Origin of the sequence: Cognatishimia sp. MH4019 (assembly GCF_020177595.1) — a bacterium.
GTDB lineage: Bacteria > Pseudomonadota > Alphaproteobacteria > Rhodobacterales > Rhodobacteraceae > JAHTBL01.
The window spans coordinates 108,889-333,618 of record NZ_JAHTBL010000002.1; the positions used below are offsets into that span (position 1 = coordinate 108,889).

233 protein-coding genes, 2 tRNA genes and 1 riboswitch (2 of these 236 cut by a window edge) are annotated in these 224,730 nt (G+C 60.1%); of the genes, 104 read left to right on the plus strand and 131 right to left on the minus strand.

The window, feature by feature from the left end:
* The 4 genes from rplN to KUW67_RS03715 all read right to left on the minus strand — a co-directional run.
* A protein-coding gene (rplN, locus tag KUW67_RS03700) for a 50S ribosomal protein L14 (protein ID WP_224823933.1) crosses the window boundary here: on the minus strand, positions 1-158 show its start. Its footprint begins 211 nt before the window's first position; 158 of the gene's 369 nt are visible here — the first part of the coding sequence; the start codon lies at positions 156-158; its stop codon lies off the left edge, out of view.
* Between the two features lie 71 nt (positions 159-229).
* Complete coding sequence (gene rpsQ / locus KUW67_RS03705; protein ID WP_224823934.1) at positions 230-460, minus strand: 30S ribosomal protein S17; 231 nt, start codon at positions 458-460, stop codon at positions 230-232.
* Between the two features lie 4 nt (positions 461-464).
* Positions 465-671, minus strand: a complete 207-nt coding sequence (rpmC, locus tag KUW67_RS03710; protein WP_224823935.1) for a 50S ribosomal protein L29 — start codon at positions 669-671, stop codon at positions 465-467.
* A gap of 119 nt (positions 672-790) precedes the next feature.
* On the minus strand, positions 791-1,558 hold the full coding sequence (locus KUW67_RS03715) for a TIR domain-containing protein (RefSeq protein WP_224823936.1): 768 nt from the start codon (positions 1,556-1,558) through the stop codon (positions 791-793).
* Between the two features lie 100 nt (positions 1,559-1,658).
* Between KUW67_RS03715 and KUW67_RS03720 the strand changes: the two genes are divergently transcribed.
* Positions 1,659-2,279: a TIGR02466 family protein gene (locus tag KUW67_RS03720; RefSeq protein ID WP_224823937.1), complete on the plus strand. Its 621-nt coding sequence runs from the start codon at positions 1,659-1,661 to the stop codon at positions 2,277-2,279.
* 624 nt (positions 2,280-2,903) lie between these two features.
* On the opposite strand, the gene rplP is transcribed toward KUW67_RS03720, so the two are convergent.
* From rplP to rplB, 5 genes are read right to left on the minus strand one after another with little or no spacing between them, the layout of a single operon-like run.
* A complete protein-coding gene (gene rplP, locus KUW67_RS03725) occupies positions 2,904-3,317 on the minus strand; it encodes a 50S ribosomal protein L16 (protein ID WP_224823938.1) in 414 nt (137 codons plus the stop codon).
* Positions 3,318-3,329: 12 nt separating this feature from the next.
* Entirely contained in the window at positions 3,330-4,037 is a 708-nt protein-coding gene (gene rpsC, locus KUW67_RS03730) for a 30S ribosomal protein S3 (protein ID WP_224823939.1), read from the minus strand.
* On the minus strand, positions 4,037-4,417 hold the full coding sequence (rplV, locus tag KUW67_RS03735) for a 50S ribosomal protein L22 (RefSeq protein ID WP_224823940.1): 381 nt from the start codon (positions 4,415-4,417) through the stop codon (positions 4,037-4,039). The genes rpsC and rplV overlap by 1 nt, the downstream gene beginning before the upstream one ends.
* Positions 4,418-4,420: 3 nt before the next feature.
* Positions 4,421-4,699, minus strand: coding sequence for a 30S ribosomal protein S19 (gene rpsS, locus KUW67_RS03740; RefSeq protein WP_224823941.1), 279 nt, complete (start codon positions 4,697-4,699; stop codon positions 4,421-4,423).
* A 3-nt stretch (positions 4,700-4,702) separates the two neighbouring features.
* The gene (gene rplB, locus KUW67_RS03745) at positions 4,703-5,545 is read right to left on the minus strand and encodes a 50S ribosomal protein L2 (protein ID WP_224823942.1); all 843 of its coding nucleotides are present in this window, start codon (positions 5,543-5,545) and stop codon (positions 4,703-4,705) included.
* Positions 5,546-5,951: 406 nt separating this feature from the next.
* Between rplB and KUW67_RS03750 the strand changes: the two genes are divergently transcribed.
* Positions 5,952-6,296 (plus strand): phasin family protein, encoded by a 345-nt coding sequence (locus KUW67_RS03750; RefSeq protein ID WP_224823943.1) that lies wholly within the window; start codon positions 5,952-5,954, stop codon positions 6,294-6,296.
* 356 nt (positions 6,297-6,652) lie between these two features.
* Here the strand turns inward: KUW67_RS03750 and KUW67_RS03755 are convergent, their stop codons facing one another.
* The 8 genes from KUW67_RS03755 to rpsL all read right to left on the minus strand — a co-directional run bounded on the left by KUW67_RS03755 (position 6,653) and on the right by rpsL (position 13,127).
* The gene (locus KUW67_RS03755; RefSeq protein ID WP_224823944.1) at positions 6,653-6,949 is read right to left on the minus strand and encodes a 50S ribosomal protein L23; all 297 of its coding nucleotides are present in this window, start codon (positions 6,947-6,949) and stop codon (positions 6,653-6,655) included.
* Positions 6,946-7,566 (minus strand): 50S ribosomal protein L4, encoded by a 621-nt coding sequence (gene rplD / locus KUW67_RS03760; RefSeq protein WP_224823945.1) that lies wholly within the window; start codon positions 7,564-7,566, stop codon positions 6,946-6,948. The genes KUW67_RS03755 and rplD overlap by 4 nt, the downstream gene beginning before the upstream one ends.
* Positions 7,563-8,438 (minus strand): 50S ribosomal protein L3, encoded by an 876-nt coding sequence (rplC, locus tag KUW67_RS03765; protein ID WP_224823946.1) that lies wholly within the window; start codon positions 8,436-8,438, stop codon positions 7,563-7,565. Before rplC ends, rplD begins: the two co-directional genes overlap by 4 nt.
* A gap of 11 nt (positions 8,439-8,449) precedes the next feature.
* On the minus strand, positions 8,450-8,758 hold the full coding sequence (gene rpsJ / locus KUW67_RS03770) for a 30S ribosomal protein S10 (RefSeq protein WP_224823947.1): 309 nt from the start codon (positions 8,756-8,758) through the stop codon (positions 8,450-8,452).
* A gap of 82 nt (positions 8,759-8,840) precedes the next feature.
* Positions 8,841-10,016 carry an elongation factor Tu gene (tuf, locus tag KUW67_RS03775; RefSeq protein ID WP_224823948.1) on the minus strand — a complete coding sequence of 392 codons (1,176 nt, stop codon included), beginning with the start codon at positions 10,014-10,016 and terminating at the stop codon, positions 8,841-8,843.
* A gap of 108 nt (positions 10,017-10,124) precedes the next feature.
* The gene (gene fusA, locus KUW67_RS03780) at positions 10,125-12,242 is read right to left on the minus strand and encodes an elongation factor G (protein WP_224823949.1); all 2,118 of its coding nucleotides are present in this window, start codon (positions 12,240-12,242) and stop codon (positions 10,125-10,127) included.
* A 30-nt stretch (positions 12,243-12,272) separates the two neighbouring features.
* The gene (gene rpsG, locus KUW67_RS03785) at positions 12,273-12,743 is read right to left on the minus strand and encodes a 30S ribosomal protein S7 (protein WP_224823950.1); all 471 of its coding nucleotides are present in this window, start codon (positions 12,741-12,743) and stop codon (positions 12,273-12,275) included.
* Between the two features lie 12 nt (positions 12,744-12,755).
* Positions 12,756-13,127 (minus strand): 30S ribosomal protein S12, encoded by a 372-nt coding sequence (gene rpsL / locus KUW67_RS03790; RefSeq protein WP_007118826.1) that lies wholly within the window; start codon positions 13,125-13,127, stop codon positions 12,756-12,758.
* 330 nt (positions 13,128-13,457) lie between these two features.
* On the opposite strand from rpsL, the gene KUW67_RS03795 reads away from it, so the two are divergent.
* Positions 13,458-14,261: a glycosyltransferase gene (locus KUW67_RS03795; protein WP_224823951.1), complete on the plus strand. Its 804-nt coding sequence runs from the start codon at positions 13,458-13,460 to the stop codon at positions 14,259-14,261.
* Here KUW67_RS03795 and KUW67_RS03800 read toward each other — a convergent pair.
* Together KUW67_RS03800 and KUW67_RS03805 are read right to left on the minus strand one after the other, a co-directional pair.
* A complete protein-coding gene (locus tag KUW67_RS03800) occupies positions 14,225-15,121 on the minus strand; it encodes a DMT family transporter (protein WP_224823952.1) in 897 nt (298 codons plus the stop codon). The two genes, KUW67_RS03795 and KUW67_RS03800, sit on opposite strands and share 37 nt — an antisense overlap.
* Entirely contained in the window at positions 15,118-15,912 is a 795-nt protein-coding gene (locus KUW67_RS03805; RefSeq protein WP_224823953.1) for a glycosyltransferase, read from the minus strand. The genes KUW67_RS03800 and KUW67_RS03805 overlap by 4 nt, the downstream gene beginning before the upstream one ends.
* 114 nt (positions 15,913-16,026) lie before the next feature.
* On the opposite strand from KUW67_RS03805, the gene KUW67_RS03810 reads away from it, so the two are divergent.
* On the plus strand, positions 16,027-16,854 hold the full coding sequence (locus KUW67_RS03810) for a phytanoyl-CoA dioxygenase family protein (protein ID WP_224823954.1): 828 nt from the start codon (positions 16,027-16,029) through the stop codon (positions 16,852-16,854).
* 108 nt (positions 16,855-16,962) lie between these two features.
* Here KUW67_RS03810 and KUW67_RS03815 read toward each other — a convergent pair whose 3' ends face one another.
* From KUW67_RS03815 to rplJ, 5 genes are all read right to left on the minus strand, one after another.
* On the minus strand, positions 16,963-17,244 hold the full coding sequence (locus tag KUW67_RS03815; RefSeq protein WP_224823955.1) for a hypothetical protein: 282 nt from the start codon (positions 17,242-17,244) through the stop codon (positions 16,963-16,965).
* Positions 17,245-17,464: 220 nt separating this feature from the next.
* Complete coding sequence (rpoC, locus tag KUW67_RS03820; RefSeq protein WP_224823956.1) at positions 17,465-21,697, minus strand: DNA-directed RNA polymerase subunit beta'; 4,233 nt, start codon at positions 21,695-21,697, stop codon at positions 17,465-17,467.
* Between the two features lie 51 nt (positions 21,698-21,748).
* Positions 21,749-25,885 carry a DNA-directed RNA polymerase subunit beta gene (rpoB, locus tag KUW67_RS03825; RefSeq protein ID WP_224823957.1) on the minus strand — a complete coding sequence of 1,379 codons (4,137 nt, stop codon included), beginning with the start codon at positions 25,883-25,885 and terminating at the stop codon, positions 21,749-21,751.
* A 227-nt stretch (positions 25,886-26,112) separates the two neighbouring features.
* The gene (gene rplL, locus KUW67_RS03830; protein ID WP_224823958.1) at positions 26,113-26,493 is read right to left on the minus strand and encodes a 50S ribosomal protein L7/L12; all 381 of its coding nucleotides are present in this window, start codon (positions 26,491-26,493) and stop codon (positions 26,113-26,115) included.
* A gap of 69 nt (positions 26,494-26,562) precedes the next feature.
* Complete coding sequence (gene rplJ, locus KUW67_RS03835) at positions 26,563-27,078, minus strand: 50S ribosomal protein L10 (protein ID WP_224823959.1); 516 nt, start codon at positions 27,076-27,078, stop codon at positions 26,563-26,565.
* Between the two features lie 394 nt (positions 27,079-27,472).
* Here rplJ and KUW67_RS03840 point away from each other — a divergent pair, with 394 nt between their 5' ends.
* On the plus strand, positions 27,473-28,144 hold the full coding sequence (locus KUW67_RS03840) for a L,D-transpeptidase (protein WP_224823960.1): 672 nt from the start codon (positions 27,473-27,475) through the stop codon (positions 28,142-28,144).
* On the opposite strand, the gene KUW67_RS03845 is transcribed toward KUW67_RS03840, so the two are convergent.
* From KUW67_RS03845 to nusG, 6 genes are all read right to left on the minus strand, one after another.
* Positions 28,141-28,437, minus strand: coding sequence for a hypothetical protein (locus KUW67_RS03845; RefSeq protein WP_224823961.1), 297 nt, complete (start codon positions 28,435-28,437; stop codon positions 28,141-28,143). The two genes, KUW67_RS03840 and KUW67_RS03845, sit on opposite strands and share 4 nt — an antisense overlap.
* A gap of 144 nt (positions 28,438-28,581) precedes the next feature.
* Complete coding sequence (locus KUW67_RS03850; protein ID WP_224823962.1) at positions 28,582-28,782, minus strand: hypothetical protein; 201 nt, start codon at positions 28,780-28,782, stop codon at positions 28,582-28,584.
* Positions 28,783-28,893: 111 nt separating this feature from the next.
* On the minus strand, positions 28,894-29,982 hold the full coding sequence (locus tag KUW67_RS03855) for a Hint domain-containing protein (RefSeq protein WP_224823963.1): 1,089 nt from the start codon (positions 29,980-29,982) through the stop codon (positions 28,894-28,896).
* Positions 29,983-30,203: 221 nt separating this feature from the next.
* A complete protein-coding gene (gene rplA, locus KUW67_RS03860) occupies positions 30,204-30,902 on the minus strand; it encodes a 50S ribosomal protein L1 (RefSeq protein WP_224823964.1) in 699 nt (232 codons plus the stop codon).
* A gap of 2 nt (positions 30,903-30,904) precedes the next feature.
* Positions 30,905-31,330, minus strand: a complete 426-nt coding sequence (rplK, locus tag KUW67_RS03865) for a 50S ribosomal protein L11 (protein ID WP_224823965.1) — start codon at positions 31,328-31,330, stop codon at positions 30,905-30,907.
* Between the two features lie 104 nt (positions 31,331-31,434).
* Positions 31,435-31,968: a transcription termination/antitermination protein NusG gene (gene nusG / locus KUW67_RS03870; protein ID WP_224823966.1), complete on the minus strand. Its 534-nt coding sequence runs from the start codon at positions 31,966-31,968 to the stop codon at positions 31,435-31,437.
* A gap of 312 nt (positions 31,969-32,280) precedes the next feature.
* Here nusG and KUW67_RS03875 point away from each other — a divergent pair, with 312 nt between their 5' ends.
* Complete coding sequence (locus KUW67_RS03875; protein ID WP_224823967.1) at positions 32,281-33,096, plus strand: aminoglycoside N(3)-acetyltransferase; 816 nt, start codon at positions 32,281-32,283, stop codon at positions 33,094-33,096.
* A gap of 42 nt (positions 33,097-33,138) precedes the next feature.
* Here the strand turns inward: KUW67_RS03875 and secE are convergent, their stop codons facing one another.
* Complete coding sequence (secE, locus tag KUW67_RS03880; RefSeq protein ID WP_224823968.1) at positions 33,139-33,336, minus strand: preprotein translocase subunit SecE; 198 nt, start codon at positions 33,334-33,336, stop codon at positions 33,139-33,141.
* A gap of 227 nt (positions 33,337-33,563) precedes the next feature.
* Between secE and KUW67_RS03885 the strand changes: the two genes are divergently transcribed.
* Complete coding sequence (locus tag KUW67_RS03885; protein WP_224823969.1) at positions 33,564-33,989, plus strand: cytochrome c; 426 nt, start codon at positions 33,564-33,566, stop codon at positions 33,987-33,989.
* 12 nt (positions 33,990-34,001) lie between these two features.
* Here the strand turns inward: KUW67_RS03885 and KUW67_RS03890 are convergent, their stop codons facing one another.
* The 5 genes from KUW67_RS03890 to KUW67_RS03910 form a co-directional block, all read right to left on the minus strand.
* A complete protein-coding gene (locus tag KUW67_RS03890) occupies positions 34,002-34,886 on the minus strand; it encodes a glycosyltransferase (RefSeq protein WP_224823970.1) in 885 nt (294 codons plus the stop codon).
* A 113-nt stretch (positions 34,887-34,999) separates the two neighbouring features.
* A tRNA-Trp gene (locus KUW67_RS03895) sits at positions 35,000-35,075 on the minus strand.
* 104 nt (positions 35,076-35,179) lie between these two features.
* The gene (locus KUW67_RS03900; RefSeq protein ID WP_224823971.1) at positions 35,180-36,316 is read right to left on the minus strand and encodes a hypothetical protein; all 1,137 of its coding nucleotides are present in this window, start codon (positions 36,314-36,316) and stop codon (positions 35,180-35,182) included.
* A 150-nt stretch (positions 36,317-36,466) separates the two neighbouring features.
* Entirely contained in the window at positions 36,467-37,642 is a 1,176-nt protein-coding gene (gene tuf, locus KUW67_RS03905; RefSeq protein ID WP_224823948.1) for an elongation factor Tu, read from the minus strand.
* Positions 37,643-37,771: 129 nt separating this feature from the next.
* Positions 37,772-38,506 (minus strand): hypothetical protein, encoded by a 735-nt coding sequence (locus tag KUW67_RS03910; RefSeq protein WP_224823972.1) that lies wholly within the window; start codon positions 38,504-38,506, stop codon positions 37,772-37,774.
* Positions 38,507-38,607: 101 nt separating this feature from the next.
* Between KUW67_RS03910 and KUW67_RS03915 the strand changes: the two genes are divergently transcribed.
* A complete protein-coding gene (locus KUW67_RS03915) occupies positions 38,608-39,969 on the plus strand; it encodes a cytochrome P450 (protein WP_224823973.1) in 1,362 nt (453 codons plus the stop codon).
* Here KUW67_RS03915 and KUW67_RS03920 read toward each other — a convergent pair.
* Genes KUW67_RS03920 through parC form a run of 3 tightly spaced genes read right to left on the minus strand, consistent with a single transcriptional unit; the run spans position 39,966 to position 44,520 of the window.
* Positions 39,966-41,090 (minus strand): M48 family metallopeptidase, encoded by a 1,125-nt coding sequence (locus KUW67_RS03920; protein WP_224823974.1) that lies wholly within the window; start codon positions 41,088-41,090, stop codon positions 39,966-39,968. The genes KUW67_RS03915 and KUW67_RS03920 overlap by 4 nt on opposite strands.
* Positions 41,087-42,286: a DUF898 domain-containing protein gene (locus KUW67_RS03925; RefSeq protein ID WP_224823975.1), complete on the minus strand. Its 1,200-nt coding sequence runs from the start codon at positions 42,284-42,286 to the stop codon at positions 41,087-41,089. The genes KUW67_RS03920 and KUW67_RS03925 overlap by 4 nt, the downstream gene beginning before the upstream one ends.
* Entirely contained in the window at positions 42,283-44,520 is a 2,238-nt protein-coding gene (gene parC, locus KUW67_RS03930) for a DNA topoisomerase IV subunit A (RefSeq protein WP_224824376.1), read from the minus strand. Before parC ends, KUW67_RS03925 begins: the two co-directional genes overlap by 4 nt.
* A 237-nt stretch (positions 44,521-44,757) precedes the next feature.
* Here parC and KUW67_RS03935 point away from each other — a divergent pair, with 237 nt between their 5' ends.
* The 6 genes from KUW67_RS03935 (at position 44,758) to KUW67_RS03960 (ending at position 48,845) form a co-directional block, all read left to right on the plus strand.
* Positions 44,758-45,288 carry an SH3 domain-containing protein gene (locus KUW67_RS03935; protein ID WP_224823976.1) on the plus strand — a complete coding sequence of 177 codons (531 nt, stop codon included), beginning with the start codon at positions 44,758-44,760 and terminating at the stop codon, positions 45,286-45,288.
* Between the two features lie 57 nt (positions 45,289-45,345).
* Positions 45,346-46,173: an SDR family NAD(P)-dependent oxidoreductase gene (locus tag KUW67_RS03940; RefSeq protein WP_224823977.1), complete on the plus strand. Its 828-nt coding sequence runs from the start codon at positions 45,346-45,348 to the stop codon at positions 46,171-46,173.
* Between the two features lie 71 nt (positions 46,174-46,244).
* A complete protein-coding gene (locus tag KUW67_RS03945; RefSeq protein ID WP_224823978.1) occupies positions 46,245-46,454 on the plus strand; it encodes a twin transmembrane helix small protein in 210 nt (69 codons plus the stop codon).
* Positions 46,455-47,027 (plus strand): cob(I)yrinic acid a,c-diamide adenosyltransferase, encoded by a 573-nt coding sequence (locus KUW67_RS03950; protein ID WP_224823979.1) that lies wholly within the window; start codon positions 46,455-46,457, stop codon positions 47,025-47,027.
* 133 nt (positions 47,028-47,160) lie between these two features.
* Positions 47,161-47,919 carry an electron transfer flavoprotein subunit beta/FixA family protein gene (locus KUW67_RS03955; RefSeq protein WP_224823980.1) on the plus strand — a complete coding sequence of 253 codons (759 nt, stop codon included), beginning with the start codon at positions 47,161-47,163 and terminating at the stop codon, positions 47,917-47,919.
* Positions 47,919-48,845 carry an electron transfer flavoprotein subunit alpha/FixB family protein gene (locus KUW67_RS03960; protein WP_224823981.1) on the plus strand — a complete coding sequence of 309 codons (927 nt, stop codon included), beginning with the start codon at positions 47,919-47,921 and terminating at the stop codon, positions 48,843-48,845. The genes KUW67_RS03955 and KUW67_RS03960 overlap by 1 nt, the downstream gene beginning before the upstream one ends.
* A gap of 51 nt (positions 48,846-48,896) precedes the next feature.
* Here KUW67_RS03960 and KUW67_RS03965 read toward each other — a convergent pair whose 3' ends face one another.
* A complete protein-coding gene (locus KUW67_RS03965; protein ID WP_224823982.1) occupies positions 48,897-49,718 on the minus strand; it encodes a DUF6473 family protein in 822 nt (273 codons plus the stop codon).
* Positions 49,719-49,879: 161 nt separating this feature from the next.
* On the opposite strand from KUW67_RS03965, the gene KUW67_RS03970 reads away from it, so the two are divergent.
* Positions 49,880-50,755, plus strand: coding sequence for a 3-hydroxybutyryl-CoA dehydrogenase (locus KUW67_RS03970; protein WP_224823983.1), 876 nt, complete (start codon positions 49,880-49,882; stop codon positions 50,753-50,755).
* Here the strand turns inward: KUW67_RS03970 and KUW67_RS03975 are convergent.
* Genes KUW67_RS03975 through KUW67_RS04005 form a run of 7 tightly spaced genes read right to left on the minus strand, consistent with a single transcriptional unit; the run spans position 50,752 to position 56,180 of the window.
* The gene (locus KUW67_RS03975) at positions 50,752-51,636 is read right to left on the minus strand and encodes a lysophospholipid acyltransferase family protein (RefSeq protein ID WP_370634882.1); all 885 of its coding nucleotides are present in this window, start codon (positions 51,634-51,636) and stop codon (positions 50,752-50,754) included. The genes KUW67_RS03970 and KUW67_RS03975 overlap by 4 nt on opposite strands.
* Positions 51,637-51,666: 30 nt before the next feature.
* Positions 51,667-51,945 (minus strand): HPr family phosphocarrier protein, encoded by a 279-nt coding sequence (locus KUW67_RS03980; RefSeq protein ID WP_224823984.1) that lies wholly within the window; start codon positions 51,943-51,945, stop codon positions 51,667-51,669.
* Between the two features lie 9 nt (positions 51,946-51,954).
* Complete coding sequence (locus KUW67_RS03985; RefSeq protein WP_224823985.1) at positions 51,955-52,347, minus strand: PTS fructose transporter subunit IIA; 393 nt, start codon at positions 52,345-52,347, stop codon at positions 51,955-51,957.
* Positions 52,344-53,252, minus strand: a complete 909-nt coding sequence (gene rapZ / locus KUW67_RS03990) for an RNase adapter RapZ (RefSeq protein WP_224823986.1) — start codon at positions 53,250-53,252, stop codon at positions 52,344-52,346. The genes KUW67_RS03985 and rapZ overlap by 4 nt, the downstream gene beginning before the upstream one ends.
* A gap of 12 nt (positions 53,253-53,264) precedes the next feature.
* Positions 53,265-53,720, minus strand: coding sequence for an HPr kinase/phosphorylase (locus tag KUW67_RS03995; RefSeq protein WP_224823987.1), 456 nt, complete (start codon positions 53,718-53,720; stop codon positions 53,265-53,267).
* A 22-nt stretch (positions 53,721-53,742) separates the two neighbouring features.
* Complete coding sequence (locus KUW67_RS04000; protein ID WP_224823988.1) at positions 53,743-55,479, minus strand: sensor histidine kinase; 1,737 nt, start codon at positions 55,477-55,479, stop codon at positions 53,743-53,745.
* Positions 55,476-56,180, minus strand: coding sequence for a response regulator transcription factor (locus tag KUW67_RS04005; protein WP_224823989.1), 705 nt, complete (start codon positions 56,178-56,180; stop codon positions 55,476-55,478). The genes KUW67_RS04000 and KUW67_RS04005 overlap by 4 nt, the downstream gene beginning before the upstream one ends.
* A gap of 339 nt (positions 56,181-56,519) precedes the next feature.
* Here KUW67_RS04005 and KUW67_RS04010 point away from each other — a divergent pair, with 339 nt between their 5' ends.
* On the plus strand, positions 56,520-58,118 hold the full coding sequence (locus KUW67_RS04010) for a phosphoenolpyruvate carboxykinase (protein ID WP_224823990.1): 1,599 nt from the start codon (positions 56,520-56,522) through the stop codon (positions 58,116-58,118).
* Here KUW67_RS04010 and KUW67_RS04015 read toward each other — a convergent pair.
* Positions 58,115-58,882 carry a sulfite exporter TauE/SafE family protein gene (locus KUW67_RS04015; protein ID WP_224823991.1) on the minus strand — a complete coding sequence of 256 codons (768 nt, stop codon included), beginning with the start codon at positions 58,880-58,882 and terminating at the stop codon, positions 58,115-58,117. The two genes, KUW67_RS04010 and KUW67_RS04015, sit on opposite strands and share 4 nt — an antisense overlap.
* A 148-nt stretch (positions 58,883-59,030) precedes the next feature.
* Here KUW67_RS04015 and KUW67_RS04020 point away from each other — a divergent pair, with 148 nt between their 5' ends.
* From KUW67_RS04020 to KUW67_RS04035, 4 genes are all read left to right on the plus strand, one after another.
* The gene (locus KUW67_RS04020) at positions 59,031-60,716 is read left to right on the plus strand and encodes an acyl-CoA dehydrogenase family protein (protein WP_224823992.1); all 1,686 of its coding nucleotides are present in this window, start codon (positions 59,031-59,033) and stop codon (positions 60,714-60,716) included.
* A 202-nt stretch (positions 60,717-60,918) separates the two neighbouring features.
* Positions 60,919-61,431: an SRPBCC family protein gene (locus KUW67_RS04025; protein WP_224823993.1), complete on the plus strand. Its 513-nt coding sequence runs from the start codon at positions 60,919-60,921 to the stop codon at positions 61,429-61,431.
* A 13-nt stretch (positions 61,432-61,444) separates the two neighbouring features.
* A complete protein-coding gene (locus KUW67_RS04030; RefSeq protein WP_224823994.1) occupies positions 61,445-61,798 on the plus strand; it encodes a YciI family protein in 354 nt (117 codons plus the stop codon).
* Positions 61,795-62,985 (plus strand): DUF6596 domain-containing protein, encoded by a 1,191-nt coding sequence (locus tag KUW67_RS04035; RefSeq protein ID WP_224823995.1) that lies wholly within the window; start codon positions 61,795-61,797, stop codon positions 62,983-62,985. The genes KUW67_RS04030 and KUW67_RS04035 overlap by 4 nt, the downstream gene beginning before the upstream one ends.
* A gap of 10 nt (positions 62,986-62,995) precedes the next feature.
* Here the strand turns inward: KUW67_RS04035 and KUW67_RS04040 are convergent, their stop codons facing one another.
* The gene (locus KUW67_RS04040; RefSeq protein ID WP_224823996.1) at positions 62,996-63,418 is read right to left on the minus strand and encodes a hypothetical protein; all 423 of its coding nucleotides are present in this window, start codon (positions 63,416-63,418) and stop codon (positions 62,996-62,998) included.
* Positions 63,419-63,591: 173 nt separating this feature from the next.
* Here KUW67_RS04040 and KUW67_RS04045 point away from each other — a divergent pair, with 173 nt between their 5' ends.
* Positions 63,592-63,981, plus strand: coding sequence for an META domain-containing protein (locus tag KUW67_RS04045; RefSeq protein ID WP_224823997.1), 390 nt, complete (start codon positions 63,592-63,594; stop codon positions 63,979-63,981).
* Here KUW67_RS04045 and recO read toward each other — a convergent pair.
* From recO to folK, 12 genes are all read right to left on the minus strand, one after another.
* Positions 63,978-64,700, minus strand: coding sequence for a DNA repair protein RecO (gene recO / locus KUW67_RS04050; protein ID WP_224823998.1), 723 nt, complete (start codon positions 64,698-64,700; stop codon positions 63,978-63,980). The two genes, KUW67_RS04045 and recO, sit on opposite strands and share 4 nt — an antisense overlap.
* A gap of 12 nt (positions 64,701-64,712) precedes the next feature.
* Positions 64,713-65,042 carry a DUF1491 family protein gene (locus tag KUW67_RS04055; protein WP_224823999.1) on the minus strand — a complete coding sequence of 110 codons (330 nt, stop codon included), beginning with the start codon at positions 65,040-65,042 and terminating at the stop codon, positions 64,713-64,715.
* Positions 65,039-65,950: a GTPase Era gene (gene era / locus KUW67_RS04060; RefSeq protein ID WP_224824000.1), complete on the minus strand. Its 912-nt coding sequence runs from the start codon at positions 65,948-65,950 to the stop codon at positions 65,039-65,041. The genes KUW67_RS04055 and era overlap by 4 nt, the downstream gene beginning before the upstream one ends.
* Positions 65,947-66,633: a ribonuclease III gene (gene rnc / locus KUW67_RS04065; protein WP_224824001.1), complete on the minus strand. Its 687-nt coding sequence runs from the start codon at positions 66,631-66,633 to the stop codon at positions 65,947-65,949. Before rnc ends, era begins: the two co-directional genes overlap by 4 nt.
* Positions 66,630-67,469, minus strand: a complete 840-nt coding sequence (gene lepB, locus KUW67_RS04070) for a signal peptidase I (RefSeq protein WP_224824002.1) — start codon at positions 67,467-67,469, stop codon at positions 66,630-66,632. Before lepB ends, rnc begins: the two co-directional genes overlap by 4 nt.
* 54 nt (positions 67,470-67,523) lie before the next feature.
* The gene (acpS, locus tag KUW67_RS04075; protein WP_224824003.1) at positions 67,524-67,922 is read right to left on the minus strand and encodes a holo-ACP synthase; all 399 of its coding nucleotides are present in this window, start codon (positions 67,920-67,922) and stop codon (positions 67,524-67,526) included.
* Between the two features lie 9 nt (positions 67,923-67,931).
* On the minus strand, positions 67,932-69,446 hold the full coding sequence (locus KUW67_RS04080) for an alpha/beta hydrolase (RefSeq protein ID WP_224824004.1): 1,515 nt from the start codon (positions 69,444-69,446) through the stop codon (positions 67,932-67,934).
* Positions 69,447-69,449: 3 nt separating this feature from the next.
* Positions 69,450-70,205 (minus strand): pyridoxine 5'-phosphate synthase, encoded by a 756-nt coding sequence (locus tag KUW67_RS04085; RefSeq protein WP_224824005.1) that lies wholly within the window; start codon positions 70,203-70,205, stop codon positions 69,450-69,452.
* 27 nt (positions 70,206-70,232) lie between these two features.
* Entirely contained in the window at positions 70,233-70,892 is a 660-nt protein-coding gene (locus KUW67_RS04090) for a DUF2062 domain-containing protein (RefSeq protein ID WP_224824006.1), read from the minus strand.
* 11 nt (positions 70,893-70,903) lie between these two features.
* Positions 70,904-73,042: a bifunctional (p)ppGpp synthetase/guanosine-3',5'-bis(diphosphate) 3'-pyrophosphohydrolase gene (locus KUW67_RS04095; protein WP_224824007.1), complete on the minus strand. Its 2,139-nt coding sequence runs from the start codon at positions 73,040-73,042 to the stop codon at positions 70,904-70,906.
* Between the two features lie 33 nt (positions 73,043-73,075).
* Complete coding sequence (gene rpoZ, locus KUW67_RS04100) at positions 73,076-73,429, minus strand: DNA-directed RNA polymerase subunit omega (protein ID WP_224824008.1); 354 nt, start codon at positions 73,427-73,429, stop codon at positions 73,076-73,078.
* Positions 73,430-73,496: 67 nt separating this feature from the next.
* Entirely contained in the window at positions 73,497-74,096 is a 600-nt protein-coding gene (gene folK / locus KUW67_RS04105; protein ID WP_224824009.1) for a 2-amino-4-hydroxy-6-hydroxymethyldihydropteridine diphosphokinase, read from the minus strand.
* Between the two features lie 96 nt (positions 74,097-74,192).
* Here folK and KUW67_RS04110 point away from each other — a divergent pair, with 96 nt between their 5' ends.
* Together KUW67_RS04110 and KUW67_RS04115 are read left to right on the plus strand one after the other, a co-directional pair.
* Entirely contained in the window at positions 74,193-74,765 is a 573-nt protein-coding gene (locus tag KUW67_RS04110) for an NYN domain-containing protein (RefSeq protein ID WP_224824010.1), read from the plus strand.
* A gap of 106 nt (positions 74,766-74,871) precedes the next feature.
* Positions 74,872-75,438 carry a hypothetical protein gene (locus tag KUW67_RS04115; protein WP_224824011.1) on the plus strand — a complete coding sequence of 189 codons (567 nt, stop codon included), beginning with the start codon at positions 74,872-74,874 and terminating at the stop codon, positions 75,436-75,438.
* On the opposite strand, the gene KUW67_RS04120 is transcribed toward KUW67_RS04115, so the two are convergent.
* The 3 genes from KUW67_RS04120 to KUW67_RS04130 are packed head-to-tail and all read right to left on the minus strand — an operon-like array spanning position 75,393 to position 76,298.
* Positions 75,393-75,794 carry a dihydroneopterin aldolase gene (locus KUW67_RS04120; RefSeq protein WP_224824012.1) on the minus strand — a complete coding sequence of 134 codons (402 nt, stop codon included), beginning with the start codon at positions 75,792-75,794 and terminating at the stop codon, positions 75,393-75,395. The two genes, KUW67_RS04115 and KUW67_RS04120, sit on opposite strands and share 46 nt — an antisense overlap.
* 4 nt (positions 75,795-75,798) lie before the next feature.
* Positions 75,799-75,996, minus strand: coding sequence for a hypothetical protein (locus tag KUW67_RS04125; protein ID WP_224824013.1), 198 nt, complete (start codon positions 75,994-75,996; stop codon positions 75,799-75,801).
* On the minus strand, positions 75,993-76,298 hold the full coding sequence (locus KUW67_RS04130) for a hypothetical protein (protein ID WP_224824014.1): 306 nt from the start codon (positions 76,296-76,298) through the stop codon (positions 75,993-75,995). The genes KUW67_RS04125 and KUW67_RS04130 overlap by 4 nt, the downstream gene beginning before the upstream one ends.
* 94 nt (positions 76,299-76,392) lie before the next feature.
* Between KUW67_RS04130 and ispH the strand changes: the two genes are divergently transcribed.
* Genes ispH through rnhA form a run of 5 tightly spaced genes read left to right on the plus strand, consistent with a single transcriptional unit; the run spans position 76,393 to position 79,432 of the window.
* Positions 76,393-77,343: a 4-hydroxy-3-methylbut-2-enyl diphosphate reductase gene (gene ispH / locus KUW67_RS04135; protein WP_224824015.1), complete on the plus strand. Its 951-nt coding sequence runs from the start codon at positions 76,393-76,395 to the stop codon at positions 77,341-77,343.
* The gene (locus KUW67_RS04140) at positions 77,340-77,954 is read left to right on the plus strand and encodes a LysE family translocator (RefSeq protein WP_224824016.1); all 615 of its coding nucleotides are present in this window, start codon (positions 77,340-77,342) and stop codon (positions 77,952-77,954) included. The genes ispH and KUW67_RS04140 overlap by 4 nt, the downstream gene beginning before the upstream one ends.
* Entirely contained in the window at positions 77,951-78,400 is a 450-nt protein-coding gene (locus tag KUW67_RS04145; protein WP_224824017.1) for a DUF3429 domain-containing protein, read from the plus strand. Before KUW67_RS04140 ends, KUW67_RS04145 begins: the two co-directional genes overlap by 4 nt.
* Positions 78,397-78,984 carry a class I SAM-dependent methyltransferase gene (locus KUW67_RS04150; RefSeq protein WP_224824018.1) on the plus strand — a complete coding sequence of 196 codons (588 nt, stop codon included), beginning with the start codon at positions 78,397-78,399 and terminating at the stop codon, positions 78,982-78,984. Before KUW67_RS04145 ends, KUW67_RS04150 begins: the two co-directional genes overlap by 4 nt.
* The gene (rnhA, locus tag KUW67_RS04155; RefSeq protein WP_224824019.1) at positions 78,977-79,432 is read left to right on the plus strand and encodes a ribonuclease HI; all 456 of its coding nucleotides are present in this window, start codon (positions 78,977-78,979) and stop codon (positions 79,430-79,432) included. The genes KUW67_RS04150 and rnhA overlap by 8 nt, the downstream gene beginning before the upstream one ends.
* Before the next feature lie 508 nt (positions 79,433-79,940).
* Here rnhA and fmt read toward each other — a convergent pair.
* The 3 genes from fmt to def (KUW67_RS04170) are packed head-to-tail and all read right to left on the minus strand — an operon-like array spanning position 79,941 to position 81,857.
* Complete coding sequence (fmt, locus tag KUW67_RS04160; RefSeq protein WP_224824020.1) at positions 79,941-80,840, minus strand: methionyl-tRNA formyltransferase; 900 nt, start codon at positions 80,838-80,840, stop codon at positions 79,941-79,943.
* On the minus strand, positions 80,837-81,331 hold the full coding sequence (gene def / locus KUW67_RS04165; protein ID WP_224824021.1) for a peptide deformylase: 495 nt from the start codon (positions 81,329-81,331) through the stop codon (positions 80,837-80,839). Before def (KUW67_RS04165) ends, fmt begins: the two co-directional genes overlap by 4 nt.
* Before the next feature lie 4 nt (positions 81,332-81,335).
* Positions 81,336-81,857 carry a peptide deformylase gene (gene def / locus KUW67_RS04170; protein ID WP_224824378.1) on the minus strand — a complete coding sequence of 174 codons (522 nt, stop codon included), beginning with the start codon at positions 81,855-81,857 and terminating at the stop codon, positions 81,336-81,338.
* Between the two features lie 93 nt (positions 81,858-81,950).
* Between def (KUW67_RS04170) and KUW67_RS04175 the strand changes: the two genes are divergently transcribed.
* Complete coding sequence (locus KUW67_RS04175; protein WP_224824022.1) at positions 81,951-83,120, plus strand: MalY/PatB family protein; 1,170 nt, start codon at positions 81,951-81,953, stop codon at positions 83,118-83,120.
* 21 nt (positions 83,121-83,141) lie between these two features.
* Here KUW67_RS04175 and KUW67_RS04180 read toward each other — a convergent pair whose 3' ends face one another.
* The 8 genes from KUW67_RS04180 to KUW67_RS04215 form a co-directional block, all read right to left on the minus strand.
* A complete protein-coding gene (locus tag KUW67_RS04180) occupies positions 83,142-83,489 on the minus strand; it encodes a hypothetical protein (RefSeq protein ID WP_224824023.1) in 348 nt (115 codons plus the stop codon).
* Between the two features lie 93 nt (positions 83,490-83,582).
* Complete coding sequence (gene cobM / locus KUW67_RS04185; protein WP_224824024.1) at positions 83,583-84,350, minus strand: precorrin-4 C(11)-methyltransferase; 768 nt, start codon at positions 84,348-84,350, stop codon at positions 83,583-83,585.
* A gap of 10 nt (positions 84,351-84,360) precedes the next feature.
* Entirely contained in the window at positions 84,361-86,166 is a 1,806-nt protein-coding gene (gene cobJ, locus KUW67_RS04190; protein WP_224824025.1) for a precorrin-3B C(17)-methyltransferase, read from the minus strand.
* Positions 86,157-86,858, minus strand: coding sequence for a precorrin-2 C(20)-methyltransferase (gene cobI / locus KUW67_RS04195; protein WP_224824026.1), 702 nt, complete (start codon positions 86,856-86,858; stop codon positions 86,157-86,159). The genes cobJ and cobI overlap by 10 nt, the downstream gene beginning before the upstream one ends.
* Positions 86,855-88,057, minus strand: coding sequence for a precorrin-6y C5,15-methyltransferase (decarboxylating) subunit CbiE (gene cbiE / locus KUW67_RS04200; protein WP_224824027.1), 1,203 nt, complete (start codon positions 88,055-88,057; stop codon positions 86,855-86,857). The genes cobI and cbiE overlap by 4 nt, the downstream gene beginning before the upstream one ends.
* Positions 88,054-88,692: a precorrin-8X methylmutase gene (locus KUW67_RS04205; protein WP_224824028.1), complete on the minus strand. Its 639-nt coding sequence runs from the start codon at positions 88,690-88,692 to the stop codon at positions 88,054-88,056. Before KUW67_RS04205 ends, cbiE begins: the two co-directional genes overlap by 4 nt.
* Before the next feature lie 17 nt (positions 88,693-88,709).
* Positions 88,710-89,975 carry a sirohydrochlorin chelatase gene (locus KUW67_RS04210; protein ID WP_224824029.1) on the minus strand — a complete coding sequence of 422 codons (1,266 nt, stop codon included), beginning with the start codon at positions 89,973-89,975 and terminating at the stop codon, positions 88,710-88,712.
* A gap of 255 nt (positions 89,976-90,230) precedes the next feature.
* Entirely contained in the window at positions 90,231-90,590 is a 360-nt protein-coding gene (locus KUW67_RS04215) for a response regulator (protein WP_224824030.1), read from the minus strand.
* Between the two features lie 168 nt (positions 90,591-90,758).
* Between KUW67_RS04215 and KUW67_RS04220 the strand changes: the two genes are divergently transcribed.
* The 4 genes from KUW67_RS04220 (at position 90,759) to KUW67_RS04235 (ending at position 94,179) form a co-directional block, all read left to right on the plus strand.
* Positions 90,759-91,127 carry a DUF1636 domain-containing protein gene (locus KUW67_RS04220; RefSeq protein ID WP_224824031.1) on the plus strand — a complete coding sequence of 123 codons (369 nt, stop codon included), beginning with the start codon at positions 90,759-90,761 and terminating at the stop codon, positions 91,125-91,127.
* Positions 91,124-92,053, plus strand: a complete 930-nt coding sequence (locus KUW67_RS04225) for a threonine-phosphate decarboxylase (RefSeq protein ID WP_224824032.1) — start codon at positions 91,124-91,126, stop codon at positions 92,051-92,053. The genes KUW67_RS04220 and KUW67_RS04225 overlap by 4 nt, the downstream gene beginning before the upstream one ends.
* Positions 92,050-92,949, plus strand: a complete 900-nt coding sequence (cbiB, locus tag KUW67_RS04230; RefSeq protein ID WP_224824033.1) for an adenosylcobinamide-phosphate synthase CbiB — start codon at positions 92,050-92,052, stop codon at positions 92,947-92,949. Before KUW67_RS04225 ends, cbiB begins: the two co-directional genes overlap by 4 nt.
* Before the next feature lie 90 nt (positions 92,950-93,039).
* On the plus strand, positions 93,040-94,179 hold the full coding sequence (locus tag KUW67_RS04235) for a lytic murein transglycosylase (RefSeq protein WP_224824034.1): 1,140 nt from the start codon (positions 93,040-93,042) through the stop codon (positions 94,177-94,179).
* 116 nt (positions 94,180-94,295) lie between these two features.
* Here the strand turns inward: KUW67_RS04235 and smc are convergent, their stop codons facing one another.
* Positions 94,296-97,751, minus strand: a complete 3,456-nt coding sequence (gene smc, locus KUW67_RS04240) for a chromosome segregation protein SMC (protein ID WP_224824035.1) — start codon at positions 97,749-97,751, stop codon at positions 94,296-94,298.
* Between the two features lie 188 nt (positions 97,752-97,939).
* Positions 97,940-98,152, plus strand: a riboswitch (cobalamin riboswitch).
* Between the two features lie 34 nt (positions 98,153-98,186).
* Here smc and KUW67_RS04245 point away from each other — a divergent pair.
* The 5 genes from KUW67_RS04245 (at position 98,187) to cobO (ending at position 104,789) form a co-directional block, all read left to right on the plus strand.
* The gene (locus KUW67_RS04245; protein ID WP_224824036.1) at positions 98,187-98,864 is read left to right on the plus strand and encodes an energy-coupling factor ABC transporter permease; all 678 of its coding nucleotides are present in this window, start codon (positions 98,187-98,189) and stop codon (positions 98,862-98,864) included.
* A gap of 77 nt (positions 98,865-98,941) precedes the next feature.
* Positions 98,942-100,018 carry a cobalamin biosynthesis protein CobW gene (gene cobW, locus KUW67_RS04250; protein WP_224824037.1) on the plus strand — a complete coding sequence of 359 codons (1,077 nt, stop codon included), beginning with the start codon at positions 98,942-98,944 and terminating at the stop codon, positions 100,016-100,018.
* Positions 100,015-100,464 (plus strand): GNAT family N-acetyltransferase, encoded by a 450-nt coding sequence (locus KUW67_RS04255; protein WP_224824038.1) that lies wholly within the window; start codon positions 100,015-100,017, stop codon positions 100,462-100,464. The genes cobW and KUW67_RS04255 overlap by 4 nt, the downstream gene beginning before the upstream one ends.
* Positions 100,465-104,178 (plus strand): cobaltochelatase subunit CobN, encoded by a 3,714-nt coding sequence (gene cobN / locus KUW67_RS04260; RefSeq protein ID WP_224824039.1) that lies wholly within the window; start codon positions 100,465-100,467, stop codon positions 104,176-104,178.
* Positions 104,175-104,789, plus strand: coding sequence for a cob(I)yrinic acid a,c-diamide adenosyltransferase (gene cobO, locus KUW67_RS04265; protein WP_224824040.1), 615 nt, complete (start codon positions 104,175-104,177; stop codon positions 104,787-104,789). Before cobN ends, cobO begins: the two co-directional genes overlap by 4 nt.
* Positions 104,790-105,024: 235 nt before the next feature.
* On the opposite strand, the gene KUW67_RS04270 is transcribed toward cobO, so the two are convergent.
* Positions 105,025-106,671, minus strand: coding sequence for a thiamine pyrophosphate-binding protein (locus tag KUW67_RS04270; protein ID WP_224824041.1), 1,647 nt, complete (start codon positions 106,669-106,671; stop codon positions 105,025-105,027).
* A gap of 102 nt (positions 106,672-106,773) precedes the next feature.
* On the opposite strand from KUW67_RS04270, the gene KUW67_RS04275 reads away from it, so the two are divergent.
* Together KUW67_RS04275 and KUW67_RS04280 are read left to right on the plus strand one after the other, a co-directional pair.
* Positions 106,774-107,307 (plus strand): NADPH-dependent FMN reductase, encoded by a 534-nt coding sequence (locus KUW67_RS04275; protein WP_224824042.1) that lies wholly within the window; start codon positions 106,774-106,776, stop codon positions 107,305-107,307.
* A 9-nt stretch (positions 107,308-107,316) separates the two neighbouring features.
* On the plus strand, positions 107,317-108,087 hold the full coding sequence (locus KUW67_RS04280) for an acyl dehydratase (protein WP_224824379.1): 771 nt from the start codon (positions 107,317-107,319) through the stop codon (positions 108,085-108,087).
* On the opposite strand, the gene KUW67_RS04285 is transcribed toward KUW67_RS04280, so the two are convergent.
* Positions 108,084-109,121: an FAD-binding oxidoreductase gene (locus KUW67_RS04285; RefSeq protein ID WP_224824043.1), complete on the minus strand. Its 1,038-nt coding sequence runs from the start codon at positions 109,119-109,121 to the stop codon at positions 108,084-108,086. The two genes, KUW67_RS04280 and KUW67_RS04285, sit on opposite strands and share 4 nt — an antisense overlap.
* A gap of 65 nt (positions 109,122-109,186) precedes the next feature.
* Here KUW67_RS04285 and mnmD point away from each other — a divergent pair, with 65 nt between their 5' ends.
* Both mnmD and KUW67_RS04295 read left to right on the plus strand, forming a co-directional pair.
* The gene (gene mnmD, locus KUW67_RS04290; RefSeq protein WP_224824044.1) at positions 109,187-109,861 is read left to right on the plus strand and encodes a tRNA (5-methylaminomethyl-2-thiouridine)(34)-methyltransferase MnmD; all 675 of its coding nucleotides are present in this window, start codon (positions 109,187-109,189) and stop codon (positions 109,859-109,861) included.
* The gene (locus KUW67_RS04295) at positions 109,858-110,724 is read left to right on the plus strand and encodes a DMT family transporter (protein WP_224824045.1); all 867 of its coding nucleotides are present in this window, start codon (positions 109,858-109,860) and stop codon (positions 110,722-110,724) included. The genes mnmD and KUW67_RS04295 overlap by 4 nt, the downstream gene beginning before the upstream one ends.
* Here KUW67_RS04295 and KUW67_RS04300 read toward each other — a convergent pair.
* On the minus strand, positions 110,693-112,687 hold the full coding sequence (locus tag KUW67_RS04300; protein ID WP_224824046.1) for a lytic transglycosylase domain-containing protein: 1,995 nt from the start codon (positions 112,685-112,687) through the stop codon (positions 110,693-110,695). The two genes, KUW67_RS04295 and KUW67_RS04300, sit on opposite strands and share 32 nt — an antisense overlap.
* A 152-nt stretch (positions 112,688-112,839) precedes the next feature.
* Here KUW67_RS04300 and dapA point away from each other — a divergent pair, with 152 nt between their 5' ends.
* The 4 genes from dapA to KUW67_RS04320 all read left to right on the plus strand — a co-directional run bounded on the left by dapA (position 112,840) and on the right by KUW67_RS04320 (position 116,407).
* Positions 112,840-113,712 (plus strand): 4-hydroxy-tetrahydrodipicolinate synthase, encoded by an 873-nt coding sequence (dapA, locus tag KUW67_RS04305; protein ID WP_224824047.1) that lies wholly within the window; start codon positions 112,840-112,842, stop codon positions 113,710-113,712.
* Positions 113,713-113,819: 107 nt separating this feature from the next.
* Positions 113,820-114,299: an SsrA-binding protein SmpB gene (gene smpB / locus KUW67_RS04310; RefSeq protein WP_224824048.1), complete on the plus strand. Its 480-nt coding sequence runs from the start codon at positions 113,820-113,822 to the stop codon at positions 114,297-114,299.
* 66 nt (positions 114,300-114,365) lie between these two features.
* Positions 114,366-115,223 carry a 3-mercaptopyruvate sulfurtransferase gene (gene sseA, locus KUW67_RS04315; protein WP_224824049.1) on the plus strand — a complete coding sequence of 286 codons (858 nt, stop codon included), beginning with the start codon at positions 114,366-114,368 and terminating at the stop codon, positions 115,221-115,223.
* On the plus strand, positions 115,223-116,407 hold the full coding sequence (locus KUW67_RS04320; protein ID WP_224824050.1) for an amino acid aminotransferase: 1,185 nt from the start codon (positions 115,223-115,225) through the stop codon (positions 116,405-116,407). The genes sseA and KUW67_RS04320 overlap by 1 nt, the downstream gene beginning before the upstream one ends.
* Before the next feature lie 169 nt (positions 116,408-116,576).
* Here the strand turns inward: KUW67_RS04320 and KUW67_RS04325 are convergent, their stop codons facing one another.
* Both KUW67_RS04325 and KUW67_RS04330 read right to left on the minus strand, forming a co-directional pair.
* Positions 116,577-117,890: an ammonium transporter gene (locus KUW67_RS04325; protein ID WP_224824051.1), complete on the minus strand. Its 1,314-nt coding sequence runs from the start codon at positions 117,888-117,890 to the stop codon at positions 116,577-116,579.
* 26 nt (positions 117,891-117,916) lie between these two features.
* Positions 117,917-118,255: a P-II family nitrogen regulator gene (locus KUW67_RS04330; protein WP_224824052.1), complete on the minus strand. Its 339-nt coding sequence runs from the start codon at positions 118,253-118,255 to the stop codon at positions 117,917-117,919.
* A gap of 290 nt (positions 118,256-118,545) precedes the next feature.
* Between KUW67_RS04330 and KUW67_RS04335 the strand changes: the two genes are divergently transcribed.
* A complete protein-coding gene (locus KUW67_RS04335) occupies positions 118,546-120,702 on the plus strand; it encodes a transglycosylase domain-containing protein (RefSeq protein WP_224824053.1) in 2,157 nt (718 codons plus the stop codon).
* Here KUW67_RS04335 and KUW67_RS04340 read toward each other — a convergent pair.
* On the minus strand, positions 120,699-121,304 hold the full coding sequence (locus KUW67_RS04340; RefSeq protein ID WP_224824054.1) for a phospholipid-binding protein MlaC: 606 nt from the start codon (positions 121,302-121,304) through the stop codon (positions 120,699-120,701). The two genes, KUW67_RS04335 and KUW67_RS04340, sit on opposite strands and share 4 nt — an antisense overlap.
* Positions 121,282-122,043, minus strand: a complete 762-nt coding sequence (locus tag KUW67_RS04345) for a VacJ family lipoprotein (protein WP_224824055.1) — start codon at positions 122,041-122,043, stop codon at positions 121,282-121,284. The genes KUW67_RS04340 and KUW67_RS04345 overlap by 23 nt, the downstream gene beginning before the upstream one ends.
* 193 nt (positions 122,044-122,236) lie before the next feature.
* Here KUW67_RS04345 and KUW67_RS04350 point away from each other — a divergent pair, with 193 nt between their 5' ends.
* The 4 genes from KUW67_RS04350 to KUW67_RS04365 are packed head-to-tail and all read left to right on the plus strand — an operon-like array spanning position 122,237 to position 124,988.
* Positions 122,237-122,701: a RidA family protein gene (locus KUW67_RS04350; RefSeq protein ID WP_224824056.1), complete on the plus strand. Its 465-nt coding sequence runs from the start codon at positions 122,237-122,239 to the stop codon at positions 122,699-122,701.
* Positions 122,701-123,450 (plus strand): glycerophosphodiester phosphodiesterase family protein, encoded by a 750-nt coding sequence (locus KUW67_RS04355; protein WP_224824057.1) that lies wholly within the window; start codon positions 122,701-122,703, stop codon positions 123,448-123,450. The genes KUW67_RS04350 and KUW67_RS04355 overlap by 1 nt, the downstream gene beginning before the upstream one ends.
* A 48-nt stretch (positions 123,451-123,498) precedes the next feature.
* Positions 123,499-124,698: a GNAT family N-acetyltransferase gene (locus tag KUW67_RS04360; RefSeq protein ID WP_224824058.1), complete on the plus strand. Its 1,200-nt coding sequence runs from the start codon at positions 123,499-123,501 to the stop codon at positions 124,696-124,698.
* Positions 124,695-124,988 carry a 4a-hydroxytetrahydrobiopterin dehydratase gene (locus KUW67_RS04365; RefSeq protein WP_224824059.1) on the plus strand — a complete coding sequence of 98 codons (294 nt, stop codon included), beginning with the start codon at positions 124,695-124,697 and terminating at the stop codon, positions 124,986-124,988. The genes KUW67_RS04360 and KUW67_RS04365 overlap by 4 nt, the downstream gene beginning before the upstream one ends.
* A gap of 92 nt (positions 124,989-125,080) precedes the next feature.
* Here the strand turns inward: KUW67_RS04365 and KUW67_RS04370 are convergent, their stop codons facing one another.
* A complete protein-coding gene (locus KUW67_RS04370) occupies positions 125,081-125,569 on the minus strand; it encodes a peroxiredoxin (RefSeq protein WP_224824060.1) in 489 nt (162 codons plus the stop codon).
* Between the two features lie 87 nt (positions 125,570-125,656).
* Between KUW67_RS04370 and KUW67_RS04375 the strand changes: the two genes are divergently transcribed.
* From KUW67_RS04375 to KUW67_RS04385, 3 genes are read left to right on the plus strand one after another with little or no spacing between them, the layout of a single operon-like run.
* On the plus strand, positions 125,657-126,862 hold the full coding sequence (locus KUW67_RS04375; RefSeq protein WP_224824061.1) for an NAD(P)/FAD-dependent oxidoreductase: 1,206 nt from the start codon (positions 125,657-125,659) through the stop codon (positions 126,860-126,862).
* The gene (gene rsmD / locus KUW67_RS04380) at positions 126,859-127,419 is read left to right on the plus strand and encodes a 16S rRNA (guanine(966)-N(2))-methyltransferase RsmD (RefSeq protein WP_224824062.1); all 561 of its coding nucleotides are present in this window, start codon (positions 126,859-126,861) and stop codon (positions 127,417-127,419) included. Before KUW67_RS04375 ends, rsmD begins: the two co-directional genes overlap by 4 nt.
* Complete coding sequence (locus KUW67_RS04385) at positions 127,416-127,592, plus strand: hypothetical protein (protein ID WP_224824063.1); 177 nt, start codon at positions 127,416-127,418, stop codon at positions 127,590-127,592. The genes rsmD and KUW67_RS04385 overlap by 4 nt, the downstream gene beginning before the upstream one ends.
* An 81-nt stretch (positions 127,593-127,673) precedes the next feature.
* Here KUW67_RS04385 and KUW67_RS04390 read toward each other — a convergent pair whose 3' ends face one another.
* From KUW67_RS04390 to sfsA, 3 genes are all read right to left on the minus strand, one after another.
* Entirely contained in the window at positions 127,674-128,714 is a 1,041-nt protein-coding gene (locus KUW67_RS04390; protein ID WP_224824064.1) for a TRAP transporter substrate-binding protein, read from the minus strand.
* A gap of 184 nt (positions 128,715-128,898) precedes the next feature.
* Positions 128,899-129,711, minus strand: coding sequence for a type I methionyl aminopeptidase (gene map, locus KUW67_RS04395; protein ID WP_224824065.1), 813 nt, complete (start codon positions 129,709-129,711; stop codon positions 128,899-128,901).
* 69 nt (positions 129,712-129,780) lie between these two features.
* The gene (gene sfsA / locus KUW67_RS04400) at positions 129,781-130,491 is read right to left on the minus strand and encodes a DNA/RNA nuclease SfsA (RefSeq protein WP_224824066.1); all 711 of its coding nucleotides are present in this window, start codon (positions 130,489-130,491) and stop codon (positions 129,781-129,783) included.
* Positions 130,492-130,536: 45 nt separating this feature from the next.
* Here sfsA and KUW67_RS04405 point away from each other — a divergent pair, with 45 nt between their 5' ends.
* The 4 genes from KUW67_RS04405 to KUW67_RS04420 are packed head-to-tail and all read left to right on the plus strand — an operon-like array spanning position 130,537 to position 133,443.
* Complete coding sequence (locus tag KUW67_RS04405; protein WP_224824067.1) at positions 130,537-131,259, plus strand: molybdopterin-binding protein; 723 nt, start codon at positions 130,537-130,539, stop codon at positions 131,257-131,259.
* The gene (locus tag KUW67_RS04410; protein WP_224824068.1) at positions 131,256-131,960 is read left to right on the plus strand and encodes a GNAT family N-acetyltransferase; all 705 of its coding nucleotides are present in this window, start codon (positions 131,256-131,258) and stop codon (positions 131,958-131,960) included. The genes KUW67_RS04405 and KUW67_RS04410 overlap by 4 nt, the downstream gene beginning before the upstream one ends.
* Entirely contained in the window at positions 131,957-132,526 is a 570-nt protein-coding gene (locus KUW67_RS04415) for a peroxidase-related enzyme (RefSeq protein ID WP_224824069.1), read from the plus strand. The genes KUW67_RS04410 and KUW67_RS04415 overlap by 4 nt, the downstream gene beginning before the upstream one ends.
* Positions 132,523-133,443: an OmpA family protein gene (locus tag KUW67_RS04420; protein ID WP_224824070.1), complete on the plus strand. Its 921-nt coding sequence runs from the start codon at positions 132,523-132,525 to the stop codon at positions 133,441-133,443. Before KUW67_RS04415 ends, KUW67_RS04420 begins: the two co-directional genes overlap by 4 nt.
* Before the next feature lie 75 nt (positions 133,444-133,518).
* On the opposite strand, the gene KUW67_RS04425 is transcribed toward KUW67_RS04420, so the two are convergent.
* The 6 genes from KUW67_RS04425 to ilvD all read right to left on the minus strand — a co-directional run bounded on the left by KUW67_RS04425 (position 133,519) and on the right by ilvD (position 138,236).
* Complete coding sequence (locus tag KUW67_RS04425; RefSeq protein WP_224824071.1) at positions 133,519-134,424, minus strand: LysR family transcriptional regulator; 906 nt, start codon at positions 134,422-134,424, stop codon at positions 133,519-133,521.
* 166 nt (positions 134,425-134,590) lie between these two features.
* Positions 134,591-134,971: a hypothetical protein gene (locus tag KUW67_RS04430; RefSeq protein WP_224824072.1), complete on the minus strand. Its 381-nt coding sequence runs from the start codon at positions 134,969-134,971 to the stop codon at positions 134,591-134,593.
* A 12-nt stretch (positions 134,972-134,983) separates the two neighbouring features.
* Positions 134,984-135,742 (minus strand): DUF6478 family protein, encoded by a 759-nt coding sequence (locus KUW67_RS04435; protein WP_224824073.1) that lies wholly within the window; start codon positions 135,740-135,742, stop codon positions 134,984-134,986.
* 59 nt (positions 135,743-135,801) lie between these two features.
* Positions 135,802-136,110, minus strand: coding sequence for a hypothetical protein (locus KUW67_RS04440; RefSeq protein WP_224824074.1), 309 nt, complete (start codon positions 136,108-136,110; stop codon positions 135,802-135,804).
* Positions 136,091-136,522, minus strand: a complete 432-nt coding sequence (locus KUW67_RS04445; RefSeq protein WP_224824075.1) for a hypothetical protein — start codon at positions 136,520-136,522, stop codon at positions 136,091-136,093. The genes KUW67_RS04440 and KUW67_RS04445 overlap by 20 nt, the downstream gene beginning before the upstream one ends.
* A complete protein-coding gene (gene ilvD, locus KUW67_RS04450; protein ID WP_224824076.1) occupies positions 136,509-138,236 on the minus strand; it encodes a dihydroxy-acid dehydratase in 1,728 nt (575 codons plus the stop codon). Before ilvD ends, KUW67_RS04445 begins: the two co-directional genes overlap by 14 nt.
* 229 nt (positions 138,237-138,465) lie before the next feature.
* Between ilvD and KUW67_RS04455 the strand changes: the two genes are divergently transcribed.
* The 4 genes from KUW67_RS04455 to KUW67_RS04470 all read left to right on the plus strand — a co-directional run bounded on the left by KUW67_RS04455 (position 138,466) and on the right by KUW67_RS04470 (position 142,550).
* Entirely contained in the window at positions 138,466-139,344 is an 879-nt protein-coding gene (locus tag KUW67_RS04455; RefSeq protein WP_224824077.1) for a CPBP family intramembrane glutamic endopeptidase, read from the plus strand.
* A 59-nt stretch (positions 139,345-139,403) separates the two neighbouring features.
* Positions 139,404-140,342: an acetyl-CoA carboxylase, carboxyltransferase subunit beta gene (gene accD / locus KUW67_RS04460; RefSeq protein ID WP_224824078.1), complete on the plus strand. Its 939-nt coding sequence runs from the start codon at positions 139,404-139,406 to the stop codon at positions 140,340-140,342.
* Complete coding sequence (locus KUW67_RS04465) at positions 140,339-141,607, plus strand: folylpolyglutamate synthase/dihydrofolate synthase family protein (RefSeq protein ID WP_224824079.1); 1,269 nt, start codon at positions 140,339-140,341, stop codon at positions 141,605-141,607. Before accD ends, KUW67_RS04465 begins: the two co-directional genes overlap by 4 nt.
* Before the next feature lie 199 nt (positions 141,608-141,806).
* Complete coding sequence (locus KUW67_RS04470) at positions 141,807-142,550, plus strand: LysM peptidoglycan-binding domain-containing protein (RefSeq protein ID WP_224824080.1); 744 nt, start codon at positions 141,807-141,809, stop codon at positions 142,548-142,550.
* Here KUW67_RS04470 and zapE read toward each other — a convergent pair.
* Entirely contained in the window at positions 142,529-143,599 is a 1,071-nt protein-coding gene (zapE, locus tag KUW67_RS04475; RefSeq protein WP_224824081.1) for a cell division protein ZapE, read from the minus strand. The genes KUW67_RS04470 and zapE overlap by 22 nt on opposite strands.
* Before the next feature lie 103 nt (positions 143,600-143,702).
* On the opposite strand from zapE, the gene KUW67_RS04480 reads away from it, so the two are divergent.
* Together KUW67_RS04480 and KUW67_RS04485 are read left to right on the plus strand one after the other, a co-directional pair.
* Positions 143,703-144,947, plus strand: coding sequence for an MFS transporter (locus tag KUW67_RS04480; RefSeq protein ID WP_224824082.1), 1,245 nt, complete (start codon positions 143,703-143,705; stop codon positions 144,945-144,947).
* Positions 144,947-145,201 (plus strand): hypothetical protein, encoded by a 255-nt coding sequence (locus KUW67_RS04485; RefSeq protein ID WP_224824083.1) that lies wholly within the window; start codon positions 144,947-144,949, stop codon positions 145,199-145,201. Before KUW67_RS04480 ends, KUW67_RS04485 begins: the two co-directional genes overlap by 1 nt.
* On the opposite strand, the gene KUW67_RS04490 is transcribed toward KUW67_RS04485, so the two are convergent.
* From KUW67_RS04490 to KUW67_RS04515, 6 genes are all read right to left on the minus strand, one after another.
* Positions 145,176-146,021, minus strand: a complete 846-nt coding sequence (locus KUW67_RS04490) for an alpha/beta fold hydrolase (protein ID WP_224824084.1) — start codon at positions 146,019-146,021, stop codon at positions 145,176-145,178. The two genes, KUW67_RS04485 and KUW67_RS04490, sit on opposite strands and share 26 nt — an antisense overlap.
* Before the next feature lie 68 nt (positions 146,022-146,089).
* Positions 146,090-146,962 carry an ornithine cyclodeaminase family protein gene (locus tag KUW67_RS04495; RefSeq protein ID WP_255596726.1) on the minus strand — a complete coding sequence of 291 codons (873 nt, stop codon included), beginning with the start codon at positions 146,960-146,962 and terminating at the stop codon, positions 146,090-146,092.
* Positions 146,963-147,000: 38 nt separating this feature from the next.
* Positions 147,001-147,621, minus strand: coding sequence for an HAD family phosphatase (locus KUW67_RS04500; protein WP_224824086.1), 621 nt, complete (start codon positions 147,619-147,621; stop codon positions 147,001-147,003).
* A gap of 3 nt (positions 147,622-147,624) precedes the next feature.
* A complete protein-coding gene (locus KUW67_RS04505) occupies positions 147,625-148,077 on the minus strand; it encodes a YaiI/YqxD family protein (RefSeq protein WP_224824087.1) in 453 nt (150 codons plus the stop codon).
* Positions 148,074-148,904 carry an S-formylglutathione hydrolase gene (gene fghA / locus KUW67_RS04510; protein ID WP_224824088.1) on the minus strand — a complete coding sequence of 277 codons (831 nt, stop codon included), beginning with the start codon at positions 148,902-148,904 and terminating at the stop codon, positions 148,074-148,076. The genes KUW67_RS04505 and fghA overlap by 4 nt, the downstream gene beginning before the upstream one ends.
* 38 nt (positions 148,905-148,942) lie before the next feature.
* A complete protein-coding gene (locus KUW67_RS04515) occupies positions 148,943-149,872 on the minus strand; it encodes an AEC family transporter (protein ID WP_224824089.1) in 930 nt (309 codons plus the stop codon).
* 127 nt (positions 149,873-149,999) lie between these two features.
* On the opposite strand from KUW67_RS04515, the gene KUW67_RS04520 reads away from it, so the two are divergent.
* Together KUW67_RS04520 and KUW67_RS04525 are read left to right on the plus strand one after the other, a co-directional pair.
* Positions 150,000-150,182, plus strand: a complete 183-nt coding sequence (locus tag KUW67_RS04520) for a hypothetical protein (protein ID WP_224824090.1) — start codon at positions 150,000-150,002, stop codon at positions 150,180-150,182.
* A 114-nt stretch (positions 150,183-150,296) separates the two neighbouring features.
* On the plus strand, positions 150,297-150,914 hold the full coding sequence (locus KUW67_RS04525; RefSeq protein WP_224824091.1) for a TetR/AcrR family transcriptional regulator: 618 nt from the start codon (positions 150,297-150,299) through the stop codon (positions 150,912-150,914).
* Between the two features lie 20 nt (positions 150,915-150,934).
* Here KUW67_RS04525 and KUW67_RS04530 read toward each other — a convergent pair whose 3' ends face one another.
* The gene (locus KUW67_RS04530) at positions 150,935-151,645 is read right to left on the minus strand and encodes an NYN domain-containing protein (RefSeq protein WP_224824092.1); all 711 of its coding nucleotides are present in this window, start codon (positions 151,643-151,645) and stop codon (positions 150,935-150,937) included.
* Between the two features lie 3 nt (positions 151,646-151,648).
* Positions 151,649-152,761, minus strand: a complete 1,113-nt coding sequence (locus KUW67_RS04535; RefSeq protein WP_224824093.1) for an S-(hydroxymethyl)glutathione dehydrogenase/class III alcohol dehydrogenase — start codon at positions 152,759-152,761, stop codon at positions 151,649-151,651.
* A 97-nt stretch (positions 152,762-152,858) separates the two neighbouring features.
* Between KUW67_RS04535 and KUW67_RS04540 the strand changes: the two genes are divergently transcribed.
* Both KUW67_RS04540 and KUW67_RS04545 read left to right on the plus strand, forming a co-directional pair.
* Positions 152,859-153,140, plus strand: a complete 282-nt coding sequence (locus KUW67_RS04540) for an I78 family peptidase inhibitor (protein ID WP_224824094.1) — start codon at positions 152,859-152,861, stop codon at positions 153,138-153,140.
* A 193-nt stretch (positions 153,141-153,333) separates the two neighbouring features.
* Entirely contained in the window at positions 153,334-153,675 is a 342-nt protein-coding gene (locus tag KUW67_RS04545; protein ID WP_224824095.1) for a DUF2794 domain-containing protein, read from the plus strand.
* A gap of 6 nt (positions 153,676-153,681) precedes the next feature.
* Here the strand turns inward: KUW67_RS04545 and KUW67_RS04550 are convergent, their stop codons facing one another.
* The 3 genes from KUW67_RS04550 to KUW67_RS04560 all read right to left on the minus strand — a co-directional run bounded on the left by KUW67_RS04550 (position 153,682) and on the right by KUW67_RS04560 (position 156,368).
* Positions 153,682-154,509 (minus strand): NlpC/P60 family protein, encoded by an 828-nt coding sequence (locus tag KUW67_RS04550; RefSeq protein ID WP_224824096.1) that lies wholly within the window; start codon positions 154,507-154,509, stop codon positions 153,682-153,684.
* Complete coding sequence (locus KUW67_RS04555; RefSeq protein ID WP_224824097.1) at positions 154,506-155,891, minus strand: M17 family metallopeptidase; 1,386 nt, start codon at positions 155,889-155,891, stop codon at positions 154,506-154,508. The genes KUW67_RS04550 and KUW67_RS04555 overlap by 4 nt, the downstream gene beginning before the upstream one ends.
* A gap of 66 nt (positions 155,892-155,957) precedes the next feature.
* Positions 155,958-156,368 (minus strand): hypothetical protein, encoded by a 411-nt coding sequence (locus KUW67_RS04560; RefSeq protein WP_224824098.1) that lies wholly within the window; start codon positions 156,366-156,368, stop codon positions 155,958-155,960.
* 119 nt (positions 156,369-156,487) lie between these two features.
* Here KUW67_RS04560 and KUW67_RS04565 point away from each other — a divergent pair, with 119 nt between their 5' ends.
* Positions 156,488-157,138 carry a carbonic anhydrase gene (locus KUW67_RS04565; protein ID WP_224824099.1) on the plus strand — a complete coding sequence of 217 codons (651 nt, stop codon included), beginning with the start codon at positions 156,488-156,490 and terminating at the stop codon, positions 157,136-157,138.
* An 89-nt stretch (positions 157,139-157,227) separates the two neighbouring features.
* Here the strand turns inward: KUW67_RS04565 and KUW67_RS04570 are convergent, their stop codons facing one another.
* Entirely contained in the window at positions 157,228-158,250 is a 1,023-nt protein-coding gene (locus tag KUW67_RS04570; protein WP_224824100.1) for an aspartate-semialdehyde dehydrogenase, read from the minus strand.
* A gap of 374 nt (positions 158,251-158,624) precedes the next feature.
* On the opposite strand from KUW67_RS04570, the gene KUW67_RS04575 reads away from it, so the two are divergent.
* Positions 158,625-159,947 carry a DEAD/DEAH box helicase gene (locus KUW67_RS04575; RefSeq protein WP_370634915.1) on the plus strand — a complete coding sequence of 441 codons (1,323 nt, stop codon included), beginning with the start codon at positions 158,625-158,627 and terminating at the stop codon, positions 159,945-159,947.
* Positions 159,948-160,070: 123 nt separating this feature from the next.
* Here the strand turns inward: KUW67_RS04575 and KUW67_RS04580 are convergent, their stop codons facing one another.
* Both KUW67_RS04580 and KUW67_RS04585 read right to left on the minus strand, forming a co-directional pair.
* Entirely contained in the window at positions 160,071-160,916 is an 846-nt protein-coding gene (locus tag KUW67_RS04580; RefSeq protein ID WP_224824101.1) for a universal stress protein, read from the minus strand.
* 12 nt (positions 160,917-160,928) lie between these two features.
* On the minus strand, positions 160,929-162,419 hold the full coding sequence (locus KUW67_RS04585) for a SulP family inorganic anion transporter (RefSeq protein ID WP_224824102.1): 1,491 nt from the start codon (positions 162,417-162,419) through the stop codon (positions 160,929-160,931).
* A 146-nt stretch (positions 162,420-162,565) separates the two neighbouring features.
* Between KUW67_RS04585 and KUW67_RS04590 the strand changes: the two genes are divergently transcribed.
* A complete protein-coding gene (locus tag KUW67_RS04590) occupies positions 162,566-163,786 on the plus strand; it encodes a Coenzyme F420 hydrogenase/dehydrogenase, beta subunit C-terminal domain (RefSeq protein WP_224824103.1) in 1,221 nt (406 codons plus the stop codon).
* 66 nt (positions 163,787-163,852) lie between these two features.
* Here the strand turns inward: KUW67_RS04590 and KUW67_RS04595 are convergent, their stop codons facing one another.
* From KUW67_RS04595 to KUW67_RS04605, 3 genes are read right to left on the minus strand one after another with little or no spacing between them, the layout of a single operon-like run.
* A complete protein-coding gene (locus KUW67_RS04595) occupies positions 163,853-164,779 on the minus strand; it encodes a carbohydrate kinase (RefSeq protein WP_224824104.1) in 927 nt (308 codons plus the stop codon).
* Positions 164,780-164,829: 50 nt separating this feature from the next.
* A complete protein-coding gene (locus KUW67_RS04600; RefSeq protein ID WP_370634901.1) occupies positions 164,830-167,214 on the minus strand; it encodes a YbcC family protein in 2,385 nt (794 codons plus the stop codon).
* A 15-nt stretch (positions 167,215-167,229) separates the two neighbouring features.
* Positions 167,230-168,789, minus strand: coding sequence for a proton-conducting transporter membrane subunit (locus tag KUW67_RS04605; protein WP_224824105.1), 1,560 nt, complete (start codon positions 168,787-168,789; stop codon positions 167,230-167,232).
* A gap of 104 nt (positions 168,790-168,893) precedes the next feature.
* On the opposite strand from KUW67_RS04605, the gene KUW67_RS04610 reads away from it, so the two are divergent.
* Positions 168,894-169,766, plus strand: a complete 873-nt coding sequence (locus KUW67_RS04610; protein ID WP_224824106.1) for a LysR family transcriptional regulator — start codon at positions 168,894-168,896, stop codon at positions 169,764-169,766.
* On the opposite strand, the gene KUW67_RS04615 is transcribed toward KUW67_RS04610, so the two are convergent.
* Genes KUW67_RS04615 through KUW67_RS04630 form a run of 4 tightly spaced genes read right to left on the minus strand, consistent with a single transcriptional unit; the run spans position 169,763 to position 173,687 of the window.
* Complete coding sequence (locus KUW67_RS04615) at positions 169,763-170,476, minus strand: peptidase (protein ID WP_255596698.1); 714 nt, start codon at positions 170,474-170,476, stop codon at positions 169,763-169,765. The two genes, KUW67_RS04610 and KUW67_RS04615, sit on opposite strands and share 4 nt — an antisense overlap.
* 43 nt (positions 170,477-170,519) lie before the next feature.
* Positions 170,520-171,320, minus strand: a complete 801-nt coding sequence (locus tag KUW67_RS04620; protein ID WP_224824108.1) for a transglutaminase family protein — start codon at positions 171,318-171,320, stop codon at positions 170,520-170,522.
* Between the two features lie 2 nt (positions 171,321-171,322).
* Complete coding sequence (locus KUW67_RS04625; RefSeq protein WP_224824109.1) at positions 171,323-172,264, minus strand: alpha-E domain-containing protein; 942 nt, start codon at positions 172,262-172,264, stop codon at positions 171,323-171,325.
* A 4-nt stretch (positions 172,265-172,268) separates the two neighbouring features.
* Positions 172,269-173,687 (minus strand): circularly permuted type 2 ATP-grasp protein, encoded by a 1,419-nt coding sequence (locus tag KUW67_RS04630; protein WP_224824110.1) that lies wholly within the window; start codon positions 173,685-173,687, stop codon positions 172,269-172,271.
* A gap of 219 nt (positions 173,688-173,906) precedes the next feature.
* Here KUW67_RS04630 and KUW67_RS04635 point away from each other — a divergent pair, with 219 nt between their 5' ends.
* The 3 genes from KUW67_RS04635 (at position 173,907) to KUW67_RS04645 (ending at position 179,219) form a co-directional block, all read left to right on the plus strand.
* Positions 173,907-174,938, plus strand: coding sequence for an extracellular solute-binding protein (locus KUW67_RS04635; protein ID WP_224824111.1), 1,032 nt, complete (start codon positions 173,907-173,909; stop codon positions 174,936-174,938).
* A gap of 184 nt (positions 174,939-175,122) precedes the next feature.
* Positions 175,123-176,160, plus strand: coding sequence for an efflux RND transporter periplasmic adaptor subunit (locus KUW67_RS04640; protein ID WP_224824112.1), 1,038 nt, complete (start codon positions 175,123-175,125; stop codon positions 176,158-176,160).
* Between the two features lie 8 nt (positions 176,161-176,168).
* Positions 176,169-179,219 (plus strand): efflux RND transporter permease subunit, encoded by a 3,051-nt coding sequence (locus KUW67_RS04645; RefSeq protein ID WP_224824113.1) that lies wholly within the window; start codon positions 176,169-176,171, stop codon positions 179,217-179,219.
* Positions 179,220-179,224: 5 nt separating this feature from the next.
* Here the strand turns inward: KUW67_RS04645 and KUW67_RS04650 are convergent, their stop codons facing one another.
* On the minus strand, positions 179,225-179,497 hold the full coding sequence (locus KUW67_RS04650) for a substrate-binding domain-containing protein (protein WP_224824114.1): 273 nt from the start codon (positions 179,495-179,497) through the stop codon (positions 179,225-179,227).
* Between KUW67_RS04650 and dctP the strand changes: the two genes are divergently transcribed.
* The 6 genes from dctP (at position 179,469) to KUW67_RS04680 (ending at position 184,346) form a co-directional block, all read left to right on the plus strand.
* Complete coding sequence (gene dctP / locus KUW67_RS04655) at positions 179,469-180,458, plus strand: TRAP transporter substrate-binding protein DctP (protein ID WP_224824115.1); 990 nt, start codon at positions 179,469-179,471, stop codon at positions 180,456-180,458. The genes KUW67_RS04650 and dctP overlap by 29 nt on opposite strands.
* A gap of 97 nt (positions 180,459-180,555) precedes the next feature.
* Positions 180,556-181,104, plus strand: a complete 549-nt coding sequence (locus KUW67_RS04660) for a TRAP transporter small permease (protein WP_224824116.1) — start codon at positions 180,556-180,558, stop codon at positions 181,102-181,104.
* A 10-nt stretch (positions 181,105-181,114) separates the two neighbouring features.
* Entirely contained in the window at positions 181,115-182,425 is a 1,311-nt protein-coding gene (locus tag KUW67_RS04665) for a TRAP transporter large permease (RefSeq protein WP_224824117.1), read from the plus strand.
* Positions 182,426-182,449: 24 nt separating this feature from the next.
* A complete protein-coding gene (locus KUW67_RS04670) occupies positions 182,450-183,361 on the plus strand; it encodes an SMP-30/gluconolactonase/LRE family protein (protein ID WP_224824118.1) in 912 nt (303 codons plus the stop codon).
* The gene (locus KUW67_RS04675; RefSeq protein ID WP_224824119.1) at positions 183,358-183,867 is read left to right on the plus strand and encodes an OsmC family protein; all 510 of its coding nucleotides are present in this window, start codon (positions 183,358-183,360) and stop codon (positions 183,865-183,867) included. The genes KUW67_RS04670 and KUW67_RS04675 overlap by 4 nt, the downstream gene beginning before the upstream one ends.
* Entirely contained in the window at positions 183,864-184,346 is a 483-nt protein-coding gene (locus KUW67_RS04680; protein WP_224824120.1) for a carboxymuconolactone decarboxylase family protein, read from the plus strand. The genes KUW67_RS04675 and KUW67_RS04680 overlap by 4 nt, the downstream gene beginning before the upstream one ends.
* 39 nt (positions 184,347-184,385) lie before the next feature.
* Here the strand turns inward: KUW67_RS04680 and KUW67_RS04685 are convergent.
* The 7 genes from KUW67_RS04685 to KUW67_RS04715 form a co-directional block, all read right to left on the minus strand.
* Positions 184,386-184,462, minus strand: a tRNA-Pro gene (locus KUW67_RS04685).
* A gap of 55 nt (positions 184,463-184,517) precedes the next feature.
* The gene (locus tag KUW67_RS04690) at positions 184,518-185,471 is read right to left on the minus strand and encodes a DMT family transporter (RefSeq protein ID WP_224824121.1); all 954 of its coding nucleotides are present in this window, start codon (positions 185,469-185,471) and stop codon (positions 184,518-184,520) included.
* A 33-nt stretch (positions 185,472-185,504) separates the two neighbouring features.
* Positions 185,505-186,611, minus strand: coding sequence for a 3-isopropylmalate dehydrogenase (gene leuB, locus KUW67_RS04695; protein ID WP_224824122.1), 1,107 nt, complete (start codon positions 186,609-186,611; stop codon positions 185,505-185,507).
* Positions 186,612-186,668: 57 nt separating this feature from the next.
* Positions 186,669-187,595: an endonuclease/exonuclease/phosphatase family protein gene (locus tag KUW67_RS04700; protein WP_224824123.1), complete on the minus strand. Its 927-nt coding sequence runs from the start codon at positions 187,593-187,595 to the stop codon at positions 186,669-186,671.
* Positions 187,596-187,606: 11 nt separating this feature from the next.
* Entirely contained in the window at positions 187,607-188,446 is an 840-nt protein-coding gene (locus KUW67_RS04705; protein WP_224824124.1) for a hypothetical protein, read from the minus strand.
* Positions 188,447-188,693: 247 nt separating this feature from the next.
* A complete protein-coding gene (leuD, locus tag KUW67_RS04710; RefSeq protein WP_224824125.1) occupies positions 188,694-189,299 on the minus strand; it encodes a 3-isopropylmalate dehydratase small subunit in 606 nt (201 codons plus the stop codon).
* Between the two features lie 61 nt (positions 189,300-189,360).
* Positions 189,361-190,161, minus strand: a complete 801-nt coding sequence (locus tag KUW67_RS04715; RefSeq protein WP_224824126.1) for a DUF4198 domain-containing protein — start codon at positions 190,159-190,161, stop codon at positions 189,361-189,363.
* 51 nt (positions 190,162-190,212) lie between these two features.
* On the opposite strand from KUW67_RS04715, the gene KUW67_RS04720 reads away from it, so the two are divergent.
* Positions 190,213-191,304, plus strand: a complete 1,092-nt coding sequence (locus KUW67_RS04720) for a HupE/UreJ family protein (protein ID WP_224824127.1) — start codon at positions 190,213-190,215, stop codon at positions 191,302-191,304.
* A gap of 375 nt (positions 191,305-191,679) precedes the next feature.
* Here KUW67_RS04720 and leuC read toward each other — a convergent pair whose 3' ends face one another.
* Entirely contained in the window at positions 191,680-193,086 is a 1,407-nt protein-coding gene (gene leuC, locus KUW67_RS04725; RefSeq protein WP_224824128.1) for a 3-isopropylmalate dehydratase large subunit, read from the minus strand.
* A 100-nt stretch (positions 193,087-193,186) separates the two neighbouring features.
* Between leuC and KUW67_RS04730 the strand changes: the two genes are divergently transcribed.
* The 19 genes from KUW67_RS04730 (at position 193,187) to KUW67_RS04820 (ending at position 214,325) form a co-directional block, all read left to right on the plus strand.
* Complete coding sequence (locus KUW67_RS04730; protein ID WP_224824129.1) at positions 193,187-193,807, plus strand: heme-binding protein; 621 nt, start codon at positions 193,187-193,189, stop codon at positions 193,805-193,807.
* Between the two features lie 60 nt (positions 193,808-193,867).
* On the plus strand, positions 193,868-195,214 hold the full coding sequence (locus KUW67_RS04735) for a mechanosensitive ion channel family protein (protein WP_224824130.1): 1,347 nt from the start codon (positions 193,868-193,870) through the stop codon (positions 195,212-195,214).
* Between the two features lie 120 nt (positions 195,215-195,334).
* Positions 195,335-196,288: a metal ABC transporter solute-binding protein, Zn/Mn family gene (locus KUW67_RS04740; protein ID WP_224824131.1), complete on the plus strand. Its 954-nt coding sequence runs from the start codon at positions 195,335-195,337 to the stop codon at positions 196,286-196,288.
* Positions 196,288-197,109: a metal ABC transporter ATP-binding protein gene (locus KUW67_RS04745; protein WP_304522388.1), complete on the plus strand. Its 822-nt coding sequence runs from the start codon at positions 196,288-196,290 to the stop codon at positions 197,107-197,109. Before KUW67_RS04740 ends, KUW67_RS04745 begins: the two co-directional genes overlap by 1 nt.
* Positions 197,109-198,323, plus strand: a complete 1,215-nt coding sequence (locus KUW67_RS04750; protein WP_224824132.1) for a metal ABC transporter permease — start codon at positions 197,109-197,111, stop codon at positions 198,321-198,323. The genes KUW67_RS04745 and KUW67_RS04750 overlap by 1 nt, the downstream gene beginning before the upstream one ends.
* Positions 198,324-199,256: a metal ABC transporter permease gene (locus tag KUW67_RS04755; protein ID WP_224824133.1), complete on the plus strand. Its 933-nt coding sequence runs from the start codon at positions 198,324-198,326 to the stop codon at positions 199,254-199,256.
* Positions 199,257-199,305: 49 nt separating this feature from the next.
* Positions 199,306-200,973, plus strand: a complete 1,668-nt coding sequence (locus KUW67_RS04760) for an iron ABC transporter permease (RefSeq protein ID WP_224824134.1) — start codon at positions 199,306-199,308, stop codon at positions 200,971-200,973.
* 59 nt (positions 200,974-201,032) lie between these two features.
* Entirely contained in the window at positions 201,033-201,920 is an 888-nt protein-coding gene (locus KUW67_RS04765; protein WP_224824135.1) for a LysR family transcriptional regulator, read from the plus strand.
* 92 nt (positions 201,921-202,012) lie between these two features.
* Entirely contained in the window at positions 202,013-204,091 is a 2,079-nt protein-coding gene (locus KUW67_RS04770; protein WP_224824136.1) for a hydantoinase/oxoprolinase family protein, read from the plus strand.
* On the plus strand, positions 204,091-205,791 hold the full coding sequence (locus tag KUW67_RS04775) for a hydantoinase B/oxoprolinase family protein (RefSeq protein ID WP_224824137.1): 1,701 nt from the start codon (positions 204,091-204,093) through the stop codon (positions 205,789-205,791). Before KUW67_RS04770 ends, KUW67_RS04775 begins: the two co-directional genes overlap by 1 nt.
* Positions 205,788-206,993 (plus strand): FAD-binding oxidoreductase, encoded by a 1,206-nt coding sequence (locus KUW67_RS04780; protein ID WP_224824138.1) that lies wholly within the window; start codon positions 205,788-205,790, stop codon positions 206,991-206,993. The genes KUW67_RS04775 and KUW67_RS04780 overlap by 4 nt, the downstream gene beginning before the upstream one ends.
* Entirely contained in the window at positions 206,990-207,820 is an 831-nt protein-coding gene (locus KUW67_RS04785; RefSeq protein ID WP_224824139.1) for an NAD(P)-dependent oxidoreductase, read from the plus strand. Before KUW67_RS04780 ends, KUW67_RS04785 begins: the two co-directional genes overlap by 4 nt.
* A 29-nt stretch (positions 207,821-207,849) precedes the next feature.
* The gene (rsfS, locus tag KUW67_RS04790; protein ID WP_370634905.1) at positions 207,850-208,380 is read left to right on the plus strand and encodes a ribosome silencing factor; all 531 of its coding nucleotides are present in this window, start codon (positions 207,850-207,852) and stop codon (positions 208,378-208,380) included.
* 2 nt (positions 208,381-208,382) lie between these two features.
* The gene (rlmH, locus tag KUW67_RS04795; RefSeq protein WP_224824140.1) at positions 208,383-208,853 is read left to right on the plus strand and encodes a 23S rRNA (pseudouridine(1915)-N(3))-methyltransferase RlmH; all 471 of its coding nucleotides are present in this window, start codon (positions 208,383-208,385) and stop codon (positions 208,851-208,853) included.
* A gap of 40 nt (positions 208,854-208,893) precedes the next feature.
* Entirely contained in the window at positions 208,894-210,402 is a 1,509-nt protein-coding gene (gpmI, locus tag KUW67_RS04800; RefSeq protein ID WP_224824141.1) for a 2,3-bisphosphoglycerate-independent phosphoglycerate mutase, read from the plus strand.
* Positions 210,399-211,511: a murein hydrolase activator EnvC gene (locus tag KUW67_RS04805; protein WP_224824142.1), complete on the plus strand. Its 1,113-nt coding sequence runs from the start codon at positions 210,399-210,401 to the stop codon at positions 211,509-211,511. The genes gpmI and KUW67_RS04805 overlap by 4 nt, the downstream gene beginning before the upstream one ends.
* 2 nt (positions 211,512-211,513) lie before the next feature.
* Complete coding sequence (locus KUW67_RS04810; protein ID WP_224824143.1) at positions 211,514-212,845, plus strand: S41 family peptidase; 1,332 nt, start codon at positions 211,514-211,516, stop codon at positions 212,843-212,845.
* 37 nt (positions 212,846-212,882) lie between these two features.
* The gene (locus KUW67_RS04815; protein ID WP_224824144.1) at positions 212,883-213,365 is read left to right on the plus strand and encodes an RNA pyrophosphohydrolase; all 483 of its coding nucleotides are present in this window, start codon (positions 212,883-212,885) and stop codon (positions 213,363-213,365) included.
* 105 nt (positions 213,366-213,470) lie between these two features.
* Entirely contained in the window at positions 213,471-214,325 is an 855-nt protein-coding gene (locus KUW67_RS04820; RefSeq protein ID WP_224824145.1) for a bifunctional 2-polyprenyl-6-hydroxyphenol methylase/3-demethylubiquinol 3-O-methyltransferase UbiG, read from the plus strand.
* A gap of 4 nt (positions 214,326-214,329) precedes the next feature.
* Here KUW67_RS04820 and KUW67_RS04825 read toward each other — a convergent pair whose 3' ends face one another.
* The 5 genes from KUW67_RS04825 to dapE form a co-directional block, all read right to left on the minus strand.
* The gene (locus tag KUW67_RS04825; RefSeq protein ID WP_224824146.1) at positions 214,330-215,688 is read right to left on the minus strand and encodes a lytic murein transglycosylase; all 1,359 of its coding nucleotides are present in this window, start codon (positions 215,686-215,688) and stop codon (positions 214,330-214,332) included.
* Between the two features lie 94 nt (positions 215,689-215,782).
* Entirely contained in the window at positions 215,783-218,038 is a 2,256-nt protein-coding gene (gene rnr, locus KUW67_RS04830) for a ribonuclease R (RefSeq protein WP_224824147.1), read from the minus strand.
* Between the two features lie 31 nt (positions 218,039-218,069).
* Positions 218,070-218,645 (minus strand): TIGR04282 family arsenosugar biosynthesis glycosyltransferase, encoded by a 576-nt coding sequence (locus tag KUW67_RS04835; RefSeq protein ID WP_224824148.1) that lies wholly within the window; start codon positions 218,643-218,645, stop codon positions 218,070-218,072.
* Entirely contained in the window at positions 218,642-219,067 is a 426-nt protein-coding gene (locus KUW67_RS04840; RefSeq protein ID WP_255596701.1) for a GNAT family N-acetyltransferase, read from the minus strand. The genes KUW67_RS04835 and KUW67_RS04840 overlap by 4 nt, the downstream gene beginning before the upstream one ends.
* The gene (gene dapE / locus KUW67_RS04845) at positions 219,064-220,206 is read right to left on the minus strand and encodes a succinyl-diaminopimelate desuccinylase (RefSeq protein ID WP_224824149.1); all 1,143 of its coding nucleotides are present in this window, start codon (positions 220,204-220,206) and stop codon (positions 219,064-219,066) included. Before dapE ends, KUW67_RS04840 begins: the two co-directional genes overlap by 4 nt.
* 264 nt (positions 220,207-220,470) lie before the next feature.
* Between dapE and KUW67_RS04850 the strand changes: the two genes are divergently transcribed.
* Together KUW67_RS04850 and KUW67_RS04855 are read left to right on the plus strand one after the other, a co-directional pair.
* Positions 220,471-222,039, plus strand: coding sequence for a Hint domain-containing protein (locus KUW67_RS04850; protein WP_224824150.1), 1,569 nt, complete (start codon positions 220,471-220,473; stop codon positions 222,037-222,039).
* Between the two features lie 21 nt (positions 222,040-222,060).
* The gene (locus KUW67_RS04855) at positions 222,061-223,140 is read left to right on the plus strand and encodes a Hint domain-containing protein (RefSeq protein WP_224824151.1); all 1,080 of its coding nucleotides are present in this window, start codon (positions 222,061-222,063) and stop codon (positions 223,138-223,140) included.
* 9 nt (positions 223,141-223,149) lie between these two features.
* Here the strand turns inward: KUW67_RS04855 and KUW67_RS04860 are convergent, their stop codons facing one another.
* The gene (locus KUW67_RS04860; RefSeq protein WP_224824152.1) at positions 223,150-223,488 is read right to left on the minus strand and encodes a hypothetical protein; all 339 of its coding nucleotides are present in this window, start codon (positions 223,486-223,488) and stop codon (positions 223,150-223,152) included.
* Positions 223,489-223,500: 12 nt separating this feature from the next.
* A complete protein-coding gene (gene dapD, locus KUW67_RS04865; protein WP_224824153.1) occupies positions 223,501-224,328 on the minus strand; it encodes a 2,3,4,5-tetrahydropyridine-2,6-dicarboxylate N-succinyltransferase in 828 nt (275 codons plus the stop codon).
* Positions 224,329-224,412: 84 nt separating this feature from the next.
* Between dapD and KUW67_RS04870 the strand changes: the two genes are divergently transcribed.
* Positions 224,413-224,730: the 5' portion of a TIGR00730 family Rossman fold protein gene (locus KUW67_RS04870; protein WP_224824154.1), read on the plus strand. The gene runs 522 nt beyond the window's last position; 318 of the gene's 840 nt are visible here — the first part of the coding sequence; it begins with the start codon at positions 224,413-224,415; its stop codon lies beyond the right edge, outside the window.

The following is a 224,730-nucleotide window of genomic DNA, read 5'->3' on the forward strand; positions in this document are numbered from 1 at the left end:
TTCACGCGACCGCGCGGGATGGCTTCCTTGACCGACACGACAATGATGTCGCCGACGGATGCGTATTTACGCTTGGAACCACCCAGGACCTTGATGCACTGAACACGGCGAGCGCCGCTATTGTCAGCAACATCCAGATTGGTCTGCATCTGGATCATTGGTTTCTCCCGACCTTTGGGGGCCTCTCGGCTCTCTCCCCAGGGTTTCGATTAAACCGGGTTGTTACCGCCTAGTTGGCAATAACCTCCCAGCGTTTCGTTTTCGATTTCGGCGCACATTCCTGAATGCGGACCATGTCGCCGACGTTGAAAGCGTTCTTCTCATCGTGCGCCCGGTATTTCTTGGACTTACGGATGGTCTTTTTGAGAACGGGGTGCGTGAAGCGACGTTCGACCGACACGGTGACGGTCTGTTCGTTCTGGTTGCTGGTCACAACACCTTGGAGGATGCGTTTGGGCATAGGATTAAGCCTCCGAAGCCGCAGCAGCGGCCTTTTCGTTCAAAATTGTCTTAACGCGCGCAGCATCACGGCGAACCGTCTTCATGCGTGCGGTGTTTTCCATTTGGCCAGTCGCCTGCTGAAAACGCAGGTTGAAGGCTTCTTTCTTGAGGTTGGCAAGATCATCGCGGAGCTGGTCCGGCGTCTTGTCGCGCAATTCCTGGGCGTTCATCGCCTGTTTCCTTTTCTCAACATCACTGGAGGGCCCAAAGATGGGTCACCCTGATTCCAGTGGAGTTCATGGTGAAGTGGGCCGTATAGGGGGGTTGGGGGAAGTTGGCAAGGGCCTTGTTAGCTTGATGCTTTAGTAATGTTTTCTGGGTTCAATACGAAACCTGCAGCACGCAATCTATCTGCCAGTTTTGGGACAGCTTCCTTTACATGATCATTGAATGGCACATACAGAATTCCTTGAGCATCCGACGGAACCTCAAGGTGCCCCTTCTTGAGTATTGCGACGTTTCCCCGACCTACCGCAGAGATCAGCATACCCATTTCTAAAACAACGTTTTGCCGGGCCCTCGGCTCGATCGCTTTTTCGCCATCAGCTTTCGAGTAACCCATATCATCGGGCGTCATCAGTACAATACCAAAGCGTGCCGCGTTGTTGTCCGGACCAATCTCACTTTCAAGCGCCTCAATGATAGTCAAGCCGCCGCCACCTGTGTTGGCCAAAACAAACGGGTCAAGTCCAAGCTTATGTAATACCAATTCCAACTGTTCCCTGGCGGCACTGTCATGGCCATGAACAAGAAATACTTTCTTGTTGGCGGTCTTTGGATTTTTGGGGCTTTCCGGTGTCGGCGCAGCCGCATAAACTTCGACAGTGCAGTCTATGTCGGCCTCACCGCCATAATCATTCCATGCTTGCTCGAACTGTGAACGCGCCTCAGGTTTGCCCTGCACTTGGACTTTGCCAGTGGTCGGATACCAGTTTAAAATAGCTCCCTGACCAGTTCTCAACTGATGTCCGTTTTGCTGATCTTTCTGTTCCGTCACCGTAAAACCGCAGCCGTTTACTATACTGATCAGATCGTCCAAAGAACCTTCGTGTTTCATGCAATACCCCAGATAATTCTTAGCAGACTGTATCTATGGATCATTTCTTGCCATTAAAGTCCCAAAATAAAATCTGAGCATTTTAAAGGACACCCCCACGTTGCCCCGCATTTCCTCTCTCTTCGTGACCCGCCTTTACCGTGCCGCTTTATCCGAGCATGGCCCGATTGATCCTTCCGAATTGGAGGCGTCCTGCTTTGCCATCGCCGAGGATGACGAGGCCGGGCAGGACTGGTGCGAAGAGAACGGCTATGCGGGCTACACCAGCTATGCGTCCTTGAGCGATCTGCCTTGGCGGTTTCCGATCTTCAAGGATTTGGTCGAGGTGCTGGACAAGCACGTCGCCGCCTTTGCCGAGGATCTGGAGTTCGATCTGGGCGACAAGACGCTGGTGCTGGAGGATATCTGGATCAACATCCTGCCCGAGGGCGGCATTCACACCTCGCATATCCATCCCCATTCGGTGATTTCCGGCACGACCTATGTGTCGATGCCCGAAGGGACGTCAGCTCTGAAATTGGAGGACCCGCGCTCGCAGATGATGATGGCAGCACCCGTGCGCAAAGCGGAGGCGCGGGAGGAGATGCGGACGTTTGTCTATGCGGAGCCTGCGGTGGGGGATGTGCTGCTGTGGGAAAGCTGGCTCAGGCATGAGGTGCCCATGAACATGGCAGAGGATGATCGGGTGTCGGTGAGTTTTAATTATAAATGGGCGCCTTAGTAGAGCGCCAATCAATATGTCCGGCTGGTGCAATTCACCGAATTACCAAAACTTGAGCAGTTGGTTGTGGTTGTCTGGGGCTGCGTGACAACTACCGGCGGTGGCGTGTATCTCTGCCCACGGAAAGGAAACGTCGGCTGACGCCCATCGCTTTCACCGCATTTGACAGTCATCGTGAACCAAGTTACCGGACCGGGAAGAATATCTGCCGCAATTCCACCCGCATTGCTGTAACTATCAGTGACTGAGTAGGGGCCCCTGCAGATCGCAGAGGCTTTTTTGTAGCATTCGGTCGTTGTTTGATTGCATCGGACTTCAGATACCGTTTCTCCATCAGGTCCGGTGAAAGTTTCCGGTTCTGGAGAAACACAACTGGCTAGCAAAAATGCGCTGATGATTAGTGCTGCCTGAGAACTGTAATACATGATTAGTCGCTTATCTGTTGTTCAACTTATTGATGAAAAGTAGCAGCAATCACACCAAGCAGTTTGTCACATGAAAAAGCCCCCCACCGATCTCGCGGCGGGGGCTTTCATTATTCTGCGACCGGGTGACGCTCTCATTGCTTTTGCACGCAAAAGCAACTGCCGCGCACGCGTCGTTGTCAGCTACGCTGAAACGACGCTACCAGTCCTCTCTCACAACAACCCGGGTCTTCACCGGCAGCTTCATCGCGGCAAGGCGCAGGGCCTCGCGGGCGATGGGCTCGGGCACGCCGTCGATCTCGAACATGACGCGGCCGGGTTTGACCTTGGCGGCCCAGAAATCCACGGAGCCTTTACCTTTACCCATACGCACTTCGACGGGCTTGGAGGTAACCGGCAGATCGGGGAAAATCCGGATCCAGACGCGGCCCTGACGTTTCATGTGGCGGGTCATCGCGCGGCGGGCTGCCTCGATCTGACGCGCGGTGATACGCTCAGGCTGGGTTGCTTTCAGGCCGAAGGAGCCGAAGTTCAGGGTGGAGCCACCCTTGGCTTCGCCGTGGATCCGGCCTTTGTGCATTTTGCGGAATTTTGTACGCTTTGGTTGAAGCATTGCTCTGTCTCCTTAGCGGCGGCCGCCGGCGCCACGGGGCGCGGGACCATCCTGGAGTTCTTGCTGGCGACGGTCACGAGCTGCGGGGTCGTGATCCATGATCTCGCCTTTGAAGATCCAGACTTTGATGCCGATGATACCGTAAGCCGTGAGGCCTTCGGCGTGGGCGTAGTCGATATCCGCGCGCAGGGTGTGCAGCGGCACACGGCCTTCGCGATACCATTCGGTCCGTGCAATCTCGGCACCGCCAAGACGGCCCGCCACGTTCACACGAATGCCCAGGGCACCCATGCGCATGGCGTTCTGCACGGCGCGCTTCATCGCACGACGGAAGGACACACGACGCTCAAGCTGCTGCGCGATGCTTTCAGCGACCAGAGGCGCGTCCAGCTCGGGCTTACGAACCTCAACGATGTTGAGGTGCAGCTCGCTGTCGGTCATCGCAGCCAGCTTCTTGCGGAGCGTCTCAATGTCCGCGCCTTTCTTGCCGATGATGACGCCGGGACGGGCGGTGTGGATCGTGACGCGGCACTTTTTGTGCGGACGCTCGATGATCACACGGCTGACGCCGGCTTGCTTGCACTCTTCCTCGATGAACTCGCGGATCTTAATGTCTTCCAGCAGCAGGTCACCGTAGTCTTTGGTGTCTGCATACCAGCGGCTGTCCCAAGTGCGGTTCACTTGCAGGCGCATGCCGATCGGATTGGTCTTGTTACCCATTAGGCTTGCTCCTCAACTTGACGCACCTTGATGGTGAGTTCCGAGAACGGCTTGATGATCTTGCCGAAACGACCACGGGCCCGCGGGCGACCGCGTTTCATGGTCAGGTTCTTGCCCACATAAGCCTCGGCGACGACAAGCTCGTCGACGTCAAGGTTGTGGTTGTTCTCGGCATTGGCGATGGCGGACTGAAGGCATTTCTTCACGTCGCCTGCGATCCGCTTTTTGGAGAAGGTGAGATCGCTGAGCGCTTTCTCGACCGACTTGCCGCGGATCATCTGCGCCACGAGGTTCAGCTTTTGCGGAGACGTGCGAAGCATGCGCGTTTTCGCCATTGCCTCGTTCTCGGCCACGCGGCGGGGGTTTTTATCCTTGCCCATGACTTACTTCCGTTTCGCTTTTTTGTCGGCGGCATGACCGTAATAGGTCCGTGTCGGTGCATATTCACCGAACTTCTGACCAATCATTTCTTCGCTGACGTTGACAGGAATGTGCTTCCGGCCGTTGTAGACGCCAAACGTCAAGCCCACGAACTGGGGCAGGATCGTCGAGCGGCGCGACCAGATCTTGATGACTTCATTGCGCCCGGATTCCCGTGACTTCTCAGCTTTCTTGAGAACGTAGGAATCAACAAAAGGGCCTTTCCATACAGAACGCGACATAGCTTAGCGCCCCTTCTTCTTGGCATGACGCGAACGAAGGATAAGCTTCGACGACGCCTTGTTCTTGTTACGGGTGCGCGCACCTTTTGTCGGCTTGCCCCAGGGGCTGACCGGGTGACGACCACCAGAGGTCCGGCCTTCACCACCACCGTGGGGGTGATCGACGGGGTTCATCACAACACCACGCACAGAGGGGCGGATGCCCTTGTGACGGTTGCGACCCGCTTTACCGAAGTTCTGGTTGGAGTTGTCGGGGTTCGACACAGCACCGACCGTCGCCATGCATTCCTGACGGACGAGGCGAAGCTCGCCCGACGACAGGCGGATCTGTGCGTAGCCACCGTCACGACCCACGAACTGAGCATAGGTGCCAGCTGCACGGGCGATCTGGCCGCCTTTGCCTGGCTTCATCTCGATGTTGTGGACGATTGTGCCGATGGGCATGCCAGCGAACGGCATTGCGTTGCCCGGCTTGATGTCTGCTTTGGTGGACGCGATGACCTTGTCACCGACAGCGAGACGCTGGGGCGCGAGGATGTAGGCTTGCTCGCCATCCTCATACTTGATCAGCGCAATAAATGCGGTCCGGTTCGGGTCATATTCGATCCGCTCGATCGTTGCGGGAACGTCAAATTTGTTCCGCTTGAAATCGACGATACGGTAAAGACGCTTTGCGCCCCCACCGCGGCGACGCATCGTGATCCGTCCGGTGTTGTTACGGCCACCCGATTTGGTGAGGCCTTCGGTCAGCGCCTTGACGGGGCGACCTTTATACAGCTCCGAACGGTCGATCAGAACCAGCCCACGCTGGCCTGGCGTCGTCGGTTTATACGACTTGAGTGCCATGCTTTCTGTCTTCCGTTGGTTGCACCGGGTACGTGTCCCGGCTTTTCAGTTTGAAGGGCCCCGAAGGTCCCCGGTTCGTGATGTCCCCTGCCCTTTCGTGCATCGCGCCCCGGACCTGATCCGGGGCCTTTGACCACGAGGCCCCGGATCAAGTCCGGGACGGGTTAGCGAACAACAGCAAAGCCCCGGACGAATCCGGGGCCTTGCGGATGGCGTCTGATAGGGGAGCCGCGCAAAGAGGTCAAGGCTTGCAAGCGCCTGATACCGCAGGTGCGGCCACCTAGACCTATATCAAGGCCGCGCTGCCGGGATCATGGTAGATATCACGTCGCGCAGAGCTGCGACGGAACGTGTCGAAGATCCCAAACGTTGAGCGTGAGAAGACAAATTCATAAGGGAGGATAAAATGCCGAAAGCCAAGAAAACACCCAAGGCAGAACCAGTCGGGGCCACCGGGGCCATAGCTGCCGTGAGCCCCATTGCGACGACTGCGTGGCTCAAGATTATGAACGAGAGCACGGGTTTCGTGATGGAGCGCTTGCAGCGTGATCTGGAGATGCAGCAGGCGATGTTGCGATGCACCAGCCCCGCCGAGTTGCTGAAACTTCAGACGGAGTTTTATCAGACCGCCATGCAGGATTACTCGGCCGAGGCCGCGCGCGTTTTCGAGCGGATGTCGGCAATGACGAAAAGCTCACTGGATGAGGCGACGTCAAACCGCGCGCGGAAGTTCAATGACGTGCCGCTTTAGGTGGTCTCTCGTTTGGAACAATGTCGGCTTGTCTCATAGTCCTCGAAAAGACATACAATTCCTTGTGTTTATCGTAAGCTGAATTTTTCGAGGCGGACCGTCTGATCTGGTCGAACCGGGGACAGTATGAGATTTACATTTCGGGCCATCAACGCGCAGCGATGCGATGTTCACCGACAAGCTGTTCTTCAAGCACGGCGTCTATTCGCGCAATCTGTTCCCTTACGAATTGCAGTCCGAAGGGATGCGTGTGCGAAAGGTCAGGCTGAAAGAATAGACCAATCCGCTTGCCTCAAACGAAAACCCCCGGTGTCACAGGACACCGGGGGTTTTTTCTTAGCTCTGGCAACCCGTCCTTACAGACCGGTGCTCACGTCAATCGTATTGCCCTCTTCCAAGGTCACATAGGCTTTCTTGACGTCCTTGCGGCGACCGAGTTGGCCCCGGAACCGCTTGGCCTTGCCTTTGGTGATCGTCGTGTTGACCGCTTTGACCTTCACACCAAAGAGCGTCTCAACGGCCTCTTTGATCTGGGGTTTGTTCGCGTCGATCGCCACTTCGAAAACCACTGCGCCGTTCTCGGACGCCATTGTGGCTTTCTCGGTGATGACCGGCTTGCGGATCACGTCATAATGTTCAGCCTTCGCGCTCATTTCAATCGAGCCTCCAGTGCTTCGACACCTGCTTTGGTGAGCACGAGCGTGTCACGCTTGAGGATGTCATAGACGTTTGCGCCCATCGACGGCAGAACATCGAGACCTTCGATGTTGCGGGCGGCCTGAGCGAAGTTTTCGTTCACTTCGGCCCCGTCGATGATGAGGGCGCGCTTCCAGCCAAGCTCTTTGATCTGCTTGGCCAATGCGCCCGTTTTTGCGTCCTTCATGTCGACCGTGTCGATCACGACCAGCTCGCCTGCGGTCGCTTTCGCGGACAGAGCGTGCTTGAGACCGAGCTTGCGGAATTTCTTCGTCAGCTCGTGGCCGTGGCTGCGCGGGGTCGGGCCTTTGTAGACACCACCACCGCGGAAGATCGGCGCGTTGCGGGAACCGTGGCGTGCGCCGCCGGTGCCCTTCTGGCGATAGATCTTCTTGGTCGAGTAGCTGGTTTCCGAACGCGTCTTGACCTTGTGGGTGCCAGCTTGCGCGTTGTTGCGCTGCCAGCGGACCACACGGTGCAGAATGTCTGCGCGCGGCTCCAGACCGAAGATGGCGTCGTCGAGATCGACGGAGCCTGCCTTCTTGGCGTCGAGCTTAATCACATCGAGTTTCATTCGTCGCCTTCCTTCTTCTCAGCTGCATTGTCTGGCGTATCGTCAGACTTCTCAGCTGCAATTTCGGCTTCAGCAGCCTTGAGTGCTGCTTCTTCCTGGGCTGCGGCCTCTGCGGCTGCGGCCTCTGCGGCGGCGGCTTCTTCAGCAGCGGCAGCGGCGGCAGCTTCTTCGGCAGCTTTCGCAGCGGCTTCGGCGTCCGACTTCAGCGCAGCGGGCAGAATGGCGTTCTCGGGGAACGGCTTCTTGACCGCATCCTTGATCGTCACCCAACCGCCTTTGGAACCGGGAACAGCGCCTTTAACCATGATAAGACCACGGTCGGCATCGGTGCGGATCACTTGCAGGTTCTGCGTCGTGACCTTGGCGGCCCCCATGTGACCAGCCATTTTCTTGCCTTTGAAGACCTTGCCCGGATCCTGACACTGACCCGTGGAGCCGTGCGAGCGGTGGCTGATGGAGACACCGTGCGTGGCGCGCAGGCCGCCGAAGTTGTGACGCTTCATGGCACCGGCAAAGCCTTTACCAATAGACGTGCCACAGACGTCAACGAACTGACCCTCGAAGTAGTGGTTCGCGGTGATCTCTTCACCAACGGCGATCACGTTCTCAGGGGCCACGCGGAACTCAGCGATCTTGCGCTTGGGTTCCACCTTGGCCGCTGCGAAATGACCACGCATGGCTTGGGATGTGCGTTTTGCCTTGGCCGACCCGGCGCCCAGCTGAACAGCGCTATAGCCGTCCTTCTCAGGCGTGCGGTTTGCGACCACTTGCAGTTTGTCGAGCTGGAGAACGGTGACAGGAACCTGCTTTCCGTCTTCCAGGAAGAGCCGGGTCATGCCGACCTTCTTTGCGATTACACCAGAGCGCATCATGGATACTCTCCTTAAACCTTGATCTCGACGTCAACACCGGCAGCCAGGTCGAGCTTCATCAGCGCGTCCACTGTCTGGGGTGTCGGGTCGACAATGTCGAGCAGGCGCTTGTGCGTCCGGATTTCCCACTGGTCGCGGGATTTCTTGTCAACGTGGGGACCACGCAGGACGGTGAAGCGTTCGATCTTGTTGGGCATCGGGATCGGGCCACGCACTTGGGCGCCCGTCCGTTTGGCTGTGTTGACGATTTCCTGCGTGCTGGCATCCAGAACGCGGTAATCGAAAGCCTTCAGCCGAATGCGAATAGTTTGGCTTTGCATTTGATGAGCCTCTCGCGGCGTTAGAGTTGATAGGTGGAGCGGCGATCAGCCGCCGCCCCACTTCGAACCCGTAGGTCTTTGTTTACTCGTGGATTTTCGAGACGACACCAGCGCCGACGGTGCGGCCGCCTTCGCGGATGGCGAAGCGGAGGCCTTGCTCCATCGCGATGGGCGCGATCAGTTCCACGTTGAACTTCAGGTTGTCGCCCGGCATCACCATCTCGGTGCCCGAGGGCAGCTCAACCGTGCCCGTCACGTCCGTCGTACGGAAGTAGAACTGCGGGCGGTAGTTCGCGAAGAACGGCGTGTGACGGCCACCCTCATCCTTGGTCAGGATGTAGGCTTCGGCCTCGAACTTCGTGTGCGGGTTCACCGAACCCGGCTTGCACAGAACCTGACCACGCTCGACGCCTTCACGGTCCACACCGCGCAGCAGGGCACCGATATTGTCGCCAGCTTCACCACGATCCAGCAGCTTGCGGAACATTTCCACGCCCGTGCAGGTCGTCTTCGAGGTGTCCTTGATGCCGACGATTTCGATCTCGTCGCCCACGTTGATCACGCCGCGCTCGACACGACCGGTCACAACCGTACCACGACCCGAGATCGAGAACACGTCCTCGATCGGCATCAGGAACGGCTGGTCCACAGCGCGCTCGGGCGTCGGGATGTATTCGTCAACGGCAGCCATCAGCTTCTTGATCGACTCTTCGCCGATCTCCGGGTCGCGGCCTTCCAGAGCGGCCAGCGCCGAGCCGGGGATGACGGGGATGTCGTCGCCGGGATACTCGTAGGAGGACAGCAGTTCGCGGATCTCCATCTCGACGAGCTCAAGCAGCTCTTCGTCATCGACCTGGTCAACTTTGTTCATGTAGACGACCATCTTCGGGATGCCGACCTGACGGCCGAGCAGGATGTGCTCGCGCGTCTGGGGCATCGGGCCGTCAGCAGCGTTCACAACCAGGATCGCGCCGTCCATCTGAGCGGCACCGGTGATCATGTTCTTGACGTAGTCGGCGTGGCCGGGGCAGTCGACATGGGCGTAGTGACGCGCGTCGGTCTCATACTCCACATGCGCGGTCGAGATCGTGATCCCGCGCGCTTTCTCTTCCGGCGCACCGTCAATCTGGTCATAGGCCTGGAAATCACCGAAATACTTCGTGATCGCTGCCGTCAGTGTCGTCTTGCCGTGGTCAACATGGCCAATCGTGCCAATGTTAACGTGCGGTTTGTTACGCTCAAACTTTCCCTTTGCCATGGTAGGCTCCTTCTTCGTTCTCAGGCGAGGCCGTCCCGGACCTGACCCGGGACCTCGCGATCCATTTCAATTTCGAGGCCCCGGATCTGGTCCGGGGCGTCTGTTAAATCACGCGAATTTCGCCTGAATTTCTTCCGAGATGTTCTGCGGAACAGGCTCGTAATGGCCGAACTGCATGGTGAAGTTCGCACGACCCGACGACATCGACCGCAAGGTGTTGATGTAGCCGAACATGTTGGCCAGCGGCACCTGCGCGTCGATTGCAATCGCGTTACCGCGAGTGTCCTGACCCAGAACCTGACCGCGACGGGACGTCAGATCGCCGATGATGCCGCCGGTATATTCTTCCGGAGTGACAACTTCGACTTTCATGATCGGCTCAAGCAGCTTGGCGCCGGCTTTCTTCATGCCTTCGCGCATACCCATGCGGGCTGCGATCTCAAAAGCCAGAACCGATGAGTCCACATCGTGGAACTTACCGTCGATCAGGGCCACCTTGAAGTCGATCACGGGGAAGCCAGCCAGCGGGCCGCTATCCATAACCGACAGGATGCCTTTTTCGACGCCGGGGATGTATTCCTTGGGAACAGCACCACCCACGATGCGGCTTTCGAAGGAATAACCTTCGCCCGGCTCGGTTGGCGTGATGACCATCTTGACCTCGGCGAACTGACCCGAACCACCCGACTGTTTCTTGTGGGTGTAGGTATGCTCGACCTCGTGAGAGATCGTCTCGCGGTAGGCCACTTGCGGTGCACCGATGTTGGCTTCAACCTTGAACTCGCGACGCAGACGGTCGACGAGGATGTCGAGGTGAAGTTCGCCCATGCCCTTCATGATGGTCTGACCGGACTCGATGTCGGTCTCGACGCGGAAGGAGGGGTCTTCGGCGGCCAGACGGGCCAGACCGGTCGACATTTTCTCTTGGTCACCCTTGGTCTTGGGTTCGACAGCAATCTCGATCACGGGATCGGGGAAGGTCATCGTTTCCAGAACAACGGGGTCGTTGATCGAGCAAAGCGTGTCACCGGTTGTGGTGTCCTTCAGGCCACCCAGCGCGATGATGTCGCCCGAAAACGCTTCTGCGATTTCGTCACGGTCGTTGGAGTGCATGATCATCATGCGGCCCACACGCTCTTTCTTGCCTTTGGTCGAGTTCAGGAAGCTGTCGCCCTTTTCGATCTTACCCGAGTAGATGCGGGTAAAGGTCAGGGAGCCCACAAAGGGGTCGTTCCAGATTTTGAACGCCAGAGCAGAGAACGGCATGTCATCGTCCGCGCGGCGCGCGATGTCACGGGTTTCTGTCTCGTCACCGGGTTTGAAGCCCATGTAATCGACCACGTCCAGCGGGCTGGGCAGGAAGTCGACAACAGCGTTGAGCAGAGGCTGAACGCCTTTGTTCTTGAAGGCCGAGCCACACAGAACCGGGATGAAGTCGATGGCCAGTGTACCCTTACGGATCAGACGGCGGAGCGTCGGAACGTCGGGCTCTTCGCCTTCCAGATACTGCTCCATCACGTCGTCGTCTTGCTCGACGGCGATCTCGATCATGGTGCCGCGCCATTCTTCGGCCAGCTCTTTCAAGCTGTCACGGATCGGGCGTTTTTCCCAGGATGCGCCAAGGTCTTCACCAGCCCAAACCCACTCTTCCATGGTGATCAGGTCGATCATGCCTTCCAGCTCGTTCTCGGCCCCGATCGGGATCTGGATCGGGCAAGGCGTCGCGCCGGTGCGGTCTTTGATCATCTTCACACAGTTGAAGAAGTCAGCGCCGATCTTGTCCATCTTGTTGACGAACACGATGCGCGGAACCTTGTAGCGGTCAGCCTGACGCCAAACGGTTTCAGTCTGAGGCTCAACACCCGCGTTGGCGTCCAGAACAGCAACAGCACCGTCGAGAACGGCCAGCGAACGCTCGACTTCGATGGTGAAGTCGACGTGGCCGGGCGTGTCGATGATGTTCATGCGGTGCTTGGGCGTGTCGGGCGTCTGGCCGTCTTCGGTGCGCTCCCAGAACGTGGTCGTCGCAGCGGAGGTGATGGTGATGCCGCGCTCTTGCTCTTGCTCCATGTGGTCCATGGTCGCCGCGCCATCGTGCACTTCGCCGATGTTGTGGGACTTACCGGTATAGAACAGGATCCGCTCGGAACAGGTGGTCTTTCCTGCGTCGATATGGGCCATGATCCCGAAGTTACGGTAGCGTTCGAGGGGATATTCGCGTGCCATTGGGCTGCTTCCTCAAGAATTAGGGTTAAATTACCAGCGGTAGTGGCTGAACGCTTTGTTGGCGTCGGCCATCTTGTGGGTGTCTTCGCGCTTTTTCACAGCGGTGCCGCGAGACTGGACTGCGTCGATCAGCTCACCGGCCAGACGCTCTTCCATCGTGTTCTCGTTGCGGCCGCGTGCGGCAGTGATCAGCCAGCGGATCGCGAGGGCTTCGCGACGCTCGGGGCGCACTTCGACGGGCACCTGATAAGTGGCACCACCCACACGGCGCGAACGCACCTCAACAGCGGGTTTGATGTTGTCGAGTGCTTCGTGGAAGACCTCAAGCGGCGCGCGCTTGATCTTGCCTTCGACGCGGTCCATCGCGTTGTAGACGATTTTCTCGGCGGCGGATTTCTTGCCGTCGATCATCAGGTTGTTCATGAATTTGGTCAGAACCTTATCGCCAAATTTGGCATCAGGCAGGACTTCGCGCTTCTCGGCGGCGTGACGGCGGGACATCTGAGCCTCTCCTTACTTGGGACGCTTGGCGCCGTATTTCGAACGGCGTTGTTTACGATCTTTGACGCCCTGGGTATCCAGAACACCGCGCAGGATGTGATAACGCACACCGGGAAGGTCTTTGACACGACCGCCGCGGATCAGAACCACAGAGTGCTCCTGAAGGTTGTGGCTTTCACCGGGGATATAGCTGATGACCTCGAAACCGTTGGTCAGGCGCACCTTGGCAACCTTCCGCATAGCGGAGTTCGGCTTCTTCGGTGTGGTCGTGTAGACGCGTGTGCAGACGCCGCGCTTTTGCGGGCACTCTTGCAGGTGCATGGATTTCGACCGTTTTACTTTAGGCTGACGCGGTTTGCGGATCAGCTGCTGGATCGTTGGCATTGGGCTCTTTTCCCCGTTCTCAACACATGTGTTCGCGGGACAATCCCGCAGGTTCATCTTCAAAAGCGCTTCGCGCGTCCGCAAAACGCAAAAACCGCAAGCGCTCCCATCAGCGGGAGCGGTGCGGTGGGTATCCAGAGGATCGGGGCGGTTAGGCCCGGATCGTGACCACTTCGGTTCTGATTTAAGAGACCCATGCACGTCACACAGATCACTCAAGTGGGCGCCGTATAGGGGGAGTCGGAGGGGCTGTCAACAGCATGCGCACCACTGGACGCGGCCCATTCCCGATGTCATGCTCGCGCCCATTGAAACTGCGGATCGTGGGTTATGCAAGTCGTTGGATTATGTCGTTTCTCCTATCCGGGGTTTGGAGGCTATCGGCGCAGCCATGACAGCATCGAAGAGCGCTGCGCATTTCTGTATCAGGAGGACCGCATCGAAGAGCGGTTTCGCTTTTTCGAGGCGATCACCCTGCCCGGCATCCGCGCGCAGACCGATCCGGACTTTACGTTTGTCGTTCTGACCGGCAAGAGCCTGCCCGATCATCATTACCTGCGGCTCAAGATGCTGCTGGATGATATTCCGCAGGCCAAATTGCTGCAGCTCGACCCGATGCATCACCGCGCCGCCATGGCCGAAGCGATCCTGCCCGAGGTGGATTTGAAACGTGGACCGTCGATCCAGTTTCGGCTGGATGATGATGACGGCGTCAATATCCGTTTCGTCGAGAAGCTGCGCGCCGCGCGCAAGGATGCCCAAGCGATTTTTGAACGGACCAACAAGGTCGCAATTGATTTCACTCAAGGCTACACCGCGACGCTCGATAAGAACGGCATCAAGGTCACGCGCGTCTCTACAACACTTTGGACCCCGGCCCTTGCAATCATCCAGCGCGGATATTCAAAGGACACGGTGATGCACTTCCCGCACCATGTTCTGAACCGTCAGATGACGGTGATCAGCTATTCAGGCGAGCCGATGTTTATCCGCGGGGTGAACGATTACAACGGCGACCCGCTGGTCAACAAGTTCCACGAGCCCAGTAAGATGGACACGGAAACCAAGGAGATCCTTGCCAGCAAGTTCAACATCCGTCAGGCGGATGTGCGGCGGATCTTCAAGGCCAGCTGACGCTCGCGCCAATAGGTGAAGATACCGGTCGCCACGATGATGGCGGCCCCCAGCAATGTCAGCCAATCTGGCCATTCGCCAAAGACGATCAACCCAAGGATCAGTGCCCAGATCAGCCCGGTATAGCGGAAAGGCGCGATGAACCCGATATCGCCCACGCGCATGACCATGACGCTGGCCAGATAGCCCACTATGATGCAGAGCGCGGCGGCGAAAAGCTGTGCATAGGCCAGCGTGCTCATCGGAGCCCAGGGCTGGGTCAATGTGCCGACCAAGCCTAGCAACCCGATGGCCGCGGCGCCCACAAGCGCCACGGTCAGCGATGGCACATCACGGGTCAGTTTGCGCGTGAACACATCGCGCATTGTGACCGCAGCAACGGCGAGTAGCGCATAAAGCGCATAGGTATTGAAGCCATCCGGGCCAGGGCGCACGATCAGCATCACGCCGACAAAGCCAATCAGAATGGCCGCCATCCTGCGCCAGCCGACGGCTTCCCCCAACAGCAAGGCACCTGCAAGCGTCACCGTTAACGGCAAGGCTTGCAGGATCGCGGTGACATTGGCGATGGGCATGTTGAAAAGCGCGGTCAGGAAGAAATACGCAGCCACGACCTCGGACACGGTGCGCAGCGCGATCAGCCCCCAATCCCTGCGCGGCAGGTCAAAGCGGAGTTGGCGCAAGGCCACAGCCATTGCGAAAATCAGCAACGTGGTCACGACCCCGCGCAAAAAAAGCGCCTGCATCAGTGGCACCTCGTCTGAGGCGGCTTTCATGAAGACATCGTTGAACGTGAACCCCGCCATGCTGGCCGTCATCAGCAACGCGCCGCGCGTGTTGTCAGAAAGAGAGGTGCTCATGGGCGGCGCAGCTCGTCCGGGGTCAAACCGAATTGTGCGTCCAGTACGGCGGCGATTTCGTCCTCGGACATCTCTCGGGTGCGACCGGTGAAGGCAGGTTCCGATCCGTTGTCCTGATGCACGGTGCGGATGTAGCACGGCGTCTCGGCTTCCGAGAACGTGTTGTAGAACTGCGCCAGAATGCGGTGATTTCGGCGGTAGATGTTTTCCGGGTGATCCATCGGGACGGTCAGCGCGGTGCCCACGGCGAGCGGTGTCTTTTCGGTTGCATCGAAAATTTCGGGCGGGGATTGGGTGTAGTCGACGTAGAGCCCTTTGTTAAAGGCGATCGCGGTGGGCACATCGTCGGCCAGCTTGTCAGCCCAATGGCGCAGCCGCTTGATGAAATCACGGTCCACGGCGTCGTCGTCATCCAGCCGAAACGTCGTACGGTGGGTCGCGTCCGAGCGCGCGACCTCGTCATAGGCCCGGCGCATGGCGCGGTAATGGGGCAGCGACGGATAAGCCAGAATGCGGACCTGCGGGATGTCTGCGACAAGTGCTGCCAGACGGGTCTGTGTGGGCTCCGGCATGGTCTCACCCACCAGAATCAGCATGGTGAAATCCGGGTCTGTCTGGGCGGTGAGGCAAGGCAGCGTGAACCGCTCGAACAGCGCGATCCGGCGATCAAGGCGCGCGGCGTCATACAAGAAGGCCTCCGCCTCTTCGGCCGTGTCGTGCTTTTTGCGGAACCCGCCGAGAGAGGGGTAGGAAAAGCGCAGAAGGCCGATGATCTGATTTGTGGCGGTCATGGCGGCACCTTATCGGGGCGACGATACGGGGCAACCCCAAAGGCAGATCACCACGCTTGGCAGGTGCGCAATTGGCGGCATAGCATGACCCATGCAGCAGGAAAGGCGCGGACCATGGCAGAGTTGTTGACGCAAGCGGAGAAGGCAGCGTTTCGCCGGGACGGGGCGGTGCATCTCAAAGCGCAATTCGGGGCGGAGTGGATCGAAAAGTTGCGCACGGGCATCGACAAGGACATCGCCGCGCCTACTGATCATTTCGCGCGACACACAAAAGACCCGGATGCGCCCGCATATCTTGAGGATTTCTGGGCTTGGGACAAAATCCCGGAGTTCGAGGATTTCGTGCGCCATTCGCCCTGCGCCCCTTTGGCAGCGGAATTGCTGGGCGCGCCATCGGTCAATTTGGTGATGGACAACTGGTTTATGCGGGAGGCCGGATCAAACTCGCGACCGCCGTTTCATCAAGACCTCGCCTATTTCGATTTCGAAGGCACGATGTGCGTGCTTTGGTTGCCGCTGGAACCCGTGACCAAAGAGAACGGGATCGCTTTCGTCAAAGGCTCGCATCTATGGGACAAGCTGTTCATGCGGGTGCGGTTTGCGGATGGGCATGCCAGCCCGGATCCGCAGGTGGTTGCCGGGCAGACCTATCATCCGCCCCCAGATGTAAACGCGGATCCGGAGGCTTATGAGCTGTTGCAATGGGATCTGGATCTGGGCGATTGCATCTTTTTCGATATGCGAACGCTCCATGGTGGCCTGTCTTCAGTGACGCCCACACAAACCGTGCGGCGCTTTACCCTGCGCATGACTGCGCCGGATGGGATGATCCGCTATCGCGGGGATTGGGCGAAAGACGAACGCGCGATCTTTGAGGCGGCGGGTTATGGAGACGGCGATCGCATCGCTGGTCCAATGTTCCCGCAGCTTTGGCCACGCTAGACCCGCACATGTAAAAACCGGCCCCACCCTTTCGGGTGAGACCGGTCCCACAACGCACCTGTGTAGCCCGGAGGCAATTCTGGTGAGGCGCGTTAACCGCTAAGCGGCTTAGTCAGCGAGCTCTGCCGGCGATGTGACGCCGAGGTCTTCCAGCTGCTTGCGCTCTTCGGCGCTCATGGTCGACATGATGTCACCGTCTTCTTCATCGATGACTGCGGGGGACGTTGCGCCCAGATCTTCTTCAGCCATGAAATCGGTGCTGTCGTTGTGGTCATCCGCAATTGCTGCGGGGGAGGTTTTGCCCAGATTAACCAGATCGGAATCGTCGGCGGCAAATGCCGGTGCGGCGAAGGTCAGGGCGATTGCGGAAATCATTGCAGTGCGTGTCATAGTTAAAGTCCTTTCTTACTACGTTGTGTGGTCGACGCTGTTGCGCCATCCGATGCAGACACAACGGACGCGGGGCAGAAAAGTTCGCTTTTGGCTGCGCAGGGCGCCTGTGCAGATATGCACATCACAATCAGTAATTTGGATGGAACCTTTATGAGAAAACGAAAAAGGCTCGCGCTGTGAGCGCGAGCCTTTTCCAGTCTCTCAAAAGCGAGATCGCTTAGTCTTCGCGGCTCTCCGGTGCGTCCGGCGCCTCGGAGGTGAAGACATCCGCATTCTCGGCAGGTGCTGCCAGCGCTGCCGCTGCTTCGGCCTCTTCGCGGCGCGCCTCGATGACGACGTTATCGCGCTCGGAGGCGATGCGGCGCACGCGCTGGGTGGCCCCGCCGGTACCGGCCGGGATCAGACGACCCACGATGACGTTCTCTTTCAGGCCGACCAGCTTGTCGCGCTTACCCTGAACCGAAGCCTCGGTCAGAACGCGCGTGGTCTCCTGGAAGGACGCCGCCGAGATGAACGAGCGTGTCTGCAAGGATGCCTTGGTGATGCCCAGCAAGATCGGCTCACCAGAGGCGGGGCGGCGGCCTTCGGCCTCTGCCTTCGCGTTCGCGGTGTCGAACTCGATCTTGTCGACATGCTCACCCTTCAGAAGCGTGGTTTCCCCACTGTCGAGGATCTCCCACTTCTGGAGCATCTGGCGCACGATCACTTCGATATGCTTATCGTTGATCTTGACGCCTTGCAGACGATACACGTCCTGAACTTCGTCGATCATGTAATCGGCCAGCGCTTCAACACCCATGATGGACAGGATGTCATGCGGCGCGGGGTTGCCATCCATGATGTAGTCGCCCTTCTGGACAAAATCACCTTCCTGAACCGGAATGTGCTTGCCCTTGGGCACCATGTATTCGACGGGCTCCATGCTTTCGTCCGACGGGTCGATGGCGATGCGACGCTTGTTCTTGTAGTCGCGGCCAAAGCGAACATAGCCGTCGATTTCCGCGATAATGGCGTGATCTTTGGGGCGACGTGCCTCAAAGAGTTCGGCCACACGCGGCAGACCACCGGTGATGTCCTTGGTCTTGGCACCTTCACGCGGGATACGCGCGACGACGTCACCGGCTTTGATCTCTTGGCCGTCTTCGACCGAGAGGATCGCATCCACAGACATCGGATAGGTGACAGGATTGCCCGCCTCGTTGCGCACAGGCTCCCCATCGGCACCGACGATCAGAACCTCGGGCTTCAGCTCGTTGCCCTTGGGCGCTGCGCGCCAGTCGGACACGATCCGCTGGGTCATGCCTGTGGCGTCATCGGTCTCCTCACGGATGGCGATGCCGGACACAAGGTCGACCCATTTCACGGTACCGGCCTTTTCCGCGATGATCGGCAGAGTGTAGGGATCCCATTCGAACAGCTTGTCGCCACGGGCCACATCGGCACCGTCTTCGACATGCAGCTTGGAGCCGTAACCCAGCTTGTGGCTGGCGCGTTCCTGACCATTCTCGTCGATGATGACCATCGACATCGAACGGGCCATTACGATCCGCTCACCAGACGCGTTTTCAAGTACGTTGGCGTTGCGGAATTCGACCTTGCCGGGCTGGCTGGCCTCAAGGAAGGACTGCTGACCACCCTGCGCAATACCGCCGATGTGGAAGGTCCGCATCGTCAGCTGTGTGCCAGGCTCACCGATGGACTGTGCGGCGATGATGCCGACAGCTTCACCTTGGTTCACCATGGTGCCGCGGGCGAGGTCACGACCATAGCACATGGCGCAGACACCGTCTTCGGCCTCACAGGTTAGCGGCGAACGGATGCGCATGGACGCAACACCAGCCGCCTCGATCGCATCGGCTTTACGCTCGTCGATCAGCTCACCCTTCGTGACAAGAACTTCGTCGCCGCCCGGCACCAGCACGTCATCCGCCGACACGCGGCCAAGGATACGCTCGGCCAAGGACGAGACGACCTCACCATCGTTGACAGCCGCTTCGGCGGTGATCGCCTTGTCGGTGCCGCAGTCTTTTTCACGCACGATGCAATCCTGCGCGACATCGACCAGACGACGGGTGAGATACCCGGAGTTCGCCGTTTTCAAAGCGGTATCTGCCAGACCCTTACGGGCACCGTGGGTCGAGTTGAAATACTCGGACACGGTCAGACCTTCTTTGAAGTTCGAGATGATCGGCGTTTCGATGATCGACCCATCCGGACGCGCCATCAGACCGCGCATACCACCAAGCTGTTTCATCTGTGCGGGCGAACCACGGGCCTTGGAGTGGGCCATCATGTAAACCGAGTTCGGTTCCTGTTCGACGCCGTCCTCGACACGCATGGCAGAAATATCATCCATCATCGCGTCGGCCACAGTGTCGGAACACTTGGACCATGCGTCGATGACTTTGTTGTATTTCTCGCCCTGAGTGATCAGACCGTCCATATACTGCTGTTCGAACTCTTTGACCTGCTCGCGCACGCCATCGACGATCTCCCACTTGGTATCGGGAATAACCATGTCGTCCTTGCCGAAGCTGATGCCAGCGCGGAAGGCTTCGCGGAAGCCCATGGTCATGATCTGGTCACAGAAGATGACAGACTCTTTCTGGCCGCAGTAGCGATAGACGGTGTCGATCACTTGCTGCACTTCGCCTTTCTTGAGCAGGCGGTTGACCAGCTCGAACGGGGCTTTGGCGTTGAGCGGCAGAAGCGCGCCCAGACGGACGCGGCCCGGCGTGGTCTCAAAACGTTGGAACACCTCGTTGCCTTCGTCGTCGATCTGCTTGATGCGGGCGTGGATTTTAGCGTGCAGATGCACTTCGCCAGCGTCCAGCGCGTGCTGAACTTCTTCCACGGACGCGAACGCCATGCCTTCGCCCTTCATACCCGCGCGTTCCAGCGAGGTATAATACAGACCAAGGATCATATCCTGCGATGGCACGATGATCGGAGCACCATTTGCAGGCGACAGAACGTTGTTCGTGGACATCATCAGAACACGGGCTTCAAGCTGTGCTTCCAGCGACAGCGGCACGTGAACGGCCATCTGGTCGCCGTCGAAGTCAGCGTTGAACGCCGAACAGACAAGCGGGTGCAGCTGGATCGCTTTACCTTCGATCAAAACAGGCTCGAACGCCTGAATGCCAAGACGGTGCAGCGTAGGCGCACGGTTCAGCATCACGGGGTGTTCGCGAATGACCTCGTCCAGAATGTCCCAAACCTCGGGACGCTCTTTTTCGACCAGCTTCTTGGCCTGCTTCACGGTGGAGGACAGACCTTTCGCCTCAAGCCGTGAGTAGATGAACGGCTTGAAGAGCTCGAGCGCCATCTTCTTGGGCAGACCACATTGGTGCAGTTTCAGCTCAGGCCCGGTCACGATGACCGAACGACCCGAGAAGTCGACGCGTTTCCCCAGAAGGTTCTGACGGAAGCGGCCCTGCTTGCCTTTCAGCATGTCCGACAGCGACTTCAGCGGGCGCTTGTTGGCACCGGTGATGACGCGGCCACGGCGGCCGTTGTCGAACAGAGCATCGACGGATTCCTGCAGCATCCGCTTCTCGTTGCGCACGATGATGTCGGGCGCGCGGAGTTCGATCAGACGCTTCAGGCGGTTGTTCCGGTTGATCACACGGCGATAGAGATCATTCAGATCGGACGTCGCGAAACGGCCCCCGTCGAGCGGCACCAGCGGACGCAGCTCTGGCGGGATCACGGGCACAACGGTGAGGATCATCCACTCCGGGCGGTTGCCGGATTCGATGAAGTTCTCGACGATCTTGAGACGCTTGATGATCTTCTTGGGCTTCAGCTCACCTGTGGCTTCTTTCAGGTCTTCACGCAGTTGCGCGGCTTCGGCTTCCAGATCAATCGCCTGCAGCATTTCGCGGATCGCTTCGGCGCCGATATTGGCGGTGAAGGCGTCCATGCCGAAGGCGTCTTGGGCGTCCATATACTCTTCTTCGGTCATCAGCTGGCCGTATGTGAGGTCCGTCAGACCCGGTTCGATCACAACGTAGTTCTCGAAATAGAGAATACGCTCCAGATCGCGCAGGGTCATGTCCAGCATCAGACCGATGCGACTGGGCAGCGACTTCAGAAACCAGATATGCGCGACAGGGGCTGCCAGTTCAATGTGGCCCATACGCTCGCGACGGACCTTTTGCAGGGTGACTTCCACACCGCATTTCTCGCAGACAACGCCGCGATACTTCATGCGCTTGTATTTGCCGCACAGGCATTCGTAGTCCTTGATCGGGCCAAAGATACGCGCGCAGAACAGGCCATCACGCTCGGGCTTGAACGTCCGGTAATTGATGGTTTCGGGCTTTTTGATCTCACCGAAGGACCAGCTGAGGATACGCTCGGGCGAGGCCAGCGAGACCTTGATCTCGTCGAACACTTTCGGCGGTGTCAGCGGGTTGAACGGGTTGTTTGTCAGTTCCTGGTTCATTTTCAAATCCTTGAATTCGGGCAGAGGAAAGGTGGGCGGGACCGAGGTCCCTTATTCACCATCCTCCGCGTCCAGGAGTTCCATGTTCAGGCCGAGGCCACGGACCTCTTTGACCAGAACGTTGAACGATTCAGGCACACCAGCCTCGAAGTTGTCTTCGCCTTTGACGATGCTTTCATAGACTTTCGTCCGTCCGGCAACGTCGTCCGACTTGACCGTCAGCATCTCTTGCAGCGTGTAAGCCGCACCGTATGCTTCCAAGGCCCAGACCTCCATCTCACCGAAACGCTGACCGCCGAACTGGGCTTTACCACCCAAAGGCTGCTGCGTGACGAGGCTGTAGGGGCCTGTCGAGCGTGCGTGGATCTTGTCGTCGACCAAGTGGTGCAGCTTCAGCAGATACTTGATGCCGACCGTCACCTTGCGGGCAAACTGCTCGCCTGTGCGACCGTCATACAGCGTCGACTGACCGCTTTCCGAGAAACCAGCGCGGACAAGCGCGTCGTTCACGTCAGCTTCCTTGGCGCCGTCGAAGACGGGCGTTGCGATCGGCACACCACGGGTGACGTTACCAGCTGCTTCCAGCAGGTGATCCTCGTCCATATCGGCGATGCCTTCTTGATAGACATCGTCGCCATAGGCGATTTTCATCGCGTCACGCACAGGCGTCAGGTCACCGGAGCGGCGATACTCACCCAGAGCTTCGTCGATCTGGATACCCAGACCGCGCGCCGCCCAACCCATATGGGTTTCAAGGATTTGCCCCACGTTCATACGCGACGGCACACCCAGCGGGTTCAGCACGAAATCGACAGGGGTGCCGTCTGCGAGGAACGGCATGTCCTCCATCGGGACCACTTTCGAGATCACACCCTTGTTGCCGTGACGACCGGCCATTTTGTCGCCGGGCTGCAGCTTGCGCTTCACCGCCACGAAGACCTTGACCATCTTCATGACGCCCGGGGGCAGATCGTCGCCGCGGCGGACCTTTTCGACCTTGTCCTCGAAACGGGCATCCAAGGCACGCTTTTGCGCCTCATACTGCTCGTTCAGGGCCTCAACACCTTTGGCTTCCTCTTCCGAGCCAAGGGCCAGCTGCCACCACTGACCACGGGTCAGGGTTTCCAACAATTCCTCGGTCACTTCGGAGTTTGCTTTGACGCCTTTGGGGCCTTTGACAGCGGTCTGACCCAGCAGCATACCTTTGAGACGCGCGTAGATGTTCCGATCAAGGATCGCCAGCTCGTCGTCGCGGTCACGGGCGAGGCGTTCGACTTCCTCACGCTCGATCTGCACCGCACGTTCGTCTTTTTCGACGCCGTGACGGTTGAAGACGCGGACCTCAACGACCGTGCCGAAATCACCCGGCGGCAGGCGCAGGGAGGTGTCGCGCACATCGGACGCTTTCTCACCAAAGATGGCGCGCAGAAGCTTTTCTTCCGGCGTCATCGGGCTTTCGCCCTTCGGTGTGATCTTACCGACAAGGATATCCGCAGGGCCCACATCGGCACCGATATAAACGATGCCCGCTTCGTCGAGGTTGCGCAGGGCTTCCTCGCCGACATTGGGGATGTCGCGGGTGATTTCCTCAGGGCCGAGCTTGGTGTCACGGGCGGCGACTTCAAATTCCTCGATATGCACCGAAGTGAAGACGTCGTCGCGCACGATACGCTCAGAAATCAGGATCGAGTCTTCGTAATTGTAGCCATTCCACGGCATGAACGCGACAACCACGTTCTTGCCCAGCGCCAGTTCACCGATATCGGTGCTGGGGCCGTCTGCAATAACCTCACCTTTCGAGACCTTGTCACCCACTTTCACCAGCGGACGCTGGTTGATGCAGGTGTTCTGGTTCGACCGCTGGAACTTGCGCATGCGGTAGATATCGACGCCGGGATCGCCCGGCTCAAAATCTTCCGTGGCGCGCACAACGATACGGGTCGCATCGACCTGGTCGATGATACCGCCGCGTTTCGCCATGATCGCCGCACCAGAATCGCGGGCAACCACTTCTTCGATGCCGGTGCCGACAAGCGGCGCCTCGGCTTGCAGAAGCGGAACGGCCTGACGTTGCATGTTCGAACCCATCAAGGCGCGGTTGGCGTCGTCATTCTCAAGGAACGGAATGAGCGAGGCCGCAACAGAGACCAGCTGCTTGGGCGACACGTCGATCAGATCGACATGTTCGTTGCTTTGCAGCATGTACTCGCCCGCTTGGCGCGTGCTGACCAGATCGTTCACGAACTGACCTTTGTCGTCGAGCTTGGCGTTGGCCTGAGCCACGACATGGCGCATTTCTTCGGTCGCGGACATGTAGTGTACTTCGTCCGTCACCTGGCCGTTTTCGACCTTGCGATAGGGCGTTTCGATGAAGCCATACTTGTTCACCCGGGCAAAGGTGGCGAGGCTGTTGATCAGACCGATGTTCGGGCCTTCCGGCGTTTCAATCGGGCACATCCGGCCATAGTGGGTCGGGTGCACGTCGCGGACCTCAAAGCCAGCACGTTCGCGGGTCAGACCACCCGGCCCAAGCGCGGAAAGACGACGCTTGTGCGTAACCTCCGAAAGCGGGTTAGTTTGGTCCATGAACTGCGACAGCTGCGAGGAGCCGAAGAACTCACGCACAGCGGCGGCTGCCGGTTTGGCGTTGATCAGATCCTGCGGCATGACGGTGTCGATCTCGACCGAGGACATACGTTCCTTGATCGCGCGCTCCATGCGGAGCAGACCGACGCGGTACTGGTTCTCCATCAATTCGCCAACGGAGCGGACACGGCGGTTCCCAAGGTGGTCGATATCGTCGATATCGCCCTTGCCGTCGCGCAGTTCCACCAGCGCCTTGATGCAGGCGACAATGTCTTCCTTGCGCAATGTGCGCTGCGTGTCTTCGGCGTCCAGAGCCAGACGCATGTTCATCTTCACGCGGCCCACGGCAGACAGGTCATACCGCTCGCTATCAAAGAAGAGCGAGTCGAACAGGTTGCCAGCGGCTTCAACAGTGGGCGGCTCGCCCGGACGCATGACGCGGTAGATGTCCATCAGCGCGCTTTCGCGGCTCATGTTCTTGTCCGCGGCCATGGTGTTGCGCATGTAGGGACCGACATTGATGTTGTCGATGTCGAGAACCGGGATATCGGTGATGCCCGCATCAATCAGTTCCTTGATGGAACCGCCGATCACTTCACCGTCTTTGTCCAGCTCCCATGTCAACTCGTCGCCGGCTTCGACGTAAATCGCGCCGGTTTCTTCGTTGATGATGTCCTTGGCGACGAACTTGCCCTGAATATGCTCGAACGGCACCAGCAGTTCAGTCACTTCGCCTTCGTCGATCAGTTTCTTGACCGCGCGCGGGGTGACTTTCTTACTGGCCTCGGCGATCACTTCACCGGACTTGGCGTCGACCAAATCGAATGTCGGACGGGTGCCGCGCACACGCTCGGGGAAGAACTTGGTGACCCAGCCTTTGTTCTTCTTCAGCTTGTAGGACACGGTGTCGTAATAGGCATCCATGATGCCTTCCTGGTCCAGACCCAGCGCATAGAGCAGGGTCGTGACAGGCAGTTTCCGGCGACGGTCGATGCGCGAAAAGACAAGGTCCTTGGCGTCGAACTCGAAGTCCAGCCAACTGCCGCGATAGGGAATGATCCGGCAGGCAAAGAGAAGTTTACCGGAGGAATGCGTTTTGCCTTTGTCGTGGTCAAAGAACACGCCCGGCGAGCGGTGCATCTGGGAGACGATCACACGCTCGGTGCCGTTCACCACAAAGGTGCCGTTCGGTGTCATCAGGGGCATGTCGCCCATGAACACGTCCTGTTCCTTGATGTCCTTGACCGATTTCGCACCGGTGTCTTCGTCCACATCAAACACGATGAGGCGCAGCGTCACCTTCAAAGGCGCGCTGTAGGTCATGTCACGTTGCTGACATTCCTCAACATCGTATTTGGGCTTTTCGAGCTCGTATTTCACGAACTCAAGCACGGAGGTTTCGTTGAAATCCTTGATCGGGAAGACCGACTGGAAGACGCCTTTGATGCCTTCGCCGTCAAGCGGCTCTGGCTGGTCGCCGGATTTCAGGAACAAATCGTAGGAACTTTTCTGAACCTCGATGAGGTTGGGCATCTCCAGAACTTCGCGGATTTTGCCGTAATATTTGCGCAAGCGTTTCTGACCTAGGAAGGACTGAGCCATGTGCGTCGTCACCTTTCAATTCTCATCGGATGCATCAGCGGTCGGGCCCCCGCGATGCGCCCAGTTGAGACAGGATAAGTTCGGCCAATTCATGCACTCCGTCCCACCGGCGTGCTCCCGACCACTGAACCTTCCTTAAGAGGGGTCTTTTCAAAGGCCCCCGTTAAGACAGGTTTGGCTGGAGCGGGATTTCTCCCCCTCCAGCCGCAAACCAAGCGAACGCTTGATTACTTGACTTCGACTTCTGCGCCAGCTGCTTCCAGCTTGCCCTTGATGTCTTCTGCTTCGGCTTTGTCGACGCCTTCTTTGACGGCTTTGCCGCCAGCTTCGACCAGCTCTTTTGCTTCTTTGAGGCCCAGGCCAGTGATGGCGCGGACTTCTTTGATGACGTTGATTTTCTGAGCGCCAGCGGCTTTCAGGATCACGTCAAATTCGGTTTGCTCTTCGCCGCCACCGGCAGCTTCGCCGCCAGCTGCGCCAGCAACCATCACAGCGCCGCCAGCTGCGGGCTCGATGCCATACTCGTCCTTGAGGATGGTTTTCAGTTCTTGGGCTTCCAGGAGCGTCAGACCGACGATCTCTTCAGCAAGTTTCTTCAGATCAGCCATTTTAGACTCTTTCCGTTTTCTAAGTGTGTTCCAACGTCAGGGATACCCCTACGCAGATCAGAGGTTGCTTTACGCGGCCGCTTTGTCCTCGACCGTCGAAATGATGCTTGCGATGTTCGAAGCAGGTGCCCCGATCGCGCCGGCGATGTTGGAAGCAGGTGCACCGATGCAGCCCACGATCGAAGCAATAAGCTCCTCACGCGACGGCATTGCGGCGACGGCTTTCACACCAGCGACGTCCAACGCGTTCTCGCCCATGGCACCGCCGAGGATCTCCAGCTTGGAGTTCTCTTTGGCGTATTTCTCGACGACCTTGGCAGCTGCCACGGGGTCCTCGGAATAGGCAAGAACGGTCATACCCGTCAGAAGACCAGCAATGCTTGCGCAGGGCTGACCCTCAAGGGCGATCTTGGCGAGCCTGTTTTTGGCAACGCGAACGGACCCGCCTGCTTCACGCATTTGCGCACGCAGGTCCTGCATTTCAGCAACCGTGAGACCCTCGTAGTGGGAAACCACAACGACGCCAGAGCTTTCGAAGATCTGGCCGAGTTCCTCGACCACTTTCTCTTTCTGGGCTCTATCCACAGTTTTACTCCAAATTTGGAAGGGTTCCCCCTCCGGCTCTCGTAACGACATCAGACTTGATGTCGGTTAGTCCGAACGGGCAACACTCTTACAAGCTCCGGAGGAGCCTCTTCGAGAATTGGTCTTTCCCGTCTCGGGCAGGATTTATCAGAACCGAATCTGACCCGCCGTCTCGGACGATGCCGCAACGCGACAGAGGCGCGACATATGCCCTGATCGGCAAAGTGTCAATGGGCTTTTGGGCAAGACCGGCAACCGCGCCGGAATACGCCACTTCTTCCGCGCCAAAACGCAGCTTAAAACGGGGCCAAAACGGGGTTGTGACTGGCCCTTGGGACCCACACGAGGTAGTTTCGCGTTTGTGCGATGTTACGCACCACCAAGGAGACATTTGATGCTGACCAAACGCCATTTCATTCTGACAAGCGCCGCCCTGTTCTCGGCACCGATCCAGGGGATCGCACAGGACGCGCCGCGCCCGATTTCTGATCGGTCAAAATGGGCAGCCTGGGATGCAAGGGTCACGCCAGCGAATTACGACCCGGCGACGTCCAACCCATGGGGTGTGCATCGCCGCTTCTTGCCGCGGATGGTTGAAGCCAATGCGAACCTGACCCCCGGTGATATCCATGTCGATGCGGTGGCGCGCTATCTTTATCACATCCGCGAGGGCGGCACCGCGATGCGGTATGGCGTGGCCATCGCCCGGGGCGATCTTTACGAGCCCGGCACCTACACGATCCGGCGCAAAGCGCGCTGGCCCACCTGGACGCCAACCGCCGCGATGATCAAACGCGACCCGCAGCTTTACGAGCAGCATGCAGATGGGATGAATGGCGGGCCAACCAATCCGCTAGGCTCACGCGCGTTCTATCTCTATGAGGGCAACCGCGACACGTATCTGCGTATCCATGGCTCTCCCAGCCCCCGCTCTATCGGGGGGCGCGCAAGTTCAGGCTGTGTGCGGATGATCATGGCCCATATCAACGGGCTATATGATCAGGTGAACACTGGCGTTACAGCGTTCCTTTATCCACCCGAAGAACTGATTTCGGCGCGCAGCTAAGCCTCGCTTTCGGCTGCCGTCTCGGCGGGTCGGCTGCAGATCGGACGCCCCTCGCGCGTGCGCAGCGGCAGCAGCGTCGTCTCGACCGGGCCGACATAGCGATAGACGTAACAACCATCGACGGAATCAATCTTGACGCGGGTCAGGTCCTGATTGGGGGCTGCGATCTCAATGACGCGCTCAGGCACGTTGGTCATGAACCCCGACGCACTGCCCCCGCTGCCCATCGGCATCCCGTCGCATGCGGCCAAAAGCAAAACAGCGGCTCCAGCAAACCAAACCCGAGTATTCATATGTGTCATCCTTCAATCATCCGATTTACGGACTAGGATACTCCGCGCTGGATGTAAAATCCTCTTGGCGTAGGCATGGAAGCCGACATGAAAAAAGCACCGATGGCTCCACCGGGGCTTTTCTATCTGATAGGCGCTTTGGCTTTACGCCTCTGTCGCAGCGTCAGCTGCCGCTTCCATCACAAAAGCATAGTTCTTCTCGGTCGCGACAGCACGTGCATCGCGGATATAGGCCTGCGACGATGGAATTGTCAGCGGGTTCATCATCGCGCGCTGCGCTCCGGCAATCTCGGCTTGGAGTTGGTCACAATCCGTTTCATTATCTTCCCCGTATGATACTAACACGAAAGTTCTTGCGCTGAGGGTGTGACCTGTCAGCAACTAAGTTGAACAGGCGGCCGCTTTGACGCAGCGCTTTGCTAAGCCGCTGTTGTTCAGACGAAATGGTTCAACAGTTTAAATCTGAAACAGCGGCCTGCCGTTTTTGGCATGGCGTGATACGAGCCGCCGCGCGACATGCCCTATGGGCACCGCACGCGATGGTTGGGGCGCAACATCCAGCAATCCGGGAAACAGAAGTTGCAACTCTTTGATGACGTCAGCGCCCAGAGCCTTTTGCGCCTGCTCGCCAAGCAACAATGATTCCGTCGGCGCGCCCTCGGCGAAGATGATCTCATGCTTCTCGAAAAGCAGGTGGATATAAACGATCTGCGTCAGGTCATCCGCCAAGGCGATACCGGGCAAACCTGTCAGCTTTCGTGCAGCGACCAGCACCTCGTCCTTGCCTATCATGCGCTGCGCGATGCGCGACCGCAGCAGCATCCGATGTTGCGGTGATATGATCAGGTCACGCTCTGGCAACCCGGCCCCAAGGGCGCCCTGCGCGATCCGCACTGGGATCAGATCCCCTTTGACGGGGCAAGTGGAGCGTCCAATCCAGCGGATGGGTTGTGCGCCGTTATCACGGGTCTGGACCAGATCGCCAACGCGCAGCTTTTCCACCAGCACAGGGCCAGCCGGTGTGAGGATCTCAACACCTTCGGTAAAACAGGGCACGAAATCAAAAGTCTCGCGCGAGGCGTTCATGCCGGAGAAATTGTTGCCAGACAGGCTGTCGAGCGAGATGGATTGGATCACACCGGCTTCAAGATCTGCCTGATCCGCATTGGCTGAAAACTCGGGCGCGAGATAGGTGTTGCCGGCGGTATCCTGAAACACGACAGCCGTGATTGTGGCGGTGGTGCCATCGCCATAGGTGATTGTTGCGTTATAGACGGACGTGCCGTCAAAAAACTGATCAGGGCCACCATTAATGCTAAACGTGTCATTGGCCAAAGCGTTGTCCATATCAAACACGCCCGATGAGCCACCGCCCGAGCCGGTGCTACCCGGTGAAAAACTCTGAAAATTATCGACCAGCGGATTATTGGCATCGCCAAAGGTCAACCCGACCAGCGCCGATGCATTCTCGGCGGTGGTATTGCCCTCAACCGGGTCAATCGCCGCAAGGTTACCCAAAGAGATAACATTGAACGTTGTGGGCATATCACTTCACCTTGTCGGTCCGACGCATCCAAGCCGGCGACGATTCAATAGTTAACGTGGTCAGACCTGCGCGAAGAAACTGGCCTAAGCATGGCATAACAGCGACGATTCGGCGGCAGCCCGATACAATGACCCTAACGCAAAGCCATGACGGGCCATAGCCAAACACAGAAAAAAAGGCGCGCAAAAGCACGCCTTCTTTCAATATTTCTGGTCGGGATTTAGTTCCCTGCGGCGTTATCCACCGAGATCGAGACGCCCGGACCCATTGTCGAGCTGACAGCGATCTTTTTCATGTAGGAGCCTTTGGCGCCTGCGGGCTTGGCCTTGGCGACCGCATCCACGAAAGCGCGGATGTTTTCGACCAGCTTGGCCTCATCAAACGAGGCTTTGCCAACGCCTGCGTGCACGACGCCTGCTTTTTCGGCTTTGAACTGCACTTCACCGCCTTTGGCGGCTTTGACAGCGGCTTCCACATCCATGGTGACCGTGCCCACTTTGGGGTTCGGCATCAGGTTGCGGGGGCCAAGGACCTTACCAAGACGACCTACGATGGGCATCATGTCAGGTGTCGCGATGCAGCGATCAAAGTCGATCTTTCCGCCCTGTACGATCTCCATCAGGTCTTCGGCTCCGACGATGTCAGCACCGGCCTTTTCGGCTTCTTCTGCCTTGGGGCCACGGGCGAAGACAGCGACGCGGACGTCCTTGCCTGTGCCGTTGGGCAGGCTGACCACACCGCGGACCATCTGGTCTGCGTGGCGCGGGTCAACACCAAGGTTCATCGCGATCTCGACGGTCTCGTCGAATTTCGCGTTTGCATTGCCTTTGACCAGAGCGACCGCTTCTTCAACGGTGACGTCCTGCTTGCCAGCGAAAGCCTCGCGGGCGGCGGTTGTGCGTTTTCCGAGCTTAGCCATGATTATTTAACCTCGATACCCATCGACTTGGCGGAGCCAAGGATGATCTGCATTGCGCCTTCGATGTCGTTGGCGTTGAGGTCCTTCATTTTCGCTTCCGCGATTTCACGAACCTGCTTGGTGGTGACCGAGCCGACCACTTCGCGCGACGGGTTGTTGGCACCCGACTTCAGCTTGGCGGCTTTCTTCAGGAAGTAAGACGCAGGCGGCGTCTTGATGTCCATCGTGAAGGACTTGTCCTGATAATAGGTGATCACGGTCGGGCATGGTGCGCCCGGATCAAGCTCCTGCGTCTTGGCGTTGAACGCCTTGCAGAATTCCATGATGTTGATGCCGCGCTGACCCAGTGCCGGTCCTACGGGCGGCGACGGGTTTGCTTGTCCGGCGGGCACTTGCAATTTCATCGTGCCAGCGACTTTCTTGGCCATGAGGCCTCTCCTTCTTTCAACACCCCTTGGTCGCGACCGCGGGGCTTTGGGTTGCGTGGTCCGGCTTGGCGCACGCGTGCGCCTCCCCTCCCACGTTGATCACGTCAGCTCTGTTTGGAGACCTGCGTGTATTCCAGTTCGACCGGGGTGGCCCGGCCAAAGATCGAGACCGTCACCTTGAGGCGCTGGTTCTCGTCGTCCACTTCTTCGACCATGCCGTCGAAATCCTCGAACGGGCCGTCGTTAACCTTCACCTTCTCGCCAACCTCGAAATGGATCAGCGTGCGCGGAGCGGCCTCGCCTTCCTCGACGCGGCCCAGGATGGCCTGCACTTCGGCGTCGCGCATCGGCATCGGGCGGCCCTGAGGCCCCAGGAAACCGGTGACACGATTGATCGAGTTGATCAGGTGGTAGCCTTCGTCGGTCATCTCCATGCGGACCAGCACATAGCCGGGCATGAAGCGCCGCTCGGTCGTGACTTTCTTGCCGCGACGCACTTCGATCACTTCTTCGGTGGGGACCAGAACCTCTTCGATCTGGTCCTCAAGCTCGGCTTCCACAACAGACGTGCGGATTTGCTCGGCGATCTTCTTCTCGAAGTTCGACAGAACGCTTACCGAATACCACCGTTTGGCCATGCTGCTGCACCTTTATACGTCAGGACTTGCGCCCCGAAATTCCGTGTTCTCTTGCAAGGGCGCGGCCCCTGCGTCGCCCTGAATTAAATGCGGCGCGCCACTCGAATCGAAGCGCGCCGTCAGGGAAGTGGGCTGCGTTTACATCCCACCCCGCGTCAGATCAAGGGGGCGGCGTGTGCAAGCCGCGGGAATTTCCCTACGAAAGGCCGAATTACCCCCTTTGAGCGTCGCGCACCCGAAGGACTCTTCCCGCTTGCGGTAGCATTCGTTCAGTGATGTGCTTGGCTGAAGAGACTGTTGAGGCAAGTTAGCATGCAAGACGCACCAATGCAGGTTTTTGGGACAGATGATCTGGTCGATGACCTGCACGCCTTGGGACTGCAGAGGGGTGACGGTGTTTTTGTACATTGCGCCTTGGGTCAAATCGGACATGTGATCGGTGGCCCGCGCGGCGTGATTGAGGCTTTGATCAAAACCGTGGGCGATATGGGCCTGATCGGCATGCCCGGCTTTTCAACCGATGCCTACGATCCATCAGACACCTTCGGCATCACCCTGTCCGAGGCAGAACACGCCCGCATCAGGGCGCAGGTGCCTGGGTTCGACAAAGACCGGTCCAATGTCAGCGCGAACGGTGCCGTCGCCGAGGGTTTTCGCACATGGCCAGGCGTCGTGCGCAGTCCACATCCGACCACGTCGGTCTTGTTGTTCGGCAAAGACGCCGAAGAACATGCAACACCTCATGATCCAGCGGGCTGGGCAACAGGGCCAGAGACACCTTGGGGACACCTCATGCAGCGGCCTGATATGAAAATTCTGCTGATCGGTGTGGGCTGGAATCGATGCTCTGCCCTGCATGCCGCCGAAAGCCTTGCACCCCACAAGCGCACCAAGACCCGGCATTTCAAAGATGCCGCGACGGGCGAATGGACCACCGCGCCGGATGTTGCGGATGATCGGGACAGGTTGTTCCCGCTGGTCGGCACTGATTGGGAGAAAGACGGCACGGTCACCCAAGGCAAGCTGGGCAATGCGCTTTGCCGTGTGACTGGCTACAAAGAACTCGTGACCTATGCCGCTGAGTGGATCAACACGCGTAATCAGGCGGATGGTGTAGCAGCCGGTTAGAAAAGCGGATGATGATGCGCGCGATAAACCACGCGAGGTGATCTACCCGAAGGTCGTCAGAACGAACTGCAATCCGCTGCGGATCAAAAGATCGACCAGAAAGAAAAAGATCGCCGTCAGTGTCGCCATGATGAAGACCATCACGGTGGTCAGCAACACTTCGCGCCGGGTTGGCCAAACGACCTTGGCAACTTCTGCGCGCACTTGCTGGATGAACTGAAGCGGGTTGGCCATTGCCATGATCTCTCCTGCGCGGATGCGCGTAACGTGGTTTGGGATCACATACGCAAGCGGGATGTTGATTGCAAGATGCGCTGTCGCGCCCAGGGTGCGGGCTTTGCAGGCGGAACCACTTTGCTGCTGGAAAGGATAGCCGCAGCGGAATCCCGCCAATCTGAGCAAGATCAAAGTGCGGCGGTTGCGCGCGGCTATACTGTCCTGAAAGACCCCAACAGAAGGAGCACATCATGCCGAGCAGATTTCACACCAAACCCCTTATCGCCGCCCTGTCCGCTGCCGCCCTCGCAGGCTGCGTGGCCGAACCTGAAGAAGACCGGACGGACGTCCTGCAGGGGCAGAGCCTGTTCATGGCGCAATGTGCGGCGTGTCACGGCGATGACGGGCGCGGCGCAGGCGCGGCTTCGCTGGGGCTCGGTGCACCGCCCCCGTCGCTGACCACGCTCAGCGCCCGCAATGACGGGGTATTTCCGCGTGACTACGTGATGACCATGATTGACGGGCTTACCCGGCAAGGACACCCCGACATCGCGATGCCAGAGTTCGGCGCGCAGGATATGGGTCCGCTGATTCAGGTCGAGGAAGACGGTATCTCGACCCCGGTCCCGGCCAATCTGCTGGCGCTGGCCAATTATCTGGAAGCCATTCAGGAGTAAGCGGCGACGTGGTTAATCGCGGGCCGCAATCTGTGCGGGATCAAGATAACCAAAGCGCTTTGCCACATCCGGATGAGTTGTCCAATCGTCGAGCTTGCGCCAGCGATCGCTGACCTCCACGCGGGAATCGTTGGTGAAATGCACCGACCGAACCCACATGGCAACGCGTTTGACCATGTGGCAGCCCGCCCGTTTCGGCGCGCCTTGATGGTCGATGCCGAAGATGTTCTTCTTGCCAGGCATGGACAGCATCGCGAGGCCCAGATTGATGTAAGGATAAGCGTGTTGATACAGCTCCGGCACGCTGTCCGCCTCGTCGCTGATCGCCAGACCGTACCCGTGCGAATAGGAGATAAACCGCGGCCCGGTCTCGGTCTTTGTGACCTCTGGCAGATACGCCCGCATATCGCTTCGTAACCGGCTGATATAGTCACTTGAAAGCCCGTCATCATCGTCCAGAACGACCTGCATGATCGGCGCTGTCTCATACTTCTGCTGCATGAACAGCCGCAGGAATTTACGCGCGTAGGCAGGGCGTCTGGCATGGATGGTATATTGGCCGGGCTGCAGCATTTCTTTGCAGATGGCCCGCAGCTTGGCGAACGTATCCTCCGGCAGGTCTTCACTGGTCAGAATGAAAAGGTGAAAGTTCTGGTCGTCCTGCGCGGCCAATGACGCCAACGCAACCGTCTTGAGCAGATGCAGCCGCATCGCAAGACGCTCTTGATCAAAGAGCAACTCCTTGTCGCGGGATGTATCGCTTTTCCAGCCGGATTTTCCGAAATATGCAAAGCGCATGGCGATCACGATGTCGATCTGATCGACCTGCTCAACTGTCAGCGCAAGCGGGGCCTCACCCGGCACTTCGGCAACCTCTTGAACATCTTTACCAGCCATCACTACAGCTCCGCGCATGGGTCTTTTAGTGCTTCAAGTATGACAATGCCCGCGCCAAAGGGAAAGACGGCACACTGGCTTTTCTCGGTGCTGCGATAAGAAGGAAGGTGGCTTGGCAGGGGCTGAGGGACTCGAACCCACGACCCTCGGTTTTGGAGACCGATGCTCTACCAACTGAGCTAAACCCCTAAAGCCGAGGGTTGGATAGGGGGGATTGCGCGGGTTGGCAAGGGGTTTGCGCCCTGTCGAGGTAGTGCATCACGCGAATTTATCAGAAGGCTCCGATGCTTTGACTAATTTGCCCATTCTCCGAAATCGAGCAAAGCCCCGGGCAGACGGTCATAGTAGTTCGGCAAGGGGTTGAGCGTCGGGAAAGCAATCAACGTGTTGGCTGTCAGGAGGGCCATCAGGACAAGCGGCGTGAACACCTGCACACATCGCTCCGCACCCTTTGCGTCGATCCGGCACAAGAGTGCCAGCATCATATAGCCTTGCAGGATCGCCAGCGATGCAAAGCGGGACAGGTCATAGGCGATCAGCAAAACACCCAACGGCCCTACCACGACAAGCGCAATGGCAATACGGTCCAAGGTCAGTCGATGCCCCGTAAGCATCAATAACCAACGTAACAAGACGGCAGTATAGACCAACGCGACAGGGAGGACCCAGCTTCTCTCAAAAAGATAGGTCACGTCTTCCCAGCCCACCGCATAACGAGGGACATCCCCGTCGCGAAACGCGACAACCGCGTCGAGTGCGAAAACGCGCACGTTGAAATCAAGGGCGCGGGCGTCAACTTCTGTCGTGATCCGCGCCAGCGCCTCGTCGGCAAACGGGGTCCACAGCATCAGCAAGACGGCAAGGCCACCCGCCGCGATCACAGGCAACGGCGCGGCAAGACGACCCCCCTGAAGCCAGAGCTGCCCTGCCAAGAGGACAGCAAGCGTTCCGGCCATCGCTTCGTGGATCAGAACCCCGATACAGCAGAGCAGACATTTGACCGCGACCGCCCCAAGGCCTTTGCCCGGCACCCAAAGCGCAGCAACTCCAAGCAGCATTAGCACTCCGTCTAGATAACCGGTGTTGCCCAAAAACGTGGCGAGCGCGAAGGACGTGATCGCCACAAGGCCAAGACCAAGCCCTGTCACATTCTCTGGCAGGTTGCGCGCCATCCAAAGGGTAAATGCCACACCACCAAGTACCGACAGCGTGATCGCGATGACATGGGCTTGCGCATTGCTCAGCCCGTCAAAGCCGATCCACTGGATCAATTCGCCCAGCAAGGCGCGCCGGGTGATGCCCAGATCATAGGAAAACAGATAATGGGTCTGCGCCCATTCGTTAGGCGGTTTGATCTTGGCAAGCGCCATGCAGGCAAAAACGCCCAGTAGCACCCCCGTCATCCGAGACCGGCTGACCTCTGCCCCCATCACTCTGCCTCTGTTTGTTCTTTTTCAAAGAGAATGCCCTACAGGCCATGACAGGGCAAAAGAAAAAGGCCGCCCCGGATGGGACGGCCTTTCCTATTCCTGATTCTTGGCTAGGGGCAAATTGACCCAAGGGCCAATAGCCTGCCGCTTTTACTCGTGGATTTTCGACACGACGCCGGCACCGACGGTGCGGCCGCCTTCGCGGATGGCGAAGCGGAGGCCTTGCTCCATCGCGATCGGTGCGATCAGTTCCACGTTGAACTTCAGGTTGTCGCCCGGCATCACCATCTCGGTGCCCGAGGGCAGCTCAACCGTGCCCGTCACGTCCGTCGTACGGAAGTAGAACTGCGGGCGGTAGTTCGCGAAGAACGGCGTGTGACGGCCACCCTCATCCTTGGTCAGGATGTAGGCTTCGGCCTCGAACTTCGTGTGCGGGTTCACCGAACCCGGCTTGCACAGAACCTGACCACGCTCGACGCCTTCACGGTCCACACCGCGCAGCAGGGCACCGATATTGTCGCCAGCTTCACCACGATCCAGCAGCTTGCGGAACATTTCCACGCCCGTGCAGGTCGTCTTCGAGGTGTCCTTGATGCCGACGATTTCGATCTCGTCGCCCACGTTGATCACGCCGCGCTCGACACGACCGGTCACAACCGTACCACGACCCGAGATCGAGAACACGTCCTCGATCGGCATCAGGAACGGCTGGTCCACAGCGCGCTCGGGCGTCGGGATGTATTCGTCAACGGCAGCCATCAGCTTCTTGATCGACTCTTCGCCGATCTCCGGGTCGCGGCCTTCCAGAGCGGCCAGCGCCGAGCCGGGGATGACGGGGATGTCGTCGCCGGGATACTCGTAGGAGGACAGCAGTTCGCGGATCTCCATCTCGACGAGCTCAAGCAGCTCTTCGTCATCGACCTGGTCAACTTTGTTCATGTAGACGACCATCTTCGGGATGCCGACCTGACGGCCGAGCAGGATGTGCTCGCGCGTCTGGGGCATCGGGCCGTCAGCAGCGTTCACAACCAGGATCGCGCCGTCCATCTGAGCGGCACCGGTGATCATGTTCTTGACGTAGTCGGCGTGGCCGGGGCAGTCGACATGGGCGTAGTGACGCGCGTCGGTCTCATACTCCACATGCGCGGTCGAGATCGTGATCCCGCGCGCTTTCTCTTCCGGCGCACCGTCAATCTGGTCATAGGCCTGGAAATCACCGAAATACTTCGTGATCGCTGCCGTCAGTGTCGTCTTGCCGTGGTCAACATGGCCAATCGTGCCAATGTTAACGTGCGGTTTGTTACGCTCAAACTTTCCCTTTGCCATACCGAAAGGCGCCTTCTTTTCAGGGGGTCCACCCGACCCCGTTTCAACATCGCGGGCGATGTATTGGCTATTGGCGCGGAAATCAAGCGTTAGCTAGCCTCCACTACCACGGCTGTTGCGCGTGTTGAGTTAAGGCACGTCGACGCGCACGTCCGAATTGCCCGGAACGATCACATCGTTCTGTGTCGGCTGGGTTTGTGGTGCCGCAGAGCGCGCATCGGGGCGGGGCAGCTCTTCCGGCGCCTCCATCTGAGCGCCGTCGAGCGATTTGACCGGCTCACCCGCGACGGCCTGAGCGTTTTCTACCGGGTCATCGACAATCCGGTCAGACGTCGTGATCAGCCATGTATCCTTGTTCTGGATCAGCCAATCCTGAATGCGCTTGGCCGCATTGAAGCTGAGCGTTTCGATCTGCTGTTCCTTGGTCTTGGTCAGACCGGACCCGATCAGCGTATCGCCGTCTAGGTTCTCGAAGATCGTCAACTGATGCGGCTCTTCGGTCAGCTTTTTGCCCTGACTGTCATCCCAGACATTCACCGCAACGATCAGAACCGACTTGGGCGACAGCACAATCGGAATCCCCGGAGGTGCCAGCGCATAGCCTTGAACCGTTACACCCAGATGAAAGAGCCCTTGGCCACGGTAGCCATCCAACCGGTCATCGACCGCTTTGAACAGCGCCTCTTCCCACTGCTCGGGCGTCGCGGTGCGCGACACCGGGCTTTTCACCGCACCATCAGCCACAACAATGTTATGGCCTAGACGGAATGTTCCCATATCGGGAAGCTCGTCAGGCAATTCGGTTTGCCCACATGCTGTCACTGTCAGGGCCAGAAGGCCAATTCCCAAAACTCTCGCGATCATGCGCATAAGCTCCTATCGGTTGGCACGCGGGTTAGACCATCCGGCGCGCACGCGCAATGTGGCGCGGTTTACATCCTGGTGAGCGGTCATACCTATGGTGCATGAACCCGACCGCCCGCCTTCCTGTCCGCGTCCAACTGGGCACCGAGCCGCTTTCGATCCTGCAAAGCTTTGCCGCCGCGCGCAGCAACATCCTGTCGATTATTCCTGCGCAAGCCACGCGCGAGCGGATCATCTCGGGCCGCACGGTGCTGCCGTGGCACATGGTGATGGACCCACAGGCCAATCGCGAAGTTTTGCTGGAAAAGCTGGACAATTACCCGAAATCCGACATCACGAAAGACATTCTGCGCCCTGCCATTGGCGAAAGCCTGTTTGTGGCCGAGGGCAAGGATTGGCGCTGGCAGCGGCGCGCTTCGGCACCTGCCTTTTCCCCGCGCAATATTGCGGAACTGACCCCGATCATGACCCGTGCGGCCGAAGCCTCTGCTCAGCGCATTTCCGCTGCGGCCACACCGGGGCGGGCGCTCAACCTCTTTGACGAGATGGTCGCGACAACCTTTGACGTGATCGCAGATGTGACGTTCTCGGATGACAATATGTTCGACCAGCAAGCCGTCCATGACGCGATTGACCGCTATATCGAACAGGCCGCGCGCGTTTCGATCCTTGATATTCTGGGCTTTCCCACATGGGTGCCGCGCCCCGGTCGCATGATGGCGATGCCCGCGATGCGCAAGATGAAGGATCAGGCCGATGCTGCGATTGAGCGCCGTCGCACAGTGCCGGACGCCGCACAGCCCGATCTGCTGAGCCTTTTGGTCGACGCCGCCGATGACAAAACCGGGCGCACGATGACCACGGGCGAGCTGCGCGACAACCTGCTGACCTTCATTGTGGCCGGTCATGAAACGACCGCGCTGACGCTCAGTTGGGCGCTTTATCTGTGCGCGTTTGATCCGTCGGTGCAGGACAAGGCCCGCGCGCAAGCCCAAGATGTGCTGGGCGACCGCGCCGCAACGGCAGAGGATGTGATCAACCTGCCCTATATCCGCCAGATCATTGACGAGACCTTGCGCCTTTACCCAGCAGGCGGGTTCCTGTCGCGGACCGCGCAGGAGGACGACACGCTAATGGGCCAGCGCATCAAGGCGCGCGATACGGTGATGCTGCCAGTTTATGCCCTGCACCGGCACCACGGTCTGTGGGATGATCCGGATGCGTTCAACCCGGACCGCTTTGCCGATCCAAAGGCGATTGACCGCTACGCTTATCTTCCGTTCAGCGACGGCCCGCGCATTTGCATCGGGGCCAGTTTCGCGCTGCAAGAGGCGGTGATCATTCTTGCGACACTTCTGGCGCGGTTCAAATTCACCTCCGTGCCGGGGCGTGACCCGGACCCGGTGATGATCCTGACATTACGGCCCGAAGGTGGCGTGTGGCTGACGGTCGAGCCTGCCTAGTCGCAGATCGTCTTTAACGCCTGCCACTCGGCATCGGTGAGACTGGGCGTATACTCCGCTTCCGACCCGCTGGCCTCGGCCCGTTCGATCCGGCTGACCAGATCGGGATGCGCCATGAAGTGATCCAGCAAGCTGGGTTGATCACCGTTGAGTTGCTCGAACCGCTCGAACATGCGCGCAAGGCCAAGCGGTGAAACGCCAGCCGCCTCAAGCGTCTCGGACGCAAAGATATCGGCGTTCATCTCGGCCTCTTGACTGTAGCTCGCCTGGATCAGCCGCTCTGCGAGAAAGAGCACAACGGCACCGCCTGCAAAATCACCAAAAAGCAAGCCCAGCACCCCGATGGACCCGGCGGAACGCAACGCCATCCGCGAGGGATCGCGGGCGACAACATGGCCAACCTCATGGGCAAAGACGGCTGCAATCTCGTCAGGGTCTTCGGCCATATCCAACAACCCGTCAAACAGCACGACATAGCCGCCGGGCAGCGCGAAGGCATTGATCATCTCGTGATCCAGAACGCGCACAGTCAACGGATAAGGCAGATCGACCGTCTCGGTCAGACGCGCCTCCATCTTGGCCAAAGCGGCCAGCCCATCAGGGCTTTCGCACATCGGGACCGGATCAAGCCCGGTATTGTCCAATGCAGTGCGGATCTGCTCGAACGTGGTATCGCCCAGCGCCTTTTCTCCGCTGGGCGGTAGGAACGTCGCCAGTTGATTGGCCATCACCGGCACAAGAACGAAAATAATCAATGCGACCGACGCAACGGCGGCAACTGACCAGCCAAGCAGCTTTCCTGCATTCTGCACCGGTGGGCGCTTTGCCAAGGCTGGTGCGGCGCCTTCGATCTGCCGCGCGAAGCCCTTGTCCCGCAAAACCAGCCGGGTGACAGGATCGCCGGCCTGCGCGAGCACCAGATCGGTGGGATGCGCCTGATCCAGAAGGCGGCGCAGCTTGCCGAGGGGCCAGTGCAACGCCTCTCCGTCGCCCGGCGCAATCACCAATTCCGTCGCGGTCAGCGTCACTGCGACGCGCAGCGGCAAAGCCCGTTCGCCATCCATCAAATCGCCGAAGACCGGCGGTGCAGGCGTACTCCAGACCTCATCACGCAGGGTCATATCGCAGCCCCCACATCCAGCGCTTCGGCGAAACCTTCGGCCTCGGCAAATTCATCGCGGGGGCGTTGACGGATGTCGGTCAAGGCACCGGGATTTTGCACACTGAGCGATTGTGCGTAATGCGCCGCCAACGGTAGCCCGACGAAGACCTGACTGAGCACGTTCCACATCAGAAAGATGGTAAAATACAGCATGATCGTCAGGGCGGTGGTGATCCAGAACGGCACATTTGACAGCGCCTGAAACATCTCGACATCGAACTCCGCACCCATTTGCGCAGCCCCGCCAATAACCGACATCACAGCCGCAAAAATCACGATAAACAGCCCAAAGAACAACGCGCCCACGACGGTGTAGACCAGCGCATAGCCGACGCTGTAAATCTTCATCACGCGGCCTGTCTTGGGCTCCGCTTTCAAGGCGATGCCGCCCAACGTCTTGTGACTGGTCAACAGGCGCAGCGATTGCACCCGAAAATGAATGGCCCCGAACATCAGCCAGAACAGCGCAACAGGCAGGATGAAAAGGGTGCTTTCGTCCCCATAAGCGCCTGCCAAAACTGTGCCAACAGTCAGCCCGACCGCGATCAACAGGTGCTTCATCGGCGGATAAAGCATCGTCCATGTGCCGCCCTGATGCAGACGCTTATCCCCGAAAAACGTGCGGTCCGCGCGGTATTTCTCAAGGTAGAAAACCTGTCGCGGCAGCAGCAAACCCGCCGTCGCGATCGTGGCCAGCCAGTGCAGCGCCGCGCGCCATGCATAACCCCACGCGCCGGGTTCCAGCCCGAAACGAATGCCGCGCCACCGGGTGCGCGCAAGGATGTAGCGCCGCGCGCGATATTGCGCAAAAAAGATGATGGGTAGGATGCCGATGAAAGACAGCGCATACGCCGCCCCATTTCCGGCAAAAAGCGAAAAGCTGGCAAACATCAGGATCAGGTTCACGATGCCGATATAAAAAGCCAGAAAGACCACAGCGACGAGGAACCCAAGCAGTTTCTCCAGCGGCGTGCCCAGATATTCCATCGGGTGGCCACCCGGTCGGATCGCGCTCCACATATAGCGGCGCAGGCGGGTTTTCATCCAGAAGCGATAAAAGCCCAGCGTGAGGATCGTCAGAAGGCCGGTTTTCAGCGACAGCCAGAAATAAGCGCCCTTGCGGCCAACGAATTCGGTGCCGAGCGCCTCGCTCATGTAAACCTGTTATCCCGCGGGAACCCGCGCGGGGCCATCCGGCCGGCAGAGGCACGCTTACCGACCCATTCTGCCAGTTCGGTTTCCGTCCGGGTGCGGCCTGCCGGGTCAAGCCAACTCAGACCTTCGCCAAGCACAAAGGTCGTCGCATCCGACAGCCCGCCATCTTTGTATTTCTGCAAGCGCACGCCCTTGCCGCGTCCCATCTCGGGCAGTTCCTCTAGCGGGAACACCAGCACTTTGCGGTTCTCACCGACGCAAGCGACGTGATCACCATCCACAGGTTTGCAGACCAGCGCTTTGACGTCGCCTTTGACGTTCAGCACTTGTTTACCAGCGCGGGTCTGCGCCACCACATCGTCTTCGGGCACAACAAAACCATCGCCAGCCGTGGACGCCACCAGCAATTTGCGGCCCGGTTTATGGATGAACAGACCGATGATTTCGCTGTCGTTGGGCAGGTCAACCATCAGGCGCAGCGGCTCACCCATCCCACGCCCCCCCGGCAGGTTTGAGGCTGAGACGGTGTAGAAACGCCCGTTCGCGCCGAAAACGAGCAGCCGATCCGTCGTTTCGGCATGGAAGGCAAAGCGCGGCCCGTCGCCGTCTTTGAACTTCATCTCCTGTGCCAGATCGACATGGCCTTTCAGCGCGCGGACCCAGCCCATTTGCGAACAAACCACCGTGATCGGTTCGCGGTCGATCATCGCTTCCAGAGGAACCTCTTCGACCTCGCCCGCCTCGGCAAAGGTCGTGCGCCGCGCGCCGCCTTCATAGTCCTTGCCGAAGGTCTTTTTCGTCTCGCGCAACTGATCGGCAATCCGCGCCCATTGCAGGCTTTCCTCGGACAGCAAATCCTCAAGCCCTGCGCGTTCCTCGTAAAGCGCATCGCGTTCGTTGCGCAGCTCCATCTCTTCGAGCTTGCGCAAGGACCGCAGCCGCATGTTCAGAATCGCTTCGGCCTGCACATCGGTCAGTTCAAACTCGGCCATCAGCATGGCCTTGGGATCGTCCTCGTAGCGGATAATCTCGATCACGCGATCAAGGTTGAGGAAAGCAACGATGTAGCCTTCCAGCACCTCCAAACGGTGGTCGATCTTGGCCATCCGGTGTTCAGATCGGCGGATCAGAACCTCACGCCGGTGATCAAGGAACGCGCGCAGCACTTCCTTCATCGAGCAGACCTTGGGCGTGCGCCCGTCGATCAACACGTTCATATTCAGGCTGAAGCGCACCTCAAGATCGGAGTTGCGATAGAGCATCCCCATCAGCACTTCGGGGTCCACATTCTTGGAGCGCGGCTCGATCACCATGCGGATGTCGTCGGCGCTCTCATCACGAATATCGGTGAGGATCGGAATCTTCTTGGTCTGGATCAGCTCCGCGATCTTCTCGATCAGCTTGGATTTCTGGACCTGATAGGGAATCTCGGTAACGACGATCTGCCATTGACCGCGGCCAAGGTCTTCGATCTCGTACCGGCACCGCAGACGGAACGATCCGCGCCCGGTGCGGTAGGCCTCAAGGATATTCTCTTTCGGCTCAACGATGACCCCGCCCGTGGGGAAATCGGGGCCAGGCACGTATTCCTGCAACGTCTCGTCGCGCGCGCCGGGCGTCTTGATCAGGTGCAGGCAGGCATTGCACAGCTCGACGATATTATGCGGCGGAATGTTGGTGGCCATGCCCACTGCGATTCCGCTCGATCCATTGGCCAGCAGGTTCGGGAAAGACGCAGGCAGCACGACCGGTTCGGTCAGCGTGCCGTCGTAATTGTCGCGATAATCGACGGCGTTTTCCGACAGCCCATCCAACAACGCTTCGGCTGCAACGGTCATCCGCGCTTCGGTATAGCGCGAGGCCGCCGGGTTATCCCCGTCGATATTGCCGAAATTGCCTTGACCGTCGACCAGCGGATAGCGCACAGCAAAATCCTGCGCCAAACGCGCCATCGCGTCGTAAATCGCGGCGTCCCCATGCGGGTGATAGTTGCCCATCACGTCGCCGCTGATCTTGGCAGACTTCCGGAACCCCCCGTTGGAGGCCAGCTTCAACTCCCGCATTGCATAAAGAATCCGCCGATGCACCGGCTTCAGGCCATCGCGCGCATCCGGCAACGCGCGGTGCATGATCGTGGACAAAGCATAGGTCAGATACCGTTCGCCGATGGCGCGGCGCAGAGGTTCTGTCACGTTATGTGGGTCGATATTGGGGTCGTCGGTCAGATCGTTCATAAATACGGTGTAATTGGCCCCTTTCCCACGGTCCAGAGGGAAGCGTGCCAAAATCCACGTCCAGAGGCGCGCAAAACCTGTGACTTTGGTCCCACACGCCTTTCACCGTGAAAAAATCGGGAACTTTCCCCGTTTTCGTGGCTTGAGAAGTATGATTTCAGCGGCACACGATGTTAAGGTGACAAAGCGTTAGCCAGTTGCTGCTTTTATAAAATGTTTCCGGGGGGGAACGTCCAAATGAACAAGTTTATCGCATTCACCTTTTTGGTGCTGGGTGTCGGCTTTTACGAACTCAGCGGCGGCTCGGATTTTGTCCTTGAGACGCGCGAAAGCGCAGAGCCTCAAGTCGCCCGTGCGCAGCCCCTCGAGACCGTGGCGCCTGCCCTGCCCGAGCCTGCAGCTGAACCTGTGACTGTGGCCACAATCGCCCCGCGAGAGGAAACGCCCAACGTGCAACTGGCTTCGTTCAACGTGAACATCCGCGATGCCGAACTGCCCAAAATTGATCTCAGCAAGTTCGAGGCACCTGCCCCAAGCGCGCCTGTTCAGGCCGTGGCCGAGCCGGATTTTGTCGGCACTGACATCCGTCAGGTCACCGGTAATCGTGTGAATGTTCGCTCTGGCCCCGGCACCGGGTTTGAGGTTGTCGCTCAAGCGATCCGCGGCGACGAAGCCGAGGTTATCATTGATGACGGTACCGGCTGGGTGCAACTGCGCCTTGCGGGCGGTCAAACCGGCTGGATGGCGGATTTCCTGCTCAGCGACTGATCCCTTGATCTTCGCCTGACCCCGCGCAATAGCTTGCGTCAAACAGGGGCAGGCTTCATGAGCAAATCCATCCTAATCACCGGCTGTTCGTCCGGCATCGGCGAACATGCAGCTTACGCATTAAAAAAGCACGGGTGGCGCGTTTTCGCATCATGCCGCAAGGCCGAAGATTGCGCCCGCTTGCAGGCCGAGGGCTTTGATGCGCCGCTTATCGACTATGCAGATCCGGCCACGATCCGGAGCGGTTTGGCCGAGGTTCTAGAAGCCACCGGCGGCACGCTGAACGCGCTTTTCAACAACGGAGCTTACGGCATTCCGGGCGCGGTGGAAGACCTGCCCACAGACGCCTTGCGCGCAATCTTCGAGACAAATTTCTTTGGCTATCACGACCTGATCCAACGTGTGATCCCCGTGATGCGCGCGCAAGGCCATGGGCGGATTATCCAGAACTCTTCCGTTCTCGGCTTCACGGCGTTGCGATGGCGCGGAGCTTACAATTCGACCAAATTCGCACTGGAAGGGCTGACCGATACGCTCCGGGTCGAGATGCGCGACACGCCGCTGCATATCATTCTTATTGAGCCCGGACCGATCACCACGAAAATCCGCCAGAACTCGATCCCGCATTTCGAGAAATGGATCAATTGGGAGGCCTCTCCCCGTGCCGAGCAATACCGCACACAACTGCGCAAGCGCCTGTATCACGACAGCGGCCCCGACCCGTTCGAGCTGCCTTGCGACGCCGTCACCAAAAAGCTGATCCACGCGTTGGAGGCCCGCAATCCACGCCCGCGTTACTTCGTGACGACGCCGACCTACATGATGGGCGCATTGAAACGACTGCTGCCGACCCGCGCCTTTGATTGGGTTTTGTCAAAAATCTGACCGACCCGCATTTACACCTGTCTTTTTCAGCGCGCACGGCTAGGTGACGCAGAACGAATGAAGGAAAACCGATGACCTCTGATCCGCTCTTTTATCTTCTCGCCGCCTCAATCCTGCTGGTTCTGGGAATTCTGCTATATGGCATTGCCGGGTTTGGCAAAGGTGGCGATTTCAATAAAACGAAAGCCAACAAGGTCATGCGCTGGCGCATCATCGCGCAGTTTGTCGCCGTGCTGCTGATCCTTCTCTATGTCTATCTTCGCCGCCAAGGAGGTGCCTAAATGGTTGTTCTAAATAAGATTTACACGAAAACCGGGGATGCGGGCGAAACCGCTTTGGGTAATGGCGCTCGGGTGGCCAAGCACTCCATGCGGGTCACGGCCTATGGTACTGTGGACGAATTGAACTCCATCGTCGGCATTGCCCGGCTGCATGTTGAAGGCGAGATGGACGCGCAATTGTCCTCCATTCAGAACGACCTCTTTGATCTGGGCGCGGACCTCTGCCGTCCGGACATGGAGAAGGACGCCGACAGCGAATACCCGCCCTTGCGGATGGTGGCCACGCAGGTGGACCGACTTGAGGCCGAGATCGACGCCATGAATGACGCGTTGGAACCGCTGCGCAGTTTCATTTTGCCCGGTGGCTCTCCGGCAGCCGCGCATTTGCACCATTGCCGCACGGCAGCGCGCCGGGCCGAGCGTCTTTCGGTCGAGCTTGCGACGATGGAATCAATCAACCCGGCAGCTGTAAAATTCCTCAATCGGCTGTCAGATTGGTTTTTTGTTGCGGCACGGATCGCCAATAATGACGGAAAAGATGACGTGCTTTGGAAACCCGGAGCCAACCGTTAGCGCAAAACGCGGCGTCGCAAGGCTGCGGCGCGTCGATTTTGACCTGTTTTCTGTTTCACCCTCGCGCTAACTAAGCGGGGAAAGATAGCTGCCGCAGGCATTCCCAGCGGCAGGCATAGCAGGAGAGTTGCAAATGAAGGTCCTCGTACCGGTCAAACGTGTGATCGACTACAACGTGAAAGTGCGCGTCAAAGCGGATGGCAGCGGGGTCGATCTGGCGAATGTGAAAATGTCGATGAATCCGTTCGACGAGATTGCTGTCGAACAGGCAATTCGTCTGAAAGAAGCCGGTAAGGCGGACGAGGTTGTCGCCGTGTCCATCGGCGTGAAGCAAAGCCAGGAAACGCTGCGCACCGCACTCGCCATGGGCGCAGATCGCGCGATCCTTGTGGTGGCTGCCGATGATGTGCACACCGATATCGAACCGCTGAGCGTTGCCAAGATCCTCAAAGCCGTTGTCGATGAAGAACAGCCTGGTTTGGTGCTTTGCGGCAAGCAGGCGATCGACAATGACATGAACGCCACCGGGCAAATGCTGTCTGCACTGCTGGGCTGGTCGCAGGCGACCTTTGCCTCGGAAGTCGATGTTGATGGCGACAGCGCCAAAGTGACCCGCGAAGTGGACGGCGGTTTGCAGACGATCTCGGTCAAGATGCCGACGATCATCACCGTCGACCTGCGCCTGAACGAGCCGCGCTATGCGTCGCTGCCCAACATCATGAAGGCCAAGAAAAAGCCGCTCGATGAAAAGACCCCCGCCGATTACGGCGTCGATGTCGCCCCGCGCCTTGAGATCGTGAAAACCGAAGAGCCCGCAGCGCGTGCTGCTGGTGTCAAGGTCGGGTCGGTCGAGGAGCTGGTCGCGAAACTCAAAGAAGCAGGAGCTGTGTAATGGCTGTTCTTTTGATTGCTGAAGTTGCAGGCGGCGAGCTGAATGTCGATGCGACCTCCAAGGCCCTGACGGCTGCAAAGCAGATGGGTGACGTGACGATCCTGGCCGCAGGCGATGGCTGCGCTGGCGCAGCTGAGGCCGCTGCCAAGCTGGACGGTGTCAGCAAAGTGCTTTGCGCCGATGACGCCGCCTACGGTCATGATCTGGCCGAGCCGGTCGCTGATCTCGTCGTCTCGCTCGCGGGTGATTACGAACATATCGTCGCCCCCTCCACGGCCGCGTCGAAAAACCTGCTGCCCCGCGTGGCGGCGATGCTTGACGTCATGGTGATTTCGGAAGTGACCGCCGTTGTGGACGGCAACACGTTCGAGCGTCCGATCTATGCAGGCAACGCCATGCAGACGGTGAAGTCCTCGGACGCCAAGAAGGTCGCCACGATCCGGACATCGACCTTTGATGCCGCTGGCGAAGGTGGCTCCGCTTCGGTTGAGACCATCGCGGCAACGGCAAACCCCGGCCTGTCCGAATGGGTCGAGGACAAGGTGGCCGAGAGCGACCGTCCCGAGCTGACCTCGGCTGGCGTCGTGGTCTCCGGTGGTCGCGGGGTCGGGTCGGAAGATGACTTCGCGCTGATCGAGAAGCTGGCCGACAAACTGGGCGCTGCCGTTGGTGCGTCCCGCGCGGCTGTCGATTCGGGCTATGCGCCCAATGACTGGCAAGTGGGTCAGACCGGTAAGGTCGTCGCCCCCGATCTGTATATCGCGGTCGGCATCTCTGGCGCGATCCAGCACTTGGCGGGCATGAAGGATTCCAAAGTGATCGTCGCGATCAACAAGGATGAAGAAGCACCGATCTTCCAGGTCGCCGACTATGGCCTGGTCGCCGACCTCTTCGACGCTGTGCCAGAGCTGGTCGAAAAGCTGTAAGCTACTGACAAGATAGCAGAAAGGCCCGCCCATTCCGGCGGGCCTTTTTTGTTAAGTCTGCGGCATGTGCCTGGACAATGGCCCCGTCAGAGCACGGGCGGCGTGGTGATGGGCATCAATGCCCATCAGATCCCCCGCCGCCAACGCCTCCAGCGGGTTGAAGACCATGCCTTCGGTTCGCAAAGGACCAGGATCGAAGACCACCTCAGCATAGTCTGACGCCATTCCGCGCAGCTGTTCGATCATGCTGCCTGTGATGAACTGCGGGCGGCCCGTCGCCTCCATATCGTCACTAGGGCCATTCTCGCCCATCCAAAGCAGCGTCACAGGTGCGGTCAGCTTGTCCAACAGAGTTTTCATCCGTCCCAGCCACGCCGATTGCAGTTCGTCCACCAACATCGCGAAGCGATCCGGCGCGCTTTGCTTCAACTCGGCCAGCAAATGGCCCGTGAAGTGGAACTCCGTAAAGTCGGCATCGCGGAAAATGGTCGTCATCAAATCAGACGCATGGACGAACCGATCATTGCGACGCGGATGCACAGTGTAGAACCTGTTAGAGCAGTTCTGCGCACCCGTAATCTCTAGCACAATCGCTTCGGACCGGTTGGCCAGATCAATGATCCCCGGCTCGTTCAGATACGCCTCTGGCCCAGCGTTGACGACACCCAGATTGACTGTCTCGAACCCTATTTTGTCCTCGATCAGCGCCGGGAACGGCGTTTCGATAAAACGCCCGTACGTCTCTGTGCCGCCCAGACAGGCCACATATTCATGCCGCAACTGTTTGCGCGGCCCGCGAAACCGAAGACGCGAGCCTTCATAGGAACACGGAAAATAGTCGAGGCCAGACTGGCCCAAAGTCTCATAGGTCATCAAACCCACCCTTTAATTATTCACCCGAGTCGGAGATTGCGCCCAAAACCTTGCCAAAAAGCTAAACCCACAAGGTGAGATAAAATGTCTGGGTCTGCGCCCCTTGGCACCCCTCGCACAGGCGGTCATACTGCGCGCGAGCAGCAGGAAAGGCCGCCCTTATGACGATCCAGAAAGTTGGTGTGATTGGTGCAGGACAGATGGGCAACGGGATCGCCCATGTTTTTGCGCTGGCAGGCTATGACGTAATGCTCAACGACATTTCCGAGGATAGCCTGAACGCCGCTGTTGCTCTGATCGACAAGAATCTCGAACGTCAGGTCAGTCGTGAAAAGATCGCAGCCGATGAAAAAGCCGCCGCGATGGGTCGCATCCAGACAACGCTGAAATTGCCCGATCTGGGCGAAACCGATCTGGTCATTGAGGCTGCGACAGAACGCGAAACCGTCAAACAGGCAATCTTTGAAGACCTGCTGCCGCATCTGCAGCCGCACACGATCCTGACCTCGAACACCTCATCGATCTCGATCACGCGGCTGGCGTCCCGCACCGACCGGCCCGAGAAATTCATGGGGTTTCACTTCATGAACCCGGTGCCAATCATGCAACTGGTCGAACTGATCCGCGGAATCGCCACAGACGAGCCAACCTTTTCGACCTGTATGAAAGTCGTTGAAAAACTTGGTAAAACTTCCGCAACGGCCGAAGACTTCCCTGCCTTCATCGTGAACCGCATCCTGATGCCGATGATCAACGAGGCGGTTTATACGCTGTATGAGGGCGTCGGCTCGGTCAAATCCATCGATACATCGCTGAAACTGGGCGCAAACCACCCGATGGGCCCGCTAGAGCTGGCTGATTTCATCGGGCTCGATACGTGTTTGGCGATCATGAATGTTCTGCATGACGGGCTGGCGGATACGAAATACCGCCCTTGCCCGCTGCTGACGAAATATGTCGAAGCAGGCTGGCTTGGCCGTAAAACGGATCGGGGTTTCTACGATTATCGTGGCGATGAGCCGGTCCCGACACGTTAACGCGTGTCGTCACCCAGCTTGAGCGTTTCCTGACGCAACCAACTGACAAAGCCACGCGGGTTGCTCGCCCATTCCTTCGTCACCTCTGACGGGATCGGCTCGCCGACGCGCGGGGCCTGAGGCTTGCGCATGGCATGCACGACCTCATGGATCAGCAACCCCTGCCGCAACGTGGCCGAGATGCGATTGGCCATCTGATACCAACGCGAATTCTGTCCGGGAAAGTAGATGGGCAAGACAGTCGCACCAGACTTTTGAATCATTTTTGCCGTGAATGGATTCCACTCGGCCTCAATCGCAGGGCCAAACATCGTCTCGCTGGAGGCAACCACGCCAGACGGGAACAGAACCACGACGCCATTTTGCTGCAGATGCTCCATCGCGGCCTTGCGCATCTCAATCGACTTGCGCTGCGCGTCGACCTCATGCGGAAACGGCACCGGGATCATGAATTGTTCAATCTCGGCGATGCCCGTCAAAAGACTGCGCGTGAGAATTTTGTAATCCGTGCGCACGCGGCCAATGAGATCCGCCAGGATCATGCCATCGACAAGCCCATGCGGGTGGTTTGCCACAATGATCACCGGGCCATCCTTGGGAATTCGTGCGATCTGCTCTGGCGGAGTGGCCAGAGGAATACCCATTAAATCAAGGGATTGCCGCCAGAAGGCTTGTCCATACTGCGGGCCCAACGCCTCAAACCGGCGGATCAGGCGCAGCAGAGAAATCTTGCCCGTGCACCATTCCATCACGCGGATAGTCAAAGACTTGAACGGATTTTCAAACGTGTTCGCATAAGACAGCTTGCGCTTGTCATACGGCACGTAGTTTGGATCGGTCATCACCGGTGTCACAGTCGTGTTTTGGAAACTGTCTACCACTTGGTGTGTTCGCCTCCCGACCGAAGTCGCCTAGAAGTCTTCGCCAAACTTATCGGCGACCAGCGCATCAATGGCGTCAGCAAGCTGATCGGCCTGCGCGCCGCTGGTTTCAACCTCAATAGTGGTTCCTTTGGAGGCTGCCAACATCAAAAGCCCCATAATACTGTCTCCCGATGTGCTCAGCCCGTCCTTGGAGACCTCTGCCCTAGCGTCATGCGCCTCTACGACTTCAACGAGCTTGGCCGACGCGCGGGCATGCAACCCTTTCTCGTTCACAATCTTATGGCTACGCAAAACAGTTTGGCTCATGGCGTTGGATCAAACCGCATCCGCATCGAAGCTGTCAATATACTTGCGTCCGGCATCGCGGGCCAGTGACACAGCGTCTTCGACCGTTCTTTGGCGAGACTTTGCGAGTTTGACCAACATCGGCAGGTTGGCCCCATACAGGATCTTGCGATTGGTCGGGCTGCAAGCGCGCAGGCTCAGGTTTGAGGGCGAGCCGCCGAACATATCCGTGACGATCACCACACCGTCGCCCGTATCGACCGCATCCGCGGCATCACAAATCTCGGTTTGCTTGGCGCTGCGGTCATCGCTGACCTCGATCGAGATGGCCTCAATCCCGCCCTGGCTGCCGACGACATGTTCGACAGCGGCCAGATACTCGCGGGCCAATCCCCCATGCGCGACGATCACGATGCCGATCACGCTTTACTCTCTTTATGCTGTGGCGCGGGCCGTGTGGCTGCAGCGCGTTCTAATTCCCTGTGTCTTATAGATACCTGCCAACCGGCTGATTCAAGGGCTCGCGCCAGCTTTTCCGTAACGGCAACAGATCGGTGTTGCCCTCCGGTGCAGCCAAATCCGATGGACAGATGCGCTTTGCCCTCGGCCACATAAGCCGGAAGCAGCATTTCGGCGAGGGCGAAAATGCGGCCAAAGAACTCTTCAAACCGGGGGTCTTTTTCGACATAGGCGCTGACCGCAGGGTCCTGCCCGTTCAACGCGCGGAGGCTTTCTTCCCAGTAAGGATTGTTCAGAAAACGGCAGTCGAACACCATATCGATGCCGCGCGGCAAGCCGCGCTTATAAGAGAATGAGTGCACCGCCAGCGCCAGACGGTCGCCGCTTTCAGGCGCGAACCAGCGTTCCATCTCGGCACGCAAATCGTGCGGGCTCAGTTCGGACGTATCAAGCAGCATTTCTGCCCGCGCCCGGATTGGAGCCAGCAGATCAGATTCCCGTGCGATCCCTTGGGCGGGGCTTTCGCCAGGGGCCATCGGGTGGCGTCTGCGCGTCTCGGAATAGCGGCGCAGCAGCACATCCGTATTGGCATCCAGATAGAGCACTTCCAGCGCAATCTCGGGCGTCTCTCCCAGACGGTCGATCATCTCGATCACGGCTTGGGTGCTGAAATCGCGGTTGCGCACGTCCAGGCCCAGCGCCAGCGGTTTGCTCATCGGCGGGCCTTGCAGCAGGCGCGGCATCAAGCTGAGCGGGAGGTTGTCGATGGCCTCATAGCCCAGATCCTCAAGCGCATTGATCGCGGTTGATCGCCCGGCCCCGGACGGTCCGGTGACCAGCACCACGCGCTGGCCGGTTTGGTGATACATTGGCGCCATCTTTTAATCCCGTCTTCCCTCCTTGAGATATTGCATCAGCGCAGCAGGAAAAGCTGTGTTCCCCGCTTTGTGAAGCAAGGGGAGCACTTGTCCCAGCAAAACCGCCTCGCGAAAGGGCGGCAGACGGTCGCGCTCTGACGTGGCGAGATCAAGAATGGCCACTACAGGCGTCGGCCCGGACGGGGGGGCATTCAGCAGGCCAATCCCCCGCGCCTCGATGCGGCCTTCGATGGAAGGTGGGCACTGCGCGATGACGCGGTTGCCGTCTAGACGCAGGGCTGTCTGGTCGTCCGCCACAAGCTGCGCGCCCAGCGCCATCAACTCCAGCGCAAGGCTGGATTTGCCTGTACCAGATGGGCCGATAATCAGTAGTGCCTTGCCGGACACCGCGACGCAACTGGCGTGCACCTGCACTGGCGCGTCTGTGTCAGGGGGGTCAGAGGGCAGCGTTTCAGACATTGGAAAGCGGCTGCCCTTTCTGTCAGATCGGCAAGCCGACCACAAAGCGCGCGCCCAGCGGTTCGGACGTGATGTCGGCATCGGTCGGGCGAATATTCTCGGCCCAGATCACGCCGCCATGGGCCTCAACAATCTGTTTGGAGATCGCAAGCCCAAGCCCGGAGTTATTGCCAAACTGCGCCTCGGGGCGTTCCGAATAGAACCGCTGGAAAATCTTGTTCAGCGCGGGTTCGGGGATACCCGGCCCGGTATCCTCGACCACGACAAGCACGCGGTTTTCACGCTGCCGCGCCCAGACCCGGATCGCGTCGCCCTCCTCGCAAAACGAAATCGCATTTGTGATCAGATTGACAAAAACCTGCGCCAGCCGCGCCTCAAGCCCGTGAATGAAGATCGGATTTGCCGGAATGTCTGCAATATACTCAACGCCCTTGGCCGAGGCTTCCTGACCAAGAAACTCGTTCAGATTGCCGATCATTTTCAGCAAATCGAACGCCTGCTCTTCTTCCTTGACCAGCTCGCTATCAAGCCGCGATGCATTCGCGATATCGCTGACCAGACGATCCAGACGACTGACATCATGGTCAATCACGTCCAGCAGCTTTTCACGCTGATCGTCCCGCTTCGCCACGCGCATCGTGCCCACGGCGGACCGCAAAGAGGCAAGCGGATTCTTGATTTCATGCGCCACGTCGGCTGCGAATTGTTCATTCGCATCAATGCGATCGTAAAGTGCGGCCACCATGCCCCGTAGCGCGCTGGAGAGCCTGCCAATCTCGTCCGGTCGCGCCGTCAAATCGGGGATCCGAATGCGGCTCGGCGTCATTTTACGCGCGTTCTTATCGCGACCAAGTTCCGCCGCAGCAGCCAAATCCGACAGCGGATTCGCGATGGTCGAGGCCAACACAAGGCTCAATCCAATCGAGACCAGAATGGCGATGACAAACATCTGCAAAATCTGTTCGCGGTCGCTGCGCACAAGCTGGTCAATCTCACCTGCGGCACTGGTCAGCGCCACAACGCCAACGGCCCGATCCCCTTGCAAAATAGGGGTGGCAACAGTGAATAGCGTCGCCTCGTTCGCGTCGCGCCCCATCTTGACCTGCGTGCCGCCGGTCAGCGTTTCGTCGATCAGCTTGGCTGCCAACGTTGCGGCATCCTGAACCTCGGCCACGTCCTCTTGCGCGGTCAGCACTTTGGACGCACCCGACCAGATGCGGTTCAGAAAGTCTGTGATGACGGTGTTGGTTTCGGCGTTCTCAAGCCCGTCGATCTGAGGCAAGCGCCGCTGCATTCCTTCGGTCGAGCCGACAAGCGTCTCTTGCGGATCAAACACGAACACCTCGATGCCCGAGCGCAGATCAAGCGCCTCAAGCGTTTCGGCCACGTCCAGACCATCGCCAGCGGCCAGATTGACGGGGGCGTTGCCCTCAATCTGCGCCTCGAACACATCGGCAATCAGTTCGGCTTCTGACACCAGCGCCGTGCCGCGCTGAAACGCCAGGCTGTTGCGTGCGGGGTTCAGATACAGAACCCCCGCCACCAGCACGATCAGCGCCAACAGGTTGAATGTGATGATCTTGCGCGCCAGTGGCGACCGGTTGAGCGTGATCAGCCCGCGCCGCTCCCGCCGGTCCTGCAGTTCTTTCTCGCCGAAGCTGTCGGGCGCGACATAATCATCGCCCAACACAACATCAGGTTTCGCTGCCTTGCGGACAGAGTTCAGATCCCGAACGTCAATCTTCGGCGCGATTGTCATGGCTCTTCGTTATACCGGTAGCCAATGCCATAAAGGGTTTCGATCGCCGTAAACTCGTCATCGACCGACCGCATCTTCTTGCGCAAGCGCTTGATATGGCTGTCGATTGTGCGGTCATCGACATAGACCTGATCGTCATAGGCCACGTCCATCAACTGATCGCGGCTTTTGACGAAACCGGGCCGTTGCGCCAGCGCTTGCAACAGCAGGAACTCGGTCACGGTCAAGGACACGTCCTGCCCCTTCCACGTCACCGCGTGACGCAGCGGGTCCATTCGCAACTCGCCACGCACCAGCACTTTGGTCTCTTCGGTGTCGCCGACCACATCGCCTGCAATCGCATCCTGACGGCGCAGAAGCGCACGGATACGTTCGACCAGAAGGCGCTGGGAGAACGGCTTTTTCACATAGTCATCCGCGCCCATCCGCAGACCCAGAACCTCGTCGATCTCATCGTCTTTGGAGGTCAGGAAAATCACTGGCATCGTCGTTTTCTGACGCAGCCGTTGCAGCAAATCCATGCCGTCCATACGGGGCATCTTGATGTCCAGAACAGCCATATCCGGCATGCTTTTGTTGAAAGCCTCCAGCGCAGCCTGACCATCATTATAGGTGTTTACCTCGAAGCCTTCCGCTTCGAGTGTCATGGACACGGATGTCAGAATATTCCGATCATCGTCCACCAAGGCGATCTTCGACATGGGGATTTCCTTTTACTGCTCGTTATTATTTTTTGCCTGCTTTTAGGCATAATCTCTCTTTTTTCAGGGTCCGAATCAACTGTTAAAGCGAATCAGGGTTCTGACCTGCGTCAGTTTTGAAACAAAAAAGGAAATGAATTGCTAAAATGCAGCAGTTAACCGCCAGATGCAGAGCGTGTTGGCGCTAACCTGCATTTGGTTGCGCTAACTGCGCGTTTGCGTCCTGTTCTAATCCGGAACCGTCATGTTATCTGGACCCCTGTCGCTGCTTCCGGCGGCAGGCGCGATCCATGCGCTAAAGGACAATTCGCCTCGATTGGGCACCACAGGAGCAACTCAATGACATCTGGACGGGTCAACCCGCAGCACCGCCTCGAAGACCAAGGGATCACAGGTCTCGGCAATGTCTATTACAACCTGCTGGAGCCTGCGCTGATCGAAGCCGCGCTCAAACGCGATGAAGGCACGCTGGGCGAAGGGGGAACATTCCTTGTTTCCACCGGCAAGCACACGGGTCGCTCCCCCAAAGATAAGTTTGTTGTCCGCACGCCGTCCGTGGAAGACAGCATCTGGTGGGAAAACAACGCCCCGATGGAGCCTGCGGCGTTTGACGTTCTTTACAGCGACATGATCGCTCATATGGAGGGCGGCGATTACTACGTGCATGATCTTTTCGGTGGCGCTGATCCCGCCCACCGTCTTGATGTCCGCGTCGTGACCGAGCTTGCATGGCATGGCCTCTTCATCCGCCACCTTCTGCGTCGGCCTGACCGCGATGAGTTGGATGAGTTCACCGCTGATTTCACCATCATCAACTGCCCCACCTTCCAGGCGGACCCTGCCAAGCATGGGTGCCGCTCTGAAACGGTCATTGTGCTGAATTTCGACAAGAAGCTGATCCTGATCGGCGGCACCGAATATGCAGGTGAGAACAAGAAATCCGTGTTCTCGCTTCTGAACTACCTGCTACCGGAAAAAGGCATCATGCCGATGCACTGCTCGGCCAATCACGCGCCGGGTAACCCTGTTGATACAGCGATCTTCTTTGGCCTTTCCGGCACCGGCAAAACGACGCTGTCGGCTGATCCGTCCCGCACGCTGATCGGGGATGATGAGCATGGATGGTCCGAACGTGGCACCTTCAACTTCGAGGGCGGCTGCTATGCCAAGACGATCAATCTCAGCGCCGAGGCCGAGCCCGAGATTTACGCTACGACCAAGAAATTCGGCACCGTGATTGAGAATATGGTCTATGATGAAGAAACCAAGGAACTCGACTTCGAAGACGATAGCCTGACCGCCAATATGCGCTGCGCCTATCCGCTGCACTATATCTCGAATGCGTCGTCCACCGCGCTTGGTGGCCACCCTAAGAACATCATCATGCTGACCTGCGATGCGTTCGGCGTTCTGCCCCCAATCGCGCGGCTCACACCCGCACAGGCAATGTACCACTTCCTCTCCGGCTTCACGTCCAAAGTCGCCGGGACCGAGCGCGGCGTGACCGAGCCTGAGCCGACATTCTCCACCTGTTTCGGCGCACCCTTCATGCCCCGTCGCCCCGAAGCCTACGGCAACCTGCTGCGCGAAAAGATCGCCAAGCATGGCGCGACCTGCTGGCTGGTGAACACCGGTTGGACCGGAGGCGCGTACGGCTCTGGCTCACGCATGCCGATCCGCGCAACCCGCGCGTTGCTGACTGCCGCTCTGGATGGCTCATTGGCTGCGGTTGATTTCCGCAAAGACCCCAACTTCGGTTTCGAAGTGCCGGTCAGTGTTCAGGGTGTCGCTGACATTCTGCTTGATCCGCGCCGCACGTGGGCCGATGCAAGCGCCTATGACGCGCAGGCCGAAAAGCTGGTGCAGATGTTTGCCGACAACTTCGAGCAATATGTGCCCTACATCGACGACGATGTGAAAGCCGCAGCCATCGGCTAAAACAGCCCGCGCCGGATCAGGTTGAGCCCGGCCAAAAACAAAACGGCCAGCGTCGCTTTTCTGAAAGCCTGCTGGTCGATCTTGTCATGCACCAGCCAGCCCAGCGCCATACCGGCAAAGGCCGGCGCAATCATGACAGCCGAGAACGGCGCCGTCTGCGCATTCAGCACCCCCGATTGCACATGCGCCGCCGTCAGCGCCACCGCCCCCAGCCCATAGATCACGCCCATAACGCGCATCTGATCGACCTTGGGTGTCTCAATTGCCGTCAAATAGGCCACCGTCGGCGGCCCCCAGATGCCGGATATGCCGCCAATGAACCCCGCAAACGCGCCGATTCCGGCCTCCCAGACCCGCCGCGAGTGTTCTGCGATATGCAACCGCCAGCCTGCCAGTTGGAAGGTCGCAAACAGCACCACCGGCACGCCCATCATCAAGAACAGCAGATCCGCCGGTAACACCGCGACCAGTTGCGCGCTGAGCAACAGGGTGACCAACCCAAACAGCAAAAACCGCCAGACCGACCGGATCGAACGGATCGCCGCGCCAATCCCCTGCCGCAATGCTTGCCCGCCATTGGCCACCAGCGTCGGTAAGATCAACCCAGCCAGCGCCACATCAGGGGGCAAAAAGCCCGAAAGCCCTGAAATCACGACCATCGGCATGGCGAACCCAACGACACCTTTGACGACGCCGCCCAAAAACGCGATGCCAAGTGCGGCGATCAGCAGGGTTGGGGACATGAGGGCAAAAATGCTATCCATGCTTCCGAATACCGCAGCCATCATCGCGCTGCACTGCAATAATCGCCTGCGCAATTTTTGTTCAAATAGCCGGAATATTTGGAATTAAAGTTGCGCTGCACCTGCGAAAGAACTATGTCGTCAGGCAGCTTATAAAAGGAACTGTAGAATGGCCCACGACGGACAAGACATGCCCCTCGCGCCCACGGCGCTGCTCCCTGATCTTCTCAGCCTCACAGGCGCGGCGATTGCCCCTGTGGAAGAGGTTTTGAATAAAGCAAAAGAAGCCTTGCGCGCATTGGTGACGAAAGACGGGCGCGTCTCTGGCGGCCTGATTGAAGCGAACCAAACCGCCGCTCACGGGCTGGCCTGGCTCGCCACGTATGTCGAATCGCTACGCCAGATGCAGGCTTGGGCGGACAAGCTGCAAGCCGAGGGCAAATTTGGCGAGACGGAGCAACTGATCCACCAGATCGCTTTTGGCGAATACCTCTGGCAGATCTATGGCGGCATCCCGATGAACCAGGGCGAGATTCTCCGCCTGCAAGACATCGGCCTGACCCAGGACGACATGCGCGCTCTCATGGATCCTGCGGTGATGACGCTCACCCAGTCCGGCAACACACAAGCCGCCCGGACGCGACTTGTCGAGCTGATGCAGGAGCATTCGGCCAACATCACCGTTGGCACCTCCGGCCTTGATGATGAGCTTGAGATGATCCGCGAACAGTTCCGCCGCTTCGCCGTCGAAAAAGTCGAACCGCACGCCCATGACTGGCACCTCAAAGACGAGCTGATCCCGATGGAGATCATCGAGGAACTGGCCGAAATGGGCGTCTTCGGTTTGACCATCCCCGAGGAATATGGCGGGTTTGGTCTGTCGAAAGCGTCGATGTGCGTCGTCTCCGAAGAACTTTCGCGCGGCTATATCGGTGTCGGCTCGCTCGGCACCCGTTCGGAAATCGCAGCCGAGCTGATCATCTGCGGCGGTACCGAAGAGCAAAAGCAGAAATGGCTGCCGCAATTGGCCTCGGCCGAGACATTGCCGACCGCCGTGTTTACTGAGCCGAACACAGGCTCTGACCTCGGCTCCCTGCGCACCCGCGCGGTCAAGGACGGCGACGATTACCGCGTCACCGGCAACAAAACCTGGATCACCCACGCGACCCGCACGCAGATCATGACGCTGCTGGCCCGCACTGATCCGGAAACGACCAATTACTCGGGCCTGTCGATGTTCATCGCCGAAAAGACCCCCGGCACCGACGAAAACCCCTTCCCCACTGAAGGTATGACCGGCGGTGAGATCGAAGTCCTCGGCTATCGCGGCATGAAGGAATACGAACTGGCCTTCGACAACTTCCACGTCAAAGGTGAAAACCTTCTGGGCGGCGAAGAAGGCAAGGGCTTCAAGCAACTGATGGAAACGTTCGAGAGCGCGCGCATCCAGACCGCCGCACGCGCGGTCGGTGTCGCGCAATCCGCGCTGGATATCGGCATGCAATACGCGCTGGAGCGCAAGCAGTTCGGCAAAGCCCTGATCGAGTTTCCCCGCGTCTCGGGTAAGCTGGCCATGATGGCGGTTGAGATCATGATCGCCCGCCAGCTGACCTATTTCTCGGCAACCGAGAAAGACGAAGGCCGCCGCTGCGATCTTGAGGCCGGCATGGCCAAACTGCTGGGCGCGCGCGTCGCTTGGGCCGCAGCCGATAACGGTCTGCAAATCCACGGCGGCAACGGCTTCGCGCTGGAATACAAGATCAGCCGCGTGCTCTGCGATGCGCGCATCCTCAACATCTTCGAGGGTGCTGCTGAAATTCAGGCTCAGGTGATTGCGCGGCGTCTTCTGGACTAAGCCTTAGATCATAGAAAAGCGTAAAAGCCTCGCTCCCGGCGGGGCTTTTTCATTTTAATTGAGAAAAAGAGCGTCGTAATTTCAAGTCCTTACGAATTTTCTTCAAAAAAACTTCACCCCTTCTGTCGATCCGCCTGTCTCCCATTCGTCATGTCCATGAAAGCACCCCGCTTTCGGGAACTTAATACACGGAGACACCGACATGACCCTTTCCCAAATCCTGCTCATCGGCGCTGGCATCCTCGCATTGGCAACCGCCGCCACCTACCTCATCCCAAGCAAGGTTGAGGTTGAACGCACCGCAATCATCGACGCTGATCCGCAAACGATCCTGCAACTGGCTGCGTCCAACACGGGCTACCAGGCGTTCAACCCTTACAAAGCCAGCGATCCCAACCTGAAGATCACCCATTTCGGCCCAGAAAGCGGCGTGGGCTCCGGCTTTCACTTCGACGGAAAAGAGGGCAAAGGCAGCCAGACCGTCGCGCAGATCATCGGCAGCTCGGTGATCTATGACATCGACCTTGGTCCGATGGGCACACCCACCCAATCGCTCACCGTGACCCCCACTGCCGAGGGTACACAGGTCACATGGCGCATGGAAACCGACATGGGAATGAACCCGATCGCCCGTGTCTTTGGTCTTTTCATGGACGGCATGATCGGCAAGACTTTCGAAGCAGGTCTCGCCAACCTCGCCAAAGCGACTGCATAAGGGAACCAGATCAATGCGTTATACATTTTTCCTCTATTCAAACCCTGCCGATTTTACCGACATGACCCCAGAGGACTGGGCCAAGGAAAAGGAAGTTTACGGCGCCTATATCGGCGCTTTGCAAGAGGCCGGCGTCTTCGTTGACACTGACTGGCTCCACCCCGCGCATACCGCCACCACCGTGAGCCTTGCCGATGGCGAAACCCGTATCCAGGACGGCCCCTTCGCCGACACCAAGGAAACACTGGGCGGGTTCTTCGTCGTTGATGTCCCCGATCTGGATGCCGCCCTCGCCTGGGCGGCCAAATGCCCCGCTGCCGCTTATGGCAAGGTCGAAGTCCGCGCCTCTGCGATGGACAGCGCGTGACAGCCGATGCGCGCGCAGCAGAGGTTGCGCGCGCGTCCTACGGTAAGCTCATCGCGATCCTTGCCAGCCGCACGCGCGATATCACTGCTGCCGAAGATGCGCTGGCTGATGCATTCACCAAAGCGCTCATCGCTTGGCCCCAAAGCGGTATCCCGGACAACCCTGAAGCTTGGCTTCTGACCACAGCGCGCAACCGTCTGACCGATGCCCAGCGCCGCGCCACCCGCATCAATTACACTGACGAGGTCCCCGAAATGCCGACTCAGCAACCCCCCGATTTCCCCGACGAACGCCTGAAACTGATGTTCGTCTGCGCCCATCCGGCCATCGACGCGGGCTTGCACACGCCGCTGATGCTGCAAACCGTGCTGGGGGTCGAGGCCGTAGAAATAGCCTCAGCTTTTCTGATCTCGCCCACCGCCATGGCCCAGCGGCTTGTGCGCGCCAAATCCAAGATCAAAGCCAGCGGCATCCCGTTCCACATCCCTGACCCGGCCAACCTGCCGCCCCGCCTCGATGCGGTACTTGAAGCGATCTACGGGGCCTATTCACTCGACTGGCTCCACGGCTCCGACGCGCTCAGCGTTGAAGCGCTCTACCTCGCTCATCTTCTAACCGACCTCATGCCAAAAGAACCCGAAGCCCTTGGCCTTGCAGCGCTTATCGCCTTTGCCCAGTCTCGCGAGGCCGCCCGGATCAAAGACGACACCCTTGTCCCGCTCCATGAACAGGACCCGACCCTTTGGGACACTGGCTTGATCGACCGCGCTGCAACCTTCCTCACCCGCGCCCAGCGCCTTGGCAAGATCGGGCGTTTCCAGCTTGAAGCGGCCATCCAATCCGTCCATGCGCACCGCGCCGAAACCGGAGCGACCGACTGGCGCGCGCTCATGAAACTGCACGCGGCACTGCTAAAACTCTACCCGACGATCGGGGCAGCGGTCAGTCACGCGGCGGCCACCGCGCAAGTTCTCGGGCCGGATGAAGGCCTTGGTTTACTGGATAAAATCGATCCGAAAACCGCCGAGAATTTCCAACCCGCCCTCGCCACACGGGCCTATCTGACAGCGCAAAAGGGCGACGCACATGGCGCCGCCCTTCTTTATGATAAAGCGATTTCGCTGACGACCGAAGCCCCGCTCCGACGCTATCTGGAGGCCAGACGCGCGGTGCTTGCGCGCAGCTGAGCGGGACGCCTTAAATCAGGCTCCGCCCTTTCACGTCGCCGTTGCCGCGCAGCATGAAAAACAGGCCACCGGCCAATAGCATCCCTTGCAGTTGCCATCCGAAGAACGGGCCGAAATAGATCATGATGATGACACCGGCCACAACGATAGAAATCGCAAGGCCCGCCAGGCGCGTCAGCAGGTCCGAGAACCAGTTGTTGCGCAGCAGACCACCCAGAAGCAGCGCGATACCGCCGCCAACTTCGGCTAAGGCGGCCAAAGCGAATAGAACCAGCGGAAGCCCGAAGCCTTCGGCCTGCGCCGCCATATCGGGCAGCTTGATCAGACCTTGGTCGATGATGATGGCGGCCAACGGGATACGGATGAACCAGTCAGCACTACGAATGGTTGGGATACGGCGCGCCGTATCGGCGGCCATGTCGATCATAGTCATATCTTTGCTCCTTATGTCGCGCGGGCGATCTGCGCCTGCGCCATGGGCCGCAATGAAAACGCGGCGCTTTTATTGATCTTTCTACGTCCTAACTTGCGATTTGGTTCACTTTGCCTCTCAAGCGCGCCGTTTTCGCACTGGACCGCACCCTCGCTCCCCCGCACAAAGGAGCCATGAAACTCCGCATGGCTCTCCTTGTTCTTGCCCTTGGCGGTTGCCTCGCTGACGAGACAATCTCGGGCTACGCGCCCGAAGGCGCGATATTCGCACTACAAAGCATCGACGATAAACCGTTTGACGCCTCGGCCACGATTTCGTTTCCCGCTCAAGGTCGGGTCGCGGGCCAAGCGCCGTGCAACAGCTATTCCGCGATGCAGACTGTCCCTTACCCGTGGCTCAAGGTCGAAGCGATTGCGGTCTCCAAACGTGCCTGCCGCGACCTCGTAGCCGAGCAAACCTATTTCGCTGCCCTCTCGGGAATGACCCTCTCTGAGGTGTCTGGCACGACCCTGATCCTGTCGAATGATGCGGGTCGCAAGATGGTCTTCACCGCTCAGAATTAACGCGCCAACAAGTCGACCAGCCGCTGCCGCGCAGGCGGCAAAGGGCGATCCCCAAGTGCGGGCACCAAACGGGTTTTCAGGAAATACCCTGTCATGCGCAGCCCTTCGCGGATTTCCTCGTCCGGCGCGGGTCCAATGCCCAGCAAACACGGCGGCAGCGGCAACAGCTTATCCGCCCAAACGCCCGCGCCCTCCGCCGAGACCGCGCGCCCGGTTTTTGGCGACACATAAGCCAGATCATCCACCGCCCCTGTCGCTGCACACTCGGTCAGATCAAGACCAAAGCCCATCTCTTCAAGCAGGGCCAACTCCCAGCGCAAATAGGCAAGCGGCCAGGCATCAGTCTGCCCCAGCAAATCCATCAATGTGATGGACTGCTGATAAAGCTGCGGATGCGCCTCCCGCTCTGGCAGCGCAAACGCCAGCAGCGCGCAGATCGCATTCAGCCCGGCCAGCGCCAACCGGTCGCCCATCACAGCCGCTGCACGCGACCGCACCGGCTCCACTGAATAGCTGCCCAAATGCTCTTCCAGCCGCGCGCGCCAGCTGACATCCAGCTGCGCGCCCGGCTGCAAAACAGGCGCAATCTTGCGGCTGGTGCCGCCGCGCACGACACCTGCCTGAAGCCCATGCTCTTCGGTAAAAACGTCGATGATGACAGAGGTCTCTCCGTGCCTTCGCACGCGCAACAACGCCCCTTCATCCCGCCAATCGACCATGGCGCTATCCCATCACGCCAGCGATGGATCGTCCAGCAAATGCCGCCCTTCGCGGTCCTCGACCTCGATCACCCAGATATCCGGATCGAACGACCGTTGCTTGGCGACGGACCCGTCGATCTGCTGTTCAGAGCCTGAAACCAACACGTCCCAAACCCGCTCTCCGGTCATCAGGTTGAAGCTGCGGTGATAGAGCGTCGCGTTGCCGTCCAGCGTGTTCAATTTGATCAACACCGCGCCCGCCGTCGCATCGCCTTTGCTGACGATCATCGCCGGAATGCCCAACGCTTCCAGCCGCATCCGGTAAGCGTCGACCCAGAAGCCGCTGGTCAGACGGCTCATGAATTCCCGTCGCGGAAGTTCAGGCCCATTTCATCATACCGCTCAGACTCTTCCAGCCAATTCGGGCGCACTTTCACCTGCAAGAACAGATGCACCTTGCGGCCCAAAAACTCTTCCAGTTCCTCGCGCGCGGCCTTGCCGACCGCTTTGATCGTCTCGCCCTTGTTGCCCAGAACGATGCCCTTATGCCCGTCCCGCATCACGTAAATCAGCTGGTCGATCTTGGCTGAGCCATCCTTGCGCTCTTCCCATTTCTCCGTCTCGACGGTCAGCTGATAGGGCAATTCCTGATGCAACCGGAGGGTCAGCTTTTCGCGCGTCGTCTCTGCCGCGATCATGCGCAGCGGCAGGTCGGCAATCTGATCCTCGGGGTAGAGATATGGCCCTTCCGGTACCTCGCCCGCAAGCCATTTGCGCAGGTCATCCACCCCATGCCCCTTCTCGGCCGAGATCATGAACGTCTCTGAAAACGCATAAAGCTCATTCAAGTCTTTCGTCAGCGCCAGGAGCACATCTGATTTCACCCGATCAATCTTGTTGATCGCAAGCGCCACCCTCTGCCCGGTGGCACGCTCCTCAAGCGAGTCGATAATCGCGCGCACGCCATCCGTGATCCCACGATGTGCCTCAACCATCAGCACGACCACATCGGCATCCGCAGCGCCACCCCAGGCCGCCGCTACCATCGCGCGGTCCAGCCGGCGACGCGGGCGAAACAGGCCCGGCGTATCGACAAAGACAAGCTGAGACGACCCTTCCATTGCCACGCCGCGAATACGCGCGCGCGTCGTCTGCACCTTATGCGTGACGATAGAAACCTTCGCGCCAACCATCCGGTTCAGCAGCGTCGATTTACCGGCATTCGGTTCCCCGATCAGGGCCACAAATCCTGCGCGTGTGTCTGTCATTTGGCACCCTCCAACCGGGCCAGCATCGCGCGGGCGGCGGCTTGTTCGGCATGACGTTTCGAGCCTGCCTCGGCCTGCTCGGCCTCGCCGCTTTGCAATGTCACTTCAATCACGAACTGAGGCGCGTGATCCGGCCCCGTCCGCTTTGCAATCTCGTATGTCGGAGGCTGCTGCCCCCGCGCCTGCACCCATTCCTGCAGGGCCGTCTTGGGGTCGCGCGCATCCGCTTCCACCGTGCGCACACGATCCCCCCAAAGCCGCGTCACAACTTCGCGCGCCGCCTCAAATCCGCCGTCACGATAGACGGCGGCAATCACCGCCTCCATCGCGTCGCCCAGCAGCGCTTCCTTGCGCCGTCCCCCTGACAACATCTCGGACCGGCCCAGTTTCAGCACATCACCCAGCCCGACCTCTCGCGCGACCTCGGCACAGGTTTCCTTGCGCACCAACGCGTTAAAGCGCGGAGCCAACTGCCCCTCCGCCGCGCCTTTGTCGGCGAGCAACACCGCCTCAGCCATCACAAGACCCAACACGCGGTCGCCCAGAAACTCCAACCGCTGATTGTCGCTGCGATTGGGCGAGGACATCGACGCATGAGTGACCGCGCGGACCAGCAGGTCGGGGCGCGCAAACTGATGCCCCAAACGGCTTTCAAACGCTTTCAGGTCACCCGACAGCTTCACTCGATCGCCTTGAAGAAACGGTCCCCGCGCCACGTCCAGAAAAAGAACATAGACCGACCCGCGGACGAGAACATGACACGATCTGCACGCCCGATCAGGTTCTCATACGGCACAAACCCAACGCCACGCGCGGCCAGCGGAACGCGGCTGTCGGTGGAATTATCGCGGTTATCCCCGATGAACATGTATTCACCCTCAGGCACCGAGTAGACGGGCGTGTTATCCAACACGCGGTTGCCCACGTTCAGGATGTTATGCGTGCGCCCGTTCGGCAGTGTTTCGCGCTGGCGCGACTTCAGGCAGACAGCGCCTTCACCAACCGGCCCGTTTTCACATGCCGGATAGCGACCCTGCGGACCTTGACGCTCGTAAATCTCTTCGAAATTGCCCGCATCTTCGACGGGTACAGGCTCTCCGTTGATATGCAAACGGCCCTGCCGCATCTGGATCGTGTCACCAGGCATCCCGATCAGACGCTTGATGAACTCCGCTCCATTGCCGGGATGGCGAAAGACGATCACATCGCCACGCTCAGGCTCACCACCCCAAAGGCGTGTGTTATCTCCGTCAAACATTCCGCAAACATCCTGCGCGTCGATATCAATGCCAAATTGCGGCAGGCGCAGGCTGGGGCAGGACGCGTAGGAATAGCCGTAAGCCATCTTGTTCACGAAGACGAAATCGCCAATCAAAAGCGTGTCTTTCATCGACCCGGACGGAATCCAGAACGGCTGGAAGAACAGCGTGCGAAAGATGCCCGCGATCAGTAACGCATAGACAATCGTCTTGATCGTCTCGATGATCGGATTTTGCTTCTTTTCAGCCGTTTCGGCCATATTCCATACTCCGCTCGACAGGTGGTCGCTTCATGGGTCGCGGGCGGTGCGGAGTCAAGCAGGCCGCGCCTCAATGACCACAAAGGCGCTGGCCCAAGGGTGATCATCCGTCAACGTGACGTGAATGATCGCCTCATGACCCTCGGGGGTCATCTTATCCAGCCGGTCCTTCGCCCAACCGGTCACATGCATCACGGGCTGCCCGGTGCGCAAGTTGCTGACCGACATGTCCTTCCATGCGATCCCCATGCGCAGCCCCGTGCCCAGCGCCTTAGAGCACGCCTCTTTCGCGGCCCAACGCTTGGCATAGGTGCCCGCCACATCCTTGCGGCTTTCGGATTTGCGCTGCTCGGTCTCGGTGAAGACGCGGTTGCGGAAGCGGTCGCCAAAGCGGTCCAGCGTGCCTTGAATCCGCTCGATATTCGCAAGATCAGTGCCGATGCCTAAAATCATGCGCCCCTCTTAGCCCGCCGCGCTGAACAAAGGAAAGGTCACGCCCAGTGACCAAGCCAGGATCAGCCCAAGGCCCAACCCCGCCGCCAACGCGCCCTGATGCTGCGCAACCCAGCGGCCCATCAGCCCGTAGACGATGAAGAACAGCAAGATCACGGGCAGGATGATGATGAGAAAGAAGAGCCCCTCGAAATCGAGCGCTACCGCTGCTGCGAGCGACAGGAAAAACGCCGCCCGCGCGACCAAGCGGTGCCAGAACGGCGCGCGTCCTCCGGCAGTGGTCAGCGCGTCAGCCACCATGAATGGCACCGTCCCTAGCGCCAGAACTGCCACGATCAGCCAGCGCGTGCCGTTCGGTGTGAAATTCGCCGCATAGCGGTCCAGCCCCATGCCGAATGCGCCGATCCCCCAGACCAGCAAAGCGATCAGTCCGATCCAGCCCATCCGGCCAAACGGGACGTTGAAATATCGTAGGATCGCCAGCTGTACTACCCCGTAGATCAGCAAATGCACCATCAGGTAGTCGGCGACCAAAACCGGCAGCGCTCCTATGTCGATCCACATCGCGGTCAGTGGTGCGATCACCGCTGGCACGCCGCTTGCAATCAACAGCTGTCGGGTCTCGAGCGGCACCCGCCGCCCCACGACCTGCGGCAGAAACGCGGCCAGCGCCCAGGCCATCGCCACGATAGCGCCCAACAACAGCGCGATCCAACCGCCTGTCATTGCCAGTTTCGGCTCGGAACTGCGCCCATAGGACCGGTCCAGCCATGCCACCGCTTCGCGCAAACCCGTGGGGCTATAGAGCACGCCAACATGCTCCACATTCGGGGCAACGACCGCGCGGCGAATCAAATCACCCGCCTCCACCGTATCGCCTTCGCCTGCGCCCGGCTCAACCGCTTGCATCGCGTCCACCGCCGCGTCGCGCAACATCGGTTCCCAATCGCCGGTGATCATAAGCAGGTCCGTCGGAGCCTGCCCCGTCACAGCTTGGGAGAACATCGAGATGCCGATCACAGGCCCCACCCGCGCATCCGCAAGCGCCGCCCGCGCAATCACATCCGTCGCCATCGAGTGCCCGAGCAAGGCCACCGACCCATCCCACCCGGTCTCTGCAATCGCAAACGTCATTACGCGTCGCGTCTCGTCGATCAGACGCTGCGTGGTGCCTTCGATCTTGTTCACATCGCCGGACATCGGCACCGGATTTCGCCCATGTCCTTCAAAATCAAAGGAAAACACACGGTAGCCAGATTGCGCGATGCTCAGCGCGTAAGCCTCCATCAGTTGCAAAGACCCGGCAAAGCCATGCGCCACGACGACCACCGGGCCATCCGCTTCGGGCTGCGCATAAATCCGCACGGGCGTGGTTCCGGCAAACGCTTCAGATATCTCCACGCCAGACCGCGCGCCTTCCAGACGCACCAGCGACAGCAGAATACAGGCCAAGGCAACGCAGAAGATCAGCGCGCGGAACACCGCCTTGCGCAAAGCGCTAAACGCCGCGTCACCTGCGCGCATGGCTTAATCCGCAACCCCGGCACGGGCGGCATCCATAATGCCCCGCATCTTTTCAATCGCAGGGCCAAGGCCCAGAAACAACGCCTCACCCATCAGGAAATGCCCGATGTTCAACTCCATGATCTGCGGCAGCGCGGCAATCGGCGGCACGCAGCCATAGGTCAGCCCATGGCCCGCATGGACCTCGAGCCCCAGATCATCCGCAAAAGCCGCCATGTCAGTGAGACGTTTCAACTCGTCGTCACGCTCTTCAAAGCGGCCCTCTGCATGGGCGTCGCAATAGGTGCCGGTATGCAATTCGATCACTTCGGCCCCAATCCGGTGCGCCGCCTCGATCTGGCGTTGATCGGCAGCAATGAAGATCGACACCCGCGATCCGGCCTCTCGCAAAGGCGCGATGAACCCCGCCAGCTTGTTTTCTTCGCGGGCCACTTCAAGACCGCCCTCGGTCGTGCGTTCTTCGCGCTTTTCGGGGACCACGCACACCGCATGAGGCTTGTGCCGCAGAGCAATCGCCTGCATCTCGTCCGTGGCGGCCATCTCGAAATTCAGTGGCACATTCAGCGCCTCCATCAGCGCATCGATATCCGCGTCGCGCATGTGGCGTCGATCCTCGCGCAGATGCGCCGTGATCCCGTCCGCGCCCGCAGCCTCGGCAATCGCGGCGGCGCGCAACGGGTCCGGCACAGCGCCCCCGCGCGCATTGCGCAGCGTGGCGACGTGGTCAATATTCACACCCAGTCGGAGTTTCTCAGCCATGACAGGTCCTTCCTCTTTGGGCAGAACCTAGTCTGCGGATTTGCCCGCGTCAGCCTTTTTGATCGCTTTTTTCTTCAGCTCGGCCAGCTTCGCCGTAAGCCGCCCCTTGCGGCGCTTCTGATAGGCGCGGATCACCGGGACGGACAGGTAGTAGACGACCGTCGCCGTGATGATACCGGGGATCAGACCGCCGACCATATAGGGAAAGAAAACTTCATCATAGAAAACAGTCAGGCCAGTCCAATCGACCTCCTCATGGGTGAAGATGGCCGTAAAATTGTGCCACAGGTCCCAACCGGCATCGACAAACTTGCCGCCAAAAGACCGCTCCGAGGCTTGCTCTGCCGCGTCCGTGCCAAGGATCCAGTCGCCGAAGGTCAACGACACGACCCCAATGGGGACATAGGTCAGCGGATTGCCAAAGAATGTCGCCATGAGCGAGGCCAGCACATTGCCGCGCATCACAAACGCAAGAAACGCCGCGATAAAGAAATGTAGCCCGTAGAAGGGGGTGAATGTGGTGAACACACCCGCCCAAATGCCCCGCGCGATCTTTTCGGGCGTGTCAGGCAAGCGCCGCACCCGGTGCTTGACGTATTCAAACGCACGCGCCCAGCCGCCGCGTGGGTAGACGAAGTCCAGAATGGCCTTCGCGACCGAGCGCCTATCCCGACGTTTGAATACCAAAGGTTACGTTCCTACTCCGCCGCTGCTGCGGTCAATGACGTCTCGGGGTCCCTGCGTCGTGCAATCGACGCCACATCGCTTTCTGCCTCTAGCGCGGTCATCACCGTGTGCAGATGTTCCACATCGCGCAGGTCCACATCTATCATCAGTCTGTAATAATCTGGTTTACGATCCACGAATTTTAAGTCGCTGATATTGGCCTTTTGTTCGCCGATCAATGTGCAAATCCGTCCCAGGACGCCCGCATCATTGCTGATCACGACATCCAGCGTGACCGTATAGATCGCACGGTGGGTGCCGGTATGCCATTGCAGGTCGATCCACTTGTCCAGATCATCCTCAAGAGCGGCCAATCTCGTGCAATCAATGGCATGCACCAACACGCCTTCGCCGCGCTTTGTGATGCCGACAATCCGCTCGCCCGGGACAGGCTGACAGCAACCCGAGCGTTTAAACGACTGATCCGGTGACAGACCCACAACCGCGCGCTGCTCATCCACAACATCGCCTTTGGTGTCGGCCAGTTCAGGGTAAAGCGCGCTGACCACGTCATGGGCCGTGATCTCCGCACTGCCCAAACGCGCAAGCATTTCTGCGCGCCCCGGGATACCCAACCTCTTCGCCGCCGTGTTCAGCGCCTTGTCCGAGGCTTTCTTGCCAATATGCTCGAACGCCACGCGGGCCAGTTCCGCGCCCAGCTTCATAAAGCGCTCGCGGTCTTCTTCGCGCAGGGATTTGCGGATCGCGGCCTTGGCCTTGCCGGTCACCGCGATATCAATCCACGTCGCCTGCGGGCGCTGGCCCTCGGCAGTGATGATCTCAACCGATTGGCCGTTTTTCAGACGTGTCCAAAGCGGCACACGGATCCCGTCCACCTTGGCACCAACACAAGCGCTGCCGATCCGAGTGTGGATCGCATAGGCAAAATCAATCGGGGTGCCACCGCGCGGCAGCTTGAAAACATCGCCTTTGGGCGTGAAGCAAAAGACCTTGTCCGAATACATCTCCAGCTTGACCGCTTCGAGGAATTCATCGTGATCCTCCGACATCTCGAACCGTTCGGTCAGGCCGGCGATCCATTTAGCAGGGTCCACCGCAAAGGGGTTCTCCGCCCGCACACCATCGCGATAGGACCAATGCGCCGCGACCCCGGCTTCAGCCACCTCGTGCATCTGGCGGGTGCGGATCTGCACCTCTACCCGTTTGCCATCGCGCCCCGACACGGTGGTGTGCAACGACCGATAGCCGTTTGATTTCGGCTGACTGATGTAATCCTTGAACCGCCCCGGCACCGACCGCCAGCGCTGGTGGATCGCACCCAGCACGCGGTAGCAATCTTCCTCGCTGCCGGTGACGATCCGGAAGCCATAAATATCAGACAGGCGCGAGAACCCCTGCTCTTTCTCCTGCATCTTGCGCCAGATCGAATAGGGCTTCTTGGCACGCCCGAAAACATCCGCCTCAATGCCCGCCTTCTCAAGCTCCAGCCGCATGTCGCCGGTGATCTTGTGCATCACATCACCGGTTTCGCGCTGCAACGTGATGAACCGCCGGATGATCGACGACCGCCCTTCGGGGTTGAGCACGCGAAACGCCAGATCCTCCAGCTCTTCGCGCATCCATTGCATACCCATGCGGCCCGCGAGCGGCGCAAAGATATCCATCGTCTCGCGCGCCTTCTGGGTCTGCTTTTCCGGGCGCATCGACTTGATCGTGCGCATGTTGTGCAAACGGTCGGCCAGCTTGACCAGGATCACCCGCATGTCCTTGGACATCGCCATAAAGAGCTTGCGGAAATTCTCGGCCTGCTTCGTCTCGGTCGAGGATAGCTGAAGGTTTGTCAGCTTGGTGACCCCATCCACCAGCTCGGCGACTTCCTTGCCGAAATGATCGGCCACGTCCCCATAGGTCGAGCGCGTGTCTTCGATCGTGTCATGCAGTAGCGCTGTAATGATCGTCGCATCATCCAGACGTTGCTCTGCCAGAATGGCAGCCACAGCGACAGGATGCGTAAAATACGGCTCACCGGAATGGCGATACTGGCCGTGATGCATCTCTTCGCCGTACGCAAAGGCATCGCGGATCAGAGGTTCATTTGTGCGAGGGTTGTAGCTGCGGACCAGCTCGATCAGATCATCGTCTGTAATCATCTGGTCCGCGCCTTCCCAAGGCCGGGTGCGGCCTTACTTTTGCCCTTGCGCTTCCATCAGCGCGCGCAGCAGTTTCTCTTCCGACATATCGTCATCGGCGGGCTTGTCGGCCTCGGCCCCCATCAGAAGCGCCATGGCGTCTTCATCAGGCTCGTCCACCTCGATCTGGGTCTGATTCGACTCGATCAGACGCTCGCGCAATTCATTGGCCGATTGGGTCTCGTCCGCGATCTCACGCAGGGACACGACGGGGTTCTTGTCATTGTCGCGATCCACGGTAATAGCTGCGCCGCTTGAGATTTCGCGCGCACGATGGGCTGCGAGCATAACAAGCTCGAACCGGTTCGGAACCTTATCGACGCAATCTTCGACGGTGACGCGGGCCATGGGACACTCCACTTGGACAGGACTTAGAAAGTCTGGTTTTAAGGGCTGAGCGGCAGAAACACAAGCCTTATTGGCCGTCGCCCATCGGCACGACCGCAGCCCGATCTTCCTCAGGCAGCTTGTCCAGCAGTCCCGCTACGGTAACGCCCAGAACCGGATGCGTCCAGTCCGCTGCGATATCGGCCAGCGGCACCAGCACAAACGCCCGATCCTGTAGACGCGGATGCGGCAGAATCAGCTCATCAGGGGCGCGAAGTTGTTGATTTTCCACAGAAAGCGCTTGCCACGCTTCTTGCGTCTCCAGATCGGGATAGACCTGCGCCCCCAAGGCCAGCAGATCAATATCCAACGTCCGGCTCGCCCAGCGCTGCGCCCGGTCGCGGCCAAATTCGGTTTCCACCTCGTGCAAAACCGCCAGCAACTCCCGCGCCGTCAGGTCACTGCGAATTTCCGCGCAGGCGTTCACATAGTCGGGACCAGCACCCGCCGGAAAACAAGGCGTTTGGAAAAACCGGCTTTTTTGCAGTATTGTCAGACCTGCATCGGAGAGCTTTTTCAGGCCAAGACGGAGGGTTTCCTCCGGCGATCCAAAGACTGAGGTCAGGTTGCTGCCCAGCGCAATTAGCGCAATTTCAGTGGCGGAACCCTGCTCATGGGGTTGAAGCATTTAGAGTTTCCCGTATGTAAACTGAGTAGTTTCGCTGACCATTTACCACTCACGAAGACCACTCACAGGCGAAACTGCATATCGAAAGGAAATTTGATGTTCTATCAAGGCGAACGGCTTGCGCTGTTCATCGATGGATCGAATCTCTATGCCGCTGCAAAGTCGCTGGGGTTCGACATCGACTACAAACTTCTCCGCCAGGAATTTATGCGGCGCGGGAAGCTCTTGCGGGCGTTTTATTACACGGCACTGCTTGAGAACGACGAATACTCTCCCATCCGTCCCCTTGTGGACTGGCTCCACTACAACGGCTTTTCCATGGTCACCAAACCGGCCAAGGAATACACCGACAGCCAGGGCCGCCGGAAGGTCAAAGGCAACATGGATATCGAGTTGACCGTCAACGCGATGGAGCTTGCGCCCCATGTCGATCACATCGTTATCTTCTCAGGCGATGGTGATTTCCGACCCTTGGTCGAAAGCCTTCAACGTCAGGGCGTGCGCGTCTCGGTCGTCTCCACGATCCGCAGCCAGCCGCCGATGATCGCAGACGAGCTGCGCCGCCAATGCGATAACTTCATTGAGCTGCAAGAGCTTAAGGACGTGATCGGGCGCCCCCCGCGCGAGCCGCGGGAAGACAGCCCGCGCGAAATGGCGGAACAGGACTAAGAGATTGGGCGGGCCTTCGGGTCCGCCCTTTTTCTTTTAGACGCCCCCTTGTTCTTCTGCGTCACTCAGGGTTCCTTGCGACCATCAGATGTTGATGGAGACCGCAGTGACACGTTCGGAATTTTTGCGCAGCGCTGCGGCACTGGCCCTGACCGCTCCCCTGGCCGCATGTGCAACGACGGGGGCCTCAACAGTGCAAGACCCCGCACCTTTGGCCGATGCTCTTGCAGCCCTTGACCCAACCGTCAGCCGCGCTGAAGCCAACCGGGCCGCAGCATTGGCCTTTCGCCTTGCCGCCCAACTGGCCCGCGACTACCAGGTCACCGATCCACCGCTGATCCATAATTCAAAAGTCCATGCTGGTCTGCGCGACCGAGGTCTGTGCAACCATTTCGCCGAAGACATGCTGGCCCGCCTGCGTCAGGAAAGTTTCCAAACTCTCAAGCTGCATTGGGCGACGTCGCCCTCGACCCCGCTCCGCATCGTGCACCACGCCCCCGCAATCAGTTCAGCAAATGGCACGTTCCGGGACAGCATCATTCTGGATGCGTGGCGCAATTCTGGGCGGCTGTTCTGGGCTCCGGTCTCAGAAGACACCCGCTATAACTGGATGTCGCTCCAAGAGGCTCAGCCGGTGCTGCGCGCAAGGCGCGACCGCACCGCCGCTAGCTGATCGGCAGGCACCACCAACCGCACCCCAAGCGAGCCAGCGCCTGCCAGCACCGGGCTTTTACGCAAGGCAATATCGACCGCTTCGATCTCGGCATAGCCCGCGCATGCCTCGACAATCCGCGTCATCAACCGCTCTTGCGTATGATAATGCCCGTCGCGCGCCAGTCGGTCGATCTCCACCACAAGCGGGTCGTAGTCAAAAACGCGATCCATCCCATCGGCGTCGATAAAGACCAGCTCCGGATCAATCTTCAGTGTCAGGTCCAGCACATGCGCATCCGGCACAACATCGCCCGGCCCATATGTGCCGATATCGCAGGCTATCACCAGATCGCGCAACTCCACGGTGCTTTGCAAAACGCTACTCCTCGAAACCATTGTCGAAATCGGTGTCGGCCCAACGCGCCACTTCCTGCGTCAGCCGTTTCTTATACCGGCGCTGCCGCCTGCGCGCTTTGGCGGGGCTTGCCCGCCACCCTTCGCGCTTGTCCGACACCAGTTCATCAATGTCGTCTGCCGTCTCAACCCGGCGCGCATCTTTGGGAGAGCTGCGCTTCACCGCAATTTCCCCCGCCAGATCAGCGATTGCCGGTTCATCTCATGCAAATCCGCGCGGCCCTGCGCGATCTCCTCCGCCAGCCGAACAGCCTGTATCGCCTGCGCCGGTGTTAAATGCTTGTAGGCTGGCCGCTCCAGATGGTCGTACCAAGTGCCGCCGCAAACGTGATCCAAAACGATCCGCTGAAAGCAATGGTCATTCACCACAGGCCAGCCGCGCGCATTGTCGCGCGCCATCTGCGGCAGCACCTCGCGCGTCAGCCGCAGATACTCCGCCACGATGTCCAAATGTTCCGTTTCCATAGCCAGCGATCTAGCCGGGCGCGCATGAAGGGCAATGCGCCCTCTAGACCTCGGCCCCCCTCTGCCTTACCTCTTGAGGGAACCGGAGAAAACCATGACCAAGCCCGCTCTGACCCTCTATCTCGCAGCCCCGCGCGGCTTTTGCGCAGGCGTTGACCGCGCCATCAAGATCGTCGAGATGGCGCTGCAAAAATGGGGCGCGCCGGTCTATGTCCGCCACGAAATAGTGCATAACAAATTTGTCGTGGACAGCTTGCGCGATCAGGGCGCAGTGTTTGTCGAAGAGCTTGACCAATGCCCTGACGACCGCCCCGTCATCTTCTCGGCCCATGGCGTGCCGAAAGCCGTCCCCGCGGCGGCTGCAAAGCGCGAAATGATCTATGTGGACGCCACCTGCCCGCTGGTCAGCAAGGTCCATATCGAGGCCGAGCGTCACAATCGCAACGGTCTGCAAATGATCATGATTGGCCATGAAGGCCACCCCGAAACTGTCGGGACCATGGGTCAGTTGCCCGAGGGCGAAGTGCTGTTGGTCGAAACCGTCGAAGACGTCGCCACGGTGCAGGTCCGCGACCCCGACAAGCTGGCGTTCGTGACGCAAACCACGCTGTCGGTCGATGACACGATCGACATCGTTGCAGCGCTGAAAGCCCGTTTCCCGGCCATCGTCGGCCCTCATAAGGAAGACATCTGCTACGCCACGACCAACCGGCAGGAAGCCGTCAAAGCCATAGCAGGCAAATGCGACGCGCTACTGGTTGTTGGCGCGCCAAACTCGTCCAACTCCAAACGCTTGGTCGAGGTCGCCTCTCGCGAGGGTTGCCAATACGCCCAGCTCGTCCAACGCGCGACCGACATCGACTGGCGCGCGTTGGAGGGCATCAAGACCCTCGGCATCACCGCCGGCGCCTCCGCCCCCGAAGTGCTCATCAATGAGGTGATCGACGCCTTCCGCGACCGCTTCGACACCACCGTCGAGCAGGTCACCACAGCCGAAGAAAACGTCGAGTTCAAAGTCCCCCGCGTCCTGAGAGAGCCCGCATGATTTCCCTGCAATTCCTTGTCACCGCCCTCGTCGTGGTGATCGCCCCGGGCACCGGCGTGCTCTACACGCTGGCCCTTGGTCTGGGCCAAGGCCGCCGCGCTGCGATTGCCGCCGCGACCGGCTGCACCTTCGGGATTGTGCCGCATCTGGCCGCAGCGATCCTGGGCGTCGCCGCGATCCTGCACACCAGCGCGCTGCTCTTTAACATCGTGAAATTCGCAGGCGTTGCCTATCTGCTCTACCTCGCATGGCAGTCTCTCAAGAACGGTGGCGCGCTGGCCATCAGCGCCGAACGCACCGCCGATCCCGCATGGCGCATTGCCCGCCGCGGCGCTTTGATCAACATCCTGAACCCCAAGCTGTCGATCTTCTTTCTGGCGCTGCTGCCGCCCTTCCTGTCGGGCAATCCTGCCACCGCAACCGCCGAAATGCTGCTAATGGGCGGCATCTTCATGGTGCTGACCTTTGCGGTCTTCGTCCTTTACGGCGTCTTCGCTGCAGCCGCCCGCGCCAAGCTGCTGCAAAGCACCCGGATCATGACATGGCTCAACCGCAGCTTTGCAGCGGTTTTCGCCGCACTGGCAACCCGATTGGCGTTTGAGCGCGCATGACCATCCCCCGCGCTGCTCTCTACCTTGGCCTTGCAGGGCTGATCCCGTTTCTGTGGGGGGCGCTGACATTGGTCAGCACCGACCTAGCCCAATGGGGCGCGCGCAGTCTGGGGCCGCGCTTTGTCGGGCCTTATGTGCAGCTCTCCTACGGCACGATTATCCTCGCCTTCATGTCAGGCGTCCTCTGGGGGTTTTCCACCAAGACCACAGGCGCGCAAGCGGCGGCGGGCTATGGTCTGTCGGTGATCCCCGCACTCTGGGCGTTTTTCATGGTCGGCAGCGGGCCGGTTTCTTCGGCGATCAACCTGATGGCAGGCTTCGCAGGGTTGCTTGCTTTGGATTTCATGTTCTGGCGCTGGGGGCTGGCTCCGAAATGGTGGATGAACCTGCGCGTCCTGCTGACAGCGCTGGTGCTGACCAGCCTGGCCGTGACGGCCTTCCTATGAGCGACAAGAAAACTATCGACGTTTATGACGCGCGCGCAGGCGAATATGCCGATCTGGTCGAGCAAACCAAGATGCCCGGACTGGATGCATTCATTGCTGCCATGCCCAAGGGCGCCCATGTGCTTGATCTGGGATGCGGTCCGGGCAACAGCGCGGTGCATATGGCCGCCGCCGGTTGCGTTGTCACGGCCGTTGACGCCTCTGCCGAAATGGTCGCGCTGGCCAAGGCGCAGCCGGGAGTAAACGCTCACCAAGCCCGGTTCGATCAGATCGAAGGCACTGCCCTTTATGATGGAATCTGGGCGTCGTTTTCGCTTTTACATGCCCCGAAATCCGCCTTTCCCGGCCATCTGAGCGCGCTGCACCAAGCCGCCAAACCCGGCGCGCGATTGCATTTGTCTGTGAAAACCGGGGAAGGCGAATTTGAAGACAGCATCGGGCGCTTCTACGCCTATTACACAATCGAAGAACTCGACACATATCTGACCAAAGCAGGCTTTCGGCTGGCAAACCACCTGACCGGCGAGGACCGTGGTCTGTCTGGTGATATCTCCCCTTGGGTGGCGGTCGAAGCCTATGCCTGATCTTTTTGCCTATACCGACGGGGCCTGCTCCGGCAATCCCGGCCCGGGCGGCTGGGGCGCGCTGCTGATCGCGCGCGAGGGCGAGGCGGTCTTGAAAGAGCGGGAACTCAAGGGCGGCGAGCCTCAGACAACGAACAATCGCATGGAATTGCTGGCCGCGATCCACGCGCTGGAAGCGTTGGAGCGGCCCTCGACCCTGACGGTCGTGACCGACAGCGCCTATGTGAAAGGCGGGATCACCCAATGGATGCATGGCTGGAAGCGAAATGGGTGGAAAACCTCGACCAAAAAGCCGGTCAAGAACGAGGATCTGTGGAAGCGCCTTGACGAGGCGGCGGCCCGTCATTCCGTAACTTGGGAATGGGTCAAGGGCCATGCCGGGCATCCCGAAAACGAGCGTGCGGATGAACTGGCGCGCGCTGGAATGGCCCCGTTCAAACCAGATTGAGGGATTGCGCCGCGCTTCGCGCGTCGCCTGATTTGAAAGGTTGCGCCGCACTTCGCGCGTCGCGGGGGGCGGGGCTGCGCCCCGCGGTGCTTTACGATCAGCGGAGTGTGGATGACCTCGGATTGCCTTAAGGTATTTATGGACAAAAGAAGACAGGAGCCTGCGCTGCAATGTCGGGCGAGGGGCATATTGTCATCTCGGGATATGCGCGCAGGCATTGACGGGCCAATAAGCGGCGCGTTCAAACCGTGAGAGCCAAAGACCCATTCACCGCCTTCGCCGCGTTAAGGTTAACAAAGGAGAAGCGGTAGAGATGGTCCTGTTTTAGGTGAGACTTTGGTTAACAACGCGCGCGGTTTCCAACGTGCAAGACGGTGCGTTAACCTTAATATTTCGTTGAAAAACAGAGCGGTTAGAGGGGCTTTGGTATTATGTTAAGTGTCAAAAACAGAGTCTCAATGAAATCAATGCCCCGCCTCTGAAAACCTGGTTTCGCACGCGAAACCGGTCAGTCCAGGTGCGATGGCATCTCTGTACCGCGCAGGAAATCGGCGGCAGGCACCGCACGCTTGCCTTGCCGCTGCGCGTGAGTGATCCGCACCGCGCCATCGCCGCACGCCACCTCAAAATTGCCCAGATGCGCACCCGGTGCGCCACGGCCATCGCAAAGCTCTGCATCCAGCAGTTTCACCCGCTCTCCCGCGATCTCGCACCATGCACCTGGAAAGGGCGAGAGGCCCCGGATCAGCCGATCCACCTGTGTTGCGGGACGGGTCCAATCGACCCGCGCTTCGACTTTGTCGATCTTTTCGGCATAGGTCACGCCATCCTTAGGTTGCGGTTTGGGCGTAAGCTCAGGCAATTGCGCCAACGCCTCGACAATCAGCCGCGCACCCATTGCGCTGAGCCGGTCATGCAGCCGCGCTGTCGTATCCGCGCCCGTGATCGGTGTGGCCTCGCGCAAGAGCACTGGGCCGGTATCCAGCCCTGCCTCCATCTGCATGATGCACACGCCGGTTTCCGCATCCCCCGCCATGATCGCGCGGTGGATCGGGGCCGCACCACGCCACCGCGGCAGAAGGCTGGCGTGGATATTCAGGCAGCCATGCTGGGGCGCGTCCAGAATGGGTTGCGGCAGGATCAAACCGTAGGCCACAACGACGCCGATATCGGCCTGCAAATCCGCAAATGCTTGTTGGTCCTCCGCCGCTTTCAACCGCGCAGGATGGCGCACTTCCAACCCCAGTTCCAAGGCCCGCGCATGAACAGGCGAAGGGCGCTCTTTCTTGCCGCGACCGGCGGGGCGGGGCGGCTGGGTGTAGACCGCGCAAACCTCGTGGCCGGCCGCGACCAACGCCTCTAGCACCGGCACGGAAAACTCCGGCGTGCCCATGAAGACTACCCTCATGCGGCCCCCTTGCGCGCCTTGCGCAGCAGCATGTCCCGTTTCACTTTCGAGAGCCGGTCAAAGTACATCTTGCCGTTCAGATGGTCGATCTGATGCTGCACGCTGGTTGCCCAAAGCCCCACGAAATCGCGTCGATCCATAACGCCGTCCTCGTTCATGTAGCGGACCGTCACTGCGCGGGGTCGCTTGACCACAGCCGACACGCCAGCAAGGTTTGGCGAGGCCTCCTCGTGTGGGCGCAACTCTACCGAGGCGTGCAACACTTCCGGGTTTGCCATGCGCACCGCCTGCCCGCGTTTTTCCGACGCATCCACGACGGCAATTCGCAGCGAAACCCCCAATTGCGGCGCGGCCAGACCGACGCCTGGCATCGCCTCCATCACCTCGATCATCTCGTCCCACAGTGCACGGATTTCGTCCGTCACGGCCTCCACGGGCGCCGCAACCTTGCGCAACCGCGCATCGGGCCAAGGGATCAAAGGACGGGGCATATTATCAGACGCGCGCACGTTCGCGCTTCAGTTTCTGCATCTTGCGGGTGATCATCTGACGCTTCAGCGGGCGCAGATAATCGATGAAGAGCTTGCCATCCAGATGGTCAATCTCATGCTGCACGCACGTCGCCCAAAGCCCGTCGAACTGTTCTTCATGCATCTCGCCATCCAGGCCCAGCCAGCGCACTTTGACCTCCGCCGGACGCTCCACATCGGCATATTGTTCGGGGATCGACAGGCAGCCTTCCTCATAGGTCGACAGCTCGTCCGAGGCCCAGGTCACCTCAGGGTTCATCAGGACCATCGGGCGCGGATCGGCGCCTTCTTCCTTGATGCAGTCCATGACCAAAAGCCGCTCCATCACGCCGATCTGGTTTGCGGCCAGACCAATGCCGGGCGCGTCATACATCGTCTCCAGCATGTCGCGCGCCAACTCGTGATGCGCCTCTGTGACCTCGGTCACAGGCTCCGCCTTTTTCTTCAGGCGTGGGTCGGGGTGGATCAGGATCGGGCGTATGGTCATGGCTTTCATGTAAGGCAGCCGCGCGTCAGAGGCAACGGGCCTTGCACCTGCGCCCCTGTGGGTTAGCTTGCCAGAAAAGCACCGGAGAACCCCATGTCATTCGACCAGAAAATCGACCGCCGCGGCACCCATTGTTCCAAGTGGGACAGCATGGAAACGCTTTACGGCGTCTCCCCCGAGGACGGTCTGGCGATGTGGGTCGCCGACATGGATTTCCGCCCGCCGCAATGCGTGCAGGACGCGGTTCAGGCGATGGTCGATCACGGGGTCTATGGCTATTTCGGGGATGAAAGCAAATACCGCGCGGCGATCCAGTGGTGGATGCAGGAACGCCACGGTTGGGCAATTGAATCGGACTGGATTTTCAGCCTTCACGGCCTCGTCAACGGCACCGCAATGTGCGTGGAGACCTATACCAAACCCGGCGATGGCGTGATCCTTTTCACCCCGGTTTACCATGCCTTCGCGCGGGTCATCAAAGCCGCCGACCGCGAGGTCGTCGAGATGGAGTTGGTCAACACAGACGGCCACTACACCATGGATTTCGACGCCTATGACGCGGCGATGACGGGTAATGAGAAGATGGTGATCCTCTGCTCGCCCCATAATCCGGGGGGCCGCGTCTGGACCCGCGAAGAGCTTCAGCAGGTCGCCGATTTCTGCAAGCGGCATGACCTGATCTTAGTCAGTGACGAGATCCACCATGACCTGACCTATGGTGCCAAGCACACCGCGATGTCGCTTGTTGATCCGTCCATCACTGATCGCCTTGTGATGATGACGGCGGCCACAAAGACCTTCAATATCGCCGGCAGCCATATCGGTAATGTCATCATCGAAGACCCCGATCTGCGCGCGCGATTTGCCAAGCGGATGGCGGGGCTGGGCCTCTCGCCGAACTCGTTTGGCCTCTTTATGGTAACGGCCGCCTACACGCCCGAAGGGGCCAAATGGGTCGACGAGTTGATGGCCTATCTGGCCGAGAACCAGCGCATCTTCAACGAAGGCATCAACGTCATTCCGGGTCTGAAAGCGATGCCGCTTGAGGCGACCTATCTGTCATGGGTCGATTTCGCAGGCACCGGCATGCCCCGCGAAGAATTCACCTCCCGCGTTCAAGATCAGGCCAAGATCGCCGTGAACCATGGCCCAACATTTGGCAAAGGCGGCGAGAGCTTCTTGCGGTTCAACATCGCCGCCCCGCGCGCAATCATCGAGGATGCCGTCGCCCGCATGCAGGCCGCTTTCAGCGACCTGCAATAAGGTTTCGCACGCGAAACGCGGTTAACGGGGCAGCAGCGCGACCGGCGCGTTCGGGTCGCGCGAATAGTCTAAGGCAGGGGCGTCCGTGGCGGCTGTCTTGCGCTTGAACTCGTACTGCATCTCGTCGCCTTCCTCGGAAGAAGCCACGATCAGGCATTGATAAAGATGCACGCCGCCATGGTGTAGATCAACAAGCCCGCGCAGCTTTGGAGCAACCTCGGCCTCCATGGCGAAGCCGATTTCCCAAAGGCGCAAAACGGGGAAAGTGTCTTCCCCCACATGCACCCGCAGGCGGCTGCCCTTGCGCTGGGCGGCTTTGCGCGCGGCTTCAAGCCCCGCTTTCACTTCGTCGGATAGGAATGTGGACATCACGCCCTCCATCAATCTCGCAAAAGAGAGGATGGCTGGGCGTCCGGTAAAAGCAAGGTAAATCCGCGCAATAGTCTGTTTCGGCGGATTTTGTCAGCCTTTGGCCACAGGCCGCAACACATGGGGCATCGCGGGGTCATAAAGCGCGCTGTCCTTAAAATCCTGCACCTCTGCCAAGGCAGGCCCCACCAGAATCAACGCCGTCCGCGTGATCTTTTCGTCCCGCACCTTGGCCCGGATATCGCTCAGCGTGCCACGCAGGAACATCTGGTCCGGCCAGCCCACGCGGTAGGCCACAACCACAGGGCAATCGGCCCCATAATACGGGATCAACTGCCGCTCAATCTCGCGGAGCGCGCGGATGCCCAGGTGGATCGCCAAGGTGGCTTTGGAGCGCGCGAAATTCTCCAGCGTCTCACCCTCTGGCATCCCGGTCGACTTCATCGACATGCGCGTCAGAATGATCGACTGCGCAACCTCCGGGATGGTTAACTCCTGCCCTAACGCGGCGGCTGCCGCGGCATAAGCCGGAACGCCCGGAACGATCTGATAGTCGATCCCATCCGCCTTCAAACGCCTTATCTGTTCGGCAATCGCGCCATACAAAGAAGGGTCCCCCGAATGGACCCGCGCAACGTCTTGGCCTGCCTGATGCGCCTTCAGAATCTCCGCATGCGTGTCGTCCAACGTCATCGGCGCGGTGTCCAAAACCAGCGCATCTGCGGGCGCTTCTGCGACCACCTGCTCGGGCACCAGAGAGCCCGCATAAAGGCAAACTGGGCAGGCCGCGATCAGCCGTTGCGCTTTCAGGGTCAACAGCTCCGGGTCGCCGGGACCGGCCCCGATAAAATAGACGGTCATAGCGTGCTCCTTAACCAGTTTCCGACAGATCGCCGTCGATCTTTCGAGCGTATCCGCGCGGCGTATACATGCGCGGGCCTTCGCCCAGCTTTGCCAGTTTCGAATGGCTCGATCCGACCAGAACGACCGTCAGCATATCGACCTCGTCCACTTTCAGATCGGCGAGGTTGCGATAGCGGATATGCTCCTCTGGCCGCCCAAGAGACGAGGCGAGCATCACGGGCGTATCGACCGGACGGTGCTGCAACAGGATGTCCCGCGCCTCAGCCAAAAGCGTGCGTCGTCGCAGCGAAACCGGGTTGTAGAACGCGATGACAAAGTCGCCCTCCGCCGCAGCATGGAGCCGCTTGATGATGTCTTCACGCGGGGTCAACAAATCACTCAGCGAGATGGCGCAGAAGTCATGCCCCAGCGGTGCACCCGCGCGGGCAGCGGCCCCTTGCAAGGCCGAAACGCCCGGCGTGCAAACAACCTCAACCCGCCGCGCAGCATCGGTGACGCCATGCTGGTCTGGCCCGCGATCCAATAGCTCGAACACCAAAGCGCCCATGGCGTAAATGCCTGCGTCGCCTGAACAAATCAGCGCGACGTTCTTGCCTTGGCCTGCCTGTTCCAGTGCGAAGCGGCATCGATCTTCTTCGCCGCCCAGCGGAAAATCACTGCGCGTTTTGCCGTGGGCGAGCGGCCCCAGAAGGTCGATGTAAAGCCCATAGCCGACCAGCTCTTCCGCCTCGGCGACAAGCTGGCTCGCCTCGGGCGTGCGCCACGAATGCTGCCCCGGCCCGATCCCGATGATTGACAATCGGCCCCTCGCCCGGCCATTGATTTCCGTGATTGGCACCTCGGCCTTTGCCACGGCACAGGTCGCGTTTTTGGTCTTCTGTTTCGGCACAACCAAGCTGCCATCCGACGCCGCCAAGGCCGCTCCTTCGGAGACGCCGTGGCATCCAACTTCCGCGAAAACAACGTCTGACGGGTTGGCCAGATTTGGCGTCTGCGCCTCCAGCTCCTCTGCCGTGAAGACACGAAACGGGACGCCCAGATCCGCGGCCAAAGCGTTCATCGCGGGCTCGTCGCCCTTCAGATCAAGCGAGTTCACCGACGCAATCGCACCCTGTGCAATCCCCGCCTCAGCAAGGGTCCTGTTAACCAAGTCCGCAAGCTCCACCGGATCGCAATCGCGCGCGCATCCGACCCCCAAAGCGTAGCGCTGCGGATGGTAAACGAGCGTCGTTTCATCCGCTTTGACCGGCGCATCTGTCGTCACCAGACGCACGGTGCCATCCGGATCGTGCGGTAGGTCAAAAAGCGCTTCCCCTTCAATCCGCGCAGAGCCTCCATTCAACAGCGCGGCCATCACGGACTTCGCGTTTTCGGGGTTTGCCAGTCGGTAGCCCGAGGGCGGCGCATCCAGCGCTACGCCCAGCGCCACATCGCCTGCAGTGGTCACAGCAGCGACTGCGCCCAGCGCTTCGGCGATGTCTTTCGCCAAACGGTTCGCGCCACGATGACCGCCCAAAAGCGGGATCACGACAGAGCCGTCATCAGAGACCGAAATCACAGGCGGCTCGGTCGTTTTGTCGGACAGCAAAGGGGCCACACCGCGGATCAGAATGCCCGCCGCGCAGACCCCGATAATCGCGTGTTTCGCTGCGAAAAGATCGCGCGCATGATCCAGCGCGTTGGCGAAATAGGTATCCGCTTTTTCGACCCGGCCTTCCCGCCCATGAACCGCGCAATCGAGTGCTGCGGCGATCTTGTGCGCCACCGGCTCCCCGGATTTGGAGAGCGCAAGAACGACGGGGGTCACAGCCATGGATCGGCTCCTTTAGTCACGAGAATCATCGAGAAATACGGGGCTTTTTCCGGTGCTTTGGTTAACGGCAAACGGACTTCATTCGGCAGCGTCGCACGTTCGATGTAGGCGGCGCGGTCGCTTAGCCCCGCGGCCTTCAGAACGCGGCGGATCTTGGGAAGGTGACGCCCGACCTTCATAATGACTAACGACTCCGCGTCGGCGATGCGGGCGGTCATCGTCGCCTCGTCCAGCGGGCCAGGGATCACGGTGAGCACTTCGTTGCGCGCCGCAAGCGGCAAGCCTTGGGCTGCCGCGCAAGCCGTCATGGAGGTTACGCCGGGGACAATCTCTGTTCTGAACTGATCCGAGAGACGTGCAAAGAGATACATGAAAGAGCCGTAGAAGAACGGATCACCTTCACATAGCGCTATGACATCGTTGCCTTTTTTCAGCTCGTGTGCGATCTGCGCAGCCCCTTCGTCATAGGCCGATTGGGCTGGCTCGCGCGCGGTCGTCATCGGAACATCCATGACAATCTCGCGTGCTGTTTTCGGGATCACATCAGACGCAATCGCACGCGCAAAACTGTCGCCACCAGCGAGCGTCGGATAGGCGATCACAGGCGCATTGGAGATTAACCTATGGGCTTTGATCGTTAACAATTCAGGATCGCCCGGTCCAAGGCCAACGCCATAAAGGGTGCCAGTCATCGCTTCATCAGGCTCCATTGGGTGACCGGCATCAAGGCACGCCAACCAGTTTTCGGGCCGACAGGCTCGGCACGATTAACCATGATCTTCACAAGATCGCCGCCATGGCGGGCGTGCAGATCAATCAAAAGCGCTTCGGATTCGAGCGTCACTGCGTTGGCGACAAGTCGCCCGAATGGCTTGAGGGCGGACCAGACTTTCGCAAAGGTTTCCTCGGACAATCCACCACCGATGAAGACAGCATCGGGCGCAGGCAAATTAACCAAGTCATCGGGGGCCTGCCCGTCTATGATTTCGAGCTTTGGTGTGCCGAGGGTTTGCGCATTCGCAGCCGCCAAGGCGCGCCGATCCGCGCGTTTTTCAAGCCCGATTGCGCGGGCTTCGGGGGCCGCGCGCATCCATTCGATTGCGACCGAACCGCAGCCCGTCCCGATGTCCCAGAGAAGCGCGTCGCGCATGGGCATCAGCTTGGCGAGGGTCGTGGCGCGGACCTCTTGCTTGGTCATTGTGCCGTCATGGTCGAAGGCGGAATCTGGTAAACCGGGCGTCCGGGACAGGACTGTTGCGTCCGGTCTTGCGATGCAATGAACGGCCATCGTGTTGAAGGCAGGAACGCTGTGAGCCCAATCTTTCGCAGTCCCATCGAACCGTTCTTCCGAAGGTCCGGCCATGGCAGCGATCACAGTTACCTGACTGCCGCCATATCCGCGATCCATCAAAAATGTGCATATTTCAGCGGGGGTTTCGGCGCCTGTTGTCAAAATAAGCAATTTATTACCGGGCTGAATGGCCGGAATGACCTGCGCAACCGGGCGTCCGTGAACCGTCAAAGTCTCAACGTCCGGAAGCGACCAACCCATGCGCGCAGCGGCGAGTTGAAAGGCGGACAGCTGGGGATGATATGTGATCTCTTCAGGGTTAATGGCGCGCCCGATCCGGGCACCGACAGAGTACCAAAGCGGATCGCCAGTGGCGAGGACGACAACGCGCTTGCCCTTGTGAGACAGCAGCGTGTCGATCAGCGCATCAAAGGGCGAAGGCCACGCAACCCGAGCTGCTGTCACGGCGGCAGACAGTTTATGATGACGGTCGCCACCGATGATAATTTCGGCAGCCTCGACCGTGGCGCGGGTCGCGGGGGCGAGGCCATCAAGGCCGTCTTCGCCGATGCCGACAATATGCAGCCAACGGTTCGTCACGTGCGGTCTTCCGGCAAGCCTGCGGCCAAAGCGTTAACCGCGGCAGAGGCGATGGCAGACCCGCCGCGCCGCCCACGCAGGGCGATGAAATCCGTGCCGCGGGGGTTTGCGGCGAGTTCGGCTTTCGACTCGGCCGCCCCCACAAAGCCCACAGGGAAGCCGAGGATTACGGCAGGTTTCGGCCAACCTTGATCCAGCAATTCCAGAAGATGAAAAAGGGCTGTCGGCGCATTGCCGACGGCCACGACAGCACCTTCGATATGGGGTTTCCAAAGCTCGACCGCCGCTGCAGAGCGCGTATTGGTGATCTCTTTCGCAAGATCCGGGGTCGCGTCGTTATTCAGTGTGACGATCACCTCGTTCTGGGCGGGTAGATAGCGGCGGATGATACCAGAGCCGACCATCTCGCAGTCGCACAGGATCGGTGCGCCCTCCGCAAGCGCGGTGTGGCCTGCCTCATACGCGGTCTGTGAAAAGGCGAGCCGATCAGCGATCTCGACCATGCCGCAGGCGTGAATGATTCGGATCGCGAGCGCTTCCATCCCTGGTGAAAATCGCTCCAGACGCGCCTCCTCCCGCACGGTCGCAAAACTTTTTGCGTAAATAGCGAGAGGGTTTTTTTCGTATGGGCGCATCGCGCAGGACCTGCCCGTTACTTTTGCCGCCGCGCGCTTTCCGGGCCATGCGGGTGGTCCGCATGAGGGTAAGGCGCGTGGTGATGGTCGTGGCTGTGATCGTGGTCATGATCATGGTGGTGGTGATGATGGTGATCGTGGCCATGGTCGTGATGGTGATGGTGATGGTGATGGTGATGATCGCTGGCCTGAAGGCGGCAAAGCCCGGTGCAAAACGTGTCGCACAGGGTGCAATCTGCGACGTTGGAACCGGGCGCGCTGGCGCCCTGCCCCTCGACGTGGTGGTGGTGGCTTTCCTGCACGGCACCGACTTCAGCCTCAAAGCCGATCACCTCTGTCCGGTACTTGCAAAGCACGCATGTGGGCGGCGGAACAGAGCCGAAAGCCGCGTGTCCATTGCCTTTTTCCGCCGCGAGGGTGGCGCGCTGTTCGGGTGTGAGCTTGCGCACATCCTCCCCTTCGATGGCGAGGATTTGGGTGCGGTATTGGCAGGTTCCGCAGTTGGGGATCGGCACATCGCCAAGCTGTTCGGTGATGCGTTCGGCGAATGTCTCAAGCACTTTCGGATGGTCGTTTAGATAGCCCGCCTTGACGAATTGGATGTCGGGATGCTGCGCAGCAACTTGATCGGTGAAGCCGTAGATCCGGTCGATCAGAATGCCGGTAAACAGGAAATACGGGAAGACGATGACGCGCTTGTAGCCAAGGCGCGTGACGTGCTGAAGGCAGGGTTCGACAAGGGGGAAGGTCACGCCGGAATAGCCGACCTCGCACCAGCCAAAACCCAAACCCTCCTGCAAAATACGCGCAATTTTAGAGACATTTCCGTTGGCATCGGGGTCAGAGGCGCCACGACCGATCACAACGAGGCAGGTCTCGTGCAGCGGTAGTTCGCCATGCTCGGAATTGGCCCGGTCGACGGCATCTTGGACGCGCCCTGCAGCGGCCGAAATCATCTTGGGATCAACGCCAAGCTCGCGGCCATACTGAACGTCAATGCCGTGCTTGACGGCATAGGTGTTCAACACCGTGGGGATGTCATTCTTGGCATGCATCGCGGCAAAAAGCATGCACGGCACGGCGAGAATGCGCTCGCATCCGGCCTCGCGCAGCTTGTCGAGGCCATCGCGGATCACGGGGTTGGCGAATTCCAGATATCCGTATTCTGTAAGCCAATCATCGGGCAGATAGGCGGGCAATTTCTCGGCCAGGACCGAAAATTCGTCGACTGCGGCCTGGCTGCGAGACCCGTGGCCGCAGATCATAACACCGGTTTTGGGCATGGCTGCCTCCTGTCTGCTACGGCACAAAAAGGGAAATGGCCGCGCAAGGCGGCGATCACGATGCAGCTTCGAATCCCCGGTATGGGTCAATTCCCGGCTGCCAACCTTTCTGGCCAAATTGGCGTCGTATCGCGAGCGGTATACGGCGCGCATCCGGCCCGTGCAAACGCAAAGGCGTCGCGGTGCCGACCGGAACCGACACTGGCGAAATTAAGGTTAACAACTGGTGGGAATGGTTAACGCATTGAAGCAGGACTAACGGGGGCCAAGATGCTCCACCATCGCCGCCAGATCATCAGGCGGGGTCGAGGTCTGCACATAACCGCATGCATTCGGCATGTGTTCAAAGACGGATCCATCGGAGAAAAAGGTCGTACTGGTCACGTAAATCACCCGCGCTTCAGGGCGGCGATAGCAGGCGTAATCCGCGATCGCCATAGCGCTGCCTTCCTCAAGAATGAGGTCGAGAATGATCACATCAATCTCATTCTCGCGGACCATCTCTATCGCTGCCGCAGTGCTGGTTGCGACGAAAACCTCAGCGCTTTGGCATTCGATATGGCGCTTCCACAGCTCGGCAAGTGGCCGCCTGCTTTCGATTATTAGTACTCGCATCTTTCCTCCGGTTCTCGATATATCGACGAACCGACCCAATCTTCCCTGACGTTGAGGTAATCTTTGAAAAGTTAATAAACCCTTAACCGATGTTAACAATACTCAACATCTTGCCCTTGGACGGCAGGTTAGGCACTAATCCGCCGAGAGGCAGAACAAGAGGGCAAAATGACCACCTGGATCACAATCTGCGACACCTGCAAACGAGACGGTTGGGAGCAAGGCGACATGACGCTCACCGATGGAGAGCGGCTGGCGGCCCTGATCGAAGCGGAAGCGGGGGACACGGTTCAGACGCGGCGTGTGTCGTGCCTCATGGGATGTGCGCGAGCGTGCAACGTAGCGATTCAGGCGGACGAAAAACTCGCCTACACTTTGGGGGATTTCACGCCGGATGCAGAGGCTGCGGCGGGTATTGTTCGTTACGCTGAACTGCACGCGCAAAGTGAGACCGGGCAGGTGCCCTATCGCGAGTGGCCACAGGCCATCAAAGGGCATTTTGTGACGCGCCATCCTCCGCTTCCGTTGGAAAAATGACAGAAAATCAAAGAGATCACGGTGGCGGTCTTGATGCGGCTGTTGCGCGTTGGGGCGGTGTACGCACTGACTGGATCGACCTGTCGACGGGGATCAACCCAGAACCTTATCCGCTTGGCGAGTTGACATCAGACGCCTGGACTGCGCTTCCGGATCGCGCGGCACAGGATCGGCTGATCAAGGCCGCACGACAGTTCTGGGACGTGCCGCACGAGGCCGCAGTTTTGGCCGCTCCGGGGGCGTCAGCCTTGATCGCGAAGATGCCTTCGCTTTGGCCCACAGGGCAGGTGCAAATCGATGCCCCGACCTATAACGAACACGCTGCCGCCTTCGAGGCGGCGGGCTGGTCGATGGGTGCGGGCGACGCGATGATCGCGGTGCATCCAAACAATCCCGACGGGCGGTTTTGGGGTGCAGAAATGCTTACCGCGCCGTTCACAATCATTGATGAGAGCTTTTGCGATATCGCGCCCGATCGTTCTCTGATCCGTTTGGCAGGGCGTCCCGGCACTGTAGTGCTTAAAAGTTTCGGTAAATTCTGGGGGCTTGCGGGGCTACGCCTTGGGTTTGCGATTGGCGACCCAAAGATGATCGCTGCGCTGGCCGAGCAACTGGGCCCTTGGCCTGTATCCGGTCCCGCGCTTGAGATCGGCGCCCGTGCATTGGAGGATACCGCCTGGACAATCGCGACCCGTCAACGGCTGGCGAAAGATGCCCAGCGCCTGGACGCCTTGATGGCACCACACGGGGCGCTGATCGGTGGCACTGATCTGTTCAGGCTCTATGATGTCGGCGATGCGCAGGCGTTTCAAAGACGTCTGGCCGCCGCGCATATCTGGTCGCGGATTTTCCCTTATTCATCCTCGTGGCTGCGGCTTGGTTTACCATCTTCCAAAGACTGGAACCGACTGGACGCAGCCCTGTGAGCCTTGCATTGGCTCTCTGCCTGGATGCGCTTTTCGGCGAGCCGAAATGGCTGTGGAACCGGTTTCCTCATCCTGCGGTCTTGATGGGCCGCGCGATCGGTTGGATCGACGAAAACGTTAACAAAGGTACCATGCGGAAGCTGCGCGGTGCTGTCGCATTCAGCGTGATCGGGTGCCTCGCGCTGGTGCTGGGAGCTGCGTTGCAAGCGCTGTCCGGACACATCATCGACGTGATACTTGCCGCGATTTTGCTGGCGCAAAGATCGCTTGTTGACCACGTCAAGGATGTCGCCAATGGCGCGCGCCTTTCCCTTCAGGAAGGGCGGCGCATGGTGGGCCGGATCGTGGGGCGTGATACGTCCCAGATGGACAATCCAGCCATCGCGCGCGCGGCGATTGAATCAGCTGCCGAGAATTTCGGTGACGGTGTCGTCGCCCCCGCTTTTTGGTTTGCAATCGGGGGATTGCCTGGTTTGCTGCTTTATAAGGTGACGAACACCGCAGACAGCATGATCGGCTATCGCACCCCACGCCATGCAGAGTTTGGCTGGGCCGCCGCGCGGTTTGACGACCTGCTCAACTGGGTGCCTGCGCGCCTGACGGCCGCACTGATCGCGCTTAGCCATTTCGACTTTGGCGGATGGCACGAGATCCGCAAAGATGCGCAGTTGCACCGCTCACCGAATGCAGGTTGGCCAGAGGCCGCTATGGCCCGCGTTCTGGGGGTCGCGCTGTCGGGGCCGCGATCTTATGAAGGGCAGATGCAGACCTTTCCATTCGTTAACGTAAGCGGACGCAAAGACATCGGACCGGATGCCGTCGATGCGTCAGTGGCCGTGCTGTGGCGCGCTTGGATCCTGTTGCTGGGCGGCGCGGTTCTTATCGCCATTCTGTGATATTGCGTGCCAGCCTGCGCCTGCTAGGATAAGCTCGTTCAAACGGAGCTTACAATGCAACGGTTAACCTCTTTTTTTGCAGCTTGCCTGATGGCCAGCGCAGCGTCGGCGCAAACCCCCTGTGGCGGGTCTTTTTCCAGCTATGTCGGCCAATTGAAGTCCGAGGCCGTCGCGAAAGGCCATGCGCCTGCAACCGTTGACAGATTTTTCGCGACTGTCCGACAGGACCCAAAAGTGATTAACGCGGACCGCTCCCAAGGGGTGTTTCGCAAAACATTCATCGACTTCTCCCGGTCTCTGATTTCGGCCAACCGAATGAATAATGGCGTCGCGAATGCCAAGAAGTACCGCAGCGTCTTTCAGGCCGCGCAAAGCCGATATGGTGTGCCGCCCGGCGTCTTGCTCGCGTTCTGGGCGCTGGAGACGGATTACGGCGCGGTGCAGGGTAATTTCAACACGTTGAACGCGCTGGTAACGCTTAGCCATGATTGCCGCCGCCCGCATCTTTTCCGCCCGCAAGTCTTTGCCGCCATTGAGCTTTATGAACGCGGCGAGTTTGATCCCGCCCGCACAAAAGGCGCCTGGGCGGGTGAGATCGGCATGGTTCAGATGCTGCCCGAGGATATCTTGCGCAACGGGGTAGATGCCGATGGCGACGGGAAGGTCTCGCTGAAAACCTCGCCCCCGGATGCGCTGATGTCGGGGGCCAAAATGCTGTCCAATCTGGGCTGGCGACCGAATGAGCCATGGCTGCAAGAGATCGCTGTGCCCTCCAACCTAGACTGGAGCAAGACCGGTCTTGATCACCAACTCAGCGTTAACGAATGGGCCGCGATGGGGGTGCGCCCACGCGCGGGCCAGTTGGCCTCTGGGAACATGCAAGCGTCGGTGCTGCTGCCCATGGGGCGCAACGGCCCCGCCTTCCTCGCCTACCCGAATTATCGCGTCTATTTCGAGTGGAACAAAAGCTTCGTCTATGTCACGACCGCTGCCTATTTCGCGACACGGCTTGAAGGCGCACCCGTTTACACTGCGGGAAACCCGGACAAGGGGTTGGGCGGCAACCAGATGGTCGCGCTTCAGAAAAAACTCGCCGCGCGCGGCCATGATGTGGGTAAGGTCGACGGCATTCTAGGTGCCAAAACCCGGCGTGCCGTGCAGAAAGAACAAGCCCGGCTTGGGATGCCCGCAGACGCGTGGCCAACGCCCGCCTTGCTCAACAAGCTCTAGCAAAAAAGCGAAGCCACGCTCTTTCGCTCTTCCCAAATATCCCCGCCGGAGGCAGCGCGGATTTGCACCGCAAATCCGCGCGTAGCGATTTGGCAAAGCCAAAGCGCAATCCCTCTCTAAGCGACCAGCTGCTCCGCCTTCTTGAGGTCCACCGACACCAGCTGCGACACGCCTTGTTCAGCCATCGTCACACCGAACAAGCGATCCATCCGCGACATCGTTACGGCGTGGTGTGTAATGATCAAAAAGCGTGTGTCGGTGCGGCGGGTCATCTCGTCCAGCAGGTCGCAAAAGCGCGTCACATTGGCGTCATCCAAAGGTGCGTCAACCTCATCCAGCACACAAATAGGTGCAGGGTTTGCCAAGAAAACAGCAAATATCAACGCAAGCGCGGTCAGCGTTTGCTCGCCGCCTGACAGAAGTGACAGGGTCGACAGTTTCTTGCCCGGTGGTTGGCACATGATCTCTAGACCAGCCTCTAGCGGGTCGTCGGATTCGACCAGAACCAGCTTGGCTTCACCACCGCCAAAGAGGTGTGTAAAGAGCAAGGAAAAGTTGGAGTTCACTTGCTCAAAGGCAGTCAAAAGGCGCTCGCGGCCTTCCTTGTTCAACGACGCGATACCGGACCGCAACGTGCGGATCGCTTCTTCCAGATCAGCCTTCTCGGTGACCAGCGCGTCATGCTCTTCCTGGACTTCTTTCGCATCTTCTTCGGCGCGCAGGTTCACAGCCCCCAAGGCGTCGCGCTGCCGTTTCAAGCGGTTCACATCGTTCTCGATTGCCTCGGCAGCGGGCATCTTTTCGGGGTCAGCGTCGAGCGTTTCAAGTAGTTGATCAGGCGTCGTGTCCATCTCTTCGGCGATGCGTTCAGCGGCATAGGCGACCGTCTCTTTCGCGGCGTCGGCGCGGGCCTCAGAACGGGCGCGGGCTTCGCGCGCTTCCGATGCGGTGCGCTCTGCGTCACGCTCACTGGCGACGGCCTCGCGCAACGTTCCTTCGGCCTCGGACAAGGTATCGGCAGCTTTGGCGCGGCGGGCCTCAGCCTCCCGGATCGCGTCGGCGAGTTCTTCGCGTTTGGCAGCGATCTCGGATGGTGCGGCCTGGGCGGCATTCAATTCCTCAGACGAGGTTTCCTTGCGCTCTTTCAACTCGCCAATGCGTTTCTCAGCGGTCTCCAGACGGTGCTTCCAGCCGCTGATTTCCTTGGTGATTTCCTGAGAGCGCTTGAGGCGTGCTTCCCCTTCGCGGCGCAACTCGTCATGGGCGGAGCGACGCGCCATCATGGTCATGCGCGCGGCCTCGACCGTCATCTTGATGTCTTCGACGCGGGCGCGGGCGGCGTCCAGGTCTTCCAGATCGCCAAGCCCTGCTTCGGCTTCGGCCAAACGCGTGCGGGCGGCCATCGCTTCTTCTTCAAAGCGTGTCAGGGCAAGGGTCAGCGATTCCAGTTTACCGGCGGCGAGGGACTTGTCCGCCTCGGCCCGTGACAAGGCGCGGGAAGCGTCGGTGACGGCGGCATCGGCGGCACGGCGGGCAGCGCGGGCGTCTTGGTCTGCACGGGTCTGTTCGGCCAGTTGCGCCGACAGCATCTCGTGGGCGCGCTGCGCCCCGTCGGCTTTGGCAGCCGCGTCTTCGAGGTCGCGTTTCAATTCGACCAATCGGTTGAGTTGCTGCAGGCGCAAGGCCGCAGCTGAGGGCGCGTCCTCGGCCCCCGCGCGGAACCCGTCCCAGCGCCAGAGGTCTCCTTCGAGCGACACAAGGCGCTGGCCCGGTCTCAGGTCAGCCTGCAGGCGGGCCGCATCGCTGGCGTCCACCAAACCGATCTGGCTGATGCGGCGACCCAGAACGATGGGCGCGGTGACGTGATTGTTCAGCGACGTCACGCCATCAGGCAGCGGTTGCGAGGTGCCGTAACCGGGCAGCGTCGTCCAGCCGGAGGCGGCATCGCTATCCACTTCGGGCGCGCGCAGGTCGTCGGCAAGGGCAGCGCCCAGCGCTTTCTCAAACCCCGGCTCGACGCGGATACTGTCGAGGACCTGACCGCCTTCGGCAGTGTCGCGGTCGACCAGCTTGGCGAGGGCGGCAACTTCGGCGCGCAGGGCGTTGGCTTCACCTTCGGCTTCCGAGCGGAGCGCGCGGGCATCCGCCTCACGCGACTGGGTATCGGCGCGAGCGGCCTCGGCATCGGCGAGCGCTTTTTCTGCGGCATGCGCAGCATCGGTCGCGGCCTTCTCGGCGGTTTGCGCGGTGGCGAAATCCTCTTCGGCTTTGGTCAAGGCTGCCTGAGACTGCGAGAGTGCGTCCTTGGCTTTTTGCGCCTCAAACTCGTTTTTCTCGAGTGTTTTCTTGCTGTCTTCCAACAAGCGCTGCGCGGATTGGTGGCGCGCCGCAAGGCGGGCGACGTCTTCGGTCAGCTGGCTCAGATCAGCCTCGCGCTGCTGCAAAACCTGCGCACCTTCACTGGCGTCGGCATTGGCGGCGGTCAGGCGATCCTCGTGTCCTTCCGAGGCTTTCGCGATCTCGGTGGCTTCCCATTCCAGACGGTCAATCGTTTCGCCCGCGTCCTTGTTCAGGCTGCTTTCGCGGTCGATATCCTGCGTCAACTGCGCGATACGGTTTTGCAGCGTCTCGATGGTTTGAAGCGCGCGGCTTTCCTGATCGTTGAGCGTGTCGCGCTGGACCTGCAGGCGTTGCAGAACGGCGGCGGCGATCGCCTCTTCCTCGCGCAGAGGCGGCAGAACGTCTTCCGCGCGTTGGCGGAGTTTAGCGGCCTCGCGCGCGGCGGTTTCGGCTTGAGCGGCGGCTTTGGTCCGCTCTGTCAACGTCTCTTGAGCGGCCGCGCGTGCCTCATCGGCTTCGCGCCAGCGGCGATACAAAAGCAACCCTTCAGCGCGGCGCAGATCGGTACCGATTTCACGATACCGTGCGGCTTGGCGCGCCTGACGGGCAAGTGCGGCCAACTGATTGGCCAGTTGTTCGATCACATCATCGACGCGGGCGAGGTTCGTCTCGGCCCCTTTCAGCTTCAACTCGGCCTCATGCCGACGTTGATAGAGGCCCGAGATGCCCGCCGCTTCTTCCAGAATGCGACGACGCGCTTTGGGCTTGGCATTAATCAGTTCCGAAATCTGGCCCTGCCGGACAAGCGCAGGGGAATGCGCGCCGGTGGACGCATCCGCAAACAGCATCTGCACGTCGCGGGCGCGGATGTCTTTTGTGTTGGCTTTATAGGCCGAGCCGATATCGCGGGTGATGCGGCGGACGACTTCCAATACATCGCTATCGTTGAAACCCGCAGGCGCCAAGCGATCCGAGTTGTCGATGTGGATCGAGACTTCGGCAAAGTTGCGAGCGGGGCGCGTGGCGGCACCGGCGAAGATCACGTCCTCCATCCCGCCGCCGCGCATGGCGGTGGGGCGGTTTTCGCCCATGACCCAGCGCAGCGCCTCTAGCAGGTTGGACTTGCCGCAGCCATTGGGCCCCACAACGCCCGTCAGCCCGTCCGCGATCACAAGATCGGTCGGGTCGACGAAACTTTTGAAGCCGTTAAGACGCAGGCGAGAGAACCGCAAAGCCCTATCCTTGGTGATTCCGTTGGTGGCCAAGTTGACGGCAGAGTGTCGCTTTGAGTCAACAGGTCCCACGCAGCATCTGGGGAAATGCGCCGACTTATCCCCAAGATATTGAAGTTTCCGCCAAGCGGACGTCGCGAAAGCCCATAGCGGCGGCGGAATCGTTCTTGACCGCCCGTATGCCGCGGCGCACAAACAAATGGCATGGTTCCCCATGGCGCACAGCGTCGGGGATCAAATGGGAATACGGTGCGCGTGACCCAATCGGGACGCAAAGCCGAAGCCGCCCCCGCGACTGTAAGCGGAGAGTGTCAGGCCTTTTGCCACTGGAGCAATCCGGGAAGGCGGCCAGATGCCTCGACCCGCAAGCCAGGAGACCAGCCTTGCATAACAGTAACCCCTGACCTGTCGGGTGTGACAGGATGGAGAAAGACTATGCATATCGAACCAGGCGTCGTGAACGGCGCCAAACTTGCTTTGAGCTACGCAACCGCAGCAGGTGCGGTGGCCTATTCCGCAAAACTGATCTGGGAGAGCCTTGTCGCCAATGGCATCGTTTCCCTGATCGCACGCTCGGCCATGGCGACTGTGGCTGTGTTCTTCTTCTTTGAAGTGCTGCCGACCTTTGCCGTCGGCGTGTCAGAAGTGCATTTCATTCTGGGCACAACGCTGCTGTTGATCCTGGGCACAGGGCCCGCTGCGATCGGTTTGGCGCTGGGACTTCTGGCGCAAGGGCTGTTCTTCGCGCCCACTGATCTGCCACAATATGCGATGAACGTGACCACGCTTCTGGTGCCGCTTTTCGGCATTCATTTCCTGGCCAAGCGGATTATCGCGCCGCACACGCCCTATGTCGACCTGACCTACATGCAGGCGCTGAAATTGTCTGCGGCTTATCAGGGCGGTGTTGTCGCCTGGGTGGCCTTCTGGGCGCTTTACGGCTCTGGCTTCGGGGCGGAGAACCTGACCAGTGTGGTGACGTTCGGCGCCGCCTATATGCTGATCCTGCTGCTTGAGCCGATTGTCGATCTGGCGGTTCTGGCCGGTGCCAAAGCGCTGCGCGGACTTGAAGGATCGGGCCTTGTGACGCCCCGCCTTCACGCGGCTGAGTAAGCTCTTCCTTTAACGGATCAGCGGGGCCGGATATGTCTGGCCCCGCGCTTTGCAACTCATCTTTTCAGGGGAATGAAATGGCTGGGAAAATACCTGCAACTGTCGTGACCGGCTTTCTGGGCGCGGGCAAGACGACACTGATCCGGCACATGCTGGAGAACGCTGAGGGCAAGCGCATTGCCCTGATCATCAACGAATTTGGCGATCTGGGCGTGGATGGTGACATTCTGAAAGGCTGCGGTGATGAGACCTGCACCGAGGATGACGTGATGGAGCTGTCAAACGGCTGCATTTGCTGCACCGTCGCCGATGACTTCATTCCGACAATGGAAAAGTTGCTGGATCGCGAGACGCCCCCCGATCACATCGTGATTGAGACCTCGGGTCTGGCGTTGCCGCAGCCGCTGGTGCGGGCGTTCAACTGGCCGGGGATTTCGACGAAAGTCACCGTCGATGGCGTGGTGACTGTGGTCGATGGCAAAGCGGTGACCGAAGGGCGGTTCGCACACAACGTCGATGCCGTCGATGCACAGCGGGCGATGGATGAGAACCTGGATCACGAGACGCCGCTGTCGGAGTTGTTCGAGGATCAGGTCGCCTGTGCGGATATGATCGTGGTGAACAAATCGGACTTGCTGGGCGAGGACGAGGCGGGCGCTCTGGTTGGCAAGCTGAAAGGCGAGGCGCGCGATGGCGTGCAAGTCGTGAAAACTGCGATGGGGCGGATGCCGGTGGATGTGCTGCTGGGTCAGGGTGTTGGAGCCGAAGACGATCTGGAGAGCCGCCACGAGGTGCATCATCACCACCATCATCACGATGACGAAGACCCTCATCACGACGATCACCATCTCCATGAGCACGAGCACGGCCACGACGAGTTCGAAAGTTTCGTCGTCACCCGCGCCGAAGTGGCCGACCCAAAGGCTTTTGCCGAACAGATTGCCGATGTGATCCGCGCGCATGATATCTTGCGCCTCAAGGGCTTTGTGGCCGTTGAAGGCAAGCCGATGCGCTTGACCGTACAAGCGGTTGGCCCACGTGTGGACAGCTATTTCGATCAGCCTTTTGGCGCTGCTCCGCGTCAGACACGGTTGGTTGTCATCGGGCAATCCGGGCTGGATCGTGCCGCGATTGAGGCGGCTCTTGCGGCATGAAAATCGCCGTTGAAGACCCGCTGACAGAAGATGCTTTGGGGCTGATCGACGGCTCCGAAGCGGCGCTGCGGGCGGTCTATACGCCCGACGAATGTTTCGCCTACTCGCCCAAGGAATTGGCGGAGCCCAACGTGCGCTTCTACCTCGCGCGTGACGATGAAGGCACCCCGATGGGCTGCGTCGCGGCGGCGGATATGGGCGATTACGTCGAGGTGAAACGCTTGTTCGTCAGGCCCAAAGCGCAAGGCACGGGCTTGGGTCGCAATCTGATGGCGCATCTGGAGGCGGAGGCGAAAGCGGCGGGCCATAACTTGGTGCGGTTGGAGACGGGCGATCTGCTGGTCTCGGCCTGCGCGCTTTACGAGCGGATCGGCTATGTGCGGCGCGGCCCGTTCGGTGACTACGAAGAGGCCGAGGCCAGCACGTTCATGGAAAAGGCGCTGTAGATGCACCTGCTGGCCGCCACGCCCGGTGCGATTGACGACGGATCGGAACCGGTTGATCTGGGGCAGACGCCTGCGGATGTGGTGGTCATTTCGGCCGCCGATACCGAGTTGGCAGCGCTGTCGGAGGCACGCTCCGAGATGGGGGATGCGCCATCGTTGCGGTTGGCCTCAATGATGCATTTGCAGCACCCGATGTCGGTCGATCTGCATATCGAGGCGTGTGCGGTAAAATCCCGATTGGTGATTGTGCGCGCTTTGGGTGGCGCGGGCTATTGGCGCTACGGGGTCGAACAATACGCGGCGCATTTGCATGAGGCGGGCGTACCGCTGGCGTTGCTGCCGGGGGACGATAAGCCGGACCCTGAGTTGCGCGAGCTTTCCACCGTATCAAGTGAAGATTACGACGCGCTTTGGGCGTATCTGGTCGAAGGCGGCCCAGAGAACGCCGCGAACTTCTTGCGCTATGCGAAAGTGATGCTGGACGGGGGGGAGGCTCCGATGGCAGCGTCCCCACTGCTACGCGCGGGCGTCTATTGGCCCGGCGCGGGCGTTGCCGATATCGCGGCAGCGCAAGAGGCGTGGATCGATGGCGCGCCGGTCGTGCCGCTCGTGTTCTATCGCGCGCTGGTGCAAGGCGCTGGGCTGAACCCGGTGAACCGCTTGGTGAAAGCTCTGTTGCGCGAAGGGTTGAACCCGCTGCCGATCTTCGTGGCGTCCTTGAAAGACCCGGTGAGCGTCGCGACGCTGGAGCGGTTGTTTGAGGCCGCGCCGCCGTCTGTTATCCTGAACTGCACCAGTTTCGCGGTCGGCTCCGCCCATGGCGACGACGGCCCCGCGAACCCGCTGGTGATGGACGCGGCGCAAGGCGCGCCTGTGTTTCAAGTGGTCTTCTCAGGCTCATCTGAAGCCACTTGGGACGAAGGGCTCACAGGTCTGTCCGCCCGCGACATCGCGATGAACGTAGCCTTGCCCGAGGTCGATGGCCGCGTCCTGACCCGCGCTGTCAGCTTCAAAGGGGAAGCGTTTTTTGACGAGGCGACGGAGTGCCCGATCGCCACCTACCGCGCGCGCGGCGACCGGATTGCGTTCGTCGCGGCGTTGACGAAACGCTGGGCGGGTTTGCGTGGAAAAGCGGCGGCGGAGCGTAAAGTCGCGTTGGTTTTGGCGAACTACCCCAACAAGGACGGCCGCCTTGCCAATGGCGTCGGCTTGGACACGCCCGCCGCGACCGTGCACGTTTTGAACCTGTTGCGCGAGGCGGGATACGGCATCGCGAACGCACCCGCAGACAGAGCCGCGCTGATGGAACAGGTGATGGCTGGGCCGACAAACTGGCTAACGGACCGCGCGACGAAATCAGGCGGCGTGACGTTGCCTTTGGACGCCTACAAGACCGCCTTCGATGCGCTGCCATGGGACGTCAAATCGCGTATCACCGACCGCTGGGGCGCACCCGAGGACGATCCGTTTTTTGACGGCACCGGCTTCAAGCTGAGCGTGCTGGACTACGGCAACGCGGTCGTCGGCATCCAGCCCGCGCGCGGCTATAATATCGACCCGACAGACACCTATCACTCACCCGATCTGGTCCCGCCGCACAACTATCTGGCCTTCTATATCTGGCTGCGCAAAGCCTATGGCGCGGACGCGATTGTGCATATGGGCAAGCACGGAAACCTCGAATGGCTGCCCGGAAAATCCGTCGCGTTGTCAGAGACTTGCCTGCCCGAAGCCGTTCTTGGCCCGATGCCGCATATCTATCCGTTCATCGTGAACGACCCTGGCGAAGGCACCCAAGCCAAGCGCCGTGCGCAGGCGGTCATTATCGACCACCTGACGCCGCCACTGACGCGCGCGGAAAGCTATGGACCGCTACGCGATCTGGAAGCCTTGGTGGACGAATACTACGAGGCGGCGGGCGTGGACCCCCGCCGGATCGACCATCTCCGCCGCGAAATCCTGTCGCTGTCGGACGTCACCGGACTTGCCGCTGATGTAGGCATGAGCGGCTCGGATGATGAGGCAGATCTGGCCAAGCTGGACGCGTACCTCTGCGAGCTGAAAGAGGCGCAAATTCGTGACGGTCTGCATGTGTTCGGACAATCGCCAGAGGGGCGTTTGCAGCGCGATCTGGTGCAAGCGCTGCTGCGCGTGCCGCGTGGGGATGGGACGGGCGCGGATGCTTCGCTGATGCGCGCTTTGGCGTCGGATTTGGCGTTAGATTTCGACCCGCTGGATTGCGATATGGCCGCTGTGTGGGACGGCGCGCGGCCTGATATTTTGCAAGACATCAGCACAGACACTTGGCGCTCGAACGGCGATACAGTCGAACGGCTGGAACTGCTCAGCGCCGCGTTGCTGGATGGGCAAACGGCTCCCGGACCCGCATCAAAAGCTGTTCTGGAACATGCGAAAACCGTGGTGGCACCGACCGTCGCGGCCTGCGGCGTTGAGGAAGGCAATGGCCTGCTGACCGCGCTTGACGGGCGCTTTGTGGCCCCTGCCCCCAGCGGTGCACCCACGCGCGGGCGGTTGGATGTGCTGCCCACTGGACGCAATTTCTACTCGGTCGACAGCCGCGCTGTGCCAACGCCAACGGCATGGGCGTTAGGATGGAAGTCTGCCAATCTGCTAATCGAGAAACACTTGCAAACCCATGGCGACTGGCCCCGCGCGATGCTGCTGACGGCTTGGGGCACGGCGAACATGCGCACCGGCGGCGATGACATCGCACAGTGCTTGGCGCTGATCGGCGTGAAGCCGAAATGGGACAGCGCAAACCGCCGCGTGACGGGATTTGAGGTGCTACCCCAAAGTGTCTTGGGCCGCCCCCGCGTGGACGTAACCCTCCGCGTCTCGGGCTTTTTCCGCGACGCCTTCCCCCAGCAAATGGCGCTGGTCGATTCCGCAGCGCGCGCTGTGATGGCGATGGACGAACCAGATGACCTGAACCCCGCGAAAGCAGCAGGCGGCGCGGCGCACCGCGTGTTCGGAAGCAAACCGGGCGCTTATGGTGCGGGCCTGCAAGCCATGATCGACGAACGGCTTTGGGCGGATAAAGCGGATCTGGCCGAGGCCTATCTTGAATGGGGCAGTTATGCCTATGGCAAAGATGGCGATGGCACCCACGCGCGCGATGCGTTCGAGACGCGGCTAGGTCAGGTCGAAGCGATTGTGCAGAACCAGGACAATCGCGAGCATGATGTGCTCGACAGCGACGACTACTACCAGTTTGAAGGCGGCGCGGCGGCGGCGGTGACCACCCTGCAAGGGCAGGATCGCCCCATTTACCACAACGATCATTCGCGCCCCGAACGCCCGGTAATCCGCACGTTGGATGACGAAATCGGGCGCGTTGTGCGGTCGCGCGTCGTGAACCCGAAATGGATCGAAGGCGTCAAACGGCACGGCTATAAAGGCGCGTTCGAAATGGCAGCGACGGTGGATTATTTATTCGCGTTCGCGGCCACCACGGGCGCTGTCAAAGGTCACCACTTCGATCTGGTCGAAGAGGCGTTCCTTGCCGATGAAGACACGCGCGACTTCATCGAAGAGGCCAACGCCCCTGCCCTGAAAGAAATCGCCGAACGGCTGGCCGAAGCGATTGAGCGTGGGCTTTGGACGCCCCGCTCAAACTCCGCCCGCGCGCGTATCGCGGCCCTTGCAAAGGGCGCAAAACCAATGGACCCTACGCCTGAGGAGGCCGCAACATGACCGATGACGCAGACCTGGAACGCCACTCCATGAAGATGGCCAAGAAGAAGGCCGCGCGCGATAAAATCATGGCGACGAAGACCGATGAAAAGGGTCTGGTGATCGTGCATACCGGCAAGGGCAAGGGCAAAAGCTCCGCCGCGTTCGGGATGATTTTCCGCTGCATCGCCCATGATATGAAATGCGCCGTTGTACAGTTCATCAAAGGCGGGATGAGCACGGGTGAGCGTGACTTGATCTTGGGCAAGTTCGGCGACATCTGCTCGTTCCACACAATGGGCGAAGGCTTTACGTGGGAAACCCAAGACAAAGCGCGCGATACGGAAATGGCACAAGCCGCATGGGCGAAGGCCAAAGAGCTGATCCGCGACGAAAGCCACAAAATGGTCCTGCTGGACGAGATCAACATCGCGTTGCGCTATGATTATATCGACATCAACGAGGTGGTTGAGTTCCTGGCCACCGAGAAGCCCCACATGACCCATGTCGTCCTGACCGGGCGCAATGCGAAGGACGAGCTGATCGAAATTGCCGATCTGGTGACTGAAATGGAGCTGGTCAAGCACCCGTTCCGATCCGGGATCAAAGCGCAGATTGGGGTAGAGTTCTGAGTTTGATCTTTGCCTAAATACTCAAGTCTTCCGCCCGCTATCCTGCGGATCGTTTGAGTATTTTTAACAAAGATGAAACCAGAATCAGATCAAAGAGTAATGCGGTACAGGCTGGAGAGCCGATGACCGTCAAAGGTGAAACCTTTTGGTTTCTTATACTTCGGGGGAACTACGGGTGTCCCCCGAAGGACTTTTCCAGCAGGATCCAGAGACGCGCGTTAACCTTAATTGAGCGTTAGGAGTTGGTAGCTGCAGCGCGGGTCTGGGTCAGGGTGGCTCCGGTGGAGAGCGCTTCCGGATCGAGGCACAACTCTATCACCGCGAGCGATTTTGAAGCACGGGCCGTGTCGAGAGCTGCGGGGAAATCAGCCGTTTTGGAAACGGTGAGGCCGGTGCCTCCGTACGACTTTGCGAGGGCCGCGTAGTCGGGATTGAACAGCTTTGTGCCGCTGACACGGGCCGGATAGGTCTTTTCCTGATGCATGCGAATGGTGCCGTATTGGCCGTTGTTGCAGATGATGAAAATCACCTTGGCATTGTGCTGTGCAGCGGTCGAGAGCTCGTTCAGGGTCATTTGGAAGCAACCGTCGCCTGCCAGGCAAATCACGTCACGGTCGGGATGTTCGAGGGCCGCGGACACGGCGGCGGGAACACCATAGCCCATGCTGCCTGAGGTGGGAGCCAATTGGGTCGGGTAGGTTTTGTAGCGGAAATAGCGGTGCAGGAAGGCCGCGTAATTGCCGGCTCCGTTGGTGAGGATGGCATCGTCGGGCAGCGCGTCGGAAAGATGGGCGATTACCTGCTCCATCTTGACGTTACCGGGGGTCGCTTTGGGGGTGTTCCACGTCTGATACTCGGCGCGCATCTGCTGGGTCAGATCGGGTGCGATCTGCTTGGCGTTGCTTGCGGCGAGTGCAGCGATCATCGCGGGGGCGGGCGCATTGACGGCCAGTGTAGGTGCATAGACGCGACCCAGCTCGTCGGCGTCGGCATGAACATGGATCAGCGTTTTCCCATGGCCTGCAGGGTCAAGCAGCGTATAGCCTTGGGTCGCGATGTCGCCCAGACGGGTGCCCAGCGCGAGGATGCAGTCAGCGGCTTGCAGGCGCTTTGCGAGGGTCGGGTTGAGGCCGACATTCAGGTCGCCACAAAAATTCGGATGCCGATTGTCGAGATAATCCTGACGGCGGAATGTGGTGACCACGGGGAGGGCGGCGGTTTCGGCAAATTGCGCCAATGCCGCGCTGGCAGAGGCCGTCCAAAGCGGACCGCCCACGACAATCAGCGGATTTTTTGCTGTTTTGAGCCTGGACAGGATCGTCTGAGCAGGCCCTGTCAGATCGGGCAGGGCCGAGGTTGACGGGATCAGATCAGGCACATCCGCCTCTGCGCTCAGCATGTCTTCGGGTAGCGCCAAAACGACCGGACCCGGGCGCCCAGATATCGCAACCGAAAACGCGCGGCTGATATATTCGGGCAGACGGGCGGTATCCTCAACCTCAGCCACCCATTTGGCAAGGGGCGCAAACATGGCGCGATAGTCGACCTCTTGAAAGGCCTCCCGGTCGCGATGCCCCCGCGCGATCTGGCCGACAAACATCACCATCGGCGTGCTGTCCTGGCGCGCGATATGGATGCCGCTTGAGGCATTCGTCGCCCCCGGGCCACGCGTCACGAACGCGACACCGGGGGTGTTGGTCAGCTTGCCATAGGCCTCTGCCATCATCGCGGCACCGCCTTCGTGACGGCAGACGATATTGTCGATCCCGCTGTCGTAAAGCCCGTCGAGAGCGGCCAGAAAGCTCTCTCCCGGAACCGAGAAAACACGCCGTACACCCAGAATTTTCAGCTGATCCGCGAGGATCTGTCCACCATGGCGCATCGGGGCCTCCTGTCCTTTTTTGGCACCTTGGGCGAAACACCCCTGTACGGCAAGGGGTGCGGTACTAGGTTAGCTGGAAACCGGGATCGAAAAGGATTTGAGATGAATTTGTTGGGTATTTCAGGCTCGTTGCGCGACGAGGCGACGAACAGGAAGCTGCTGGCCGAGGCGCAAAGGATGTTTGCGCCAGAGAGCTATGTCGAGGCGGATTTGAACCTGCCCCTATACGATGGTGATCTTGAGGCGGCGGACGGGATCCCCGAGGCGGTCACACGGCTTGCAAGCCAGATCGCGGACGCGGACGCGGTTGTGATTTCGACGCCGGAGTACAACCAGTCCATCTCGGGCGTTTTGAAGAACGCGCTGGATTGGGTGAGCCGGGTCGACGGTAACCCCTGGGCCAACAAACCCGTCGCGATCATGTCGGCGGCGGCAGGGCGCGCTGGGGGCGCGCGGGCGCAATATGCGTTGCGGTTATGCATGCAGCCCTTCCGGCCGCGCATCTTGCAGGGGCCCGAGGTGATGGTCGCAGCAAGCCATAAGGAATTTGACGATAACGGTCGTCTGCAGGGCGAGATGTATAACAAGCTCTTGCAGGAGTTGATGGACGCCTTGAAGGCCGAAGCCGGGCGCTAGAACGTGCTGATCCTGCACGATCAGATGGACCCCGCGCGGGCAGAGGCGTTGCGGATCACGCTTGGTCTGCCCACACAGATTGAGGCGAGGGCCGCGCTGCCGCCCTTCTTTCATCAGGCCTATTTCTGGGATGCCCAACCAGCGGACGCGTTAGGCGCGGACGGGCATCCACGCGTTGGCGGATTGATCCCGGATATGGGATTGCCGCGCCGGATGTGGGCAGGAGGACGACTTGAGTTTCACGTCCCTCTGCGTTGTGGTTTGGCGGCCGAGAAACGGTCCGAATGCGTGTCGGCGGAGCGGAAAGAGGGGCGCAGCGGGCCATTGGCGTTGGTCCAATTACGTCATGAGATTTGGCAGGATGGGGCGCTTTGCGTGACCGATCTACAGGATCTGGTCTACCGGGAAGCCCATGATCCGGCTCAGGCTGCGCGGGTGGCTCCGATCACCGAAGATGCGACACCCGGAGAGGTCTTGCAATTCTCGCCAACGCTTCTCTTTCGCTATTCTGCGTTAACCTTTAACGGCCACCGGATTCACTATGATCGGGACTACGCGATGGGGGCAGAAGGCTATGCGGGGCTTGTGTTGCATGGCCCGCTTTTGGCGCAGCGCTTGATGCTGGCGGCTGCGAAAGCCCTGCCGGACATGTCATGGTTTTCGTTTCGTGCGACCGCACCTTTGATGGATTTTGAGACGGCAGAACTGGTTTGGACCGGTGGGTCAGGCTTCCTTCGCGGTCCGGATCAACGGCTGTGTATGGTGGCGGAGGCGGGCTAAAGGCTTGCCTCTGGCTTGAACGCGTCGGGGACGGTGTCACGGCCCTCAAGGATCAGATCGGCCATGACCTGCCCCACTTTTGGGGCCATGCCAAAACCGATTTTGAACCCGCCATTGGCGATGAACGCGTCGGGGTTCAGAGGGTGCACGCCCAGCATCGGTGCACGGGATTTGGCGCGGGGGCGGACCCCCGCCCAGCGCTCAAGGATTGGGGCGTTTTGCAGGACTGGGAACGCCGCCAAGGCGCGGCTTAGAACGTCATCAAGCTGCGCGTCGGTTCCATCAGGGCTGTCGAATTCCCGTTCAGAGGTAGAGCCGATGGCGACGGTTCCATCTTGGTGTGGCACAATGTGTAAAGCATCTGCGAACAGTTGAGGAGCAGAGGCTGCATCAAATTGCAACAGAATTGCTTGCCCTTTTACCCCGTTTCCAGCCGATTTACCCAGTTCTTCTGATATGGCGAGAAGGCCTTGATAGCCCGTCGCTTCGACCAATCTACCTTCCACCGACGCGTCGCCTATGGCGATTTCGCCGCCCAGCGCGATTACAGCGTCGGCAAGGGCGCGCGTGGCGCGGCGCGGATGGATGCGCGCGGTGAGCGTGTCGTGGATCAGATGTCCCGTGGGGCTATGCGGCGCCCAATCGGGGTGAGCGGAGGCAGAGACAACCTGCCAATGGGCCTTGCCCTCCCAAAGCGTCTTGGCACTTTCGGCGCGCGCGTGAGCCAGCTCCAACGCGCGATCATCAGCGATGGGCTGCAAGCGGCCAGACCTTAGATAGCCCGGCGATTGGCCAGACAATTGGGCCACGCGTGCCCAATGCGCCTCGGCCAAAATCAGGCTTTCAAATTGAAAGGCTTTCTTGATGTTCCAATTCTCTGGCGTGTGCGGTGCAAGTGCACCGACGATACCGCCACTGGATCCGGCGGCCACGCCTTCCAGATCAATCACACGGACACGCGCGCCACGCGACGCGCAGGCATAGGCAACCGATAGGCCAAAGATGCCCGCGCCTTTCACTGTGATATCGACCATTGCCAAGGCCCCTGCCCTTCCCCATTGTCCCGATCTGTTAAGGTTAATCTTTAGGACATCGGCGGATGGGCCACCAGCGGGCAGATTTGGAATGGCGCGACGGCGATGTGCCGGTCTCGACCCGGTTTCAGGACCCGTATTTCTCGCTTGAGAACGGATTGGATGAAACCCGCCATGTCTTTCTTGTGGGCAACGATCTACCCGCGCGGTTTTGCGAAGGGTTCCACATTGCAGAGCTGGGGTTCGGCACAGGGTTGAACATGCTGGCGGCGCTGATTGCCTGGCGCGCCTCCGGCACATCGGGACCATTGCGGTTTACCAGCTTCGAGGCATACCCGATGACCGCGGACGAGGTTGCGCGGGCGTTACGTGCCTTTCCAAAGGCGCTTGCCATTGCTGAACCGTTCTTGGCGGCGTGGGGAGACGGTCAAACCGAGATTGTGACCGAGGACTTGTACGCAACGGTCGTTATTGGCGATGCAGGGTCGGAACTTTCAAATTGGGACGCGCAAGCCGATGCGTGGTTTCTTGATGGTTTTAGCCCTAATCGAAATCCAGATATGTGGCATTCTGATTTACTGGGCCAAGTCGGCAAACATACAAAACCAGGCGGCACCGCCGCGACCTACACCGCCGCGGGGTTCGTGCGGCGTGGCTTGCAAGACGCAGGGTTTGAGGTCACCCGAACCGAGGGCTATGGCCGCAAGCGCCATATGACCCGCGCAAGGAAACCGGCGTGACAGAGGCCAACACACGCCTTGGCATCCTGTTGATGGTCGCCACCACGTTCGTCTTCGCTGCGCAAGACGGCATCTCCCGCCACTTGGCGGGCGAATACAACGTCATGATGATCGTCATGATCCGCTACTGGTTTTTTGCAGCCTTCGTAATCGCTGTGGCCCGGCGCAAGGCAGGTGGGATCCGCCAAGCCGCGCAGACCGAGCAGTTGCCCTTGCAGCTATTCCGCGGCGCGCTGCTTGCCATCGAGATTTGCGTCATGGTCGGGGCCTTCGTGCTGCTGGGCCTGATCGAGAGCCACGTGATTTTCGCCGCCTACCCGCTCATCATCGCAGCCCTCTCTGGCCCGATCCTGGGCGAACGGGTGGGCTGGAAACGCTGGGTTGCGATTGGTGTTGGCTTCATCGGTGTGCTGATCATCCTGCAGCCCGGCGTCAAAGTCTTCTCCCCCGCCGCCATCGTTCCGCTGATCTCGGCGCTGATGTTCGCACTTTACGGCCTACTGACCCGCTACGCGGCGCGCAAGGACAGTGCGGCGACCAGCTTCTTCTGGACCGGCGTCACAGGGGCCGTGGTGATGACCGTGATCGGCGTGTGGTTCTGGGAGCCGATGAGCCGCCCCGATTGGGTATGGATGGCGCTGCTCTGTGTGACCGGGGCCTTCGGACATTACCTGCTGATCCGCTGCTATGAGCTGGCCGAAGCCTCCAGCTTGCAGCCTTTTGCCTATCTGCAGCTCGTCTTCGCGTCGGCCCTTGGGCTTCTCGTCTTCAACGAAACGCTTGAGATGAATGTGGTGATCGGCGCGTCGATCGTGGTCGCGGCAGGGCTCTTCACTCTGTGGCGGGAGCGTCAGAGAGGCTAGCTTCCTCCTGACCCAGACCTGCAGGGCGCGCTTGCGGGCGGCGCAGGGGAACCTCGCCAATCAGTTCCTCAGTGAAGTGGATCGGACCGGTGATGCTGGTCAGCCGCGCGCGGTAGACAGGCAGGCTTTCGGTGACGCGCATCACGTAGTTGCGGGTCTCACGGAAGGGGATGTGTTCAATCCAGTCGATGACGTCGATCTCGCCTTTGCGCGGATCACCAAACCGGTCCATCCAGGATTTCGGGCGGCCCGGGCCAGCATTATAGCCCGCGGCGACCATCACCGGGCTATCCCCGAAATCCTCAATGAGATCAGCGAGATAAGCACTGCCAAGGCGAGCGTTATACTGCCAATCGCTCAGCAGCCTTGCGCTGCGAAACACCATGCCTTGGTCGCGCGCGACGGCTTGCGCGGTGCGGGGCATAACCTGCATCAGCCCAAGCGCGCCCGCGCTGGAGGTGACGACCGGGTCAAACTCGGACTCGCGGCGGGCAATGGCGAGGGACAGCGCTTTGGGCGCAGGCAGGTCCATATCGGCCAAAGGGTGCAGGGCGAAATAGGCCTGCGGGATCACGATACCCCGGCGGGCAGCGCGTTTGCCGATCATCACCGCGATATGCGGGCGATCCTTGGCGACAGCGAAGCTGCCCAGCGCGCGCAATTCATCGGTGGGCAAGATGTCGGCAAGATGGGTCAGGAACCGTTCGGCCAAAGCGTCTTCGCCGATGGAGATGAAGAGGTCGGCAGCCTGAAACACGGGGTTTGCGGTGAACCGCGCGTCTTCCCACGGGGTATCAAAGCCAACGAGGGACGGGTCCAGAGGAAGCCCCGCTTTCTCGGCGGCAAGCAGCCCATAAAAGCTGGTCTGGTGCCGACCGCCTTCCGCGTAAGCCGCCTGCGCGGCCTCCGCGTCACCCAGCGCCCCATGGGTGCGGCCCAACCAGTAGAACGCACGACCCTTGGAAATGGGGGTTTTGACAGCGGCCTCGAACGCAGTGAAATGGGTCAGCGCCACCTCGGGCTGGTTCAGCTTTCGCAGGGCGATGAAGCCCGACAGCCATTCCAGATCGGCAAAGTTCGACCCTTCGGTTAGAAAATGGGTCGAAGCGACATGATAGGCCGTGCGATTCTGCTCGTCCCGCATCATATCGCGCGCGATAGAACGGCGGCGGTTCGACCAGGCTTGCGGGTTGCCCAGTGCCTCTGCCGATAGCGAATGGCCCAACAGCAGTTCCAGCGCGCCTTCATTCAGGCCTTTGCGGGTCCGCCATTGGAAGCGGTCAAAGGCGAGGCCACCGTGACGCTTCAGGGCCTCTGGCACCGCGGACAGTTTGGCCTCCACATCCGAGGCGTTCGATTGCAGGGCGATGCGCGCCTCGGCCAAGGCCGCTTGATCGTCGCTGACGAAAGGGACCATCCGCCGCGCGTCGCTGCGCTGCGATTGCCAGAGCAACATATCAAGACGCGCCGCATGGTGCGGCCGCAAAAGTGTTCCGTGGTTTCGCAGGTAAAGGCGCTCGGTCTCCTGCGGCATTTGCATCGTGGTCCAAGCGGTGATGAGTGCTGCATCGGCCTGATCCGGGGCATCTTCGCGCAGGGCTTCGACATGGGTCAAAACCCCCGCACCGGTTTGCGGCGGCGCATCCGCAAAGAAGCTCATCGCACTTTCGGCTGGTACGTCTTCCTCCACCCGGCGGCGCATCAGGGCAAGGCCGGGCCAGTCAGGATGCGCCTGCAGGAAAGCCGCCACTTCGGGATATGTGCCGTCAGCGCGCAGCTTGTGCCAATCGACAATGGACTGGATCACGGGATCATGGGATGTGGCGTGATCTGCAGCTTCGACCCAATCCCCATCACGCACTGCGATCAACGCGGCCTGCAAGGCGACGCGGTCAAGGCGATCCTGCGCGAGCGCGGGGGCGGTCATCCAGACCGACAAAACGAAAACCCAGAATAGCCGCATGAACACGCGCCCCCAATGCGCGGTAAATATGAGACGAATGCTAACGGCACGCACTCGCACCGCAAATCACAAACTTGGCAAGGGGCAGGACTGCGGCTAGGTTCCGCCGAACTCAAACCGCCGATTCAGGCGACATTCAAAGGAAGCGCGTCATGTTCAAGGGATCAATGCCTGCCCTCGTAACGCCGTTCTCGAACGGCCAGCTGGATATCGACACGCTCAAGAAACTTGTCGCGTGGCATGTGGATCAAGGCAGCCACGGGCTGGTGCCCGTTGGCACCACGGGCGAGAGCCCGACGTTGAGCCATGCCGAGCATGATCAGGTCGTCGAAATTGTGGTGAACGAGGCGGCAGGCCGTATCCCGGTCATCGCCGGGGCCGGCTCCAACAATACGGTCGAAACCGTGCGGCTGGTCAAGAAAGCCAAAGAGGTCGGCGCCGATGCTGCTTTGGTCGTGACGCCTTACTATAACAAGCCGACCCAACGCGGTTTGCTGGGGCATTTCCATGCCGCAGCTGACTGTGGCTTGCCGATCATTATCTACAACATCCCCGGTCGCTCTATCGTGGATATGACCCCCGCAACGATGGGCGAACTGGCCAAGCACGAGATGATTATCGGCGTGAAAGATGCAACCGGCGACGTCACACGCGTCTCCAAGCAACGCCGGAGCTGTGGCACGGATTTCGTGCAATTGTCCGGCGAGGATGCCTCTGCCATCGGGTTCAACGCCCAAGGCGGGCAAGGCTGCATTTCGGTGACGGCGAATGTCGCGCCCAAGCTCTGTTCCGAGTTTCAGGAGGCCACATTGCGCGGCGATTACTCCACGGCGCTGGAGTATCAGGACAAACTGATGCCCTTGCACGAGGCGATTTTCACCGAGCCGGGCGTGGCAGGTGCGAAATACGGATTGTCCTTGTTGGGCATGTGCCGCGATGAGGTCCGGTCCCCGTTGACGGGTCTGGATGAGAACACGCGTCTGCTGATGAAAGACGCGATGCGGCATGCGGGTTTGATTAACTAAAGGGATTGCGCCGCGGCTGGGGGCTTTGCCCCCAGACCCCAGGATATTTTGACCAGAATGAAACCAGAAGCGGTTGGAAGCCGTCGGGTTTCACATAGATAGGCATCATGGCTGCGAAACCGAAAACAGACCCCAACTATAAGGTCATCGCCGAGAACCGGCGGGCCCGGTATGATTACGCGATTGAGGAAGACCTCGAGGTTGGGATCATGCTGGAAGGCTCCGAGGTGAAATCCCTGCGCGAAGGTCAGGCCAATATCGCCGAGAGCTATGCGAATGTGGAGGATGGCGAGCTGTGGTTGGTGAACAGCTATATCGCGCCCTATCTGCAGGCCAAAACCTTTGGACATGAGGAAAAGCGCAAGCGCAAGCTGCTGGCGTCCAAGAAAGAGCTGTCGAAGCTTTGGAACGCCACCCAGCGCCAAGGCATGACGCTGGTTCCGCTGGTGATGTATTTCAACCATCGCGGACTGGTGAAGATGAAGATCGGCGTCGCGAAGGGCAAAAAGACCGTCGACAAGCGCCAGACCGAGGCCAAGCGCGACTGGAGCCGCCAAAAGGCCCGTTTGCTGCGCCACGGAGAGTAGCGGCCCTTGCGTCACCTTATATGCGGGCGTAATCAAGGTTGATCCTGACCTGAAGGGGGCTTTGGCATGTCTGCAGACGATCCCAGAACGCTTGTCTCAACCGAGTGGCTTGCAAGCCATCTTCGCGACCCGGATTTACGGGTGCTGGACGGCTCTTGGTATCTGCCGGATGCGGGACGCGATGGGCGGGCAGAGTATGAGGCTGCCCACATCCCCGGCGCGCGGTTCTTCGATCTGGACGAGATCAGCGACCATCGCTCCGACATGCCCCACATGGCCCCCTCGCCCGAGAAATTCATCTCGCGCATGCGCGCGATGGGCGTGGGCGATGGTCATCAGGTTGTCGTCTATGACGGCGCAGGTCTCTTTTCAGCCGCGCGTATCTGGTGGCTGTTCAAGCTGATGGGCAAGCAGGACATCGCCGTTTTGGATGGCGGGTTTCCCAAATGGCAGGCTGAGGAACGCGATGTCGAAGACCTGCCGCCCATGGTGCGCGACCGCCATATGACCATCAGCCGTCAGAACCATCTGGTCAAGGATGTGACGCAAGTCGCCTCGGCCAGCAAATTGGGGGATCACGCGATTATTGATGCCCGCGCCGCCGAGCGGTTTCGCGGCGATGCGCCAGAGCCGCGCGAAGGCTTGCGCGCCGGTCACATTCCCAAATCGCGCAATGTGCCGTTCAAGACATTGCTCAATACCGATGGCACACTTAAGGCGCCCGCCAAGCTCAAGACACTGTTTGAAGAGGCCGGTGTCGATCTAAGCAAGCCCGCGATCACCACCTGCGGCTCTGGTGTAACAGCCGCCGTCCTGTCGCTGGCGCTTGAGCGCATCGGCAAGACCGATCACGCCGTCTATGATGGCTCATGGGCCGAATGGGGGATGTTCCCCGACCTCAACGTCGCAACCGGAGACGCCTGATGCTGACGCAGCTTAAAGACCAACCCGCTGATAAAATCCTCGCCCTCGTGCAGGCCTTCAAAGACGATCCCCGCAAGGACAAGATCGACCTGGGCGTCGGGGTCTATAAGGACGCAGACGGCAAGACGCCCATCATGCGGGCGGTCAAGAAAGCCGAGAAACAGCTCTGGGAGCAGGAGCAGACGAAATCCTATGTCGCCCTAACCGGCGATCCGGCCTACGGCGCCGCCATGGCGCAAATGGTTCTGGGCGATGCCGTTCCGATGGACCGCGTCTCCAAAGCCGCCACACCCGGCGGCACGGGTGCTGTGCGCCAGGGGTTCGAGTTGGTGCAACTTGCCAACCCCCAGGCAACTGTCTGGGTGTCAGATCCCACATGGCCGAACCACCTGACGATCCTCAAGCATCTGGGTATCAAGACAACGCTCTACCGCTATTTCGATAGCGAGACATGTGCTGTGGATTTCGACAGCATGCTGGCCGACCTGAAAGGCGCGAAAGAGGGCGACGTCGTGCTGCTCCATGGCTGCTGCCACAACCCCACAGGTGCCAATCTGAACAAGGCGCAATGGAAAGAACTGGTCGCGCTGATGAAAGCCCAAGGCCTGATCCCGATGATCGACATTGCCTATCAGGGCTTCGGCGATGGCCTCGAAGACGATGCCGCCGCGACCCGGCTCGTGGCATCCGAACTCCCGGAAACCATCATCGCCGCCAGCTGCTCGAAAAACTTCGGGATCTACCGCGAACGGACAGGCATCCTGATGACCGTCTCAGCCGAGGCTGCGACCCAAAAAACCGCCCAAGGCACGCTCGCCTATCTCAACCGGCAGAACTATTCCTTCCCGCCCGATCACGGCGCGCGACTGGTGACGATGATCCTGAACGATCCCGATTTGCGCAAAGAATGGGAGGACGAATTGGAAGAGGTCCGCGAAGGCCTGCTGGTCCTGCGCAAACAGCTTGCCGAAGAACTGCAGAAAGCCACGAACTCTGATCGCTACGGCTTCATCGCCGAGCATCGCGGCATGTTCTCGCGCCTCGGCGTTTCGCCCGAAATGGTCGAAAAACTGCGCGAGGATCACGCGATCTACATGGTGGGCGACAGCCGCATCAATATCGCCGGGCTCAACAAAGACACGGTGCCAATCCTTGCAAAAGCCATTGCGACTGTAGGCGGCTGACCCCTTCTTTTGTCCCAAAATACCTCCGCCGGAGGCATCAAAGGGCGTCCCATCGGGGCGCGCTTTTCTATCAATAAAATAGAATGCGGCGCAGCCGCTCCGCATTGCAACAAAAAAGCCCGGGCGCGAACGCCCGGGCAAGGTTGCCATCAGCTAACAGGAAGGAGCGTTAGCCTTTGGAGAAGTCGGGATAGGCTTCCATCCCAAGCTCGGATGTATCGAGACCATTGATCTCGGCTTCCTCGCTCACACGGATACCCATCGTGGCTTTCAGGATGAACCACAGGATCAGCGAAGCACCGAAGGTGAAGACACCGTAGGCCACGATACCAGTCAGCTGGGTCATCAGAGCTGCGTCACTGTTGTAGAAGACCACAGCGATCGTGCCCCAGATACCTGCGATCAGGTGAACCGGGATTGCGCCGACCACATCGTCAATCTTCAACTTGTCGAGCATCGGAACCGCGAAGACCACGATCACACCACCGATTGCACCGATCCACAGCGCGCCAAACAGCGTCGGGGCCAGCGGCTCTGCTGTGATTGAAACCAGACCGGCCAGACAGCCGTTCAGAACCATGGTCAGGTCGACCTTCTTGTACATCACCTGCGTCAGGATCAGCGCGGTCACACCACCGGCGGCAGCCGCCATGTTGGTGTTGGCAAAGATCCGGCCCACATCGGTGATGTCACCCACGGTGCCAGCTGCCAGCTGGGAACCACCGTTGAAGCCGAACCAGCCGAGCCACAGGATGAACGTACCAAGCGTGGCAAGGGCCAGGTTGGAGCCGGGCATCGGAACGATCTTGCCGTCCTTATACTTGCCGATACGCGGCCCCAGCACGATGGCACCAGCCAACGCAGCCCAACCACCGACAGAGTGCACAACGGTCGAACCCGCAAAGTCAGAGAAGCCCATCTCGGACAGGAAGCCACCGCCCCACTGCCAGGAGCCGCTGATCGGGTAAAGGATACCGGTCAGGACAACAACAAAGATCAGGAAGGGCCACAGTTTGATGCGCTCAGCCAGTGCACCGGACACGATGGACGCGGTTGCTGCGACAAACATCAACTGAAAGAAGAAGTCGGACGCGACAGACGCATAATCCAGCGACGCATCTGCGGCGGCGAGGCCAACCGGCTCAAGCGATGTCGGAACGAAATTGCCCGAGAAATAGCCGTTGAAGTCGCCCGGATACATCAGGTTGAAGCCAACCAGCCAATACATGATCGACGCGATCGAGAAGAGCGCGATGTTCTTGGTCAGCTGCATCGTCACGTTCTTGGAGCGCACCAGACCCGCTTCGAGCATCGCAAAGCCCGCAGCCATCCAAAACACAAGGAAACCACCCACCAGGAACAGCAGCGTGGTCATGATATAGGGGCCGATTTCGTCAAAACCCGGCGCGGCATCTTGCGCAAAGCCAAGGCTCGGAAGCGCGATCAACGCGGCCGCCAGCGGAAGAGTTTTTGTAAGTTTCATAATCACTTGTCCTATGAATGCGCGCCTTACAGCGCTTCTTCGTTGGTTTCGCCGGTCCGGACGCGCACAGCGCTTTGGACATCGAGAACGAAAATCTTGCCGTCGCCGATCTTGTCGGTTTTGGCAGTCGACTGGATGGTCTCGACGACCTGATCGGCCATCGACGCATTCACGACGATTTCGAGCTTCACCTTCGGAACGAAGTTCACGGCGTATTCAGCGCCACGGTAGATTTCGGTGTGTCCGGACTGAGAGCCGAAGCCCTTGATCTCGGTCACCATCATCCCGCGCACGCCAATGGCGGTCAGTGCTTCACGGACCTCCTCCAGCTTGAACGGTTTGATTGCTGCAATGATGAGTTTCACGGTTTTCCCCTTCCACGTTGCGCAAAAGCTGACCCGCAGAGGGGTCTCGCTGGGGTTACCGTGCAGGCGCAGAATGAGTCCTCAAGTGAGTCTCATCGGGAATCGCCTCTAAGACGACTACTAATTGCACAAAAATTATACAATTTACGCACAATGCTTATTTTTTAATCAATTTTAAAACCGTATGATCCAGACGCTTCCCGCTCTACAAAGGGCGCAAGAGACGTTAAGATCGCGTTAAAAGACGTGAAAACAGTCATGAACATTTGCTGAAACGGGCAGGCCGTCGCATGAGCACCAGAAGACCAGGCAAACCACCTTTGGTGGCAGAAAAGCGCTATAAACCAAAGCCCCCGGCGCAAAAGCGCAAGCGCAAGCCCGCGGCGAAGCCCCGGCGCAAAGCGTCCCGTATTCCTGGTTTGGGGCTTGTTACCAGCTTTTTGCGCTGGATTTGGCGCATCCTTTTTGGGCTGGGCTGGCGTCTGACCTTTGTGGTCGCCCTTCTGGTCGGCAGCGGCGTGCTTTATTTCTATGCAACCTTGCCGGATGCAACCGAACTGGTGGATGGCCGCGCGCGCGGGTCGGTCACGATGCTGGACCGCAATGGCGAGGTTTACGCCTGGCGCGGGGATCAGTTCGGCGGAATGGTCACGGCCGATTCCGTTTCCAAGCACCTGAAGAATGCGGTTGTGGCGACCGAGGACAAGCGCTTCTACCGCCATTTAGGCGTGTCTCCGCGTGGTGTCGCCTCGGCCGTGCGCATAAACTTGCGCGAAGGGCGCGGTCCGCTGTCGGGGCATGGGGGGTCGACCATCACGCAGCAAACAGCCAAGCTGCTTTGCCTTGGTGAGCCTTATATCCCGACCGAGTGGGATAGCGAAGCGGCCTATGAGGCTGACTGTCGCCGCGGCACGCTTTGGCGCAAGATCAAAGAGGCCACCTTCGCGCTGGCGATGGAGGCCAAATATTCCAAAGACGAAATTCTCACGATCTATCTAAACCGCGCTTTCCTGGGCGCAGGATCGCGCGGATTCGAGGCCGCGAGCCAGCGCTACTTTGGCAAATCCGCCGCTGAGGTCGCCCCATCGGAAGCGGCGATGCTGGCCGGTCTTCTGATCGCGCCTTCGCGCTTTGCGCCCACGAACAGTCTTGAGCGCGCCCAGAACCGCGCCAATGTCATCGTCGGCTTGATGGAGGATCAGGGCTATCTGTCGGCCTCCGCCGCTGAGTTTGCCCGCCAGAACCCCGCGCAACTCTCCCAAGCAGCCTCTGCCCGTGCGGGGGGTTACTTCGCGGATTGGGTCATGCAAAGCGGGCCAGAGTTCTTCACCCGCAACACTACAGAAGACGTGATCATCCGCACGACGCTGGATCAACGCATCCAGACTGCCGCCGAAGAGGCGTTGAAGGAAGTGTTCGAGACGCAGGTGCGCGAAGGCTCCAAAGCGGAGGCCGCAATTGTCGTGATGTCCGCCGATGGTGCCGTGCGCGGCATGGTGGGCGGGCGTCAAACGAAGGTCTCGGGCGCGTTCAACCGGGCCACGCAAGCGCGGCGTCAGACGGGATCGGCCTTCAAGCCGTTCGTCTATGCCACCGCGCTTGAGTTGGGTTACAGCTTCAACGATCTGGTCGAGGACACGCCCCTGACCATGAACATTCCCGGCTCGGGGCCGTGGACGCCCAAGAACTACACCAATGATTTCAAAGGCACCGTCACCCTGACCCGCGCCTTGGCTGAATCGCTGAACATTCCCGCCGTGCGCGTGTCCGAAGGTGTAGGCCGCGATCTGGTAGAAAAGGTCGCCGCCGATTTCGGGATCAAAAGCGAGATTGCGGTTGGCCCCGCGATTGCCCTTGGCACATCAGAGGCCACGCTGGTCGAGATGACGGGCGCCTATGCAGGTATCCTCAATGGCGGCTCAAGTGTGACGCCTTACGGTCTGGTGTCCTTGCGTCTGCAAGGCGACAACAGCGATCTGATGGACAATCCCGGCGGCATTGGCGAACGCGTGATCCGCGAGGATGCCGCGCGCCAGCTCACCTACATGATGAGCAAGGTTATCACTGAAGGCACGGGCCGCCGCGCGGCCTTGTCGGGCCGCGAAGCTGCGGGTAAATCCGGCACCACCCAAGCCGCGCGCGATGCGTGGTTTATTGGGTTCACGGCGGATTATGTGGTTGGGGTCTGGATGGGTTACGATGATAACACGCCCCTGACAGGCGTCACAGGCGGCGGTCTACCTGCCGAGATCTGGCGCCAAACGATGGAGCGGGTGCATCAGGGTGTTGCGCCGAAACCCCTGCCAATGATCCGCCCTGCGCAGCAAGCGGTGCGGCAGCCCTCGGTCCAAAATACCCGCGCGGGCCAGCCACGCAGACAGCAGCCTGCCTCCCTTGAGGAAGGCATTCTGAACATTCTGAATGGGTTGCTGGGCGGGAACCGTTAACCGGCGCTGCGCAGGTCCTGGATCAGCGCGTCTACGTTGCCACCACGGCGCTCGAGCATGGCACCGATTTCGACCTTTTCAGTTTGAAACAGGTTCACGCCTTCGATCAGAAGGTTGACGAACTTGTCGCGCCCGGATCGGTCCGACACAAGGAAGGTCACATTGAACGGTGATTGTCCCGGCAGGTAGGCCAAGGTGCGCACTTCGATCAGACGAGACCGCTGACGGGTGTCTTTCACTTCGATGCGACCACCGGCGAATTCGCGGAACCGCTTCCCATATTTACGCGCCATATAGCCCGTGAAGGCTTGCGTGAATGCGCTGCGCTGTGCAGCGCTGGCAGACCGAGCCGGCGGGCCAAGCGCCGAGATCGCGATGGTCGGCACATCGCCATAGCGGGCAAAGATCGCTTCAAAATCGCGGATCATTGCGCCTTCAGATTTCCCCGAAGCAATCACCTTGTTGATATCGGTGACGGCGCGCTCGACCAGTGTCTTTGCGGCGGCTTCGCTAAGAGCCAGAGCAGGTGTTGCCAGTAGTCCTGCACCCAGTCCGGCCAGAACGATCCGGCGGGACGGTTTACTGAAGGGGGAGTGAGTCATAGGGATCCTCGAACGGGTCAAGATCGGTGCCGGTGGAATCGACACCCAGTTTGAAACGACGGTTTTGCAGATAGATCAGACGCGCCTGCGCATAGCTGTCGGCGCTGTCGTACAGAATGCTGTCGATCGTATCGGACAGAGTGTAGCGCGTGCCAAAACCCGACGCGACATTGGCAGCCGTCTGGGCCGTTGCACCGGGGCCTTCCAGCACCGTGCTGAGCGGGTTGGTGAATAGATCGACAACCTTACCAGCCGCATGGCGTTCGGTGACGGGACCTACGATAGGCAGTTCGCCATACACGCCTTCAGGCACACCCCAGACATAAAGCGTTTCGCCAAAGTCGGTGTCGCGATCCTCAAGGCCCATATCGGTGGCTGGATCAAGGAAACCGCCCAGACCGAAGATACCGTTCACGAGGAACCGGAAAGCGCTGTGGCCCGCGTTCTCGACCCGGCCCTGCAAAAGGGAGTTCACGACATCCGCAGGCTGGTTCAGCGTATTGGCGAAATTCGAAATCCCGTTGCGCGCACGCTCTGGCACGACCGTGCCATAGGCGTTCGAAGTCGGGCGCAGGACAATCCTGTCGATGCCGCGGTTCAGCTCATGTGTCTGCCGGTTGGTCTGCTCGTAAGGATCGTTGATCCCGTTCGGCTGACTGGGTGTGGAGCAGGCGGATACAAGCAGGACAGCCCCAAGGAGCGCGACCCGCGTAAGCGTAGATGTGGCAGCATTATACACGAATAGTCTCTTTCAAATGCAGGTGCAGAATTTCACATAGCGAATACTGCCGCAATCCCTACAGAATTTTTTTCACGGCCTCGTACGTGATGCAATTTTGTGACCGTTTCACGACACTCTCTTATGAAAGAGGGCTTTTCGAAGCCTTCTCAGAGCGGTAGCGTTTTCTGACACCAAATGAGGAGCTTAATTAATGAGCAGTTATGAAGCCAAGCTGGCCGAGATGGGCGTGATCTTGCCTGACGCAGCGGCGCCATTGGCAAACTATGTCCCCTTCGTCCAGGTGGGCGATCTTGTGCATGTGTCCGGGCAAATCTCCAATGGGCCGGACGGGTTTGTGACGGGCAAATTGGGCGCGGATATGTCGGTCGAAGATGGGGCAGCTGCGGCGCGGTCTTGTGCGATCAGCCTGTTGTCCCAGGTGAAAGCCGCTTGTGGCGGTGATCTGGACCGCCTTGTGCAGGTCGTGAAACTGGTGGGTTTCGTGAACTCGACACAGGACTTCACCGATCAGCCCAAAGTCATCAATGGCGCATCAGACTTCATCGCAGAGGCTTTGGGGGATGCGGGCCGTCATGCGCGCTCTGCCGTCTCGGCCGCCTCTTTGCCCTTCGGCGTCGCAGTCGAGATCGAAGGCATCTTCCAGATCAAAGGCTGATGCTGGACCCGCGCTTTTTTGCACGGCCGATCGCGCATCGGGGCTATCACGACCAGGCGCGCGGGCGAGTTGAAAACAGCCGCGCCGCCTTTGGCGCGGCCATCGCCCATGGCTACGGGATCGAGCTTGATCTGCAACTGAGTGCCGATGGCGAGGCTGTCGTTTTTCACGATTACGATCTGGCACGTCTGACCGACCTGCGCGGGCCTGTGCGCCAACGTCCGATGGACAATCTGCGCTCAATCAGGCTCAGCGGCTCTGACGATGTAATCGCCTCCCTGCCGGAGGTTCTGGCGCAAGTCGCAGGCCGCGTGCCGCTGTTGATCGAGCTCAAGGATCAGGACGGCGCGATGGGCGCAGATGTCGGCGCATTGGAAGCCGCCGTGGCCGATGCTCTGAAAGGCTACGATGGCCCCGCCGCGCTGATGTCGTTCAATCCGCATTCCGTGCGCACACTTGCGTCGCTTGCGCCTGACGTCCCACGCGGCCTTGTCACCTGCGCCTTTGAGGCAGAAGACTGGCCCACCTTACCCACCGAAACGCGCGCCCTTTTGAAAGACATCCCCGACTATGATCGTGTCGGGGCCTGCTTCATCAGCCACGATGCGCGCGATCTGGACGCCCCACGCGTCGCCACGCTAAAAGCAGACGGCGCGAAGGTTCTGTGCTGGACGATCCGCTCGCCCGAGGCAGAGGCAATCGCCCGGCGTATCGCCGACAATGTCACTTTCGAAGGCTATGTCGCTTGACGGCAGCCCCCGCGGCTCCAATTTGCGATCTATCCCAAGGAGATCGGCATGACCGCCCCCAACCCCGCTGAGCCCGCGCAACAGGTTGAGATCCGCGTGCTGTCCCGTCTGGATCAGATCGGGCAAAACAATTGGGATGCCTGTGCAGTGCAAGGCAAATGGCGACCAGAGGATCCCTTCACCACTTATCGCTTCCTGAAAGCGCTGGAGGACAGCGGATCGGTCGGCGCAGGCACCGGCTGGGACCCAAATTATCTGCAAGCCACGATGGCCGGGCAGACCATCGGCGTGGCTCCGCTTTATGCAAAGAACCATTCTCAAGGCGAATACATCTTCGATCACAACTGGGCCCATGCCTACGAGCGCGCTGGCGGGCAGTATTACCCAAAACTTCAGATCGCCGTGCCGCATACGCCCGCAACCGGGCGGCGCTTGCTGACCCGCCCTGGCTTCGAGGCCGCAGGGCAATCCGCGCTTGCGCAGGGGGCTGTACAACTGGCCGCCAATAACGAGGTGTCGTCGCTCCACATCACGTTCTGCACCGCGGACGAGGCACGGGCCGGCACCGAGATGGGCCTGATGCGCCGCGCGAGCCAGCAGTTTCATTGGTTCAACGACGGCTATGCTGACTTCGACGGCTTCCTCGCCGCTCTCAGCTCCCGCAAGCGCAAGAACATCCGCAAGGAACGTGCCCGTGCGCAGGACTTCGGTGGACGCATCATCGCGCTTACGGGTGATCAGATCGAACCGCACCACTGGGACGCTTTCTGGGTCTTCTACCAGGACACCGGCGCGCGCAAATGGGGCACGCCCTATCTGACCCGCGCCTTCTTTGATCGCGCACAAGAGACCCTGCGCGACGATATGCTGTTGGTGCTTGCCGAAAAGGATGGGCGCTATGTGGCCGGTGCGCTCAACTTCATTGGTGAGGATGTGCTTTACGGTCGCTACTGGGGCTGCACCGAAGACCACCCCTGCCTGCATTTTGAGCTGTGCTACTATCAGGCCATCGACTTTGCGATCACCCATGGGCTGTCCCGTGTCGAGGCCGGTGCCCAAGGTGCTCACAAACTCGCCCGCGGCTACATGCCGGTGACGACCCACTCGCTGCACTGGTTCGGTGATCCAGGTTTTTCAGACGCCATAGCCCGCTATCTGGAGGCCGAAAAAAACGCCGTCGACGAGGAAATCGAGATCATGACCGATTACGGCCCCTTCAAAAAAGCCCATGTGGAGGAACAAGAATGACCGACAAGCTCACCGCCGAAGAGGCATCGACCGAACTGCCCATGCTTGAAACCGCAGGCTGGGAACAGGACGGCGATGCGATCAAGAAGACCTATCAATTCAAGAATTTCGTAGAGGCCTTTGGCTTTATGACCCGCGCCGCCCTCTGGGCCGAAAAAATGGACCACCACCCCGAATGGTTCAACGTCTACAAAACCGTAGATGTGCGCCTAACCACCCATGACGCAGATGGCCTGTCGATGCTGGACGTCAAACTTGCAAAGAAGATGGACGCGCTGGCGGGCGACTGACGCCTCGCTTCTTTTGTCTCTAAATACCGCGGGGGGTCTGGGGGGCTGGCCCCCAAGCACCGCGATGCGCCGCAAGGCGCAGCGCAAACCCCTTAAAGCGCTTCCAGCAAAGCTTCGCCTGCCGAAACCTCACACTCACCCGGACTGGCTTCCTCGTTCAGCACCTTCACGACGCCATCGTCCACCAGCATCGCATAGCGCTTGGACCGCGCCACCAGACCCGCAGGCGGCGCATCAAAATCCATCCCCAGCGCCTTGGTAAACGCGCTTTCCGCGTCGCCCAGCATCGTGATGCCTGCCTCGGCAGCCCCCGTATCGGCACCCCAGGCTTTCATGACGAACGGATCATTCACCGACACGCAAATGATCTCGTCCACACCTTTGGCGTCAAACCCGTCCTTGGTGCGGATAAAGCTTGGTACATGGGCCGAATGGCAGGTGGGCGTATACGCCCCCGGCACCGCAAAGATCACAACTTTGCGGCCTTTCACCTTCTCGGCCATCGACACGGCCTCCGGCCCATCCGCGCCCAGTTGAACCAAAGTTGCATCGGGCAGCGTGTCGCCTACGGAAATCGTCATGTCATGTCCCCTCGGGAATTGCATTGTATCGAGACCCACATATAGGGTCCGCCCCACAGGCTGACCAGTTACAAGGAGCGTTTTGCCATGACCCATATCGCCGTAATCGGGGCTGGACAGGCGGGATCGTCGCTTGTGGCCAAGCTGCGCAGCGAAGGGTTTGACGGCGATATCACTCTGATCGGGGCCGAGCCTGTGCCGCCCTATCAACGCCCGCCGCTCTCCAAGAAATACCTGCTGGGCGAGATGACGCTCGAACGCCTCTTTCTGCGCCCCGAACAATTCTACGCCGACCAGAATATCACCCTGCGGCTTGGCACGCCTGTTTCCGATATCGACGCGCGCGCAAAGACAATCACCCTTGGCGATGAGGTAATCGCTTACGACCAGCTCGCCTTTACCACAGGCTCGCACCCCAACCGCCTACCTGCCAAAATCGGCGGCACTCTGAACGGCGTCCACGTGGTTCGCGATCTGGCCGATGTCGACGGCATGACAGCTGCGTTCGAGACGGGCGGTCACGTTCTGATCGTCGGCGGCGGCTATATCGGGCTGGAAGCCGCAGCGGTCGCCGCCAAGAAAGGCTTGCAGGTCACTGTGGTCGAGATGGCCGACCGTATTCTGCAACGCGTCGCCTGCCCGGAAACCTCAGACTATTTCCGCGCTTTGCACGAACGCCACGGCGTGAAGATCATCGAAGGCACCGGCCTCGATCATCTGATTGGCGAGGGTCACGTCGCCGGCGCAAAACTTACAGACGGCCAACAGATCGACGTCGATTTCGTCGTCGTCGGCGTCGGTATTACTCCTGCAACAGAGCTTGCCAAAAAGGCAGGCGTCACCGTTGAAAACGGTATCCGCGTCGATGCCCAAGGCCGCACCTCCGACCCTGCGATCTGGGCCGCTGGCGATTGCGCCGCCTTCCCGTATCGCGACCAGATCCTGCGCCTCGAGTCCGTGCAAAACGCCATCGACCAAGCCGAAGCGGTCGCGTGTAACATGCTCGGCGCCAACTCAGACTACATCCCGAAGCCTTGGTTCTGGTCTGACCAATACGATGTCAAACTGCAAATCGCGGGCCTCAACCTCGGCTATGACCGCGTCGTCACGCGCCAGACCGATGACGCGGTCTCACATTGGTATTACGCGGGCGACACTCTGCTGGCTGTCGATGCTATGAATGACCCACGCAACTACATGATCGGCAAACGCCTGATCGAGGCAGGCAAGTCCCCCGCGCCCGACGTCATCGCCAACCCGGACACCGACATGAAAGCCCTCCTGCGCGCATGAGGATCATCGGCGGACGCTTCAAAGGCCGTGTTCTTGCCTCTGTCGGCAAAGGCGACGCAGGCGCGCATCTGCGCCCCACCACCGACCGCATCCGCGAGAGCCTCTTCAACGTCCTGCAAGGCGGCGCACTTGGCGATCCGATCAGCGACGCGCATGTGCTGGACCTTTTCGCAGGAACCGGCGCGCTCGGCCTTGAAGCGTTCTCGCGCGGCGCAAACCATATCACCTTCGTCGATGACGGCCGCAAAGCCCAAAGCCTCATCACCGAGAACATTCGCCTGACCGATAGCAAAACACACACAACACTCCTGCGCCGCGACGCCACCCGCCTGCTCGCCAACACCGGCCCTCAGGCCACGCTGGTATTCCTCGATCCGCCCTACGGCACGGGCCTTGGCCTCAAAGCGCTCACCGTCGCCCAACAAAACAACTGGCTCGCCAGCGGCGCATTGATCGTGTTCGAAGACAACGCCCCAGCCCCGCCACTCGCCAATTTGGACCGACTCGACGAAAGGCGCTATGGTGACACCCACATCACCTTTCTGGAGGTCCCATGACCACCACCGACGCCTACATCCCCCAAGACACAAGGCGCACCGCGCCTGCCCCGAAACGCATGGCACCACCGGTCTTCATCGGCGATATCCTGACCCACCACAACGGCCTGCCGACCCTGCTCCTGCAATGGTGGGCCGCCCAGGATGCCAAAGAAAAAGACGGCCAGAACTGACCGTCTTTTCATCTTTGTAAAAATACTCCGGGGTGCGGGGCGGAGCCCCGCCCGGTCGACCCGCGCAAGCGGGGCGAAACCTTACTCCGCCGTTCCGCGCGTCACCTGAACAGCCGCCCGCGCATCGTCGATCAGCGCAGCCCCGTCCAGACCTTTCGCAGTCACTTCTTCGATCCACTCGGCGATCACGTCTTCGCCCATAGCGGCGATCTCTGCCGTAACCTCAGGGCTCAGCTCAGCGATCTCATTGCCGTCATCCGCCATCGCCTGACGCCCCTCGGCATCGCCTGTGTCATGAGCCGCGCCAGCCATGGCCGCAGCGGCAAAACCGGAATTGGCGTCAATCACGGCCTTCAGATCATCGGGCAGGCTTTCATACTTCGCCTTGTTCATCGCCCAGATGAAATAAAGGTTATAGAGCGACTTCTCACCGGCCACATCCGTGTGGCTATCCGTCAGCTCGTTCAGCTTCAAAGACGGCGACATTTCCCATGTGATCACACCGCCATCCAGAACACCCTTGGACAAGGCTTCCGGGAAGGCCGGCACAGCCATGCCAATCGGCGTCGCACCCAGCTTCTTCAAAAGCAACGTCGCCGGACGCGAAGGGCCGCGCAGTTTCAGGCCTTTGAAATCCTCGACCGACGCAACCGGCGCGCCTTTCTTATGCACGATTCCGGGGCCATGCATATGGGCTGCAATCACGTGCACATCGCGAAAATCATCCATCAGGTGCTTTTGTGTGAAAATCCAAGCGGCTTTTGAGGCTTCCTCGCCGGATTTGGTCACCATGAAGGGCATCTCCATGGCTTCGGCTTCGGGGAAACGACCGGGCTGATAGCCAGGGATCACCCAACCGCCGTCAATCGCACCGTCACGGATCAGGTCATATTGCGCGGGGGCTTTGCCGCCCAGCTGCATGAAGGGATAGAGCTCAACCTTAATGCGGCCATTGCTATCGGCTTCGATTTTATCGGCCCAAGGCTGCATGAAATAGGTCGGGTTGGCCGATTTCGGCGACACGAAATGCTGGAAGCGCAAGGTCACTTCCTGCGCCATCACAGAAGTTGCTGTCATGCCGAGGGCGGCGATCAGGGCTGCGGATTTGAAGATCATGTTCATCGCGCGAGCCTCCTTTTCATAAGGTCAAAGCGATGTCGCATCAGGTGCGACGGGGTGTAGGTAGCGGCTCGAGCGGCTAGTTGCAAACCATTCTCAACTTGGAATCTCTGATACTGACGCGAAAGAAACGGTCAAGGCGCTTAATTCGCAAGCGATTTCCCGTATGCGGGGGAAAACGTCGCAATTATTCCCCGTAGGTCGGGTGGAATTTACCAGAGGGCGACTGTGTGAAAATCTCAACGCCGTCCGCGGTGACACCGACAGAATGCTCAAACTGCGCCGACAGCGATTTGTCGCGAGTCACAGCTGTCCAGTCATCGGCCAGCACCTTGGTTTCCGGACGGCCCAGATTGACCATCGGCTCGATGGTAAAGAACATGCCTTCTTCCAGGATCGGCCCCGTACCTGCGCGCCCGTAATGCAGCACATTGGGCGGGGCGTGGAACACACGGCCCAAGCCATGACCGCAGAAATCGCGGACCACGGACATGCGGTGCGCCTCCACATAGGTCTGGATCGCGTGGCCGATATCGCCAAAGGTGTTGCCGGGCTTCACAGCCTCGATCCCTTTGAAGAGCGCGTCATGGGTGACCTGAATCAAGCGCTCGGATTTCCGCGACAGCTTGCCCGCCACATACATCCGGCTGGTATCACCAAACCAACCGTCCACGATAACCGTGACATCGATATTCAGGATATCGCCGTCTTTCAGCTTCTTCTCACTTGGAATGCCGTGACACACAACATGGTTCATGCTGATGCAGGACGCGTGCTGATAGCCCTTATAGCCAATTGTGGCTGACCGAGCGCCCGCGTCATCCACCATCTGGGTAATGATGCGGTCAATCTCGCCGGTGGTCTGACCGACGAACACATGCGGTGCGATGTCATCAAGAATGGTCGCCGCCAGCTTGCCCGCTGCCTGCATCCCCGCGTAATCCGCGTCTTGGTAAATTCGAATACCGTCTTTGGTAAGGCGGCCTTTGCGTTCGTCCATGATCCGTGACCGAAATACTGTCTGTTGAGCGTTACATAGGCGAGACAGCAAAAACTTGCCAGTGGGGTGTCACGATGGTGTGACAACGGGCAGCGGGCGGGCGAATTGAACCCCATCGGTCGAGATCGTGGTGTCATAGCAAATCATCTCGACCCCGGCGGTATGGGCCTTGGCAAAGGCCTGCGCATATTTCGGGTCCAGATCAGGGGCCATCTTCAGGCGTCCGCAATCCGTGCGCTGCACGAGATAGAGCATGATGGCACGGTGGCCCGCTGCGACCATCTCGGACAATTCCGCCAGATGTTTCGCCCCGCGTGCTGTGACGCTGTCGGGAAACTCCGCCCAATCATTCTCGCGCAGCAGGTGGACGTTTTTCACCTCGACATAGGCGTCAGGCAGTCCGTCTTGGGTCAGCAGAAAGTCAACGCGGCTGTTGGTGCCATATTTTACCTCAGGCCGAACGGTCTTGTAGGCGGCAACCTCGGCCACCTGCCCCGCCTCCAGCGCCTCTTTCACCACACGGTTCGGGACGGAAGTATCAATCCCCGCCCAATGGCCATTCTCGAACTCGACCAGCCGCCAGCCGTATTTCAGCTTTTTCTTCGGGTCGTCATTCGGTTCCAGCCACACTTTCAGCCCTTCGTCCTTTAGACCCAGCATCGCGCCGGGGTTAGGGCAATGGGCTTTGACGACCTCGCCACTGTCCAAACGGATATCGGACAGGAAGCGGTTGTAGCGACGGATCAGGCGACCGGGGACAAGAGGGGTTTGAAAGCGCATGGCCCAGACCTATAGAGTTTGCAGGCAAGAGCAAGGGAGACGCAGATGAGCAATCCAACAGCCGCGATGCTGGTGATCGGGGATGAAATCCTGTCCGGGCGTACGAAGGATTCGAACACCAATTACCTTGCCTGTGAATTGACCAAAGCGGGCATCGATCTGAAGGAAGCGCGCGTTGTGTCCGATGACCACGCGGCGATTGTGGGCGCGGTGCGCGCCTTGTCTGAGGCCTATGAGACCGTCTTCACATCGGGTGGCATCGGGCCAACCCATGACGATATTACCGCCGACTGCATTGCGGAGGCTTTTGGCGCGTCCATCGACGTGCGCGACGATGCGCGGGCGCTGCTAGCGGCGCATTACGAACGCACGGGCGGAGAGCTGAACGAAGCCCGCCTGCGCATGGCGCGCATTCCCGAGGGAGCGGAGTTGATCGAGAACCCGGTCTCCACCGCGCCCGGCTTCAAGCTGGGCAATGTGCATGTGATGGCGGGCGTGCCTTCGGTTTTCCATGCGATGGTGGCCAGCGTTTTGCCGACGCTGACAGGCGGTCAGCCGTTGCTTTCCCAGACCCTGCGGATTGATCGCGGCGAAGGCGATATCGCGGGGCCGCTCGCGAAACTGGCAGAGGCCTATCCGGACCTCTCCATCGGCTCTTATCCGTTCCAACAAAATGGCGCATTTGGGTCCAATGTCGTTGTGCGCGGCTCGGACGGCGCGCGGGTGGATGCAGCGATGGCTGAGCTTGCAAAGGCGTTCCCCGCGTGACGCCAGACCTGCCAAGACTGTTGGACGTGCTTGAGGCGACGTGGCCGCCCGCGTCCACGCGGCAGATTGGCGGCTGGACGATCCGCGACGGGGCGGGGGGTGGCAAGCGGGTTTCGGCAGCGACCGGATCGGGTGATATCACCGTAGCCGAGGCCGCGATGGAGAGGCCTTTGTTCCAGATGCGCGGCGATCAGCCGGAAGACGCTGCGTTGGAAGCATGCGGCTATGTCCGGATTGACCCCACACTCCTCTACGTCGCACCTGTCGAAATTCTGGCCACGGATCTACCCCCGCGCGTCACCACCTTTGAGGTTTGGGAACCCCTGCAAATCATGCGCGAGATTTGGGCACAGGGCGGTATCGGCGCCGCCCGCGTCGCGGTGATGGAGCGTGTGAAAGGTCCGAAAACCGGCCTGTTCGGGCGGATCGACAACAAGCCCGCCGGTGCAGGCTTCGTCGCCATCCACGACGGCATCGCCATGGTGCACGCGCTTGAAGTTCTGGACGAACATCGCCGCAAAGGCCTTGGCGTCTACATGATGCGGCAAGCGGCGTTCTGGGCGCAGCGCAATGGCGCCACGCATCTTGCGCTCGCCGTGACCGAGACCAACCAAGCCGCCAATGCGCTTTATGCAGGGCTTGGACTGACCCGTGTGGGCGGCTATCACTACCGTATCAAACAGCACGAGGCGTCCTCATGAGCAAAGACCAACCCACCGCCTTGGACCTGCCCATAGTCGATCCGCTGCCCGAGCAGACGCAGAAGTATTTCGACATCTGCATGGACAAGCTCGGCATGATCCCGAATGTGCTGCAAGCCTATGCCTTTGATATTGAAAAATTAAACGCGTTCACCGCGCTCTATAACGACTTGATGCTTGCCGATAGCGGGCTGAGCAAACTGGAGCGCGAGATGATTGCAGTCGCCGTGTCTTCGGAAAACAAATGCTATTATTGCCTGACCGCCCATGGCGCTGCGGTGCGCGAACTGTCGGGCGATCCGATGCTGGGCGAGATGTTGGTGATGAACTACCGCGCCGCGCCTTTGGATGCGCGCCAACGCACGATGCTGGATTTCGCCGTCAAGATGACCCGCGCCAGTGCCGAGATCGAGGAGGCCGACCGCGAGGCGCTACGCAATGTCGGGTTCTCCGAGCGGGATATCTGGGACATCGCCGGGGTTGCAGGGTTCTTCAACATGACCAACCGGATCGCATCGGCCACCGATATGCGGCCCAATGACGAGTATCACGCACAGCACCGATGATCCGGGCCGCCCTTCTCTGCGCGCTTTGCAGCGCCGGGGCCGCGGAGGCTGCCCAGCTGGCTTTGCCATCAAACGCGGTTTTGGCTGCGGAAATCCAAAGCGGCGTGGACAGCTACGCACTGCCCGTCGGTCCTTGGGAAGCCGGAGAAATACCCACCCGTCTTTTTGAAGGCCCGGTGCAGCAACAAGCCTGGCGGATCGGCGCGACAGGGCTGACCACGCTGCAACTTCTGCGGCCCCTGCGCGATCAGCTGGAGCCGCAGGGCTATGAGGTGATCTTTGACTGCGAGACGGAGGCCTGCGGGGGCTTCGATTTCCGGTTCGAAACGCCCGTGATCGCAGAGCCGGACATGCATGTGGACTTGGGCGATTTCCGGTTCCTGTCACTGGTGAAAGGCGAGGAGGCGATCTCGCTGCTGGTGAGCCGGTCGGCGGTGGCGGGCTATATCCAGATCACCCGCGTGGGCGGTGAGGCAGAGACACCGCTGGTGGAAACCGACGCTGCTCCCGTGCGCGCGCCCAGCCCGGAACCTTTGGTCGGGAGCTTGGCAGAAACGCTTTTGGCGCAAGGCCGCGTGGTCTTGCGCGATCTCGATTTCGAAATCGGATCAACTCAGTTGAGCAATGGCGACTACGCCTCTTTGCAAGCGCTCGCTGATCTGATGGCGGCCGAACCGGACCTGACGATCGCGCTGGTCGGGCATACGGATAGCACCGGCGGTTTGGATGTGAATATCGACATCTCGCGTCAGCGCGCAACGGCGGTGCTGGAGCGGCTGGCAAGCACCTTTGGCGTTCCGCGCACCCGGATGGAGGCCGAAGGGATGGGCTATCTGGCACCCATCGCTTCAAATTTGAGTGAGGCAGGCCGCGAAGAGAACCGCCGGGTCGAGGCAATCATCACCTCTACGCGTTAAAGAAAAAAGCGCGGCCCGTTGAGAGCCGCGCAAGTGGGTCAGCACCTTGGGAATGCTTCGGAAAAACTGTGTCGCCTACCAAGCGTCGGGGCCTTTATCGGCGAAGGAATGCACCAGAAAGTCGATGAAAGCGCGGACCTTGGGCTGGGTGAACCGGCCCGGCGGGTAAACGGCGTAGATGCCTTGGGTTTCTTGCGGCAGATCGGGGATCGCCTCTTCGATCAGACCCTGTTCCATCGCTTCGGCATAAAGAAAGCTGGGCAGATAGGCGATGCCAAGGCCCGAAATGGCGGCGTTCAATAAGGATTGCCCGTCATTCACCGTTAGCCAGCCAGCCGTGCGGACCTGACGCTTTTCGCCAGACGGCGCCGTCAGCTTCCAGACATTGCCGCTGGATTGGTTGGAGTAATGCAGCAGCTTATGCTCGTTCAGATCGTCTATCTTTTCGGGGCGACCGTATTGTTGGAAGTATTCGGGGGAGGCGACCATGCGCTTCGTCGTTTCGGTCAGCTTGCGGGCGCGCAGGGTGCTGTCTTCAAGTTCGCCAATGCGCACGGCCATGTCGAAGCCTTCGGAAATCAGTTCAACATAGCGGTTGTTGAGAACCATGTTCACCGTGATATCTGGGAATTCGCTGAGGAAATCACCCAGCACCGGAGAAAGGTGATTGACCCCGAAATCTGTCGCGACCGAGATGCGCAGAAGCCCGGACGGCGCAGATTGCATTGACGTGACAAGGGCATCCGCCTCGCCTGCATCGTTCAGAACCCGGCGGGCGCGATCATAATAGGCCAGACCGATTTCGGTCGGGCTGACGCGCCGTGTGGTCCGGTTCAGCAAGCGTGCACCCAAACGCGCTTCCAGAGAGGAGACGTGTTTGGAGACAGCGGATTTCGAAATCCCCATCTTCTTGGCCGCGTCTGTAAAACCGCCCTGATCCACAACAGTGGCAAAGGCTTCCATCTCTGTCAGTCGGTCCATAACCGCACCCTCAATACTTTTCGTTGACAGCGGGTATGGCGGCGAAATCAGACAGGATTGGGGCAGATGGGGGACAATATCACGGTAATACAGTGATCGTTAACGTAAGGGAAACGACTTTAAGTCGAGCGATAGAAGCGCAATACACGCTTAAGCGGATACTCGCCTAGCCCATCGTCTCAAGGCAATGCCGCCGAAACGCACGTTTAAGCATGTCCAGTTCGGCGCGCAGCAAGGCTGTTTCCGTGCGAATATCCTCGGATAGAGGCTCCCCCGCGATCAGCGCAAAGCTTGTCAGCGTCTCGCCCGAGCCCTTTTCGATCACGACGATTGTATGCACCCCGTCCGAGATCGCCTCGATCGGGACGGGGATCTGCACGTTCCACGCGTTGCCCGCCGGGTCTTCCTTGATGCTGATCCCCATGATCGGTTGGTCAAGATGCAGCGCAACCAGATCGGGCTGCAAATTTCCGGCACCGTCCCAAGTCATCACACCTTCCCAGATGCCTGCCTGCAGACGGGTCTTGGTGAGCGTAAGCGTGGCCATCTTTCAGCTCCTTTAAAGCTCGGCGCGGGGGCGGCGGCTAAACGTGACATCGCGCAGAATGATCTGGTTCATCTCCGGCCCTTCAAAGATCAGATCGACCCACATCCGCTCGACCCGCTTTTCATTCATCTTGGTGTAGGCAAGGTCAAATTCGACCATCACTTCCTCTTCATGCAGCGGCAATTCACGCACGATTTGTTCGGTGTTGGGTCCGTGCTTGACGTTGAGCCGCGCGAAAATCTCGAGCGGTTTTTCCATCTCGACAATGGTGTCCATGCGCACCAGATGGCGCTTCTTGAGGCCTTGGGCGGCCTCTTCCGGCAGATCGACAACCATCGACAGATAGCTGCCGTCAAAGCGGAACACATCCATGCGCATCCCGAAGGGCGCCAAATCACTGTCGCGGTGATTGCGCAATTGGCGCACGGTCAGTTCCGTCACTTTGCAATCATGAAAGATCGTGGCCTCTGGCCCGAACGAGGTCTTGTTCTCGACCGACGCATAGCCGGGGGTCATCAACGGCTCTCGCCACAGCTGAGGCCGCCACGACCAGTCCGAACCCGCAGGCCGCCGCATCGCCTTGGTGCCAATCAGTGGCAACGCCAGACGGCTTTCCGCGACTGCGATCAGCTCGTTCAGGCGCGCTTGCAGCTGTTTGGCACGGGATCTTTGACGACGAAGCGTTGACAAATCTGTCTGGCGCGCAGCCCGTGCGGCTTTGCTCCAGCGGTCCAGGACCCGTTGGTAGAATAATTTGTCAAACACGCCCATACTCGGCCCTATCGTCATTGCTGACTGGGAAAACACATTAGAGACTGAATGTTAACAGTCTATTCCTCTTTGGGAAACAATCCTGACAATGCGCCAGCGCGCAATGCAGGCGGCTCTGCTTGCTGCTCGACCACCGGCGAGCGGCTGTCGCTGCGAATGTCTGCAGCCAGATCGCGGATCATCCGCAAGCCCGTCTGCGCGCTGAGCGGTTCAGCCTCATAACCGCGCACGGTCAGGCTGACCAAACGCCCACCCGCTGCGATCAAACCACGCCAATAGCTTTCCTCCAACGCGCCGACCGGTGCTTCGGCTTCGGCCACGCGGACAAAAAACGCGCCCTGCCGGCTGTCAGTCTGCAAGATCGACACGGCCCCCCCCGCCACTCGTGGCCAACAAACCGCGGCCTTCGGCGCTTGTCACGAAGGCCTCAAGTTCTTCGGCAGAGGCCGCCGGAAGCGCGCCACGCGTTGCAGATACAGTGATCAAAGCCACGGTGCGGGGCCATTCGATCCCCGGCACTTTCAAAGCCGCGCAAGGGGCGAGCACGACGAAGTTGCCACCCAGCCCGTTGCGCCTTGAACTGGTGTCTACGCAATAGCCGTCAGGTGTTGCGATGCGAACGGTCTCGGCCAGAACGGTCTCGCGGATGGCAGGCGGGCCATCATCGCCCGGCACCGTGCCGTCCAGAAAGCCCAGCGCCGTTGGCCCGCCTTCACAAGCGGCCAGCGCTGCCAGAAACGTAAGGCCTGCGCAAAACCGTTTGAGCTTAGATATCCGCATAGACGTGCCGCTCGTCCTTACCTCCGGGATGGGTGACCGCGCCGTTCTTGGTGTTGCCCACCAGTTGCGCATATTTCCACAGCGCGCCGGACGCATAGATCGTCTCGCGCGGGCCTTTCCAGTCGGCTTTGCGGGCCTCAAGTTCTTCGTCGGTCAGATCAACCGATAGCTCACCCTTGATCGCATCCAGCGTGATGATGTCGCCGTCCTTCAGCATCCCAATCGGCCCACCATGGGCCGCTTCCGGCCCCACATGGCCGACACAGAATCCGCGTGTTGCGCCGGAAAAACGACCATCGGTGATCAGCGCGACCTTCTTGCCCATGCCTTGGCCCGACAGCGCCGCGGTTGTCGCCAACATCTCGCGCATGCCGGGACCACCGGCTGGGCCTTCGTTGCGGATGACCAGCACTTCGCCTTCCTCATACTCGCGTTTCTGCACAGCGGCAAAGGCATCTTCTTCGCACTCAAAGACACGCGCCGGACCAACGAAGCGCTGATGCTGCGCCTCCATGCCCGCCACTTTCACGATGGCCCCTTCCGGCGCCAGATTGCCCTCAAGCCCGACAACACCGCCGGTTTTCGTCAGCGGCGCATCGATGGAATAGATCACCTTGCCGTCAGCTTCGCCCGTAACGCGGTCGATCTCTTCGCCGATGGAATAGCCCGTCGCGGTCATGCAATCCTCATGGATCAGACCCGCCTTGCGCAGCTCTTTCATCACAACCGGCACGCCACCGGCCTCATAGAGGTCCTTGGCCACATACTGACCACCGGGCTTGAGATCGACGAAATAGGGCGTGTCGCGGAAAATCTCGCAGACATCGGCAAGATCAAAATCAATTCCGGCCTCATGGGCAATCGCAGGCAGATGCAAGCCAGCATTGGTAGAGCCGCCGGTGCACGCCACGATCCGTGCCGCATTCTCAAGGCTTTGACGCGTCACGATATCGCGCGCGCGAATGTTCTTGGCGATCAGGTTCATAACAGCCTCACCGGATGCCACCGAATACTGGTCGCGGCTTTCATAAGGCGCGGGCGCGCCCGAAGAATTCGGCAATGCCAAACCAATCGCCTCTGACACACAGGCCATCGTGTTGGCCGTGAACTGACCACCACACGCGCCTGCCGACGGGCACGCGACCCGCTCAAGCACAGCCAGCTGCTCGTCCGAATAATTCCCGGCCTGATGCTGACCCACAGCCTCGAACACGTCCTGAACGGTTACGTCCTTACCTTCCAGACGGCCCGGCAGAATCGACCCGCCATAGATGAAGACCGACGGCGTGTTCAAACGCACCATCGCCATCATCATGCCCGGCAAGGATTTGTCACAGCCCGCAAGCCCCACAACCGCGTCATAAGAATGCCCGCGCATCGTCAGCTCGACCGTGTCAGCAATCGCCTCCCGCGAGGCCAGCGACGACCGCATGCCCTCATGACCCATGGCAATACCATCGGTAACCGTGATCGTGGTAAACTCGCGCGGCGTGCCACCGCCCGACTTCACGCCCAGCTTCACGGCCTGCGCCTGACGGTTCAGCGCGATATTACAAGGGGCTGCCTCGTTCCAACAGGTTGCGACGCCCACAAACGGTTGCGCAATTTCCTCTTCGCTCAGACCCATCGCATAATAGTAAGACCGGTGCGGCGCGCGCTGCGGGCCTTCGGTGACGTGGCGGCTGGGAAGACGGGATTTGTCAAACTTGCTCATGTGGGTCGGGCCTCCGGAAAATCAGTTGTTTGTGGATAAGCAACCCAGCCTTTTTTCACAAGCGCGTTCCCGCGCCGCCTTTCACCAAAAATTAAGGTTAATGGCCCCCCTTCTTTTGTCTCCAAATACCTCCGGGGGGCTGCGCAGCAGCGGGGGCAGAGCCCCCTCCGACCTCGTCTTTTTCGCGCCAAGGGGTGCGCTTGGCCGCAAAACACCCTACGTGACCCGAATGCGTTACGCCCCATACGAGACCCTCATCACCCCCGCCCGCGCCCGGCCCGAGCTTTGGCGCATCGCCGCAGGCGTGATCGTGGCGCTGGTAGTCTACGTCCTGCTATTGATGAGCTACGGTCTGAGCATCGACCGGATAAGCGGCGCCCCGGACACGTTTGTCGAGATGATCGACGGCTCCAGCCCCGCCGATACGATGGGCTTTCTGCTGACCTTCCTTTTCATGATCGCAGGCACGCTCACCGCTGCGATCCTGCTGCACGGGCGGGGCCTGCTGTCTTTGCTTGGCCCGCTGCCCTATTTTGCCCGCGATGGGCTGCGCGCGATGGCGGCCTTGATCGCGCTTTATGCAGTCGTCACCCTGCTGCCGCCCTACGTGATGGAGGATCTGACCCCCAATCTTGAGGTCTCCGCCTGGCTGATCTTGCTGCCGATCTCGCTGACCCTCGTGCTGATCCAGGTCAGCGCCGAAGAAATTTTCTTCCGCGGCTACCTGCAAAGCCAGCTTGCGGCGCGCTTTGCCTCTCCGGTGATCTGGATCGTGCTGCCAAGCGTGCTTTTTGGCGCGCTGCATTACAGCTCTGCCGATTATGGCGACGCGGCATGGCTGGTGGCGCTTTGGGCGACAGCCTTTGGCATCTTCGCGGCTGATCTGACGGCACGTACCGGCACACTGGGCCCGGCCATTGCGCTGCATTTCGTAAACAACGTCTCGGCGCTGCTTTTCATGTCGCTCGACGGCCCTTTGTCGGGGCTGGCGCTTTACACGTTGCAGATTGACGTGAACGACCCGCAAGTCATCATGCCGCTTCTGTGGGTGGATGCCACGATGATGGTTGTCAGCTGGATTGCGGTGCGTCTGGCCTTACGCGTCTGATTGCATTTCCTCAAAACGCGGCTTATCTGAGGTCAACCTGATAGTCGTCCGAGGCCCAGATGAACTGGATTTCCAACTACGTTCGCCCGAAAATCAACTCGCTCTTTTCCCGGCGCGAAGTGCCTGAGAACCTTTGGACGAAATGCGATGATTGCGGCACCATGCTGTTTCACCGTGAGCTTTCCGACAATCTGAACGTCTGCACCAATTGCGGGCATCACATGGCGATCACGCCCAGGGATCGCTTCACGGCCCTTTTCGACGGCGGCGTCTTTGCCGAAATTTCCGTGCCGGAACCCATCGCCGACCCGCTGCATTTTCGCGATCAGAAGAAATATCCCGACCGGATGCGCGCTGCGCAGAAATCCACCGGCGAAAAAGAAGCGATGCTGGTGGCCGAAGGCGAGATCGGGCGCACGCCCATTGTCGCCGCCTGTCAGGACTTCAGCTTCATGGGCGGCTCCATGGGGATGTTCGTGGGCAATGCGATCATCGCGGCCGCCGAACGCGCGACAGAACTGGGCCGACCGCTCATCCTCTTTTCCGCGGCCGGTGGCGCGCGCATGCAGGAGGGTATTCTCAGCCTCATGCAAATGCCGCGCACAACCGTGGCTCTGCAACTGCTGAAAGAGGCGGGCCTGCCCTATATCGTCGTGTTGACGCATCCGACCACTGGCGGTGTGACCGCGTCCTACGCGATGCTGGGCGACGTGCATATCGCAGAGCCGAACGCGCTCATTTGCTTTGCAGGCCCACGCGTGATCGAACAGACCATCCGTGAAAAACTGCCCGAGGGGTTCCAGCGCGCAGAATACCTGCTGGATCACGGCATGCTCGACCGTGTGACGAAGCGTACCGAGTTGCGTAACGAGCTGATCACAATCACCCGGATGCTGATGAAAAAGCCGCCGCGCGTGGTGGGCGATCTGCCGCCGCCTGATCCCACAGCCGTCCAGACCGCGACCGAAGCTGCGCCGCAAGAGACCGCTAAGGAATGAGCCTGCCCGGCTCGGACGTCATCCTACAACGGATGATGGCGCTTCACCCCAAAATCATCGATCTGACGCTGGACCGTGTCTGGCGCTTGCTGGCCGCGTTGGATCATCCCGAAAAGGCGTTGCCGCCGGTCATTCACATTGCGGGCACCAATGGCAAGGGCTCGACCCTCGCGATGATCCGCGCGGGGCTGGAAGGCGCGGGAGTGACCTGTCACGCCTACACGTCGCCCCATCTGGCGCGGTTTCATGAACGTATTCGCGTGGCGGGCAAACTGATCGACGAAGGCGCGCTCAGCGCGGTTCTGGATGAATGCTATACGGCCAATAATGGCGAAAACATCACCTATTTCGAGATCACGACGATTGCCGCCTTTCTGGCGTTCTCGCGCGTCTCTGCTGACTTCACCTTGATGGAGGTGGGCCTTGGTGGACGGCTCGATGCGACCAACGTCTTCGACGCCCCCGCCGTCACTGTGATCACGCCCGTCGACATGGATCACCAGCAGTTTCTGGGCGACACCCTGCCCGAGATTGCAGGCGAAAAAGCCGGGATCATCAAGCGCGGCGTGCCATGTGTCGTCGGCCCCCAGCATGACGCCGCGATGGACGTGATCGAAGCCCGCGCAGCCCGCTTGGGCGCGCCGCTGATGGCGTATGGCCAGCAGTGGCATGTCTGGGAGGAACGCGGGCGTCTGATTTATCAGGATGAAACCGGCCTTCTGGATTTGCCATTGCCTGCCCTGATCGGCGCGCATCAGATCAAAAACGCAGGGGCCGCCATCGCCACCTTGCGGGTACTGCAAAAAGGCGATGCGGAACGCGCAATGACCGACGCCACATGGCCCGCCCGGATGCAGCGCCTGCGCAGCGGTCCTTTGGTGGAGGCCGCAGGCAGCGCCGAACTTTGGCTCGATGGCGGCCATAACCCCGCCGCAGGGGACGCGCTGGCCGAGGTTCTGGCAGGCCTGCCAAAGCGGCCCACTCACCTGATCTGCGGGATGCTCAACACCAAAGACATCGCGGGATATCTGCGTCCGTTGGCAGCACAGGCCGAACAGTTGATCGCGGTGTCGATCCCCGGCGAGGCCAATACCCTTCCGGCAGACGACACCGCAAAAGCCGCGCGCAGCGTTGGCCTTACCGCCACAACAGCGCCCAACGTCGCAGACGCGGTCACCAGGATCACCGAAAGCACGCCTCATGCGCGCATATTGATTTGCGGATCGCTTTACCTTGCGGGTGCCATTTTGCGCGAAAACCACTGAATTTCCGGCCCTTAGCCGGGAGCCGAATCAGTTTTTATTGACGTTGCGGCCCCGGACCCCTTAAACGAGAAGCAGCAGCATAGGTAAGCGTTATCGGGCGCCCAAGACGCCCACATAAAGCGCAGCCTGAACTGAGGTGAAGGGATGCCGGGAGACGGGCGGTGCCGATAGGGGCCGAGCCAAAACCGGCTTAGGCAGCATGACACAAAGCGCGCTTTCAAAACATCAGATCATTGCGCTTGCCGCCGTTTTCGGGATTTGCGTCTCGACATTGTTGCTTCTGGCCCCCGGCAGCCAGCTAGACGACACGACCCAAGCGGGTGTGGCGCGGTCCGAGACGCCAGCCGCGTTGACCACTGGCAGCGTGAACCTGTCCTCTGCCGACTTGCGCAAAATCGGCGCGTCCGATGATCCGTCCGGCGCCACGCGTCAGGTCTATGCGCTGGATCGCCCGTCATCGGGCGTTCTTGTGACGCTCGGAACTGCCCATCTGGATGCGGCCTCTGTCTCAGGCACGACCAAGGTCGCGCCGCCGCCCAGCGCTCCGAAATTTGTTGCAGCGCCGACGCCTGCGCCTGAACCAACCCCCGCCCCCTCCATCGTGGTCGAGCCGGTTCTGGCGGACCCTCTGGTGCAAGAGCCTGTTCAGATCGCAACTCCTGCGCCCAAACCAGCCCGCGCCGAGGAGCTTGTGACCGCCACCGCCCCTGTCTTTGAAAGCGATGAAGAGCTGATCGATACCGCGATCCTGTTTGGCGAGATGACCAGCAGCAGCAACAGCGAGCCCCGCGTCTACACTGTTGTGGCCGGCGATAGCCTCGCCTCTATCGCGCAGCGCTTTTATGGCACGCCAGACGCCGCCATACGTATCTTTGAGGCCAACCGCGCCACGTTGCGCGCGCCCGAAAGCATCTTGGTCGGTCAGGCGCTGCTCTTGCCCTGAGCTGTCCAATCGGCGCTTTGCATTTCCCGTAACCGGCTGGCCGTGCGTTCAAATTCGAACGTGCCTTCGCCTTCCAAGTATAGCATTTCTGGCGTCGCCTCGGCAGAACAGATCAGCCGAACATGCGCCTCGTAAAGCGCGTCGATCAGGGTGACAAAGCGCTTGGCCTCGTTGAAGTTCGACCGGCTTAGGCAGGGGATGTTCTCCAATACCAGCACCTTTACCTTGTCGGCCAGTTCCAGATAGTCCGCCGCGCCCAGGGGCTTGCCACATAGATCAAAAAAGGTCGTGCGCGCGACGCCATTTCGGAACGCTGGCAGCACCACATCGCGCCCGTTCACATGCAGCGTCAGCGGCGTGCTTTCGCCCCCGGTGAGGTCTTGCCAAACCGTATTGATCTGGGCACGCGCCTCGGCGTTGATTGGCGTGAAATAGATGGGCGAGCCTTCGAGCCGATGCTGGCGGTAATCGGTTTCGGATTCCAGTTCCCAAACCTGCATCCGCTCTTTCAGAAGGTCGATGAAGGGCAGAAACAGCTCCCGGTTCAGACCGTCTTTATACAGATCATCCGGCACCCGGTTGGATGTTGTCACAACAACAACGCCCGCCTCGAACAATTGCTCGAACAGCCGCCCCACAATCATCGCGTCAGTGATGTCGGTGATCTGCATCTCGTCAAAGGCCAGCAACCGCACCTCGTCGATGATCGCCTTGGCCACCGGCACGATGGCATCATCGACACCGGTTTTGCGGGCCTCGGTCATGCCGCGATGCACCTCTTGCATAAAGGCGTGAAAATGCACACGGCGCGCCGGCACTTCGAGGGTTTCGACAAACAAATCCATCAGCATCGACTTGCCGCGTCCAACGCCGCCCCACAGGTAAAGTCCTTTGATCGGTTCAGGCGCTTTGCGAAAGAGCCCCTTCTTGACCGGCTTTGCCAATTCAGCCCGAATTCGCTCCAGCTCGGCCAATGCGGCGTGTTGCACCGGATCAGCTCTCAGCAGCCCAGCCGCAACCCGTTCTTCATAAAGTTTAACCACGTTCATGAGACTGCTCTACCGCAGGGCGGGCGACACATAAATATGTCTTAACTGTCGCATCACGATTTCGCATTTGACCGAAGAGCGGGGGGCGATCACAGTCAGCGCCATGCAAGTCAAAGCCCCCCTTATCACCCCCGTTCTGATCGCGGGCTGTGTCATCATGATGATCAGCTTCGCCGTCCGCGCGTCATTCGGCGTCTTCCAGATCCCCATTGCGGAGGAGTTCTTCTGGCTGCGCTCCGAGTTCTCCCTCGCCATCGCGATCCAAAACCTGGCCTGGGGCATCGGCCAGCCGATCTTCGGTGCGATTGCGGAAAAGCTGACCGACCGTAAAGCAATCATCTTTGGTGCGCTGATCTATGCGGCAGGGCTTGTGCTGTCGTCCATGGCGGTCACGCCAGAGGCGCATCAGCTTTACAATATCCTGATCGGGTTCGGCATCGCAGGCACCGGCTTCGGCGTAATTCTCGCCGTCGTGGGCCGCGCTGCATCAGACGAGAACCGCTCCATGGCGTTGGCGATCGCGACAGCGGCTGGCTCGGCCGGGCAAGTGATCGGCGCACCAACCGCCGAATGGCTGATGACCATGATGAGCTGGCAGATGGTGTTCGTGACCTTCGCGGGCATCATCCTTGCCTCGCTCTTGATGCTACCCATGATGCGCGCACCGGTCGTGGCAAACAAAACCGAGCTTGAAGAAACCTTTGGCGAGGTGCTGACCAAAGCCTTCAAGGACCCGTCCTTCACGCTGATCTTCCTTGGGTTCTTCTCTTGCGGCTATCAGTTGGCTTTCATCACCGCCCATTTCCCCGCCTTCGTGACAGAGCTTTGCGGCCCTATCGCGCCCGGCGGCATCCTGCACAGTGTCGGCGTCACCACGACCTCTGCCCTTGGCGCGGTCGCCATTGCGCTGATCGGTCTGGCCAATATCGCGGGCACGCTGCTGGCCGGGTGGGCGGGCAAACGCTATTCCAAGAAATACCTTCTGGCGGGCATCTATACAGGCCGCACGATTATCGCCGCGCTGTTCATCATGTTCCCGATCACGCCAACTTCGGTGATCCTCTTCTCGCTGGCCATGGGCGCTTTGTGGCTGGCGACCGTGCCGCTCACATCGGGCCTCGTCGCGCATATCTACGGGCTGCGCTATATGGGGACGCTCTATGGGATTGTCTTCTTTAGCCACCAGTTGGGCAGCTTCCTGGGCGTGTGGCTGGGCGGGCGTCTTTACGACATCTATGGCGACTACACTGCGGTCTGGTGGGTCGGCGTTGCTGTTGGCGCGTTCTCTGCCGTGGTGCATCTGCCCATCAAAGAGCGTGTCTTGCCCGCCGCGCGCGCTGCTGCCTGATGGCGCATGAGAACACGGTTATGCTCTCAGTGAACCTTGATGGAGAGACCGTCTGCGTCGACATCTTCCAGCGCCCGGATGGGAGCTTCGGCTTTGACGAGTTTCGCCGCGACCCCGAGGATATGCGCGGTTGGTTCAGCATCGGCTATCATGGCGACAAACGGTTCGAGACGGCGGAAGACGCTTTGAATAGCGCCAAGGATACCGTTGGCTGGCTTGATGCTGATGTCAGCCTTCCCGCAAGACCTCGGTGATAAACGCGCTGACCTCCTCAGGATGGGTAAACGGCAGCGCATGACCTGCGCCGTCAATCACGTCTTGCCGGGCAACCCGGTTCCATTGCGCCATCGTGCCAAGCGCCTGTATTGGAATGACGTTGTCATCCCTTCCCCAGATCGCGAGCACGGGAATGTCGTTGCGACTGACCGCGCGGTGCTCTTCCTCTAGCCTTTCGGCCAACATGCCACGTTGCGACGACAGCACCGCAGGGAGCAACCCTTTGTCGTCCAACGCCTTGACCTGAACCTTGCCAATCTCATCGACCAGCGGATCGCCTGTGCCACGCAGAATACCCTGACGCAGCCGCCACGGACCCAGCGCCAACATCAGCCAATCGCCAATGATCGGCGTGTCGCGCGCGAACTCGGCCAGCTTGCCGGGGGCCATCTCGACCCCTGCGGGTGCAAGCAGGATCATGCGTCGCACGCGGTCCGGCTCTGCTGCGGCAAAGCACGTCGCGATAGAGCCGCCCATGGAATAGCCCATCAGGATCAGATCGTCCTCCAGCCCCTGATCGGCGAGCAGATCGCGCAGTTGCGTCAAAAAGAACGCACGTGTCTGATCCCCCGCCGCGCGGTCAGAAAAGCCGCGTCCGTAAAGATCGTAAGTCAGGGTGCGAAAACCCAGCGCGGATAACCCCGGAATAAGCGCTTTCCACACGATAGAGGGCGTCGTCAGCCCGTGGATGGCGACGATAACCGGCCCACGGGTGGGACCGTGCCATTGGTAATGCGTCACCCCTTGAGACAGGCGCACGAATTCTCCCGGCGCAGCCTGCCGGCGCGCCTTCGTCATGGGTTTCCGAACATTTTCACGCAACCATGGCGCCGATAAAATAAGCGCCAAAACAAGGAGCCAGCCCACTAGCGTGCCCTCCATGCCTCTAGAATATATCGGCTCGTCATCAAATCCAGATGCGCGCCACCGCCGTTCTTAAACAGCGTAATTTCGTCAGTATTAAGGCGTTTGAACTGCTCTGGCTGATAGTAATCGGCCAGGATATCCACCTCGGAAATGGTATTTGCCTCAAGCGGGATCTTGATCTCACCGATATGGCCAAGGGTCGTGTCACGGCTGTCCACAAAGATGCGCGCGCGCTGGAGGCAAGCATCATCTGCCTCCCGCATATCGGGGCGATAGGCACCGATCAGGTCGATATGCTGACCCGGTTGCAACCAGTCGCCGTGCAGAATGGGCTGCGTGCTCATGGTGGCGCAGGTCACGATATCGGCGGCGCGGACCGCTGCCTCAAGATCGGAGGCGACGGTCACATTCGGATAGGCGGCAGCGAGCGCCTCAGCCCCCGCAGGCGAGCGGTTCCAGACGGTGAACTGCGCATCGGGAAAGAGCGCGCCATACGCCTCACGCAGGGAATGCGCGACGGTTCCAGCCCCGACGATCAGGATGTTGCGGCTGTCGGGGCGGGCCAGTTGCGTGGCGGCGAAAACGCTATCTCCGGCGGTCTTCCACTTGGTGACCAGATGGAAGTCGATCACCGCCTCCAGCACGCCTGTCTCATCGGAAAAGAGCGTCACCGCCCCGTTGATACTCGACAGCCCCTGCGCGGCGTTCCCCGGAAAGATCGTCGCTGTTTTGACCAGTTGGCCCATCCCGTCGATCCATGCGGCACGCGACAGGACCGTGTCGTCGCCACGATAGAGGAAACTGTCTTCGATGCTGGCTTTCGGACGGGTATGGCCATGCAAGAACGCCTGCCCAAGGCCGTCCCATGTCATCAGCGCCTCGCCCTCGGCGAAAGAGATGAAGGGCGGTGTCACGTGGCCTCTGCCTCGGTCAGCAAGCCCTCTTGGATCAAGCGATCTGCCCAACCTTTGGGACCATTGAAGAGATGCGTTTTCCAGCCACGCCCGTCGGCTTGAGCGATATTGTCATAGCGATCGTCAGCAAAAAGCAGGCTGCCGGGCGCATGGCCGCAATCGTCTTCGACCATCTGATAGATCAGCGGATCAGGTTTGATGACGGCCATGTGCCCAGAGATATAGCGCTTTTCAAACTCGCCTAGAAACGGATATTTCGTCTCGGCATAGGCGAAGCTCTCGATGCCGAAATTGCTGAGCGCATAGACCGGCACGCCTTTGGTGCGAAGCGCGCGTAGAAGCCGGATGGAGTGATCAATCGGCGGTGTCGCCAACTCGATCCAGTTGTCATGCCACATGCGGATTTCATCGCGCCATGCAGGCGTGGCGTCCGCCGTTTCGTAGATCACATCGGTGAAATTCTCACCCCGATCCACGCGGTCGTTCATGCCGTGCAAATCGACCTCGGCAAACATTGCCTTGCGGCGATCATAGCCGATGACGCGGTCATAATAGCGCTCGGGCTGCCATTCGATCAGCACATTGCCGATGTCGAAAATCACCGCGTTCACTGTCATCTGCTACCCCTTGGCCGCTTTGCGCAGCTCCGTTTCCAACGCGCTCAGAAAACGAGAGCGGTCGGCCTTTGTAAAGCCTTTGCCGCCGCCACCGCCTTGGTTCAACGGGTTCGCGGCGCGCAAATCGGCCATCAGGTCGCGCATGGCGAGGATCTGACCAATGTTGGCCTGCGTGAAGCGCTCGCCATCATGCTTGAGAACCTGTGCGCCGCCCTCGATACATTTGGCGGCCAGCGGGATATCGGCGGTCACGACCACGTCCCCCACCGTCGCGCGGTCGGCGATCCACATATCGGCCACGTCGGGGCCGTCTGGCACGACAACCGTTTCAACCAGCGGGTTCTGCGAGGGGCGGATGCCGCCGTTTGACACCACGAACACCTTGACGCCGTGGCGCGTCGCGACGCGCTCCACCTCGGCCTTCACGGGGCAGGCGTCGGCATCCACATAGATCATGCGTAAAGCGCGTCTGCGTGGAAGGCGATATGCTCTTCTATGAAGGTCGAGACGAAGAAATAGCTGTGATCGTAGCCCGGTTGCAGACGGATCGTGGCTTGCTGACGGCGCATCGCGATGGCGGTGGCAAGGCTTTCGGTCTTCAGCAAATCCCCGAACTGATCGTTGGTGCCCGTGTCGATCAATATCGGCCCGTCAAAGCCCGCCTTTTGCATCAGAAGGGTCGCGTCATGCGGCTCCCACGCGTTTTCCTGTTCGCCCAGATAGGCCGTCAGCTGTTTCCGACCCCAGTCGGATGCGGTGGGGTTACAGATCGGCGCAAAGGCCGAGACGGAGCGGAAATGCCCAGGCAGCCCCATCGCCATTGTCAGCGCGCCATGGCCGCCCATGGAATGCCCCATGATCGACTGGCGTTCCGGATCAATAGCGAAATTCGCGTCAATCAGGTTGGGCAACTCGTCCGTCACATAATCCCACATCTTGAAATGCTTGGCCCACGGCTCTTGCGTGGCATTCACATAGAAGCCAGCGCCTTGGCCCAGATCATAGGCGTCATCATCCGCTACGCTGTCGCCGCGCGGGGATGTGTCGGGAAAGACCAGCGCAATCCCGTGCTCTGCCGCCCAGCATTGCGCGCCCGCCTTGACCATTGCATTTTCGTGCGTGCAGGTCAGACCCGACAGATACCAGAGAACCGGCACCGGCCCGTCCTCGGCCTCCTCAGGCAGAAACAGACCGAATGTCATATCGGTGGAGGTCGCTTTCGACGCATGTGCGTAGACGCCTTGCACGCCGCCAAAACAAGCATTCTCGGATACGGTTTTCATCTGCGTGTCTCCCTTGTTGCCAAAGGGCTAACGCAGGATCAGAGGCTTGTCACCCATGCGATGACAACCGACACGGTGACGATGCTGATCGCGGTCGAAATCAGGATGGAGGCCGAGACCCGCGTCGGGGCGACCCCGTAGTGTTGGGCCAGAATATAGACGTTGCCCGCGACGGGCAGGGCTGCGGCGGCGATCATGACGCCCGCCGCATAGGGCTCCACCGGGAAGATCAGAAGGGCTGCGATGGCAACGGCGGCCGGATGCAACACCAGTTTGCAGAACGACAGCCAACCCGCGACAGAGATGCGTTCGGCGGACTTGCCCGCCAAAGACGCACCAATGGCGAACAGCGCACCGGGCGTGGCGGCGGCACCCAGAATGGCGAGGAACTCGTTGACGGGACCTGGGATCGGCAGCGCAAAGCTGGACCATAAAAGCCCCAAGGCAATTGAGACGATCATGGGGTTTTTCAGCAAGCCCAGGCCGATGGTTTTCAGAATGCCCAATGAGGGCCGCCCGTCGCGCGAGCCGGTAATGAGGATCACGATGAGGCTGCCGAAGACCACCAGATCGACGGCCAGCACCATCAGCACCGGCCCCACCGCGTTCTCGCCCAAGAGAAGCGCCAGCATGGGAATGCCCAGAAAGCCCACATTGCCAATCACCGCGCATTGCGCCTCAACCGCCGCTTCCTCGATCCCGCGCCAACGCACCAGCGCCACGGCCGTTGCGATCAGGTACACCAAAGCGGTGCCCCACAGATACGCGCCCACGAAGGTCCAATCGAGCACATCCGCAATCGACAGGTTTGCCGCAAAGCGAAACAGCATCGCCGACAGCGCGAAGTAAAAGACGAATTTCGTGAGATAGGCGGTGGCCTCGGCAGTGAAAAACTTGGTGCGGCCCGCCCAGTACCCCAGAGCGATCAGCGCGAAGAACGGCAGTGTTTTCAGGAAGATCGCCAGCATGCTCGCGGCTTATCACGCAGTACAGAGTGAGTCATTTGCAAAAAATGAACCGATTAGTTCATTTCGCCCTTGAAGAACTAAACTGATGGGTTTAGCTAAAGGTTGTAACAAGAAACGAGGTTTCCTTATGACTGCCCTCAAACTCCTCCTGTCAGCCAGTCTGATCGCAGCGGCCACCAGCGCCTTTGCCTTCACCGAAAGCTTTAGTCTGCCGATCCTTACCTTCCCCGAGGACGACGACATTATCAGCACGCAATCGTGCGAAACGGACCCCCAGACCGGTGTCTTGATTTGCGGCACCGGCGACTAGCCCTCCGCTCCCTGGGCTGGAAAGAGGCGGGAACCCTACCCGCCTCTTTTTCGTTTTTCTTGCTGATATTGAACTCTTCGGTTTATAACGAAGGCTTCTCAGGGAAGGATGAAAATGGCTGACGGTGCCACCCAGATCAAACGGGGACGCAAATTCGATCAGGTTTTGGAAGGCGCGCGCAAAGTATTCATGGCCGATGGTTATGAAGGTGCAAGCGTAGACGACATCGCCAAATCTGCCGAAGTCTCAAAAGCCACGCTTTACAGTTACTTTCCCGACAAACGCCTCCTTTTCATGGAGGTTGCCCGGATCGAATGTTGTCGCCAGACAGAGCACGCACTTGAGATCATAGACATGGCGCAACCGGTTCGTGATGTGCTGTGCAATATGTGTCAGCATATGATGAAATTCTTTCTTTCGCCCTTCGGACAGCGTGTTTTTCGGATATGCGTCGCCGAAAGTGATCGGTTCCCGGAGCTAGGTCGCGAGTTCTATGAAAGCGGGCCGGGGCATGTTGCGGCTTCGATCATGAGCTATTTCGACAGCGCCATCGAGCGCGGAGAGTTGAAGATCGAAGACCGTCGCCTCGCCGCGCATCAGTTGATTGAGCTGTGCAAAGCAGACCTGTTCCCACGCCTTATTTTTGGCATTGATACAGAATTTTCAGACGCAGAGATTGACCACGTTGTCACTGGTGCGGTCGATTTGTTCCTCGCCCGTTACGCGGCTTAAATCAACGCCTCAACCGCAGGCTAGTCGACCCGGCGCACCAGCAATTGATTGCCTGCGCCGGTCTTGGTTTCAAAGATTTTCAACTCACCTACCAGATCGCTCAGCTTGCGTTTACCGTAGCTGCGCGTGTCGAAATCCGGATTCGCGGCGACGATGAACTGACCAAGCTGTCCCAGCGTGTACCAATCATCCTCCGGGTCGATGCTGTCCATTGCCTTGAGGATCAGATCGCGTGCCTCGTTCAGCGATTTACCCGATTGCCTGGCCGGTTTGCTTTCACCCTTTGACACGACGTCGCTGCCGATATTCTCTAGAAAGATGAACCTTTTACAAGCCTTGCGAAACGCATCGGGCGTCTTGCGTTGACCCATCCCGAAAACATCCAGACCCTGCTCGCGGATACGGCTGGCGAGACGTGTGAAGTCACTGTCTGAACTCACCAGCACGAAGCCGTCAAACCGCCCCGAATGCATCAAATCCATCGCATCAATCACCAGCGCGATGTCGCTGGCGTTTTTGCCCACCGTATTGGCGGGTTGGTGATGCGGGACCAGACCAAACTCTGCCTGGACCTTCGACCAACCGTTCATCTGGCTGCTCGAGAAATCCCCATAGCAGCGCCGCACCGATGCCTCCCCCAGTGTCGCGATCTCGTCAAAGATCGCCTTGGTGTATTTCGGTGAGGTGTTGTCCGCGTCGATCAGCACCGCCAGAAGGTTGGTGTCGGTCATGCTCTAATACACCACGACCGAGCGGATGCTTTTGCCTTCATGCATCAGATCGAAGCCGTGATTGATGTCGTCCAGCCCCATCGTGTGGGTGATCATCGGATCAATCTCGATCTTGCCGTCCATATACCAATCGACGATCTGCGGCACATCCGTGCGCCCGCGCGCGCCGCCAAAAGCCGTGCCGCGCCAGACGCGGCCCGTCACCAGTTGGAAAGGCCGCGTGCTGATCTCGGCGCCCGCAGGGGCCACGCCGATGATGACGCTTTCGCCCCAACCCTTATGGGCGGCTTCCAAAGCGGTGCGCATCACGCCCACATTGCCGGTCGCATCGAAGGTGTAATCCGCACCGCCTCCAGTCAGATCGACCAGATAGGCCACCAGATCGCCATCCACCTCAGACGGGTTCACGAAATGGGTCATCCCGAACCGCTCGGCCATCGCTTTCTTGCTGTCGTTCAGATCAACGCCGACGATCTGGTCGGCCCCGGCAAGACGCAGCCCTTGGATCACGTTCAGGCCGATACCACCCAGACCAAAGACAATCGCGGTCGAGCCGATTTCGACCTTGGCGGTGTTGATTACCGCGCCGATGCCCGTGGTCACGCCGCAGCCGATATAGCAGATCTTGTCGAACGGCGCGTCCTCGCGCACCTTGGCCAGCGCAATCTCGGGCAAAACCGTGTGGTTCGCAAAGGTCGAACACCCCATGTAATGCAGGATTGGATCGCCATCCAGCGTGCTGAACCGCGACGTACCATCGGGCATCAGACCTTGGCCTTGAGTCGTGCGGATCGACTGGCAAAGATTCGTCTTCGGGTTCAGGCAATACTCACAGGTCCGGCATTCCGGCGTGTAAAGCGGGATCACGTGGTCACCCTTTTTCAGGCTTGTCACCCCTTCGCCCACATCCACCACGACGCCCGCGCCTTCATGGCCCAGGATCGCAGGGAAGAGCCCCTCTGGATCGGCACCCGACAGGGTAAATTCATCCGTATGGCAAATGCCGGTCGCTTTCATTTCGACCAGAACTTCGCCAGCCTGCGGCCCGTCAAGGTTCACCTCCATGACTTCGAGTGGTTTTCCAGCTTGTAACGCAACGGCGGCTTTGGTGCGCATGGGGGGTCCTCCTCAAATTGTTCTGTGACCGTGGGATAGGTTGCGCCTTGATGCAAGACCATTGCGTTCGCGCGCGGCTTTGGTCAGGCTGCGCCTCATGAAAAGAATGCTCTTATGTCTGCCCTTGATGGCCTGCGCAGTGGCCCAGCCCGCCGCGCCCGACATGCCGTCCCTGCCCACGGCGGCAGAGGATACCTGCAACGCCCGCGCTCAAGCCGGGTTGATCGGCGCAGATCGCGATACGCTGGAAAGCACGCTGATCCTGCAGCCTGTGCGGATCATCACGCCGGGCATGGCGGTGACGATGGATTTCCTGCCGACACGTCTGAACATCGCCTTGAACGAGGCCGAGCGGGTCGTGCGTCTGAGTTGTGGGTAAGGTTCTGACGACGCGGGCTGGGTGGGGGCTGTTGACCGCGCCGTCAGAGATAGAAGCAATGTGCTTCCGATGCCCCATGGATGCCTTTTGATCGCGGCGGAACTAGGGTCAACGCGGCACCCTTTACAGGCTCTTTCGCGGCAAATTCAGGGCGGCGCTTGATTTGCGACCGGTTTGCGGCAAGTCTAGTGAGATGAACGTGCAACCGCCGTCCCCCTTTCATGCCAAAATCCCCGAGCAGGTGGCCTTCCACCGAGCCGAGCTTTCGGTGATCCTGTCGCTTTACGGGCACATGGTCGCCGCGGGTGAATGGCGCGATTACGGGATTTCGAGCCTCAGCGATGTGGCGATCTTTTCGGTCTTTCGCCGCACGGCCGAGCATCCGCTCTACCGGATCGAGAAACGCCCGAAACTGCGGACCAAACAGGGAATGTATGCGGTGATCGGCATGGACGGGCAGGTTCTGAAACGCGGGCATGATCTGAAAACCGTGCTGCGCGTGTTGGAGCGCAAGCTGATCCGCGCGGTCGAGTAAGCCGCGTCAACCTAGCCGTTTTCGCGATGTCACCGGACCATCGCCTTGCGCCTCAATCCTCGGGATCGCTGCTTTGATAGGCTCGTAGGCGACCGCCATGTGATGCGCGTTTGCGTGGATCAGCGTCTCTGCATCCACCATCATCCCCACATGGCCTTTCCAGAAAAGCAGATCGCCCCGCTGAAGCGGCGCGTCATCGGCCAGTGCCGTGCCCAGCGCACCTTCCTGCAAATCGCTATCTCCGGGGCACGCAATATCGCAAGCCAGCAAAGCCGCCTGCACAAGCCCCGAACAGTCGATGCCCCAGACCGTGTTCCCACCCCAAAGATACGGCGTGCCAAAATGCAGCTGAGCAATCGTCACCGGGTCTTTGAACGGCTGCTCCAACGGGCGCAGATGGGGTTTCGGGATGAACCCACTCTCCACTGCGAAAAACGTCTTTTCCTCGTAAAGCACCCGCAGGCGCGCCCCAAAGCCCAGCGCCATCAGGTCCGGGCTTTTCATATCAGGCCGCTCATAAACATGCGTGCTGCGCACCGCGACGCGGTAATTGGGATCGCTGGGATCGGTCAGGCTCTCGCTCTCCAGATAGCCCACATAGCTGTCCTTAACCGACTGCACGAAGGCATACCCCTCGCGGTCCTCGAACACGGTCACCTTTTCGCCCCGTTGCAGTTGGCGGTCCCGCCGACCCTGCGGCGCGTGAGTAAGATCGGCAAAAGGCACCGCCAGTTGACGCGCCGCCCCCGTAGTGAAGGCTTGCGCCGCCACCTGTCCTTGCAGATGCGCCGCCGCAACACGCGCATTGGCCGGAGTTAGCCTGCGATCTGTCACAGGTTCAACAGCTTGGGCAGCGCATCCAGCACCGCCCGCGCCCCTTGCCCGATACCCCCTTTGGCCCGCGCCGGGGCCGCCGTGGGTTGCCAGCCATAAATGTCGAAATGCGCATAGCGCGGGCTGTCTGTCACAAAGCGCCGCAAGAAAAGCGCCGCCGTGATCGACCCCGCAAAGCCACCTTTCGGTGCATTGTCCAGATCGGCGATCCCCGGTTCAATCATGCTCTCGTAAGGTGCATGAAACGGCAATCGCCAGACAGGGTCCTGCGCCTGAACGGCCCCCTCTTCCAAAGCGGCGACAAAGCCCGCATCATCGCTGAAATACGGCGCAAGGTCCGGCCCCACGGCCACCCGCGCCGCCCCCGTCAACGTCGCCATCGAGATCAGGCAGTCTGGCGTTTCCTCATCCGCCAGCGCCAACGCATCGGCCAACACCAGACGCCCTTCGGCATCGGTGTTGTTGATCTCCACCGTCAGCCCTTTGCGCGAGGTCAGGATATCCTGCGGGCGGAACGCCGAGCCATCAATGCTGTTCTCAACCGCCGGGATAAGCACGCGCAGCTGCACCGGCAGCTTCAGCGTCATGATCATCGACGCCAGCCCCAGCACGGTGGCCGACCCGCCCATGTCTTTCTTCATTAACCCCATCGAGGACCCGGGCTTAATGTTCAGCCCGCCGGTGTCGAAACACACACCCTTGCCGACCAGCGTCAGGGTCGGCCCATCCTCCCCCCAGCGCATATCGATCAAGCGCGGCGCCGTGGCTGAGGCGCGCCCGACCGTATGGATCATTGGGAAGTTCTGCTCCAAAAGCGCATCGCCGATTGTGACCTCAATCGCCGCGCCATGAGCCTCTGACAAGCTGCGCGCTGCAGCTTCCAGCGCGTCGGGTCCCATATCCGAGGTTGGCGTGTTGATCAGATCGCGGGTCAGGGCTTCACCCGCCGCAATCGCCTCAACCCGCGCGGCATCAACGCCCGCAGGTGCTTTCAAAAGCGCCGCAGCCAGCGGCTGATCCGCATACCGGTCAAACCGATACTGGCTCAGCAACCATCCCAGCGCTTCAACCTCGGCGTCAATCTCGTCCAGACCGCTTTCGATATGATAGGTGCCTGCGGGCAAACCCGCAGCCCCTGCGGCCAGCGCAAACCGCTTGCGCGCGCGATCCTGAGCCGTCCCAAGCCCCAGCAAAACCGCTTCCGGCGCACCGTTTTCGTCAGGCAACATCAGCGTCTTGCCAAACCGGCCCGCAAAACCCTGCGCGTCAATCCAGTTGCGCGCCCGTGCTGTAGCCGCCTCTGCCCAATCCCCGACACTGTCAGGGGTTAGCAGATGAATGGGCAAAGATCCGGTGTCAGGATCAGCAAAAGTAAGGGACATGCAGAGCGGCCTTGTTAGATGATATTCACCGCAGACTAGCCTGCACCGGCCCGGCTGCAAGTCCCATCACACGCTCATATCGCGAATGTCCCATACGGCCGTGACCGAGCTTTCCCCGATCCGCTGCAGGCGCATTACTACGGCCAGCAACGCCACGCGGTCATGCCCCACGGCACAGTCGGCAACATCCTCCGCCACGCGCGCCAAGGTCGCCAACCCCACCTGATCCGAGATCGCCACAAGCGATCGGGCCAGCTTGCGCACCCGTTCCAGATCCGCTGCATCATAGGCCGCATTCACCTTGGCCAACCGCAAAGAGATCTCCTCCATCGCGCGGCACACCATATCTTCGGCCCCTTGCTGACCCAGCTGCACAAACAGTTCGGCCAATCGGTCCGGGTCCAATCGGACCTCTTCACAAAGCTCCAGTCGCGTAATCGCATTCACCACATCACCCACTTGTTCACGCCCCCACATGCGGCATGTCTATCCCCAACAGGATTTCCAATTCGTTCAACTGCGACGCAATAATCGCTCGAATTTAACGTAAAACAGGCCTAAGAGGAGACAGCCGCAAAGACAGATCGCCAAACAAAATGCAAAACGCCAAACCCCTTCCCGCCTATTTGATCCAACGCTATCAGGGCTGGCGCGCCACGACCTATTCCGAAAACCAAACCTGGTATCGTCGCCTCGCCGAGGAAGGCCAACGCCCCCGCGCGATGATCATCTCATGCTGCGACAGCCGGGTGCATGTCACATCGATCTTCGGCGCAGATCAGGGCGAGTTCTTCATCCACCGCAACATCGCCAACCTCGTGCCGCCCTATTCGCCCAATGGCGATCACCATGGCACATCAGCGGCGGTCGAATACGCGGTCACAGCGCTGAAAGTCGCTCATATCATCGTGCTGGGCCACTCCAACTGCGGCGGTGTCCGCGGCTGCCATGACATGTGCGGCGGCCATGCCCCCGAACTGGAAAAAGACACCAGCTTTGTCGGTCGCTGGATGGATATCCTGCGCCCCGGCTACGAAAAGGTCAAAGACATCTCCGATGAGGCCGCCCGCATCGACGCGCTGGAAAAAGAGGCTGTCCTCGTCTCCGTCAACAACCTCGCCAGCTTCCCCTTCGTCAAAGAGGCCCGTGACAAGGGCGAGTTGACCCTACATGGCGTCTGGACCGACATCGCCATGGGAACACTGCAATTCTACAATCCAGCGACACAAAAGTTCGAGGCCTGCTGACACCGGCTCAGGATTTCATTTTTGCAAAAATACTCTGGGGGTGCGGGGGCAAAGCCCCCGCGAAGCGATTTGGCGAAGCCAAAGCGCAATCAGCCCTTTTTAAGAACCTCACGGCCCAACAGCTCTGCGATCTGAACTGCGTTCAACGCAGCCCCTTTGCGCAGGTTGTCCGACACGCACCACAGGTTGATCCCGTTCTCAACAGTGCTGTCCTGACGGATCCGGCTGATGAAGGTGGCGAAGTCGCCAACACACTCGACCGGCGACACATAGCCCCCGTCCTCGCGCTTATCGATCACCATGATCCCCGGCGCTTGCCGCAGGATATCGCGGACCTCGTCCTCATCCACGAAGTCCTCGAACTCGATATTGACCGCTTCGGAGTGGCCAACGAACACCGGCACGCGCACACAGGTCGCCGTCACCTTGATCTTCGGATCAACGATCTTCTTCGTCTCCGCAACCATCTTCCACTCTTCCTTGGTGGAACCGTCATCCAGAAACACATCAATATGCGGGATCACGTTGAACGCAATCGGCTTGGTGAACTTCTCGGGCGGGACATCCTTGGTGGGATTGTAAACCGCCTTCGTCTGCTCCCACAGCTCATCCATTCCGTCCTTACCGGCACCCGACACCGACTGATAGGTCGACACGACCACCCGCTTGATCGTCGCACGATCATGCAGCGGTTTCAGTGCCACAACCATCTGCGCAGTCGAACAGTTCGGGTTCGCGATGATGTTCTTCTTGGAATAGCCATGCACGGCCTCGGGGTTCACCTCAGGCACGATCAGCGGAATGTCCGGGTCGTAGCGATAGAGCGAGCTGTTATCGATCACGACACATCCCGCCTTCGCCGCCTTCGGCGCATGCTCTTTGGTGGCTTCCGATCCCACAGCGAACAAAGCCATGTCCCAACCAGCAAAATCAAACGTCGCCAGATCCTGCGTCTTCAATGTCTTGTCGCCAAAGCTAACTTCCGTGCCAATCGACCGGCGCGAGGCCAGCACAGCAATCTTCTCAATGGGGAACTGGCGTTCCTCAAGGATGTTCAGCATTTCACGGCCCACATTCCCAGTGGCGCCGACGATCACGACATTGTAGCCCATAGCAGGGTCCTTCCACGGTCTCTTTACAGGTCTGATGTTCAGACGGGGCCTCTTAGCGCCTATTTTGCACCTGCGAAAGGGTGCAGACGCCGCAGCGCCGCGAATTGCGTTGACTTATGTGGCTGCGGCCCCCATATCGCCCCCATCCAAGGATGCCGCGTGAGCATCCAGCGACTGTTCATCAGTCCGAAACCATTTTCCAACAAGTTCCCAGATCACGCGGGGTGCTGACGGCCAGCGAGCATGTCGGGCATGAGGCCCACATGGCAGACGTGATGGCCGCGAACCGCAACCGGACGACCCTTTTCACAAGGGGCCGCACCGCTGTGACAGCGACTTGGACTACCAAGATCGCCAACCGAAAGGGTCATTCCTTGACCGAATTTACGCTGTTTGGGCTCGACGCCCAACTTATGAAGAACATCGCCAAAGCCGGCTACGACACCGCAACGCCCATTCAAGCCAAAGCGATCCCGCTTGTGCTGGACGGCCATGATGTCATGGGCCTTGCCCAGACCGGCACCGGCAAAACCGCTGCTTTCGGCCTGCCGATGGTCCACCGACTGCTGGAACACCGTGAAAAGCCGCACCCTAAATCCGTGCGCGCCTTGATCCTCGCTCCGACACGTGAGCTGGTGAACCAGATCTGCGACAACCTGAAGGTCTTCGTCGCAGGCACACCGCTCAAGGTGAATTACGTGGTTGGTGGCCAGTCCATCAACCGCCAGACCCAACAACTGGCCCGCGGCACCGACATTCTTGTCGCCACACCCGGTCGCCTGATCGACCTGCTGGAGCGTAAAGCCGTCTATCTGAACAGCGCCACGTCGCTGGTGCTGGACGAAGCAGATCAAATGCTCGATCTCGGCTTCATCCACGCCCTCCGTCAGATCGCACCGCTTCTAGGCACCCCGCGCCAGACGATGCTGTTCTCGGCCACGATGCCAAAACAGATGGAGGAACTGTCTGCCGCCTACCTCACCAATCCGCGCCGGGTGCAGGTCTCGCCCCCCGGCAAAGCCGCTGACAAGATCACGCAGGAACTGCATTACGTCCAGCAAGCCGGAAAGCCCGAGAAGCTCAAAGAGTGTCTTCGCGCCGCGCCGGGCGGCCAAGCTATCGTCTTCTCGCGCACCAAACACGGCGCTGAAAAGCTGATGAAATCACTTGTCGCAGACGGCTTCAAAGCCGTCTCGGTCCACGGCAACAAAAGCCAGGGACAACGCGACCGCGCCATCCGCGCATTCAAAGCGATGGAGGCGAATATCCTCGTTGCCACCGACGTCGCAGCCCGCGGCATCGACATCCCCAGCGTCACGCATGTCTACAACTACGACCTGCCGGACGTTGCCGAAAACTACGTCCACCGCATCGGTCGTACCGCCCGCGCGGGCAAAGACGGCAAAGCCATCGCTTTTGTCGGCGGGCCCGAAATTGGACTGCTCCGCGACATCCAGAAGGTCATGAAAATGACAATCCCGGTCGCTTCGGGCATTGAACCCGCAGAAGAAGACCGCCCCGGTCGCAAGCAACAGCAGCAAAAGAGCCGTCGTCGCTTCGGTGGCAACAAAAACGCAGGCGGAGGACGCCCCCAAGGTGAACGCAAACAAGGCGGGCGCCCGAATGGCGGCAAGAGCTTTGGCAAACCCAAAGGCAAACCCCGGTCCGGCAGCCGTCGCCGCAAACCCGCAGCGTAGGATCGCCTCCGGCGGAGGTATTTGAAGACAAAAGACGGCCGTTAACCCCACATTAAGGTTAACGGCCGTCTTTTGTGCAAAAAATACCTCGGGGGGGGCAGCAAAGCTGCGGGGGCAGAGCCCCTAACGGAACAACAACAAAGGCACGCGGCACGACCGGATCATCTCGGTCGTCGTCGACCCGATAATGAGGTTCCGAATACGCGAATGCCCATAAGCCCCCATCACCATCATCTCGGCCTCGCCCGCCAACAGGCGATCTGCAATCACCTCATCCGGTGTGCCACTGGTAATTTCATGACTGACCTCATAGCCCGCACCTTTCAGCAGCGCGGACGCCCCTTCGATGGCACGGCGGCTGTCTTCGGTCTCGGCCCCGACGAACAGCAAATGGCATTTCAGCCCGCCAAAAACGTCTGAGCGCGCCAGATGGTCCACCGCCTTCAACGCGGAATTCCCACCGTCAAACGCGACCATGATCGTCTCGACCGGTTTAAACACTTGCGAGGCCACCAAAATCGGTTTCGTGACCGACCGCACGACCCGCTCAAGGTTCGACCCCAGATGCATCTTGGCATAATCCGCAGCCTCGCCGCGTTTACCGACGATGACCAGATCAGCGCCATCTTCCAGACGGTGCAATTCCTCAATCAGATCGCCGTTGCGCAACTCCGTTTCCACCGGAACGCCCGCGTCCTTCAGGATCGCTTCGGCGTCCTCCAGAATGGCCCGCCCGCGCTTTTGCGCCAGTTTCGCGCGCTCTGCATCCAGCGTGGCCAGCTCGTCCATCAGCTTGGTTCGCGCGCCCAGCCCGATATTGCCCGACAGATCCGACGTTCCGGTCTGACGCGGACCCAAAATATGCGCAATCACCACCGACGCGCCTTTGCGTTTCGCGATCCAGGCCGCAGCCTCGCACACGGTTGCCGAATACGGGGAGCCATCCACCAAAGCGACGATTTTTGACATAGCGGTTCTCCCTCAGTGACCCAGAAGGTCGTCCATAGCGCCCGGCTTATCCGCGACACCCAGCCTGTCCACGATGGTCTCCGATGCCTCGTTCAGCCCGACCACCTCAACCTCGGCGCCATCCCTGCGGAACTTGAGCACGACCATGTCCAGCGCCGCAACCGACGAGATATCCCAGATATGCGCGCGGCTCACATCAATCGTGACCTTTTCCAGCGCCTCGTGGAAATCAAACGCAGCCGTGAAGGCATCGGAGGAGGCAAAGAACACCTGCCCCTCGACCGTATAGGTCCGGTGGCGGCGATCCTCGGACAGCTTGGAGGTGACGCGGAAAATCTGCGCGATCTTGCCTGCAAAGAAGATGCCCGACAGCAGCACGCCGGTCAGCACGCCAATCGCAAGATTATGGGTGTAGACCGTGACAGCAACGGTCGCCAGCATCACCACCGAGGATGAGCGCGGGTGCTCCCGCAGGTCCTTGATCGACGACCACGAGAATGTCCCGATCGACACCATGATCATGATCGCCACCAACGCGGCCATCGGGATCAGCGACACGATATCGCCCAGCACCACGATCAGGAACAGCAGGAACACCCCTGCCGCAAAGCATGACAAGCGCCCGCGTCCGCCGGATTTCACGTTAATCATCGACTGCCCGATCATGGCACAGCCCGCCATGCCGCCGATAAAGCCGGTCGCCGTGTTCGCCACGCCTTGCCCGATGCATTCGCGGTTTTTGTCCGAGGATGTGTCCGTGAGATCGTCAACCAGTGTGGCCGTCATCAGGCTCTCCAACAGGCCCACCACCGCAATCGCCGCCGAATAGGGCAGAATAATCTGCAAGGTCTCAAGGTTCAGCGGAATGTCAGGGATCAGGAAGATCGGTAGGGTCGAGGGCAACTCGCCCATGTCGCCCACTGTCCGCAGGTCCATCCCCATGAAAAGCGCCAGCGACGTCAGCACGATGATGCAAACCAGCGGAGACGGGATCGCCGTTGTCACATAGGGAAACAGGTAGATGATCGCCAAACCGCCCGCGACCATCACATAGGTCAGCCACGGCACCCCGATCAGTTCCGGCAGTTGCGCCATGAAGATCAGGATCGCCAGCGCGTTCACGAACCCTGTCATCACCGATTTCGACACGAACCGCATGACCGAGCCCAGCTTCAAAAGCCCCGCACCAATCTGCAAAACCCCCGCCAGAACCGACGCGGCCAGCAAGTATTGCAACCCATGGTCCTTCACCAGCGTCACCATCAGCACGGCTGTTGCCGCTGTGGCGGCTGAGATCATGCCGGGCCGCCCGCCCACAATCGCCGTGATCACCGCGATGGAGAACGACGCATAAAGCCCGACTTTTGGGTCCACGCCCGCGATGATCGAAAAGGCAATCGCCTCTGGGATCAGGGCCAAGGCCACAACAAGGCCTGCCAGCAGATCGGGGCGGATATTGCCCAGCCAGTCCTGACGCAGATTGGCGGTGTAGGATGCGAACATGAAACTCTGTCCTTATGGGGGGTTGCGCGCGGCTTAACGGGGGATCGGCGCCATGGCTAGCCCTTGCGGTTCAAAAAAGCAGGCTGCGACATTGGCACTGTCAACTTCGCTAGACACTCGTTATGCGCAGAGCGTAAACTGGACGGATGAAGGACATCGCCCCGCCTCAGCTCTACGCGCCCACGCCCAGTGAGGCAGCCCCTCGGTCGCTCTGTACCGATTGTGGCCTGTCGCGCACGAAAATGGCGGGTGAATGCGGGCAAGCCTGCCAGTTTATCCGCCCCGACTACCCCACGATGGAGGCCCGCGTTCAAGGCCGCCAGCGCACCCCAGACACCGATGAACGCTTCTTCGGCCCTTACCGCAAGATGTATCGCGCCGCCCTTAAAGAGCCGCTGGAAGGCGCACAGTGGACAGGCCTGACCACCCGCATCGCTCAAAAGCTTCTCGAAGATGGTGCCGTCGATGCCGTCCTCACCATGGCGCCTGACCCTGATAACAAATGGAAACCCATGCCTGTCATCGTGACCGACCCCGCCCAGATGGCGCAGGTCCGTGGCATGCGCATGGGTTACGCACCGCTGCTCTCCCTGCTGGAACCCGCGGCTGAGGCAGGCCACAAACGCCTCGCCATCATCGGCATCCCCTGTCAGGTCTACGCGCTGCGCCGGATCGAGAAGCAACTCAACCTCGACCGTCTCTACGTGATCGGTACGCCTTGCTCCGACAACACCACAACCGAGAACTTCCACGACTTCCTCGGTCGGCTGTCGGATGATCCCGACAGCATCACCTACCTCGAATTCCGCGCCGATTATCACGTGGAACTCCGCTTCACCGACGGCACCCAGAAAACGATCCCGTTCCTCAAACTGCCCCTCTCAAACCTTGCTCCCGATTTCTTCCCGCTGACCTGCCGCACCTGCGTCGACTACACAAACAGCCTCGCCGACATCACCGTCGGCTATATGGGCGGCGAGGGCGAGCAATGGCTGATCGTGCGCAACGACCGCGGTCAAGAACTCCTCAACCGCCTCGGCGATGAAGTCCGTCTCTCCCAACCCGGCAGCAAAGGCAAACGCGCTGGGGCCGTCAAAGGCTTCAAGGAAAACACCGCCCGCGCTGCCGGAGGTCTCCCCTTGCGCAAAATGCCCGATTGGGTCCGTCCCATCGTCGCGTGGCTGATGCCAAAAATCGGCCCCCGCGGCCTCGAATTCGCGCGCGCCCGCGTCGAAATGAAAGCCGTCGAATCCGTCCTCCACCTGCGCCGCGAACAGCCCAAAAAGATGAAATGGATGATCCCCGCCCATGTCTGGGCCCTTGCCAAACCCTACGACCTCACCCCCGAAAAGGACGAGACGCACTAGGTTTCATCTTTGCATAAATACTCCCGCCGGAGGCACCGCGATTTGGCGAAGCCAAAGCGCAAAACCTTAAAGTTCAGATAGAAACGGCGGATTACACCCCGACCGTGTGCAATTGATCGCCGCCGCCTGTGACGCCGTCTTCAACAGCCGCTCCAAGTCATCCGTCGACATCGCGCCCAACGCGTCCGAACCCAACATCCCCTCCCGCGAAATCTGCGCCAGAAGCGTTGCCATAAACGTGTCACCCGCGCCGACCGTATCAATCAACGACTCTACCGGGGCCGCAGGGATTGCAACGCGGTGACTACCCGCAAAACCAATGGCCCCATCCGGTCCCAAAGTGACCACGACCAACGCGGCCCCTGTTTTCCCGCGCAACACATCAATCGCAGCGTCCAGATCAGCTTCAGGATACATCCACAGCAAATCCTCATCGCTCAACTTCAGCACGTGGGCGCTGGCCAACAACCGCTCCATCCGCGCCATGTACCCCGCGCGATCCGCGATCAAAGACGCCCGCACATTCGGGTCCAGCGACGTGCAAACTCCGCGCGCGGCACAAGCGCTGAAATAGGCCTGCCACGCATCGGCATCGGCCCCATCTGCGACCGCCAGACCACCCACGTGGAACACATCCAGACCATCCGGCGTCATCGCCTCTAACAAGGCTAAATCCACCTGCCGCTCTGCTGTTCCAGACCGATGAAATGCATAGGTCGGGATACCGTCTTCTAGCGAGACCACGGCCAGCGACGTCGGCTTCTCGCTCCGCCCCGCCAAAAGCGCGACGCCGTCGGCCTCTAGCCGTCCAGCCAGCAAACCGCCCAAAGCATCCGTGGAAACCGGTGTCATATATCCCACCTCAGCGCCCTGCCGCGCCAAGGCAATTGCGCAGTTGTAGGGCGAGCCGCCGGGGTTGGCAGTGTAAGACGGCAAGCCCTCGCCCGCCGTCTGCACGAAATCAATCAGGTTCTCTCCACCGACAGCGATCATCAGCGCCTCCTCCATCTCGGATCGGAGTTAGCGCTAACCAACCTTTAAGATCAAGCCGCCATTGCCTCCGGCACGATGATCTCGGACCAGGTCAAATCGCCCTCATAGCGCTGCGCAATCTGACCATCGGCGTTCATCACCATCAGCGTCAGCCAACCGTTGTCGAACAGCTCCTTCACGCCCGCATGCTTGGCAAGGATATCGTTGATCGCATCCACTGGCGCCTCAATGACCACAGACAACCTCAGCGGATCATGCATGATTTGTTCACCGTCATGGACCGATTGCATGGGCAAACCGCCGCGCAACCGCCCGCCGTTGCCTTCAACCACGCCGATTCCGCCCACAACATTGTGCAGCACCTTATTGCCACCGCCAAACGCCTCAGGGGCCACGGTGGAACCATAATATTGCAGGCTGATCCAGCTTGCGACGACCACTGGTGCGGTCAGGATCAGCTCCAGCACGCCAAAGCCCTCGTCCTTCTGCCAATCATAGCTGTGCAGGAACGACCGCCCGCCCAGATCGCGATTGGCCGAATGGTGCCGGGGCGCCGCGATAAACGCGCTACAGCCTGCCAGACCCCATTCGGGACGCAGCTCGGCCCAGTTGCGGCTCCGCTCGATCAGATCGTTACCATCTGTCGCGCGCGGCAAACGTCCGGCCCGTTCCTGACGGGCAATCCGTGCCGCAGAGGCCAGCCAGCTCCGCAGCTGCGTCAAGTCCGCTTCAGCCGGCAAATCGCCGTCATACAGCGTCACCGCATCCGTCGTCGTGTCATGCAGCCCCGCGACAAACACCGTGTCCTCCGGGATCGTCAGACCTTCCTCAGCCACGCCCGCGCGCACCTCTGCATCGTTCAGCAAAATCGCCAGAAGCCGCGCGTTTACCTCGCCGGAATGCCCACCGCAGGCCCCGCAATGCAGCGCACTTTCATGAGGGTTGTTGGTGACATTCGCGCCGTGCCCTGCCAGCAAGACAATCTTGCCGAGGTTCTCGGTCATCGACATCGCACCCAGCACGGCTTTGGCCGTCGCGATCCTGGTCGGCAGGTCCATCGCTGCGTCAAAAGACGGAGCGGGGTCGGCGGATTTGGCGTGGGACGACAGCCCCAAAGTATCGCGCACGAGTTTTCCCGCATAGATGGGACCTGCCGCCTCCACAAAGGCGAATGAGGATACGGCGGCCAGCTTGAACCGGCCCCAGGCGCGCACGGCGCGGGCGGCAAGGCGGGTCGACATATCGGTGTCCGAAGGGTCGGTCGTGACCGTGTTCACGCCGGGGTTCAGCAGAACCGGCAAGCGGTTTTCGGCGACGTCCGACGCGAAGCTATGGTGCTGCACGCCAAGACCGAAGAAGCCCGCAAAGCCAATGGTCTCGATCCCGGTATCGACGCTTTCTAGCGCACGCCGGAATACTTCCGACCGCACATCAATGCAAAACGCCGCTTGCAAAGCGGGCCGCTCAGTGCCCTTGCTCAGCGCGCCTTGGGCGAACTTGGCGACTAGATTCCGCTCTGCGGCGCGGTCGGCAGCGGATTGCAAGAGAACGTCGATGATATGGTCCTCAGTCGGTGCAATCGGCGTCTCGTGAGCCGAGATGACCTCGACCCACTTCTCTTCGATCTGGTCTTTGTGCTGCATGTAAAGCGCGGCTTCCCACAGCATCCGTGCGGTCAGCAGATCCGTCGCGGTGGTATCGTCACCATCTTTCAGCTCGGCCTCAAACAGCTTGAACCGCGCGACCTGACCCCAGCCCGACAGGTCTGTCATCAGCCGGTGGAAATAGCTTTCCGCAGCAACGGGCGACAAGCCGATGGTCAGCGCGGCACTTTCCAAAGCCGAGGATGCGGTGCGCGACGTCGTCTCGACCGTCATCGCGAAATTGGCGAGGCCAAGGATTTCGGGCGTCAGGTCGCGGCGAGCAAACGCATGCCATGCTTCAAACGCACCGCTACGCTTGGCAACAGGCCACAGCGCCTGACCTTCGTCGAAATAGCCTGCCGCCCAGACACCCATCCGGTCAGCCACAATCTCGGGCCAGTTGGTGCCGGTGACGTCCTGCACCAGCTCTGCAATCGTCGGCAGCGCTTTCGGCTCCGGCTGCGGCCGGGCCGCGGCTTTGCGCAGCGCCGCGGGTGTGGCAGGCTTGTCGCCGTCAAACGCATCCAGCGCCAGTTGCATGTCCGCATCGGTGATCTCGCCAGCGCGGATCTTCGCCAGATAATCCTGCCGGGGCAGCGTCACGCGAATGCCTGCGGCACGCTCTAGCCGGGCGGCGGTCATGGCAAGGCTCTCGCCTGTCTGACCGAGGAACGGATTTACCGCAACGCTGGTGGCCAAGGGCCAAAGAGGTGGGATTTGGCGGGTCGCTGCATCGGCGGCCTGACCCAGAGGAGCATCGGTGATCATCATTGTATCCTGTTTCATAAGCATTATCCGGGCCTTTCCTTAAGTGGTCTTCCGCAAGCGCCAGCCTGCGACGAGACGGTCAAAGACCGCGTTGGCATAAAGCCCGTTCGACAGGTGAACGCGCAGCCCCGACGCCGCCGGGTGGCTTGCCCAGAGCGGAAACATGGCTTGCGCAATCGCGACCAGACCGAAGCTGATCAGCGCCAGCACGATCAACGCCCATTCCAGCGGTCCGGGGGCCGGAGTTGCAGGCAAAGTGCCCGAGGTGATCCACTCGGCCCCGCGCTGTAGTGCAAAATAGCTGACCGAGGCGATGGTAGCGGCGGTCGCGGTGCGCAGTGTCAAAGCGCGCGGGGCGGCATCGGCCAGACCTTGGGCCAGCAGATACGCGACACCGAAGATCAGGATCGCACCCAATGCGATGGCTTGCGGGGATTTGCCGTCAAAGCCGAAGACCAACCCGATCAGGCCATAGATTGCCAGTGCCGCAATGAACGCGCGCAGCACGGCTTTGCCATTCGGGATCGCCACAGGGCCAGGCCGCCGGATCGAGGCAACGCCTTGAACAGCGCTCCCCGACGCCATGAACGCATGCGCTTTGTAAAGCGAGTGCGCCACGATGTGCAGCAGCGCCAGCGAGAACAAAGCCAAGCCGCATTGCAGGATCATAAAGCCCATCTGCGCAACCGTGGACCACGCGAGCGAGGTTTTCACCGCCGACTGCGTCAGCATCACAAGGCCGCCAAAAAGCGCTGTGAAGCCGCCTACCATGACCAATAGCGCCATGATCCCTGGTGCCATCAGCATCACATCGGCAAACCGGATCAACAGGAAGCCGCCGGCATTGATGACGCCTGCGTGCAGCAGGGCGGACACCGGGGTCGGCGCCTCCATCACTTCGGTGAGCCATCCGTGGGTCGGGAACTGCGCCGATTTCAGCAGTGCCGCAATGGCGATCAGGCCAGCCGCGCTCAGCGATGCAGCGGATGCATCGGCCGTCCGTGCTTCGGTCAGGATCGTTGCAATGTCGCCGGTGCCGAAGGTCGCAATCAAAAGGATCGCTGCCACGATCAAGGCGACGTCGCCAATCCGCGCTGTGATGTATTTCTTTTTCGCGGCACGGATCGCGCCGGGGCGCTCAGGATAAAAGAGCAGCAGCTTGTGAAGAAAATAGCTGGTCGCGACCCACGCGATCACAAGCCCGCCGATATTGCCCGATTGTACCAGCAACAGCACCGTGCCCAGCGTCATGCAAAGCCAGCCGGTAAAGCTGCCCTGCCGATCTTCGCCGTCCATATAAGTCGCCGAAAAGCGCACCACGACCCAGCCCACGAACGACACCAGCGTCAGAAGCGTCACACTCACGATGTCCAGCTTGGCCGCAATCCCAAGGCCCGCGATCCCGATCAGCGGGCTTGTGGACGGCCCGTGCGTGTAAAGAACAAACGCGCTGAGAACCGACAGGCCAAGGGCGACGAGCGTTGCCAACTCGGCCACGCGCGGCACGCCTGCGGGGCGCAAGCCGGGGGTCCGAAATGCGAAAATCGCAGCGGCGAATAAGGCCAGCGACGCGAGAATGGGTAGCAAAGACAGATACATCGGGGGTGGCTCCTGAAAGTCATCTTGATTGGAGACTACCTAAATGTCGCACCCTCATAGGTTAAATACATTGTTTTTGAGTAATCGTTCTATATTTTAGATGTATGGATCAGATGAACTATAACCACCTGCGCTATTTCTGGGCCGTGGCCCATGATGGCAATCTTACGCGCACCGCCGAGCGGTTGAACCTGTCGCAATCCGCGCTCTCCACCCAGATCAAAACGCTGGAAGAACGGTTGGGCCATGCGCTGTTCGAACGCCGTGGCCGCGCTCTGCATCTGACAGAGGCGGGGCGCATCGCCCTCGATCATGCGGACACGATCTTCGCGACCGGGGCCGAGCTTCTGGGCACGCTCAACCAGACGGGGGCTGCACGCAAAGCGCTGCGCATCGGGGCGCTTGCGACGCTGTCGCGTAACTTCCAGATCGGGTTCTTGCGGCCTCTGCTGGGGCGCGAGGATGTCGACGTGATCCTGCGCTCTGGCACAGCGTCAGCGCTGATGCGTGGGCTGGAGAGCCTCAATCTGGATATCATCCTGCTCAATCAGGCCCCCCCGGCGGACGCGCTGACAAAGTTCGTGGTGAACCGGCTGGACGAGCAACCCGTCAGCCTTGTCGGCGCACCGGAACGGCTGGAAAACGCGCAAGACCTTCGTGATTTACTGTCCCGCCAGCCCGTCCTGCTTCCCAACCGCGAAAGCAGCATTCGCACGGGCTTTGACGCCTTGACCGACCGGCTTGGCCTGCAACCACAGATCGCGGCCGAGGTCGACGATATGGCGATGCTCCGCCTGCTGGCGCGCGAAAACGTAGGCCTCGCCCTTGTTCCGCCTATCGTTGTGCGCGACGAGCTGGCCAGCGGTCTGCTGGCCGAAAGCCCCTTCGATCTGGGTATTGCCGAAGCATTCTTTGCCGTCCGGCTTGAGCGCCGCTTTCCCAATCCGCTGCTGCAGGATTTGCTGGAAACGCTCTAGAACTCGAAATCCGGCAGGCTATCAAAGGCCAGCTTCAACGCGTCGCCCCAGCCGTTGGAAATCGTCTGGAAATAGGGATCATCCGCCTCAATCCGGCGGCGCGGACCAAGCGTCAATGCGCCTTCTTCATAGATCTGCAAATCCAGCGGGGCGCCCACGGACAGGTTCGCTTTGATCGTGGAGTCAAAGCTGACCATCATCAGCTTGACCGCCGCTTCAAAGCCCATATCGGGATCATAAGCGCGCACAAGGATCGGGCGGCCATACTTGGTCTCTCCGATCTGGAAGAACGGGGTATCTTCCCCAGCCTCAATGAAATTGCCCTCTGGGTAGATCAGGAACAAGCGCGGCGCGCTGCCTGCGATCTGACCGCCCAGCATCAGTGTCGCATCAAACGTGCTGTCGGCTTGCTGACCGCCAACCGCATGGGCGGAAATCTCCTCATGCAACAGATCTGCGATATGCTGCGCGGCCCGGAACATCGACGGCACGGTCAGCAGCGACGGCGCGCGATCATCAGGGGCCTTGTTGCGTTCTTCCAGCAGGCTGGTCACGGCTTGCGTGGTCGCCAGATTGCCCGCGCTCATCAGGGTGATGACGCGCTCGCCCGGCACTTCCCAAGTCTGCATCTTGTTGAAGGTCGAGATATTGTCGACGCCCGCGTTGGTGCGGGTGTCGGACATGAACACAAGCCCACGATTGAGCTTCATGCCGACGCAATATGTCATTGTCCTACCACGACCCTCAGCGCTATTACTGTTGCTGCATCACCTCTAGCGACACTGAAAGCGTTTCGCCAGCACTGCCGTAGTGTCGTCCCGAAATAGGGGCCGCTTCGGGATAGTCGAGGCCGGTCGCCACGCGCACATACCGCATATCCGGGGAGATGGCGTTGGAAATGTCAAAACCGACCCAGCCCAGCCCCTCCACATGAGCTTCCGCCCAGGCATGCGTAGCGTCCTGATCAACACGGTCGTTCATCATCAGATAACCCGACACATAGCGCGCCGGGAATCCAAGATGCCGGGCGCAGGCCACAAAGATATGGGTGTGATCCGCACAGACGCCTTGCCCGGCGGTGATCGCCTCCTCGGCGGTCCAGGTGGGTTCGGACGCGCCAACCTGATAGGTGACCGCCTCGCGAATCCGCGCCGACAGATCGTGCAACCGCTCCAGATCGGTTTCCCCTTCCGCCGCTTTGGCGATCTGGCGCACGCCTGCCCCAATCCGCGTCTGATCGGTGCTGCGCAAAAACAGCCAGAGCGGGGTGAACCCCTGATGCGGCCCGACGATCCCGGCGGTGTCGGTCATCTCCACCTCGCCCTCAGAGCGGATCACAAGGCCCGTCGTGCCCGGATCAAAGCTCACAAGCTCTGTGGTGTTGCGATGAAAATCTTCAAAACTCAGCTGCTTTGCACCGCCCTCGACACTGGTTTGCCACTGCAGCACCGATTGCGCGCGCGTGGATTTCGGCGTGGTGCGCAGTTGCTGCAAACCAAACGGCACGGGGCTGTCATAATCATAGCGGGTTGTGTGGGTAATTTTCAGACGCATGGCTATTCATAGAACCTGTAATCTATTTCGATCTGGCGGCTGACGCTGCCCAACGTACCAACCACGTCCTGAATGTATTCGTGCAAACCATAGTCGAAAATCGCCTCAATGTCGTGCGACATGAACCGGCGACACAGATCATCGGCCATCTGGTGGCTGGGCATCTTGGTTCCGTAATCCGAGGCCAGATACCCCAGATTATCCCGCAGCTTGCCAGTGCAGAAGAACAGGCTGCGCGGCATGCGGGGATCAAGGATCAAAAACTGCGCAATCGCGCGCGGGTTTACCTTATGTCCATGGGTCATCCGGTAGCCACCCTGCGCACTGACAGACCGCAGGATCGTCTCCCATTGGACGTTATCGAGGCTGGATCCCACCGCCATGGCAGAGGGCAGAAGCACGTAATACTTCACGTCCAGAATACGCGCCGTGTTGTCGGCGCGCTCGATGAACGTCCCCAACCGGGCGAAATCGTAGACATCATTGCGCATCATCGTGCCGTGGGTCGCGCCACGCACAAACGCACTGCGCTGACGGATGATCTCAAGCGCTTTTGGCAGGTCCCGTTCCGAGACCTTGCGCGCCAACACTTCGTTGAGGCGGATGTAGCACGAGTTCACAGCCTCCCACACTTCGTTGGTCAGCGCTGTGCGCACCATCCGCGCATTGTTGCGGGCGGTTCCGATGACCGAGCGCACAGAGGACGGGTTATCCTTGTCGCGCAACATCCAGTCGATGGCCTTGTCGCGGCTCACCTCGTCGAATTTCGCGTGATAGCCTTGGCTGACGGCGGCGGCTTGCAGAATCGATGCCCATTCGTCGTCGCTTGCTTCCGCGCGGGTCAGCGCGATGCGCTGGCCGGTCTCGATCATGCGGGCGGTGTTCTCGGATCGCTCCAACAGGCGGAACATCCAGAAGAGGCCATTTGCGGTTTTGCCTAGCATCGCATCAGTCCTCCAGCACCCAAGTGTCCTTGGTGCCGCCGCCTTGGGATGAATTCACGACCAGCGATCCCTTTTGCAGCGCAACACGGGTCAGACCACCGGGCGTGATGTCGATCTTGTCCGGGGAGACCAGCACGAACGGCCGCAAATCCACGTGGCGTGGGGCCAACCCCTCGCGGGTGAAAATCGGGACGGTGGACAGCGCCAGCGTTGGCTGGGCGATGTAATTGTCCGGCTTCGCGCGCAGCTTCTTTTCGAACGCGCGCAGGTCTTTCTTGGTGGCTGTTGGCCCGATCAGCATCCCGTAGCCGCCCGAGCCATGCACCTCTTTGACGACCAACTCGCTCAGGTTATCGAGCACATGGGCCAGCGCATCCGGGTCCGAACAGCGCCATGTCGGCACGTTCTTCAGGATCGCTTTTTCACCCGTGTAGAACTCCACAATCTCGGGAATGTAGCTGTAAATCGCTTTGTCATCCGCGATCCCGGTGCCGGGTGCATTGGCAATCGTGATGCCACCCGCCCGGTAGACATCCATAATGCCCGGCACACCCAGCGCGCTGTCGGGGTTGAAGGTCAGCGGATCAAGGAAGTCGTCATCGACCCGGCGATAAAGCACATCAATCGGCTCGTAACCTTGGGTGGTGCGCATCGCGATACGGCCATCCACAACGCGCAAGTCATGCCCCTCGACCAGTTCGACACCCATTTTGTCAGCCAGAAACGAATGCTCGTAATAGGCCGAGTTATGAATGCCCGGCGTCAGCACCGCCACACGGGGCGGCCCGCTGCAATTCGGAGGCGCGCAGGCCGCAAGCGAGCGTTGCAGCGCTCGCGGATAGCCCGACACGGCGCGCACTTTGTTCTGGCTGAAAAGCTCCGGGAACATCTGCAGCATCGTCTCGCGGTTCTCCAGCATGTAGCTGACACCGGACGGGGTGCGGGCATTATCTTCCAGCACAAAAAATTCGTCATCCCCGGTGCGCACCAGATCGGTGCCGACGATATGCGTGTAGATACCACCGGGCGGCGTGACGCCGATCATCTGAGGCAGGTAGGCCTCGTTCTGGGCGATCATCTCCTTCGGGATACGGCCCGCGCGGATGATTTCCTGACGATGGTAGATATCGTGCAGGAACGCGTTGATCGCCCGCACCCGCTGTTCAATCCCGCGCGACAGTTTTTGCCATTCGCGCGCCGCGATGATGCGGGGAATAATGTCGAAGGGGATCAACCGTTCTTCGGCCTCATGGCGGCCATAGACGTTGAAGGTAATGCCCATCAGGCGGAACACTTCTTCGGCCTCGCGTTGCTTGGCCCGCAATCCCGCCAGATCCTCTGCTTTAAACCAATTGTCGAATTGCGTGTAGGGCGGACGCACTGTGTCTCCCGCCCCATTCATCTCATCAAAGTAGTTTTGCATAAAGAGTAGCTTGCACCTTTTGGTTAAGAAACATCAACGCAATTGCAGTGTTTTCGTTCCTCCCGCCACCTAACGCTCTATTTTTAAGCAGCTTTTCCTATCGCCATCGCCCCTGTCTCAGCGGGAATTATTTCCGAGTTTTTTTGTCAAGTTACTTGCAAATGCCTGAGAATCCGTTATCCGATTATTTTTATCAGGAATCTGATTTAGGGAGCTATCATGCGCTTTTCGACCAAGACATCTCTCATGGCCCTTGCCGCAGTGGCAACGACCGTGACAGCCATCCCCGCTTACGCCGAGGGAGAGCTAAACCTCTATTCATCCCGTCACTATGACACCGACGAACGTCTCTATTCGGACTTCGAGGAAATGACGGGCATCACCATCAACCGCATCGAGGGCAAGGCCGACGAACTGATCACCCGGATGGAAGCCGAGGGCGCGAATTCGCCCGCCGACATCTTCCTGACGGTCGATACGGTCCGTCTGACGCGCGCCAAGAACCTTGGCCTGTTGCAGTCCGTCGAAAGCGACGTTCTGGAAACCCGCATCCCTGCGTATCTGCAGGATGAGGACAACCAGTGGTTTGGTTTCTCGCAGCGCGCGCGCATCCTGTTCTACGACAAGGAAGCGATCGAGAACCCACCCCAGACCTATCAGGACCTCGGCAATGCCGAGTATGAAGGCCAAGTCTGCATCCGGTCCTCCACCAACGTCTACACCCAGAACATCGTTGCCGCTCTGGTCGATCACTTGGGCGAAGACGCTGTCAAAGGCTGGGCGGAAGCCGTTGTCGGCAACTTTGCCCGCGCGCCTCAGGGCGGTGACACCGACCAGCTGCGCGGCATTGCGTCGGGCGAGTGCGGCATTGCCATGTCGAACACCTATTACTACGCCCGCGCGCTTCGCAAAGGCGACAGCACCATGTCCGAGGCTGATCTCGCGCGCATCGGTTGGGTCTTCCCCAATCAGAACGATATCGGCGCGCATATGAACATCTCGGGTGGCGGTGTGGCCGCAAACGCGCCCAACAAGGACAACGCCGTGAAGTTCCTTGAATACCTCGCCTCCGATCAGGCGCAGGAATATTTCTCGGCCGGTAATGACGAATATCCGGGCGTGCCGGGTGTGGGTCTGTCCGAGTCCGTCGCCGCTCTGGGCATCTTCCGCCCCGACGTGATTGATCTGTCCGACATCGCCGACAATATCGACGCCGCTCAGAACATTCTGAATGAGGCTGGCTGGGAATAAACCCACCTCAAACCACGTGACAAGGCGCGGCTTCGGTCGCGCCTTTTTTCATGTCTGTGCGAATATCCGTCAGGCATGCTCTGCAAAAACGCACATCTTTTGCACTTCGGCAGTCAGATTTCTCGTTTATATGTGGGCTATTGGATGTCCGTGATCGGCATTCGTCAGCAAAAGAGGTTTTCTTATGCTCCGCGCCTGTCTCGTCATTCTATTGGTCCTTCTTGGGGTCGCCACCGTTCAAGCCCAAGACGCGCCCAAACTCGTCAAGCTGGTCAGCGTCGACACCAATGCGCCTAAGACAACCCGGCAGTTTTTCGGCCATGTCGTCGCCCGCGAAACGGTAGACCTGGCGTTTCAGGTCAGCGGACAGATCGTCGAGATTCCGATTATCGAAGGAGAGCCTGTCGCCAAGGGCGCCTTGCTTGCCCAACTTGATCTTGAGCCGTTCCAGCTGGCGCTCGATCAGGCGCGATTGCAAAAAGAACAAGCGGATCGCACCCTGAGCCGGCTTGAGCAATTGCAAGGCAGTTCGGTCAGTCAGGTCAGCGTTGACGACGCCGAAACCCAGGCCAAACTGGCTGAAATCGCCGTGCGCAACGCCGAACGCTCACTTGAGGATGCGACGCTGACCGCGCCGTTTGATGCGCTTGTCGCCGCCCGCAGCCAACCGAATTTCTCGACCGTGTCCGCCGGAACGCCCATTGCCCGCCTGCATGATATGTCCGAGCTACGGATCGAGATCGACGTGCCCGAAGTCCTCTTCCAGCGCGCCGGTAACGACCGCGACGTCGAGCTCTGGGCCGAATTTCCCGCCATTGACGCGCGCTATGATGTCGAGCCGCGCGAGTTTAACGCCGAAACCTCGCAGGTTGGTCAGACCTTCCAGATCACCCTTGGCATGGCCCCGCCCGAAGACGTTGTGATCCTGCCCGGTGCCTCTGTCACCGTCTACGCAGTGCTCAACAACGGCCCTGCCTCCGTGCGTATCCCCGGCTCTGCCGTGGTCAACACCCAGGATGGCACCCCGCAAGTGATGACTTTCACGCCCGACACGGACACCGAAGGCACAGTCACCGCCACCCCGGTCGAGATCACGCCCGCCGATGATGGCAGCATCAACGTCATCTCTGGCCTTGAGGCTGGTCAGGAAATCGTCGCCAGCGGTGCCAATCTGCTCAGCGACGGCGACCGCGTCCGCCGCTTCTCCGGCTTCTCGAACTGAGCCGCCTGATGGAAATTGCACGCACGTCCATCAACCGCCCGATCCTGACTTGGCTTCTGATCCTCGGCTGTCTGCTAGGCGGTATCTGGGGCTTTTTCTCGCTGGGCCGTCTCGAAGATCCGGCCTTCACCATCAAAACCGCCGTCGTCATCACCGAATATCCCGGGGCCAGCGCCCAACAGGTCGCCCGCGAAGTGTCAGAACCGCTGGAATCCGAAATCCAGAAGATGTCCGAGGTCAAAGAGGTCCGCTCTGTCAACCAGCCGGGCCTGTCGCGTGTGACGGTCGATATGAAAGACCAGTATGACGGCACCGAACTGCCCGAGATCTGGACGAAGCTGCGCAACCGCGCAAACACCGCCCGCCTTCCCAGTGGCGCCGGCGTGCCTTTCGTCAATGACGGCTTTGGCGATGTCTTCGGTATTTATTACGCCGTCACCGCTCCCGGCTTTTCCGACGCCGAAATCTACGAACTCGCCACCTTCCTGCGCCGCGAATTGCTGACTGTCGAAGGCGTGGCCGACGTCAACCTTTCAGGCGTCCCGAACGAGGTGATCTATGTCGAGCCTGACCTTGTCGTCAGCACCAACCAGAACGTTCCGCCCGCAGCCGTCGAGCGGGCGATTGCCAATGCCAACTCTGTTGTTGATGGCGGCTCCTTGCAAAGTGTGGAAGGCCGTACCCTGATCCAAGGCCCCGAAGGCAACGACTCCGTCCAAGCGATTGCAGGCCTCACCGTGGGCGTCGGGGGCGAGGTGCTGAACCTCTTTGACTTCGCCAATGTCTACCGCACCCGCGAGGAAAACCCCGACCTCATGATCCGCTACAATGGCGAGGACGCGTTCACCATTGGTGTGGCCGGTCTTGGCTCTGAAAACATCGTCGATGTGGGCCACCGCGCCGATGACAAGCTTGCAGAACTTGCCCCGCAGATCCCCCTAGGGGTTGAACTGCACCCGATCTATCAACAGCATATCGTGGTCGAGGAAGCCTCTAACAATTTCCTCGTAAACCTTGCCATGTCGGTCAGTATCGTCGTCATTGTGCTTGCGCTTTTCATGGGCTGGCGCGCCGCGATTGTCGTCGGCACGACCTTGCTTTTGACGGTCGTCGGTACGCTATTTTTCATGTCGATCTTCTCGATTGAGATGGAGCGGATTTCACTGGGCGCACTTATTATCGCCATGGGGATGCTGGTGGATAACGCCATTGTTGTGGCCGAAGGCATGCAAATCTCCATGCGGCGGGGGCAAACCTCGCGCGATGCTGCGCAAGACGCCGCCAAGAAGACACAAATCCCGCTGCTCGGCGCCACGGTCATCGGGATCATGGCCTTCGCGGGGATCGGCCTCAGCCCGGACTCCACCGGCGAGTTTCTGTTCTCGCTCTTCGCGGTGATCGCGATCTCGCTTTTGCTGTCATGGGTGCTGGCGCTTACCGTGACGCCGCTGCTGGGCCACTACTTTTTCAAGCAAGGCACTGAAAGCGATGACGACGCTTATGGTGGCGTGCTGTTCCGCGCCTACGGCCAGCTTTTGCGCGCCTGTCTGCGGCTCTGGTGGCTGGTAATCGCGGGGCTTTTGGCCATCACCGTCGCCTGTTTCATGATGTTTGGTCAGATCAAGCAGCAGTTCTTCCCCGACAGCAACACGCCCCTTCTGTTCGTGCACTACAAGCTGGCGCAAGGCGCGTCGATCCACGAGACCTCTCGCGATCTGACCGTGCTGGAAAACTGGCTCGCCGACCAGCCAGAGGTTGTCTCGACCACCGCTTATGTCGGCGACGGGGCTGCGCGCTTCATGCTGACCTATCAGTCCGAAGACCCGAACCCCAGCTATGGCCACATCATCGTGCGCACGGAAACAATCGACACCATCGCCGCGCTCATCGACCGGATGGAGGAGTTCTCGGCCACGACCCTTCCGCAGGGCGAGTTCCGTGCCAAGCGTCTGGCCTTTGGCCCCGGTGGTGGTGATCCGATCCAGGCGCGGTTCTCCGGCCCGGATCCTGCCGTGCTCCGCACCCTCGCGCTTGAAGCCGAAGACCGGCTGACGGCAGCGTCCGACAATATCCTTGCCCCGCGCATCGACTGGCGCGAGATGGAGCAGGTGCTGCGCCCGATCTACGCCACCGACCGCGCGCAAGAGGCCGGTATCACCCGTGACAACATCACCGACACAATGCGCTTTGCGACGACCGGCATCAGCTCGGGCGTCTACCGCGAGGGTGAGCGGCAGATCCCGATTATCCTGCGGGCCGATCCCGACGCCGATCTGCTGCTGACCGATCACGTCATCTATTCCGAAAGTGGACAGGCTTTCGTGCCTTTTGAACAAGTGACCGACGGGCTGCGCTTTGAGGCGCAAAACACCCTTCTGATGCGCCGCGACCGGGTCTTCACCATCACCGTGGGGGCCGACATTCCCAAGGATTTGACCGCCGCGCAGGTGCAGGCCGAGGTGCAGGAAACCATCGACACGATGCCCCTGCCCGCAGGTTACAAAATGGAATGGGGCGGTGAATATGAAAGCTCCGCCGATGCGCAATCGGGTCTGGCCGCGCAATTGCCCGTCAGCGCGCTGATCATGGTCCTGATCTCGATCCTTCTGTTCAACGCTTTGCGTCAGCCACTGATTATCTGGCTGCTGGTGCCGATGTCCGTCAACGGGGTCAGCCTTGCGCTTTTGGGCACCGGGCTGCCCTTCACCTTCACCGCATTGCTGGGCCTGCTCGCGCTGTCGGGGATGCTGATCAAGAACGGGATCGTGCTGGTGGAGGAGATCGACCTCGTGCGCGAGGACGACCCCAAGACGCCCCTGAAAGAGGCGATCGTCGCGGCCTCCACCTCCCGCCTGCGCCCGGTGATCCTTGCCGCAGCGACGACGATCCTGGGGATGGTTCCGCTGATCTGGGACGCGTTCTTCCAGTCGATGGCCATCACGATCATGGGCGGTCTGGCGTTTGCGTCGATCCTGACCCTCGTGGCAGCCCCCGTCTTCTACTACGCGTTCTTCATGCGCGAGGCAGCACGACAACCTGAGGCGTCACAAACCGCCTGAAGGGATCACGCAGAGGCACGCTCGATCAAGCGGCACGGGATCCAGATACGCTCTTCCACAGGCTCGTTCTGAGCCACGATCCGCGCGATCACATCCGTGGCGCGGGCGGCCATGGCCGCGACGGGCAAGCGGATGGTGGTCAGCTGACTGCTTTCCCACCCCGCCATCGGAATATCGTCAAAACCGATGATCCGAAGATCGTTCGGAAGGCGACCACCTGACAGGCTGCGCAGCCGATCCATGAAGCCGATGGCAAACAGATCATTCGGGCACAGCATCCCGTCGCACTCCGCCGCCGCCGCTCAGGCGCAGGAGGTTACTTGGGATCTGGCCCTGCTGGGCAGCCCCGCATTCCGCGTCGCAGGGGAGAGCTTCGCAGAATACATCAACGAAAACAGCGACGGCAAAATGGAGATCACGGTGCATAATGGCACGCTGTCCCCGTCGCGCGAAATCCTCGACAACTTGTCGATTGGCGCGTTCGAGCTGGGCTATGTGATCTCCAGCTATCATCCGGGCAAGAACCCGTTGATGTCCGTGCTTGATCTGCCCTTCCTGCCGCTGCCCACCATGGAAAAGCGCGCCGAAGTGGCCGAAATGCTGTTTGAGAACGAAGACATCAAGGCCGAGTTCGCGCGCTGGAACACGGTGCCCGTCATGGCTGTCGTTCAACCCAATTACGAAGTGATGGGCAAAGGCAACGCCCCTGAGACACTGCAAGCCTTTGATGGCATGCGGATGAAAGCCACCTCTGGCATCGGTAATGCGCTGGCGACCTATGGCGCAAGCCTCGTCTCAGTCAGCGGACCTGAACAGTACAACGCGCTGCAAACCGGCGTGATTGATGCCGTTGCCGCAACCCCGTCGGCCCATGGCGGCTGGAAGCTCTATGAGTTGTCGGAATGGTATACGACCGGAATGGAGGCAGGCTCTGCCCATGTGACGCTTGTCGCCAATGCCGATGCGTGGAACGCACTGCCCGACGATCTCAAAGCGCTGGTCGATGAGGCCAAGGCCCACGCCTATGCCGAAACGATCAAGGCCCAAAGTGCCACGTCAGCGCGGTATGAGCCCGCCTTGGTCGAAGCCGGTTTGAAAAAGATCGAGGTCTCGCCAGACACGATCATTCAGTTGCGCAACGACGCCGCCCAGCCGGTGTGGGACACCTTTGTCGAGGATGTCTCTGGCAAAGGCCTGCCCGCGCAGGAAATCCTCGATATCGTCTTGCAGGCGGAATGATCTGAACCGGTCGGGCGCGGCTCTTGTCGCGCTCTGCCCCCTTTTCCCGCGCCCCTGACCCGACAGACCCGCAGCGCATGGCTGCGAAAGGATGCTTATGCTCAAAACACTGGATAACGGGTTGATGCGGATTGAACTCGCGACCGCTGTGCTGGCCGGGATAACGATCTTCGTCATCATGCTGCTGGTCACATCCGAGGTCCTGATGCGGCGCCTCTTCAACAGCCCCATTCCGGGGCAGGTTGATTTCACCTCGCTCTCGATGGTTGCGTTCAGCTTGCTCTGCATCTCGTATTGTTATCGCCAAGCCGGGCATATCCGCATGGATATGCTGCAGAAATTCACCTCCGGGCGCCTGTCCTGGATGACCCATCTGATGGCCACGGTGATCGGCCTTTTCCTGATTACGGCGATCCTTCCCGGCACATGGACGCATTTCATGCGCGCGTGGTCCCTTGGCGACACGACCCTTGGCGTGGGCTTTCCCACATGGCCGTCCAAACTGGCCGCCCCGGTCGGGCTGGGCATCCTATGGCTCAGGCTGACGCTGGAGCTTTGGGTGTTCGGGCGGCTTGTTCTCAACCCCGATCTAGAGCCAGTGGGCGTTCCGCGCCCGCCGGACCCTCTCGAAGATATGGACGCGTAAGGGTAAGCTCATGGATCCCACAACAATCGGTGCCCTCGGCTTTCTGGGCCTTATCATCATGGTGATGTCCGGCGTGCATATCATGTTCGCCACAGCGATCACCGGCTTTTTGGGCATCGTCGCGCTCAAAGGCTGGGACGTGGCGGTGAATGTCGCGGGCATCATCCCGCACAGCACCGGCTCGAACTATCTGTTCAGCGTTTTGCCCATGTTCATACTGATCGGCTTTTTCGCCCATTCCTCTGGCATGGTGCAGGGGGCCTACCGCGCCGCACGCGCATGGATGGGCTGGTTACCGGGCGGGCTTGCCGTCTCCACCGTGCTGGCCGCGGGCGCGTTTGGGGCGGTCTCCGGCGCAAGCCAAGCAACCGCTGCGGTCTTTGCGCGCGTCGCGATCCCCGAATTGCTGAAGCTGAAATATAACCCAACGGTGTCTGCAGCTGCTGTTGCCGCGTCGGGAACGCTAGCCTCACTGATCCCGCCCTCGGCGGCACTGGTCGTCTACGGAGCCATCGTCGACGAAAGCATTGGGCGTTTGCTGCTGGCGGGCTTTATTCCGGGCATCTTCTCAGCACTGCTTTACGCAGGCTTCATTCTGCTGCGATTCTCCGTCAGCCCCGAACTGGGCCAACCCATCAAGGGCATCAGCTGGGGCGAACGCGGTGCCTCCATCGGAGGCATCCTGCCCATTTTCCTTGTGATGCTGATGATCCTCGGTGGTATGTCGACGGGATGGACAACCCCGACCGAAGCAGGCGCAACAGGTGCCGCCATCGTCTTCACCTACGCGCTCTTGCGCCGCAAGATCACCCTGTCGGGCCTGAACACATCGCTGATCGAGACGGCAAAACTCACCGTCATGATCTTCTCGACCTTCTGGGGCGTCTTCATCTTTGCGCGCTTCCTCGCCTTCACGCGCCTGCCGACAGAGATCGCCGAATGGCTGGTGGCGCTGCCGTTTTCCTCAACCTCGATCCTTGTCGCCATTCTGGTGGGCTATGCGTTTCTGGGCATGTTCCTCAGCGCCTCTGGCATGATGCTTTTGACATTGCCGGTGATCTTTCCAGCCATTGTCGAGCTGGGCATCGACCCGATCCTGTTCGGCATCCTTGTCATCAAGATGGTCGAGATCGGGCTGATTACCCCCCCTGTCGGCCTGAACGTCTACGTCGTCTCGGGGATCAGGCCCGACATACCCATCAACGGTATCTTCCGGGCAATCTGGCCTTTCGTGCTGATCGACGTGCTGACCGTTGCCCTGCTCATCATGCTCCCCGCCATCACGCTTTTCCTGCCAACGCTCGTTCTGGGCGCAGGCTAGGCCCTTCAGAAAAGGACATCTGCCATGCCTTTTGATATCCGTTCGGAAACCTTCACGGATGCGGTGCCCAAAACGGGCAAGCTCGAAAAGATCGCGGGTGATCTGGGGTTTACCGAAGGCCCGATCTGGCACCCTGATGACGGGTATCTGATCTTTTCGGATATTCAGGAAAGCCACCAATATAAGTGGCACCCCGATAGCGGTTCGCAGGTCTTCCGCACGCCGTCCAACCAATCGAACGGCAATTGCTTTGACACCGAAGGCCGGGTCATCACCTGCGAGCATGCCAGCTCACATCTGGTGCGCCACGATCATGGCGGCAAGCGCGTCACAGCGATTGCCACGCAGTATGATGGCAAAGAGCTGAACAGCCCCAATGACGTGATCTGCGACAGCAAAGGGCGCATCTGGTTTACGGATCCCAGCTTTGGCCGCATCCGCGAGGATCTGGGCATTCTGCGTGAACAGGATCTGCCCTATCAAGGCGTCTTTCGGCTGGATCCGGATGGCACGCTGACGCTCGTTTGCGACGACTTTCAGCAGCCCAATGGCCTTTGCCTCTCCGCCGATGAGACGCGCCTTTTCGTCAATGACAGCTGGGGCGGACATATCCGCGTCTTTGATGTGGCCGAGGATGGCGCGCTTTCCGACGGGCGTGTCTGGGCCGATGTCACGGGCGAGGGGGACGGCGTGCCAGACGGAATGAAATGCACAACCCAAGGGCATATCCTGTGCAATGGCCCCGGCGGCGTGCATGTCTTTGATGCCTCCGCCAATTGCCTCGGCGTGATCCTGATGCCTGAAAAATCTACCAATTTCTGCTTTGGCGGGCCTCAGCTGCGCACCCTTTTCATCACCGCCTCGACCTCCGTTTACCGGATCGAAACCCGTTTGACCGCCCTGCCCATGATCCCAAAGGATACAGCCTCCCAATGACCGACTATGGCATTCCCCCCAGCATCGAAGACACCAAGACCGCGACGCTGATCCACCCGTCTGTGCAGACCCGCCAGAAGGGTGGCACGCTGGTCTCGGTCAGCACGCGCAGCCATCGCTGGATCATCGACGAGCCGGAAAAGAAAGGCGGGACCGACCTGGGTCCAACGCCGCTTGAATCGCTTTTGGGGTCGCTCGCCGGGTGCGAAAGCGTTGTCCTGCGCCTTGTGGCCGAGGCGATTGGCTTTGCCTATTCAGACCTTCAGATTGACTGCGAAGGCACCGGCGACATGCGCGGCGCGCGCGGCGTCAAAGGTGTGCGCCCTTACTTCACGGCAGTCAAAATGGTGATCGAGATCACAACCGACGAGCCACCAAACCGCCTTGAATTGCTCCGCCGCAATGTCGAACAGCGCTGCCCGGTGATGAACCTTTTCGAAAGCGCCGATGTGGAGATGGATGTGACGTGGCGCGCGCGCCCCACCGCTCAGGATCGCTCTGCATGACACGCATTTCCCCCGCCGATCCGGCCAGCTACTCAGACGCCGTGATCTATGGCCCCGAGATGACCACACCCGTCATCCTGCGCCGCATGGTCCAGCATATCGCCAGCTACGCGGCGGGGTGTCTGTATTGCCAAGCCCACACTGCCAAGATTGTCGCCACTCTCAGCGAAGACGACCAGAAGATGGAGGCGATCTGGGAGTTTGAGATCCACGCCCTTTTCTCTGAACCCGAGCGTGCAGCCTTGCGATTTGCCATGGCTGCGGCCTCGGTCCCCAATGCCGTCACCGACGAGATGATGGACGAGTTGCGCACCCATTTCAGCGAGGACGAAATTGTCGAACTGCTGGCCTGTGTCTCGGTCATGGGCTTCATGAACCGCTGGAACGACAGCCTTGCCACAACGCTTGAGGACGGCCCGTGCGACGCCGCAGAGCGGACCTTGGGCAAGAAAGGTTGGAGCGTGGGTCAGCATGGGTAAATGCTTGCCCGAAGCGTAAAATCTCGATGCTTTGAAAATTGGTCGGGCTGAGAGGATTCGAACCTCCGACCCCCTGCTCCCGAAGCAGGTGCGCTACCAGGCTGCGCTACAGCCCGACCGTGCGCGCGGCATATGACAGCCCCGCGCGCTTGGCAAGACCTGACGCGCCCTTCACGGACCTCTGTCTTCGGTGGGAAGCGATTGGCTGACGCGCGGGCCAGTACCGGTTTCCACCCGGCTGCGGGTGCGCAGAACCGGCCGGTTCTCGGACCCGCCACCGCGGCTTTCGCGCAGCACAATGTAAAGGCCCGACGCGATGATGACGGCGGCCCCAATCGCCGTCATCTGGTCGATGCGCTCGTCAAAGAAGAACACGCCAAAGACCGACGCCCAGATGATCTGGCTATATTGCATCGGCGCGACGATCACCGCCTCGCCCGCCTTGTAGGCCCCGATCAGGCAAAGCGCGCCCACAAAACCCAGCACCGCGATCGACGCCATCATGCCAAATTCTTCAATCGGCACGGGCTTATAGACAAAAGGCAGCAGCGCGCCCATCACCACGAAATTCGCAATCATCGGATAAAGCATCATCACCGCCGTGCGCTCGTCCCGCCCGATCTTGCGCACGATGATCGAGGCAAACGACCCGCCAATCGCCGCCGTCAGCGCCGCCAGATGCCCCAATTCCAACTCAGTAGAGCCGGGTTGCAGCACGATAATCACACCCGTCAAACCCACGATCACAGCGATCCAGCGCCGAATGCGCACGGTCTCGCCCAGGATCGGGATGGCCAGCACGGTGATCAACAACGGCGCCGCAAACAAGATCGCATAGACCTGCGCCAGCGGCAGGGTCGAGAACGCGTAAAACGCCGAAAAGCCCGTGATCACCGCCGCCGTTGTGCGCGTCAGCGTCCACCACGGATGCACCGGGCGCAGATGCCCCTCACGCGCATCGCGGATCAGCATGAACATCACCATCGGGATGCCGAAAAGCACGCTGAAAAAGACGATCTGCACCGGGGAATAGCTGCCGCCCAGCAGTTTCACGATCACATCATGGGTCGCAAAAACAGCAAAAGCCGCAAGGGACAGCAAGGCACCTTTCAGGTTCGGACTCATGTGGGGTCTCGCAATGTGAGGCGTGGTGTCAGCCTAGAGACTTGCCTCCAGCGCCGCAATCACCGCATCGCCCATTTCAGATGTACTGGCTGGCGTACCGTCACCGCTTTGCATCAAATCCGCGGTGCGCGTCCCATCGGCCAGCACTTTCTCGACCGCCGTCTCGATCCGCGTGGCTTCCTCACCCTGATCGAAGCTGTAGCGCAGCGCCATGGCAAGGCTCAGGATACAGGCACACGGGTTCGCTTTGCCCTCACCGGCAATATCGGGGGCCGAGCCATGCACCGGCTCATAAAGCGCTTTGGGCCCTCCGTTCTCCATCGGTGCGCCAAGGCTGGCGGACGGCAGCATACCCAGCGATCCGGTCAGCATCGCCGCCGCATCCGACAGCAGATCACCGAAGAGGTTATCCGTGACGATCACGTCAAACTGCTTGGGCGCGCGCACTAACTGCATAGCACCTGCATCGGCATACATGTGGCTCAGCTCGACATCCGGGTAGTCCTTGTCATGGACCTCTTGCACGACCTCGCGCCACAGGATGCCGCTTTCCATCACATTGGCCTTCTCCATGGAGCAGACCTTGTTATTCCGCCGCCGCGCCAGCTCAAAGGCCGAGCGCGCGACGCGATCAATCTCGGATTCCGTGTAGCGCTGGGTGTTGATCCCGACGCGCTCATTGCCCTCGGTGGTGATGCCACGCGGCTCACCGAAATAGATGCCCGAGGTCAGTTCCCGCACGATCATCACATCAAGCCCGGCCACCACATCGCGCTTGAGGGACGAGAAATCAGCCAAAGCGTCAAAGCACTGTGCCGGGCGCAGGTTGGCGAACAAATCCATTTCCTTGCGCAGCTTCAGCAAGCCGCGCTCGGGCTTCACGCTGAAATCCAGCGTGTCGTATTTCGGCCCGCCGACAGCGCCCAAAAGCACCGCATCGGCGGCTTGGGCTTTCTCCAGCGTTTCGTCGGCCAGCGGAGTGCCATGCACATCATAGGCTGCACCGCCCACCAGATCCTCGGTCACGTCAAAGGTCAGGTCGCGCTTGTCGCCCAGCCATGCGATGACCTTACGCACCTCGGTCATCACTTCGGGGCCGATACCGTCACCGGCGAGGATCAAAAGCGAGGGGTTGGTCATGGCGCGCATCCTTTGAATGTCAATCGTGGCTTGAGGTATCCACGTTTGCCGGAACGGTCAAGGAAGCGCGATGTCCACCCAGATCAACGCATGACGGCTGGCGTCATCCCCCTCGGGCCAATGGATGCCCGCATCGGTGATCGTCAGCGACGCCGCAGGCAACACATAGTCCACCCGCAAAGGCCCGGTCTGCTCGAACACAACGCTGTCGGTTCCTGGCAGCGGATCTTGCAACGCCGGATGCGCCAGCAGCCGTTGCATCGCCTCCGACCGCCCATCGCCGCGCGCGGGGTCAAGGTTTGCGTCACCTAGCAGAACCGGCGTTTCCACCGCGCTCAAACGCGGTAGCCAGAACAGCGTTTCATCCGCGTTGCGCCTGCCATTGCGGTCCTCTGGTCCGTCGAAAACAGGGGGCGTGGCGTGGTAGGTCAGCAGGGTCAGAACCGTGCCGCCCACCGTCACCGGCACCTCCCAATGGGCGGTCGTGGACAGGCGCTGCACGTCGCGCGCTGCCTCGGTCAGCACGTCAGGCCCATCCCAAAGACCGGCCTCAAGACTGCTCCACAAAACGTCTGAGTGATCGACGACCCCGCCTTGCTCGAACGGATAGCGCGACAGGACCGCCATGCCGCCCTGCCCGTGAAACGCCCCATAGCCTTGGGCATCCTTTTCGGTCCCCAAGCGCCGGTCATCATTCAGATCAAGCCCTGTCGACAGCCCGGTATTCGGCACGCGCGCAAAGTGATGCGCATAAGGCCGCGCCAAACCGTCCGAGAACGCTTTGAGCGCCGCACCTGTCAGGTCATAGTCAAAGCTCTGCACCGCCAGGATGTCGGGGTTCACCGCATTGATCGCCGCTTGGGCCGAGGCCACGTCCGCCTCCCCCTTCAGGATATCGCGCAGCAAAAGGCCAGGGCCTTTGCGTGCCAACTCCGTGTTGAACGTGGCGATCCGCACAGTCTCGGCACTGGCGGGCAGTGCCAAAAGGCAAAAGATCAGGCCGTTTGCAGCTGCTCTTTTTGCGCCTGCGCATAGGTCCGCTTGCGCTTTTCCTCGATCATCGAGGCAACGCGTCCCATCGCGATACCGCGCATGAAAAGGGAAGCGGGAAGGAAAGCCCATGCAGTCATCGTCCAGATCAAAGTGTGCGGGTTCGACATCGACACCGGGTCAAAGATGTTCGAGGCCAGCTTCACAATTGCTGGGATCAGGAATGGCAGCAAAAACCCTAACGCAATGTTAATGCGTGCATCACGATTGAGCCGCTCCACCACGTCCCCCCCTGCTGTGGGGTCAAACGTGGGCAAGTTCACCCAAACATTGAACGCGCCCGAGCGGGTGGGCCAGCGGTTCACGCCCAGCGCCATCACAAAGACGGTCAGGGAGAGCAGCGAAATCAAGTAGCTCAGCCCCGCCGCCGTGCGCACATCTGCAATCAACGCAGCATCCGTCTGGTCGGGCATCATCAGTACGACAAGGCGTACCGGCGAATAGGGGAAATCAATCGAATGGCCGATGATCGTGCCGACAGCCGTCACAAACTCGGTCATCGTTGTCGGGTTGTCATGGCCACGCATGATCACCGTCAGCAATAGAACCGTCGCGAAAAGCGAGCCGAACCGCACGCGGTTGAACGGCGGCGCGTCCCGAAACTCCACAAGGCCGGGATAGCTGGAGGCGTATTCCACGAATGTCAGCACCGCCCCGAAGATCGCCACCAAAGCGACGATCTGCTGCGCATCCGAGCTGGCGCCCGGCAATAGCATAGACGGCGTTACAATCAATAACACCACAAGAAGTGCGCGCGCGATGGCGCCTGGTAGTCGTGAAACCACAGCCCTAACCCTCAACTTGGTCTGACACGATACGATGCCGCGCCGTTGTCCCAACTTGATCGCGCCTCTCGACGCTACCTCAATTGAAAACAGTGTGGCGACAAACCCCTCGCACCGCAACTTACTGTTTAAACAATGATAAATACTGTGGCTTTTTCATGGTGAAACTGGTGCGGGAATACATCAATTCCGCGCAACTCTCGGGGCAGTCTAGACTTGGGATCAATATGTTGGGGATGGCGTCGGGTCAGACCCAAGGCCGGGCCTGAACGGCTGTTTCCTCAAACGCATCAATGCTTGCGGCCTTCTCCATGGTCAGACCGATATCATCGAGCCCTTCCAGCAGGCAGCGCCGCTTGAACGCGTCCACCTCGAACGGATAAGCAGTGCCATCCGATGCAGTAACCGTCTGGGCCTCCAGATCGACCGTGATGCGCGCGTTCGCGCCTTTCTCGGCGTCGTCCATCAAGGCATCCACCTGCTCTTTGGGCAGCACGATCGGCAGAATGCCGTTCTTGAAGCAGTTGTTGTAAAAGATATCCGCGAACGAGGTCGAGATCACGCAGCGCACCCCGAAATCCAGCAGTGCCCAAGGCGCGTGTTCGCGCGACGAGCCGCAGCCGAAATTATCGCCCGCCACGATGATCTGAGCATCGCGATAGGCGGGCTGGTTCAGCACGAAACCCGGGTTCTCGTTGCCGTCCGCATCATAGCGCATCTCGTCAAACAGGTTCACCCCAAGGCCCGAGCGTTTGATCGTTTTGAGGAACTGTTTGGGGATGATCATATCGGTGTCGATATTCATCAGCGGCATCGGAGCCGCAATCCCGGTCAGTGTCTCGAACTTGTCCATCTGGCGATCCTTTCGCGTCTTGTCGCGCTGATACGCGATCCAATGCAGCGCGGCAAGATCATCAGGGCGTCTTGAAGGTCAGCGCCGCCCAGAGCGATTTCCACACCGGGTCCGTCTCAGCCTCCGGCTCAAGCGGGATCATCATGACCGCATCGACCAGATATTCCGTGCCGGGCTCTACCGGCAAACTGACACGCCCCTCTGCATCCGTCTGGAACAACGTGACTGTCACCGTGTCATCCGCCGCCTTGGCGAAAAGCTCGACTTGAGCGTCCGCGCGCGGCGCGCCTTCATAGAGCACCTGCACAGACAAACCATCGCTCAGATCATCCGTATAGGGGTTCGCCAACGCCACGATCTCAGTGCGCAGACCGACCGGGCGGTCCTGCCCGGCCCCATCCCCCACCGCGATCAGCGCTTTGGCAAAGCGACGATAGCTTTCCTTGAACCCATCCTCAGGCAGACCCCGCGCCGCATGATCCGCCAGAACCCCCGACAACGCCTTATGAGCAACAAACGCCTCGAACTTCTCCCACTCGCGATAAGTCAGGGTGTTGTCGGTGGTTTCGTGCACCACGATCCACAGCCCCGCCTCTTGCAACGCGACGTCCAAAGCCGGGTTATCGCCTGTGCGCGCAACAACCGCCTCCACCGCGTCACCACGCACCAGATCAAACCGCGTCACCTGCCGTTCGATATAGCTGAAGGCAGGCCCTTTGAACTCCTGCCCAACGCGCAAATGCGCGACCGCATCCTCGCCCGTGGCGATCTGGTAGCGCTCTGGCGAAATCCAGAACTCATGGGCAAAAGCAGGCTGGACGCCCAGCATAAAACAGAGAACTGTGAGGCAACGTAAGACCATGAAGAGGGCTCCAAAATGAGAACTGGGTTGAGGGTGGCATGGGTCACCTTAATGTCAATGCTGCTAAGCTGGGCAACGCTATCACAAGCCCATGAGGTGCGCCCCGCCGTTGCCGATATCATCGTGGGCGACACCGCCGCCGAGGTCGAGATGCGCCTGACGCTGGAACCCCTTGTGGCCGACATGGACCTCAACGGATTGGCTGACACCGACAACAGCCCCGCAGCGGCAGATTACGACCGCCTGCGCGCGCTGGAACCTGCTGCCCTTGAGGCCCTGTTCCGCGAAGGCTGGCCCGGGATCGCCTCTGACATCACGATGACTGTGGGCGAGACACAGGTGACCCCGGAACTGGGCGAGATTACCATTTCGCCAGAGCCGGATCTTGAACTGCCCCGCGACGCCACGATCAGCTTCCGCATTGATCTTCCGGAAGGCGACGCCCCGGTCGTCATGGGCTGGGCCTCTGAATACGGGCCTCTTGTGGTGCGCCAGGGCGAGGGTGAGGGCGCCTATACGGCCTATCTGACCCAAGGCGCCGTGACCGAACCGATGCCCCGCGAAGGTGTTGCACAGGTCAGCGCGATGGCCGCATTTGTCGACTATCTGATCATCGGGTTTGAACACATTATCCCGAAAGGCCTCGACCATATTCTGTTTGTGCTGGGGTTGTTCTTCTTCTCGCTCGCGATCCGTCCGCTGCTGATCCAGGTGACCACCTTCACTCTGGCGCATACGATCACGCTGGCCATGGCGACCCTCGGTGTCGTCACCGTGCCGACCAGCATTGTTGAGCCACTGATTGCGCTGTCGATTGTCTATATCGCGGTCGAGAACGTCATCGGTGGGTCGATCACCTGGCGACGAACAGCGGTGATTTTCGCCTTTGGCTTGCTGCACGGGCTTGGCTTTGCGTCGGTGCTTGGCGATATCGGCCTTGATCCTGCGCGCTTCATCAGCGGGCTGATTGCCTTCAATATCGGGGTTGAGTTCGGCCAGCTTGCCGTCATCGCCATCGCCTTTGTTCTGATTGGTATCCCGTTCGGCAAGAAGCCTTGGTATCGCGCCTATATCGCTGTTCCGGCGTCAGTCGCGATTGGTTTGGTCGGGGCCTACTGGACCATCGAACGCGTCTTTTTCTGACGTTGGATTGAGGTATTTTTAGACAAAAGAAGGGGAGGCGGGATCGCCCTGCCCCCCTACCGAGTGGGTTAAGATTAAATGCCGAGCGCGTGGAGGAATAGCTCCGGCACGATATGAATTGATGGTTAACCGAGCGCGCGTTGTGAGCTGAGACGCAGCCCGCGTTAACCTTAATATCGGGCTAAGAGTGCGCCCTCTGATGGGGCGCTTGGTATTATGTTAAGTTTGAAAAGCTGACATCCAAGGCCCGTTGGCGGGGCTGATCAAAAGGGCGGTTTCGCATGCGAAACTCCTGTCAGCGGAGGCATCACCAATCACATGCGTTTCGCGCGCGAAACGGTGTCTAGCGCGCGGCGCTCCTTTTGAGCTGAAGGCTTAGTTAAGCTCGCGCACGTCGGTCAATTTGCCGGTCACTGCCGCCGCCGCCGCCATCGCAGGCGACATCAGATGGGTGCGCGATCCGCGCCCCTGACGGCCTTCGAAGTTGCGGTTTGAGGTCGAGGCGCAGCGCACCTCGGGCCCCAGTTGGTCGGGGTTCATGCCAAGGCACATCGAGCAGCCCGCCAGACGCCAGTCAAACCCGGCCTCCTTGAAGATATCGGCCAAGCCTTCTTCTTCCGCTTGCAGGCGCACCAGACCCGATCCGGGGACGACCATCGCCATGATGCCGTCTTTCACCTTCTTGCCTTTGACGACCTCGGCTGCAGCGCGCAGATCCTCGATCCGTCCATTGGTGCAGGACCCGATAAAGACCGCGTCGACATCGACGTCTTGCAGCCGCGTGCCGGGGGTCAGGCCCATATAGGCGAGCGAGCGTTTCGCGGCGTCGACCTTGCCGCCATCAAACTCTGCCGGGTCGGGGACGACACCGGTGATGGGCAGCACATCTTCGGGGGAGGTGCCCCAAGTGACGACGGGCGCGATGTCTTCGCCTTTGATCGTGATGACCTTGTCGAAATGGGCGCCCTCGTCGGAATAGAGCGTTTTCCACCACGCAAGCGCCGCTTCCCATTGCGCGCCTTTAGGGGCGTGGGGGCGGCCTTTGACGTAGTCGAACGTGGTCTCGTCAGGCGCGATCAGACCCGCCCGCGCGCCGCCTTCGATGGCCATGTTGCAGACCGTCATGCGGCCTTCCATGGACAGATCGCGGATCGCCTCGCCGCAGTATTCGATGACATAGCCCGTGCCGCCCGCGGTGCCGGTCTCGCCGATCACCGACAGGGTGATGTCCTTGGCAGTCACACCGGGGCGCAGCTTGCCGGTGATCTCGACCTTCATGTTTTTGGATTTCTTCTGGATCAGCGTTTGGGTGGCCAGAACATGCTCCACCTCGGAGGTGCCGATGCCGTGGGCCAATGCGCCAAACGCGCCGTGGGTCGCCGTGTGGCTGTCGCCGCAGACGATGGTCATGCCGGGCAGGGTCCAGCCTTGCTCGGGTCCGATGATATGGACGATGCCCTGACGGATATCGTTCACGGGATAGTAATGCACGCCGAACTCGCGGGCGTTCTTGTCGAGCGCCTCGACCTGAATGCGGCTTTCCTCGTTGTCGATGCCTTTCTCGCGGTCCCATGTGGTGGGCACGTTGTGATCGGGCACGGCGATTGTCTTTTCCGGCGCGCGCACCTTGCGACCCGTCATGCGCAGCCCTTCAAAGGCTTGCGGGCTGGTCACTTCGTGAACAAGGTGGCGGTCAATATAAAGCAGGCAGGTGCCATCCTCGGCCTCATGGGCGAGGTGAGCGTCCCAGATCTTGTCGTAAAGTGTCTTTGGCGCGGACATGACAATGCCTCCTCATAAGCTGGAGGGGTGATATCGCGCCACCCGCGCGCCTTCAAGATCAAGAGTGATCCGGATGCTGCGCTGCTGCGTAAAGATGTGTATGAAGCAGCTTTTCAAGAAGACATCCGCCACGCGGACCATCCATCTGGGCCTGATCGGCCTGATGTTCGTCACTGCCTTAGCCGTCATTGCGGAGGCTGAAATGTATCGTGGCTACGAGACACCCCCCTATGAGGTCGTGCGTGCCGATGGCAATGTGGAATTGCGCGAGTATCAGCCGCATTTGCTGGCCGAAGTGACCGTGCGGGGCAACCGCTCCAGCGCGATCAGCACCGGTTTTCGGACGCTTGCAAACTATATCTTCGGCGGCAATGCGGAAGATCAGAAAGTATCGATGACCGCGCCGGTCGCGCAGACCCCAGGCGCGGATGGCACATGGAAGATCAACTTCATGATGCCGTCGGAATATACGCTTGAAACGCTGCCCGAGGCGGAGAACCCCGCCATTCGCTTTACCGAAGCGCCGAAAGAGCGTCAGTTGGTCATCGCCTTTCCCGGTCGCGGCACGGATCGCAACCTGACCAAGCACGCCGAGAAGCTGCGCGCCCATGCGGCGTCCGAAGGGCTGCAGATCGCCGGTGCGCCGCGCTATTACTTTTACGACGATCCCTTCACGCTGCCATGGAACCGGCGCAATGAAGTGGCGTTTCTCGTTCAGTAACAACGCCGTTGCGCCCATCCCCCGACCCGTGCGACGTTTGAGCTGAGGACAGGGATCGGGATGGAACCAGAAGAAGTAGACGCACAAGCAGAAGACGTCACCGAAGAGCTGTTGGACACCGGCCAAGAGCTTTGGATGCAGATCGGCACGTTTGCAGAGTCGCTCTTGCGGCCGTGGAACGCGTATCAGATCGGCATCGCGGTGGCGTTGTTCCTGCTCGCCCATCTGCTGAACCGATTTCTTGCCCCAAGCCTGCATGAATGGATGCGCAGCCGCGAAGGCTGGCCAAAATGGCGCATCCGCTTTCTGGTGGTGGTGCATCAGCGCCTGAGGGCGATCATCTTCGTCACGCTGATCTGGGCGGTCGTCTTCGTGATGCGCGAGGTGACATGGCCCAGCCGATCCTATATCCTGAGCGTGATCGCGACGCTGGCCTTTGTCTGGCTGGCGATTGCTCTGCTGAGCCGCCTGATCCGCAACAAGTTCCTCAGATCGCTGATCCGATATGGCTTGTGGATTTTCGCCACCCTGCAAATCCTTGAGCTGACGGACACCGCCACAACGATCCTCGACAGCGCCGCCGTCACCTTTGGCGAGACGCGCATTTCGCTGCTGTTAATCATCAACGCCGTGGTGATGCTGGGCATCCTGTTCTTCGGGGCGCGCTTCATCTCGACCACCACGTCCGAGCGTATCCGCTCGAACGAGGAAATCTCGCCTTCGATGCGCGTGCTGGTCGTCAAGGCTTTGCAAGTTCTCCTCTATGGCGCGGCGTTCTTTATCGGGATGCGGGCAGTTGGTTTTGATCTGACCGGGCTTGCGGTGCTGTCGGGTGCCATTGGCGTGGGCCTTGGCTTCGGCCTACAAAAGGTGGTGTCGAACCTTGTGTCGGGCGTGATCATCTTGCTGGACAAGTCGATCAAGCCCGGCGACGTGATCAGCCTTGGGGACACGTTCGGTTGGATCAACTCGCTGGGCGCGCGCTATGTGTCGGTCGTCACACGGGATGGTAAGGAATATCTGATCCCGAACGAGGATCTGATCACCGGGCAGGTGGTCAACTGGTCTCACTCCAACGAATTTGTGCGGCTCGATATCTATTTCGGCACCGCATATGGTGACGATCCCCACAAGGTCCGCGCCATCGCGATTGAGGCCGCAATGAGTGTAAACCGGGTGCTGAAAGACTACCGCAAACCGGTCTGTCATATCGTCGGCTTTGGCGACAGTTCGGTCGATTACATCCTGCGGTTCTGGATCAAGGACCCAACCGGAGGCCTGACCAATGTGCGCGGTGCCGTCTATCTGGCGCTTTGGGACGCGTTCCAGGCAGAAAATATTTCGATCCCGTTCCCGCAGCGCGAGATCAGGATGTTGGGTGAAGAGCCCGCAAAAGCCCTAGATTAGGTAGAGTTTCTAAATTGCGAATAAGTCGCAACTGCATTGACTTTGCGAATGGTTTGCAATATCAAGTAAGCGTTCTAACTCTATTTCATCTTCGACTTCTTCTGAAAGGATGCCGACCCGATGCTGAGTAAACGCCACTTCTTTGCGACGATTTTTGCCGCTGGCCTGACCCTGAGCGCCGGAATTGCGGCCGCTCATGACAAGCTGAATGTTGTGACGACCACCGGGATGATCGGGGATGCCGTCAAGGAAGTGGGCGGCGATCTGGTCGAGGTGCGCACGCTGATGGGCCCCGGTGTGGACCCGCACGCTTACCGCCAGACGCGCAGCGATATCGTGGCGATGGCCAATGCCGATCTGGTGCTGTGGCATGGCCTGTATCTGGAAGCGCAGATGGAGGGATTTCTGGGCGAATTGGCCGGTCAGACGTCAGTCGTGGCTGTGGCCGAGCAGCTGCCGCGCAACCTGCTGATCGGGCATGACGATTACGACGACAAGTTCGACCCGCATGTCTGGATGAACCCGAACCTATGGGCGCTGGTCGTGGCAAACGTGCGCGACGCGCTGATCGTGCAGCAGCCCGCCCATGAGGAAGATTTCCGCGCCAATGCAGATGCGCATTTGCAGGATGTGCAAGCGCTGGCAGGCTATGCGAGCAACGTGTTGGGGTCGGTTCCGCCCGAAAGCCGGGTGCTTTTGACGGCGCATGACGCGTTCAACTATTTCGGCTCGGCCTACGGGTTCGAGGTGATGGGCATTCAAGGCATCTCCACCGAATCCGAGGCGGGTTTGCAACGCATTTCGGAGCTGGTCGATATGCTGGTCGAGCGTAATATCCGCGCGGTCTTTGTGGAAAGCTCGGTGTCGGATCGCAACATCCGTGCGCTGATCGAAGGCGCTGCCGCCGCGGGCCATACGGTCGAGATCGGGGGCGAGCTGTTCTCGGACGCGATGGGTGCGGCGGACACATATGAAGGCACTTACCTGGGCATGATCGACCATAATGTGACGGTCATTTCCCGCGCGCTGGGCGGTGAAGCGCCTGAGCGTGGCATGGCGGAGATGTTGAACTGATGACAGCCTCCACCCCCCTTTCCCTGGCTGCAAATGACGGGCGTCCTGTGCGCGATATCGCTTTGGCTGATGCGCCTTTGGCGATCCGCGGCATGACCGTGTCTTATGGCGAGAAGCCTGCGGTCTTTTCGGTCGATGCGACGTTTGAAGCGGGCAAGATGACCGCGATTATCGGGCCGAACGGGGCGGGCAAATCGACGCTCTTGAAGGCCGCCTTGGGGGTTGTTCCGCGCCTGTCGGGCGAGGTCAGCGTGTATGGCGCGCCACTTGCGACGGCACGAGACCGGATCGCATATGTACCGCAGCGCGCGAGTGTTGATTGGGATTTCCCGACGACCGTAATCGACGTGGTCCTTATGGGGCTTTACCGCAAGACAGGTCTTCTGAGCCGTCTGACCGGGGCGCATAAGGCCAAGGCACTGGAATGTCTGGACCGCGTCGGCATGGCTGATTTTGCGGATCGTCAGATCGGGCAATTGTCTGGCGGGCAGCAGCAGCGCGTTTTCCTGTCGCGCGCCTTGGCGCAGGATGCCGACCTCTATCTGCTCGACGAACCCTTTGCAGGCGTCGATGCCGCGACGGAGCGGGCGATTATCGACGTGCTGGCCGCATTGAAAGCGGACGGCAAGGCGGTTGTTTGCGTGCATCACGATCTGGCCACGGTCAGCAGCTATTTCGACAATGTCTTTCTGATCAACGTGCGCCGGATTGCGGAAGGGCCAGTCACCGAGGCCTTTACGCCTGAAAATCTGCACGCCACCTATGGCGGGCGGTTGGCGACGAGCCATATCGACCAGCTCGATCTGGTCGCCGGAGCCTGATGGACGCCTTCCTCAACGCGCTCTTTCTGGGCGCTGGCTATAACGCTGCTTTGGTGGGGATCGGGGCCGCGTTACTGGGATTTGCAGCGGGCGCATCGGGGACTTTTCTTTTCTTACGCAAACGCGCCTTGGTGTCGGACGCGGTGGCGCACGCAACTCTGCCGGGCGTCGGGCTGGCGTTTATCGCCATGGTCGCGCTGGGCTTTGACGGGCGCAGCTTGATCGGCTTGCTGGCGGGATCGGCCGTAACAGCGGCGATCGGGTTGGTGCTGGTCGAGTGGATGTCGCGCAAGACACGGCTTTCGGAGGACGCGGCGATCGGCGCCGTCCTGTCGGTGTTCTTCGGCATCGGGATCGTGCTGTTGACGATCATTCAGACGATGAGCCAAGGGCGGCAAGCCGGTTTGGAAGGCTTCCTGTTGGGGTCTACGGCGGGCATGCTGTTTCAAGACGCGGTGGTGATCGCGATTGGCGGCTCGCTCGCCGTGGCGGCGACGTTCGTGTTGCGCCGCCCGATGACCCTCGTGGCGTTTGACCCGGAATATGCCGCCGCCTCGGGCTACGATGTGCGCAAGATTGATCTGGCGATGATGAGCCTGGTGATGGCCGTCACGGTCATTGGGCTGAAGCTGGTCGGGCTGATCCTGATTGTGGCGATGTTGATTATTCCGGCGGTCACGGCGCGATTCTGGACCGAGAAAAGCGACACGGTGATCTGGTCGGCAGGCATTCTGGGCGCGGTGTCGGGCTATGTGGGTGCTGCAATTTCGGCGTCGGCGCCAGCGCTGCCGACAGGGCCGATCATCGTGCTGGTCAGCGCTGCGCTTTTCACCTTCTCGCTGTTCTTTGCACCTGCGCGGGGTGTTGCGGCTGCCGTGATCCGCAGGCAGCGGTTTCAAGCGCGGGTGCATCACCGTCAGGGGTTGCTGGCGCTGGCGCGGCAGGAGCCGATCCACGACAAACTGACGCTCAAAGTGCTGGGCCGCGATGGGCTGATCCGGCCCGATGGCGTGGCCACAGATGCGGGCCGCGCCAAGGCCGCGAAAGTTGCGCGGGATGAACGCCGCTGGGACGTGGCGCGCGAGGTGCATAAGGATGTGAGCCTCACCGGGCGCTATGACGGGCTGACGCCAATTGAAGACGTCTTCACGCCAGACGAAATCGCCCAGTTTGATGCGGTGATCGGCAAGCCCACCGCCGTGGGAGGCGCCTAGATGGGAAACGAATTTGTCCAATTCTCACTGACGCCGATCCTGATCGGCATCCTCGCCTCGATCGCCTGCGCGCTGCCGGGCAACTTTCTGGTGCTGCGCAAACAGGCGCTGATTGGCGATGCGATCAGCCATGTGGTTTTGCCGGGCATTGTCGTGGCGTTTCTGATCACCGGAAGCGTCGCGGCGGTTCCGATGCTGCTGGGCGCGGCGGGTGCGGCCATCGTCGCCGTGATCCTGATCGAGGCGATCAAACGCCTGGGCAATATCGAACCGGGGGCCGCGATGGGCGTCGCCTTCACCTCGCTCTTTGCGGGGGGCGTTTTGCTGTTAGAGCAATCGGACACCTCGACCGTGCATCTGGACGTGGAACACGCGCTGATGGGCAATCTGGAAAGCCTCATCTGGTTCAAGGCGCTGGGCTGGTCCTCGCTCTGGGACCCCGAGGCGCTGGCGGGACTGCCGGATGAGTTGATCCGCATCGCGGTGGTTTGCGCGCTGGTCACGGTGGTGACTGTCGTGTTCTGGCGACCGTTGAAAATCTCGACCTTCGATGAAAGTTTTGCGCAATCGCTGGGCCTTCCCGTGGGCGCGATTGGCTTTGGTTTGGTTGTGACGGCGGCGGTGGCGGCGGTTGCGGCCTTTGATGCGGTTGGCTCCATCATCGTGATCGCGATGTTCATTTGTCCGCCCGCCGCAGCCCGTCTGATGACCAACCGGTTGGAGACGCAAGTGGCGTGGAGCATCCTTTTCGCCACGCTGTCAGCCATCCTTGGCTATGTCTTCGCAGGCTACGGCCCGCTGTGGTTCGGCGCGCAGAACGCCGTGAGTGCGGCGGGGATGATCGCTGCTGTCTCCGGCGTGATCCTGGGGTTGGCCTGCCTCTTCGGCCCCTATCGGTCCCGCATCGGTGTGGGCCGGGAAGAGGCGATTTAACCGACTAAAACGCTCGACTTTCTGGTGGGTTTGGGGGTATCCCAAGCCGATGGCCGTTATAGAGACACCGCATACCGAACGCCCCAGCGCTGCGCGCAAGTCCAGCCGTGTGACAGCGCTGGGCATTGGCGCAGCGGTGCTGGCCGCGCTTTGCCTGCTGCCGATGCTGGCGGTGTTCTATGCCGCGATCACGACCGGCACAGACACGCTGAACGCGCTGAGCCAGACGGTGCTGCCGCGCTATGCAGGCACGACGCTGATCCTTGTCATTCTTGTGGCGCTTGGCACCTTCGCGATTGGCACGGGCGCGGCATGGCTTGTCACCATGACAGATTTCCCCGGTCGCCGCTTTTTCGAGATCGCATTGGTCATCCCGCTAGCTTTTCCGGCCTACGTCATGGCCTATGCCTACACCCATGTGCTGGATCACCCCGGTATCGTGCAATCGACCCTGCGCGACGTCACCGGATGGGGCCCGCGCGATTACTGGTTCCCGGAGATCCGGTCGATCGGCGGCGCGGCGCTAATGCTGACACTGGTGCTCTATCCTTACGTCTACCTGTTGGCGCGTACCGCCTTCATGGGCCAAAGCGCCAGCACGTTTTTTGCCGCGCGTGCGCTGGGCAAAACCCCGTGGCAGGCGTTCTTTCAGGTATCTCTGCCCATGGCGCGACCCGCAATCGCCGCAGGTGTTCTACTGGCCACGATGGAGACGATTGCCGATTTCGGCACAGTCTCCTATTTCGGCGTGCAGACCTTTGCGACGGGCATCTACACCAGCTGGATCGGCATGGGCGACCGGGGGGCCGCCTCGCAACTGGCGCTGGGCCTGCTGGCCTTCGCGCTGATCCTTGCCGTGCTGGAACGGCAAAGCCGGGGCGAGGCGAAGTACCATGCGAGCCGGATCGAAACGATGGGGCGTTTGCACCTGACCGGACTGCGGCGCAAGGGGGCTGTGCTGCTTTGTGCACTGCCGGTGCTGTTCGGGCTGATCCTGCCGACGATTGCACTGGTGCTGATGGGCATCGGGTCCGAGCAGGATCTGCTGAGCCGTCGCTATATCGGGTTTCTGCAAAACTCTCTGTCCTTGGCGAGCCTTGCAGCGGTGCTGACAGTCTGCGCCGCCGTCGTTCTGGGCTATTTCCAGCGGGTGCATCCCGGCGGCAAGGCAACCGCCGCACTTTACATCGGACGGCTGGGTTATGCCGTACCAGGCGGCGTGATCGCTGTGGGCTTGCTGGTGCCCTTTGCTGCGTTTGACAACGCGGTGGACGCATGGATGCGCGCAACCTTCGATATCTCCACCGGGTTGTTGCTGACCGGGTCGATCTGGTTGCTGATTGCGGCCTATATGATCCGGTTTCTGGCGGCGGCACTCGGCTCCTATGAAGGTGGTCAATCGGCGATCAACGCGAATATGGACGCAGCCTCGCGGGTGTTGGGTAAAACCACCTACGGCACGTTCCGCCGGGTGCATTTCCCGATCCTGACGCCCGCGCTTTTGACCGCAATGCTGATCGTTTTCGTGGACGTCATGAAGGAACTGCCCGCGACGCTGATCATGCGCCCATTCAACTATGATACGTTGGCCGTGCAGGCCTACCGCTTGGCCTCCGACGAGCGGTTGGAGGGGGCGGCGGTGCCAAGCCTTGTAATTGTCGCGATGGGGCTGATCCCGGTGATCCTGCTCTGCCGTCGCGTGGGGCGCCAACGATAAGACATATTTACCGGTGAGTATAGAAAACATAACGTCTTTCTATCGCGCCGGAGACCCCCATGACAGCCACACTCAAGCAGCTTGAAACCTTTGTCTGGGTCGCTGCCTTGGGCAGCTTTCGCCGCACAGCAGACAAGCTGAACACCACGCAGCCCAATATCTCGGTCCGGATTTCGGGACTGGAAGCGAGCCTGGGTGTAAAGCTCTTTGATCGGGATGCGGGATCGGTCACGCTGACGGCGGCGGGGACCAGTTTGCTGGAGCCTGCGCAGCGCGTACTGGACGCAGCGGATGCATTTGCCGAGCAAGCCGGGACGGCCGCGCGACAATCCGGCGTGATCCGCCTTGGGGTGACCGAGATCATCGTGCAAAGCTGGCTTGGCCGCTTCCTGAAAGAGCTGCGCGCGCTATACCCCGAAACAGTCGTGGAACTGGTCGTCGATCTGTCGGCAGAGCTGGAAAAAGACCTGACCGACCGCGCCCTTGATCTGGCCTTGATGAACGGCCCGGTGCCGGACCCGGCGATCCACAGCGTTGCTTTGGGCGACGTGCCGCTGATGTGGGTGGCGGCACCTGAGATTGCAAAGACGGTAACCGGGTTGGACGCGGTCTCCCGTCACCCGGTGCTGACATTTTCGCGCAAAACCGTCCCCTATGCAGAACTGGCCGCCTATTTTCGCGACCATCCCGCCGGGCCGGTGCGCCTTGTGCCGTCCAACAATCTAGCCGCCTGCGTGCAGATGACCGTCGACGGGTTGGGCATCGCCGCCCTTCCGCGCATCCTGATCAAAGACGCGCTGGCAGGGGGGCGGCTGGTCCCACTGGATGTCGATTGGTGCCCTGCCCCGCTGCGCTTCACGGCGTGCTACGCCCATACGCCCTCAAGGTCGGTCGTGCGCAACGCGGCAGAGCTGGCACAGGCGATTGCACTGGAAGACATGCGATAAAGAGCATCTATCACTTCAATATAAATGAATAATTAGAAATGATCGCAAGGCACGGTTAGGCTGATCGGGTTCCTCTTGCGAAAGGCTCCCCCATGCCCGCGTCTTCCGTTCGTCTTGGCGTTGATATCGGCGGCACATTTACCGATGTCGTGTTGGAGCATGGGACGGCCCAATATTCCACCAAAGTGCTGACGACCTATGCCGCGCCAGAGAACGCGATACTGGACGGAATGAGACAGGTTTGCGCCAAAGCAGGGGTCACGCCGGATCAGATCACCCAGATCATTCACGGCACCACATTGGCAACCAATGCGCTGATTGAGCGGCGCGGGGCGAAGACGGCTTTGATCACGACGCAAGGGTTCCGCGATGTGATCGAGATGCGCACCGAATCCCGGTTCGAACAATATGATTTGAACCTGGAACTGCCTGAACCTTTGTTGCCACGTCAGTCGCGCTTTACCGTGGCCGAGCGGGTCAGTGCGTCGGGCGAGGTGCTGATCGCGCTGGAGCGTGCCGAGGTGGAAACGCTGGCAGATCGCATCGCCGAGGCCGGGTATACAAGCGTCGCGGTGGGGCTGATCCATTCGTATCTGAACGACGCCCACGAGCAGATGATCCGCGCCGTTCTGGCCGAAAAACTGCCCGATGTGATGGTGTCGCTCTCCTCGGAGGTCTCACCGCAGATGCGCGAATACGAGCGGTTCAACACGGTCTGCGCCAACGCCTATATCAAGCCGCTGATGAAAAGCTATCTCAGCCGTCTGGAAGGGCGTCTGGCCGAGGAAGGCGCGCTCTGCCCGATCTTTTTGATGCATTCCGGTGGCGGAATTATCAGCCTTGAAAGCGCGGCAGAGTTTCCGGTTCGGCTGGTGGAATCCGGCCCCGCGGGGGGTGCCGTCTTCGCCGCGGATATCGCCGCGCGCTACGGGTTGGACAAGGTTCTGAGCTTCGACATGGGCGGGACCACCGCGAAGATTTGTCTGATCAAGAACCAGACGCCGAAGACCAGCCGCGTGTTTGAGGTGGCGCGGACATATCGGTTCAAGAAAGGCTCTGGTATGCCCATCTCAATCCCCGTGATCGACATGGTCGAGATCGGCGCAGGCGGCGGGTCGCTGGCTCATGTGGATGCGCTGCGCCAGATCCGCGTGGGGCCGGAAAGTGCCGGGTCCGAGCCGGGGCCAGCCTGTTACGGGCGCGGCGGCGACCGGCCTGCCGTGACCGACGCGGACCTGATTTTGGGCAAGCTTGACCCGGATAATTTCGCAGGCGGGTCGATCCAATTGCATGCCGATCGCTCTGCGACAGCGCTTGAGGAAACACTCGGCGCACCGTTGGAGATGGACGCGCAAACGGCAGCCTTCGGTTTGGCCGAGGTCGTGGATGAAAACATGGCCAACGCGGCGCGGGTTCATGCCGTCGAGAATGGCGAGGATTTGGCCGACTACACGATGATCGCATTCGGCGGCGCCGCGCCGTTGCATGCGGCACGGTTGTGCGAAAAGCTGGGCGTCGCGCGGATGCTGGTGCCAACGGGCGCGGGCGTCGGGTCGGCCATCGGATTTCTCCGCGCGCCCTTCAGTTTCGAAGCGAACCGCAGTCTTTACATGAAGCTGTCGGGCTTTGATGCGGACGCGATCAAAGGATTGCTGAGCGATTTGACGGCAGAGGCGACGGCCTTCGTGCGGTCCTGCGATGCGCAGGCCGAGATCCTGACCGAAACGAAAGTCTATATGCGCTACACCGGACAAGGGTGGGAGATACCGATCACCCTGACGCCCGCGCAAGCCACCGCCCCCGATGCCGAGACTTTTTTGGCGCTGTTCGAGGCGGATTATGCTGCCCTCTTCGGGCGTGTCGTGGACGGCATGGATGTCGAGATCACGGTCTGGGCTGTGAACGCAACGACCCCGCAAGCACAGGTCGCACCGGTCGCGCTGGCACAGGATGCAGGCGCGGCACAGGCAAGCGGCACGCGTGTTCTGTTTGACCCGGCTATGGGCGCTGCGGCGGATGCGCAGGTTGTGGACCGCGCGGCGATGGCGGTGGGGCAAACGGTGCAGGGGCCGGCTGTGATCACGGAAGACGAGACGACGATTGTCTTGCCCCAAAGCAGGTATGCCATGGCACAACCGGACGGCACGATTGATATCAGGGAGGCAGGCTAATGACCTCGACCGTGGCCTATCAGGTGATGTGGAACCGGCTGATCTCGGTCGTGGAAGAACAGGCGCAAGCGCTTGTTCGAACAGCCTTTTCGACGTCTGTGCGCGAGGCGGGGGATCTGTCCGCCGGGGTCTATAACGCAGATGGCTTGATGCTGGCCCAAGCGGTCACGGGCACGCCGGGCCATGTGAACGCGATGGCCGATGCGGTGGCGCATTTCATCCGCCGCATTGGGGCCGAGAACATCTTTGAAGGCGATATCTACATTACCAATGACCCTTGGGAAGGCACGGGGCATCTGCATGATATCACCGTGGTGACGCCCTCTTTTCACAACGGGCGCCATGTCGGATTTTTCGCCTGCACCGCGCATATCGTGGATATCGGCGGGCGCGGGTTCGGCGCGGATGCGGCGAGTATTTTCGAGGAAGGCCTCCAAATCCCCATCATGAAATTTGCCGAACGGGGCAAGGTCGATCGGACGCTGATCCGAATCGTCCGTGGTAATGTGCGGGAACCCGATCAGCTGGTCGGCGACATGTATGCGCTGGCAACCTGTAACGAGATTGGCCACCGCCGTTTAATCGAGATGATGCAGGAGTTTGCGCTGCAAGATCTGGACGGCATCGCCGCGTTCATTCTTGAGAATTCGCGCCGGGCCACGTTAGAGCGGATCGCGGCGCTCCCCCGCGACTGCGCGGATGGGGAGATGGTGATCGACGGGTTTGATACGCCAATCACATTGAAGGTGAAGCTGGCGGTGGAGGCAGACCGGATCACTTGCGATTTCGCAGGCACGTCTGGCTTGGACAAGAAAGGCATCAACGTGCCGCTCGTCTATACCAAGGCCTATGCGTGCTACGCTTTGAAATGCGCGATTGCGCCGGAGATTCCGAACAACGCCGCGTCTTTGGCGCCGTTTGAAGTGACCGCGCCAAAGGACAGCATCGTGAACGCCGTGCACCCCGCGCCAGTCGCGCTGCGGCATGTGATCGGGCATATGATCCCAGATACAGTTTACGATGCGCTTGATAAGATATTGCCCGAGACCGTGCCTGCCGAGGGAGCCGGGTGCTTGTGCAACTTTCAGGTCTCCCTGCGGCCCCGTACCGATGCGCCTGCGCCGGATCATGCGCGGCGGGCCGAGGTGCTGACGTTCAATTCAGGCGGGGCGGGCGCGCGGCCCACGGTGGACGGGCTGAACGCCACGGCCTTTCCTTCGGGTGTCATGACGATGCCGATTGAAGCGACCGAGCATACCGGCCCGGTGATCATCTGGCGTAAGGAATTGCGGCCCGACAGTGGCGGGGCTGGCAAGCATCGCGGCGGGTTGGGGCAGTTCATGGAGGTGGGCGCGACCGAGGGGCATGAGTTCGACTTTCAGGCCATGTTCGACCGCGTCGATCACCCTGCGCGGGGACGGCAAGTGGGTGGCGCGGGTGCCTCCACGACAATCGCGCAGGATGACGGCACGCCGATGCGCGGCAAGGGCAAGCAATTCGTGCCCCATGGGCGGCGTGTGCAATTGGCGTTTCCGGGGGGCGCCGGCTATGGTCCGGCCTCTGAACGCGACCCGGGTTTGGTGAAACGCGATCTTGCGCGGGGCTATATCTCGGCCCAGTCTGCGCAACAGGATTACGGGCTGTCAGAGGCGGATGTAACCGCCGTTCTGGACGCCGTCCGCAACGGAGAGATGCTATGACCGCGCCGCAGAAAACCAGCTATGATGTGGTGATCGTGGGCGGCGCGATGATGGGCTCCTCGACCGCGTGGTTTCTGACGGAAAACCCGGATTTCGACGGCTCGGTTCTAGTGATCGAGAAGGACCCGACCTACGAATTCGCCTCGACCACGCACACAAATTCCTGCATGCGCCAGCAGTTCAGCACCGAGATCAACGTGCGGATTTCGCAATTCGCCGCTGATTTCGTGAAGAATTTCCGCGCCTATATGGGCGGGGATGAGCGGGTGCCAGAGCTGAGCATCCAAAGCTACGGCTACATGTATCTGGCCGACACCGACGCCTTTGCCGACACCCTGCGCGAGAATATCAAGGTGCAGCATGCCGCGGGCGCTGGCACGGTTCTGATGACACCCGATCAGATCAAGCAGGCCTATCCGTTCTACAATGTGGACGATATCAAGCTGGGCTCGATCAACACGGTCGATGAAGGCTATTGGGACGGCATCACCGTCTTCGACTGGTGGCGCAAATCCAGCAAAGAGCGGGGCGTCGAGTACCATACGGGCGAGGTCGTCGCGATGACGCGCAATGCGGCAGGCACCCGCGTGGAAAGCGTCACACTGGCCAGCGGCGCGGTGATCGCTTGCGGTCAGGTCGTCAACGCTTCGGGCCCGCGCGCGGTTGAGACGGCGCGCATGGTGGGCATCGACATTCCGGTCGAGCCGCGCAAGCGCTTCACGTGGATTTTCAGCGCCGAGCAACCGCTGGATCGCGACCTGCCTTTGACGATTGATCCCAGCGGCGTGCATGTCCGCCAGGACGGCAAGACAACCTATCTGGCGGGGGGGCATTCCGACTATGATCCCGCCGTGGCCTATGATGATTTCACGATGGATCACGCGCTCTGGCAGGACCACATCTGGCCGGTCATCGCCACGCGCATCCCCCAGTTTGAGACGATCAAGGTGATCAACGAATGGGTCGGGCACTACGCCTATAACACCTTCGATCACAACGCGATTGTCGGGCCGCACACCCATGTGGAGAACTTCATTTTCCTCAACGGGTTCTCTGGCCATGGGCTGCAACAATCCCCTGCAATGGGGCGCGCAACCGCCGAATGGCTGACCCATGGCGCATTCAAAACCCTTGATCTGACGCCGTTCCGTTATGACCGGATCGTGCGCGAGGAAACCTTTGTCGAGAAGGCTGTGATATGAAACTTGTTCTGACAGGCGCTGCGGGCCGCCTTGGGTCGATCCTGCGCAAACCACTGGCCGATATGGCCGACACGCTGGTGTCCTCAGACATCGCGGAGGGCATTGATGATCTTGCCCCGAACGAGACCTATGTGCAGGCCGATCTGGCCGACAAGGACGCGATCCACGCGCTGTTGGAGGGTGCGGATATGGTTGTGCATTTCGGGGCGATTGGCGACGAGGCCCCGTTCGAGCAAATCATCGGCCCAAATATCATCGGGGCCTATAACATCTGGGAAGCCGCCTATCAGCACGGGCTGCGCCGCGTGGTCTATGCCAGTTCCGTGCATGCGGTGGGGATGTATCCCAAGACGCAAGCACTCACGACCGATACGCCCCATAAACCGGATACGTTCTACGGCCTTGCCAAATGCTTTGCCGAGGATTTGGCGAGCCTTTACTGGGACAAACGCGGGCTTGAGGCGGTCTGCCTGCGCATCTTCTCCTGCGCCGAGGTCAGCAATGCGCGCGCCGTCGGCACTTGGCTGTCCTACCCCGATCTGATCCAGCTTGTGACCCGCGCGATTGATACGCCGGTCACGGGGTTCACGACGATCTACGGCATCTCGAACAATGACCGCGCAGGCGTGGACAATACGGGTGCAAAGTTCCTTGGATACCGCCCGCAGGACAACGCCGAAGCCTATGCCGCCGAGATGTTCGCCAAGGACGGCCCCCTCGACCCGCAGGATCCCGCACATATGTGCCATGGCGGGCCATTTGCGGCGGTGCCTTTGGGCGAAAGCGGCGTTTCGTTGCTGAACCTGAACGAGAACAAAGACGACTAGCCCTTGCAGCACAGCGCTTTTCGGCATAGATGCCCCGCTTCTGCGCCCAGCACGCGCAAAAGTTGAGATTTCGCCAGACGAGTGTTATCTTTGATCTATGCCCAGCGTCGGGGCCCTGTCGGCGTGCCACTCAGGAGGACAATGAACTGTCTCTTTCTGCTCAAGCGGGCAACACCGCTTCCCAAGGCCAGCCGGTAATGGCAGGTCAAAAGGACATCTCCAGCGAGGAGCTCCTCGCACGCATCCTGAAATCACTGGACGACGACAAGGCCGAAGATGTGGTCCAGATCGACCTGCGCGGCAAGTCCGAGATGGGCGACTATATGGTCGTGTGTTCGGGCCGGTCGACCCGTCAGGTCACCGCGATTTCCGAGAAGCTCGTGGATGCGTTGAAACAGGAATACGGACGGCTTTGTAAGGTCGAAGGCAAGGGCGCAGGCGACTGGGTTCTGATCGACACCGGCGATGTCATCGTCCATGTGTTCCGTCCCGAAGTGCGCGAGTTCTATCAGTTGGAAAAGATGTGGCTGCCCGCTGGCGAGCAAGCCCAATCTAACTAAAGATGCGCCTTCATATCTGCGCCGTAGGCCGCCTTCGGGCGGGGCCTGAAGCTGCGCTGATCGACGACTATCTGACACGGTTTGACCGCACGGGGCGGGCCTTGGGCCTTGGCCCTGCGTCTGTCATTGAGGTTGAGGACAAGAAGGGCGGCGGCATGGCGGCGGAGGCCGTGTTGCTGCGCAAAGCCTTGCCCAAAGGGTCCAAACTGGCGGTGATGGATGAACGCGGGAAGGTGATGACCTCGCCTGACTTCGCGACCAAGCTGGGCGACTGGCGCGATACCGGCACCTCCGACCTTGCGATTGTCATCGGCGGCGCTGACGGCATTGCGCCTGACCTGCGCGCCGAGGCCGATTTCGCGCTGTCCTTTGGCAAGATGGTCTGGCCGCATATGCTGGTCCGCGTGATGCTGGCCGAACAGCTCTATCGCGCCGCGTCGATCCTTGCGGGCGCCCCCTATCACCGGGTCTAAAACCGCGTTAGAACGCTCCCAATCACAACAGGAGCAGCCCATGACCAAACCCGTCGTTCTTTGCATCCTTGACGGCTGGGGCGCGCGGTCCGAGACCGAGGGCAACGCCCCCGCTTTGGCCAATACGCCCAACTTTGATCGGATCATGGCGGAATGTCCGAATGCGACGCTGCTGACCCACGGGCCAGATGCAGGTTTGCCCAGCGGGCAGATGGGCAATTCCGAAGTGGGCCATACCAATATCGGCGCGGGCCGCGTTGTGGCGATGGATCTTGGGCAGATTGATCTGGCGATCGAGGATGGGTCTTTCTTCGAGAACGAGGCGATCCTCGGGTTTATCGAGTCGCTGAAAGAGACTGGCGGCACCGCGCATCTGATGGGGCTTTTGTCGGATGGCGGTGTGCATGGGCATGTGACCCACATTGAGGCGGCCGCCCGCATGATCGCCGACGCAGGCGTGCCTGTTGTGTTCCACGCGATTACGGACGGGCGCGATGTGGCGCCGAAGTCTGCGGATCGGTATCTGGCCGGGCTGAACCTGCCCGATGCGGCGCAAATCGGCACCGTGATCGGGCGCTATTTTGCGCTAGATAGGGACAACCGTTGGGAGCGGGTAAAGACCGCTTATGATGCGATTGTTCTGGGTCAGGGTGCGCGGGCTGAAACCGCGTTGGAGCCAATTGAAACGGCCTATGCCAAGGACGTCACCGATGAGTTCATCCCCGCCACTGTGATTGGCGATTACGCAGGGCTTACCGACAAAGACGGCCTCTTCTGCCTGAACTTCCGCGCCGACCGCGCGCGGGAGATTTTGGCGGCGATCTGTGCGCCGGATTTTGAAGCTTTTGACACAGGCGCGCGCCCCAAGCTAGCGGCGCAACTTGGGATGGTCGAATACTCGGATGCGCATAGCAAATACCTCGCCACGGCCTTCCCGAAGCGCGATATCCAGAACACGCTGGGCGCTTGGGTCGCCAAGCATGGTCTCAAGCAGTTCCGGCTGGCGGAAACCGAGAAATACCCCCACGTGACCTTTTTCCTGAACGGTGGCATCGAAGTGCCGGAAGACGGCGAGGACCGCTTCATGCCACCCTCGCCCAAGGTCGCGACCTATGATTTGCAGCCGGAAATGTCAGCGGCCCAAGTCACCGAAAAATTCGTGGAGGCCATCGGCAAAGGCTATGACCTGATCGTCACGAACTACGCCAACCCCGATATGGTCGGCCATACGGGCGATCTGGACGCCGCGATCCGGGCTTGTGAGGCCGTGGATCAAGGGTTGGGCCAAGTGCTGGACGCGCTAGACAAAGCAGGCGGCGCGATGATCGTCACCGCCGATCACGGCAATTGCGAAGTGATGATCGACCCCGAGACCGGCGGCGCGCATACGGCGCATACGACCAACCCGGTGCCGGTTGTTCTGGTCGGCGGGCCGGAAGGTGCAACGCTGTCCGAAGGCCGCTTGGCAGACCTTGCGCCCTCGCTCTTGCAGCTGATGGGCCTCGATCAACCGGACGAGATGACCGGAACGTCCCTGATCCGCACATGATCCGCCCGCTCGTCATATGTTTGGCCCTTTTGGCCGCGCCGGCACAGGCAAACCCGGCTGATGCGGCGCGTGCGGCGGCCGATCAGTTAAACGCCGCTTCCCTTGCGCTGCAAGACGCCGAAGGGCGGCGCGACCGCGTGGCGGCGCTGACGCAAACCGTGCAGGCCTATGAGGCCGGGCTTTCTGCCATGCGCGACGGGCTGCGCCGCGCCTCGATCCGCGAACAGGCGCTGGAGCGGGAGCTAACCAGCAAGTCACGCGAGATTGCGCAGCTTTTGTCGGTCTTGCAGACCATCGAAAGCGCGCCTGCGCCATTGCTGATGATGCACCCAAGCGGGCCGCTGGGCAGTGCGCGTTCTGGCATGATCGTGTCGGATGTGACGCCTGCGCTGCAAGTCGAAGCGGCTGTGTTAAAAGCGCAATTGGACGAAATGCAAACCCTGCGCGTGCTGCAGGAAAGTGCGACGGAAACACTGCGCAATGGCCTGAACGAGGTCCAAACGGCGCGGACGGCCTTGAGCCAAGCGATTTCCCAACGCACTGATCTTCCGCAACGATTCATCGAAGACCCCGTAAAAACCGCGATCCTTCTGGACAGCAGCGAAACGCTGGAAGCCTTCGCCAGCGGCCTGTCAGAAATCCCCGTGGACGGCTCGGAAACCGAAGCGCCCTTCAACCCGATTGCCAAGGGCGACCTGCCGCTTCCCGTGATCGGCCAAGTGCTGCGCCAGTTCAACGAGGCCGACGCCGCAGGTATCCGCCGCCCCGGTATTCTGGTGGCCACCCGCCCGCGTGCACTGGTGACGACGCCCTTCGCAGCCTCCATCCGCTATCGCGGCCCGCTTCTGGATTATGGCAACGTGATCATTCTGGAGCCTGAAGCCGGGGCGCTGGTTGTTATGGCGGGGCTTGGCCAGGTTTACGGCGCGATCGGCGATGTGTTGCCGGAAGGCAGTGCCGTGGGGCTGATGGGTGGCCCTGTTAACACGAATTTGACCGCATCGTCACTCGCGGGTAGCGCCCCTCGCTCAGAAACGCTTTATATAGAGACAAGAGAAGCCAACACGCCCGTGGACCCGTCAAGCTGGTTTGCGCTGACAAAGGAATGAACATGAAAAAGTTCGTGATGGCCGCATTGGGCGGCATTGCCACAGCAACAATCGTGACCACTCAGGTCGCCGGCCCATTGATCGCGCAAGAGGCCGAGAACAGTGCGTCGGTTTATGAACAGCTTGACCTGTTCGGGGATATCTTTGAACGCATCCGTGGCCAGTATGTCGAAGAGGTCGAAAGCAGCGACCTGATCGAGGCGGCGATCAACGGGATGCTGACCTCGCTTGATCCGCATTCGTCTTACCTGTCGCCTGACGATGCCGCCGACATGCGCGTGCAGACGCGCGGCGAATTCGGCGGTCTGGGCATCGAAGTGACCCAGGAAGAGGGCTTTGTGAAAGTCGTCTCGCCCATCGACGGCACCCCTGCCGATCAGGCTGGTGTCGAGGCGGGCGATTTCATCACCCATGTAGACGGCGAAAGCGTGCTGGGCCTGAACCTTGATGAAGCCGTCGACATGATGCGCGGCCCGGTCGGGTCCGAGATTATCATCACCATCGTGCGCGAAGGCGAGGTTGAGCCGTTTGACGTGACCATCGTGCGCGACACGATCAAGCTGACCGCAGTGCGCACCCGCACCGAAGGCGACACCGTTGTTCTGCGCGTAACCACCTTTAACGACCAGACCTCCCCCGGCCTTGAAGACGGCATCCGCGAGCAGGTCGAAGAAGCGGGCGGCATTGAGAACGTCAACGGCTTCGTGCTGGACATGCGCAACAATCCCGGCGGCCTGCTGACCGAGGCGATCCGCGTGTCGGATTTCTTCCTCGACAAGGGCGAGATCGTGTCGACCCGTGGCCGTGACCCCGAAGATGGCGACCGCTTCAACGCGACCCCCGGCGATCTGGCCCAAGGCAAGCCGATTGTCGTGCTGATCAACGGCGGCTCCGCGTCGGCGTCCGAGATTGTGGCCGGTGCCCTGCAAGACCACCGCCGCGCGATTGTCGTGGGCACCAAAAGCTTCGGCAAAGGCTCTGTTCAGACGGTCATGCCCCTGCGCGGTGACGGCGCGATGCGCCTGACCACCGCGCGTTATTACACGCCGTCGGGTCGCTCAATCCAGGCGCTTGGCGTCTCTCCCGATATCATCGTGGAACAGCCGCGCCCCGCTGAGATCACCGAGGAAGAGGAAGAAAACGCACGCTCCCGTTCCGAGGCCGATCTGCGCGGCAGCCTGAACAATGACAGCCTGTCGGAGGATGAAGTCCAGCAGATTGAGGCCGACCGCGCACGGGCCGAACAAGCCGCCGAGCTGCGCGAGGAAGACTATCAGTTGGCCTATGCCATCGACATCCTGACCGGCCTGAACGCGCTGGGTCCGGTTGAGTAAAAAGGAACGGCCCGGGCCTGCGTCCGGGCCACCCAAGATGACCCCCGACGAGATCGCAAAACTCCCCTACCGACCCTGCGTCGGCCTGATGCTGGTCAATGGCGACGGGCAAGTTTTTGTCGCCCAGCGCAATGATCGCTACACCGAAGCGTGGCAGATGCCTCAAGGGGGCGTCGACAAGGGCGAGGACCCCAAAGAAGCCGCCCTTCGCGAACTGTGGGAAGAAACCGGGCTGACCGCCGACACAGTCACGGTCGAGGCGGAAAGTCGCGACTGGCTGCCTTACGAGCTGCCCCATGATCTGGTGCCGCAGATATGGAAAGGGCGCTATCGCGGGCAAAAGCAAAAGTGGTTTCTGCTGCGGTTTCATGGGCAGGACAGCGATATCAATATCGAGACGGAGCATCCTGAGTTTTCCGCCTGGAAATGGGCCGCACCCGACACGCTGATCGACGCGATCGTGCCATTCAAGCGGGACGTTTACGAGGCCGTTCTGAGCGAGTTCCGCGACAAGCTCTGATCCACGCTCATGCGACTGGATCAAGCCACAGCTCGTTTTCAAGGCAGCCCCAAAGACGAACAGACGCCATTGCGCTAGGCTTCGCAAACCTCTACGCAAACGGCCATGAACAAACAGAAACTCGATACACAAGCCATCGGGCTGGATGCCGGGCTGGCCTTCATCAAATGGGTGACGGGGGCCGAAAACCTTCATTATGGGTTGTGGGACGGGCTGGATGTGACCGCCGGAAACCTGCGCGCCGCGCAGGATGCCTATACCGATAAGCTGTTCAGGTTACTGCCCGAGACGCCCTGCCAGATCCTTGATATCGGCGGCGGCGCGGGCGAGACCGCGCGCAAGCTGATCGCGCTGGGTCATAGCGTGGATATCGTGGTGCCGTCGAAATTTCTGGCTGATCGCTGCCGGGCCAATGCGCCCGAGGCGACAGTGCATGAAATGATGTTCGAGGATTTCCAATCCGAACCACGCTTTGATCTATGCCTCTTTTCGGAAAGCTATCAGTATATTCCGCTGGATCAGGGTCTGCCAAAATGCCTGCGGCTGCTGGAGCCGGGCGGCCAGATCATCATCTCGGATTGCTTCCGCACACCGGCCTATAAGGTCGCCAATCTGTCTGCGAAAGTGGGCGGCGGGCATCGTGAAAAAGCGTTCCGGTCGATGCTGGAGACGCAATCCGTCCGCATCGCGTTTGAAGAGGATATCACCACCTCAGTCGCGCCATCCGTCGATCTGGAACAGGGCCTGTTCAACGTGTTCGGCTATGCCGCCAGCCGGATTGACACAGAGCTTGCCGCGAAACGCCCGAAAATCCGCTGGCTGATCCACCGCGTGTTGCGCCTGCTGATGTCAGAACGTAAGCGCGCGCGGCTGGACGAGCGGCTGAACAAGCAGACCCGCAATGCCGAGGCGTTCAAGACCTACAACCGCTATCTGATGATGGTGATCGAGCCAAGCTGACGCCCTAGCGCAGCTTCTTGAGCAAGGTCATCGACGGATAGCCATCTGGCGTCAGCCCGCGCGCTTTCTGAAACTTGCGGATCGCGGCGATGGTGTTCGGCCCGATGCGCCCGTCCACACCTTGGGTGCTGAACCCTGCGCGGGTCAGGCGTTGCTGCAACTCCTTGCGTTCCGCCGATTTCAACGCCCTATCTCCGCGCGGCCAACTGGCTTGGAACGCGCGCTTGCCCGCGATGCGGTCGCTCAGATGACCCACGCCGATCACATAGGCATCGGCGGCATTATAGCGCTCGATCACGCTGAAGTTTTTGAAGATCATAAAGGCGACACCCTCGGATCCGGCAGGCAACAGGATTGAAGCCGAGCCATAATTCGGCACCGCTTTGCCATCCAGACCACGCACGCCAAGGCGGCTCCATTGGTTGGGCATCTTCTGGATTTTGCGATCCGCCAGCGCGTAATCAAAGCCCCGCGGAAGCTGCACTTCGACGCCCCAGGGCATGCCCTTCACCCAGCCAAACCGCTTGAGGTAATTCGCGGTGGAGGCCAGCGCATCGGTCGGATCATCCGACCAGATATCGCGACGGCCGTCGCCGTTGAAATCCTGCGCATAATCCAGATAGGAGGTCGGCATGAACTGCGTATGTCCCATCGCACCGGCCCAGCTGCCGGTCATACCGTGCACATCCGTGTCGCCGTTTTGCAGAATGCGCAGCGCCGCGATCAGTTGCTCTTCAAAGAACGCTCCGCGCCGCCCGTCATAGGCCAGCGTCGCCATCGCCGGGATCACTTCGGTCTTGCCGCGCACGGCACCATAGGCGCTTTCCAGCCCCCAAACGGCGACGACGACTTCCTTATCGACGCCATACTTGGCCTCGATCCGGTCCAGCTTGGCCGCATGCGTCCGAAGCGCCGATTTACCATTGCGAATGCGACTGTCAGAGACCGCACTGTCCAGATAATCCCACAGCGTTTTCGTAAATTCAGACTGGTTCCTGTCCCGGCTGATCGCGTCGCTGTTATAGCGCGCATCGCGAAACGCCTTGTCGAGCGTCGCGCGCGTGATCCCCTGCGCCATTGCGCGGCGTTTGAAGCCGTCGATCCAGCGCTGAAACCCGATGTTGGAAGTGGAAAGCTGTTCTTGGGTCACGGATGCGCTCCTCCGCGTCACGTCCACGGCGCGGTTGGGCCGGATGGTGGGCCGGATCGAGGTGCCGACGACGAACACAACCGGCTGCGCCGTCACACGCTCCACAATTGCGGCGCGGGACTCCGGCCGTATAGAGGATGTAGGCGCCGCCGCGCTCGCCATGCCAGCCGCCATCAAAAGACCGCCGATCAAACCTGTCTTGAGTAGTGTCATGTGCCTGCCCGCCTTTTTTAAGCGTTTGAGCAGAGCATACAGGGATTGTTTCCGTTCTGGAAGCAATCAGCGCAAGGACACGCAAAAACTTGCGTTACCGCCGGCGGGAGACCTTGCGTTTGACTTTATCGGCCTTGCGCTTTGCCTTCACTTTGCGCCGCTTGGGTGAACCACGTCGCCCGCCGCCACCGCGCCCTTGGGGCAGGTCTTTGCCGTCGAGCTCCAGCAGGTCCAACATCAGGCCACCGGTCACCGGAACAGCCTCAGACAGCTTGACCAAAACGCTCTGACCCAGCGAAATCTCGATCCCCGTATCGGCCCCCATCAGCGTCTGCGTTTCAGCATCGTGATGGAAGTACTCCGACCCGATATTGCGCATCGGCACCAGCCCGTCCGCCCCGGTTTCATCCAATTTCACGAACACGCCAAACCGCGCAATCCCGCTGATCCGGCCGGTAAAGGTGCTGCCCACCCGGTCGCTCAGATAGGCGGCCAGATAGCGGTCGGTCGTGTCACGTTCGGCCATCATAGACCGCCGCTCCGTGTCCGAGATTTGCACGGCAGTGGCGTCCAGTTCGGCGATATCCTCAGGGCTCAACCCATCCTTGCCCCAGCCATGCGCCGTCACCAGCGCGCGATGCACGATCAGGTCCGCATAGCGGCGAATGGGCGATGTAAAATGCGCATAGCTTTTCAGCGAAAGCCCAAAATGCCCGAAGTTTTCAGCGTTGTAATAGGCCTGCGTCATGGATCGCAGCGTGCTGAGGTTAATCAGCTCAGCAAACTCGCTGCCCGCTGCGGCGTTCAGCAACCGATTCAAGTGCCGCGTATGCAGCACCTGCCCCTTGGCGAGGTTAAAGCCAGCGGTCTGGGCTGTCTCGCGCAGGCCTTCCAGCTTCTCCGCCGTCGGCTCTTCATGGACCCGGAACAGCAGTGGCTGACCCTTTGCTTTCAGCGTCTCGGCAGCGGCGACATTGGCGAGGATCATGAACTCTTCAATCAACCGATGCGCGTCCAGACGGTCCTTGAAGGCGACCGACTGCACCTCGCCGTCCTCAGTCAAAATGATGCGACGTTCGGGCAGATCCAGATCAAGCGGTTGGCGCTTTTCGCGGGCCTGACGCGCGGCGTGGTAGGCGGCATAAAGCGGCGCAATCACCTCCTCCATCAACGGCCCAACCTTGTCGTTGGGCGCGCCGTCCACGGCCTCCTGAACCTCTTCATAGTTCAGCGATGCCGCCGACCGCATCAGGCCTCGAACGAAGCGGTGCCCCTTCAATTCGCCCCCTGCCGTCAGCTGCATCCGCACCGCGATACACGCCCGCGGCACCCCTTCATGTAGCGAACACAGATCGCCCGACAGTCGATCCGGCAACATCGGCACCACCCGATCCGGGAAATAGGTGGAGTTTCCCCGCTTGCGTGCCTCCCGATCCAGCGCAGAGCCGGGCGTCACGTAAGCCGCAACATCGGCAATCGCGACCCAAACAACATGGCCGCCGGGGTTCTTCGGGTCTTCATCCGCATGGGCGAAGCAAGCGTCGTCATGGTCGCGCGCATCGCTGGGATCAATCGTGACGAAAGGCACATCGCGCAGGTCCTCACGGCCCTTCAGACCAGCGGGTTTCTTGGCGTCGGCCTCGGCAATCACCTCATCGGGGAAGTCGTCGGGAATGCCGTGCTGATGGATCGCGATAAGCGAAACGGCTTTGGGCGCGCTGGGATCACCCAGACGGGTCACGATCCGCGCTTTGGGCAGACCCATCCGCACCTTCGGCCCGGATTGTTCCGCCTCGACCAACTCGCCATCCTGCGCGCCATGGGTCGCCCCCGCAGGCACGTCCCATTCCTTGTCACTGCCCTTGTCGATGGGCAACACGCGGCCCCCTTCGGCCCCTTTGCGGAACACGCCAAGAATCTTCGTGGGGTTATGACCGATGCGACGGATCAGGCGCGCCTCATAGGCGTGATCTTCGCCCCGCACCTCGGTCAAACGGGCCAAGATCCGGTCCCCCTCGCCCAACGCCGGATCGCTGTTTCTCAGCACCATCAGAACGCGTGGCTCGTCGGCCTCCCCTTGCCACTCCAGCGGCTTGGCGAACAGATCACCGTCGCTACTGGGCACTTGCACTTGGAGCACCGAAACAGGCGGCAGCTTGTCGGGATCGCGATAGGTCTTCTTGCGTTTTTGCAGATGCCCGTCGGCCTCCAGCTCGCGCAGCAACCGCTTCAGATCAATCCGCGCGGCCCCTTTGATGCCAAAGGCGCGCCCGATATCGCGTTTGCTGGTTTGCGTGGGATTGTCCGAAATCCACTGGAGGATTTCATCCTTGGTTGGAAGCCTGCTCATACCTTGTCGCTACCACGCAAGGCGCGCGCCGTCACCCGCGAAGATCGGCCACCGTATCCACATCGCGCAAGGTCGCCACATGAGCGATGCGCGCACCCGGCAGACTGGCCTTGGTATCGGCCAACGCATGCTCGGTCGACCAGCGCACGCCCTGGAACAACGTGGTCGGCACCGGCCCCACACGCTTCATCCCGATCAGCCAATATCCCCCGTCCGGCGCGGGGCCGAAGACCGCCTCATGATTGCCCAAAGCGGCAAACGCCTCGGCAATGCGCGCGGCAGTCACACCGGGAATATCCGCCCCGATAATCGCGACCGGTCCGGGCGGCATCATGCGAAACACACGCCCCATCCGGTCGCCCAGATCGCCTTGGCCCTGCGCCACCCGAGGCAAATCAGCAGGCCAAACCCGGCTCAGCATCCCATCCCGATCGGGCGCCACGGCCAGCACCACATACCAGCGCGGATCGCGCACCCGCCGCAACAGCCCGCGCACCTGATGGCGAAACCACCACGCGGCCGCCGTCATCCCGATATCCCGACCCAGACGCGTTTTCACACGCCCCGGTCGCGGCTCTTTCACCATGACAACCAGTGTCGGCTTCACGAAAACATCACCCGCATATCGCGGTGCGGAATGCGCGCATCCAGATATTCAGGGCCGTAGGCTTCAAACCCCAGCGCCTTGTAAAACCCAAGCGCATGCACCTGCGCCCCCAACTTGACACCCTTTACAGTTTCACCTTTGCGAAAATACTCAATAGCCCACCGGATCAAATCCGCGCCATGCCCGTCACTTCGGTGATCGGGCGACACGCAGACCCGCTCCACCTTACCCATGCCGTCAACAACACGCAGGCGCATCGTGCCAATCGGCGTATCGCCTACACGAAGCAGCACATGGATCGCCTCGCTATCGCGGCCGTCCATCTCTTCAGCCTCGGTGACACCTTGCTCGCCCACAAACACCTGACGGCGCAGTTCAAAACACGCCTGCTTATCAGCATCGGTTTCAGCAACGCGGATCATGCGAAATAGTCCTGCAAGATGCGGGTGTAGATACTTTTGAGCTGGTGGATTTGCGCCACCTCGACCCGCTCATCCACCTGATGCATCGTCTTGCCGACCAAGCCAAACTCCACCACCGGGCAGTGATCCTTGACAAAGCGCGCGTCCGAGGTGCCGCCCGTCGTCGACATCTCCGGCACGCGGTTGGTTTCCACCTGAACGGCTTTTGCCACCAACGCCGATAGATCGCCCGGCGGCGTGATGAAACTCTCGCCCGACACTTTTACAGCCACCTCAATCGCCACGCCCGTCGCCTCCGCCACTTTCGCAGCCTCACCTTCCAACCACTTGGTGAGAGACGCGCCGGAATGGGCGTCGTTGAAGCGGATATTCACCGTCGCCTTGCACTCCGCCGGGATCACATTGGTCGCGGGGTTGCCCGTATCCACCGTGACGATGGCCAAGGTCGAGGCGTCGAAATGCTCCGTCCCTTGATCCAGTGCGTGACCTGCAAGCTGGTCGAGCAGCCCAACCATCGCGTGCAGGGGGTTTTTGGCGCGATGCGGGTAGGCGGAATGCCCCTGCACGCCCACCGCCTTTATATACGCCGTCAGAGACCCGCGCCGCCCGATCTTCATCATCTCGCCCATCTCGTTGGGGCTTGTGGGCTCCCCCACCAGACAGACCGACATCGCTTCGCCCTCGGCCTTCATCCAGTCCAGAAGGGCGGTCGTGCCGTCCAGCGCATCGCCTTCCTCGTCGCCTGTGATCGCAAGGATTACCGATCCATCGGGCGGCGTGTCTTTCACGAAATCCACGGCAGCAGCCGCAAAAGCCGCGACACCGGATTTCATGTCGGTCGCCCCGCGCCCGTAAAGGAACCCATCCTTGATCTCGGCCCCAAAGGGATCAACCGTCCATGCGGCCTCGTCGCCCAAAGGCACCACATCCGTATGCCCGTTAAACCCGAAAGAGCGGTCATGGCCCTTCTCGCCCCAACGCGCATAAAGGTTCGCAATCCCGGCGCGGTCCACGCGCCAGCAGGCAAAGCCCGCGTCCTCCAAAAGGTCTTGCAACAGCACCAGCGCGCCCCCTTCCACAGGCGTGACAGAGGGGCAGCGCACAAGGGCGGCGGTCAGCTCGACAGGGTCAGTGGTCACGGTGATTTCCTTCCTGGCCAATCCCCCTAGGCGATACCGAGTTGCCACACCGGATGCAATTGTCTCGGGACCGGCGGAAAATTGCTTAACAAAACCTTAATGCCGCCATAGGCTTGTCTCAATAACATGACCCGAGGCAGGGCAAACAAAACCGTTGGGTCCAACGAGACCCGCATCGAGCAGTCGTCAACGAGCGACATTCCATAGGGGCGCAATTGCCCCGAAGATCGGCGTTTGCGCTGTCTCCAGAGGTGGGGACAGGATATGGTTGCGGCATCGGAAATTCCGATCAATGCGAACGCGTCTGCGTTGCAAATGGCGAACGCGATCTTTGGCGCGGGCGTTTCCGTGCAAAGCGCAAGCTACACGGGCTCCTGGTACTCGTCGGGCATCTACTCGAACGGAGATTCCGTCTCAAGCGGGGTGATGCCAGGCGATACGGGCGTTATCCTGTCGACAGGCAGCGTCCGCAATTTCACCGATGGCAACGGGCAGGCCAATAACGGCAGCACCAAGTCGACGAATTCACAAGGGCCGAACAACCAAAGCGACTTCAACGCGCTTGCCGGCACCAACACGTATGATGCCGCTTATCTCGACATCGACTTCATCCCCACGGGCAGCACGATGACGATGCAGTTCGTCTTCTCGTCCGAGGAATATCCCGAATACGCCAATTCCGTTTACAACGACATGGCGATGGTCTGGGTCAACGGCTCTCCGGTGCCGATTGCGGTGGGCGACGGGCAAACCGCTGTCGGCAACATCAACGGGGACGAGAACGAGAACCTCTACATCTCGAACGAAAACGGCGACTACAACACCGAGATGGATGGCTTTACCGTCACCATGACGCTCACAATGCAGGTCAATCCCGGTGTGCTGAACTCGATCCGGATCGGCGTCGCGGATGTGAGCGACAGTGTCTACGATTCCAACCTGCTGATCGCCGGTGACAGTATCCAGACCGAGCTTGTCGCGATTGAAGACAATGTGACGGTCGGTGTCGGCGGCACCAAGACCATTGACGCGCTGGCCAATGACATTGCGCCCAACGGCAGCGTGCTGACGATCACCCAGATCAATGGTGTGAATGTCAATGCGGGCGATAGTGTCACGCTGGCTCAGGGCCAGACGGCCACGCTGAACGCCAATGGCACGATCACGATAACGACCGATACCGATGTCGAAGAGACAAACTTCACCTACACGGTCGAGGATACGACGACCGGCAATACCGATGTGGGCTTTGTCACGGTTAACACCGTGCCCTGCTTTGTCGCTGGCACGCTGATCCAGACACCATATGGCGAGCGCCCCGTCGAAGAATTGACCCCCGGTGACATGATCCTCACCCAGGATGACGGCCCCCAGCCTTTGCGCTGGATCGGTTCGCGCGAAGTGGCCGCCATTGGCAAGCTCGCCCCCATTCGCATCCGGGCTGGCACGTTCGGCGCGCACCGCGAATTGATGGTCTCGCCCCAGCACCGCGTTCTTATTCGCGACAGTCTTGCCGATCTGCTCTTTGGTGATGCCGAGGTCTTGGTCGCGGCGAAAGATCTGGTCAACGATCATTCCGTGCGGCGCGTCGAAGGCGGGCAGGTCACCTATGTTCACCTGCTTTTTGACCGCCATCAGGTGGTCTTTTCCGAAGGCCTGCCGACGGAAAGTTTCTTCCCCGGACCGCAAACCACCAAAGCGTTCGAGGCCGAGATTATCGACGAGATTTGCACGATCTTCCCCGAACTGGACCCGATGACAGGCGAAGGCTACAGCCCCACCACCCGCCGCGCTCTGCGCTCGTTCGAAGCGCGCCTGCTGTTGGCGGCATAACGTGACCGGCGGGGGCACTTTATGACCTGGATCGGTTTGCGTGATGTGAACACGCACCGCTTCTCGCTGGCTGGAATTGCCGCGCGCGGGCTGCACCCTCCGCGCTTTGTCGACGACGCCTTGCTGAAACGCGGATCGCTCCAGATGGAGTTTGCCTACACGCCCAGCACCCGCCGTCAGGTGCTGATCGACCATCGCTGCGAAGTTCCGTGGCCCGTGCATCTGCGCGTCACGATCACCCCCGACGCGGTGCTGCATTTCGACCTGCGCTGCGGGGCCGAGCGCAGCTATATGTGCCTTGAGACCGGGCTGACCGACTGCGAACGCGCGGTTGAGCTGGTCTATTCCTGGCACGCACCAGATCGCACCGCGCTCTTGTCGCTACACCTGCCCTATGCCGCCAGGAGCGTGCACCGGGCGATGTATGATCCGTCGCCCGTCCCGCTGACCGCGCTGCAATCGCTGATCGAAGATCAAGGCAGCGCCCGCGCGCTGATCTATCTGGCGCTCAGCACTGATATCGAACCGATTGGCCCGGCCCCGTCGCTCGCCGGGAACGCGATTGTCGAGACGCCTTCTGGCCCCCGCTACGTCGCGCATATTCAGGCCGGGGATCATGTACTTTGCGATGATGGCCGCCCACGGCCTGTGATTTGGGCAGGTCATCGTGACGTGCCTGCGCGCGGGCGGTTCCAGCCGATCCGCCTGCGCGCGCCTTACTTCGGATTGCGCCACGATACCGTCGTCGCGCCCACCCAGCACATCGCCTTTGACGGCCCCGATGTAGAGTATCTTTTCGGCGAAGAGCGGGTTCTTGTCAGCGCCAGCCACGCGGTCACTGGCGGCGTGCAAGCGATCCGCGATACGCGCAAATACGTGGTCCGCTATCACCAGCTTCTGTTGGAGGACCACGCACTTATTCGGATCGGTGGCGCGGTTGGCGAAAGCCTGTTTCTAGGCGCTTTGGCCAAGGATGATATGGCGCTGAACGCGTCAATCTGGTCTGGCACCGATTTGGACAACCTGCCGAGCCATAGCAACTTTGCGGCCCCCGTGCTCAAGCAATACGAAGCGGTCACCCTGACCCGCGCCTTCGTCTAGTCCCACCGTCTAGTCCTTGTCGTAAAACGGCGTCATCTGCGCCACGATGACCGAGTTTTCGTCCAGCGCGCGCTGCATCAGGGCGCGTTCGTCCTCATTGATGTCATGCCCTTCCGCCAGACGCTCCTCCAGCGTGCCGTAGCCCGACACATCCAGCGGTGCGAGGTCAGCCTGCTTGAGGATCGCCACCGTTTCGCGCACGGCCTCCGCCTCATCAATCCCGCTGGCAAAGCACATCAGCGCCGCGCCCGTGCTGCCCTCGGGTAGCCCGTCACCGTCCTTGCGGCCCACCTCCACCAGCAGGGTAAAGACCTGCTGGCGGGATTTCTTTTTGGGTTTGTCAGTCACTGGGTCCGGCACTTAATCGCGCAGCAATTCGTTGATGCCGGTCTTCGAGCGTGTCCGCTCATCCACCCGCTTCACGATCACCGCACAATAGAGGTTCACGTTGTTCTTCGACGGCATGGAGCCTGCGACAACCACCGAATAAGGCGGCACTTCGCCATACATGACCTCACCCGTTTCGCGGTCCACGATCTTGGTGGACTGGCCGATGAACACGCCCATGCCCAGCACCGAGCCTTCGCGCACGATACAGCCCTCAACCACCTCGGAGCGCGCCCCGATAAAGCAGTTATCCTCAATGATCGTGGGGCCAGCCTGCATCGGCTCCAACACGCCGCCAATGCCGACGCCGCCGGACAGGTGCACGTTCTTGCCGATCTGCGCGCAGGAGCCGACCGTGGCCCAGGTATCCACCATCGTGCCTTCGTCAACGTAAGCGCCAAGGTTCACAAAAGACGGCATCAGCACCACGCCCGGCGCGATGAAGGCCGACTTGCGCACAACACAATTCGGCACAGCACGGAACCCCGCAGCCTTCCACTGATTATCGCCCCAGCCTTTGAACTTGCTGTCGACCTTGTCCCACCAGCCACCCGCCTGCGGGCCGCCATCCTGCTGCTCCATATCCTTGATACGGAAGCCCAGCAGAACCGCCTTCTTGGCCCACTGGTTCACATGCCAGCTGCCATCACCCTGCTTCTCAGCCACGCGCAGGCTGCCGCCATCCAGAGCGTTCAGCGTATCTTCAATCGCCTCGCGTGTTTCCCCGGTGGTGGCGGGCGTGATCGTGTCGCGCGCCTCCCAAGCGGCTTCAATGGCGGTTTCCAGTTGCGCGTTCGACATGGTCAGCCCCTTGTTTTTCATGGCGTTGGTCTGCGGCAGCCTATAAACGCAAGGCAACAGGCACGCAATCCATTGAGGCATCCGATGAAAGACGACACGCGCCGTCACCCCCTGCGGCACAGCAACGAAGATATCGAGGCAGCGACCCATACCCCCGACACGCCCCAAACCCGTGCGCCAGCTTACCGGCTGGCCTTCGCGGATGAGGATTTTCTGTGTCGGCCCGAGCTGCGCCCAGTGCGGTTGCAGCTTGAATTGCTCAAGCCGGAACTGGCATTGGACGAGGCTGGGGTGAACTCCACCATCGTGCTCTTTGGCGGCGCGCGCATTCCGGCCCCCGCCAATAAAGACAGCGCGCGGACGCAGACGCTGGCGGACCTGTCCTCCTATTATGACGAGGCC

Coding starts and splice junctions, on each gene's coding strand:
- rpsQ (WP_224823934.1), bottom strand. CDS start 460: ATGCCCAAACGCATCCTCCAAGGTGTTGTGACCAGCAACCAGAACGAA.
- rpmC (WP_224823935.1), bottom strand. CDS start 671: ATGAACGCCCAGGAATTGCGCGACAAGACGCCGGACCAGCTCCGCGAT.
- KUW67_RS03715 (WP_224823936.1), bottom strand. CDS start 1,558: ATGAAACACGAAGGTTCTTTGGACGATCTGATCAGTATAGTAAACGGC.
- rplP (WP_224823938.1), bottom strand. CDS start 3,317: ATGCTTCAACCAAAGCGTACAAAATTCCGCAAAATGCACAAAGGCCGG.
- rpsC (WP_224823939.1), bottom strand. CDS start 4,037: ATGGGTAACAAGACCAATCCGATCGGCATGCGCCTGCAAGTGAACCGC.
- rplV (WP_224823940.1), bottom strand. CDS start 4,417: ATGGGCAAGGATAAAAACCCCCGCCGCGTGGCCGAGAACGAGGCAATG.
- rpsS (WP_224823941.1), bottom strand. CDS start 4,699: ATGTCGCGTTCTGTATGGAAAGGCCCTTTTGTTGATTCCTACGTTCTC.
- rplB (WP_224823942.1), bottom strand. CDS start 5,545: ATGGCACTCAAGTCGTATAAACCGACGACGCCAGGCCAGCGTGGGCTG.
- KUW67_RS03750 (WP_224823943.1), top strand. CDS start 5,952: ATGCCGAAAGCCAAGAAAACACCCAAGGCAGAACCAGTCGGGGCCACC.
- KUW67_RS03755 (WP_224823944.1), bottom strand. CDS start 6,949: ATGAGCGCGAAGGCTGAACATTATGACGTGATCCGCAAGCCGGTCATC.
- rplD (WP_224823945.1), bottom strand. CDS start 7,566: ATGAAACTCGATGTGATTAAGCTCGACGCCAAGAAGGCAGGCTCCGTC.
- rplC (WP_224823946.1), bottom strand. CDS start 8,438: ATGATGCGCTCTGGTGTAATCGCAAAGAAGGTCGGCATGACCCGGCTC.
- rpsJ (WP_224823947.1), bottom strand. CDS start 8,758: ATGCAAAGCCAAACTATTCGCATTCGGCTGAAGGCTTTCGATTACCGC.
- tuf (WP_224823948.1), bottom strand. CDS start 10,016: ATGGCAAAGGGAAAGTTTGAGCGTAACAAACCGCACGTTAACATTGGC.
- fusA (WP_224823949.1), bottom strand. CDS start 12,242: ATGGCACGCGAATATCCCCTCGAACGCTACCGTAACTTCGGGATCATG.
- rpsG (WP_224823950.1), bottom strand. CDS start 12,743: ATGTCCCGCCGTCACGCCGCCGAGAAGCGCGAAGTCCTGCCTGATGCC.
- rpsL (WP_007118826.1), bottom strand. CDS start 13,127: ATGCCAACGATCCAGCAGCTGATCCGCAAACCGCGTCAGCCTAAAGTA.
- KUW67_RS03795 (WP_224823951.1), top strand. CDS start 13,458: ATGCAAGTCGTTGGATTATGTCGTTTCTCCTATCCGGGGTTTGGAGGC.
- KUW67_RS03800 (WP_224823952.1), bottom strand. CDS start 15,121: ATGAGCACCTCTCTTTCTGACAACACGCGCGGCGCGTTGCTGATGACG.
- KUW67_RS03805 (WP_224823953.1), bottom strand. CDS start 15,912: ATGACCGCCACAAATCAGATCATCGGCCTTCTGCGCTTTTCCTACCCC.
- KUW67_RS03810 (WP_224823954.1), top strand. CDS start 16,027: ATGGCAGAGTTGTTGACGCAAGCGGAGAAGGCAGCGTTTCGCCGGGAC.
- KUW67_RS03815 (WP_224823955.1), bottom strand. CDS start 17,244: ATGACACGCACTGCAATGATTTCCGCAATCGCCCTGACCTTCGCCGCA.
- rpoC (WP_224823956.1), bottom strand. CDS start 21,697: ATGAACCAGGAACTGACAAACAACCCGTTCAACCCGCTGACACCGCCG.
- rpoB (WP_224823957.1), bottom strand. CDS start 25,885: ATGGCTCAGTCCTTCCTAGGTCAGAAACGCTTGCGCAAATATTACGGC.
- rplL (WP_224823958.1), bottom strand. CDS start 26,493: ATGGCTGATCTGAAGAAACTTGCTGAAGAGATCGTCGGTCTGACGCTC.
- KUW67_RS03840 (WP_224823960.1), top strand. CDS start 27,473: ATGCTGACCAAACGCCATTTCATTCTGACAAGCGCCGCCCTGTTCTCG.
- KUW67_RS03845 (WP_224823961.1), bottom strand. CDS start 28,437: ATGAATACTCGGGTTTGGTTTGCTGGAGCCGCTGTTTTGCTTTTGGCC.
- KUW67_RS03855 (WP_224823963.1), bottom strand. CDS start 29,982: ATGCCCACAACGTTCAATGTTATCTCTTTGGGTAACCTTGCGGCGATT.
- rplA (WP_224823964.1), bottom strand. CDS start 30,902: ATGGCTAAGCTCGGAAAACGCACAACCGCCGCCCGCGAGGCTTTCGCT.
- rplK (WP_224823965.1), bottom strand. CDS start 31,330: ATGGCCAAGAAAGTCGCTGGCACGATGAAATTGCAAGTGCCCGCCGGA.
- nusG (WP_224823966.1), bottom strand. CDS start 31,968: ATGGCCAAACGGTGGTATTCGGTAAGCGTTCTGTCGAACTTCGAGAAG.
- KUW67_RS03875 (WP_224823967.1), top strand. CDS start 32,281: ATGCAAGACGCACCAATGCAGGTTTTTGGGACAGATGATCTGGTCGAT.
- secE (WP_224823968.1), bottom strand. CDS start 33,336: ATGGCAATGGCCAACCCGCTTCAGTTCATCCAGCAAGTGCGCGCAGAA.
- KUW67_RS03885 (WP_224823969.1), top strand. CDS start 33,564: ATGCCGAGCAGATTTCACACCAAACCCCTTATCGCCGCCCTGTCCGCT.
- KUW67_RS03890 (WP_224823970.1), bottom strand. CDS start 34,886: ATGGCTGGTAAAGATGTTCAAGAGGTTGCCGAAGTGCCGGGTGAGGCC.
- KUW67_RS03900 (WP_224823971.1), bottom strand. CDS start 36,316: ATGGGGGCAGAGGTCAGCCGGTCTCGGATGACGGGGGTGCTACTGGGC.
- tuf (WP_224823948.1), bottom strand. CDS start 37,642: ATGGCAAAGGGAAAGTTTGAGCGTAACAAACCGCACGTTAACATTGGC.
- KUW67_RS03910 (WP_224823972.1), bottom strand. CDS start 38,506: ATGATCGCGAGAGTTTTGGGAATTGGCCTTCTGGCCCTGACAGTGACA.
- KUW67_RS03915 (WP_224823973.1), top strand. CDS start 38,608: ATGAACCCGACCGCCCGCCTTCCTGTCCGCGTCCAACTGGGCACCGAG.
- KUW67_RS03920 (WP_224823974.1), bottom strand. CDS start 41,090: ATGACCCTGCGTGATGAGGTCTGGAGTACGCCTGCACCGCCGGTCTTC.
- KUW67_RS03925 (WP_224823975.1), bottom strand. CDS start 42,286: ATGAGCGAGGCGCTCGGCACCGAATTCGTTGGCCGCAAGGGCGCTTAT.
- parC (WP_224824376.1), bottom strand. CDS start 44,520: ATGAACGATCTGACCGACGACCCCAATATCGACCCACATAACGTGACA.
- KUW67_RS03935 (WP_224823976.1), top strand. CDS start 44,758: ATGAACAAGTTTATCGCATTCACCTTTTTGGTGCTGGGTGTCGGCTTT.
- KUW67_RS03940 (WP_224823977.1), top strand. CDS start 45,346: ATGAGCAAATCCATCCTAATCACCGGCTGTTCGTCCGGCATCGGCGAA.
- KUW67_RS03945 (WP_224823978.1), top strand. CDS start 46,245: ATGACCTCTGATCCGCTCTTTTATCTTCTCGCCGCCTCAATCCTGCTG.
- KUW67_RS03950 (WP_224823979.1), top strand. CDS start 46,455: ATGGTTGTTCTAAATAAGATTTACACGAAAACCGGGGATGCGGGCGAA.
- KUW67_RS03955 (WP_224823980.1), top strand. CDS start 47,161: ATGAAGGTCCTCGTACCGGTCAAACGTGTGATCGACTACAACGTGAAA.
- KUW67_RS03960 (WP_224823981.1), top strand. CDS start 47,919: ATGGCTGTTCTTTTGATTGCTGAAGTTGCAGGCGGCGAGCTGAATGTC.
- KUW67_RS03965 (WP_224823982.1), bottom strand. CDS start 49,718: ATGACCTATGAGACTTTGGGCCAGTCTGGCCTCGACTATTTTCCGTGT.
- KUW67_RS03970 (WP_224823983.1), top strand. CDS start 49,880: ATGACGATCCAGAAAGTTGGTGTGATTGGTGCAGGACAGATGGGCAAC.
- KUW67_RS03980 (WP_224823984.1), bottom strand. CDS start 51,945: ATGAGCCAAACTGTTTTGCGTAGCCATAAGATTGTGAACGAGAAAGGG.
- rapZ (WP_224823986.1), bottom strand. CDS start 53,252: ATGTATCACCAAACCGGCCAGCGCGTGGTGCTGGTCACCGGACCGTCC.
- KUW67_RS03995 (WP_224823987.1), bottom strand. CDS start 53,720: ATGTCTGAAACGCTGCCCTCTGACCCCCCTGACACAGACGCGCCAGTG.
- KUW67_RS04000 (WP_224823988.1), bottom strand. CDS start 55,479: ATGACAATCGCGCCGAAGATTGACGTTCGGGATCTGAACTCTGTCCGC.
- KUW67_RS04005 (WP_224823989.1), bottom strand. CDS start 56,180: ATGTCGAAGATCGCCTTGGTGGACGATGATCGGAATATTCTGACATCC.
- KUW67_RS04010 (WP_224823990.1), top strand. CDS start 56,520: ATGACATCTGGACGGGTCAACCCGCAGCACCGCCTCGAAGACCAAGGG.
- KUW67_RS04015 (WP_224823991.1), bottom strand. CDS start 58,882: ATGGATAGCATTTTTGCCCTCATGTCCCCAACCCTGCTGATCGCCGCA.
- KUW67_RS04020 (WP_224823992.1), top strand. CDS start 59,031: ATGGCCCACGACGGACAAGACATGCCCCTCGCGCCCACGGCGCTGCTC.
- KUW67_RS04025 (WP_224823993.1), top strand. CDS start 60,919: ATGACCCTTTCCCAAATCCTGCTCATCGGCGCTGGCATCCTCGCATTG.
- KUW67_RS04030 (WP_224823994.1), top strand. CDS start 61,445: ATGCGTTATACATTTTTCCTCTATTCAAACCCTGCCGATTTTACCGAC.
- KUW67_RS04040 (WP_224823996.1), bottom strand. CDS start 63,418: ATGACTATGATCGACATGGCCGCCGATACGGCGCGCCGTATCCCAACC.
- KUW67_RS04045 (WP_224823997.1), top strand. CDS start 63,592: ATGAAACTCCGCATGGCTCTCCTTGTTCTTGCCCTTGGCGGTTGCCTC.
- recO (WP_224823998.1), bottom strand. CDS start 64,700: ATGGTCGATTGGCGGGATGAAGGGGCGTTGTTGCGCGTGCGAAGGCAC.
- KUW67_RS04055 (WP_224823999.1), bottom strand. CDS start 65,042: ATGAGCCGTCTGACCAGCGGCTTCTGGGTCGACGCTTACCGGATGCGG.
- era (WP_224824000.1), bottom strand. CDS start 65,950: ATGACAGACACACGCGCAGGATTTGTGGCCCTGATCGGGGAACCGAAT.
- lepB (WP_224824002.1), bottom strand. CDS start 67,469: ATGGCCGAAACGGCTGAAAAGAAGCAAAATCCGATCATCGAGACGATC.
- acpS (WP_224824003.1), bottom strand. CDS start 67,922: ATGATTTTAGGCATCGGCACTGATCTTGCGAATATCGAGCGGATTCAA.
- KUW67_RS04080 (WP_224824004.1), bottom strand. CDS start 69,446: ATGCGCGCAGGTGACGCGGCGTTTAGCGCTTTGCGCAAGGCGGTGTTC.
- KUW67_RS04085 (WP_224824005.1), bottom strand. CDS start 70,205: ATGGCTGAGAAACTCCGACTGGGTGTGAATATTGACCACGTCGCCACG.
- KUW67_RS04095 (WP_224824007.1), bottom strand. CDS start 73,042: ATGATTACAGACGATGATCTGATCGAGCTGGTCCGCAGCTACAACCCT.
- rpoZ (WP_224824008.1), bottom strand. CDS start 73,429: ATGGCCCGCGTCACCGTCGAAGATTGCGTCGATAAGGTTCCGAACCGG.
- folK (WP_224824009.1), bottom strand. CDS start 74,096: ATGCTTCAACCCCATGAGCAGGGTTCCGCCACTGAAATTGCGCTAATT.
- KUW67_RS04110 (WP_224824010.1), top strand. CDS start 74,193: ATGTTCTATCAAGGCGAACGGCTTGCGCTGTTCATCGATGGATCGAAT.
- KUW67_RS04130 (WP_224824014.1), bottom strand. CDS start 76,298: ATGGAAACGGAACATTTGGACATCGTGGCGGAGTATCTGCGGCTGACG.
- ispH (WP_224824015.1), top strand. CDS start 76,393: ATGACCAAGCCCGCTCTGACCCTCTATCTCGCAGCCCCGCGCGGCTTT.
- KUW67_RS04140 (WP_224824016.1), top strand. CDS start 77,340: ATGATTTCCCTGCAATTCCTTGTCACCGCCCTCGTCGTGGTGATCGCC.
- KUW67_RS04145 (WP_224824017.1), top strand. CDS start 77,951: ATGACCATCCCCCGCGCTGCTCTCTACCTTGGCCTTGCAGGGCTGATC.
- KUW67_RS04150 (WP_224824018.1), top strand. CDS start 78,397: ATGAGCGACAAGAAAACTATCGACGTTTATGACGCGCGCGCAGGCGAA.
- rnhA (WP_224824019.1), top strand. CDS start 78,977: ATGCCTGATCTTTTTGCCTATACCGACGGGGCCTGCTCCGGCAATCCC.
- fmt (WP_224824020.1), bottom strand. CDS start 80,840: ATGAGGGTAGTCTTCATGGGCACGCCGGAGTTTTCCGTGCCGGTGCTA.
- def (WP_224824021.1), bottom strand. CDS start 81,331: ATGCCCCGTCCTTTGATCCCTTGGCCCGATGCGCGGTTGCGCAAGGTT.
- def (WP_224824378.1), bottom strand. CDS start 81,857: ATGACCATACGCCCGATCCTGATCCACCCCGACCCACGCCTGAAGAAA.
- KUW67_RS04175 (WP_224824022.1), top strand. CDS start 81,951: ATGTCATTCGACCAGAAAATCGACCGCCGCGGCACCCATTGTTCCAAG.
- KUW67_RS04180 (WP_224824023.1), bottom strand. CDS start 83,489: ATGTCCACATTCCTATCCGACGAAGTGAAAGCGGGGCTTGAAGCCGCG.
- cobM (WP_224824024.1), bottom strand. CDS start 84,350: ATGACCGTCTATTTTATCGGGGCCGGTCCCGGCGACCCGGAGCTGTTG.
- cobJ (WP_224824025.1), bottom strand. CDS start 86,166: ATGGCTGTGACCCCCGTCGTTCTTGCGCTCTCCAAATCCGGGGAGCCG.
- cobI (WP_224824026.1), bottom strand. CDS start 86,858: ATGACTGGCACCCTTTATGGCGTTGGCCTTGGACCGGGCGATCCTGAA.
- KUW67_RS04205 (WP_224824028.1), bottom strand. CDS start 88,692: ATGCGCCCATACGAAAAAAACCCTCTCGCTATTTACGCAAAAAGTTTT.
- KUW67_RS04210 (WP_224824029.1), bottom strand. CDS start 89,975: ATGCCCAAAACCGGTGTTATGATCTGCGGCCACGGGTCTCGCAGCCAG.
- KUW67_RS04215 (WP_224824030.1), bottom strand. CDS start 90,590: ATGCGAGTACTAATAATCGAAAGCAGGCGGCCACTTGCCGAGCTGTGG.
- KUW67_RS04220 (WP_224824031.1), top strand. CDS start 90,759: ATGACCACCTGGATCACAATCTGCGACACCTGCAAACGAGACGGTTGG.
- KUW67_RS04225 (WP_224824032.1), top strand. CDS start 91,124: ATGACAGAAAATCAAAGAGATCACGGTGGCGGTCTTGATGCGGCTGTT.
- KUW67_RS04235 (WP_224824034.1), top strand. CDS start 93,040: ATGGCCAGCGCAGCGTCGGCGCAAACCCCCTGTGGCGGGTCTTTTTCC.
- KUW67_RS04245 (WP_224824036.1), top strand. CDS start 98,187: ATGCATATCGAACCAGGCGTCGTGAACGGCGCCAAACTTGCTTTGAGC.
- cobW (WP_224824037.1), top strand. CDS start 98,942: ATGGCTGGGAAAATACCTGCAACTGTCGTGACCGGCTTTCTGGGCGCG.
- KUW67_RS04255 (WP_224824038.1), top strand. CDS start 100,015: ATGAAAATCGCCGTTGAAGACCCGCTGACAGAAGATGCTTTGGGGCTG.
- cobN (WP_224824039.1), top strand. CDS start 100,465: ATGCACCTGCTGGCCGCCACGCCCGGTGCGATTGACGACGGATCGGAA.
- cobO (WP_224824040.1), top strand. CDS start 104,175: ATGACCGATGACGCAGACCTGGAACGCCACTCCATGAAGATGGCCAAG.
- KUW67_RS04270 (WP_224824041.1), bottom strand. CDS start 106,671: ATGCGCCATGGTGGACAGATCCTCGCGGATCAGCTGAAAATTCTGGGT.
- KUW67_RS04275 (WP_224824042.1), top strand. CDS start 106,774: ATGAATTTGTTGGGTATTTCAGGCTCGTTGCGCGACGAGGCGACGAAC.
- KUW67_RS04285 (WP_224824043.1), bottom strand. CDS start 109,121: ATGGTCGATATCACAGTGAAAGGCGCGGGCATCTTTGGCCTATCGGTT.
- mnmD (WP_224824044.1), top strand. CDS start 109,187: ATGGGCCACCAGCGGGCAGATTTGGAATGGCGCGACGGCGATGTGCCG.
- KUW67_RS04300 (WP_224824046.1), bottom strand. CDS start 112,687: ATGCGGCTATTCTGGGTTTTCGTTTTGTCGGTCTGGATGACCGCCCCC.
- dapA (WP_224824047.1), top strand. CDS start 112,840: ATGTTCAAGGGATCAATGCCTGCCCTCGTAACGCCGTTCTCGAACGGC.
- smpB (WP_224824048.1), top strand. CDS start 113,820: ATGGCTGCGAAACCGAAAACAGACCCCAACTATAAGGTCATCGCCGAG.
- sseA (WP_224824049.1), top strand. CDS start 114,366: ATGTCTGCAGACGATCCCAGAACGCTTGTCTCAACCGAGTGGCTTGCA.
- KUW67_RS04320 (WP_224824050.1), top strand. CDS start 115,223: ATGCTGACGCAGCTTAAAGACCAACCCGCTGATAAAATCCTCGCCCTC.
- KUW67_RS04325 (WP_224824051.1), bottom strand. CDS start 117,890: ATGAAACTTACAAAAACTCTTCCGCTGGCGGCCGCGTTGATCGCGCTT.
- KUW67_RS04335 (WP_224824053.1), top strand. CDS start 118,546: ATGAGCACCAGAAGACCAGGCAAACCACCTTTGGTGGCAGAAAAGCGC.
- KUW67_RS04340 (WP_224824054.1), bottom strand. CDS start 121,304: ATGACTCACTCCCCCTTCAGTAAACCGTCCCGCCGGATCGTTCTGGCC.
- KUW67_RS04350 (WP_224824056.1), top strand. CDS start 122,237: ATGAGCAGTTATGAAGCCAAGCTGGCCGAGATGGGCGTGATCTTGCCT.
- KUW67_RS04355 (WP_224824057.1), top strand. CDS start 122,701: ATGCTGGACCCGCGCTTTTTTGCACGGCCGATCGCGCATCGGGGCTAT.
- KUW67_RS04360 (WP_224824058.1), top strand. CDS start 123,499: ATGACCGCCCCCAACCCCGCTGAGCCCGCGCAACAGGTTGAGATCCGC.
- KUW67_RS04365 (WP_224824059.1), top strand. CDS start 124,695: ATGACCGACAAGCTCACCGCCGAAGAGGCATCGACCGAACTGCCCATG.
- KUW67_RS04370 (WP_224824060.1), bottom strand. CDS start 125,569: ATGACGATTTCCGTAGGCGACACGCTGCCCGATGCAACTTTGGTTCAA.
- KUW67_RS04375 (WP_224824061.1), top strand. CDS start 125,657: ATGACCCATATCGCCGTAATCGGGGCTGGACAGGCGGGATCGTCGCTT.
- rsmD (WP_224824062.1), top strand. CDS start 126,859: ATGAGGATCATCGGCGGACGCTTCAAAGGCCGTGTTCTTGCCTCTGTC.
- KUW67_RS04385 (WP_224824063.1), top strand. CDS start 127,416: ATGACCACCACCGACGCCTACATCCCCCAAGACACAAGGCGCACCGCG.
- KUW67_RS04390 (WP_224824064.1), bottom strand. CDS start 128,714: ATGAACATGATCTTCAAATCCGCAGCCCTGATCGCCGCCCTCGGCATG.
- map (WP_224824065.1), bottom strand. CDS start 129,711: ATGGACGAACGCAAAGGCCGCCTTACCAAAGACGGTATTCGAATTTAC.
- sfsA (WP_224824066.1), bottom strand. CDS start 130,491: ATGCGCTTTCAAACCCCTCTTGTCCCCGGTCGCCTGATCCGTCGCTAC.
- KUW67_RS04405 (WP_224824067.1), top strand. CDS start 130,537: ATGAGCAATCCAACAGCCGCGATGCTGGTGATCGGGGATGAAATCCTG.
- KUW67_RS04415 (WP_224824069.1), top strand. CDS start 131,957: ATGAGCAAAGACCAACCCACCGCCTTGGACCTGCCCATAGTCGATCCG.
- KUW67_RS04420 (WP_224824070.1), top strand. CDS start 132,523: ATGATCCGGGCCGCCCTTCTCTGCGCGCTTTGCAGCGCCGGGGCCGCG.
- KUW67_RS04425 (WP_224824071.1), bottom strand. CDS start 134,424: ATGGACCGACTGACAGAGATGGAAGCCTTTGCCACTGTTGTGGATCAG.
- KUW67_RS04430 (WP_224824072.1), bottom strand. CDS start 134,971: ATGGCCACGCTTACGCTCACCAAGACCCGTCTGCAGGCAGGCATCTGG.
- KUW67_RS04435 (WP_224824073.1), bottom strand. CDS start 135,742: ATGGGCGTGTTTGACAAATTATTCTACCAACGGGTCCTGGACCGCTGG.
- KUW67_RS04445 (WP_224824075.1), bottom strand. CDS start 136,522: ATGCGGATATCTAAGCTCAAACGGTTTTGCGCAGGCCTTACGTTTCTG.
- ilvD (WP_224824076.1), bottom strand. CDS start 138,236: ATGAGCAAGTTTGACAAATCCCGTCTTCCCAGCCGCCACGTCACCGAA.
- KUW67_RS04455 (WP_224824077.1), top strand. CDS start 138,466: ATGCGTTACGCCCCATACGAGACCCTCATCACCCCCGCCCGCGCCCGG.
- accD (WP_224824078.1), top strand. CDS start 139,404: ATGAACTGGATTTCCAACTACGTTCGCCCGAAAATCAACTCGCTCTTT.
- KUW67_RS04465 (WP_224824079.1), top strand. CDS start 140,339: ATGAGCCTGCCCGGCTCGGACGTCATCCTACAACGGATGATGGCGCTT.
- KUW67_RS04470 (WP_224824080.1), top strand. CDS start 141,807: ATGACACAAAGCGCGCTTTCAAAACATCAGATCATTGCGCTTGCCGCC.
- zapE (WP_224824081.1), bottom strand. CDS start 143,599: ATGAACGTGGTTAAACTTTATGAAGAACGGGTTGCGGCTGGGCTGCTG.
- KUW67_RS04480 (WP_224824082.1), top strand. CDS start 143,703: ATGCAAGTCAAAGCCCCCCTTATCACCCCCGTTCTGATCGCGGGCTGT.
- KUW67_RS04485 (WP_224824083.1), top strand. CDS start 144,947: ATGGCGCATGAGAACACGGTTATGCTCTCAGTGAACCTTGATGGAGAG.
- KUW67_RS04490 (WP_224824084.1), bottom strand. CDS start 146,021: ATGACGAAGGCGCGCCGGCAGGCTGCGCCGGGAGAATTCGTGCGCCTG.
- KUW67_RS04495 (WP_255596726.1), bottom strand. CDS start 146,962: ATGACATGGGACGGCCTTGGGCAGGCGTTCTTGCATGGCCATACCCGT.
- KUW67_RS04500 (WP_224824086.1), bottom strand. CDS start 147,621: ATGACAGTGAACGCGGTGATTTTCGACATCGGCAATGTGCTGATCGAA.
- KUW67_RS04505 (WP_224824087.1), bottom strand. CDS start 148,077: ATGATCTATGTGGATGCCGACGCCTGCCCCGTGAAGGCCGAGGTGGAG.
- fghA (WP_224824088.1), bottom strand. CDS start 148,904: ATGAAAACCGTATCCGAGAATGCTTGTTTTGGCGGCGTGCAAGGCGTC.
- KUW67_RS04515 (WP_224824089.1), bottom strand. CDS start 149,872: ATGCTGGCGATCTTCCTGAAAACACTGCCGTTCTTCGCGCTGATCGCT.
- KUW67_RS04520 (WP_224824090.1), top strand. CDS start 150,000: ATGACTGCCCTCAAACTCCTCCTGTCAGCCAGTCTGATCGCAGCGGCC.
- KUW67_RS04525 (WP_224824091.1), top strand. CDS start 150,297: ATGGCTGACGGTGCCACCCAGATCAAACGGGGACGCAAATTCGATCAG.
- KUW67_RS04530 (WP_224824092.1), bottom strand. CDS start 151,645: ATGACCGACACCAACCTTCTGGCGGTGCTGATCGACGCGGACAACACC.
- KUW67_RS04535 (WP_224824093.1), bottom strand. CDS start 152,761: ATGCGCACCAAAGCCGCCGTTGCGTTACAAGCTGGAAAACCACTCGAA.
- KUW67_RS04540 (WP_224824094.1), top strand. CDS start 152,859: ATGAAAAGAATGCTCTTATGTCTGCCCTTGATGGCCTGCGCAGTGGCC.
- KUW67_RS04545 (WP_224824095.1), top strand. CDS start 153,334: ATGAACGTGCAACCGCCGTCCCCCTTTCATGCCAAAATCCCCGAGCAG.
- KUW67_RS04555 (WP_224824097.1), bottom strand. CDS start 155,891: ATGTCCCTTACTTTTGCTGATCCTGACACCGGATCTTTGCCCATTCAT.
- KUW67_RS04560 (WP_224824098.1), bottom strand. CDS start 156,368: ATGTGGGGGCGTGAACAAGTGGGTGATGTGGTGAATGCGATTACGCGA.
- KUW67_RS04565 (WP_224824099.1), top strand. CDS start 156,488: ATGCAAAACGCCAAACCCCTTCCCGCCTATTTGATCCAACGCTATCAG.
- KUW67_RS04570 (WP_224824100.1), bottom strand. CDS start 158,250: ATGGGCTACAATGTCGTGATCGTCGGCGCCACTGGGAATGTGGGCCGT.
- KUW67_RS04580 (WP_224824101.1), bottom strand. CDS start 160,916: ATGTCAAAAATCGTCGCTTTGGTGGATGGCTCCCCGTATTCGGCAACC.
- KUW67_RS04585 (WP_224824102.1), bottom strand. CDS start 162,419: ATGTTCGCATCCTACACCGCCAATCTGCGTCAGGACTGGCTGGGCAAT.
- KUW67_RS04590 (WP_224824103.1), top strand. CDS start 162,566: ATGAAGGACATCGCCCCGCCTCAGCTCTACGCGCCCACGCCCAGTGAG.
- KUW67_RS04595 (WP_224824104.1), bottom strand. CDS start 164,779: ATGATCGCTGTCGGTGGAGAGAACCTGATTGATTTCGTGCAGACGGCG.
- KUW67_RS04600 (WP_370634901.1), bottom strand. CDS start 167,214: ATGCTTATGAAACAGGATACAATGATGATCACCGATGCTCCTCTGGGT.
- KUW67_RS04605 (WP_224824105.1), bottom strand. CDS start 168,789: ATGTATCTGTCTTTGCTACCCATTCTCGCGTCGCTGGCCTTATTCGCC.
- KUW67_RS04610 (WP_224824106.1), top strand. CDS start 168,894: ATGGATCAGATGAACTATAACCACCTGCGCTATTTCTGGGCCGTGGCC.
- KUW67_RS04615 (WP_255596698.1), bottom strand. CDS start 170,476: ATGAAGCTCAATCGTGGGCTTGTGTTCATGTCCGACACCCGCACCAAC.
- KUW67_RS04620 (WP_224824108.1), bottom strand. CDS start 171,320: ATGCGTCTGAAAATTACCCACACAACCCGCTATGATTATGACAGCCCC.
- KUW67_RS04625 (WP_224824109.1), bottom strand. CDS start 172,264: ATGCTAGGCAAAACCGCAAATGGCCTCTTCTGGATGTTCCGCCTGTTG.
- KUW67_RS04630 (WP_224824110.1), bottom strand. CDS start 173,687: ATGCAAAACTACTTTGATGAGATGAATGGGGCGGGAGACACAGTGCGT.
- KUW67_RS04635 (WP_224824111.1), top strand. CDS start 173,907: ATGCGCTTTTCGACCAAGACATCTCTCATGGCCCTTGCCGCAGTGGCA.
- KUW67_RS04640 (WP_224824112.1), top strand. CDS start 175,123: ATGCTCCGCGCCTGTCTCGTCATTCTATTGGTCCTTCTTGGGGTCGCC.
- KUW67_RS04645 (WP_224824113.1), top strand. CDS start 176,169: ATGGAAATTGCACGCACGTCCATCAACCGCCCGATCCTGACTTGGCTT.
- dctP (WP_224824115.1), top strand. CDS start 179,469: ATGGCAAACAGATCATTCGGGCACAGCATCCCGTCGCACTCCGCCGCC.
- KUW67_RS04650 (WP_224824114.1), bottom strand. CDS start 179,497: ATGCTGTGCCCGAATGATCTGTTTGCCATCGGCTTCATGGATCGGCTG.
- KUW67_RS04660 (WP_224824116.1), top strand. CDS start 180,556: ATGCTCAAAACACTGGATAACGGGTTGATGCGGATTGAACTCGCGACC.
- KUW67_RS04665 (WP_224824117.1), top strand. CDS start 181,115: ATGGATCCCACAACAATCGGTGCCCTCGGCTTTCTGGGCCTTATCATC.
- KUW67_RS04670 (WP_224824118.1), top strand. CDS start 182,450: ATGCCTTTTGATATCCGTTCGGAAACCTTCACGGATGCGGTGCCCAAA.
- KUW67_RS04675 (WP_224824119.1), top strand. CDS start 183,358: ATGACCGACTATGGCATTCCCCCCAGCATCGAAGACACCAAGACCGCG.
- KUW67_RS04680 (WP_224824120.1), top strand. CDS start 183,864: ATGACACGCATTTCCCCCGCCGATCCGGCCAGCTACTCAGACGCCGTG.
- KUW67_RS04690 (WP_224824121.1), bottom strand. CDS start 185,471: ATGAGTCCGAACCTGAAAGGTGCCTTGCTGTCCCTTGCGGCTTTTGCT.
- leuB (WP_224824122.1), bottom strand. CDS start 186,611: ATGACCAACCCCTCGCTTTTGATCCTCGCCGGTGACGGTATCGGCCCC.
- leuD (WP_224824125.1), bottom strand. CDS start 189,299: ATGGACAAGTTCGAGACACTGACCGGGATTGCGGCTCCGATGCCGCTG.
- KUW67_RS04715 (WP_224824126.1), bottom strand. CDS start 190,161: ATGGTCTTACGTTGCCTCACAGTTCTCTGTTTTATGCTGGGCGTCCAG.
- KUW67_RS04720 (WP_224824127.1), top strand. CDS start 190,213: ATGTCAATGCTGCTAAGCTGGGCAACGCTATCACAAGCCCATGAGGTG.
- leuC (WP_224824128.1), bottom strand. CDS start 193,086: ATGTCCGCGCCAAAGACACTTTACGACAAGATCTGGGACGCTCACCTC.
- KUW67_RS04730 (WP_224824129.1), top strand. CDS start 193,187: ATGAAGCAGCTTTTCAAGAAGACATCCGCCACGCGGACCATCCATCTG.
- KUW67_RS04735 (WP_224824130.1), top strand. CDS start 193,868: ATGGAACCAGAAGAAGTAGACGCACAAGCAGAAGACGTCACCGAAGAG.
- KUW67_RS04740 (WP_224824131.1), top strand. CDS start 195,335: ATGCTGAGTAAACGCCACTTCTTTGCGACGATTTTTGCCGCTGGCCTG.
- KUW67_RS04745 (WP_304522388.1), top strand. CDS start 196,288: ATGACAGCCTCCACCCCCCTTTCCCTGGCTGCAAATGACGGGCGTCCT.
- KUW67_RS04750 (WP_224824132.1), top strand. CDS start 197,109: ATGGACGCCTTCCTCAACGCGCTCTTTCTGGGCGCTGGCTATAACGCT.
- KUW67_RS04755 (WP_224824133.1), top strand. CDS start 198,324: ATGGGAAACGAATTTGTCCAATTCTCACTGACGCCGATCCTGATCGGC.
- KUW67_RS04760 (WP_224824134.1), top strand. CDS start 199,306: ATGGCCGTTATAGAGACACCGCATACCGAACGCCCCAGCGCTGCGCGC.
- KUW67_RS04765 (WP_224824135.1), top strand. CDS start 201,033: ATGACAGCCACACTCAAGCAGCTTGAAACCTTTGTCTGGGTCGCTGCC.
- KUW67_RS04770 (WP_224824136.1), top strand. CDS start 202,013: ATGCCCGCGTCTTCCGTTCGTCTTGGCGTTGATATCGGCGGCACATTT.
- KUW67_RS04775 (WP_224824137.1), top strand. CDS start 204,091: ATGACCTCGACCGTGGCCTATCAGGTGATGTGGAACCGGCTGATCTCG.
- KUW67_RS04780 (WP_224824138.1), top strand. CDS start 205,788: ATGACCGCGCCGCAGAAAACCAGCTATGATGTGGTGATCGTGGGCGGC.
- KUW67_RS04785 (WP_224824139.1), top strand. CDS start 206,990: ATGAAACTTGTTCTGACAGGCGCTGCGGGCCGCCTTGGGTCGATCCTG.
- rsfS (WP_370634905.1), top strand. CDS start 207,850: ATGCCCCGCTTCTGCGCCCAGCACGCGCAAAAGTTGAGATTTCGCCAG.
- rlmH (WP_224824140.1), top strand. CDS start 208,383: ATGCGCCTTCATATCTGCGCCGTAGGCCGCCTTCGGGCGGGGCCTGAA.
- gpmI (WP_224824141.1), top strand. CDS start 208,894: ATGACCAAACCCGTCGTTCTTTGCATCCTTGACGGCTGGGGCGCGCGG.
- KUW67_RS04805 (WP_224824142.1), top strand. CDS start 210,399: ATGATCCGCCCGCTCGTCATATGTTTGGCCCTTTTGGCCGCGCCGGCA.
- KUW67_RS04810 (WP_224824143.1), top strand. CDS start 211,514: ATGAAAAAGTTCGTGATGGCCGCATTGGGCGGCATTGCCACAGCAACA.
- KUW67_RS04815 (WP_224824144.1), top strand. CDS start 212,883: ATGACCCCCGACGAGATCGCAAAACTCCCCTACCGACCCTGCGTCGGC.
- KUW67_RS04820 (WP_224824145.1), top strand. CDS start 213,471: ATGAACAAACAGAAACTCGATACACAAGCCATCGGGCTGGATGCCGGG.
- KUW67_RS04825 (WP_224824146.1), bottom strand. CDS start 215,688: ATGACACTACTCAAGACAGGTTTGATCGGCGGTCTTTTGATGGCGGCT.
- rnr (WP_224824147.1), bottom strand. CDS start 218,038: ATGAGCAGGCTTCCAACCAAGGATGAAATCCTCCAGTGGATTTCGGAC.
- KUW67_RS04840 (WP_255596701.1), bottom strand. CDS start 219,067: ATGATCCGCGTTGCTGAAACCGATGCTGATAAGCAGGCGTGTTTTGAA.
- KUW67_RS04850 (WP_224824150.1), top strand. CDS start 220,471: ATGGTTGCGGCATCGGAAATTCCGATCAATGCGAACGCGTCTGCGTTG.
- KUW67_RS04855 (WP_224824151.1), top strand. CDS start 222,061: ATGACCTGGATCGGTTTGCGTGATGTGAACACGCACCGCTTCTCGCTG.
- dapD (WP_224824153.1), bottom strand. CDS start 224,328: ATGTCGAACGCGCAACTGGAAACCGCCATTGAAGCCGCTTGGGAGGCG.